Source organism: Chryseobacterium sp. UYP7 (assembly GCF_056279225.1).
Genome location: NZ_JBWBQW010000003.1, coordinates 115,344 through 346,029, shown reverse-complemented (window position 1 = coordinate 346,029; position 230,686 = coordinate 115,344). Strand labels below are relative to the sequence as shown.

199 protein-coding genes, 1 tRNA gene and 2 pseudogenes (2 of these 202 only partly in view) are annotated in these 230,686 nt (G+C 35.6%); 129 read left to right on the top strand and 73 right to left on the bottom strand.

Going from position 1 to position 230,686, the window contains the following annotated elements; genetic code table 11:
- The 9 genes from ACZ9HT_RS09140 to ACZ9HT_RS09100 all read left to right on the top strand — a co-directional run.
- Positions 1 to 187, top strand: partial view of a hypothetical protein gene (locus ACZ9HT_RS09140; protein ID WP_476040171.1) — the 3' portion only. Its footprint begins 179 nt before the window's first position; 187 of the gene's 366 nt are visible here — the last part of the coding sequence; its start codon lies off the left edge, out of view; the stop codon is at positions 185 to 187.
- Entirely contained in the window at positions 177 to 1,400 is a 1,224-nt protein-coding gene (traM, locus tag ACZ9HT_RS09135; protein WP_476040170.1) for a conjugative transposon protein TraM, read from the top strand. Before ACZ9HT_RS09140 ends, traM begins: the two co-directional genes overlap by 11 nt.
- The gene (traN, locus tag ACZ9HT_RS09130; protein WP_476040169.1) at positions 1,393 to 2,262 is read left to right on the top strand and encodes a conjugative transposon protein TraN; all 870 of its coding nucleotides are present in this window, start codon (positions 1,393 to 1,395) and stop codon (positions 2,260 to 2,262) included. Before traM ends, traN begins: the two co-directional genes overlap by 8 nt.
- A 40-nt stretch (positions 2,263 to 2,302) precedes the next feature.
- On the top strand, positions 2,303 to 4,291 hold the full coding sequence (locus ACZ9HT_RS09125) for a type IV secretion system DNA-binding domain-containing protein (RefSeq protein WP_476040168.1): 1,989 nt from the start codon (positions 2,303 to 2,305) through the stop codon (positions 4,289 to 4,291).
- A gap of 4 nt (positions 4,292 to 4,295) precedes the next feature.
- Positions 4,296 to 5,165, top strand: coding sequence for a M23 family metallopeptidase (locus ACZ9HT_RS09120; protein ID WP_476040167.1), 870 nt, complete (start codon positions 4,296 to 4,298; stop codon positions 5,163 to 5,165).
- Positions 5,155 to 5,859 (top strand): hypothetical protein, encoded by a 705-nt coding sequence (locus ACZ9HT_RS09115; RefSeq protein WP_476040166.1) that lies wholly within the window; start codon positions 5,155 to 5,157, stop codon positions 5,857 to 5,859. The genes ACZ9HT_RS09120 and ACZ9HT_RS09115 overlap by 11 nt, the downstream gene beginning before the upstream one ends.
- Before the next feature lie 35 nt (positions 5,860 to 5,894).
- The gene (locus ACZ9HT_RS09110; protein ID WP_476040165.1) at positions 5,895 to 8,186 is read left to right on the top strand and encodes a JAB domain-containing protein; all 2,292 of its coding nucleotides are present in this window, start codon (positions 5,895 to 5,897) and stop codon (positions 8,184 to 8,186) included.
- Positions 8,187 to 8,311: 125 nt separating this feature from the next.
- Positions 8,312 to 8,992, top strand: a complete 681-nt coding sequence (locus ACZ9HT_RS09105) for a hypothetical protein (protein ID WP_476040226.1) — start codon at positions 8,312 to 8,314, stop codon at positions 8,990 to 8,992.
- Positions 8,992 to 14,679, top strand: coding sequence for an Eco57I restriction-modification methylase domain-containing protein (locus tag ACZ9HT_RS09100; RefSeq protein WP_476040164.1), 5,688 nt, complete (start codon positions 8,992 to 8,994; stop codon positions 14,677 to 14,679). Before ACZ9HT_RS09105 ends, ACZ9HT_RS09100 begins: the two co-directional genes overlap by 1 nt.
- A gap of 267 nt (positions 14,680 to 14,946) precedes the next feature.
- On the opposite strand, the gene ACZ9HT_RS09095 is transcribed toward ACZ9HT_RS09100, so the two are convergent.
- On the bottom strand, positions 14,947 to 15,096 hold the full coding sequence (locus tag ACZ9HT_RS09095) for a hypothetical protein (protein ID WP_476040163.1): 150 nt from the start codon (positions 15,094 to 15,096) through the stop codon (positions 14,947 to 14,949).
- A 745-nt stretch (positions 15,097 to 15,841) separates the two neighbouring features.
- On the opposite strand from ACZ9HT_RS09095, the gene ACZ9HT_RS09090 reads away from it, so the two are divergent.
- Both ACZ9HT_RS09090 and ACZ9HT_RS09085 read left to right on the top strand, forming a co-directional pair.
- Positions 15,842 to 16,609, top strand: a complete 768-nt coding sequence (locus ACZ9HT_RS09090; RefSeq protein WP_476040162.1) for a DUF6577 family protein — start codon at positions 15,842 to 15,844, stop codon at positions 16,607 to 16,609.
- Positions 16,602 to 17,705: a nucleotidyl transferase AbiEii/AbiGii toxin family protein gene (locus ACZ9HT_RS09085; protein WP_476040161.1), complete on the top strand. Its 1,104-nt coding sequence runs from the start codon at positions 16,602 to 16,604 to the stop codon at positions 17,703 to 17,705. The genes ACZ9HT_RS09090 and ACZ9HT_RS09085 overlap by 8 nt, the downstream gene beginning before the upstream one ends.
- A gap of 138 nt (positions 17,706 to 17,843) precedes the next feature.
- Here ACZ9HT_RS09085 and ACZ9HT_RS09080 read toward each other — a convergent pair whose 3' ends face one another.
- The 3 genes and pseudogenes from ACZ9HT_RS09080 to ACZ9HT_RS09070 all read right to left on the bottom strand — a co-directional run bounded on the left by ACZ9HT_RS09080 (position 17,844) and on the right by ACZ9HT_RS09070 (position 19,374).
- Positions 17,844 to 18,845 carry a type II toxin-antitoxin system HipA family toxin gene (locus ACZ9HT_RS09080; protein ID WP_476040160.1) on the bottom strand — a complete coding sequence of 334 codons (1,002 nt, stop codon included), beginning with the start codon at positions 18,843 to 18,845 and terminating at the stop codon, positions 17,844 to 17,846.
- Position 18,846: 1 nt separating this feature from the next.
- Positions 18,847 to 19,095 (bottom strand): annotated as a pseudogene (locus tag ACZ9HT_RS09075) (HipA N-terminal domain-containing protein); the annotation flags it as partial.
- Between the two features lie 138 nt (positions 19,096 to 19,233).
- Entirely contained in the window at positions 19,234 to 19,374 is a 141-nt protein-coding gene (locus ACZ9HT_RS09070) for a helix-turn-helix domain-containing protein (protein ID WP_476040159.1), read from the bottom strand.
- Between the two features lie 1,141 nt (positions 19,375 to 20,515).
- Between ACZ9HT_RS09070 and ACZ9HT_RS09065 the strand changes: the two genes are divergently transcribed.
- The 4 genes from ACZ9HT_RS09065 to ACZ9HT_RS09050 all read left to right on the top strand — a co-directional run bounded on the left by ACZ9HT_RS09065 (position 20,516) and on the right by ACZ9HT_RS09050 (position 27,582).
- Positions 20,516 to 21,262, top strand: a complete 747-nt coding sequence (locus tag ACZ9HT_RS09065) for a glycerophosphodiester phosphodiesterase family protein (protein WP_476040158.1) — start codon at positions 20,516 to 20,518, stop codon at positions 21,260 to 21,262.
- A 287-nt stretch (positions 21,263 to 21,549) separates the two neighbouring features.
- The gene (locus ACZ9HT_RS09060; RefSeq protein ID WP_476040157.1) at positions 21,550 to 24,525 is read left to right on the top strand and encodes a SusC/RagA family TonB-linked outer membrane protein; all 2,976 of its coding nucleotides are present in this window, start codon (positions 21,550 to 21,552) and stop codon (positions 24,523 to 24,525) included.
- Positions 24,526 to 24,531: 6 nt separating this feature from the next.
- Entirely contained in the window at positions 24,532 to 25,980 is a 1,449-nt protein-coding gene (locus ACZ9HT_RS09055; protein ID WP_476040156.1) for a SusD/RagB family nutrient-binding outer membrane lipoprotein, read from the top strand.
- Positions 25,981 to 25,998: 18 nt separating this feature from the next.
- Positions 25,999 to 27,582 (top strand): calcineurin-like phosphoesterase C-terminal domain-containing protein, encoded by a 1,584-nt coding sequence (locus ACZ9HT_RS09050; protein ID WP_476040155.1) that lies wholly within the window; start codon positions 25,999 to 26,001, stop codon positions 27,580 to 27,582.
- 904 nt (positions 27,583 to 28,486) lie between these two features.
- On the opposite strand, the gene ACZ9HT_RS09045 is transcribed toward ACZ9HT_RS09050, so the two are convergent.
- From ACZ9HT_RS09045 to ACZ9HT_RS09030, 4 genes are all read right to left on the bottom strand, one after another.
- Positions 28,487 to 29,029 carry a DUF892 family protein gene (locus ACZ9HT_RS09045; protein ID WP_476040154.1) on the bottom strand — a complete coding sequence of 181 codons (543 nt, stop codon included), beginning with the start codon at positions 29,027 to 29,029 and terminating at the stop codon, positions 28,487 to 28,489.
- A gap of 2,125 nt (positions 29,030 to 31,154) precedes the next feature.
- Entirely contained in the window at positions 31,155 to 31,685 is a 531-nt protein-coding gene (locus tag ACZ9HT_RS09040) for a hypothetical protein (protein ID WP_476040153.1), read from the bottom strand.
- A gap of 196 nt (positions 31,686 to 31,881) precedes the next feature.
- Complete coding sequence (locus ACZ9HT_RS09035; protein ID WP_476040225.1) at positions 31,882 to 32,130, bottom strand: aquaporin; 249 nt, start codon at positions 32,128 to 32,130, stop codon at positions 31,882 to 31,884.
- 211 nt (positions 32,131 to 32,341) lie between these two features.
- Positions 32,342 to 34,714: an outer membrane beta-barrel protein gene (locus ACZ9HT_RS09030; RefSeq protein ID WP_476040152.1), complete on the bottom strand. Its 2,373-nt coding sequence runs from the start codon at positions 34,712 to 34,714 to the stop codon at positions 32,342 to 32,344.
- Positions 34,715 to 34,828: 114 nt separating this feature from the next.
- Here ACZ9HT_RS09030 and ACZ9HT_RS09025 point away from each other — a divergent pair, with 114 nt between their 5' ends.
- The 15 genes from ACZ9HT_RS09025 to ACZ9HT_RS08955 all read left to right on the top strand — a co-directional run bounded on the left by ACZ9HT_RS09025 (position 34,829) and on the right by ACZ9HT_RS08955 (position 50,832).
- Positions 34,829 to 36,154 carry a sensor histidine kinase gene (locus ACZ9HT_RS09025; protein WP_476040151.1) on the top strand — a complete coding sequence of 442 codons (1,326 nt, stop codon included), beginning with the start codon at positions 34,829 to 34,831 and terminating at the stop codon, positions 36,152 to 36,154.
- A complete protein-coding gene (locus ACZ9HT_RS09020) occupies positions 36,144 to 36,842 on the top strand; it encodes a response regulator transcription factor (RefSeq protein WP_476040150.1) in 699 nt (232 codons plus the stop codon). The genes ACZ9HT_RS09025 and ACZ9HT_RS09020 overlap by 11 nt, the downstream gene beginning before the upstream one ends.
- An 18-nt stretch (positions 36,843 to 36,860) precedes the next feature.
- Positions 36,861 to 37,547, top strand: coding sequence for a phospholipase D-like domain-containing protein (locus tag ACZ9HT_RS09015; RefSeq protein ID WP_476040149.1), 687 nt, complete (start codon positions 36,861 to 36,863; stop codon positions 37,545 to 37,547).
- 434 nt (positions 37,548 to 37,981) lie between these two features.
- Positions 37,982 to 38,737 carry a hypothetical protein gene (locus tag ACZ9HT_RS09010; RefSeq protein ID WP_476040148.1) on the top strand — a complete coding sequence of 252 codons (756 nt, stop codon included), beginning with the start codon at positions 37,982 to 37,984 and terminating at the stop codon, positions 38,735 to 38,737.
- Positions 38,738 to 38,891: 154 nt separating this feature from the next.
- Positions 38,892 to 41,261 carry an EcoAI/FtnUII family type I restriction enzme subunit R gene (gene hsdR, locus ACZ9HT_RS09005; RefSeq protein WP_476040147.1) on the top strand — a complete coding sequence of 790 codons (2,370 nt, stop codon included), beginning with the start codon at positions 38,892 to 38,894 and terminating at the stop codon, positions 41,259 to 41,261.
- 5 nt (positions 41,262 to 41,266) lie between these two features.
- Entirely contained in the window at positions 41,267 to 41,851 is a 585-nt protein-coding gene (locus tag ACZ9HT_RS09000; RefSeq protein ID WP_476040146.1) for a hypothetical protein, read from the top strand.
- A complete protein-coding gene (locus ACZ9HT_RS08995) occupies positions 41,848 to 43,278 on the top strand; it encodes a class I SAM-dependent DNA methyltransferase (protein ID WP_476040145.1) in 1,431 nt (476 codons plus the stop codon). The genes ACZ9HT_RS09000 and ACZ9HT_RS08995 overlap by 4 nt, the downstream gene beginning before the upstream one ends.
- Position 43,279: 1 nt before the next feature.
- Entirely contained in the window at positions 43,280 to 45,010 is a 1,731-nt protein-coding gene (locus ACZ9HT_RS08990) for a restriction endonuclease subunit S (protein ID WP_476040144.1), read from the top strand.
- Between the two features lie 16 nt (positions 45,011 to 45,026).
- Positions 45,027 to 45,935 carry a DUF6615 family protein gene (locus ACZ9HT_RS08985; protein ID WP_476040143.1) on the top strand — a complete coding sequence of 303 codons (909 nt, stop codon included), beginning with the start codon at positions 45,027 to 45,029 and terminating at the stop codon, positions 45,933 to 45,935.
- A 302-nt stretch (positions 45,936 to 46,237) separates the two neighbouring features.
- Entirely contained in the window at positions 46,238 to 46,540 is a 303-nt protein-coding gene (locus ACZ9HT_RS08980; protein ID WP_476040142.1) for a hypothetical protein, read from the top strand.
- Between the two features lie 74 nt (positions 46,541 to 46,614).
- Positions 46,615 to 47,859 carry a PD-(D/E)XK nuclease family protein gene (locus ACZ9HT_RS08975; RefSeq protein ID WP_476040141.1) on the top strand — a complete coding sequence of 415 codons (1,245 nt, stop codon included), beginning with the start codon at positions 46,615 to 46,617 and terminating at the stop codon, positions 47,857 to 47,859.
- 29 nt (positions 47,860 to 47,888) lie between these two features.
- Positions 47,889 to 48,686 carry an SH3 domain-containing protein gene (locus tag ACZ9HT_RS08970; RefSeq protein ID WP_476040140.1) on the top strand — a complete coding sequence of 266 codons (798 nt, stop codon included), beginning with the start codon at positions 47,889 to 47,891 and terminating at the stop codon, positions 48,684 to 48,686.
- Between the two features lie 31 nt (positions 48,687 to 48,717).
- On the top strand, positions 48,718 to 49,542 hold the full coding sequence (locus ACZ9HT_RS08965) for a HipA family kinase (RefSeq protein WP_476040139.1): 825 nt from the start codon (positions 48,718 to 48,720) through the stop codon (positions 49,540 to 49,542).
- Positions 49,542 to 50,405, top strand: coding sequence for a hypothetical protein (locus ACZ9HT_RS08960; RefSeq protein ID WP_476040138.1), 864 nt, complete (start codon positions 49,542 to 49,544; stop codon positions 50,403 to 50,405). The genes ACZ9HT_RS08965 and ACZ9HT_RS08960 overlap by 1 nt, the downstream gene beginning before the upstream one ends.
- Before the next feature lie 145 nt (positions 50,406 to 50,550).
- The gene (locus tag ACZ9HT_RS08955) at positions 50,551 to 50,832 is read left to right on the top strand and encodes a hypothetical protein (RefSeq protein WP_476040137.1); all 282 of its coding nucleotides are present in this window, start codon (positions 50,551 to 50,553) and stop codon (positions 50,830 to 50,832) included.
- A gap of 137 nt (positions 50,833 to 50,969) precedes the next feature.
- Here the strand turns inward: ACZ9HT_RS08955 and ACZ9HT_RS08950 are convergent, their stop codons facing one another.
- Both ACZ9HT_RS08950 and ACZ9HT_RS08945 read right to left on the bottom strand, forming a co-directional pair.
- A complete protein-coding gene (locus ACZ9HT_RS08950) occupies positions 50,970 to 51,956 on the bottom strand; it encodes a hypothetical protein (protein WP_476040136.1) in 987 nt (328 codons plus the stop codon).
- Positions 51,957 to 52,364: 408 nt separating this feature from the next.
- Positions 52,365 to 52,862, bottom strand: coding sequence for a c-type cytochrome (locus tag ACZ9HT_RS08945; protein ID WP_476040135.1), 498 nt, complete (start codon positions 52,860 to 52,862; stop codon positions 52,365 to 52,367).
- Between the two features lie 348 nt (positions 52,863 to 53,210).
- Between ACZ9HT_RS08945 and ACZ9HT_RS08940 the strand changes: the two genes are divergently transcribed.
- The 17 genes from ACZ9HT_RS08940 to ACZ9HT_RS08860 all read left to right on the top strand — a co-directional run bounded on the left by ACZ9HT_RS08940 (position 53,211) and on the right by ACZ9HT_RS08860 (position 66,702).
- Entirely contained in the window at positions 53,211 to 53,786 is a 576-nt protein-coding gene (locus ACZ9HT_RS08940) for a cysteine hydrolase family protein (protein ID WP_476040134.1), read from the top strand.
- A gap of 6 nt (positions 53,787 to 53,792) precedes the next feature.
- Positions 53,793 to 54,377 carry a Crp/Fnr family transcriptional regulator gene (locus ACZ9HT_RS08935; RefSeq protein ID WP_476040133.1) on the top strand — a complete coding sequence of 195 codons (585 nt, stop codon included), beginning with the start codon at positions 53,793 to 53,795 and terminating at the stop codon, positions 54,375 to 54,377.
- A 143-nt stretch (positions 54,378 to 54,520) separates the two neighbouring features.
- Positions 54,521 to 54,973 carry a heme-binding protein gene (locus tag ACZ9HT_RS08930; protein ID WP_476040224.1) on the top strand — a complete coding sequence of 151 codons (453 nt, stop codon included), beginning with the start codon at positions 54,521 to 54,523 and terminating at the stop codon, positions 54,971 to 54,973.
- Positions 54,974 to 54,992: 19 nt separating this feature from the next.
- Entirely contained in the window at positions 54,993 to 55,406 is a 414-nt protein-coding gene (gene uraH / locus ACZ9HT_RS08925) for a hydroxyisourate hydrolase (RefSeq protein WP_476040132.1), read from the top strand.
- 232 nt (positions 55,407 to 55,638) lie between these two features.
- Positions 55,639 to 56,199, top strand: coding sequence for a hypothetical protein (locus tag ACZ9HT_RS08920; RefSeq protein ID WP_476040131.1), 561 nt, complete (start codon positions 55,639 to 55,641; stop codon positions 56,197 to 56,199).
- Positions 56,196 to 56,642, top strand: a complete 447-nt coding sequence (locus ACZ9HT_RS08915; RefSeq protein ID WP_476040130.1) for a hypothetical protein — start codon at positions 56,196 to 56,198, stop codon at positions 56,640 to 56,642. Before ACZ9HT_RS08920 ends, ACZ9HT_RS08915 begins: the two co-directional genes overlap by 4 nt.
- Before the next feature lie 423 nt (positions 56,643 to 57,065).
- Entirely contained in the window at positions 57,066 to 58,184 is a 1,119-nt protein-coding gene (locus ACZ9HT_RS08910; RefSeq protein ID WP_476040129.1) for an AI-2E family transporter, read from the top strand.
- Between the two features lie 269 nt (positions 58,185 to 58,453).
- The gene (locus tag ACZ9HT_RS08905) at positions 58,454 to 59,359 is read left to right on the top strand and encodes a universal stress protein (protein ID WP_476040128.1); all 906 of its coding nucleotides are present in this window, start codon (positions 58,454 to 58,456) and stop codon (positions 59,357 to 59,359) included.
- 9 nt (positions 59,360 to 59,368) lie between these two features.
- Positions 59,369 to 59,815, top strand: a complete 447-nt coding sequence (locus tag ACZ9HT_RS08900; protein WP_476040127.1) for a GNAT family N-acetyltransferase — start codon at positions 59,369 to 59,371, stop codon at positions 59,813 to 59,815.
- Between the two features lies 1 nt (position 59,816).
- Positions 59,817 to 60,938, top strand: a complete 1,122-nt coding sequence (locus tag ACZ9HT_RS08895; RefSeq protein ID WP_476040126.1) for an alanine racemase — start codon at positions 59,817 to 59,819, stop codon at positions 60,936 to 60,938.
- A gap of 84 nt (positions 60,939 to 61,022) precedes the next feature.
- The gene (locus ACZ9HT_RS08890) at positions 61,023 to 61,922 is read left to right on the top strand and encodes an AraC family transcriptional regulator (RefSeq protein WP_476040125.1); all 900 of its coding nucleotides are present in this window, start codon (positions 61,023 to 61,025) and stop codon (positions 61,920 to 61,922) included.
- Positions 61,923 to 61,932: 10 nt separating this feature from the next.
- On the top strand, positions 61,933 to 62,103 hold the full coding sequence (locus tag ACZ9HT_RS08885) for a hypothetical protein (protein WP_476040124.1): 171 nt from the start codon (positions 61,933 to 61,935) through the stop codon (positions 62,101 to 62,103).
- Between the two features lie 128 nt (positions 62,104 to 62,231).
- Entirely contained in the window at positions 62,232 to 62,486 is a 255-nt protein-coding gene (locus ACZ9HT_RS08880; RefSeq protein ID WP_476040123.1) for a SemiSWEET transporter, read from the top strand.
- 379 nt (positions 62,487 to 62,865) lie between these two features.
- A complete protein-coding gene (locus ACZ9HT_RS08875; protein WP_476040122.1) occupies positions 62,866 to 63,957 on the top strand; it encodes a glycosyltransferase in 1,092 nt (363 codons plus the stop codon).
- Positions 63,957 to 65,066 carry a UDP-galactopyranose mutase gene (gene glf, locus ACZ9HT_RS08870; protein WP_476040121.1) on the top strand — a complete coding sequence of 370 codons (1,110 nt, stop codon included), beginning with the start codon at positions 63,957 to 63,959 and terminating at the stop codon, positions 65,064 to 65,066. Before ACZ9HT_RS08875 ends, glf begins: the two co-directional genes overlap by 1 nt.
- Entirely contained in the window at positions 65,063 to 66,196 is a 1,134-nt protein-coding gene (locus ACZ9HT_RS08865) for a glycoside hydrolase family 1 protein (protein ID WP_476040120.1), read from the top strand. The genes glf and ACZ9HT_RS08865 overlap by 4 nt, the downstream gene beginning before the upstream one ends.
- Positions 66,197 to 66,216: 20 nt before the next feature.
- Positions 66,217 to 66,702, top strand: coding sequence for an adenylyltransferase/cytidyltransferase family protein (locus ACZ9HT_RS08860; RefSeq protein WP_476040119.1), 486 nt, complete (start codon positions 66,217 to 66,219; stop codon positions 66,700 to 66,702).
- Between the two features lie 102 nt (positions 66,703 to 66,804).
- Here the strand turns inward: ACZ9HT_RS08860 and ACZ9HT_RS08855 are convergent, their stop codons facing one another.
- The 4 genes from ACZ9HT_RS08855 to ACZ9HT_RS08840 are packed head-to-tail and all read right to left on the bottom strand — an operon-like array spanning position 66,805 to position 71,188.
- Positions 66,805 to 68,148 (bottom strand): family 1 glycosylhydrolase, encoded by a 1,344-nt coding sequence (locus ACZ9HT_RS08855; protein ID WP_476040118.1) that lies wholly within the window; start codon positions 68,146 to 68,148, stop codon positions 66,805 to 66,807.
- Between the two features lie 6 nt (positions 68,149 to 68,154).
- Entirely contained in the window at positions 68,155 to 69,702 is a 1,548-nt protein-coding gene (locus tag ACZ9HT_RS08850; protein WP_476040117.1) for a GMC family oxidoreductase, read from the bottom strand.
- Positions 69,695 to 70,321 (bottom strand): gluconate 2-dehydrogenase subunit 3 family protein, encoded by a 627-nt coding sequence (locus ACZ9HT_RS08845; protein ID WP_476040116.1) that lies wholly within the window; start codon positions 70,319 to 70,321, stop codon positions 69,695 to 69,697. The genes ACZ9HT_RS08850 and ACZ9HT_RS08845 overlap by 8 nt, the downstream gene beginning before the upstream one ends.
- Before the next feature lie 3 nt (positions 70,322 to 70,324).
- Complete coding sequence (locus ACZ9HT_RS08840; protein WP_476040115.1) at positions 70,325 to 71,188, bottom strand: SDR family oxidoreductase; 864 nt, start codon at positions 71,186 to 71,188, stop codon at positions 70,325 to 70,327.
- Between the two features lie 736 nt (positions 71,189 to 71,924).
- Here ACZ9HT_RS08840 and ACZ9HT_RS08835 point away from each other — a divergent pair.
- The 4 genes from ACZ9HT_RS08835 to ACZ9HT_RS08820 all read left to right on the top strand — a co-directional run bounded on the left by ACZ9HT_RS08835 (position 71,925) and on the right by ACZ9HT_RS08820 (position 77,690).
- A complete protein-coding gene (locus ACZ9HT_RS08835) occupies positions 71,925 to 74,582 on the top strand; it encodes a tetratricopeptide repeat protein (protein ID WP_476040114.1) in 2,658 nt (885 codons plus the stop codon).
- Between the two features lie 13 nt (positions 74,583 to 74,595).
- Entirely contained in the window at positions 74,596 to 75,252 is a 657-nt protein-coding gene (locus ACZ9HT_RS08830; RefSeq protein WP_476040113.1) for a response regulator, read from the top strand.
- A 133-nt stretch (positions 75,253 to 75,385) separates the two neighbouring features.
- Positions 75,386 to 75,772 carry a response regulator gene (locus ACZ9HT_RS08825; RefSeq protein WP_476040112.1) on the top strand — a complete coding sequence of 129 codons (387 nt, stop codon included), beginning with the start codon at positions 75,386 to 75,388 and terminating at the stop codon, positions 75,770 to 75,772.
- 136 nt (positions 75,773 to 75,908) lie between these two features.
- Positions 75,909 to 77,690, top strand: a complete 1,782-nt coding sequence (locus tag ACZ9HT_RS08820; RefSeq protein WP_476040111.1) for an FG-GAP-like repeat-containing protein — start codon at positions 75,909 to 75,911, stop codon at positions 77,688 to 77,690.
- 376 nt (positions 77,691 to 78,066) lie between these two features.
- Here the strand turns inward: ACZ9HT_RS08820 and ACZ9HT_RS08815 are convergent, their stop codons facing one another.
- Positions 78,067 to 78,828, bottom strand: coding sequence for an XRE family transcriptional regulator (locus tag ACZ9HT_RS08815; RefSeq protein WP_476040110.1), 762 nt, complete (start codon positions 78,826 to 78,828; stop codon positions 78,067 to 78,069).
- A 62-nt stretch (positions 78,829 to 78,890) separates the two neighbouring features.
- Here ACZ9HT_RS08815 and dinB point away from each other — a divergent pair, with 62 nt between their 5' ends.
- Together dinB and ACZ9HT_RS08805 are read left to right on the top strand one after the other, a co-directional pair.
- Positions 78,891 to 80,042, top strand: a complete 1,152-nt coding sequence (dinB, locus tag ACZ9HT_RS08810) for a DNA polymerase IV (protein ID WP_476040109.1) — start codon at positions 78,891 to 78,893, stop codon at positions 80,040 to 80,042.
- A 594-nt stretch (positions 80,043 to 80,636) separates the two neighbouring features.
- Positions 80,637 to 83,696: a DNA polymerase III subunit alpha gene (locus ACZ9HT_RS08805; RefSeq protein ID WP_476040107.1), complete on the top strand. Its 3,060-nt coding sequence runs from the start codon at positions 80,637 to 80,639 to the stop codon at positions 83,694 to 83,696.
- 5 nt (positions 83,697 to 83,701) lie between these two features.
- Here the strand turns inward: ACZ9HT_RS08805 and ACZ9HT_RS08800 are convergent, their stop codons facing one another.
- Positions 83,702 to 83,998 carry a helix-turn-helix domain-containing protein gene (locus tag ACZ9HT_RS08800; RefSeq protein ID WP_476040106.1) on the bottom strand — a complete coding sequence of 99 codons (297 nt, stop codon included), beginning with the start codon at positions 83,996 to 83,998 and terminating at the stop codon, positions 83,702 to 83,704.
- Entirely contained in the window at positions 83,998 to 84,153 is a 156-nt protein-coding gene (locus ACZ9HT_RS08795) for a type II toxin-antitoxin system RelE/ParE family toxin (RefSeq protein WP_476040104.1), read from the bottom strand. The genes ACZ9HT_RS08800 and ACZ9HT_RS08795 overlap by 1 nt, the downstream gene beginning before the upstream one ends.
- Positions 84,154 to 84,493: 340 nt before the next feature.
- Between ACZ9HT_RS08795 and ACZ9HT_RS08790 the strand changes: the two genes are divergently transcribed.
- A complete protein-coding gene (locus ACZ9HT_RS08790; protein WP_476040103.1) occupies positions 84,494 to 84,802 on the top strand; it encodes a hypothetical protein in 309 nt (102 codons plus the stop codon).
- Between the two features lie 45 nt (positions 84,803 to 84,847).
- Here the strand turns inward: ACZ9HT_RS08790 and ACZ9HT_RS08785 are convergent, their stop codons facing one another.
- On the bottom strand, positions 84,848 to 85,993 hold the full coding sequence (locus ACZ9HT_RS08785) for a methionine aminotransferase (RefSeq protein WP_476040102.1): 1,146 nt from the start codon (positions 85,991 to 85,993) through the stop codon (positions 84,848 to 84,850).
- 89 nt (positions 85,994 to 86,082) lie between these two features.
- Here ACZ9HT_RS08785 and ACZ9HT_RS08780 point away from each other — a divergent pair, with 89 nt between their 5' ends.
- A complete protein-coding gene (locus tag ACZ9HT_RS08780) occupies positions 86,083 to 87,093 on the top strand; it encodes a M28 family metallopeptidase (protein WP_476040101.1) in 1,011 nt (336 codons plus the stop codon).
- A 110-nt stretch (positions 87,094 to 87,203) separates the two neighbouring features.
- Here ACZ9HT_RS08780 and ACZ9HT_RS08775 read toward each other — a convergent pair.
- The 11 genes and pseudogenes from ACZ9HT_RS08775 to uvrA form a co-directional block, all read right to left on the bottom strand.
- Positions 87,204 to 87,275: transfer RNA gene (locus ACZ9HT_RS08775), tRNA-Arg, on the bottom strand.
- 534 nt (positions 87,276 to 87,809) lie between these two features.
- Positions 87,810 to 89,294 (bottom strand): cryptochrome/photolyase family protein, encoded by a 1,485-nt coding sequence (locus ACZ9HT_RS08770; protein WP_476040100.1) that lies wholly within the window; start codon positions 89,292 to 89,294, stop codon positions 87,810 to 87,812.
- A 192-nt stretch (positions 89,295 to 89,486) separates the two neighbouring features.
- Positions 89,487 to 90,386, bottom strand: a complete 900-nt coding sequence (locus ACZ9HT_RS08765) for an FAD-binding domain-containing protein (RefSeq protein ID WP_476040099.1) — start codon at positions 90,384 to 90,386, stop codon at positions 89,487 to 89,489.
- A 376-nt stretch (positions 90,387 to 90,762) separates the two neighbouring features.
- A complete protein-coding gene (locus ACZ9HT_RS08760; protein ID WP_476040098.1) occupies positions 90,763 to 92,088 on the bottom strand; it encodes a proprotein convertase P-domain-containing protein in 1,326 nt (441 codons plus the stop codon).
- Positions 92,089 to 92,104: 16 nt separating this feature from the next.
- The gene (locus tag ACZ9HT_RS08755; RefSeq protein WP_476040097.1) at positions 92,105 to 94,297 is read right to left on the bottom strand and encodes a hypothetical protein; all 2,193 of its coding nucleotides are present in this window, start codon (positions 94,295 to 94,297) and stop codon (positions 92,105 to 92,107) included.
- A 20-nt stretch (positions 94,298 to 94,317) separates the two neighbouring features.
- Positions 94,318 to 96,678 (bottom strand): hypothetical protein, encoded by a 2,361-nt coding sequence (locus tag ACZ9HT_RS08750; protein ID WP_476040096.1) that lies wholly within the window; start codon positions 96,676 to 96,678, stop codon positions 94,318 to 94,320.
- 11 nt (positions 96,679 to 96,689) lie between these two features.
- Positions 96,690 to 97,475: a T9SS type A sorting domain-containing protein gene (locus ACZ9HT_RS08745; protein WP_476040095.1), complete on the bottom strand. Its 786-nt coding sequence runs from the start codon at positions 97,473 to 97,475 to the stop codon at positions 96,690 to 96,692.
- A gap of 109 nt (positions 97,476 to 97,584) precedes the next feature.
- Positions 97,585 to 98,199, bottom strand: a complete 615-nt coding sequence (locus tag ACZ9HT_RS08740; RefSeq protein ID WP_476040094.1) for a response regulator — start codon at positions 98,197 to 98,199, stop codon at positions 97,585 to 97,587.
- A gap of 46 nt (positions 98,200 to 98,245) precedes the next feature.
- Entirely contained in the window at positions 98,246 to 100,849 is a 2,604-nt protein-coding gene (locus ACZ9HT_RS08735) for a sensor histidine kinase (RefSeq protein ID WP_476040093.1), read from the bottom strand.
- 117 nt (positions 100,850 to 100,966) lie between these two features.
- Positions 100,967 to 101,095, bottom strand: a pseudogene (locus ACZ9HT_RS08730) (hypothetical protein); the annotation flags it as partial.
- A gap of 204 nt (positions 101,096 to 101,299) precedes the next feature.
- Positions 101,300 to 104,086 carry an excinuclease ABC subunit UvrA gene (uvrA, locus tag ACZ9HT_RS08725; protein ID WP_476040092.1) on the bottom strand — a complete coding sequence of 929 codons (2,787 nt, stop codon included), beginning with the start codon at positions 104,084 to 104,086 and terminating at the stop codon, positions 101,300 to 101,302.
- A 353-nt stretch (positions 104,087 to 104,439) separates the two neighbouring features.
- Here uvrA and ACZ9HT_RS08720 point away from each other — a divergent pair, with 353 nt between their 5' ends.
- The 5 genes from ACZ9HT_RS08720 (at position 104,440) to ACZ9HT_RS08700 (ending at position 111,364) form a co-directional block, all read left to right on the top strand.
- Complete coding sequence (locus ACZ9HT_RS08720) at positions 104,440 to 106,248, top strand: TonB-dependent receptor plug domain-containing protein (protein ID WP_476040091.1); 1,809 nt, start codon at positions 104,440 to 104,442, stop codon at positions 106,246 to 106,248.
- 53 nt (positions 106,249 to 106,301) lie between these two features.
- Positions 106,302 to 107,018, top strand: coding sequence for a DUF2490 domain-containing protein (locus ACZ9HT_RS08715; protein ID WP_476040090.1), 717 nt, complete (start codon positions 106,302 to 106,304; stop codon positions 107,016 to 107,018).
- A 144-nt stretch (positions 107,019 to 107,162) separates the two neighbouring features.
- Positions 107,163 to 108,293 (top strand): DNA polymerase III subunit beta, encoded by a 1,131-nt coding sequence (dnaN, locus tag ACZ9HT_RS08710; RefSeq protein ID WP_476040089.1) that lies wholly within the window; start codon positions 107,163 to 107,165, stop codon positions 108,291 to 108,293.
- A gap of 153 nt (positions 108,294 to 108,446) precedes the next feature.
- Positions 108,447 to 110,846, top strand: coding sequence for a phenylalanine--tRNA ligase subunit beta (pheT, locus tag ACZ9HT_RS08705; RefSeq protein WP_476040088.1), 2,400 nt, complete (start codon positions 108,447 to 108,449; stop codon positions 110,844 to 110,846).
- 119 nt (positions 110,847 to 110,965) lie between these two features.
- Complete coding sequence (locus ACZ9HT_RS08700) at positions 110,966 to 111,364, top strand: META domain-containing protein (RefSeq protein ID WP_476040087.1); 399 nt, start codon at positions 110,966 to 110,968, stop codon at positions 111,362 to 111,364.
- A 62-nt stretch (positions 111,365 to 111,426) separates the two neighbouring features.
- On the opposite strand, the gene ACZ9HT_RS08695 is transcribed toward ACZ9HT_RS08700, so the two are convergent.
- The 8 genes from ACZ9HT_RS08695 to ACZ9HT_RS08660 form a co-directional block, all read right to left on the bottom strand.
- Positions 111,427 to 111,666 carry a hypothetical protein gene (locus ACZ9HT_RS08695; protein WP_476040086.1) on the bottom strand — a complete coding sequence of 80 codons (240 nt, stop codon included), beginning with the start codon at positions 111,664 to 111,666 and terminating at the stop codon, positions 111,427 to 111,429.
- 34 nt (positions 111,667 to 111,700) lie between these two features.
- Positions 111,701 to 113,023: a hypothetical protein gene (locus tag ACZ9HT_RS08690; protein ID WP_476040085.1), complete on the bottom strand. Its 1,323-nt coding sequence runs from the start codon at positions 113,021 to 113,023 to the stop codon at positions 111,701 to 111,703.
- 7 nt (positions 113,024 to 113,030) lie between these two features.
- Positions 113,031 to 113,600, bottom strand: a complete 570-nt coding sequence (locus ACZ9HT_RS08685; RefSeq protein ID WP_476040084.1) for a hypothetical protein — start codon at positions 113,598 to 113,600, stop codon at positions 113,031 to 113,033.
- Between the two features lie 4 nt (positions 113,601 to 113,604).
- On the bottom strand, positions 113,605 to 114,495 hold the full coding sequence (locus ACZ9HT_RS08680) for a 3-hydroxybutyryl-CoA dehydrogenase (RefSeq protein WP_476040083.1): 891 nt from the start codon (positions 114,493 to 114,495) through the stop codon (positions 113,605 to 113,607).
- A 94-nt stretch (positions 114,496 to 114,589) separates the two neighbouring features.
- Complete coding sequence (bla, locus tag ACZ9HT_RS08675; protein WP_476040082.1) at positions 114,590 to 115,480, bottom strand: class A beta-lactamase, subclass A2; 891 nt, start codon at positions 115,478 to 115,480, stop codon at positions 114,590 to 114,592.
- Positions 115,481 to 115,482: 2 nt separating this feature from the next.
- Positions 115,483 to 116,316: a M23 family metallopeptidase gene (locus tag ACZ9HT_RS08670; protein ID WP_476040081.1), complete on the bottom strand. Its 834-nt coding sequence runs from the start codon at positions 116,314 to 116,316 to the stop codon at positions 115,483 to 115,485.
- Positions 116,306 to 117,067 (bottom strand): alpha/beta fold hydrolase, encoded by a 762-nt coding sequence (locus ACZ9HT_RS08665; RefSeq protein WP_476040080.1) that lies wholly within the window; start codon positions 117,065 to 117,067, stop codon positions 116,306 to 116,308. Before ACZ9HT_RS08665 ends, ACZ9HT_RS08670 begins: the two co-directional genes overlap by 11 nt.
- 36 nt (positions 117,068 to 117,103) lie before the next feature.
- Positions 117,104 to 118,066 carry a Gfo/Idh/MocA family protein gene (locus tag ACZ9HT_RS08660; protein WP_476040079.1) on the bottom strand — a complete coding sequence of 321 codons (963 nt, stop codon included), beginning with the start codon at positions 118,064 to 118,066 and terminating at the stop codon, positions 117,104 to 117,106.
- A 157-nt stretch (positions 118,067 to 118,223) separates the two neighbouring features.
- On the opposite strand from ACZ9HT_RS08660, the gene ACZ9HT_RS08655 reads away from it, so the two are divergent.
- From ACZ9HT_RS08655 to ACZ9HT_RS08620, 8 genes are all read left to right on the top strand, one after another.
- Positions 118,224 to 118,874: a protein-L-isoaspartate(D-aspartate) O-methyltransferase gene (locus ACZ9HT_RS08655; protein ID WP_476040078.1), complete on the top strand. Its 651-nt coding sequence runs from the start codon at positions 118,224 to 118,226 to the stop codon at positions 118,872 to 118,874.
- A 137-nt stretch (positions 118,875 to 119,011) separates the two neighbouring features.
- Positions 119,012 to 119,437 carry an endonuclease domain-containing protein gene (locus tag ACZ9HT_RS08650; protein ID WP_476040077.1) on the top strand — a complete coding sequence of 142 codons (426 nt, stop codon included), beginning with the start codon at positions 119,012 to 119,014 and terminating at the stop codon, positions 119,435 to 119,437.
- A gap of 257 nt (positions 119,438 to 119,694) precedes the next feature.
- Positions 119,695 to 123,054 (top strand): cytochrome c biogenesis protein CcsA, encoded by a 3,360-nt coding sequence (gene ccsA, locus ACZ9HT_RS08645; RefSeq protein WP_476040076.1) that lies wholly within the window; start codon positions 119,695 to 119,697, stop codon positions 123,052 to 123,054.
- A 323-nt stretch (positions 123,055 to 123,377) separates the two neighbouring features.
- A complete protein-coding gene (locus tag ACZ9HT_RS08640) occupies positions 123,378 to 124,295 on the top strand; it encodes a ribonuclease Z (protein WP_476040075.1) in 918 nt (305 codons plus the stop codon).
- 134 nt (positions 124,296 to 124,429) lie between these two features.
- Positions 124,430 to 124,663, top strand: a complete 234-nt coding sequence (locus ACZ9HT_RS08635) for a hypothetical protein (RefSeq protein WP_476040074.1) — start codon at positions 124,430 to 124,432, stop codon at positions 124,661 to 124,663.
- Positions 124,648 to 124,944 carry a type II toxin-antitoxin system RelE/ParE family toxin gene (locus ACZ9HT_RS08630; protein WP_476040073.1) on the top strand — a complete coding sequence of 99 codons (297 nt, stop codon included), beginning with the start codon at positions 124,648 to 124,650 and terminating at the stop codon, positions 124,942 to 124,944. Before ACZ9HT_RS08635 ends, ACZ9HT_RS08630 begins: the two co-directional genes overlap by 16 nt.
- A gap of 47 nt (positions 124,945 to 124,991) precedes the next feature.
- On the top strand, positions 124,992 to 125,756 hold the full coding sequence (locus ACZ9HT_RS08625) for a TIGR02757 family protein (RefSeq protein ID WP_476040072.1): 765 nt from the start codon (positions 124,992 to 124,994) through the stop codon (positions 125,754 to 125,756).
- 26 nt (positions 125,757 to 125,782) lie between these two features.
- Positions 125,783 to 126,334: a DUF1003 domain-containing protein gene (locus ACZ9HT_RS08620; protein WP_476040071.1), complete on the top strand. Its 552-nt coding sequence runs from the start codon at positions 125,783 to 125,785 to the stop codon at positions 126,332 to 126,334.
- Between the two features lie 205 nt (positions 126,335 to 126,539).
- Here the strand turns inward: ACZ9HT_RS08620 and rsmA are convergent, their stop codons facing one another.
- Positions 126,540 to 127,316: a 16S rRNA (adenine(1518)-N(6)/adenine(1519)-N(6))-dimethyltransferase RsmA gene (gene rsmA / locus ACZ9HT_RS08615; RefSeq protein WP_476040070.1), complete on the bottom strand. Its 777-nt coding sequence runs from the start codon at positions 127,314 to 127,316 to the stop codon at positions 126,540 to 126,542.
- Positions 127,317 to 127,445: 129 nt separating this feature from the next.
- Here rsmA and ACZ9HT_RS08610 point away from each other — a divergent pair, with 129 nt between their 5' ends.
- From ACZ9HT_RS08610 to rluF, 6 genes are all read left to right on the top strand, one after another.
- Positions 127,446 to 128,345, top strand: a complete 900-nt coding sequence (locus ACZ9HT_RS08610) for a cell division protein FtsX (RefSeq protein ID WP_476040069.1) — start codon at positions 127,446 to 127,448, stop codon at positions 128,343 to 128,345.
- Positions 128,346 to 128,348: 3 nt separating this feature from the next.
- Positions 128,349 to 128,654, top strand: a complete 306-nt coding sequence (locus ACZ9HT_RS08605; RefSeq protein WP_476040068.1) for a DUF3098 domain-containing protein — start codon at positions 128,349 to 128,351, stop codon at positions 128,652 to 128,654.
- 132 nt (positions 128,655 to 128,786) lie between these two features.
- Positions 128,787 to 129,605 (top strand): undecaprenyl-diphosphate phosphatase, encoded by an 819-nt coding sequence (locus ACZ9HT_RS08600; protein ID WP_476040067.1) that lies wholly within the window; start codon positions 128,787 to 128,789, stop codon positions 129,603 to 129,605.
- A gap of 140 nt (positions 129,606 to 129,745) precedes the next feature.
- Positions 129,746 to 130,453 (top strand): tRNA pseudouridine(55) synthase TruB, encoded by a 708-nt coding sequence (gene truB / locus ACZ9HT_RS08595; RefSeq protein WP_476040066.1) that lies wholly within the window; start codon positions 129,746 to 129,748, stop codon positions 130,451 to 130,453.
- Between the two features lie 90 nt (positions 130,454 to 130,543).
- A complete protein-coding gene (locus ACZ9HT_RS08590; protein WP_476040065.1) occupies positions 130,544 to 131,128 on the top strand; it encodes a hypothetical protein in 585 nt (194 codons plus the stop codon).
- On the top strand, positions 131,115 to 131,837 hold the full coding sequence (gene rluF / locus ACZ9HT_RS08585; protein WP_476040064.1) for a 23S rRNA pseudouridine(2604) synthase RluF: 723 nt from the start codon (positions 131,115 to 131,117) through the stop codon (positions 131,835 to 131,837). Before ACZ9HT_RS08590 ends, rluF begins: the two co-directional genes overlap by 14 nt.
- 170 nt (positions 131,838 to 132,007) lie before the next feature.
- Here the strand turns inward: rluF and ACZ9HT_RS08580 are convergent, their stop codons facing one another.
- The 7 genes from ACZ9HT_RS08580 to ACZ9HT_RS08550 form a co-directional block, all read right to left on the bottom strand.
- Positions 132,008 to 132,451: a phosphohydrolase gene (locus ACZ9HT_RS08580; protein ID WP_476040063.1), complete on the bottom strand. Its 444-nt coding sequence runs from the start codon at positions 132,449 to 132,451 to the stop codon at positions 132,008 to 132,010.
- An 89-nt stretch (positions 132,452 to 132,540) separates the two neighbouring features.
- Positions 132,541 to 133,098, bottom strand: coding sequence for a DUF1003 domain-containing protein (locus ACZ9HT_RS08575; protein WP_476040062.1), 558 nt, complete (start codon positions 133,096 to 133,098; stop codon positions 132,541 to 132,543).
- Between the two features lie 37 nt (positions 133,099 to 133,135).
- Positions 133,136 to 133,438: a hypothetical protein gene (locus tag ACZ9HT_RS08570; RefSeq protein ID WP_476040061.1), complete on the bottom strand. Its 303-nt coding sequence runs from the start codon at positions 133,436 to 133,438 to the stop codon at positions 133,136 to 133,138.
- 12 nt (positions 133,439 to 133,450) lie between these two features.
- Positions 133,451 to 134,122, bottom strand: coding sequence for an AcvB/VirJ family lysyl-phosphatidylglycerol hydrolase (locus tag ACZ9HT_RS08565; protein ID WP_476040060.1), 672 nt, complete (start codon positions 134,120 to 134,122; stop codon positions 133,451 to 133,453).
- Entirely contained in the window at positions 134,119 to 136,710 is a 2,592-nt protein-coding gene (locus ACZ9HT_RS08560) for a phosphatidylglycerol lysyltransferase domain-containing protein (RefSeq protein WP_476040059.1), read from the bottom strand. Before ACZ9HT_RS08560 ends, ACZ9HT_RS08565 begins: the two co-directional genes overlap by 4 nt.
- A gap of 31 nt (positions 136,711 to 136,741) precedes the next feature.
- The gene (locus tag ACZ9HT_RS08555) at positions 136,742 to 137,326 is read right to left on the bottom strand and encodes an MFS transporter (protein WP_476040058.1); all 585 of its coding nucleotides are present in this window, start codon (positions 137,324 to 137,326) and stop codon (positions 136,742 to 136,744) included.
- Positions 137,327 to 137,346: 20 nt separating this feature from the next.
- Positions 137,347 to 140,784, bottom strand: coding sequence for a trifunctional glycoside hydrolase family 18/polysaccharide deacetylase/glycosyltransferase family 2 protein (locus ACZ9HT_RS08550; RefSeq protein WP_476040057.1), 3,438 nt, complete (start codon positions 140,782 to 140,784; stop codon positions 137,347 to 137,349).
- 263 nt (positions 140,785 to 141,047) lie between these two features.
- Here ACZ9HT_RS08550 and ACZ9HT_RS08545 point away from each other — a divergent pair, with 263 nt between their 5' ends.
- Positions 141,048 to 141,359, top strand: coding sequence for a hypothetical protein (locus tag ACZ9HT_RS08545; protein ID WP_476040056.1), 312 nt, complete (start codon positions 141,048 to 141,050; stop codon positions 141,357 to 141,359).
- 66 nt (positions 141,360 to 141,425) lie between these two features.
- Here the strand turns inward: ACZ9HT_RS08545 and ACZ9HT_RS08540 are convergent, their stop codons facing one another.
- The 4 genes from ACZ9HT_RS08540 to ACZ9HT_RS08525 form a co-directional block, all read right to left on the bottom strand.
- The gene (locus ACZ9HT_RS08540; RefSeq protein WP_476040055.1) at positions 141,426 to 142,961 is read right to left on the bottom strand and encodes a SulP family inorganic anion transporter; all 1,536 of its coding nucleotides are present in this window, start codon (positions 142,959 to 142,961) and stop codon (positions 141,426 to 141,428) included.
- A 262-nt stretch (positions 142,962 to 143,223) separates the two neighbouring features.
- The gene (locus ACZ9HT_RS08535) at positions 143,224 to 143,904 is read right to left on the bottom strand and encodes a type 1 glutamine amidotransferase domain-containing protein (protein WP_476040054.1); all 681 of its coding nucleotides are present in this window, start codon (positions 143,902 to 143,904) and stop codon (positions 143,224 to 143,226) included.
- 210 nt (positions 143,905 to 144,114) lie between these two features.
- On the bottom strand, positions 144,115 to 144,528 hold the full coding sequence (locus ACZ9HT_RS08530) for a plastocyanin/azurin family copper-binding protein (protein WP_476040053.1): 414 nt from the start codon (positions 144,526 to 144,528) through the stop codon (positions 144,115 to 144,117).
- 62 nt (positions 144,529 to 144,590) lie between these two features.
- Positions 144,591 to 145,145: a DUF4142 domain-containing protein gene (locus ACZ9HT_RS08525; protein ID WP_476040052.1), complete on the bottom strand. Its 555-nt coding sequence runs from the start codon at positions 145,143 to 145,145 to the stop codon at positions 144,591 to 144,593.
- Between the two features lie 263 nt (positions 145,146 to 145,408).
- Here ACZ9HT_RS08525 and ACZ9HT_RS08520 point away from each other — a divergent pair, with 263 nt between their 5' ends.
- Positions 145,409 to 146,545, top strand: coding sequence for an amidohydrolase (locus ACZ9HT_RS08520; protein WP_476040051.1), 1,137 nt, complete (start codon positions 145,409 to 145,411; stop codon positions 146,543 to 146,545).
- Complete coding sequence (gene alr / locus ACZ9HT_RS08515; RefSeq protein ID WP_476040050.1) at positions 146,535 to 147,689, top strand: alanine racemase; 1,155 nt, start codon at positions 146,535 to 146,537, stop codon at positions 147,687 to 147,689. Before ACZ9HT_RS08520 ends, alr begins: the two co-directional genes overlap by 11 nt.
- Positions 147,690 to 147,862: 173 nt before the next feature.
- Here alr and ACZ9HT_RS08510 read toward each other — a convergent pair whose 3' ends face one another.
- Together ACZ9HT_RS08510 and ACZ9HT_RS08505 are read right to left on the bottom strand one after the other, a co-directional pair.
- On the bottom strand, positions 147,863 to 148,459 hold the full coding sequence (locus tag ACZ9HT_RS08510; protein WP_476040049.1) for a TlpA family protein disulfide reductase: 597 nt from the start codon (positions 148,457 to 148,459) through the stop codon (positions 147,863 to 147,865).
- A gap of 96 nt (positions 148,460 to 148,555) precedes the next feature.
- Entirely contained in the window at positions 148,556 to 148,996 is a 441-nt protein-coding gene (locus ACZ9HT_RS08505) for a hypothetical protein (protein WP_476040048.1), read from the bottom strand.
- On the opposite strand from ACZ9HT_RS08505, the gene ACZ9HT_RS08500 reads away from it, so the two are divergent.
- The 6 genes from ACZ9HT_RS08500 (at position 148,995) to ACZ9HT_RS08475 (ending at position 159,307) form a co-directional block, all read left to right on the top strand.
- Complete coding sequence (locus tag ACZ9HT_RS08500; protein WP_476040047.1) at positions 148,995 to 149,807, top strand: SDR family oxidoreductase; 813 nt, start codon at positions 148,995 to 148,997, stop codon at positions 149,805 to 149,807. The two genes, ACZ9HT_RS08505 and ACZ9HT_RS08500, sit on opposite strands and share 2 nt — an antisense overlap.
- A gap of 197 nt (positions 149,808 to 150,004) precedes the next feature.
- Positions 150,005 to 152,053, top strand: a complete 2,049-nt coding sequence (locus ACZ9HT_RS08495) for a choice-of-anchor L domain-containing protein (protein WP_476040046.1) — start codon at positions 150,005 to 150,007, stop codon at positions 152,051 to 152,053.
- 140 nt (positions 152,054 to 152,193) lie between these two features.
- On the top strand, positions 152,194 to 154,242 hold the full coding sequence (locus ACZ9HT_RS08490; RefSeq protein ID WP_476040045.1) for a choice-of-anchor L domain-containing protein: 2,049 nt from the start codon (positions 152,194 to 152,196) through the stop codon (positions 154,240 to 154,242).
- Positions 154,243 to 154,533: 291 nt separating this feature from the next.
- Positions 154,534 to 156,537, top strand: a complete 2,004-nt coding sequence (locus tag ACZ9HT_RS08485; RefSeq protein WP_476040043.1) for a DUF2207 domain-containing protein — start codon at positions 154,534 to 154,536, stop codon at positions 156,535 to 156,537.
- A 200-nt stretch (positions 156,538 to 156,737) separates the two neighbouring features.
- Positions 156,738 to 157,529 (top strand): hypothetical protein, encoded by a 792-nt coding sequence (locus ACZ9HT_RS08480; RefSeq protein WP_476040042.1) that lies wholly within the window; start codon positions 156,738 to 156,740, stop codon positions 157,527 to 157,529.
- A gap of 32 nt (positions 157,530 to 157,561) precedes the next feature.
- The gene (locus ACZ9HT_RS08475; RefSeq protein WP_476040041.1) at positions 157,562 to 159,307 is read left to right on the top strand and encodes a DKNYY domain-containing protein; all 1,746 of its coding nucleotides are present in this window, start codon (positions 157,562 to 157,564) and stop codon (positions 159,305 to 159,307) included.
- A 114-nt stretch (positions 159,308 to 159,421) separates the two neighbouring features.
- Here the strand turns inward: ACZ9HT_RS08475 and ACZ9HT_RS08470 are convergent, their stop codons facing one another.
- From ACZ9HT_RS08470 to ACZ9HT_RS08450, 5 genes are all read right to left on the bottom strand, one after another.
- Positions 159,422 to 160,450: an NADP-dependent oxidoreductase gene (locus tag ACZ9HT_RS08470; RefSeq protein ID WP_476040040.1), complete on the bottom strand. Its 1,029-nt coding sequence runs from the start codon at positions 160,448 to 160,450 to the stop codon at positions 159,422 to 159,424.
- Positions 160,451 to 160,651: 201 nt separating this feature from the next.
- Positions 160,652 to 160,915 (bottom strand): DUF2024 family protein, encoded by a 264-nt coding sequence (locus ACZ9HT_RS08465; RefSeq protein ID WP_476040039.1) that lies wholly within the window; start codon positions 160,913 to 160,915, stop codon positions 160,652 to 160,654.
- Positions 160,916 to 161,179: 264 nt separating this feature from the next.
- Positions 161,180 to 162,424 (bottom strand): NAD(P)/FAD-dependent oxidoreductase, encoded by a 1,245-nt coding sequence (locus tag ACZ9HT_RS08460; RefSeq protein ID WP_476040038.1) that lies wholly within the window; start codon positions 162,422 to 162,424, stop codon positions 161,180 to 161,182.
- 191 nt (positions 162,425 to 162,615) lie between these two features.
- Positions 162,616 to 164,142 carry a T9SS type A sorting domain-containing protein gene (locus ACZ9HT_RS08455; protein ID WP_476040037.1) on the bottom strand — a complete coding sequence of 509 codons (1,527 nt, stop codon included), beginning with the start codon at positions 164,140 to 164,142 and terminating at the stop codon, positions 162,616 to 162,618.
- Between the two features lie 419 nt (positions 164,143 to 164,561).
- Positions 164,562 to 165,029 carry a GlcG/HbpS family heme-binding protein gene (locus ACZ9HT_RS08450; RefSeq protein ID WP_476040036.1) on the bottom strand — a complete coding sequence of 156 codons (468 nt, stop codon included), beginning with the start codon at positions 165,027 to 165,029 and terminating at the stop codon, positions 164,562 to 164,564.
- Between the two features lie 389 nt (positions 165,030 to 165,418).
- Here ACZ9HT_RS08450 and ACZ9HT_RS08445 point away from each other — a divergent pair, with 389 nt between their 5' ends.
- Positions 165,419 to 165,598 carry a PLDc N-terminal domain-containing protein gene (locus tag ACZ9HT_RS08445; RefSeq protein ID WP_476040035.1) on the top strand — a complete coding sequence of 60 codons (180 nt, stop codon included), beginning with the start codon at positions 165,419 to 165,421 and terminating at the stop codon, positions 165,596 to 165,598.
- A 417-nt stretch (positions 165,599 to 166,015) separates the two neighbouring features.
- The gene (locus ACZ9HT_RS08440; RefSeq protein ID WP_476040034.1) at positions 166,016 to 166,846 is read left to right on the top strand and encodes a hypothetical protein; all 831 of its coding nucleotides are present in this window, start codon (positions 166,016 to 166,018) and stop codon (positions 166,844 to 166,846) included.
- Positions 166,847 to 167,028: 182 nt separating this feature from the next.
- Here the strand turns inward: ACZ9HT_RS08440 and ACZ9HT_RS08435 are convergent, their stop codons facing one another.
- The 12 genes from ACZ9HT_RS08435 to ACZ9HT_RS08380 form a co-directional block, all read right to left on the bottom strand.
- The gene (locus ACZ9HT_RS08435) at positions 167,029 to 167,241 is read right to left on the bottom strand and encodes a hypothetical protein (protein WP_476040033.1); all 213 of its coding nucleotides are present in this window, start codon (positions 167,239 to 167,241) and stop codon (positions 167,029 to 167,031) included.
- A gap of 84 nt (positions 167,242 to 167,325) precedes the next feature.
- Positions 167,326 to 167,949 (bottom strand): hypothetical protein, encoded by a 624-nt coding sequence (locus ACZ9HT_RS08430; RefSeq protein WP_476040032.1) that lies wholly within the window; start codon positions 167,947 to 167,949, stop codon positions 167,326 to 167,328.
- Positions 167,950 to 168,161: 212 nt separating this feature from the next.
- On the bottom strand, positions 168,162 to 169,949 hold the full coding sequence (locus ACZ9HT_RS08425) for an acyl-CoA dehydrogenase family protein (RefSeq protein ID WP_476040031.1): 1,788 nt from the start codon (positions 169,947 to 169,949) through the stop codon (positions 168,162 to 168,164).
- Between the two features lie 124 nt (positions 169,950 to 170,073).
- The gene (locus ACZ9HT_RS08420; protein ID WP_476040030.1) at positions 170,074 to 170,439 is read right to left on the bottom strand and encodes a four helix bundle protein; all 366 of its coding nucleotides are present in this window, start codon (positions 170,437 to 170,439) and stop codon (positions 170,074 to 170,076) included.
- 86 nt (positions 170,440 to 170,525) lie between these two features.
- Positions 170,526 to 171,707 (bottom strand): thiolase family protein, encoded by a 1,182-nt coding sequence (locus tag ACZ9HT_RS08415; RefSeq protein WP_476040029.1) that lies wholly within the window; start codon positions 171,705 to 171,707, stop codon positions 170,526 to 170,528.
- A gap of 50 nt (positions 171,708 to 171,757) precedes the next feature.
- A complete protein-coding gene (locus ACZ9HT_RS08410) occupies positions 171,758 to 172,111 on the bottom strand; it encodes a four helix bundle protein (RefSeq protein ID WP_476040028.1) in 354 nt (117 codons plus the stop codon).
- Between the two features lie 84 nt (positions 172,112 to 172,195).
- Entirely contained in the window at positions 172,196 to 174,589 is a 2,394-nt protein-coding gene (locus ACZ9HT_RS08405; protein ID WP_476040027.1) for a 3-hydroxyacyl-CoA dehydrogenase/enoyl-CoA hydratase family protein, read from the bottom strand.
- Between the two features lie 5 nt (positions 174,590 to 174,594).
- Entirely contained in the window at positions 174,595 to 175,047 is a 453-nt protein-coding gene (locus ACZ9HT_RS08400; RefSeq protein ID WP_476040026.1) for a MarR family winged helix-turn-helix transcriptional regulator, read from the bottom strand.
- A 166-nt stretch (positions 175,048 to 175,213) separates the two neighbouring features.
- Positions 175,214 to 176,137, bottom strand: coding sequence for an ABC transporter ATP-binding protein (locus ACZ9HT_RS08395; protein ID WP_476040025.1), 924 nt, complete (start codon positions 176,135 to 176,137; stop codon positions 175,214 to 175,216).
- Positions 176,138 to 176,270: 133 nt separating this feature from the next.
- The gene (locus tag ACZ9HT_RS08390; protein WP_476040024.1) at positions 176,271 to 176,537 is read right to left on the bottom strand and encodes a GxxExxY protein; all 267 of its coding nucleotides are present in this window, start codon (positions 176,535 to 176,537) and stop codon (positions 176,271 to 176,273) included.
- A 236-nt stretch (positions 176,538 to 176,773) separates the two neighbouring features.
- Complete coding sequence (locus ACZ9HT_RS08385) at positions 176,774 to 177,748, bottom strand: iron chelate uptake ABC transporter family permease subunit (protein ID WP_476040023.1); 975 nt, start codon at positions 177,746 to 177,748, stop codon at positions 176,774 to 176,776.
- Between the two features lie 80 nt (positions 177,749 to 177,828).
- Positions 177,829 to 178,401, bottom strand: coding sequence for a TlpA family protein disulfide reductase (locus tag ACZ9HT_RS08380; protein ID WP_476040022.1), 573 nt, complete (start codon positions 178,399 to 178,401; stop codon positions 177,829 to 177,831).
- A gap of 33 nt (positions 178,402 to 178,434) precedes the next feature.
- Between ACZ9HT_RS08380 and ACZ9HT_RS08375 the strand changes: the two genes are divergently transcribed.
- The 23 genes from ACZ9HT_RS08375 to ACZ9HT_RS08265 all read left to right on the top strand — a co-directional run bounded on the left by ACZ9HT_RS08375 (position 178,435) and on the right by ACZ9HT_RS08265 (position 201,989).
- Entirely contained in the window at positions 178,435 to 179,559 is a 1,125-nt protein-coding gene (locus tag ACZ9HT_RS08375) for a 2Fe-2S iron-sulfur cluster-binding protein (protein ID WP_476040021.1), read from the top strand.
- A 67-nt stretch (positions 179,560 to 179,626) separates the two neighbouring features.
- On the top strand, positions 179,627 to 180,190 hold the full coding sequence (locus ACZ9HT_RS08370; protein ID WP_476040020.1) for a SanA/YdcF family protein: 564 nt from the start codon (positions 179,627 to 179,629) through the stop codon (positions 180,188 to 180,190).
- Positions 180,191 to 180,267: 77 nt separating this feature from the next.
- Entirely contained in the window at positions 180,268 to 180,885 is a 618-nt protein-coding gene (udk, locus tag ACZ9HT_RS08365) for a uridine kinase (RefSeq protein ID WP_476040019.1), read from the top strand.
- Between the two features lie 48 nt (positions 180,886 to 180,933).
- Positions 180,934 to 181,290, top strand: coding sequence for an FtsB family cell division protein (locus ACZ9HT_RS08360; RefSeq protein ID WP_476040018.1), 357 nt, complete (start codon positions 180,934 to 180,936; stop codon positions 181,288 to 181,290).
- A 23-nt stretch (positions 181,291 to 181,313) separates the two neighbouring features.
- A complete protein-coding gene (locus ACZ9HT_RS08355) occupies positions 181,314 to 182,480 on the top strand; it encodes a methylmalonyl-CoA mutase family protein (RefSeq protein ID WP_476040017.1) in 1,167 nt (388 codons plus the stop codon).
- 109 nt (positions 182,481 to 182,589) lie between these two features.
- Entirely contained in the window at positions 182,590 to 183,741 is a 1,152-nt protein-coding gene (locus ACZ9HT_RS08350; protein WP_476040016.1) for a THUMP-like domain-containing protein, read from the top strand.
- Between the two features lie 79 nt (positions 183,742 to 183,820).
- A complete protein-coding gene (locus ACZ9HT_RS08345; RefSeq protein ID WP_476040015.1) occupies positions 183,821 to 184,114 on the top strand; it encodes a hypothetical protein in 294 nt (97 codons plus the stop codon).
- Between the two features lie 137 nt (positions 184,115 to 184,251).
- The gene (locus ACZ9HT_RS08340; RefSeq protein ID WP_476040014.1) at positions 184,252 to 186,018 is read left to right on the top strand and encodes a WG repeat-containing protein; all 1,767 of its coding nucleotides are present in this window, start codon (positions 184,252 to 184,254) and stop codon (positions 186,016 to 186,018) included.
- Between the two features lie 142 nt (positions 186,019 to 186,160).
- Positions 186,161 to 187,543 (top strand): dipeptidase, encoded by a 1,383-nt coding sequence (locus ACZ9HT_RS08335; RefSeq protein ID WP_476040013.1) that lies wholly within the window; start codon positions 186,161 to 186,163, stop codon positions 187,541 to 187,543.
- Positions 187,544 to 187,640: 97 nt separating this feature from the next.
- Positions 187,641 to 188,639 carry a T9SS type A sorting domain-containing protein gene (locus ACZ9HT_RS08330; protein ID WP_476040012.1) on the top strand — a complete coding sequence of 333 codons (999 nt, stop codon included), beginning with the start codon at positions 187,641 to 187,643 and terminating at the stop codon, positions 188,637 to 188,639.
- Positions 188,640 to 188,715: 76 nt separating this feature from the next.
- A complete protein-coding gene (locus ACZ9HT_RS08325; protein ID WP_476040011.1) occupies positions 188,716 to 189,423 on the top strand; it encodes an SDR family oxidoreductase in 708 nt (235 codons plus the stop codon).
- Positions 189,424 to 189,517: 94 nt separating this feature from the next.
- A complete protein-coding gene (locus ACZ9HT_RS08320; protein WP_476040010.1) occupies positions 189,518 to 190,264 on the top strand; it encodes an electron transfer flavoprotein subunit beta/FixA family protein in 747 nt (248 codons plus the stop codon).
- A 29-nt stretch (positions 190,265 to 190,293) separates the two neighbouring features.
- Complete coding sequence (locus ACZ9HT_RS08315) at positions 190,294 to 191,241, top strand: electron transfer flavoprotein subunit alpha/FixB family protein (protein WP_476040009.1); 948 nt, start codon at positions 190,294 to 190,296, stop codon at positions 191,239 to 191,241.
- 159 nt (positions 191,242 to 191,400) lie between these two features.
- A complete protein-coding gene (locus tag ACZ9HT_RS08310; RefSeq protein WP_476040008.1) occupies positions 191,401 to 192,771 on the top strand; it encodes a sensor histidine kinase in 1,371 nt (456 codons plus the stop codon).
- 83 nt (positions 192,772 to 192,854) lie between these two features.
- Positions 192,855 to 193,451, top strand: a complete 597-nt coding sequence (locus ACZ9HT_RS08305) for a bifunctional nuclease family protein (RefSeq protein ID WP_476040007.1) — start codon at positions 192,855 to 192,857, stop codon at positions 193,449 to 193,451.
- 17 nt (positions 193,452 to 193,468) lie between these two features.
- Positions 193,469 to 194,728 carry a nucleoside permease gene (locus ACZ9HT_RS08300; protein ID WP_476040223.1) on the top strand — a complete coding sequence of 420 codons (1,260 nt, stop codon included), beginning with the start codon at positions 193,469 to 193,471 and terminating at the stop codon, positions 194,726 to 194,728.
- A gap of 93 nt (positions 194,729 to 194,821) precedes the next feature.
- Positions 194,822 to 196,000 carry an acetyl-CoA C-acyltransferase gene (locus tag ACZ9HT_RS08295; protein WP_476040006.1) on the top strand — a complete coding sequence of 393 codons (1,179 nt, stop codon included), beginning with the start codon at positions 194,822 to 194,824 and terminating at the stop codon, positions 195,998 to 196,000.
- A 101-nt stretch (positions 196,001 to 196,101) separates the two neighbouring features.
- Complete coding sequence (locus tag ACZ9HT_RS08290) at positions 196,102 to 197,589, top strand: MFS transporter (RefSeq protein ID WP_476040005.1); 1,488 nt, start codon at positions 196,102 to 196,104, stop codon at positions 197,587 to 197,589.
- An 86-nt stretch (positions 197,590 to 197,675) separates the two neighbouring features.
- Complete coding sequence (locus ACZ9HT_RS08285) at positions 197,676 to 198,602, top strand: mevalonate kinase family protein (RefSeq protein ID WP_476040004.1); 927 nt, start codon at positions 197,676 to 197,678, stop codon at positions 198,600 to 198,602.
- Positions 198,603 to 198,654: 52 nt separating this feature from the next.
- Positions 198,655 to 199,545 (top strand): UbiA family prenyltransferase, encoded by an 891-nt coding sequence (locus ACZ9HT_RS08280; RefSeq protein WP_476040003.1) that lies wholly within the window; start codon positions 198,655 to 198,657, stop codon positions 199,543 to 199,545.
- 126 nt (positions 199,546 to 199,671) lie between these two features.
- Positions 199,672 to 200,781, top strand: coding sequence for a pseudouridine synthase (locus ACZ9HT_RS08275; RefSeq protein ID WP_476040002.1), 1,110 nt, complete (start codon positions 199,672 to 199,674; stop codon positions 200,779 to 200,781).
- 113 nt (positions 200,782 to 200,894) lie between these two features.
- A complete protein-coding gene (locus ACZ9HT_RS08270; RefSeq protein WP_476040001.1) occupies positions 200,895 to 201,383 on the top strand; it encodes an RNA polymerase sigma factor in 489 nt (162 codons plus the stop codon).
- A 12-nt stretch (positions 201,384 to 201,395) separates the two neighbouring features.
- Positions 201,396 to 201,989, top strand: coding sequence for a hypothetical protein (locus tag ACZ9HT_RS08265; RefSeq protein WP_476040000.1), 594 nt, complete (start codon positions 201,396 to 201,398; stop codon positions 201,987 to 201,989).
- Between the two features lie 321 nt (positions 201,990 to 202,310).
- On the opposite strand, the gene ACZ9HT_RS08260 is transcribed toward ACZ9HT_RS08265, so the two are convergent.
- Entirely contained in the window at positions 202,311 to 204,530 is a 2,220-nt protein-coding gene (locus tag ACZ9HT_RS08260; protein ID WP_476039999.1) for an NADP-dependent isocitrate dehydrogenase, read from the bottom strand.
- Between the two features lie 358 nt (positions 204,531 to 204,888).
- Here ACZ9HT_RS08260 and tpx point away from each other — a divergent pair, with 358 nt between their 5' ends.
- From tpx to gcvP, 16 genes are all read left to right on the top strand, one after another.
- Positions 204,889 to 205,386 carry a thiol peroxidase gene (gene tpx, locus ACZ9HT_RS08255; protein ID WP_476039998.1) on the top strand — a complete coding sequence of 166 codons (498 nt, stop codon included), beginning with the start codon at positions 204,889 to 204,891 and terminating at the stop codon, positions 205,384 to 205,386.
- A gap of 92 nt (positions 205,387 to 205,478) precedes the next feature.
- A complete protein-coding gene (locus tag ACZ9HT_RS08250; RefSeq protein WP_476039997.1) occupies positions 205,479 to 206,690 on the top strand; it encodes a DUF763 domain-containing protein in 1,212 nt (403 codons plus the stop codon).
- 15 nt (positions 206,691 to 206,705) lie between these two features.
- Positions 206,706 to 207,287 carry a Crp/Fnr family transcriptional regulator gene (locus ACZ9HT_RS08245; protein WP_476040222.1) on the top strand — a complete coding sequence of 194 codons (582 nt, stop codon included), beginning with the start codon at positions 206,706 to 206,708 and terminating at the stop codon, positions 207,285 to 207,287.
- Positions 207,288 to 207,317: 30 nt separating this feature from the next.
- Positions 207,318 to 207,623, top strand: coding sequence for a hypothetical protein (locus tag ACZ9HT_RS08240; protein ID WP_476039996.1), 306 nt, complete (start codon positions 207,318 to 207,320; stop codon positions 207,621 to 207,623).
- Positions 207,624 to 207,694: 71 nt separating this feature from the next.
- Complete coding sequence (locus ACZ9HT_RS08235) at positions 207,695 to 208,219, top strand: DinB family protein (RefSeq protein ID WP_476039995.1); 525 nt, start codon at positions 207,695 to 207,697, stop codon at positions 208,217 to 208,219.
- A 31-nt stretch (positions 208,220 to 208,250) separates the two neighbouring features.
- The gene (locus ACZ9HT_RS08230; RefSeq protein ID WP_476039994.1) at positions 208,251 to 208,640 is read left to right on the top strand and encodes a VOC family protein; all 390 of its coding nucleotides are present in this window, start codon (positions 208,251 to 208,253) and stop codon (positions 208,638 to 208,640) included.
- 123 nt (positions 208,641 to 208,763) lie between these two features.
- Entirely contained in the window at positions 208,764 to 209,177 is a 414-nt protein-coding gene (locus tag ACZ9HT_RS08225; protein WP_476039993.1) for an SRPBCC domain-containing protein, read from the top strand.
- A gap of 65 nt (positions 209,178 to 209,242) precedes the next feature.
- Positions 209,243 to 209,656, top strand: coding sequence for an SRPBCC domain-containing protein (locus tag ACZ9HT_RS08220; protein WP_476039992.1), 414 nt, complete (start codon positions 209,243 to 209,245; stop codon positions 209,654 to 209,656).
- A gap of 48 nt (positions 209,657 to 209,704) precedes the next feature.
- Positions 209,705 to 210,559: a VOC family protein gene (locus ACZ9HT_RS08215; RefSeq protein WP_476039991.1), complete on the top strand. Its 855-nt coding sequence runs from the start codon at positions 209,705 to 209,707 to the stop codon at positions 210,557 to 210,559.
- A gap of 35 nt (positions 210,560 to 210,594) precedes the next feature.
- Complete coding sequence (locus ACZ9HT_RS08210) at positions 210,595 to 211,038, top strand: SRPBCC family protein (protein WP_476039990.1); 444 nt, start codon at positions 210,595 to 210,597, stop codon at positions 211,036 to 211,038.
- Between the two features lie 169 nt (positions 211,039 to 211,207).
- Entirely contained in the window at positions 211,208 to 211,504 is a 297-nt protein-coding gene (locus tag ACZ9HT_RS08205) for a DoxX family protein (protein ID WP_476039989.1), read from the top strand.
- A gap of 87 nt (positions 211,505 to 211,591) precedes the next feature.
- Positions 211,592 to 212,167, top strand: coding sequence for an RNA polymerase sigma factor (locus tag ACZ9HT_RS08200; RefSeq protein ID WP_476039988.1), 576 nt, complete (start codon positions 211,592 to 211,594; stop codon positions 212,165 to 212,167).
- A 10-nt stretch (positions 212,168 to 212,177) separates the two neighbouring features.
- Positions 212,178 to 212,510: a hypothetical protein gene (locus ACZ9HT_RS08195; protein ID WP_476039987.1), complete on the top strand. Its 333-nt coding sequence runs from the start codon at positions 212,178 to 212,180 to the stop codon at positions 212,508 to 212,510.
- Positions 212,511 to 212,811: 301 nt separating this feature from the next.
- On the top strand, positions 212,812 to 213,081 hold the full coding sequence (locus ACZ9HT_RS08190) for a hypothetical protein (protein WP_476039986.1): 270 nt from the start codon (positions 212,812 to 212,814) through the stop codon (positions 213,079 to 213,081).
- 105 nt (positions 213,082 to 213,186) lie between these two features.
- Positions 213,187 to 213,837 (top strand): J domain-containing protein, encoded by a 651-nt coding sequence (locus ACZ9HT_RS08185; protein WP_476039985.1) that lies wholly within the window; start codon positions 213,187 to 213,189, stop codon positions 213,835 to 213,837.
- 306 nt (positions 213,838 to 214,143) lie between these two features.
- Positions 214,144 to 217,005, top strand: a complete 2,862-nt coding sequence (gcvP, locus tag ACZ9HT_RS08180; protein WP_476039984.1) for an aminomethyl-transferring glycine dehydrogenase — start codon at positions 214,144 to 214,146, stop codon at positions 217,003 to 217,005.
- Positions 217,006 to 217,242: 237 nt separating this feature from the next.
- On the opposite strand, the gene ACZ9HT_RS08175 is transcribed toward gcvP, so the two are convergent.
- The 3 genes from ACZ9HT_RS08175 to ACZ9HT_RS08165 all read right to left on the bottom strand — a co-directional run bounded on the left by ACZ9HT_RS08175 (position 217,243) and on the right by ACZ9HT_RS08165 (position 218,993).
- Positions 217,243 to 217,560 (bottom strand): type II toxin-antitoxin system RelE/ParE family toxin, encoded by a 318-nt coding sequence (locus ACZ9HT_RS08175; protein WP_476039983.1) that lies wholly within the window; start codon positions 217,558 to 217,560, stop codon positions 217,243 to 217,245.
- 2 nt (positions 217,561 to 217,562) lie between these two features.
- A complete protein-coding gene (locus ACZ9HT_RS08170; RefSeq protein ID WP_476039982.1) occupies positions 217,563 to 217,802 on the bottom strand; it encodes a hypothetical protein in 240 nt (79 codons plus the stop codon).
- 270 nt (positions 217,803 to 218,072) lie between these two features.
- Positions 218,073 to 218,993, bottom strand: a complete 921-nt coding sequence (locus ACZ9HT_RS08165; RefSeq protein ID WP_476039981.1) for a T9SS type A sorting domain-containing protein — start codon at positions 218,991 to 218,993, stop codon at positions 218,073 to 218,075.
- Positions 218,994 to 219,100: 107 nt separating this feature from the next.
- On the opposite strand from ACZ9HT_RS08165, the gene ACZ9HT_RS08160 reads away from it, so the two are divergent.
- From ACZ9HT_RS08160 to ACZ9HT_RS08150, 3 genes are all read left to right on the top strand, one after another.
- A complete protein-coding gene (locus ACZ9HT_RS08160; protein WP_476039980.1) occupies positions 219,101 to 220,456 on the top strand; it encodes a deoxyguanosinetriphosphate triphosphohydrolase in 1,356 nt (451 codons plus the stop codon).
- Positions 220,457 to 220,729: 273 nt separating this feature from the next.
- Positions 220,730 to 221,623, top strand: coding sequence for an SPFH domain-containing protein (locus tag ACZ9HT_RS08155; protein WP_476039979.1), 894 nt, complete (start codon positions 220,730 to 220,732; stop codon positions 221,621 to 221,623).
- A gap of 130 nt (positions 221,624 to 221,753) precedes the next feature.
- Entirely contained in the window at positions 221,754 to 222,428 is a 675-nt protein-coding gene (locus tag ACZ9HT_RS08150; RefSeq protein ID WP_476039978.1) for a hypothetical protein, read from the top strand.
- 111 nt (positions 222,429 to 222,539) lie between these two features.
- Here the strand turns inward: ACZ9HT_RS08150 and ACZ9HT_RS08145 are convergent, their stop codons facing one another.
- Complete coding sequence (locus ACZ9HT_RS08145) at positions 222,540 to 224,228, bottom strand: APC family permease (protein WP_476039977.1); 1,689 nt, start codon at positions 224,226 to 224,228, stop codon at positions 222,540 to 222,542.
- Positions 224,229 to 224,357: 129 nt separating this feature from the next.
- Here ACZ9HT_RS08145 and ACZ9HT_RS08140 point away from each other — a divergent pair, with 129 nt between their 5' ends.
- Complete coding sequence (locus tag ACZ9HT_RS08140; protein ID WP_476039976.1) at positions 224,358 to 227,918, top strand: T9SS type B sorting domain-containing protein; 3,561 nt, start codon at positions 224,358 to 224,360, stop codon at positions 227,916 to 227,918.
- 220 nt (positions 227,919 to 228,138) lie between these two features.
- Positions 228,139 to 230,686, top strand: the 5' portion of a protein-coding gene (locus tag ACZ9HT_RS08135; RefSeq protein WP_476039975.1) for a tetratricopeptide repeat protein. 416 nt of this gene lie beyond the right edge of the window; 2,548 of the gene's 2,964 nt are visible here — the first part of the coding sequence; the start codon lies at positions 228,139 to 228,141; its stop codon lies beyond the right edge, outside the window.

Genomic DNA, 230,686 nt, shown 5'->3' with positions numbered 1-230,686 from the left:
AAACCTTTATTCAAAAAGCGATCAGATAAAATCTGACATGGATAAAACTGAACAGAAAATTAGTGGCGTGGTGAAGGAACTTCAGCAACTAAAAAACAAAAGAGAAAATGGTCCTTTAACTAAAAGTGACAGTCTCCGAATCGAATATTTATTCAACCAATATCAAACTTTGAAAAATGGACATTAAGAAACTCAATTTTAAACATCCAAAATATATTTTTCCATTGATTCTTCTGCCAGTTATCCTTTTTCTTGGCTATCAGACGACAAAATATTTAGGGAAAGAAAAACAGCCACAGAAAGTAACCCAAGATTTATCCCTTAATCTGGGAGAAACGCAGGATTCTATATTGTCGAAAAATGCAGCTTACGATGATTTTTTCAAAAAGGGAGATGGAAGATCAATGCTTGACGGCATTGATAAAGAAGAAGATAGTTTGCAAAATTATTCGGATAATCTTGACGATCAACAAAAGAGATATATCGATTCTCTTAAAACAGTTCGAGCACTTAATAATGGAAGTTCAACTGATTTGGGAAAGGGTAGTTACTACAAGCAACAGTCAAAAATAAATTCTGATGAAAAAGATTTCCAGCGTTCTGCAGAAATGATTCGCATGCTAAATAATGAAACTAATGGACAAAGAGGAGAGGGAAACAATTATTCTGATTCTCCATCAGGTTTAAATTCTGCAAAACAGGAAAAAGAGAATGATCCCGTGAAAATGTTAAGAAAACAAATGTTGATGATGGATTCTTTGGAAAAAGCAAAAGATCCGGAATACCAGTCTACATTAGCTTCAGAAAAAAAGTTGAAAAAAAACAAAGAAAAGATGGCCGCTTTTTTAAACTCCACACTTCGCGTAGATAAGTCATCATTGAATCCAAGTTTCAATTCAATCTCGAAGAAAAAAGACAATGATTTTATCAAAGCAGTGATTGATGAAAATTTAAAAGGATATCTCGGAAGCCGAATCCGCTTTCGCCTGCTGGAAGACATCAATGTTGGAAAACATAAAATTACCAAAGGGTCTATTTTATATGGCCAAATATCAGGATTTTCTCTACAGAGAGTGAATTTGAATGTGATTTCAATTTTAAATAACGGTGAAATTCTGCCCATCAATCTTTCTGTTTTTGACATGGACGGAATGCAGGGATTGTATTTTCCACAAAGTGATTTCCGAGAAATGCTCCGAGAAATGGGTGCCAATTCTGTACAGGGAACTCAAATGGACAGCAGCGGAGAAAGTTTTTTCACCAGTCTTTTTAGCAGTTTATTCAGTTCGACTTCTAAAACCATTTCTAACATGATCCGCCAGAACAAAGCAAAACTGAAATACAACTCTTACATCTTCCTTATTAATGACAAAGAACTTAAACAAAATGAAAATGATTAAACATACATCGAAAAGATTACTTCTTGCATTATCACTTTTTGCATCACTATCAATTTCTGCTCAAACAGAAATGCCCGAAAAGCGCGTAACAGATTTAACAAAATTAGATATTTCAAATGGAGTAAGTCTCCATATTATTTCGCCAGAACCTATCCAGTTTGTGGATTTATCAACCAGTAATCTCACTGGTGATTTGCCTGCTGAAAATATCGCGCGAATAAAAATCACCGATGCTAATGAAACGGATTCAACTTCATTTCATAAAAATATTGATGTACATAATTTAGGAATCATTACCATCGTTTGCCAATCTTTTATGGCTCAGTACAAAGTCAATTATTTAGATTTTAAAAGCAACGCCGTGACCAATATCCAAATTCAACCTGAAGACATGCAGCCGCTTGAGTATCCTAAAATGGCGTTCTCTAATTCGGAACTGCATCGATTCTCTTTAGATATTCTGCGTAAAAAGAAATTAAATAAACCTATTCGAGAAGTAAAAGGTCTTAAACTTACGATGCAGATTAATAATGTTTATGTGGTAAATGATTACATCTTTTTGGACATGACTTTTCTAAATTCTTCCAATTTAGGTTATGATATCGATGCAATTAAATTTTCTGTAGAGGATAAAAAAATCTACAAGGCAACCAATAATCAGAGTATCGCACTTGATCCAGTATTTAAATTATACGATCAAAAACAATTTAAGAAAAGTTACCGCAATATTTACGTTTTCAAAAAATTTACTTATCCCAATAGTAAGGTGATGAAAATTCGACTTTTGGAAGAACAACTCTCTGGGAGAGCCATTGAAATGACGGTGAAGTATTCAGACATTTTAAATGCAGATACTTTTTAATCTCTTCAATCTCCAGTTTTCTAACTTCTAATATTTCACAATGCAAGAACAACAGAATCAAATTAAGATCTATAGTTTTTTCCAAAAGATGGTTTATTTTATCGTCTTGTTGGATTGTGCTTCTTTGTTTTTTCTTTCTGCAAAAATTCCATTTGTAACTGATCTTATGACAAAGTTCGCGAAGATGGGTCTTTTTTACCCACCTTTAAATGCTAAAATCTGTACGATCATTCTTATTACACTGGTTGCAATAGGAACAAGGGCAAAGAAAAAGATAGATTTAAATATCGGTAAACAAATTCTGTTACCAATAATCATCGGATTATCACTGATGTTTTCTTCCCTTGTTTTTATTTCTGAAGCTGGAAACAATACTCTTCCGAAAGTAATTCCGCCATTAAATATTTATCAAATTATTTATACACTTTTATCTTTTCTGGGGGCATTGGTAGCGCAAGTTGGTGCAGATAATATTTCAAAATTGATGCAACAGAAAATGGGCAAAGACCGCTGGAATATTGAAGAAGAAAGCTTTGCTCAAAATCAAGAACTGGTGAAAACTGACACATCGATTAATATTCCTTACCTCTTTCGATTTAATAAAAAAACCAACAAAGGTTGGATTAACATTAATCCATTTCGAGGAACGATGGTTATTGGAACGCCTGGGTCTGGAAAATCTTTCGGTGTTATTAATCCGGCAATCCGACAAATGATTGATAAGGGTTTTTGTCTTTGTATTTATGATTTCAAGTTTCCTGATTTGGCCAAAATCGCCTACTATCATTATCTCATAAAGAAAAGAAGCGATTCTAACTATCAACATCAATTGCATGTCATCAATCTGAACGACGTTGAGAAATCTAAAAGAGTTAATCCATTCAAAAAAGAATACATCCGAACTTTAGCGGAAGCACAGGAGATGGCAGAGTCGATGGTTTCATCTTTACAGAAAGGCGGTTCTAGTTCCGGAGGTGGTTCTGAAGCATTTTTTACGCAATCTGCGATTAACTTTCTTTCTTCTTGCATCTACTTTTTTGCGACTTTCGAAAATGGAAAGTATTCGGATTTACCTCATATTCTATCTTTTATGAATAGAAGTTATAAAGATATTTTCGATACTTTATTTACCAACGAAGAAATTTATTCTTTGCTTTCACCTTTCAAAACAGCTTATGATAATAAAGCATTTGATCAGTTAGAAGGACAAGTTGGAACTTTGAAAATATTCCTGTCCCGATTGGCTACCAAAGAAAGCTTTTGGGTGTTTTCAGGCGATGAAGTAGAACTGAAAATTACAGATAAAGAAAATCCGTCCATCCTAATTTTGGCTTCTGACCCAGGAACACAAGATATTAATTCTGCATTGTATTCATCGGTTTTAAATCGAACATTGCGACTGATCAATTCCAAAGATAATTTATCAGGAGGAATTATCGCCGACGAATTTCCGACCATCTACATTCATAAAATAGACAACATTGTGGCCACTGCAAGAAGCAATAAGATTGCAGTCTTACTAGGACTTCAAGAGATTCCTCAGCTTCGTCAGTTCTACAAAAAAGAAGTTGCTGATACGATCTCTGCTATTGTTGGAAATATTCTTTCAGGTTCAGCAAGAGATAAAAACACATTGGATTGGATGGAGAAAATGTTTGGAAAAATTAAACAGAAAAGTTTTTCACAATCTATTTCACAACAAGGAACGACTATCAGTATTAATGAAAAAATGGATTTTATGATTCCTGCAGGTAAAATCGCTGCACTCAAAACAGGGGAAATGGTCGGGATGATCGCACAAGGTGAAGAAAATGGCACTGAAGAGTATAAAACATCGGCAATCAATGGTAAAATTGATCTTGATATGGAGGCTATTAAAAATGAGGAAAATAATTATGTAGCACTCCCAAATTACTATTCATTCATCGACAAAAAAGGAAATGACCGAAAAGAAGAAGTTCTAATGACAAATTTTCGAAAAATCAATAAAGAAGTAGAGCTCATTGTTAACGAAACAATCACAGCCTAAAATTATGAAACTACAATTTAAATATAAGGTCACTTTTCTAATCTTGTTTTGCGGTTCGCTGCTATTTGCGCAGTTCAATACGCTTACCAGAAATTCAATAAAGAAGGATGAAGTTTTCCCTAAAAAAGAAGAGGTGCAGCAAGTGGGAAAAGACAAAGATGAAAAAGTCAAATATGAAAATGAGAAAAAGAAAAACAGTCGAATAAAACTCTTTAATACTACTTCAAAATCAGATTTGAAAAGAGAATTGGATTCTTTAAAATCGCTTATGCTCAAGTATAGTCTGTCTAAGAATACAAATGAAAAACTCAATTTCAAAAAGATTGAAGATTCCTTAATACAAATGATGAAAAAAAAATTGAAAAATTCAACCGAAATTAATTCAAGAACATCTATTAAACAATATGATTTTGTTAATGATGATCAACCAAATGCAATTTCAAAAATATTTATGCCATTGAAAAACGGAATTGTGGTGACCTCACCTTTTGGAACTCGCATTCACCCCCTATTTCGAAAAATGAAAATGCATAATGGTGCTGATTTAAAAGCGAATTATGAAAATGTACATTCTGTTATGGACGGAATCGTAACGGAATCAGGATGGGATTCTGGCGGTGGTGGAAAGTATATTAAAATAAAACATTCCAATTCCTATGTAACCTCCTATCTCCATTTATCACAAATCTATTACAAAGTCGGAGAATATGTAAAAGCCGGATTTATCATCGCGAAAAGTGGAAATTCTGGAAATTCTACTGGAGCACATTTACATTTTTCTGTTACTGAAAGTGGAAGTTATATAAATCCTATCCGATTTCTAAATGATCTTATTAAAGCAAACAATTTAATCGCAACCTATTATGCAAACTAACAATTTACCAACTGACGACTTAAAAAAATACGGAATCGTCGATGCAGATAACTCTTTTTCAAAAAAACTTTCTGCCAACGATATTCAAAAGTTTTTGCAGGGATATACCATTGTCGCAGATAATGACAAAAGCAGAGCAACTTTCCAACTCCTTGAAAATAACAGCAGACTGAATGTGATTTTTCTGGAGAGAGATAAGAGCATTTCTGAAATCCTCACAAACAGCAAAGATAAAATCGAATATTCCAATATTCAAGATTTTTCAAAATCTGATAATGAATTGAATTTTGAGAAAAAAGCATTTGTAATTGATAAAGAAACCAACAAATTGGTGGAGTTTGATTTAATTAAAAATGCAAGAGAATTGACAGCAATTATCGTTGATAAAAATGATGCTCGCGAGATAAACCGCTACAAATTTGAACTTTTAAAACTGAAAGGTTTTCTTCAGGATAAAATTGATCAATTCCCTGAGATGGCAAAAGAAATAACCAACGATTTAAATATTGTGTCAAAAGAAATTAACACCGTAAATGGTATTTCTCAAAATGAGAGTAATTCTCAAAAACAGGAACAGTCAGATATTCAACTTAATGTGAACGATCCTGATTTGTATCAAGATGCTAATCGAATAAGAGAGGAAGAACTCGAACGAAAAGAAAATCATGAAAAATCGCGAGGTTTCAGAAGATAAACAGTTAAAAATTCCACCATTCCTAAAAACTAAATATGAGCATAACATTAGAAATAGGCAAGTACAACGAACAAATTGAATCTGCGGGCTTTCAGAAAATGGAATTTTCTGACATCGATGAAGCGATTGCTAATCTGGAATTTATGAAAATGGGATTCAATTATTTTAAAACTGGAGAATCTTTGATAGTGAGATTAGAAGAAGGAACAAAGGCACATCTCATCGATTACGATGCAGTTGTTCCCATCCAGGAAATTAGAAAAGAACTCGAACATAAATACCACCCCAGTTTAACTCAAAATGAAAAAGAAGTTCAATCGATTGCAACAGAAGCAAAAACGAAAATATCGGCAAACTCAAACTTTATTTTTGAGGAAGATGAAACAACAAGGTATGCAAAAACCTCGTCGGGCGAAAAATTACCTTTTAAATTGTTTAATCCCAATGAAACTGGTGCCGGATCCAATTTACTACGGGAATCACAAAATTCTTTGCAGTCCAACGATTTTGCATTAGTAGAACGGCGTTTTGCTGAGAATAAATCACTTCAACTCTTTGGAAATGAAAAGATAGGAAGTATTGATGATGTTGCGTGGTTATTTAAAGCATTGGAAGATGAAGCCGTAGAACATGCTTTTTTAGTCTATGATTTTGAGGATAAAGGATATTTTGTTCAGCATATATCTACCGGAACTTTTGATGCAGCATTTGTAGATAACAGACTTTTAATAGGGAATGTGTTGGAAGTTAAACCCTTATCAATAACTCTTGTTCATAACCATCCAAGCGGAAATTTGAAAGTTTCAAAAGCTGATAAGGATTGTATCATCAAATTAAACAGAGCTTTAGAAGATTCAGATATAAAAGTCAACAATGGAATCATTATCAATTTGAGAAGTGGAAAGTATGTCGTATTTGATGAGAATGAATCATCACATATTTATATGAAATCAAACCCACAATCTTTTAAAGAAATACAACCGTATTCTTTCAGTAAACAGGTTTTGGTCGAAAATTATCAACCAGTTAAAATAACCAGTTCAACAGATATTGCAAAATTTATTACGTCACAAAAATTCGGCATATCTGATAAGACGGAATTGCTTGTGCTCAACAATCAGTTGAATATCGTTGGGAAATTCATCATGCCGCCAGATAATCAGCTTGATTTTATCATTGGAAAAGTTGCAAAGTTCGGTGGGTCAAAGTGCATTTTATACGGAAACAACATCACTCCAGAGCAAGTTAACACCTACAATAAAAAACTTCATTTTTCGGGAATCGAAATTTTAGATGCTATTCTATTCAATAGTGAAAATGGAAGAAAATTGTACGAATCATTTGCTGACAGTGGAGTACTTAGAACTCAAAAAGAAATGAATGGGGAAGTACAGGAAAATGAAATAACTAATGATTACAAAAAGTCGGAAAAAATTAAAATGATCCACAAGATGCCATCTAGTTATGACACAAATATATTAAGTGATAGCGGACAATGGGCAGATAGATTTCGGGAGGAAAAAAAAGAATCTGAAAATAAATTAAATCATATTAACAATCAAAATCCAAAAATTATGGAAACACAAAAAGACTTCAACCAAGTAGATTATTTAAGAAATCAATTAAAATACCTTGGTTTTGGTGAGGGAGAACAACTTCACAAGGATTTAGAATCGGGAATGAATTCTGCGGAAAAACAGTTTGAAATTAAAACAAATTCAGACAAAGCATTGCCGGGAAATAAGGTTGATTTTACCTTAAAATTCAACAAAACAGAAAGTGGAGGTGTTTTTCTTAATTCCTACCATGCCGTTTTGAATAATGAGAAAGGTGAAGATATCTCCCAAAATTTCCCTGTAAATAGAGAAAATACATTTACCGCTAAAGAAGCAGTCAACCTTTTGGAAGGTCGTTCCGTGAAGATAGAATTCACTAATCCGAAAACGGAACAACTGGAACCAGCTTTCGTTAAACTCAATTTTGCGGAACCTAAGACTGAAAAAGGAAATTACAGTTTCCAAAATTTCTACAAAAATTATGGAGTCGATACTGATCAAATTGTAGAGAAGTCCAACCTAATTTTTGATAAACCAGAATATAGAGAAAGTACTATAAAATCTTTGGAAAAAGGAAATGTTGTGAAAGTGAAATTTGAGAACGATGATCAAACGGTAGAAGGAAAAGCAGTGCTCAATCCTCAATACAAAAATCTGAGTCTCTATGATCAGGATATGAACAGAATTAATACCAATAAACCTTTGGAGGGTTTGGAGAATGATAATAAGCACGAAAAAAACAATATCAAGGAACAGAGTATTAAGAGATAATAATTACTTACTAATTGCTATTAAAGAGCGGTAAGTCTTAATTCATAAGCTTGCCGCTTTTTTCTTTAAATCGATTTACTATGAAATCACAGATGTACGAGTTTACCACAAAAACAATTGTTAGAATGCATAAAATCACCATTATATTACCAGCACTGTTTTTCCTTTCTATTACAAATTCTTGTAACAAAGAAATTAAACCCGAAAAAGGAGGAATTGACCTTATTTCAAATGTCTATTTTGACGCTTCCAAAGGATTGGACAAAATGCAAAATTTTCATTTATCCAGGATTAATTATTCGGGAGATACCCTAATAGAATTAGTTCCTGATCTCACTTTTCCTGAAATCACCTATAAAATTTTTTATATAAGAGACTCATTATGCTACTCGCTTGGAAAAGAAAATAGCAGCAGCGTTGTTCTTTCAGAAATTTCAAAAAAAAAGAAACCACTTTTGGTTGACAAAAAGAAAGAAGGCGCTCTTTTTTCAAAAGAATGGATTCCCAATTATCTTCATCGCAAAAATATCAGGGACACGGTTTTGTTCAATAAAAAATACAAACGATTTGAAGTGAACTCTGCCAAAAGTTTCTCAAGATTTTACATTTATCCAACGGACACTATTTTACCTTATTCTATTTATAAGCACGCTGAAATCGACTACGGAGGAAGGCTTGAGCGTATTGATTCCTATAATAAGGAGAAAGATGTTTTTGTCACCCTTCAACTATTACTACGAAAAAACTGGGATGAGGAAGCCAAAGAAATTTTTGAGTTTAATGAGTTTGTGAAAAAGAAAAAGTGATGAATATAAATCCAACTCTTTATACGACTGCAGAAATTGCGGAAATTTCAGATCGCGTATCTGTCCTAGATTATTTCCTTCATCTTGAAAAGCAAGGTAAAGTGAATTTTGATAGAAAAACAGGAAATGACTATTATTTTAGGACAAACAATAATAAGTTTTCAGTCTCAGAAAACCAATATTATGATTTTAAAACATGTGAAGGCGGACAAATAATAAAAGCAGTAATGGAATTGGAAAAAATTGAGTGGAAAGATGCACTTCAATTTTTAAAGAATTTTAATGGACTAGTTTCGGAACAAAGTAGAGTTGCAGAAAAAAAAATACTAGACTTTCGGAAAAAAGATGTGCATTTTTCTGAAGTTATTATTACAAATTCATTTATTCCTAATAATGAAAAGTTGGTTTCTTATTTTGAAAAGCGAGGAATATCGAACGATATTTTAATAGAAAATACGCGACAAATCCATTATGAGTCTGCAGGAAAGAAATACTTTGGAATTGGAATCGAAAATCTTTCTCAAGGTATTGAAATTCGCAATCCATTAATGAAAAGTAAGATTGGGAGAAATGATATTTCTGAACTAAAAGGTACCAAAAACGAAATGATTGTTTTTGAAGGTATGACAGACATGTTTTCTTTTTTACAACTTTTAAAAGCAAATAATCAAAAAAATAATCGAACACTTATTACGCTTAATTCGATTACCAATATCAATAGATTTTTAGACCGTTATAAAGATTTTTCCGGTAAAATTTTTCTGTGCCTTGATGGAGATAAGGCAGGGAATATCGCTACGCAGCAACTTTTTAAAGCCTTCAATGAGATCGAAATCAAAGATATTCGTTCGATGTACAATATTTCTGAAACTGGAAATAATGATTTGAACGATTACCTGCAGAATAAAATAAAACTTCAAAATAAAAATACTAATTTAGTAGAACAAAACTCTTCTGAAAATGAAACCAATACCATTAAATCAAACAAAATATCCGAAACTGAGCAAGTGGAACAAAAATCACTTGAACAAGACTCTGGTGAACTTGGCGGAAACTTCCAATCCGAGCAAAATGGACATCAATCAAGCGGACAAAGATTGGGCAGCAACGATGTTAGAAATGGATTTACAAAGTCAGAGTGGAGCGGTTCGTCAGGAAGAGGAAATGACCAATCCACTGACGGAACACAACAAAGTAATGCTCCAAAAAATGAAAAAACAAAATATTCCCTGGACGGAAGATTATTAGAAAACTCAACCGGTATTTCGGAATTAGATATTTTAATTGATCAATGTAAAGGTCAAAAACTGACCAATGAACAAGTTGCAGAAGTAGTTTCTGCAACTTGTTTTGTTTCTAATGATGACAGAATCCTTCTGAAAGATCATGTGAAAATTACAGATGAGTTGAAGGATATTTGCAACCAGTTTAAAAGTGGAGGAATTGAAAAAGCGGGAAGAGGGATTTTAGATGAATATTATACAGACCTTAAAATTGTTAATTCTGTTCGCAACTTGATCAAAAAACACTTTAAAAATCAAGATGAGATTTCTATTTTAGAACCAAGCGTAGGAACTGGAAATTTCATTTATGCTGCAAATGGATTAGCCGTAAAATTCAAAATAACAGGTTTTGAAATCAACGAAATCACGGCTAAAATTGCTAAAGTTCTACATCCGGAAGCAGAAATTAATCTTCGTTCTTTTGAAACTGAATTTATTGATGAAAAAGGAAATAAAAAAAGTTCAACTGTTTTTTCTGGAAAATATGATTTAGTGATTGGTAATCCTCCTTATGGTGAACATCGGGGTTTATATAAAGGATTGGGCGAAGAAAGCAAAATTTCAAAATACGAAGATTACTTCGTTAAGCGTGGAATCGATTCTTTAAAAGACGACGGGATTTTGGCGATGGTTCTTCCATCTGGATGGATCAATCGGCAGAAGAAGATGCAAAATGCAGATTTGGTGAATGCTTACCGTTTACCGAGCGGGGTGTTTTCTGGGACACAAGTAGGTGTGGACATTATCATTTTAAAAAAATCAGCACGAAATATTAGTCATGATGTTTCTAGCTATTTTGAGCAAAATCCACTAAATGTTTTAGGGGAGATTCGGGAGAAAACCAATCGTTTTGGTAGGGCAGAGCATTACGTTTATGGTAGTTTAGATGAAGCTATTTACCTGCTTGAGAATCTTCAAAATAAAAAGGAAATATTTAGAATCGGAAACCTTTTCGACGATTTGTTAATTGAAGAAGTCTCTTTTAAAAATGCTATTTCTACTGATGAAACTTCTATTTCAAAGAAAGAAAAAGAAAACCAATTAAGTTCTGAAAATCAAAGTGAATATTCAATTGAAACTGCTCAAGACAAAATAGAACAGGTTCTTTTAAGATTGAATGAAATCAAATTTAAATCACCTTCTATATTAAATGAAATTAGGAAGTATTCAAAATTACAAACCCAGATCGCTGATAATCCCAACTCATTTTTGTTTGAAAAGATTAAAGATATCGTTGAGAAAGCAGATAAGATCCTTCAATCGCAAAATACAAGGAATTCTGAATATGAAATTCAATCTAAGCCGTTTATTAAAAAGGGAATTCTAAAATACCAGTTTATAAAACAGGATGAAATTGTAAATACATCATTGCAAAATAGTTCAGATATCACAGAGGAACAAGGTGCAGCATTTAAAGCGACTTCCTATGATGGAACTATAAAAAATCATACAAGACACTTTGATTTTGCCAACTACTATAATGGAGAATATATTCATGATTTTTATTATGCTGAAGGGAATATTTACCAAAAGTTGGAACAATTAGCAAAGGATTACAGTGAAGATTGGGGAATAGGTGGTCTGGAAAATAAGCAATATGAAAAGCAAAAATCATTGCTAGAAAGTGTGCTGCCAAAACTTAAAAATTTAGATGAGATTTCCATTAGTCCGAATCATGAATTTGTATTAAAGTTTGATTTAGGACCAATAGAAAAAGACCGTTGGAATCCAAATACCAGACAAACAGAAGCAGTAACGGAAAATTACAATCTTGCAGATAATTTTAAAGATTTTGTAGGAACATTATCAAGTGAAGCTTTTGCAGGTTCTTCAGCTTGGGAAGTACGAAGTTTTGTAGATAACGAAACGGTTACAGGAAGTGATAAGGAACGAAATGCTTTAATTCGAGAGAGAAGAAAAGCCGCAGCCAATGATCTGTTTCAAAAGTTTATTCGAGAAGAATTAACTGAAGAATTGAGAGATCGTTTCATTAAAGATTTCAATCGAAATTATAATCATATTCACGTTCCGGATTATTCAAAATTCCCATTATTTTCAAAAATTCATCAAAATTTCAAAGGACAGGAATTGAGATTGACCGAAGTTCAAAAAGCCGGGATTGGAAGACAGACAACAAAAGGAGTAGGGTTATTGGCGCATGAAGTTGGATTCGGAAAAACATTGTCCGGAATTCTTTCAATGCACGAAGCGATGGAAAGAGGAAATGCAAAGAAACCATTAATCGTAGTTCCCAATGACAGTATATTGAAGCAGTGGGTTGAAACTATTTTTGAAACCATTCCAAATGCTAGAGTAAATGTTTTAGGAAATCTCGGTAAGGATTATGATCTGTCAAAGTTTGATAATAAAGACGGAGAAATTACCATCGTGACTTATGAAGGCTTTAATAATATTGGGTTTTCAAGCGACATTACTGAAAAACTGTCTTCTAAATTTAACTATATCTCAGCAAATGAGTTGAAAAGTATTACGAATACTGAAAGAGATCATCAAATAGAGTTGCAGAAAGAAAAAGAAATCGAAGGGAAAATGAAACGTGGGAAAATATATGATTGGGAGGATTTCGGATTTGATCATTTGACTTACGATGAAATTCATAACGCCAACCATATTGTCGGGAAAGTGAAAATTGAAGACCGACGATTTTCCTCAGATTTTAGAAATCAAAATCAGCAAACTTCAAAATTGGGGATTAATACTTGGATGGCAGCTCAATATATTCAGGATAAACAGAATGGTAGAAATGTTACTCTTCTTTCTGCAACTCCTTTTACCAACAAACCTTTGGAATATTATTCTATTTTATCTTTGATTGCAAATAAACGTTTAGAAGAGTCTGGGTATTTCAATGTGAATACTTTCTTTGAAACCTTTATGGAAGCGGATAACGATATGGAAATTGATGCAAAAGGCGATGTGAAGTTTAAAGCAAATGTCCGAAGATTTAAAAATAATTCGCTGTTCCAACAACTCCTTTCGGAATTTATTGATGTAAAAGGGGAGGAAGATAATGGTGAATTGATTCGTCCAAAAAAAATCAATAAAGAGTTTAAAATTGAACAGAACGATCTGACGAAAGAACAATATACTTTACTCAATGAAAACTTCAATCATACGGAGAAAGGTGCAATTTTAACGCATATTCTTAACGCTCGCTTAATTGCGTTTTCTCCCTATTTATCGCTTTATTATACTGGTGAAGATCCTTCCACGAAAGAGTTTATAGAAAATTCACCAAAATTGCTTGAAACAATGAATCTGATTCGTCAGAACAAAAAAGACATCCCAGATTCTGGACAAATTATTTATTCTGAATTAGCAGTTTCTCAATTTCCGAAATTGAAAGAATATCTTATTAATGAAGTGGGTTTTAAACCTGAAGAAATAGGAATCATTACTGGAGCAACAAGTAAGAAGCAACGAATTTCCATACAGGATGATTTTAATTCTGGAAAAATTAAAGTTATTATCGGAAGCGAAGCTATTCAAGAAGGAATGAATCTTCAAGAAAATACAACCGACGTTTATTTACTGACGCTACCGTACAACTTTACGTCGCTGCGGCAGATAGAAGGAAGAGCGTGGAGACAAGGTAATAAAAATGAAAACGTACGTGTAAACTTCATGCTTACCAATGATAGTATTGATGTTTTTATGCTTCAAAAATTACAGTCAAAACAAGCGAGATATTTAGAAGCGATGAAAAAGGGAGCGAATGTTTTAGATATTTCCGACATCAGTACGCAGGAATTGAAAACTTCAATCATCACCAATCCTGAGACGAGAGCGAATATTGAAATTGAATTAATGAAGAAAAGAATTGAGAGCGAAAAAAATAAATTTCTTGCAGATATTGTTTTTGTATTGAGAAAGTATGAAGATTTTATTAAAGTAAAAGAGGATGTTACCAAGGCAGAACATTCTTACAACAGGATTTTAGGCTATGCAAAAGATTCAGAGGACGGCAATTCTGAGTATTGGAAAAACCAACTTCCTTTTTATCAGAAAACTGTAGATCTGGCTAAAGTCGAAGTTCAAAAAACAATTGAAAATCTTGCTGGGAAAGGTGTTAATGTTAAAGAAATCGAAAAACAAACGAAAGCTACCGAAGATAATATTGCGAAACTCGATGCGAAATTGGAAGAACTTCCGATAACAAAAGAAGTATTAATTGCTCAGTATCAAAAAGAGAAAGAGCAACAATTGATGATGAATGAGAATAAAGATTATGTGAAGGAGAGGGCTGTTGAGAACTGCGTTTTGTTTAGAAAAGTCGATTATAATAAGCCAGATGTATTGATGTCTGCTTATAATACTTTAGAAATCAACATAAATGAAAATATAGAGGTAGAGCAGAAAGAATTCAGTGGAAGGAGGAGATAATGAATTTTAAAAATGAAATGGTAAGCAACGTTCTATTAATTTTCTAATATTTTTAAAATTTATACAGTTATGATTGACAAAGGAGAATTATTAAACAACAAGGATTTTTACAGATCCTTTAAGACGGGAGAGTATTTAACAATCAAAAAATAACGTATAAATTTTCTCTTTACTTTAACCGTTGGTTTTATTTGCATTACATATGGTGTATGTCTTAATTAGGAATAATTATATCTAAAGCAATAACAGGTAATATTTTAGGGAAGATTACACAATGGTTTTTAATTTTCTGTCTGCTTTTCGAGCTTTGCCTTTATTTTTTGGATGATTGCGAAACCGCTGATCCACACTCAATTTTTTAAGAGTTCGGGTGTAGGTTTGGCGTAGAATAATGTTTTCTTTTTTAGAAATATCCATGCATTTTTTTATTCAACTTACTGTCCGTTGGAAACGTAATATTTTTTTCCTGAGCGGTTGTATCAACACTTATATCCGAATCATCACTATCTTTTCCATTAATCCGAATGCTCTCTTTAAAGACTAGTTCTATTCCTGCTTCCTTAACTCTCTTACGAAAATGAGTCAAATCGCTCGAAGCACAGGGGAAATCTGTGGAAAATTGTTAAAGTCCGCAAAAATATTGGAGTACAAATTTTCCGTCCATTGTTCTACCACACTTTCATCGGAACATTGCGAAGATGTTTTAAAATTAACAATCGATCCATTACCGAATTGGCTTTGCAGTACAACCACTATCGGCGCAGTATAGTGGCAAAAGCATGATGAAAGATTTGCCAGTCAATACGATTGCTCAAAATAAACAATGGGTGATTTTTGTTGAGCGTATCTTCAAGATAGAAGAAAAAATTTGCCTGTGGAGACGATATTTGTTTGGAAATAATAAATAAAATATGCAAGGTTTACTCCATAAAAATACGTAAAGTGGCAGAAATAAGCAAGCAATATCACATATAATTAACTAATAATCAGTAAATTGAATGGTTTTTCATGGCTGACTAATTAAGTCAGTTACAAAAGGTTATCTGCCAAAAATTATATCATTCCTCAAAAATTAACAGTTTCATCTATAAAATTATTAACAATTATTTTTCAAATTTACGCCACTTTTTCGTATTTTTGGCAAAGATTTGATTTGACGATTATGGCAAAGATTATAGAAAATAAGATTATAGAAGCATTTAAAGAGCGATCCTCATTTGGTCGCAGTGAACTTTATGAATTCTATTTGAATTTTGAACCAAATCTAAAGAATAGCACTTTTAATTGGCGGGTTTACGACCTTAAAAAAAAGAATATCCTCAAAACTATTGGGAGTGAATTGTATGTTATTTCCTATAAATCTATATACAGACCAGTGCTCTCGGATAATGCTGTAAAGATTGCCCGAAAAACTATAGAACGGTTTAAAGATATTAAATATTCTATATGGGAAACTCAATGGCTTAACGAGTTTTCGCAACACCAGACATCTAATGAAATGATTGTCGTAGAAGTAGAAAAGGAGTTTGAAGAGTCACTTTATTATTATCTAAATGATTCCCTAAAAATGAACCTTTTTTTAAATCCCGATGAAAAGCAAATCAAATTCTATATCTCTGAAAGTTCTTTTCCAATAGTCATAAAAAGACTTGTCACTAGAGCTCCAATTGATAAAATAAAATATAAAAAAACGACCATTCCCATTTCTACACTTGAAAAGATAATAGTAGATTTATTTGCAGATGAAAATCTGTTCCATTTCTATCAAGGTTCTGAATTGATACACATTTTTGAAAGGATAATAGAGCGTTACAATATCAATCTAACAAAACTATTCAGCTACGCAAAGAGACGTAAACAAGAAGAAGAGATTAAATCATTTATAAGCCAGCACATTCCAAATTTTCTGGAAGATATACAATATGATTGATAAAATAAGTTTTACAAAAGAGTGGTTAGACAGTTTTCGTTTAAAAAAGGAACATAAAGGTATTAATGTTACCATTCTGGAAAAAATGGTTCACGCACTATCATTGCTTGAACATTTAAAAACAGCCGGACTTGATTTTGTCTTTAAAGGCGGAACATCATTAGTATTATTGTTAGAGAAAGATAATCGGTTTTCAATCGATATTGATATTATTTCCAGCGTAGATCGTGAATCATTAGAACAAATACTAGATTCTGTAGTTACTAAATCTCACTTTTCAAAACATATTATGAATGAACGTAGAAGTTACAAAGAAGGCGTCCCGAAGGCTCATTATACTTTTGAATTTGATTCAGTTTATAATCCTCCTGTTCCGGGAACAATTTTACTTGACATCCTTTTTGACAGTCCACACTATCCGGAACTTATTAAGTCTTCAGTAAATACGCCGTGGCTTTCAATTGAAGGAATTGCAACAACTGTAACCACACCATCCATAAATGCTATTTGCGGTGATAAACTCACTGCCTTTGCACCAGAAACTATAGGGATTCCTTACTATAAGCACAATCAACTTTTTGCAATGGAAATTTGCAAACAATTATTTGATTTAGGAAAACTATTTGAAAATATAACTGACTTAAAAATAGTAAAGGAAAGTTTTTCTGCATTTTCAAAGGCAGAACTATCCTATCGAAGTTCTACTGAAGATTTCAATAAAAGAACCCTTACTGAAACAGATGTATTATTGGATTCCATAAATACCTGTGCTATTATTGCTCGAAGAGAAAGTAACCCAACTGCAGAAACAAAAAAGAAGTTTGCAGATTTGAGTTCAGGTATCAATAGTTTTGGTAGTGCATTCTTAATGAATGGACATTTTAGAATTGAAGATGCAATGGCAGCTTCGGCCAGAATAGCTTATTTGAATGCAATATTGCTACATTCTGAAATCATTGAAATAGAATATTACAACGATCAGGACATTAGCCAACTCACTATTGAGAATACTGATTGGGCATTTTTAAACAAACTGAAGCGACAACCTGACAAGTCAATATTTTATTATTGGTATAAGGCGGTGAAGTTACTTTAAAATTAAAAAATGGATTTAAAATATATATTATGTTGCAAGCATCATTAATATTTAATAAAAATACCAGACTGTTTCAGTTTGGTGTTTTTAATCTCAATAAGGTTGCTAACTTAAAGAATGATGTCTTCTTTATAACATCTATTTCTTTAATGTATTCAATCTTCCCTGATAAGCTTGCAGGTAATTGCGTTTTAATTTTTCATTCAGAAAAGAATAGTCAATAAGTTGAGTTATTTTTTCCTGGCTTGAAGTTAAATTACGCATAATCTTCTCAATGATTTTTTTAGGGATATCTGCTTTTTCACCTAATAGAATAAACTGTAGTGAATCATTTCCTTTTGCAATAGATTTAGGCAGGAGTCCTTCTTTTAAAGTAAATTTAGAATCTTCAACATGGATTCTGGTATTCAATAAATCATAAGCTGGACTTAACTTGTAATCTCTCTGCTGCGTTTCGATGATTGAAAAATTTTTTAAATGAGCATCACCATTTGAAAACAAATAGTTGAAAAGAATCAATGTGAACAATTTTGGTGCTTCCACTTTCCAGGCCGGAATATATCTTTGCAAGGTTTCAAAAAGTTCAAAGTAGTTCCCTTCATATTTATACTGTTCACCATGCGTTGCCGGAGATTTTTGCAACAATGATGCAAAGTCCTCCACAGCTAACTTATTTTCCTTTTTGTTATCGACGAGTGAAGAATTTTCTAATCTTTCGAAACGTTTTGTAATATACGCAGGACTACCGTCTTCAAAGAATATCAGTGAGTTTTCAGCCACTTCCATTTTAAAAATTTGTTGTGCAATCTGCATCGTTAAATGTTCATTACCAGGAGCATACTCATTGTTTGTTGGTAAGTCAGATATTGGTTTTAGTATATACTGTCCGTATTCATCTTTATGAGTTAAGCGAAGATTCTTTCCATCAAGAATTAAAGAATATTTTTCCTGAAATCCTGAAATGGAAATATGAGTTTGATTTTCATTGAAAGTTTTCTTTTCCTTTTTATTAGTTGGAGATGCATAAGGCAGAACAGGACTTACTTTCCGTCCAAGAAACATTTTTTTTAGAACGGCTGGGCTATACGAGGAAAATCCTTCTTTTAAACTTCCCGGACAATTGGTGAACTTTAATTCCATGTTAGATTCTTTGTAGGGTTATTGCTCCAAAAGTATCGATTTTAGAAGTATGCAGCAAAATTCCAAACTCATCATCTTTATCAATTTCAAAAGTTCTGCAGACCATTCGTTTGTTGGCACCTTCGGGTAGAAGGTGATAAAAAAAAGGAAGTAAAGTTTCTGAATAGAATTCATCTTGACTTTTTGGCAATGTTAGGCTGATTGCTGGTTTTAACGGATTAGAAATCCAATCTCCATTGTATTTAAAATGAAAACTACCATTATCTTTTTATGTTAGAATTCCCGCAGAATCGCCTTTATATAAAACATTAGCTGCCCTCATTATTCAGTTTTTTTAATTTGAAATTTTATTTCCATGCCTAAAGCATCTCCAATTTTTTGTATTGTTTCAAGCGTGGGATTTCCTTCCACTTTCGAATTGTTTGACTGTTCTCAACCCTACGCCGGAAACTTCTGATAATGTTTCCTGCGTAACATCCAAAATTCGCCTGCGTTCTTTAATTTGTTCAACTAATGTCAGTGGTGCCATATAATGCACTTTTATACAGATATATGAAGAATTTTTTAGTATACTATGAAAATAGTGCTATTTAGTGCACTTTAAATTGTAAATATGAATACGTAAAATAATTTCAGTGCTAAAGTGTGTTTTTGAGCACTTTTGTTTTTGCTAATTTAGATCGTCAAATAAACGTGCTATTTAGTATAACAGAGGTTTAAAAGCATTAAAAGAAGGATCTGTTTGACATGATTACCTTCAACTACTTGGAATCAATGTGCACCTGCTTATAACACTAGGTTAAGGAGGGGGTTATAGATATTTTTGAGTTTATGTACAAGAAAAGTGATGAAATATTATCTAGTTTATTGAATGGATAAAGAACGAATCTAACAATAAACTTTTTTTTGTTTCACCTAATTTATTTGCTAAATTTGAAGTTACCAAAACGAATCAAAAATCTACATTTTTCAAGGTGAGTAATTAGGTGAGTAGCTTTTACAAAATCAATCTCAAGTCCTGTCTGTAAACGTATTTAAAGAGTTGATAGCGATCCTAGTTGGTTAATTGACAATTAAATTTGAGCTTGCAGTCAAAGGAATGGCAGATTACTATCGAAATGTTTTTCAAGTTGTCGAAGTAGGAAATCAAACTAAGTCTATTAGTTTAACTTAACGAAAACGGATTCGGGGTAATGATTTATATGACGATGATTGCAGCAATTATTTTATTGATCTAAAAAACGTATTTCAATGAAATTACGAGAGATGATAACCGATATTCTTATAGTGTTTTCCGGAGGTGATACATCTAACGTTTTCACAACATAAAAAATGGTCGAAATTTCTTCCGACCATGACTACAAGGAACTAACTTTTTATAAAAATTGCAAATCACAGTACTGTTTTAAAAAAAAACGTTAACGAAATATTTTTTTTAAATAGAACTTCAGCTTGCTTTGTCATTCAAGAGTTTAAAGAAATAAAAAAGAAAAATATTACGAATATTGATCTGTTTTTATAACTTCTTTAATAATAATAAAATTTAACATTATGTTCAAAAATTGTTAAATAAGAATTTTGGTTCAGCTCGAAAGGTCTTTTTACTTTTACAATTATTGTTTTTTACAATTATTTGAACAACAATCAATTAAGTAAAATTTATATTTATTATGAAGAAAATTATTTTTGGTTTAGTTATTTTAAGTGTTGTAGGAATGAATGCACAAACTAAAATTATTGCTCACAGAGGCTATTGGCAGACGAAAACTCTAACAACAGAAAACTCTTTACAATCTTTGAAAAATGCCCAGAAATTAAAAATTTATGGATCTGAATTCGATGTCAGAATGACGAAAGATGGATTTTTGGTCGTCAATCATGATGAGCATCATGGCAACATGATAATTGAGCAAACTGCTTTAAAAGAGTTGGCAAAAGTAAAACTTTCCAACGGAGAGGATTTTCCTCTGTTGAAAGATTATCTCAAACAAGGTAAAAAAGATTCTAAATTAAAATTAATTGTTGAAATAAAACCTGCTTCATCTATAGAATTAGAAAATGAGATTGTGGAGAAAACAATTAACATGATTAATAAAATAAAATTATCGGATCAAAGCGAATTTATTTCATTTAGTCTTAATATTTGTAAAGAGATTAAAAAAATAGAACCAAAATTTAAAGTTCAGTATTTAAATGGCGACCTGTCACCTGCAGAAATTGAAAATGCAGGCTTAGACGGGATTGATTATCATTATAGTATTTTCGAGAAAAACCCAACTTGGATAGCTGACGCAAAAGCGCTGCGATTAATTACAAATTCATGGACGGTGAACAATATCGAGATTTTTCAAAAACTGAAATTTCAGAATATAGATTTTGTTACTACTAACATTCCGGATCAACTTAAAAATCATTAGGACTTAAAGTCTTTGATGTTTATTACTTCTTTTTAACCTGTCTCACTAGACAGGTTTTTTGTTAAGATTATATTTCACAAAAAACGCACTCTACATTTTCGTTTTAATAACTTCCTTTCTCACATTAAAAATATGTTAACTACCTTTTAATACTGTTTTACAGATCACTATGAGTTATGTTAAAATTGAGTTAATATTATGTTTAAGAATTCTTAAGGAAATGTTAAGGTTCTGTTTAAATCATTCGGGGATAGTCTGTATAGTTTTGCATGAACAAAAAATAAAACATGCGTAAAGAGACTCATAAGATTTTAGTATTATCTGTTTTAGGTTTAGTCAATTTAAATTTGACCGCTCAGCAAACAGTAAAAAAAGATACTATCCAAGATATTGAAGGGGTTGTTGTAACAGCGCTGGGAATTAAACGACAGGACAAATCTCTTGGTTATGTTGCTGAAAAAGTAGATGGCGAATTATTTGAAAATACTCAGAATAATAACTGGGCGCAGGGTCTCGAAGGGAAAGTTGCCGGTTTGAAAATTCAGACAGCAGGAGCCGGACCTCTTAGTTCGTCCCGAATTACCCTGAGAGGTGAAAAATCTTTTAGTTTAAATGGTAACTACGCACTTATAGTTGTAGATGGAGTTCCACTCAGTAATTCTACTACCGGTACAGGAACAGCAGCTTACGGTGCAGGAACAGGCGGAGATGTGCCAATTGATTTGGGAAATGGACTTAACAGCATCAATCCAGATGATATAGAATCTGTTACTGTTTTGAAAGGCGCATCTGCAGCGGCGCTTTATGGTTCGAGAGCTGCAAATGGGGCATTAATGATCACTACAAAATCAGGAAAAGGAAAAGATGGCAAAATTCGCGTTTCCTTTAATTCCTCTTTAAGCTTTGATTCTGTATTGAAATGGCCAGATTATCAATACGAATATGGACAAGGAACACTGGCGAAAAACAGTGCCGGAGAATTTTTCTATTCTTATGGAGCTTCACCTGATGGTGTAAATACAGGATCGACAAGCAGTGCGTACGGCCCAAAATTTAATGGGCAGAGTTATTTTCAGTATGATCCTACCGTAGAGGGACAAAGTAAGGAAAGGCAGTTGTGGAGACCGTATGAAGATAATATAAAAGGTTTTTGGCAAGTCGGAACTACCAGTTCTAACACTGTTTCTATCGAAAGCTCAAATGAAAATACAAATTTCAGAACATCTCTTACGTATCTGGATAATGAATGGATGATGCCAAATACGGGCTTCAATCGTTTCAACTTTGCTTTTTCTGTTGATCATAAACTTAGTTCAAAATTAAGAGTGTCAACCAAATTTAATTACGCCGATACAAAGAGCGATAATCTGCCGGCAACAGGTTATAATAATCAATCTATTTCATATTTCATGATTTTTCAAAATCCAAATGTAGATTTAGCCTGGTACAAACCGATCTGGAAAAATGGAAAGGAAGATCTTGATCAAATACATCCATTCAGTAGTTTTATTGATAATCCATATCTCATTGCCTACAAGATGCTAAATGGCGTAGACAAAAAATTGATCACGGGGAATATTATGGCTAATTACCAATTCACGAAGGATTTTAATGTGATGCTGAGATCAGGAATTGAAATTTTGAATGAAGAAAGAACCACCAAAAGACCATACAGTTCTGCCAACTATTTAAAAGGATTTTATCGCGAGCAGTATATAAAAAATAATGAATTTAACAATGACATTTTATTTACCTATAAAAAAGATTTTAATAAAATAAACTTCAGCGCCAATGCTGGTGGAAGTATTCGTTATAATCAATATGTTATGAATGATTACCGCGCAGAAGGTTTGAAAGTAGCGGGAGATTACACCTTGAACAATGCAATTTCTCTTTTAACCAGAGTCCCACGACCGAATGATCAGCAGACCAATAGTGTATATGGATTGATAACTGCTAATTATGACAACAAAGTTTTTTTAGATGTGACTGGACGAAATGACTGGAGTAGCACCCTTTCGAAAGACAATCGCTCTTTCTTTTATCCATCAGCAAGTACAAGTTTTATACTTTCGGATATATTTAAACTATCCTCGTCGAAATTTAATTACTGGAAGCTTCGAGCTTCATGGGCGAAAGTAGGCGTGTCAGGACTTCCTTATCAGCTCGAAAAATACTACACACCAAGTGATTTTGTAGGATCGGTAATTAATCCTTCTATCTATGCAAACCCAAATCTAAAATCTGAAAAAAACACCAATATAGAAACAGGAATGGATTTTTCTTTTTTTAAGAACAGGCTTTCTTATAACTTTACATTATATCAGAATGACACTGAAAATCAAATCATACCTGTAACAACACCCATAGAATCAGGCTACACAAGTCGTATTATCAATGCAGGTAAAGCCCGGAATCGAGGTATAGAAATGAGTTTAAATGGTTTTCCTATAAAATCTAAAAACTTTAGTTGGAATGTAGGCGCAAACTGGTCATTAAACAGAAATGAAATTTTGTCTCTTCCTGAAGAATATGCTGGAGAGGATGGCTATACCATTTCTACAGTAGGAGGAGTGCTTTATTATAATGCAGTAGTTGGGGGTTCTTTGGGAGATCTTTATGGGTTTAAACTTCTAAGAAATGCAAACAGTGAAGTCATTTACGGAACAAACGGATTACCTGCAAGACCAGACAAAATTGAGAAAGTAGGAAATGCCTTCCCAAAATGGAGAGCAGGAATTCAAAATGATTTCAAAATAAAAAATATTACGGTAAGTTTTTCTTTCGACGGACAGTATGGCGGAATGGCCTATTCGCAGACACACCACAAAATGTCTGAACAGGGTAAATTAACAAAAACACTAGTCGGTAGAGACAATCCCACCGGAACCATAGTGGGGCAAGGTGTAGTACAAAATGCTGATGGTTCTTTCAGCCCAAATACTACTGCCGTTAGTATATCATCGTACTACGGAGATTACTACAGACGAGCCAATATAGAAACAAACACCTTCGACACCTCCTTTGTAAAATTGAGAGATGCAAGAATAGCCTACTCTTTTTCAACAAAGATCATAACTCCTTTAAAACTAACAGAACTTACACTTGCTGTTTTTGGTAAAAACCTTTGGATGTGGACAGATTTTCCATTATTTGATCCGGAAGTTGCCGCTCTAAATGATGCTACAATTACACCTGGAGCAGAGATTGGGCAATTACCATCCGCCAGAACTTTTGGTTTCCAGGTAAATTTAAAATTCTAAAATACTATGAAAAAAATACTTTTAAATACAGCTCTATTACTGTCCCTTGTAGCTTTTACTTCTTGCGACAGATCTTTTGAAGAAATTAATACAGACACGAGCAAAATTAAGAAGCCATCTGCGGGTAGTTTTTTGATACCTATACAATATGAAATGGCATCTTATGGCTACAACAGATCCGATGATTTTACTTTTGATATTATGCAGGTAGCATTGGATTTTCCTAGTGAAGGAAATACCGTCAGCAGATATTATTTAACAGAAAGCACCGGAAACGGTTACTGGAACACTTCATACAGATGGCTGAAACAAATTAAGGAACTCAATCAGGCTGCTGTAGCTGAAAATAATCCCAATTATATAGCGATTTCCAAGGTTCTAAATGCTTGGATTTATGCCAATTTAACAGATTCTTTCGGAGATGTTCCCATGTCTGAAGCTTTGGATTTGGAAGGAAATACGCTAAAGCCAAAATACGATTCTCAGAAAGATATTTATGTTTCTCTTTTAGACGATTTAAAAGCGGCCAACTCACTTTTTGATCCTACGAAAACACTGCCCGAAGGAGATTTATTTTATCAGGCAAACTCAAGTGTAGAAGGTATTGTAAAATGGAAAAAATTCTGTAATTCTCTTTCTCTCAGACTTCTTACCAGAATTTTGAGTAGGAATGGTGAAGTAAATGTACATGCCAGAATAACGGAAATAGTAAATGATCCAGCGGTATATCCTATATTTCAGAGTAATGCTGATGGTGCAGGAATCGATATTTCTGGAGTTGCGCCTTTGCTTCCGCCGGTTGCAAGACCTCAGGATTTTACTGCTTACAGAGCAAGTGGCGAATTTTTCACTCAAACTTTAGTTAATAATAATGATCCCCGGTTAAGCAAATTTTTCACCCAAGCTAAAAGTATTCCTGCAAATGCAAATATTGGCTACAAAGGTGCTCCATCTGGATATGCATTGGGAACTTCATTTAATTATCAACCCTCTAATCTTAATCAGAATTTAGCAAAAGCACCTTTAAGAATCTTAGTATTGCCTTACACAGAACTACAGTTTATACTTGCAGAACTTTCTTTGAAAGGGGTTATAGCCGGAAGTGCGAAAACGTATTATGAGAACGGTATAAAATCTGCCATAGAACAATGGGGAAGTGTAGTTCCTGCTAATTATTTTGCGAATACCAATGTTTCGTATGATGGAACTTTAGAACGCATTATGCTTCAAAAATATGTGGGATTATTTTTTGTTGATCAGCAGCAGTGGTACGAGCAGCGAAGAACCGGGTTCCCTGTTATGCCAAATAATGGCGGACTCTTAAATGAGGGGAAAATGCCACAGAGAATGCTGTATCCGAGCTCTACAAAAATTCAGAATTATGATAATTATGCAGCCGCATCGCAAAATATGGGTGGCGATAATATCAATACTAAAATGTGGTGGAACAAATAACATTTAAATTTATAAATAATGAATATTAAAATAATAGCAGCGTCCTTATTGATCTCGGCAACATCCTATGCTCAAACTTCGATTTCGGGATTTATTTATGAAGATGCCAACAATAATCAACTGAAAGAAAATCGCGAAAAAGGAATTGGAAATGTAGCCGTTTCCAACGGAGTCCAAGTGATGCTTACAGATAAAAACGGAAGATACAGTCTGCCAATTCAAGAAAACCAAACCATTTTTGTCATCAAGCCAAAAGGTTATCAGGTAGCCATGAATAATGAAAATCTACCAAAATATTATTACCAGTACAAGCCAAAAGGTTCTCCCGCAGATTTTAAATATAAAGGAACTTCACCTACCGGAGTTCTTCCTAAAGAAATCAATTTTGCACTGAAAAAAAATGCGGAGGAGAAAAATTTTGATATCCTCGTATTTGGAGATCCTCAACCAAGAACCGAAGTTGAGTTAGATTATTTCAAAAGAAGCATCGTTAATGAAGTGAAAAACACGAAGAATAAAGCAATCTTCGGAATCAGTCTGGGAGATTTGGTGTGGAATGAACTGGAGCTGCAAAAACCGTATAAAACAGTGATCAAAGAAATAGGGCTTCCCTGGTACAATGTCATGGGAAATCATGATATGAATTTTGACGCAAAAGAAGATCAGTTTTCGGATGAAACTTTTGAAGAAAATTTCGGCCCAGCCAATTATTCGTTCAACTACGGAAACGTTCATTTTATCATTCTTGATGATATTTTGTACCCCGATCCAAGAGGTGGAAAAAGTTATTGGGGCGGTTTTCGCGAAGACCAGCTGCAGTTTGTAGAAAATGATCTAAAATTAGTAGATAAAAATAAATTGGTTGTTGTTTCCATGCATATTCCTTTAGATCACAATAAGGAAGATAATTTTAGAAATTCAGACCGTCAGAAGCTTTTTAATTTTCTTTCGCCTTTTGCCAACGCGCTTATCCTTTCGGCACACACACATATTCAGCAGCAGATTTTCTACGGAAAAGGCGATGGTTGGAACGGTTCCAAAGATTTGCATGAATACAATGCAGGAACAACATGTGGAGATTGGTGGTCCGGTACCGCAGATGATAAAGGACTTCCTATTTCTACCATGAGAGACGGTACTGCAAAGGGATATTCTTTTATTAGTTTTAAAGATAATCAGTATCAGATTAAATATAAAACTGCCGGTGAACCTGATGATTATCAAATAAAACTTTACCTTCCCAAAGTAATCCCATTTCCCTCGAGAACATCGGCGAAAATAGTGGCTAATTTTTTTATGGGAAATAAAAAAGATAAAGTACAATACCGCATCGACGGAAAGGACTGGAAGGATATGAAATACACAGAAACTATTGATCCCAATTTTGCGCTTTCGGTTTTTAAATGGGATACTACCGAAAAACTTTTTGCAGGCAGAAGACCGTCCAATCCAGAATCATCCAAACATTTATGGATCGGAGATTTTGGCAGTCAACTTAGCTTAGGTAAACACAAGGTGGAGGTCAAAGCTATTGATATGTTCGGAAAACAGTTTGTTTCGTCGGAAGATTTTGAAGTTCAAGATGCGGTTGTAATTCCTTGAAATAGTATTTAAGATTTTATGTTGAAATTATTCAATATTTAATTTTTGCGAGGTACAAAATATACAAATAATAGAAATTTATTTTTGTTACACGACAATTTATTTTCTAAGTATCACAAAACAAAAAATTGTGCAATTAAATTAATTAAAAATAGTCGATGTGCAGGAGCCTGGATGGCAATAAAAATATTGCCGCAGCATATTATTTTAAGTTTTTGCAGATTGAAAACTAAGAGAAGTATGAACAAATGATTAGTAATAGATTAGATATTCTCAAGCAGAAATGTGCGCATTAATTAATATCCAATTTACTTCTTCAAATCACAACAAATTGAATTATCAGTACCCTTTGTTTTTGCAGTTAGGAATATTTACCAAAAGCTAAATCATTGGAAAAAAATTATCAAAAAGAATGGGGTATCGGCGGACTTGAAAACAAACTGTACAAAAAGCAAAAATTTTTGCTAGAAAGTGTACTGCCAAAAATTTTACGATCTTCACAAATACGCACAAATCTTTGGTAAAAACTTAAATGGGTATTTTTTATACTCGCTGTACTTGTTGCACAATCAAAAATACTTAAAATATTTTTGTAGATATTCAGAAATAAAACAATATAACCATTTAATAGTTAGCGTATTATTTGTAAATTAGTGCATGCAAGTAGAAGAATAATTACTCCGCAACTCTTCTACCATCAATTTTGGTTGAGATGGTTCCGTAAGATAATTTTTACCGACAAGTAAATGAAAATGTTTTTCTTTATAAAACTACTTCCTATCATTATGCCAAATGTGGGCAGTGGAGCGAAATAAGGTGTAATTATATCAGGAGTCTTAATTTTGCATCCTTTTCTATGTTATTGCCATGTTCAGGGTGCGTAATGATCTAAATTCTGTTGCTTTTACAGACGAGGGCTTAAATATTCATTTATCACATCGTCAAGCGATCTTTGAATAAACTCTTCTTCTTCCTGTACACTGAGAGCCAGTAGGGTAGCTTCTTTGGTATGGTTTAAGCTAATGGCCAAATGAGTAGCAACGCCATAAGAGGCGATCTTATAATGCGCCAACTTATGGGCGGTAAGAAGAAGCGCTATCTCCCAATCGCTCAGATCATGCAAACAACTTTTCAAATGATCTTGTGCGTGGTCAATTATTGCAATAACAAATATGCATTTTTTTGGTTCTAATGCGATATTTTGAAGGACAAATACCTTTTCGAGTCGCTTTTTTTGGTTCAAATTGAGACAGTAATGATTCCTTAGTAGGTTATCAATCGTTGGAGATCTGATTTTGCTTTGGATTTGAAGAAACAGGGCGTCAATGGCATCTTTCGCAAAATAAAGTTCTTTCAACGTCTCGTTAAAAATCACCTGTAAATTTGAGCTGGATGCTATACTTAAATTTGGCCCGTCAGAACGGCGAAGTGAAGTTGAACTTTCCATGATTACTTTTAACTATTTTAAACTTTTAGGGAGTTGCAATCATCATTTGTATTTAACATAATAACTAATAGTGTGCCGCTTTGAACTAAACATACAATAAATGGATGAACACATTGCTGCTTCGGTATATTAAGATGTTAGCACCTAGTTGATTTGATACTAATTGTTCCTAGCCCATGCTGCGAAAATGCACAAAAACTACTTAAAGATAAAAATGTAGACACTTTAGGAAATGAGGTATTGAAAACGTTCACAATATTTTTAGATATCGACTATGATATTCTACATATGAAACCGAATAAATTTTATAATGACAAATCAAATGACGAAAAGAAAAACGTCACATAATCGATTTTGCGTAATTGCGAGAAATGCGCAATACAGTATTATAATTTATGAAAACTAGGAAAGGACCAAAAAGATAATTGAGTAGAGGAATTCAAATTGCAGATGAAGGAATTGAAATGATTTATACAATAATTAAAAAGAAATAGTTTCTAATGAGTTAGCGAAATGTACTTACCTTTAAAATGAAATATTATGTAGACTTATAATTTCAAACAAAATCATTTAAATTAAATATTATTAAATCATATTTACTCTAATTTATTTGCTCTTTCAGCATTAATATTTTTTCTCAAAAAAGCATCGTTTCAGTTTTTAAAATTTACTATATAATGAAAGAGGCGAACATTATGAGTGAATGAATCAATCTTTCAGTAACTATTTATAAACCAAAAAAACCATATGCTTCTTTATTTCTTATACACGGTTCTGGTCAGGAGAAAAGAATGGTTAAGATGGCGCCGCTCTTATCAAAAAATGGTATCACTGTATTAACTTATGATAAAAGCGGCGTCGGGAAATCTGGCGGTGTCTATGTTGGTCCAGAAGTACGCATAGGAAGGAATATAATACTGCTGAATAATATTTGTGAAAGCAAATATATTATGTGTAAATATTTGAAAACAATCGAAAAAATTCTGATTATATGCAAGATATATTACATTTTTATAGGGTCTCGATCTTTAATACTATTTTTCTGCACCAATCATAATTTTGGGGTGATAAACTTTCAGATTCAAAGTTTAATAATGATTATCCAAAGATAGAGCTAAGTGCTTGCAACAGTAAGAATATAAATTGTAGAAATTCAGTTTTGTCTGGAGCATAAATCAAAGATATTTTCAAGAATCATTTACTGCGAAAATTTAGAGAGAGACGGGGAAAATGAAAAGTGTGCTTGCAAAAGTAGATTGAAATAGGGAATTTTACCATACAGAAATAGACTATAATAAAGAGAAAGATGTTTTCATAATATTTAGATTATTAGCACGAAAAAAATTATATTGGGAAGCTATAGAAATTTTGAGTTAATGAGTTTGTGCGAAGGAAAGGTGATGAAAATATTATCTTGTTTATTGAATGGATAAAGAACGAATCTAACAATAAACTTTTTTTTTGTTTAAACAAATTTATTTACTAAATTTGAAGTTACCAAAACGAATCAAAAATCTACATTTTTCAAGGTGAGTAATTAGGTGAGTAGGTGTTATAAAATCTATCTCAAATCCGGTCTGTAAACGTATTTAAAGAGTTGATAACGATCCCTAGTTCTCCGCTAGTAGCGGAACTAAAAAGCATCAAAAGCCTTTAAATAGTAGTATTTAAAGGCTTTTTTGTTTTTACTGATGTATCAAAATATATCATTATAATACAAATCATAGGTGAGTAGGTAGGTGAGTACCAAGAATTAAAAAATAGGTACGCACCGAATTTTAACATAAACAGCCTGTTCATCATTTATACAAGCTATTGAACATCTTGTAGGTTTAAAGGTTCAGATATACATTTATTAACATTTAAATCATTATCAATGCAAACTTACAGTTAGTGTTCTATCTGGTTTAGTAAGAAAGGACGATGATGACAAATTGAGGTAATAAAAAAAAGGGGTTGCGAAATGCTTTTTGAAGTAATTATTTCCTTAGGAAAATGGGATAAACCTTTAGACAAGTTTTGAGTAGCTTTTAAATATGAATATTTTTTTTGCAGAATATCTCAAGTCTTATAAAGCAGTGCTAATTAGACTTCTATTTTATACATATTTAGGACATTAAAAGAATTACTTATTGTTTAAAATAAAGTCACAGTCTGTATTCCCTTTTGAAAATAATAAACCTTTAAATGCTTTTGCAAACCGAATACCCAGTTCATCCGCTTTCGATGTTAGAATAAAACGACTTTCAAATTTCTCTTTATTTTCAACGGTCGTGGTTTCATCAATATTAATTATCGTGTTCTCTATACATTCTACCTCTTTTTTACACTGAAATTGATAATTAAAAGCAAAATTTTTATTCATTTTTTGTAACCGGAATACGCTGATTTTCGTCAGATCAATTTTGGTTTTGTTGGTAACATCGTAATTACCTTTATAATATACTTTGTAGATGAAGTAAAGATCATTTCCCTCAATATAAATTTTTTTATGATCTCTGGAATAAACAGAACCTTTTAGATCTTGGTCATAATTGGTGGCTATATAATCGTATTTATTCATGATTTGCTCAACCAATACTTCCTCATTATTTTTTATTTGAGCACTTATTAAGGCTAGCGAAAAAATGGAGATAATTATTAAAATTTTTTTCATGATCGGATTTTTTGATTTTCTTGGTGTGAGAGAGGATTATATCTTGTTTATCTTTTCTAGTCAAATTATAGTGGTGAAAAATTATTTAACAAATATTCGTCCCCACAACAAAATTGCATTATTTTAAGTTATTAAGCTCAAAAAAATTGTATTAACATCAGGAAGCATACTGTTAAATTTTTGTCGACTTTTTTAATTAAAAGTTATAGATGTAAATTTTTGCTTTTCCACCGAGTACCGGCATCAGAAGAAAAAGCCAGAGTTGCGAAAGTACCTTACCGCCAGAAAATATTGCAGGGCCAAAACTTCGCGAAGGATTTACCGAAACTCCAGTATTTTTTATTCCAACAATATGAATTAAAACAAGTGAAAATCCAATCGCTAATCCTGCAGATCCGCAATTATGTATAACAACTCTTTTTTCATCAGTGTCTTTGTTAACTATGCAGGTTTTTTCTGCGTTATTAGATCGTATATCTTTTTAACATCGAAAAAAGTCCGATAATGTATCTGTACTTCCGACATAAATAAAGCTTTAAAGAATTTGATTTATCCTTTTTATTCCGCTCAAAATAACTTATAAATTCCTGATCATTTTTATCAATCTTTTTTTATATTTCTGTGTGTTAGGATTAAACATATTACTATTTATAATGTTACATTCTGCCTTGCTCATCGGCTTCTTTAATCGCTTTCGTATTTTTTACAGACTGATTTCCGAAATTATATTTCAAGGTAATGGTAAAACTTCGTGTATCTCGGTAATCCAGAAAATAATTATTCTGATTGGCATATTTCGTACTTACTTTTTCATCCGTTGTTTTAAAAATATCATTTAAATAAAGACTTGCATCTAATTTTTTACTGAAGAATTTCCTGTTCATTATGACATAGGTGTTGCTTGAACCGGAAATATCGAAATTTCCCTGAATAGAGGGCGTATTAAATTTATTCCCAATTTCTAATTTCCAGTCGTTTGCTTTATTTAAAGTGAAACTTGTGGAAATGGTAGAGTCAAAATTCCAGACTTTATTTTTACGCAAAAGATCATCAACCCCAATAAAATAATTTTCGTTGTGTTCTAAACTTTCAGAAAAACTAGCCGTCCACCAAGGCTTCATTTGGAAATTTTTGTATATACTTATTCCGTAAGCTTGTCCTTTCTCAATATTGGTGTAATGGTAAATTAAGCTGTTGGTCGCCGGATCCTGGTAAGAGATTTCCATAGAAGGATTGATTTCTTTTCGGTAATACAAATCCACATTCCATTCTTTGAAAGTATAAGAAAAATCAATATTATGAATGATCGTTGCTTTCAGTTTTGGATCGCCTTGAAAATAAGAGAATAAGTTATAGTATGATTTTGCAGGATTCAACCAGGAATACGATGGGCGGTCGATCCGCTTTCCATAAGACAAAGAAAACTGATGGTTATTTTCTGTGCTATATTGAACATAAGCAGTCGGAAAAATTTTCCAGTACTTATTTTTATTTTCTTCAAAAGGCTCAGAAACAACACCTTCCAGATCGGTTTTTTCCAAACGCAAACCGCTTTTGAAACTCCATTTTTTTAAATTATAAGTGAGCGAGCTGTAGAGTGCAAAATTGTATTCCTTGTAATCAAAAATATTGCTTTTTTTAGGTCGTAGCTCCAGAATTCCGTTTTCATTATCAGAAAAATCAAGAATGCTGTTGGTCTTTACATAACTGTATTTCGAACCGGCTTCAGCTTCCCATTTCTCGTTTTTCCAGTTGTAATCCAGTTGCGTAGAATACAATTGAACATTGCTTTTATTGTTGCTTAAAAAGTTATTGGTTTTCGGATCTTCATTAATAAAATCTAAATAGGTGACTACATTTTGATATTTTTTTTGATTATTAGAGGCGAAGTAGTTCACCCAGGTCAAAGAACTTTTACCATTTAATTTTCGGTCCAATTGAAAACTTAAACTGTTATTGATACTTCGGGAATTGTGATCATTAATCGTTCTGTAATTGGATTCTTCTACATCCTGAGCATTAAAGATATGCGTCGGAACATCATAAGTTCCAAAACTTTTCGGGTTAAAAAATCCGGAATAATTCAAACTCGCATTCGTTAAACTGTCTATCTTATAATCCACATTAAAATTGATTGTATTTTGAGTGTTATTGGTGTCTTTTCTATCCAATTTACTGATCCACGTTGTTTTATCTTCCACATAATTTACGTAATCGGTTCCTTCGCGATAGTAATTTCCAAAACCGCGGTAATAACTTCCCATCAAAGAAATTTTTCCCTTTTTGTAATATTGTGATATTCCTGTTAAACCCTTTGCATATTGAGATTGTATGTATTTTGTAACCACTGTTCCGCGGTAACCTTCCAGATTATTTTTCTTCATCACGATATTCAAAACTGCACTTCCGGAGGCTTCATATTTTGCGGGCGGATTTGTAATGACTTCTACAGATTTAATGTCATTTCCCTGTGTGTTTTCCAGTAAATTTTTTAGTTCATCACCGGTCAACATTACTTTTTTGTCATTAATGGTGACTAGAATTGCCGAACTTCCTTTAATTTTGAAACCGTCGTTAGAAAAAACAACGCCTGGCGTTTTCTTTAAAATTTCCCACGCGTTTAAAATGGAAATATTGCTGTTTTCTACATTAAATTCCAGACGGTCAATTTTCCTTTTAATTAATGGTTTTTGCTTCGTCATTACCACTTCTTCAATTTCTGCAATGTCTTTATACAAAGTAATTTTTAAGTTTTGATCCGGTTTCGAAAGATCAATTTCTTGCTCAAATTTTTTATATTCGAGATCATTAATTACAAATTTCACCTGCGTCTCCGTAATTCCTTCCAAATTAAAATTCCCGTTTACATCAGTATTAAAAGTTTTAAGCAGATTATTTTTTTGGTCAAAAACCTCAATTTTTGTCTGCGGAATATTTTCGTTTTTATCGTTAATTACTTTTCCCGTAATTTTAAATTGTTGTGAAAAAGCCAGAACAGGAAGACACAAAGCCACGAGAATTTTTTTCATTTTGATGATTTTAATACTGTAAAAGTGCGCTTAAACTGTTAGAAACTCGGTTAACGAAAGGTTAATGAGAGGTTAACGTGTTTTTCACCTTCAATAAAATTTTATATTTGTCTGATGTTAAAAAACAATAAAAATCTAATCGTCTTATTTGCGACTTTGTTCCTTATTCTTTTGGGAATTCAGGGATATTTGCTGTACAAAACGTATCAGGTAAAAGAGCGCGAGATCAACAGATCTGTTATTGATCGTATGAAAGATTATACGGATGAGCTGGAAGATAAAAACAGACTGAAAAAAGTGACGAACGATGATGCTGTCCAAAATATTTTCGCACTTTACAGGGATAAAAGATTAAGTAAAAAACAGTTTCTGAACTACTTTGAAAAATCTAATAAATTATCTCAACTGGATTTCAGTCAATATATAGAACGTCAATTTAAAAAAGAAGGCTATGTAATTGCTGTAAAAATTCAATATTTATCCATTGTTTCTTTACCTGAAAAAGTAAATTTAATCGATCAACCCATCACAATTTTCGAGACAAAAAATAAAGTTTTAAAACCTGGAACAGTCAGCACAGGAAATTGGGAAACTTCTTCCGTAACGACAGATCAGGATGATAAAAACCTGAAGAAAGAAAATAACTTTAATGTAAAAAGCACCACTAGTTTTGAAATCTTGAACATTAAAGAAGTCGTTTTTAAGGAATTGATATTGCTTATTCTCTTGTGTGTTTCTATTTTGGGATCGGTTTTGTGGCTTTTTATACTAACCGTTAAGAATCTTATTAAACAGCAAAAACAGGTGGAAGTTCTGCACAACGTTGTAGATAATATTTCCCATGAATTTAAAACACCAATTGCCACTTTAAAAATTGCCGCAAAGGCTTTAAACAAAGATTGGAACAAAGAAAATTTACCCTTGGTAGAAAGACAGATTGCCCGTTTAGAAAATTTAATGAAGCAAATTCATGAAGATGAAAATGATGAATTCAAAAGCCACCCTATTTCTATCGAAGACTGGAATTATTTTTTAAAAGATCTGAAATTCATGCATCCAAATATTGACTTTAAATTTGAAAATAATATTGTAAAAACACTTTCCTTCTCAAAAACTGACATGGAAACGATGGTGAGAAATTTGTCTGAAAACAGCATAAAATATGGCGCTTCCAGAGTTTCAATTTTCATTGATTTAGCCGAGCAATTTTTAAAAATAGAAGTGCAGGACAATGGAAAAGGAATTGCGAAAAAAGAGCAGAAAAATATTTTTGAAAAATTTTACAGAATTCAGCATGACAATATTCACAATACAAAAGGTTTGGGATTGGGACTTTTTCTGATTAATAAGCTGGTTAAAAAATACAATGGAACCATCAATTTAAGAAGTGAAGTGAATAAAGGAAGCACTTTTACCATAAAACTGCCGTATGAAAACTAAAATACTTTTGGCGGAAGACGATTCTGATTTTGGAACGATTCTTAAACATTATTTAGAATTAAGTGATTTCGATATTTTTTGGTATCAGGATCCGGAAGAGATTGTTGCAAAAATTGAAGCAGATTTCCCTTTTGATATTGCAATTTTAGACATTATGATGCCGAAATTAGATGGTTTTTCTTTGGCTAAAATGATTTTAAAACAAAAGCCACATTTCCCAATTATATTCTTAACCGCAAAAAACCAGAAAATTGACCGAATTACAGGTTTGAAAATTGGTGCAGATGATTATATTGCCAAGCCTTGTGATCCTGAAGAATTGATCTTACGAATTCGAAATATTCTAAAACGGACCAATAATGGAGTGGTTCAAAGTGAAATTAAAATTGGCGACTATATTTTAAATGTGGATAAATTAGTACTCCATCATCGAAAGGGCGATGTGCGCCTGACTTTAAAGGAAAAGAATCTTTTGATTTATCTTTTAAAATTCAATAACCAAACGGTTAAAAGAGAGGAAATATTAGAGGAAATCTGGGAAACTAACGATTATTTTACGGGAAGAAGTATGGATGTTTTCATCAGTAGATTACGAAAAAATTTAGCGCATGATGACAGCATTAAAATAGAATCGATACGAGGTATTGGTTTTCACATCAGTATTCCCCCGGTAAAAGAAAAAGGATAACTTTAAGCCATGTAATCATTGCAATTCTCCAAGATATTATATTCACCCATTCACCACATCCCCAAATCCCCACATCGCCACATCATCACATCGCCACATCATCCCATCAGCAAATCATCCCATCATCCCATTATCCCATCATCCCATCACCCCATCACCAAATCACCAAATCACCACATCATCTTGATCAGATACATTCATAATAAAGCTCACTACACCGAAGTTCTGGAAAAGTGCAAAACGGTAAAACGCAGTCTCTGGATCGGGACGGCGGATATCAAGGATGCTTATGTAAAGGACGGACTTTCCGCAACGAAACCTTTTTTGGGTGTGCTGAATGATCTGCTGAAGGGCGGTGTTGAGATCCGTTTGCTTTATGCAAAAGATCCGGGCCCAAATTTTCGGGAGGATTTTGATAAATATCCTTTGCTTGCTAAACATCTGGAGCAGGCGCTTTGTCCGCGCGTTCATTTTAAAATTTTTGTTTTTGATTCCCGCGAAGTGTATATCGGTTCTGCCAATCTCACTGGTGCCGGAATGGGTATGAAAGGCGAACACAACCGCAACTTCGAAGCAGGAATTCTCACCGATGAATCAGAATCAACGGAAGCTGCCATTTCTCAGTTCGATGAAGTCTGGAACGGTTCCCAATGCACCAATTGCGGAAGGAAGAAATATTGCCCGCTGCCGATTTCGGAGTATTGAAGAAGGTTGGAAGCTGGAAGTTAGAACCATCTTGTTGGAGGTGGAAAGCTGGAAGTCTGAAGAATACGTGGGATTGTAAGAAGATGGAAATTCAAAGCGTGATGTTGGAGTTGAAAGTTGGAATTTTAAAGCATTATGTTAGATATAGAAAGATGAAAACAGGAAGCTTGAAATTGCATGTTTAAAATCGAGCTTTTAGTTTTATCAAAATATTTTTTTTTAAATTCACCCATCACCCATCACCCATCACCCATCACCCATCACCCATCACCCATCACCCATCACCCATCACCCATCACCCATCACCCATCACCCATCACCCATTCACCCATTCACCCATTCACCCATTCACCCATTCACCCATTCACCCAATCACTCAACCACTCAACCACTCAATTACTTCTTCACAAGCTCAATCGCTCACAAAATCACCCATGAAAATAAAAATCCTCCTTTTTCTCCTCATCTCCACTTTCGCTTTTTCCCAGACTGAAAAATTAGCAGATCATAAAATTGCAAACATCAACCATCTTCAAGCAGTTTTTAAAAGTAAGGATGTCAACGCGATTGCAGATCTATTTCAATATCCACTGCACCAGACTTATCCAATTCCGGATATTAAAAATGCTGCAGAATTTAAAAAACGGTACGCAGAAATTTTCGATGAAACTTTGCTTCGGAATATTATCACTTCCAAAGTAGAAGATTGGTCAGATGGCGGTTGGCGCGGAATCATGCTGGCCAACGGCACGGTCTGGATCAACAGTGAGGACGGAAAAATTATTGCCATTAATTATGAAAGTACCTTTGAAAAAAAATGGCTGGCAACTTTAATTCAAACGGAAAAAGACAGCGTTCATCCTTCTCTAAAAACTTTTCTCCGGCCCGAATACCGCATTGATACAAAAACCTATCACCTTCGCATCGATCAGCTTTCCAATGACGTTTATCGTTTTGCTTCCTGGAAACTGGGTGTGAAAGAATCTGTAGAACCCGATTTAATCTTGAAGAACGGCATTTTGGAATTTCAGGGAAGCGGCGGAAACCACACCATCGCTTTCACCAACGGCATTTACACTTACGAAATTTACCGCGGAATTATCGGGGAAATCGGACATTCTGAAATTACTTTAGAAGTGCGCAAAAATGGGAAGATGATTTTGCGGGAAGAGGGGAGTTTGGTGGAGTGAATTCCAACAATCATACTTTATTAAATTCGCATTATTAAAAATTCTTAAATTTTATTTAAAATGTTCATTTATTTTTATGTATTCCCCAATCATTTATTTTGTGATTCTAATTTTTTAATATCTTAGCAATGTTTACTCTTAAGAAACATATTTAATGGATAAAAAACTACTTACTGAAAGAGATATCTGCACAAAATTCATCAATCCAGCGATTCAAAACGCTGGATGGGATATGCATAAACAAGTTCGTGAAGAAGTATTTTTTACTGATGGACGAATAATTGTTCAAGGAAAATTATATACAAGAGGTAAAAGTAAAAAAGCAGATTACATTCTTTACTACAAACCGAATATCCCGATTGCAATTATAGAAGCAAAAAAGAATACTTTACCAGTAGGTTCGGGAATGCAGCAAGCTTTGGAATACTCTGAAATTTTGCAGATCCCATTTGTGTTTACTTCTAACGGCGACTCCTTTGTTTTTCATGATAAAACCAATTCTGGACAAAGTATTGAAACTGAAATTTCCTTGGATGAGTTTCCTTCGCCTGAAATATTATGGGCAAAATATTTAAAGTTTAAGAATCTCGAAGAACCAAAAGCAAAGGAAATTGTAGAGAAGGAATATTATGTAGATACGAGTGGAATGAAACCACGATACTATCAGCAAAATGCAGTTAACAGAACAATAGAAGCTATTGCTAAAGAACAGAATAGAATAATTTTGGTGATGGCAACTGGTACGGGAAAAACTTATACGGCATTTAATATTATTTGGCGTTTATGGAAAACTGGTCTTAAAAAACGGATTCTTTTTCTCGCAGATCGAAATGCTTTGCTGACACAGACTAAAAATGGTGACTTTTCTCCTTTTGGAAATGACATCATGCACATTATTAAAAACCGGAAAATAGACAAGTCTTATCAAATTTATTTTGCACTCTACCAAGGATTAACAAGTATTGACGAAGATAAAAATGCCTATAAAGAATTTAGCCGTGACTTTTTTGACTTAGTTGTAATCGATGAGTGTCATCGTGGAAGTGCCTCAGAAGCTTCTGCGTGGAGAGAAGTTCTTGAATATTTTTCGTCTGCAACGCAAGTTGGTTTAACTGCAACACCAAAGGAAACTAAAGATGTTTCTAATATGGAGTATTTCCGAAAACCTGTTTATACTTATTCTTTAAAACAAGGAATAGATGATGGTTTTTTAGCTCCTTACAAAGTGGTTAGAGTCACGACAAATGTTGATGAAGGATGGAGGCCAAGTAAAGGAATGCTTGATAAATTCGGTAATGAAATTAAGGATCGAATTTATAATTTAAAAGATTATGACAGAACTTTGGTCATTGATGGACGTACTGAAATTATTGCCAAGAAAATTACGGAGTATTTAAAAGCAACAGATCGATATGCGAAGACGATTGTTTTTTGTACTGATATTGATCACGCGAATAGAATGCGACAGGCTTTAATAAATGAAAACGCAGATCTAGTCGCAAAAAATTGGAACTACTGTGTTAAAATTACGGGTGATGATGATGTAGGAAAGCAAGAGTTAGATAATTTCACAGATGTTGAAGAACGATTTCCAGTCATTGCAACAACCTCAAAAATGCTGACTACCGGAATTGATACCAAGATGGTAAAATTCATTGTGTTGGAATCTAATATTCAATCGGTCACAGAATTTAAACAGATTATTGGACGCGGTACCCGAATTCGGGAAGCCGAAGGCAAAGTATATTTTACCATTTTAGATTTTAGAAAGGCAACGAACATTTTCGCAAGACCTGATTTCGATGGCGATCCTGTTCAAATTTATGAACCAGGTCCAGATGATCCGATTGTTCCGCCTGAAGAAGGTGATAAGCCAGATCCAACTGTAGAGCCAGTTGTTCCTCCTGATGATGTTAAAGATCCACCAGATATTACAATTACTGATCCTCCTGTAGAGGAAGTTAAAAAATATTACGTAAATGACATTCAGGTTTCCGTTGTTAACGAAAGAGTGCAGTACTACGGAAAGGATGGAAAGTTAATTACCGAATCTCTAAAAGACTACTCTAAAAAGAATTTGGAAAAAGAATTCAATTCATTAGATGATTTTATTCAAAAATGGACTCAATCTGAAAAGAAAGAAGAGTTAATAAGAGAATTAGCAGACCATGGCGTTTTGCTGGAAGAACTTCGGGAAGAAGTAGGTAAAGATTTAGATGATTTTGATTTAATTTGTCATATTGCTTTTGATCAGCCATCGTTAACTAGAAAGGAAAGAGCGGATAATGTTCGAAAGCGAAACTATTTTGGAAAGTATAGTGAAATGGCGCAACAAGTTCTCAATAGTCTGTTAGATAAATATGAGAAAGAAGGATTTTATTCAATCGAACAAGGATCAATTCTAAAAATAAAACCTTTAAATGAAATGGGATCACCGGTTGAATTAGTTAGAGCTTTTGGAAAAAATAAAGATTTTGAAAAAGCCATGAAAGAATTAGAAAACGAAATTTATAATATAGCTTAGTAGATTTGAAGCAGCAATTAAATTTAATAAGTGAATTTGGAGATTTTGTAGAAAATAAAATCAAAACAAATAGAGTAGAGCTTTATAATGAGGCCGGTTTTCAATTTGAATTTGGTTTATTCTTAAAATTAAAACATCCAGATATTTTAGTTGAGTTTGAGAGAAATATTTCATGTTTAGGTATTAATAAAAAAGAAGAAATATTTCATAAAAGCATTATAGATATACTAATTGATAAAAAAATATCTATAGAAATTAAATTTCCCACTAATGGTGCTTACCCGAAGAGAATTTATCAAGCGATTCAAGACGTTTGTTTTTTAGAAAAATTAAAAAAGAAAAAAAATATTGAAGGTTATGCGATATTTATAACTCCTTTACATTTATTTTTTGACGAGAAAAGCAAAAATTCTGGTATTTATACCTATTTCAGAAAAGAGAAGAAAATATACAAAGTTGATAAATGTGATATTAAAGCATTTATGAGTAAGGATTTTAAAGAGTTAGATATAGAAAATTGCTATCCATTTATACAAAATGAATTAATAAACTTTGAAAAAAAATATTATTATTATATTATTAAAATATGAGTAACATCACAACAAACATAAAAAGCATTCGCGACATCATGCGAAAAGACACAGGTGTAGATGGAGATGCACAACGCATCTCGCAAATGGTCTGGATGCTTTTCATGAAAATATTTTCAAACAAAGAAGAAGAATGGGAAATTACCATCGACAATTATGTTTCGCCCATACCTGAAAACTTAAAATGGCAAAACTGGGCTGCAGATGATGAAGGTTTAACAGGTGACCAACTTATGGCGTTCGTGAATAACGAATTATTTCCGGCACTTAAAGAATTGGATATTTCCATTAGTCCACAAACACATATTATCCGTTCTGTGTTTGATGACACTTACAATTACATGAAAAACGGAACATTGTTTCGGCAGGTAATTAATGTCATTGATAATATTGATTTTAACAGTACCACCGAACGTCATTTGTTTAATGACATCTACGAAACCATTTTAAAAGAACTGCAATCTGCAGGTTCGTCTGGGGAATATTATACGCCAAGAGCGGTTACCCAATTTATGGTGGATATGATAAATCCGCAATTGGGAGAAACGGTATTGGATCCTGCCTGTGGAACGGGTGGTTTTCTTACGTGTACCATCGATCATTTGCGAGATCAAATTAATAATCCGAAAGACAGAGATATCGTACAAAATTCTATTCGTGGGATTGAGAAAAAACCTTTACCTCATTTGCTTTGTACCACTAATCTAATGTTACATGGTTTTGATTTACCTGCAGTGAGTAGAGGTAATTTACTGAGCAAACCTTATTCAGATTGGGGAAGCAAAGACAAACTGGATATTATTTTAACCAATCCGCCTTTTGGTGGCGTGGAAGAAGATGGTACCGAAACCAACTTTCCAGCTAAGTTTAGAACCAAAGAAACCGCCGATTTATTCTTGGCGTTAATTATCAAACTGTTAAAAAATAATGGACGCTGTGCTGTGGTTTTACCCGATGGAACTTTATTTGGTGAAGGCGTAAAAACCCGCTTGAAAGAAGAACTTTTAGAGAAGTGCAATCTGCACACGATTGTGCGCTTACCCAATGGCGTTTTTAATCCTTACACCGGAATTAAAACCAACGTCTTATTTTTCGAAAAAGGAACTCCGACAGAAGATATTTGGTATTTCGAACATCCTTATCCAGAAGGTGTGAAAAGTTATAACAAAGGTAAACCGATTCACATTAAAGAATTTGATTTAGAAAAATCTTGGTGGAACAATCGGGAAGAGAACCAACATGCCTGGAAAGTTTCTGTAGAAGAAATTAAAAAGCGGAACTACAACTTAGATATTAAAAACCCACATCAAGCGGACGATACCTTGGCAAGCCCAGAAGTGATCTTAGAAAAATTTAATGTTGCCGAACAGAAAATTTCTTCTATACAAGATGAAATTATTAAAGTATTAACTGAAGCCCTACAATAAGATGCAGTTATTACAACATTTTAAAGACCTTACTCTTCATCCTAAAAATGCAAAAGAACTAAAAGGACTGATTTTACAATTGGCAATACAAGGAAACTTGACGGCAAACTGGCGAAAAGAAAATCCCGATGTAGAATCTGCTTCTGAATTATTAAAAAAAGTTGAAGAAGAAAAAGCGAAATTAATTAAGGAAAAGAAAATTAAAGAAGAGAAAACTTTATCAAAAATTTCTAAAGAAAATCTTCCATTTACTTTGCCAATTAATTGGCAGTGGACATACTTAATAGAATTGAGTTCTATAAATGGAGGTTTTGCATTTAAAAGTACAAATTATGTTGAAGATGGTGTCAGAGTTATACGTATTTCCGATTTCGATGAAAATGGATTTAAAAATCATAAAGTAGTTAGACATTTATTCTCAAATGATTTGACTTCTTACATTTTGGAAAATAAGAATATTTTAATCGCAATGACAGGTGGCACGGTCGGCAAAAGTTTATTTGTTGATGGAATTTCAGAAAAAATGGTTGTTAATCAAAGGGTTGCAACAATAAAAATTTTTAAAACAATTTATGCAAAATATATAAATTGTGTAATTCCTACTCCTTTAATACAGGATGTTATTAACGATGCGAAAAATTCAACGAATGATAATATTTCGATGGCAGATATCAAGGGATTCACCATTCCACTCCCACCTGTAGAAGAACAAAAAGAAATCGTCCGAGTAGTTGAAATACTTTTTAAAGAAGTAGAACAATTAGAACAATTGACAAAAGAGCGAATTGCTTTAAAAGAAAATTTTGTGACTTCGGCCTTGCGACAATTAACAAGTGTAACCACGGAAACGGAATGGAACTATTTACAAAATCATTTTAAATCTTTCTTCACCGAAAAAAGTGCTGTTAAAAAATTACGGGAAGCCGTTTTACAATTAGCCGTTCAAGGAAAACTCACAGTCGATTGGCGAAAAAATAATCCAGATACAGAACCTGCGACTGAACTTTTGAAACGAATTCAAAAAGAGAAAGCCCAGCTGATAAAGGAGAAAAAAATAAAAAAAGAAAGTCCGTTACCTCTAATTTCCAATGATGAGGTTCCTTATGAATTACCTGAGAGTTGGGTTTGGTGCAGGATGGGGAGTGTTTTAGAATCATTATCCGATTATCACGCAAATGGCTCTTATAAAAAATTGAAAGAGAAAACAGAATTATTAGATGATGAAAATTATGCAATAATGATTCGTACAACAAATTTCAGTGAGCGTAATAGAAGTACTTATAAATATATAACTGAGGATGCTTATAACTTCTTAGATAAATCAAAAGTTTTTCCAACAGATATTATAATGAACAAAATTGGAGATCCAGGTACTGTTTTTTGGGTAGATGATAGAGGTAAGCCAATGTCTTTGGCAATGAATCTCTTTTTATTAAGAGCAGTTAACTATGGTACTCTTAGCCGTATAGTTTATTTGTACTTAATTGGTAATGTTTCATATGTAAAATCATTTGCTGCGGGTACTTCAACTCAAACTATAACAAAGGATGCAGTTAAAAATTTAATATTTCCTCTTCCTACACTCGAAGAACAAAAAGCCATCGTAGAAAAAGTAAATGCTTTAATGCTTTTGTGTGATGAACTGGAGCAAGAAATAGAAGAAAGCAAAAACCTGAATGAGCAGTTGATGAAAAGTGTTTTAAGGGAGGTTTTTGTGGGAGAGAAGATTTAATTTTAAAAACTGTATAATGAGAACATTAGAGGATACTCTCAAAAGTGCTGCCTACAAAGTTTGGGATGAACTAGAACCTATTCCAAGTAGAACAGGATTCAAGATATTTGAGGTTAGAGAAGAAGCTCTTACAACAATGGCACTAAAAGAAATTATTAAATCTTCTTGCTCTCAAATAGAAAATATACAGATGATTTCCGGAACTGAAGAATCACTTAAAGGTTATGATTTTGAATTAGCTATAGGAAAAAAAACAACTGGTCAATACATCAGATTATTTATTCAAGCAAAAAGATTATTTGGAAAAAAGATTAGCGATAAATACGATTCAATAAAATTTGATCAAACAGAAGTTTTAATAAAGTATTCTAGAGATAATCAAAGTTTAGCTATGTACAGTTTTTTTAACCATGTTATTACAAATAGTTTAACGTTAGAAAATCATTACAATTCTGTTACATCTTTTGATAAGAAAAGTATGGGAATCACGATTTGTTCTGCTTATTCTGTCAAAATGCTTCAAAGTAAAAAGTTTAGTGATTATCATTTCAATGATGGATCTAAAATCAATCCTCGTTTATATTCTTTAAGACATTTTACCCATTTATTTTATTTTCATAGAGAAAGTAGAAAGCATGTAGCAGTTCCGTTTCATGAACTATCTTATTTCACTATTGAAATGGCTGTAAGGATTAATAGGATGTTTAGAATATTTAAAAGAAGAGGAAATTTAAATTTCTTTATTTTCTTTCCTTTTAATCTAGATGGTTATTTTAAAGGTGATGATGATTTAATACCAATTCAAAAAACTAATTCTGAAAAACTAATTAGCGAATTTAAAACAAGAACTAACGAGAAAAGTAATGATAATGAATTTTATAATCCTCAATTTTTAATAATAATAAATACTGACGAAGAAAATTAAAGTATAGAAAATTGTAAATAATACTGCTTATGGATTTGCTTCTGCTCCAGTTGATAAAAATGAGGTTTTTGTGGAGATTTGTGCGTTGTTAGAGAAATTTAATAAGAATAAAAATTAGTTAATAAATAAAATTGCATTTTGAAACAAAACACGATATAAGGTCATTTCATAAAATTGGAAAAGTGAAAAGTGAAATATTAAAATAAAAAAATGGCAGAAATTCAATCAAGTAGTACAGGTCTTCGGGCGAGTATTTCGTAGCAGCAGAACTATTAAGACGGGGTTTTACTGTCGGTATCACAATGGGAAATGCAAAAGGTATTGATATACTTGCAGAGAGGGAAGGTAAACAATACACCATTCAAGTAAAAGCAATTTATAAGAAGAAAAATGTGGGATGGCCAATAATGCAAGACAAAGTAAAAAAAGATTGTTTTTACGTATTTGTCAATTTAAAGGGAGATACAATGTCTGAACCAGAATATTTTATTTGCACAGGTGCAGAAACACAACCACTAGTAAAACAATATGCCACAAGAGGTATTGTAAATCGTACGTCTTTAAATAGTGATGATTATAAAGGAAGGTGGGATAAAATCATGTAGATTAAAAAGTATAATAATTACAAAAAATGAAAAAGTCATTCTCTGCATAATTCACGAAATAGAAAATAAACAACTTGGAATTACAACAAATTGAAAACGCTCTAAACATCAGCACCTGTCTTTCAAATAGAATGAAAGTAAATTTTGGCGAGTTACTAATTCTACTTGAAGACTTTACAATTAAGTATGATCGTGAAACTGAAAAACTGCCATATCATATTAATCTTATCGATGAATTGCATGCAGACGAAAATGCGCACAGCCGCATCTTTGCAAAGTTGTTAAGGTATAAAAAGAATAGCAAGTATCCATTATTAGAAGGTTTTCTTCACGAAGTATGCGGTTTTGAAATGACGGTCAAAAATCCAATCGTAGGAAAAGTTGATTCATGTGGTCGTATTGATATTCCTATTTTTGATAAAAATTATGTTGTTTTAATAGAAAATAAAGTCACTGATAAAGCACCAGATCAAAACACAGAAGGAGGTGGACAATTGGCAAGATATATCGAAACTATTATAGATAGTTATAAGAGAAATGCAGAAGATATTTTTGTTATTTATACGCCAAAATATAGCAGACAACCATCAGATGAATGCTGGATTAATAAAGAAGGTTTATCTTATAAGGAAAACTTTAAATCACGATTCAAGTCAGTTTCTTACAGAGATGATATTTATCCTTGGCTAAAAGACAGAACATTAATATTCGAGGAAAAGGATATTTATTTACAAAGTGCAATAGCGCAATACATCGACCATTTAGAAGGGCTATTTAGCTTGCGAACAATAAATAAAACAATGAACATGAGACTACAGGAATTTCTGAAAGAGCAACTCAATTTAGTAGATGATAATCCTAACGAAGCAATTGATATTCTGTCTGAGAAAGAAATTGAATTACATAATGCCATTACGCAAATACAACTTTTAAAATTTGACTACCGAAGTCAAATTGTAGAAAATAAGTTTAAAGAATGGAAAAAGGAACTCAAATTAGACTTTCCTAATTTAGAATTTGTAGAAGATGACCCAACTACTAGAAATGAGCTAATTAATTTTGGGATTGTATTAACAGTAGAGGGAAAGAAGTTTTCTGTACTTATTGAGTGTGATATACGAGAAAAAATAAATTTATATTTTGGAATTAGCCCTACATATACTGGTTCTGTTAAATGCGAAATACCATCATCTTTGCAGACAATACTTGTGAAAAATAGTTTGGAAGATCCAGAAAAATTTTGGTATGGATGGAGACATACTTCATTGTCAAATGGTTATATAGATTTAAAAAACTTAATCGGACAAATCACGCAATAATAGTGGTAAGTATTAAAAATAAGTAGAATATGAAAAAATATTTGCTATTTTTCTTAATATTGTTTTCTACACAGACCTTATTTTCACAGGAAACAAAATATGTAAATACAGAACTCTTAAATGTTCGCAGTGGTCCTGGTAAAAACTATGAGGTTTTAGACACTGTGCCAAAAGGAGAAAAAGTTAACGAATTATCAACAGAAGGCAACTGGACAAAAATCCAAATGGATTCTGGCATAAAAGGTTTTGTATCTTCAAAATTTTTGACAGATGCTGAACCTTCTTCAACAAAAATAGATAATAAATCTTATAGCTGGTGGCAGATTCTTTTATCGATAATAGGATTTTTGCTTTTAGCGAAGCTTTTTAGTGGTAAAAGTAATTCTTCCCCTACAAAAACACTAACTTCTAAACCAATAGCACAACCAACTAATGCTGGATATATACCTCATCAAAAACCTGTTTCAATTGAACGAACTCCAAAACAAATATTCACATGTAAATTTTGCGGAATTGAAAGAAATACAGTAACAAGTTTAACAAGTGGAAATTGTAGAAATAGTTCAAATGGAATGCATCAGCCATTTGTAGGTATAATGAGTAAAAAATATCAATGTAAATTTTGCGGTATTGAAAGAAATACAATTTCAAGCTTAACATCTGGATCGTGTAGAAATAGTTCTAACAATTACCATCAACCTTTTGAAGGAGAGTTAGATGGTAAATACTCTTGTAACTTCTGCGGAATTGAAAGAAATACCATAAGTAGTTTAACAAGTGGTAGATGTAGAAATAGTCCAAATGGTCTACATCAACCGGTGATCTAAAAGTTAGAAGAACGAATGTTTAAAAATTATCATGGATAAGATCCCCCATTACAGAGTTATTTCCTGTGGCGAAGAAATTCGCACAACGGGAAATAGTCCTATAAAAGTGATTGCGGAAAACTACGAAGCATTTTTAGCTAAAAATAGTAAAGCACTTAATCCTGCAACTGATATTATAAATGAACTTCTTGCCCACTGTTTTCTCAAATTATGGAATTTAAGAACGCCAGAAGTTGCGATATTAGATTTCTCTCCTGGTTTATTATTGCCAGATTATACAAAAAGTCATCATAGACCCTCTTATTACCAAAAACCAATTTTCGGAAGTAGTTGGTTAGAAGGAGCATTTGATGGTACTGCGTTTTTCAAAGCAAATACAAAGTTTGACGCAAAAGTTTTCTGTGATTACAATGACCTATTTAAAATAGGTTTATTTGATATTTGGGTAGAGAATGATGACCGGAAACCAACCAATCTTAATCTTATGTTTTTAGAAAATGATGAAGGAAAATTTAATATTATTCCTATTGATCATTGTTATATCTTTAGTACGATGAAGTATCAGGATTTAAAGCCTGAAGATTTTTCACCAATCGCCAATGAAAACCTTCTGGTAACTGATTTAGTTAGAAGTTTAAAAAAATATAAACACAAAAATAGAAACTGGGATAAGGAAGATAAAGATTATTTCTACCTTTGCATCTCTAAATGTGAAAAATATTTTGATGAAATAAAAAGTTTTATTCCAAAAGAATGGAATTTTACGATCGAAGACGCGGCAAATTTAAAAAGCTTTCTCTTCAATGCTGAAAGAAATAGAAAAGTATTTGCAGATTATTTAGAAAAGATATTATAATGAAAACCTACTACACCATATTAAAACTGTCGCCCAATACAATAGTTGGTGATTCTTTATCTATTGGCTTACTGGTATGTCGAGGAAATAAGTATTGGTTAAAAGTATCCGATCACAAAAAAAATATTGCGAAAAAACTTCTTGGCGATAAAGAAAAATCTGTCGACTTTGTAATCAAGCAATTGTCAACTTATCTAAATAAATTGAATCAGGAAACGCAGAAAAGTGATTTGTTTACATTTGAATCATTCATCACAGAAGATTACATCAATTACTTAAATGTTTATGCGAACGGAATTTTGCAGTTTTCAAAAGCCTCTGTAATAGATGACGATTTTGATGATTTGAAATTTTCAAAATTGTACTCCTTGTTAATAGAAAAAGCCAAGTTTGAAACTCATGAAGTTGTTCAATTAAATCATCATAATATTTCTGTATTAGAACAAAATGTACAAGATCGGCTTATCAAAAAAGTAGAGAATAAGATTCACACCGAAATCACAATAGATAATTCAGTTTTAAAGAGCATTTATTTCAATTACGAAATCGATTGTATTGGCCTTAATGGCTCTTTTGTTGGGGCAAAATCACTCTCTCTCGAACACACGGTTCCAGCACTGGAGAAAAATGTCTCGCATTACGTGACGTTAATTGCATTATTAAGTCAGAAGTACGATAAGAATTTAAATAGTAATAAATTCTTTTTAATTGCTGATGAACCTTCAAATCAAACTCCCGCGCATAAATTCTGGGAAGAAATGAAAGAGGTGTCCACTTTCAAATTGATCTCTTCTGATGAAGTTGAACAAGTTACAGAAACAGTTGAAAATACTGGCGCTGCAAAATTTCTGCAAGATTTTTAAAATAACTTTCTTCTGAATGACATTGTAAAAAATATGGTATTTTAATTGTTATACATACCAGTGCGTTCAAATCTAAGTTTATTCTAAATTTTATTTATTAAGACCTGATTTTCTTGTAAGGTAATATATGAAACCCTAAATCTCCATGCAAATCTACTCCGATAACCACGGCCGCGTCATATACTTAACCATCGATCCGAAATCCATCCGCCTCGATCTCCAGGATTTAAGTCCAGATTACGAGTACGAAAGATGCGCAACTGTTTCCGATGTTGCCGCCGTGTGCAAAGCTTTAAAAACCGATTTTGAAAATGTAGAATCTAAACTTCTTTTACTAGTAGAAGATCAAATGACGGCCTTCGATCTCTTCACCGAATTTCTAGATAACAATGAAATTCACTTTGATTATTACTCCGGACGAGGTTGAAAATCCCAGCTTCTGCAAACTTTGAACAACTTCCAAAACTAATGCTCTTGTGACTTTTACTTCACTTAATTATTATTTTTAGATGGATTCAGTGAATCTTCCATTTGCGGTTCAAAAAGATTTTTTGCAATTTCAATTTAAAACGGCAGATCAATACTTTCCGGCACCACAAACTCTTTCGTGTACGGATTCTCCAGGAAACTTAAAAAAGGCTTTTGAAACTGTACGATATCTTCTCTCTGAATTCCATACACCGACCAGTAATTGGTGAGCAACTGCGCGAAAACATCTTCGTCCCAAAATCCAAAAACCGGACGGTTTGCATTGGCCATAATGGGAATGGCTTCTATCGTAATTCCGTCGGCCGTATTTTCAATTTTATATTCCGGTTTGTACTGTAAAATATAATCGGAGTAATGAAACCTGGCAAACAGCTCTTCAAACTGAATAGGATGCAAAATGTGACCTTCCATTTTTTGCAGAATGTCCTTTTGTTTCTCCCCGATAATTCCGTTGTCCTGTAAACATGCAATAAAACCGAAACCATTAACGCCAAACTGAAAGAGCAAATTCACCGTATCGTCCCGGTAACTGAAAATATCAGACGAATATTTTAAAGGAAATACCGCAATGCTCCAGGGTTTTTGACCCACAAAAGAAATCGGTTCCACGATCGACTGCATCATCAAATGGAAATTCCCAAAACGTTCCCGAAGCGCTGCAGACAAATTAAATTCGTCTCTCAATCGGAGTTTGCGCTGACTTTCATACCGCATTTCGTAATACAGCATTCCATAAACCATTCTTCCCGTCCAAAGAAAAAGCAATTGTTCATCAAGGGCTTTCATGCCTTCAAAACCTTTTTTGTAGGCTTCCTGAACTTTTTCTTCTAACGCTTCAAAGGCTTTTTTGACACGTGGAGAACACGGCAATTGAAGATCTTCGTAATGGTAAGACTTCGATTTATCCATCATCTCGATGCGATCGGTGCCAAATTTAAAATGATCCATCAACCATTCTGGGTAAACGGTCATTTTTTCGGTGGTGAGATCTCCCGTGAGAAAGCAGAACTGTTCGTCGAAAATTAAATCAGTGAAAGGATTAAAGAGGGATAAAGACATCATTGAAAATCGCTTTAGTTTTGAATTTTGCAAATATAGCCATTAACACGGTTTTCTGAATCCATTTTCGACCTGATTTATTTCAAAAATAAAATATGAAGCAGAATTTCAATAAAATAATAAGTGTTATAATTGATCTCCATTTTAAGTCCTTCCAAACATTATAATTAGTGAAATTTGTGAAAAATATTAGTGCCATTTGTGTTTAGAATAGAAATAAAATTATCCAAGAATCTTAATTAACCTAATTGAAAAGGTGAATATTGCAACGTCATCTTTTAATTGAAAATTTGAAAAAACTTTTGCTCTTTCATTTTTTTCCAGAACAGATAACTCTTCCGAAAAAAAATGCACAAAAAAACCTTGAAAATAGCATTGATCAAGGGTTTTTAAAAATTTCAAAGTTTTAGATTACTTCATTTTCTCTTTCTTCAGCGGCATCAAAATCGGGATCATTTTACTAACGCCTTGCAGATAAACTTCCGGATTAGAATTTCCGCGGTGACAGGTGATGCAATAAACGGTGGTTATTTGTTTCGGTTTCGGATCCGGCACATGAGGCAGAAAATATTTCGAATTAATGTCATTCGTCATGACCAGCATTCCACGCGCAATTTCCTTATTCATTTTTGCATCAGAAGCAAAGTCCAGTTTTTCGGGATTGTCTTTTTGAGCGGAATGGCAATGGGAACAGTCTACCCCTAAAGACGCGTTAAAAGTTTTCATCACAAACATCAGACTGTCCTTCGTAATATTTTGTGGTAAAACTTTGAGATTTTTCCACTCCGTATTGGTTTCATCTACGGGATGATAAATTTTTGTAGAGTTGGTGGTTAAGGTAATGATCACACCAATCATTCCCAGGAGTCCAAAAAAGGAGAAGAGGGATTTTAGTCTGTTAGTTTTCATAATGTTATGTTTTTAATGAACATCTAAGTTATTAATTTTTCTGCGACGAAGTTTAATAATTCTCTGTTATTTGATCGCTACAGGATTTTCAATACTTATCAAACCCCTTGAAATGAAGCATATTACTTCTTTAATTGATGTGATGTTGATAGATAATGGATTTAATTATTTTTGAGGGTAATCCTTTTTTAAAAATCATTTATTGAACTAGTTCAACAAGTTCTTTTCTCCGGCCAACCTATCTTTGCACTATAGTAATGGAGGAGAAAACACTGGATTGAAATACAAAACGATCTAGCTAAAATTCAAAAAAATTCCGCCCATTATAAAATAGTTAAGCAAAAAATTATGGAACAAGAAATTAACAATCAAACAGCATTGCTCATCATCGACATTCAAAATGATTATTTTCCGGGCGGAACCATGGAGTTATCAAGATCAAATGAAGCGGCTCAGAAAGCAGGTGAAATGCTGACTTTTTTCAGAAATAAAGAATTGCCGGTTATTCACGTTCAACATATCGGCGTTCAGGAAGGAGCGACTTTCTTTTTACCCGAGACCAAAGGCGCAAAGATTCATGAGAGCGTAAAGCCTTTAGAAACAGAGAAGGTTATCATCAAAAATTTTCCGAACAGTTTTAGAGAAACTGAATTATTAGATTATTTAAAAGAGAAATCTATTTCAAATTTAGTAATTTGCGGCATGATGACCGACGTTTGCGTCAGTTCAACCACAAGAGCTGCGATGGATTTTGGTTTTCACAATACAATTATCGCAGATGCAGTAACAACAAGAGATCGCGAACTGAATGGAAAAACGATTCCAGCTCAGCAAGTGACCGAATCATTTTTGGTGGGACTTAACGCTTTGGGCGGATTGTATGCAGCACTTGAAACAAGTGAAAGCTACATCAAACAATACTAAAACAATATGGGGTCGTTCCCTTCTTTTGAAAAAAACATTCTGAAATACGTTGATTTGTCGGAAGATGAGTTAGCCCGGTTTATCTCTTGTTACACGCTAGAAACCGTAGAAAAGAACAGCATTATTTTAAATGAAGGCGAAGTCTGCGAATTTGAAAGCTATGTGCTCGAAGGTTGTTTTAAAGTTTTTTATCTGGATGATAACCTCAAAGAACACATTCTATATTTTGCGATCGAAGATTGGTGGGTTTTAGATATTGGAAGTTTTGTTTCTGGAAAAGCCTCCAGGTTAAATATTCAAGCGTTGGAAGATTCTATGATTTTAAGCATCGACCGCGCTACGAAAGAGCAATTGTATCTCGATATTCCGAAAGTGCAGAAACTGTTCCGGATCATGAACCAAAAGTCTTTATCCTCCATGCATTTAAGAATGATCAGTATGCTTCATAAAACTGCAGAGAGAAGGTATTTGGATTTTACGGAAAGATACCCAACCCTCAATCAAAGAATAGCGCAACATCAGATCGCTGCCTATTTAGGAATTTCTCACGAATTCCTGAGTAAAGTAAAAAAGAGACTCTTGCGTAAGTAGCAAGTCAATTTTCCATTTAACAATTTTTAAAGGTTCAAATACCATTCACCAAAAAGGTGCAGTATAAAACTTTGCCTTCACTTAAAATTTTTACAATTATGAACATAAGAAAAAACATCATTATTACCACTTTACTCCTTTTTATGACTTGCCTGGTTTCGGCGCAATATGTACAGAAAGAGAATAGTCTGAATCAAGCAGGAGCTTTAAAGTTAGCAGAACAAGCCGGACTTGAAGCTCAGAAATTAGACAAAAAGGTATCGATTGCCGTCCTAAATTCCTCGGGCGTGACGCTTTTACTTTTGAAAGCTGATGGAGTAGGACCGCACAATACAGAAGCTTCCCGAAGAAAAGCCTTCACCTCGTTATCTACAAAAACACCAAGCTACGACCTGATGAAAAATACAGCAGGTAGCGAAAGTGCCAAAAACTTAAATACGCTTCCCGAATTACTTTTATTAGGAGGCGGAACACCAATCTGGAAAGATGGTGAACTCGTAGGAAGTTTAGGAGTTTCCGGCGGTGGAAGTGGAGAAAACGATCACAATATCGCCTTGAAAGCCGTACAGCAATTAGGATTTAAAACAAATAAATAAAATAATTAAAATAATTAAAATGAAATCAAGAAATTTTTTAATCGTACTTATGCTTGCCTTTGCAAGTTTCAGCTTCGCACAGGAAGCAAAATTTCAACTCTCAAGTCACATCTTAGATATTACTAAAGGCGAACCTGCTTCAGGAGTTAAGATCGCTTTGGCAAAACAGGACAAAGCTGGAAAGTGGATGACCGTTGACGAAAAGATTACCGATAAAAATGGTCGGATCACCGATTTTCTAAAGGAAACTAAAGGAGTTTCTAACGAGGGAATTTACAAACTGACTTACTTTACAGCGCCTTATTTTAAAAGTTTAAACCAAAATTCTTTTTATCCTTTTATAGAAGTGGTATTTGAAATTAAAGGTGAAAACCATTTCCACGTCCCAATTACTTTATCTGCGTACGGATATTCCACGTACAGAGGGAATTAAAATAATCAGAAAAAGTAAATAATATGCAAAACCCTGGTTATCCCGGGGTTTTGTTTTTAGAATTTGGTGGAAAGATTGAGGTTCAATATCCATGGATTCTCTGTCTATAACAATCATTTCAATAAAAGATCGCTGACTTAAAAATATTCCATCTAATATAGCTATTTTTGCAATCCTCAAAAAACGCACAAAGGTTGATCTGACCTGCTAAAAAATAGAAAGATTTTACGCCATGAAAAAACACAAAGCCGCGAGGTTTTTGATGATATCAACTGTTCTATTTGTTCAGGTTATATTTTTACTAATGATTATTAAAGAGCAATACGAATCTAATAATATTGCAACCATTCTGTCCATAATCCTGGTCACGGTAACGCTTTTATTTGGATACAAATACCTCGATCTTCACCACGAAGAATATATTTACGAAAATATTTCGGTGGTCATCTGGGTTCCGATTGGTGCCGTGATTTGTTACCTTTTAAATACTTCTACTGATTTAGGCAGTGTTTTATCCGTGGGTATTACAGGCGCATTTGCTTCTTTTTTACCTGCTGTTGACAAAGAATCAGAATACTTCAGCAAGTTGCCTGCAGCGATTTACTGTGGCGCATTTATCGGAATGTCGAGCGTTAAAATTGCGCCTTCAATCGGTTTTGTCATTGCAGCCGGAATTTTAGCCGGTCTTTTTTTTATGTTATCAAAAAATCTGTTTGTCGGCATCGGTGGAAAATTCGGAAGCATCGCTTTTGGCAGCATGGTTATTATCTCTTTAATTAATTGGTTTTTATGAATGATCTGATCCTCACCACATTTTTTGGAATTCTTGGTGCAACACTCACTTTTTATGTGAGCGAAAACTTTAAGATCGGTCCAATTCGGTCGTCAGCCTTACTTTCGATCGTGGTAGGTTTGTTTTTTTATTGTTTTCCGAATCTTCTCAATTCTTATTTGACTAAAAATATTCCGCTCGTGTTTATGGGAACTTCTTTTATCGGAATGGTTTCCAACAAATATTACGGAAGCTACTTTAGTTTAGGAATTGCCGGAACTTTATTCAGTATCATTTACTGTAACAAAAGTCTTTTCTTCGAAGGTTTTGGCGGTGCTCTCGGAGCTTTGGCATTTATTTCTTTACTCACGGTGATCAGCTTTTCTAACATTCTTGCCAGAAAAAGAAGAATGAAAAGAGTTTATGTCCGCGTTAGAAATAGGGTTGCGCGTAACAGAAACTAGTTTACAAAGCAGCGTGTTTTTTACGCTTATTCACTTGTTCTGAAATAATTCTTTAGGGTCGATCTATTCTTCAGACTCTACTTCATTAAGATTGCCATCTCCTTTTCCTCATTATTATTAAAATTGAATTTCCGCTTTAAAGCCGAAGAAAAGATCTTGTTTTCCAAATTATTGATTGATTTTTCCAAAGTTTTTTAAATTCTTTATTATTGAATTTGATAGGTTGAAGCATCTACGCAAATGATTGCTGAACTTTTTGTGATGTATGTAAATCAAAAAAGCAGGTAGCCAATTTTGTTTAGTAAAGGAATCGAATTTTTAAGAAAAGTCCTGACTTACCAATAGTAAAAGACGCTTCTTTTTATCGACAACCATTTCAAAATAATTGCTTTAAAGATTCATTCGTAGCAATAATAATTTATATTGAAATCACATGGCGATTCTTCTAAAATTTTTACCTTTACGGTAACGCTTCTTATTTTCCTTCAATATTATCAAACTATTTTCATGGATCAACCTTCCAATAACAAAGAGAAAGTCACCGATTTTAAAAATAAAATCTGGATCTCCTCCGGAATTATATTATTAATTTTGGTCACCACTTTACTGTTTAAAACTTTATTTAATCTTCTTCTTCTATGTTTGGCCGGCGTTTTAATGTGCGTATATTTTCATGGCTGTGCCGGACTTTTAAAAAGGAAATTAAAAATGGGTTCTCCTTACGCGCTCATTTTGTCTATTGCGTTGAATCTTATTTTGATCGGACTTTTCTTTTGGTTCGTAGGAGCGCGCTTGAATTCTCAGTTTGATGAACTTTCCAAAACGCTTCCCCAAACTCTGGAGCATGCTAAAAGTTGGCTCGCCGAAAAACCGATGGGACAAAAAGTGCTGAACTATTTTACCAATTCCGTCGATTCCGGAAAAGCAAGTTCTGCTGTCAAATCTTTTTTTTCTTCAACTTTTGGAATTCTGAGTGATTTTTATATCGTCGTATTGCTCGGTTTCTTTTTCACCGCAAGTCCCAACACGTACCGCAAAGGATTTATTCATCTGATCCCAACAAAAGGAAAAGAAACTGCCGCCGATCTTTGGGACCAAACGCATACTTTGCTAAAAAACTGGCTCAAAGGGCAGATCTTTGGTTTCTTCTTTATCGCCATTCTCACGGGTTTAGGACTTTGGATCCTCGGAATGCCGCTGATCTTAGCTTTGGCTCTGGTCGCGGGTTTATTAAATTTTATTCCGAATTTCGGACCTTTGATCGCTTTGGTTCCGGCACTTTTATTAGGATTAATGCAGGGAACCGACACCGCACTTTTAGTTTTTGGACTGTATATGTTGATTCAGATTGTTCAAAGCACCGTGACGCAACCTTTGATACAGAAAAAAATGGTAAGCGTTCCACCCGGATTACTGGTGTTTGGACAGGTAGCGATGGGAGTTCTTGCTGGATTCTGGGGCGTTTTATTGGCAACTCCTATAATTGCGATCGTGATGAAGGTGGTAAACAAATTGTATGTAGATCGGCAGGAAAAAAAATAGATTTCTTGTCATAAATCATTCGACTGTTTTGAGAAACCTTCGATCAAAGCTGCATTGATAATTTATTTTGAGAGATCCGGGAATCACCTTAAATTTCGAAATAATAGTAACCTCCTAATAAAATTCTTTCCAAAATGTATCCAGTTGCATCAAACATCAAAACGAAATAAGTAATTAGTACCACGGTTTAGGTTTTTTCTAACACGGATTTCAGTTATAACCTCGTAATTTTGCATCAGGACTTTTTATGAATATAAAATTGAATGCAGATGAAAACCGAAATTAAAACAATATTAGTACCGATCGACTTTTCCGAAAAATCGAAAAACGCGCTGAAAGTTGCAGCAAATATGGCACGACGTCATGAAGCTAAACTTTTGGTGACGCATGTTGTTTACACTTATAATCTCATCGACCACGGCGGGAAACAGGTGATCGGGTCTCAAACCGTTCAACGAAATATTGACGATGCTGTTATAAAGTTAGAAAAGCTCCGGTTTCAGTTAAATGAGGAATTTAAAGTAGAAGTAGAGACGAGGATCAGTACTCAGAATATGGTCGATACCGTGAATGAATTCATAACTACCGAAGATATTGATATTGTGGTGGTAGGAACTTCTGGAAGTCAAAATGTGAAACAGCTGATCCTGGGTTCCAATTCTTATAACATGCTTCTTCACGCAAATTGTTCTGTTCTTTTAGTTCCGGAAAAATTCGATAAAACCTGTTTTAAGAAGATCCTGTTTCCGGTTCGTGTGAAACATGAACTGGATCAGAAAGCAGATCTTTCGATTTTGCTGGCCGATAAAAATGAGGGCGATATTAGTCTTTTAGGCGTCGGAACTCCAAATAAAGTCGCCAAAGTAAGAAAGGCTTTTATGGAAATGAAGAAAAATTTATTGTTGAAATCGGCCGATTATATTTCCGAATTTCACCTTTCCGATAATAATGCCGACAGTATTGTAAAAGCGGCAAATGAAAAAGGGAGCGATATTATAATTTTGGCGGATCAGGACGAAGATTCCTGGAAGTCTTTTATGGCAGATAACTTTTTTAAAAAAATAATTAATGGAACTGATGTTCCTTTGCTCATCGTAAAATCGAAACTTAAGAAAATTAAAAATGATCCGGAAATCGCGACAGGATACGATATATCCTTACCAATTCCGGGATAAAACAGACCAATGATAAAAATAAATACGTATTCAGAAAAAGATAAAGCTTCAGAAGAAATCAAGCAGCAAATAATCGGTTTCCTCTTTGAAAGCTTGGAACAATACGGCGATCCCAAAGATGATATCGAAAAAGCCATCGAATATTCATTTGGCGAAGATCACAAACCCGGCGGAATTGTGCTTTCAGCCATCGATGAGGATAGTCAGAAAATGGTAGGTGCAGTTGTTGTTAATAAAACAGGAATGCACAAATATATTCCGGAAAACATTCTGGTTTACATCGCTACCGATAAAGAAATGCGCGGCAAAGGAGTAGGGAAGCAATTGATGCAAAAAGCGATCGAACTGTCAGAAGGCGATATGGCCTTGCATTGTGAACCCGATAATCCTGCCAAACATTTATACGAAAAACTGGGTTTTACCAGCAAATATCTCGAGATGAGATTAAAAAAATAAGATGTCATATATTACTTTACATTCCACGAAACTTCGCCATAATTTTAAGGTGCTCGATCAGCTTTTCGCGCAGAACAAAATTGAGTGGGCGATTGTTGCCAAATTACTGTGTGGGAATGAAAAATTTCTGCAAGTATTGCTGAACTTGTCCGGCAAAGAGATCTGTGATTCCAGATTGAGCAATTTAAAAACGATTAAAAAACTCTCGCCAAAAACGCAGACGATCTATATAAAACCTCCCGCAAAACGTCTGGTTAAGAGTATTGTGAAATTTGCAGATGTAAGTTTCAATACAGAACTGTCTACCTTGGAAGCACTTTCGGAAGAAGCAGTGAAACAGAATAAAATCCATAAAGTTGTATTGATGGTAGAAATGGGAGAGTTGCGCGAAGGAATTATGGCGCGAAATCTTATGCAGTTTTACGATGAAGTGATTTCTTTGCCAAATATTGAAGTAGTCGCTTTAGGAACCAATTTAAACTGTTTGAACGGGATTTTGCCCGATGAAAAAAAACTCATCAAACTTAACCGCTTCAAAGAAATTATTGAAGAAAATTCCGGCAAAAAGATCCCTTATATTTCCGGCGGTTCCTCCGTTACGATACCTTTGATCTTTAAAGATCAGATTCCGTTTGGCATTAATCATTTTCGCGTAGGTGAAACTTTATATTTTGGGACCAATGTGTACGAAGATTCCTTGATCACAGGAATGTATCACGATGTTTTTACATTAACTGCCGAAATCATTGAAATGCAGGAAAAGCCGACCATTCCTTCCGGAACTGCAGGAACTAATCTTACGGGAGAAACACCGGTTTTTTCCGAAGAAGAAAAAGGAAAATCCTCGCTTCGTGCGATTGTTGATGTTGGTTTGTTAGATATTGATCACAAAGATATTGCAGCTTTATTGCCCGGAATTGAGATCATTGGTGCGAGTTCCGATATGTTGATCCTGGATCTGGGCGACAACTTAGAAAATCTTGAAGTCGGTGATACGATCAACTTCAGCATGAATTATATGGCGGTTTTACGCGCCATGAATTCCGATTACGTCGATAAGAAAATAGAAACGGAGATCGCACCGTTAGAAAACAGCGATGATCATTTTATCTGTCTGAACTGAAAATAAAATTTCCTGTGCGTCAGTAGTTTTATTTATTAAAATGGTTTGTTTTATCTTTGTGAAATTATTAAAACAGACTACTTCATGCAGAGCGCGCTTATTAATGCCATGACGATCGATTCTTTAAACCGTCCATTTTCATTTAATGGTGAATTTGTTTTGCTCACGGTTTCTGATCTGGTTTCAGTGTTTTCTGTAAAGAATTCCTTTAAGACTAAATTTTATACCATACTCATTGTAGAAAGTGGTTCCGGAAATCTGACGATTGATCAAAAAGTTTATGAACTTCAGAAAGGCAGAGTGTTTTTTGTAGATTATAATCAGGTTTTTCGGTTTGCTGAAGTAGAAAATTTTAAAGGACAAGCCGTTCTTTTTACGCGGTCCTTCTATAATTTGATCTATACCGGGAACCGAAAAATAAAGAACGATACGGCTTTTGCAGATCTGCCTTCGTTCATGGATTTTTCCAGAAGTGATTTAGTCAACTTTAAATCCGGAGTTTCAGATATTCGTAAAGAATTTAACGCTCCTGCTCTTTTGAGTAAAGAAATTATTTGCTTATTGCTGAAAACCTCGATGCTGAAATATATTCGGAAAACAGATAATCCGGATTATATCGATTTTAAGACGAACCGCAAGAATTCCTATATCGAAGATTTTAAAAACCTGGTCGAAATTCATTTTAAGGAACTCAAGCGAACATCGGAATACTCGAATAAACTTACGATCTCAGCGAATTATTTAAACGCCCTGATCAAAGAAAAGCTCGATATCTCAGCAGAAACTTATATTCAGAACCGCGTGATCTTAGAAGCAGAAAGACTGCTCCTGAACACCCATTTATCCGTCACCGAAATTTCATTTGAACTCGGTTTTTCCGACAAATCACATTTCGGGAAATACTTTAAAAAAATAACAGAAGAAAGTCCTAATAATTTTAGAAAAAAATTTCAGGCAAACAACGATACTTTTCAAAATAATTAAAATAAATACCATGAAATTACCTATTAAAATTCCCACCTCTAAAACTCCCGGTTCATTTTTTACCGGCGTTAAATCGATGATCGATCGCAGGATCGGCGGAATAAATGTGTTAAGTAACCATCAAATCCTAAAAGAAAAAACCAAATTAGACAATATGCGGAATGGAAAAGTCCGTCCGTAAAAACCTCTTTTTTAATCCACTAATTCAAGCAATTAATTCTAAATTAGTTGCTTTTTTCTTGCGGAAAATCTAGGAAAAAAATTCACCATTAAAGACTTTTTACTAAATTCGCTTTCAAAACCAGAAAGATGAATGAAAATGTTCTTGGGATCATCGCCGGTGTCCTCACGTCTGTTGCAATGTTACCCCAACTTATTAAAGTTTTAAAGGAAAAAGACGTTGAAGATCTTTCCTGGTTAATGATCACGACCTTAATTGTCGGCCTTTCTTTGTGGGTTTGGTACGGTTTCATCAAAGATGAACTGCCGATCATCTTGTCTAACGCGTTCGCAGTTTTGGTCAACATTTGCCTTTTATTTTCTTATTTCAAGTTTCGAAAGTAGATAATATTTTATTGAATTTTTCTAATTTTAGTTGATAAAATTAATTACAATTATTATTTATAAAAATATTTTTCATTTTAGTAATATTTGCTAAACTTCTTCTTCTGTTTTTTGAACACCTTTCTTATCACTATGTATACCAATAATCAATTTTGAGGTAGGTAATTGATGGTATATTGTTTGATATCTTAAGGATGCGGTTTCGGGGGCTCGTGGAATTATATTTCATAACAGACCTCTTAAAAACGCTTCCATTCTTTTGAATTTTTTCACTTTTCTGCGTGTTTTTAGGTCGATCATTTTATACTAAAAGGAAAACTGAAATCTTTTACCAGAAGATGGATTGTGACTTCAGAATAACATTATTAAAATAAATACTATGAAAACAGAAGCTTTATCTAAAAGCGCTGTGCACAGTTACGATATGATCGTATTCTGTCATTTGCGCTGGGACTTTGTTTATCAAAGACCCCAACATATTATCAGCCGGCTTTCCAACGACTACAAAATTCTGGTTGTCGAGGAACCCGTTCATTATGATGCGTCCAAAAAAGCAAGTTTCGAAATTCGCGAGGTTAATTCTCAAATACACGTCTGTCAGCCACATGTTGCGCATATTGATGATATTGGTGTGTACATAAAAAAACATTTAAAAACAACGGGTTTTTCTGTAGGATGGTTTTATTCTGCAGCATTCGTCAATGTTTTAGAAACTTTAGAATTTGAGACTGTAGTTTATGATTGCATGGATGAGTTGACTTTGTTCAAAGGAGCTTCTCAAAAATTGGTTGATCAGGAAAAGACGCTTCTTAATTCCGCAGATCTGGTTTATACGGGCGGAAAATCGTTATACGAAGCAAAGAAACATAAGCATCACAACGTTTTCTGTTTTCCAAGTTCTGTAGATATTTCCCATTTCTCAAATGAAAAAGATGAAAAAACAGCGATGCCGGAAGATTTAAATAATATTCCCGCACCAATTGTTGGGTACTATGGAGTAATAGATGAAAGAATTGATTTGCAGCTTTTAAAAAATGCAGCTTTAAAATCCCCGGATTCGTCCTTTGTAATGATCGGTCCGATTTGTAAAATTGAAGAGAAAGATCTTCCTCAAGCCAGAAATATTTATTATTTAGGAATGAAATCCTATGACGAGTTGCCGGATTATTTACAATATTTTGACGTCGCGATGATGCCTTTTGCGCTTAACGATTCCACCAAATTTATCAGTCCGACTAAAACTTTAGAATATATGGCGGCCGGAAAACCTATTATTTCTACAAGAATAAAAGATGTGGAAAGAGATTACAGCGATTGTGTGATGCTGGTAGATAATGCGGAACAATTCACTTTAGCTTTAAAACATCCGATGCAAAATTTCGAAGAGAAATATCAGCATATTCTGGCAAAAACTTCCTGGGATGCCACTGCAGAAAAAATGAATTCTATGATTAAAAAAGTAATTGCGTAATGAAAGTTGATATACTAATTATAGGTGCGGGAATTTCTGGAGCAACACTTGCGGAAAGGTATGCTTCGACCGGGAAAAAGGTTTTAATTATTGAAAAACGCAATCATATTGCCGGAAACTGTTACGATCATTATGATGAAAACGGCATTTTAGTTTCTAAATATGGCGCTCATCTTTTCCATACCAACGAACAGGAAGTCTGGGATTATGTGAACCGTTTTTCCGACTGGTACAAATGGGAACACAAGGTCGTTGCGCGGGTAGATGATAAAACAGTTCCTATTCCGGTAAATACTTTGTTTGATGAAAATATTCAGACAGAAGAAGAAATGCAGCAATGGTTAGAAAATAACCGTGTTGCCTTTGATCCGGCGAAAAACGGGGAGGAAGCAGTTTTAAATAGAGTAGGAGAAGTTCTTTACGAAAAAATGTTTAAACATTATACAAAGAAGCAGTGGGACAAATATCCGGAAGAGTTGCATGCTTCTGTGTTGGAAAGAATTCCGGTGCGTAATAATTATGATGATCGTTATTTCTCCGATCAATATCAGGCTTTGCCTTCAAAAGGATATACTAAAATTTTTGAAAAAATGCTCGATAATGCCAATATCACGGTGATGCTGGATACAGATTTCTTCGATGTGAAAGACCAGATCTCTGGTTATGAGAAATTATTTTATACAGGACCGATCGATCGTTTCTTCGAATTCAAAAATAAAAACCTGGATAAATTGGAATACCGATCCATTAATTTTGTGACGGAACATCTGGATCAGGAATATTTTCAGGAAACTTCGGTCGTCAATTATCCGGGGAAAGAAGTTGATTTTACACGCATTATCGAATATAAACATTTCGGCAATCAACAATCAGCTAAAACCAGTATTGTTAGAGAATACACCGTTGATGATGGAGAACCCTATTATCCGGTTCCGAACGAAAAAAACTCCGAGATCTACGCTCAATATAAAGAGGAAGCCGACAAATTAAAGGATGTTTATTTTGTAGGCCGATTGGCTAATTATAAATATTTTAATATGGATCAGGCCTTTAAAAATGCCTTGGATTTGTTTAAAACGTTAGAACCTGCAAAAATGTCGTCGTTATGATGTCGCAGCAGTTTTTTAAGAGTTACTTTCAGGGTGGTTTCGAATGTGCAGATCAGGTGAATCGTCACGCAATCCGCGTAAATCTGCTTCAGGAAACAGAACACGATGTTAGAATTGAAGAAGATTATCGCCTTTTAAACGAATTAAACATTTTTACGGCTCGCGAAGGAATCTGCTGGAGTAACGTAGAAAAAGAAGCCGGTTTCTTTGATTTTTCTGAAGTCCTTGTCCGAATGAAAGCTGCGGAAAAATATGGGATTCAGGTAATCTGGGATTTGATCCATTTTGGTTATCCCGACGGACTTTTTCCGACCCATCCGCATTTTGTATCCCGTTTTGAAAATTTGTGCCGTGCCTTTGCAAGATTTTATCAGGAGAACAGTTCGGAGATCTTGTACGTGGTTCCCGTAAATGAAATTAGTTTCTTGTCCTGGTTTTCTGGGGAAGCGCGGGGAACAATTCCGTTTGCTATTCATAATGGATGGGACATTAAATACCATTTATGCAAAGCAGCATTGCAGGGAATTAAAATTCTGAAAGAGGAACTTCCAAGCTGCAAAATTGTGATGGTGGAACCTTTAATAAAAATTCATAATAAAGGCGACGAAGATCCGGATGATGTTTTTCGCAGAAATGAATATCAGTTTGAAGCCATGGATATTATTGGTGGAAGATTGTGTCCCGAATTGGGTGGCGACGAAAGTTACCTGGAGATTTTAGGCTTCAATTATTACTGGAACTGCCAGTGGAAAGGGGAAGGTGAAACGATTTGGTGGCCCAATGTGTCCGGAGAAAGAACGCCACTTCACGAATTATTAAAGGATGCTTATAAAAGATATGGAAAGCCAATGTTTCTCTCCGAAACCGGACATTTCGGCGAAGGCCGCGTTGAATGGCTGGAAGAAATCACGCAGGAATGTATAATTGCTTCTGTACAAGGCGTGGATTTTCATGGCATCTGTATTTACCCGATCACAGACCGTCCCGACTGGGATAATTTAGAAAGTTACAGCCATTGCGGAATTTATGATCTGGATGAAAACAAGAATCGCATTCCGGAAAATGACTACATTGAATCTCTGAAAAAGCAACAGATTTTGGTTGAAAATTCAACTGGCCTTCAAAACTAAAAACATTAAAAATTTATAGTATGGAAAAATCGAGAGAAATCGTGGGAATTACGTTCAGCTGTTTTGACCTTCTGCACGCCGGACATGTTAGAATGTTAGCCGAGGCAAAAACGCAGTGTGATTATCTGATCGCAGGTTTACAAACTGATCCAACGATCGATCGCCCGGAAAAGAACAAACCAACGCAAACCGTTGTGGAGCGATATATTCAGTTGCAGGGCTGCAAATTTGTAGATGAAATTATTCCTTATACGACCGAAGAAGATCTTGAAGATATTTTGAAACTGTATGATATTGATGTGAGGATCATTGGTGTAGAATATAAAGACAAAGAGTTTACCGGCAGAGACTTTTGCGAGCAACAAAACATTTCCTTCTATTTTAATGAACGGCATCACCGATTCTCCAGTAAGAATCTCCGAAAGGAAGTTTATATTCGCGAATCCTCAAAACTAAAAACGCATCACGAGAATGTGATCGCGTTATCAAAAAAAGAAAACATTTAAAGTATAAACAGAAAATGCGAATCATAAAATTCGCATTTTTTATTTTTGAAAATTTTCTCCAATGGAAGAAATCTGTGAGAAAGAAATTCTAATTATTTCAATTTATACTTCAACTTTTAAACTGGCGGGACGATCGGTGATCTCGAACATTTCGCCGTAGGGAACAATGGTGATCTGTCCAAACTCCTGGAGTAAATTTTTATAAGCTTCAGCAACGGGGCGCGGATTTCTATCCATATCAAATAAACCGCATTCGTTTACATTTCCCTTTTTTTCGGCGAGTCCAATATCCCAATCTACCTGATCGATCAAACTGTACCACGTAAAACCTAAAACCGGAACTCCGTCTTTACGCATCTGTAAAATATTGAGCCACTGTTTCCAGAGCCAGATCGGCGCCTCTTGCGCATCGAAAATATTAGTTTCTGTATGCATAACGGGTTTTCGGTAGCGATCGTAATACTCTTTTGTGATCTGGTACCAACCTAAAACATCAGAAGCATTAAAGATCTTTCCATCTTTCAGCCGGATGGTTTCATTTCTGCCATAATAATCATTTCCTGTAATCTGGTAACCCGGCGGCTCTCCAGCCATGAACCAGTCATATTCTTCGCGCGTCATGCCATTATCAAATAAATAAATAAGAACATCCGCATCTGGTTGATGTGCATATAAAAGGTCTAATGCGAGGAAACGCACCTTGTTTTTCATGGTTATTTCCGGAAGTTTGTCAATATAGGCTTCATGAATGTATTCGGCACTTTCGCTTTGTACGATCACACAATCCGGACGGTGTTTTGCAATTTCATGCGTAGCCAGAATACTTGCGGCGACGATATTTTTTAAAGCGGTTACAAAAGCTTTATCACTTTTTAGCTGTTCATTCCAGATTCCTTCTTTTGCGCTCATTTTCGCAGTCACGTAAATCTCGTTGACCGGCGTATAAAATTTCACCCACGGATATCTTCGAGCAACCGCAGCTACATATTTCGCAAAGTGAATGGGCAACTCCGGATTTTGAAAATTTCCGATCCAGTCTGGAACGCCGAAATGCATCAGATCTAAAATCGGAATAATTTCCAGACGTTTTATTTCATTCATCACTTGATCGGCAAAAGTCCAGTCGTAACGACCACTGCTTTTACTGATTAAATGGTAAGGTAATCCATATCGCAAAACGTTCAGGCCTAAGTCTTTCACCAATTGAAGATCTTTTTTCCAGTTTTCGTAATGTCCGCATTCTTCTAAAAGATCCCGACGGGTTTTCCCATTATTGATGGTTGGAAAGGAACATTCAATGCCCGTAGCGAACATAAAATTACCGCTGTTTAATTTGGGTAATCCGCTGCCGTCGTTTCCATTGCCACCTCCGAACTGATCTCCTTCGTAAAAGGCATCTTTACCATATTTATTATTAATGAGGGTTAGAAAGCTATCTTTTTTCATAAAGTACTAATTAGGTCTGTTTTTTAAAAACTCATCGGCTATTCTTAAAGAAAGTGCCATGATTGTTAAAGCCGGATTTGCACTGAGCGATCCCGGAAATATAGAATTGTCGCTGATGTATAGGTTAGGAATATCGAATGATCGTCCGTCCCGGTTCACAACACCGTCAGCAGAATTTTCGCCCATTCCGCAGGTACCGATAATATGAGCATTTCTTTCTACAATAAACGTGTTTTTCGCACCAGCTTCCTTCCACACTTTCTGCATGATGTTGGTTCCGTGTGCACTCATTCTTTTCTCATTCTCTCCATTGCTAAAATGAATCCGGGGTTTCGGCAATCCTAACTCATCTTTCTCCTCCGATAATTCCAGAAAATTAGATTCGTAAGGCAAACATTCCCCGTGGATATTAATTCCGGCGACATGATTATAATTTTGCATTCTTTCTTTCAGTTTTTTACCCCAAACTCCAGTTGATCGAACAAGCTGCGAAACGTAATTAACCGGCATAATTCCGATGGACTGCAAAATATAACCGCCCGCAAAATCATGACTTCCGGGAATATTCATATCCTCTGAAATTAATGTAGCCGGAACTCCTTTATATGGATGAGTTAACTCGTCAAACTCTCCCCAAAGCTGCGTTCCGACATGCGCCATGAAATTTTTCCCGACCAGACCACTGCTGTTCGCAAGGTTATTCATCAATAATAATCGTGACGTTTCAATTGCTCCGGCACAAAGGAAAATATTTTTGCAGAGCTGCGTTTTTTCAACACCGTTTTCAAAATAAATAACTGAAGTAATATAGCCATTATCATCTAAAGTAAATTCTCGTGCAAAACTTTCTGTTCGAATTTCTGCGCCGTGATGAACCGCCAGTGGAATATAAGTAACATCAGTGCTGCCTTTTGCTCCTACGCTGCATCCGGCTTGACAAAAACCGCGATTGTTGCAGGCTTTGCGAATGCCGTTTTCTTCCTGTTCGTAATCTTTGGAAATAATGGCATTCGGTCCGGGAGCAGTTTTTATTCCAACTTTTTCGCAGCCTTTTTGCATCAGTTGTGCTGCTGCATTCATCGGCATTGGCGGAAGTGGATATCCTAATTTTCTTTCCGGTCCCCACGGATAAGGATTGGGTCCCGAGACTCCGATGAATTTTTCGATCTCATCATAATAGGGTTCAAGATCGTCATAGGATAAAGGCCAGTCTTTTCCTTTTCCTGAAATTGTTTTCACCTGAAAATTGCCAGGCAGAGGTCGTGGCGTATAACCCGTAAAGTGAAGGGTAGAACCGCCTAAACCAATTCCAGAATTATTTTTCCCGAAAGAAAGCGGATCGTTTCCGGCGCTTAATCTTTCATAATTCCAATATAGTTTATCTTGTGCTTTTTCGTCTGTTGCGAAATCTTTTTCCGGATTCCATTTTTTTCCGGCTTCCAACGCCACCACTTTCAAACCAGCTTGTGCGAGTCGGGCAAGTAATGGTGCTCCGCCAGCTCCCGTGCCGATGATTACGGCATCTACAATTTCGTTAGGGGAATATTTATTCATGCATTTTATTTTCCTGAAATTCTGTTCTTACTAAATTTTCTACCGGTTCAGTTTCGTCCAGTTTGATTTGAGTCCAGCCTTGTTGATCGGCCATTCCGGCATATCCCATTTCCAGTTGAATTTCGGGCAGGCTGTAATAAGTTTCGGTAATCTCTGTTAGAAGTTCCGTGAAAAACATTTTAGCTGAAAGGTTTTCCCAGCTATTTCCGGGAACATCGCCTTCCTGAACTTTGGTAAGAATTTCGGTTTTTTCTAAAAATTCCAGTTCTTGAAATGATTTTTGAAATAGGATTTCACTTGCTTCTTTAATGCCTTTTAAACCTAAATGATACATTTCTTGATCTGGAGGCAATTGGTCAAAACGCCAGCCGTTTCCTTCTTTCAAAAAAAGTCGCTGGTCAATAGCACCAGCAACTTTTATATTATATTGATCGGAATCTTCGCCCATCAAAATCTGAACAATCATTCCCAGCATTTCAAATTCATCTTTATCGAAAAATTTAGGCGCAGAAAATTCCTGCGTTAAACGCTCCAGTAAAACTTTAGAGGTTGGTTCTGTGAGATAGTCACTTTGCAGAAAGTTAGCAATAGCTGTTTCTTTGTCCTTTGAGATTTTCATTCCTTAAAGTCTTCCACCCGTAACTTCAACCAAACTTCCTGTCATAAAACTGCCATCCTGGGATGCAAATAAAACGTAAGCAGGCGCTAATTCTTCTGGTTGTCCTGGTCTGGCCAAAGCGACTTCATGTCCAAAATTTTCTACTTCTTCGATCGGCATTGTTCCTGGAATCATCGGAGTCCAGACCGGTCCTGGAACTACACAGTTCACCCGAATATTTTTTTCTCCTAATTGTAATGCTAAAGATTTAGTAAATGCGTGAATTGCCCCTTTTGTAGAAGCATAATCTACGAGTATTGGAAGTCCGGAAATTCCTACGATACTTCCGGTGTTAATGATAGAATCTCCGCTTTTTAAATGGGGAAGAGCTGCCTGAGCCATAAAGAAATATCCGTAAATGTTCGTCTCAAAAGTGGTGCGGAGATTTTCTTCCGTAATATCTTCCAGGCGTTGTTCTGATTTCTGAAAAGCAGCATTATTAACGAGGATGTTTAATTTTCCAAATTCATCGACGGTTTTTTTAACGGCATCGAAACATGCTTCCCGACTTCTTACGTCTGCTTTGATGAGTAAACATTTTTGGCCGGTTTGTTCCACCATTTCTTTCGTTTTATTCGCATCTGCATCATTCGTGTTATAAAGTACGGCAACATTTGCACCTTCCATAGCATAGGCAACTGCTACGGCACGACCGATCCCAGAATCTGCACCCGTAATAATTGCAACTTTATCTTTAAGTTTTCCCGCAGAACTGTAATGTGACAGATCACTTTCCGGCTGTCTTTCCATTTCTGATTGTTTCGCTGGATAAGGAAGTTTCTGACCTTTGATTTCCTCGGAACTCGGACGTTTTTTTAAATCGCTCATAATTTTTTTTTAAATATTAATTGGGATAAACAGAAGCTAAATAAAATAAAAGGGACTTCTACTATTAATCACTTCCAGAAAAAGATTTTAATTATTTCAATTCTAAATATGATTTTTTAAAGATCATATAAAATTCAAAATATGAAGAAAATCTAATTTTAAAGATTCAAATTTTATGCCCATCAAAGTTATTTAGTATCGGAAATGTTTGAAAGGGTCTATGATAAAATTTTCATTTAACTATTATATTTTACACCCTGGAAAAAAAGTATAATCCTTAAAAGTCAATCATTACAAATAATGCGGAAAAATTATAAAATTCTTTATTGCCAGAATTAGTATTGATATTTTTATTTCTGTAGCGTATGCTTGCAATAAAATTGTAGATTTTAGGTTTACATCGAAGAAAAATTGCTTTATCAGTCCGAAGAGGATGCAGTTCTACACCAATTATATTCCATTGCTGCTGCGACAAAAAATCAGGAGGAAAAAAATCGCAATATTGTTGAAATCATGAACAGTCATCAACTTTTTGCCTCAGAATTATCAAATTTTTAAGTTATTATATTGCCTTTAGGAGTTGATTCAATTTTTATATTAACCAATTTGACTTCGTAAATATTCAATAATATATTAATGTCTTGATATTTTTTACGAACAGATTCAAAACAACTTTTATGTTAAAGTTTGAGCTTTGGATATTTTTTTATGTAATATTGAAACATCAATATTCATTTTGAGAGAACCTACAAAACGTTTTTTATTTCTAACAAAGTTCAGATTTCGTGCTTTGGTGGTGATCCTTTTTTTAGTGATCGCCGATTTTTCATCCGCAAAACGCCCGGCGTCTAACAGTGTAATCGATAGTTTAAAAAAGGAGCTTAATCAAAATTCAGGTAATGATGTGCGACAACTTTCCATTTTATATTCTTTAAGTGTTTCTTACCGAAAAGTATCTCCAGACAGCAGCATGCATTACGCGTCAAAAGCTTTGGAACTTGCAAAAAAAATGAATTTGGAGAAAGAAAAAGGAGATGCGCTTCAGAATTTGGGGATTGCTTATTTCTATGCCAATGATTTCAAAAAATCTCTGGATTATTTGTACCAGTCTTTGTACATAAGAGAGAAAATGGGGGATTCTAAAAAAATTGCGCTTACCTTAAACAGTATTGGCAATGTTTACTTTAATCTTAATAACATTACGGAAGCACTTAAATTTTACAAACGTTCTTTAGTACTGGCGCGTAAATTAGGTGACGAAAAAAGAGAAGCGTCCATTTTGAATAATATGGGAAGTTTGTACATCTCTAATAATCGAATTGATACTGCTTTTATACTTTTAAATCAGTCGGTCGCTTTACTTGAAAAACAGCACGATTCCCCGACATTGAGCAGTTCTTATAATAATTTAGCCCTTTTGTACCGCAAAAACGGAACGTATGAAAAGTCCTTGAAATACGATCAAAAAGCGCTAAAAATTAATAAAGATATGGGTCGGAAATGGGATGTTTCTTACATTTCTAATTCAATCGGAGAAACGTACTTGCTGATGAAAAATTATCAGAAGGCATTTGAATATTTTAATGAAGCTTTGCGTGTTGCTGAAACTTTACAAAATCAAGATGTTTTGCTTTTTAGTTATCGGTCGATGACAAAATATTACAGTGCGGTGGGCAATCATGCGGAATTCGATAATTATTTTAATAAATACGAAGCCACCAAAGACGCTATTTTCACTACTCAAAATACGAGTTCCATTGCAGAGATGCAGGTGAAGTATGAAACGGAGCGAAAGGAAAAAGAAAATGCGCTGCAGAAACTACAGATTGCCAAAGAACGTACTTTGAAGAACACTTTTATTTATCTCTCCATTCTTGTTTTGGTCGCGGTAGTTATTCTCTTTTTTCGGTTCAGGGTGAAGAAAAAGCTCAGTGCTAAACTGGAAATTTTAGTCAATAAGAGAACGCATGATCTGCTCATCAATCAATCAAAACTAACCGAAGCGCAGCGTATCGGAAAATCAGGAAGTTGGGATTGGGATTTGGTACATGATCAATTGAGCTGGTCAGATGAACTTCCCATTATTCTGGGTCGAACGAACAAGGAGATGAATTGGGTTACTGTTTTTCGCGGTATTTATGAAGAAGACCGGCCGAAAAATTTAAAAATTCTTAGAAAGAAATTTAGTGAGTTTGATTCCCACCTTATTTTCGATTTTAGAATAGTAGCAGACAATAAAATAGAGAAATACATCAGTGTTTACGCGGAATTAACGAAAGATAATTCAGGGAAGATAATATTAGTTCAGGGAAATATTCAGGATATCACCGAACGAAAACTTGCCGAACTGGCTTTAATTGAAAGTGAACAGTTATACAGAAAACTAATCAGCGCTTCACCGGACGCTGTTTTCAAAATAAATGCGGAGGGATTAATTGTTTTCGCGAGCCAACAAAGTAAAAAACTTTTCAGGATTGCAGATGAAAGTATAATAATCGGTACCCATATCAACGAATGGATCGTGAAAACGGATCAGCTAAGAGTGATTGAAAAACTGACATTACAAACTTCCAAAAAAATTAACACGGATACAGATGTACTTTTAAAACGCAAAGACGGAAGTACTTTTTCAGGTGAGCTAAGAACTGCGATCATCAGTGATTCTTACGGAAAGTCGACGGGATTAATTGTTGTTGTTAGAAATATAACTGACAGAAAGCAAATGGAACAGAGAATTTTACGAAATACCATTGAAACCGAAGAGCGCGAAAGACAGCGCTTTTCAGAAGATCTGCATGATGGTTTAGGACCTTTATTATCTACAGCGAAGATTTATTTGGAATTGATTGCCGCCCGTATGGAGAAACCTGCGGAACAAAAAGAATTTATAAAAATGACAGATGATCTGCTACTTGAATCCATAAAAAGTACCCGCGAAATTGCCAATAATCTAGCGCCAAATTTGTTGAACGACTTTGGACTTATTGAAGCATTGAGTGTATATGTGGATAAGATCAATAAAATGAATACCATTTCTGTTGCCCTCAAAATTGAGGAAAATTTTCCTGATTTACCCAAGCAAACGGAAGTCGCCCTCTACAGAATTATGTCAGAATTGATTAACAATACCCTGAAACACGCCGCCGCAACTAAGATAGAAATTGCACTTTTAAAAATGCAAGGAGAGGTGAACATCACTTATTCGGACAATGGAATTGGGTGCGATATTCAAAAAACACTTACATCACCTTCGAAAGGTTTGGGCTTATCAAATATCACTTCACGCGTAAAATCGATTAACGGACTTTGTAATTTTAAGTCAGTTCCCGGACAATATTTCAGAACAAATATAACTTTATCACTCGCTGTAGAACACGAACAAAGTATAATGTAAACTTTCTTAAAACATGACAGACATTATTAAAATAATTTTGGTTGATGACCACACGATTTTTTTGAAGGGATTAAGCTTGATGATCAACGAATGCAGTCAGTTTAAAGTGATCGGAGAAGCAACCAATGGACAGGAATTTTTAGAACTTCTGACCACAGTGACTCCAGATCTTGTTTTGATTGATATTAAAATGCCCGTTATGAATGGAGTGGACGCTACGAAAGAAGCGATCGAAAAATATCCAGATTTAAAAATAATGGCGCTCACTATGTTTAGCGACCTGAAATACCTTCGACTCATGGCAGAAGCCGGAGCAAGTGGATTTATCCTAAAAAGTATTGGTAAATCGGAGCTGGAGTTTGCAATAAATACCTTGAACAAAGGGAAAACCTATTTTTCTCCACAATTACTCGGCGAAATTGCAGAATTTGATCCAGCAGAATCTTCAGGCATTTTTCTGGAGGAATTAAATGAGCGCCTTACTGAGCGGGAACTTGGTGTACTACAATATATTGTCAATGGTCTGTCTACGCAGGAAATTGCCGATAAATTATTTATAAGTAAGCGGACCGTAGAAGGACATCGCGCCAATCTTATCGCTAAAACTGCGACGCGAAATGTTGTCGATTTGGTGATTTATGCGATAAGAAATAAATTGGCGATCGTATAAAAGAAAATTTTTACAGCTTTTTTAAAGTTTTTTTCCGATAGATATTTGATAAGCTTGTTCTTCACATCAGGTATTTTTACGCTGTCTCACATCCACTTTTTACCCTAATTTCATCCTTTATAAAATGAGTTGAATGATAAGAATTGTAATTGTGGATCCGCATGCTGCTTTTCGCCAAAGCCTGCGTTTCATGTTGCAGGAAATTGCGGGAGAAATTGAAATCACCGAAGTTGATAGCAGTTTAAAATTTATTTCTCATCTGAATCATTTTACCCCAGATTTAGTTTTAATGGATAATAGAATGCAGGACAAAACTGGAATTGAAACTGCCGAAATTGCTCTTGCGAAAATTCCAGCATTGCGCATCATATTGCTTACGATGTTTAATGAAAATAATTATATTAAGGAAGCGAAAAATGCAGGTCTAAAAGGTTTAATTCCGAAACCGCCAACTCTTAAAGAACTTAAAAATGCTTATGAAGTCATCATGAATGGCGGGTTCTATTTTCCTTCAGAATAAATTAAAGCAGAAAATAGAAACTTTAAAATCACGTAAAAATACGCTTACGACAACCTACAAAAAAAATTAACTTCGCCAGTAAAGATTTAATGATTTATTAATCTTCTCTGTTCTATCACCTAATTAAAAAATTATTATGAAAAAAAACTCCTTATTTAAGTTTCAGAAAAGTCGCAGCGCTCTGTTGTGTGGTATGATGATCAGTTTTTTATCTGTTACTCCTCTAACCGCACAATATTTTACGAAAGTAAGTACAGGAACTTTAGTTGAAACACAAATTAAAACCTACAGTGCCTCATTTGCGGATTATAACAATGATGGTTTTGATGACGTTCTTATCGTAGGAAACATCGATTATAACTCCACTTTATTTGCAAATAATGGCGACGGAACTTTTACCGCAAAAACGGATAACATTATTTATACCACTACAGGACCTTCAATTGCCTGCACTTGGGGCGATTATAATAATGACGGGAATATTGATCTATACATTTGCAATACCGGTAACAGTGGCGCGCCAAAATCTGCAAATTTTCTGTACCGAAATGATGGTAACGGCGTTTTCACCCGTGTTTTAGAAGGAGATATCGTAACAGATCAGGATTGGTCTTTGGGTGCAGCCTGGGCAGATTATGATAATGATGGTTTTTTAGATCTTTATGTTGCGAATTTTGAACAGCCAAATCGTTTGTATCATAATAATGGGGACGGAACTTTTACTAAAATTACGACAGGTGCAATTGTTACCGACGATTTTAATACGTACAGCGCTTCCTGGGTTGATTATGACAATGATGGTTTTCAGGATATGTATGTGGTGAATTATTTTAATAATGCTTTGCCGGGTCAAAATAACTGTCTTTATCACAATAACGGCGACGGAACTTTCACGAAAAACACTACTTCTCTCATCGCGAATGATGCTTCAGCTTCGCAGGGAAGTTCCTGGGGAGATTATAACAATGACGGTTTGATGGATCTTTTTATGACGGTTAATGATTTCGCGGATATCAAACATAATTTTCTCTATAAAAATTTAGGCGGTGGAAATTTTGAAGTGGTTAATGCAGCTCCTTCAATTGATGGTGGAGCAGGTTTCGGTTCTGCCTGGCTTGATATGAATAATGATGGTTTTCTGGATCTTACCGTTTCAAATAATGGAAGCAGCCAAAAACGTCTGAACAAACTGTATCTGAATAATGGCGACGAAACCTTTACCAATCAGGCAGCTGACGATGTTACCACAACACCACTTCGGGATTACTGTTCTACGGTTTCCGACTATAATAATGATGGATATCCGGATATTTTTACGCCATCTTACTCGACCACACTGGTTCACGGACTTTATAAAAATAATGGAGGTACCAATAATTGGATCAGTCTTCGTTTGCAAGGAGTACAATCTAACCGTTCTGGCATCGGTGCGCGAATTGTTTGTTATGCAAATGGAAAAGTTCAAAGCCGACAAGTTTCGTCCGCTTCAGGTGAATATACCGGCAGTACACTCGTTCAAACTTTTGGTCTTGGAACCGCAACTGCGATTGATAAAATTGAAATTTTTTGGCCTTCAGGAATTCACCAGATAATCACGAATCCTGCAACCAATCAGATCTACAATATTTTAGAAGCTGCAACTTTGGCAACCACTGAAATTAGTAATACTAAATCTCTTTCAATCTATCCAAATCCAGCTAAATCTGATGGAAATGTATTTATTAAATCGATGAAGAGTGGGAACTATGATTTAACCGTAACCAATTATGTTGGTCAACGAATTAAAAATCAGAAAGTTAATTTAGAAAGTGGAAAAAGCAAATCAGTAAACCTTGGATTTTTACAACCCGGAGTTTATATCATTTCTGCTTCAAATAATTCAGATCGAACTTCCCAAAAGTTGATCATCACAAAATAGTATTTTAAAACAGTATTGCAGAATAGTAAAATATAATCCTTACCGCAATTTAAACCTCTCAAATCATTTTGAATTTGGGAGGTTTTTTTATTCAAAATTCGTCTTCATTATTTGTGTAATCCGTGCAAAATATTAGTGCAATTAGTGTTTAAAAAACTCAGTCTTAAGCCACGAATTCACAAATTTTCACCCACCTTAATTTCCCGTAGGAAACCTTAATATTTCTCCATCACTTAATAAATCTTAATGTTGAAAAATCCTAAAAATTAAGCCACAAATTCACGAATTTTCATCCATCTTAATTCCCCTCAGGAACCTTAATATTTCTCAATACCTCCATCATCTTAATGTTGAAAAATCTTAAAAGTTAAGCCACTTACTTCCTTTTAATCAAATCAATCTCTTTCTTCAAACTCAAAAACATCTCCTTTACCGTCATCATATCCAAAGTCTCCGTTTCAAATTCAGCCGTGTTAATACTGCAGGAATATTCCCAGATCTCCACCAGATCCGAAAGTTTAATATCATAAGGTTTATACAGCGGATTATCCGAACTCACCGTGATATTTCTAGTCGTTTTCTTTTCAAATCTTTTATAAACAACGCCTTCATTTTGAGTAATAAAAATATAAGTTTTATTGCTTTTCAGATCATTCACATTTTCCACATATTTCCCTACGATGTAAGTTCCATTTTTAAAAGGCGGCATCGAATCTCCACTTGCGGGAAAAGCCCGGAATTTTCCGTTCCTCAAAAAAGGAAGAGAAATGGTTTGCAACTTTTCAATATATTCCGGATCGCTATATCCTTGAAGATAACCCATTTGAGCTTTTTCCGGAATAATTTCTATTTTGTTTTCTCCTTTTTCATCCACCATGATCGGAAGAATAACGCGGTTATCTGGCAGCTGCATCATCTTTTCCAAAGAATATTTGCGCACATCCATTCCCACCAGTAAATCAATACTGACGCGGTAATATTTAGAGATCCGAATGAGAAGTTCAATAGGCGGTTCCGTGGCGCCATCTTCGTATTTGGCGTACCGTCCGCGCGTAATAATAAGGTCGTCGGCGATTTTCTGTTGCGAGTATTTTTGCTGAGCTCTCAGATACCGCATGTTTTCTGCTAAAATTGACATTGCTATAAATTATACCAACAAAGATACAAAAAATTGATATAAATCCTACTAAGTTTGTACCCATGAATCGAGCAATTGCACATATGGATCTAGACACTTTTTTTGTGTCTTGTGAAAGGTTACAGGAACCAAAACTGAACGGAATTCCCGTCATCATCGGTGGTGGCGATCGTGGAGTAGTAGCATCTTGTTCTTACGAAGCGCGGTATTTTGGCGTGCGTTCTGCGATGCCGATCAAGATGGCTTTAAGATTGTGTCCGGAAGCAAAAGTCATCCGTGGCGACTACGAAAGATATTCAAAATTTTCCAAAGAAGTCACCGAAATTATTCAGGGAAAAGTTCCCATTTTAGAAAAAGCCAGCATCGATGAATTTTACATGGATCTCTCCGGCATGGACCAGTTTTTTGGATGTTACCAATGGACAAAAGAGATCGCAGATTCCGTCACGAAAAATACCGGTTTGCCTATCAGTTTTGCTTTATCTACGAACAAAACCGTTTCCAAGATCGGAACCGGAGAATCGAAACCTGTTGGAAGATTAGATATTCCGGCTCAAAATATAAAATCTTTCCTAAATCCCTTATCGGTACGAAAAATCCCAATGGTTGGAGACGTCACTTTTCAATTGCTTTCCCGAATTGGGATAAGAAAAATAGAAACTTTAGCCGAAATGCCCGTTTTGGTTTTGCAACAAATGATCGGTAAAAATGGCGCCGAACTCTGGAAAAAAGCCAACGGAATAGACCTTAATCCTGTCATTCCGTATTCCGAAAGAAAATCACTCTCCAAAGAACATACATTTACAAATGATACGATGGATCTATTCGAATTGAAAAGACTCATTTCTGAAATGGCAGAATCTTTAGCCTATCAACTTCGACAGGAAAAATGGCTGACTTCTACCGTTGTTTTAAAAATCCGGTATGCCAATTTCGACACCGAAACCAAACAGTGCAAAATCTCCTATACTTCCATTGATCACACTTTGTCAAGAGTCGCGCTTGATTTATTTGAAAGACTCTACACGCGAAGAATGCGGCTGCGATTGATTGGTTTACGATTTACGAATCTCGTTCACGGAACCTACCAAATGAACTTATTCGAAGACAGCGAAGAACTCATGAATCTTTACCAAGCGATGGATCGCATGAAAAACCGCTTCGGCAAAAATGCTTTGGGACGAGCCTCGGGGTTTGAGTTGGTTGCTGTTTAACCACAAATCGAAGATTCACTGATTCCATTAAAAACAATAAATAAGAAGAAGTAAAAGTCACAAAAGTTTTCGTACTTTTTTTAAATACTCAAAAGTCCAAAAAAGGTGTTGCGTATTTTAATTTCCATAGAAAATTTTAGAGTTGTTTTAAACTTATTCAAACACATAAGTCACATAAGATTTTTAGAATAATCAGCTGAATAATAGAACACATCAGATGAAAATCTTTTTTTTGACCTAGGAAACGGAGCCGTTAAGAAAATTAAAATTTGAGCCGTAAAGAAACTTCAGGTGTTTGAAGTCTCGTCCTGAAGACGAGACAAGTTCGGAAGTTTTAGGATTAAATTCTAATTTTTAGGTGAGTTTCCAGTCTTGAAACCGAAGATTCGCCGATTCAAATAAAAATATTAAAAATCAGAGAGGCAATTTTGGTTCTTTTGTTTCAAGACAAAAGAATGAAGAAGAATATAGTTATGCTCTAAATTCTCATTTAGAATTCATTTTTTAAAATCTGTTGTGATTATATTTTTAATGACAATCTGTTTAAACACTTGAATTATTTCATTTTAAAATCTAAAATTTATAATCAATAGCGTGTTCCTTAATTCCCACACTTTCCACAGCCTCCGTTACGGCACTTTATCAGTTGAAGAACTGGTGAAGCAAGCCGTCGATTTTGGTGCAAGAGAATTGGTTTTGACCGATATTAATACCGTCACCGCGATTTATGATTTTAAAAAAGAATGTGAGAAGTTTGACATTAAACCGATTGTTGGCGTAGAAATTCGAAAGGAAAACCAACTCCTTTATATTACCATCGCCAAAGATGAAACCGGAATTGCAGAGATCAACCGTTTACTCACCAATCACAATTGCGAGGGTGCAGCACTTCCGCAAGTTTCGCCTGATTTTAAGAAAGTATTTGTGATTTATCCGCTTCAAAATATTCCAGAAATTTTAAAGGAAAACGAATTTATTGGAGTTCGTGCAGAAGAATTGAATCTTTTAATTCGGCCTCAATGGAAAAAATTTTTAGATAAAATGGTCGTTTTGCATCCGATTACTTTTAAAACAAAAAAAGAATTTAATCTTCATAAAATTTTAAGAGCCATTGACAAAAATACTTTGATCTCAAAACTTTCGGAAAGTGATTGTTGTTCAGCAAATGAAATTTTTCAGCCCGTAGAAATAATTGCAGAGCAATTTAAAAATCACCCGAAGATTATTAAGAATACCCAATATATTTTAGATCAATGTTCCTTTAATTTTGATTTTAAAACGCCCAAAAATAAAATCCATTTTACGCGAGATAAAAAAAATGACGATGCGCTTTTAAGAAAATTCGCCTACGATGGGTTGGAAAAAAGATATCCTGAAAAATCAAAAGAGGTCATCGAACGTATTGAGAAAGAACTGAAAGTCATCACCGAAATGAAATTTTCAGGCTATTTTTTGATCACTTTGGATATTGTGAAATACAGCATAAGTCGAGGTTTCCTACATGTTGGACGTGGAAGTGGCGCAAATAGTATCGTTAGTTATTTACTTGGCATTACAGAGATTTGTCCCATTGAACTCAATCTTTATTTTGAACGATTTCTAAATAAGAACCGAAACAATCCACCCGATTTTGATATCGACTGGAGTTGGCGGGAACGCGATGAAATTCTAAAATATATTTTTGAACGCTACGGAAAAGATCATGTGGCTTTTTGCGGAACGAATGTCGAGTTTAAATATCGTTCGATTTTTCGGGAAGTTGGGAAAGCTTTTGGTTTACCGAAAGAAGAACTCGATGTTTTGGCGAAAAATCCTATGGCAACTCACGATGATAATAAAGTCGTAAAACTCGTTCAGAAGTACGGAATGTTGCTTGAAAAATTCCCGAATCAAAGAAGCATGCATTCCTGTGGAATTATTATTTCCCAGGAACCGATCACCAATTACACCGCTTTGGAAATGCCGCCAAAAGGTTTTCCCATCGTGCAATTTGATATGAATGTGGCGGAAGATATTGGATTTGAAAAGTTTGATATTCTTTCTCAGCGCGGATTGGGAACGATTAAAGATACTTTGGATCTCGTCAAAAAAAATCAGGGAATTACCATCGATATTCAAAATACGACTCTTTTTAAAAATGATAAAAATTGCAATGATTATTTAAGCATCGGCAAAACAATTGGGTGTTTTTATATAGAAAGTCCGGCTATGCGTGGTTTGCTTCGAAGATTGAAATGTGAAGATTATAAAACTTTGGTCGCGGCGTCTTCGATTATTCGTCCGGGTGTGGCAAAAAGTGGCATGATGAAGGAATATATTTTCCGACACAATAATCCCACGAAGTTTGAATATTTCCACGACGTGTTTAAAGAACAACTCGGCGAAACTTATGGGATTATGGTTTATCAGGAAGATGTGATTAAAATCGCTTTACATTTCGGCGGTGTTTCTGCAGACGACGGCGATGTTTTAAGACGCGCGATGAGTGGAAAAAGTCGGTCGATTCAAAAGTTGCAAGAAGTGCAGGAGAATTTCTTTAAATCCTGTGCGGAACAAGGTCATCCGGAACAATTATCCAAAGAAGTGTACCGACAGATCGAATCGTTTGCGGGTTACTCTTTTTGCAAGGCTCACTCCGCGTCTTATGCTGTAGAAAGTTATCAAAGTTTATACTTAAAGGTTTATTATCCGATTGAATTTATGGTTTCTGCCATCAATAATGGCGGTGGTTTTTACCGGACCGAAGTGTACGTTCATGAATGCAGAATGGGTGGTGGAAAAATTCATAATCCTTGTGTGAATAAAAGTTTGTTTGAAACGACGGTTTATGACGAAGATGTTTTTTTAGGTTTCATGCATATTGAAAAACTCGAAAGCAGGATCGCTAATTTTATTCCTGAAGAAAGAATGAAAAATGGAGCGTATAATTCTTTGGAGAATTTCATCAAACGTGTTCCAGTTGGGATTGAAACGTTGCAGACCTTGATCTTTGTTGGTGCTTTTCGTTTTACGGGAAAACCTAAAAATGAATTGTTGATTGAAGCGAGATTACTCATGATCCATTTTAAACCTGAATATCGATTGCCGACTTTTTTTGAAACGCCCGTTCAGGAATATCAACTTCCAGTATTGAATAGAAACCGGTTTGAAGATGCTTTTGATGAAATAGAAATCCTCGGATTTTCCGTTTCCTGCAGTCCTTTTGATTTGTTACAGACGAAATACCGCAGTATCATCATGGCAAGACATTTACCGCGGCATCATAAACGACAGGTGAGAATGTTGGCGTATTTAATTTCGCGTAAACACGTTCCAACGAAAAAAGGAACTATGTTTTTTGGAACCTGGATCGATACGGAAGGAAACTTTTTCGACACGGCTCATTTCCCGGATAATTTGCAAAAATATCCTTTTCAGGGTGGCGGTTGTTATTTGTTGTTGGGAATGGTGGAAGTTGATTTTCATTTCCCAACAATTACGATTTTCAAGATGGCAAAAATGCCTTTTATTCCGGATCCACGTTATGCGGAAGATCAAGAAAAAAGTTATGAAGTACACAAAAAAATTAATGAAGATGTAAGCATGACGACCAGAAATCCTTATCCGCAGGAACATGAGATTGGGTTGCCGCGAAATAAAATGGTGGTGAAGTAATTTCTCTATTGAATAGTAAAAGTAATTTTTCGTCCAAGTCCCAATTCAATCAATTTATAAAGTGTTGAAAGTTGAATGTCGCTATGTCCATTTTCGATTCTGGAAATGAAACTTTTTTTAGCACCGATTTTGTCCGCCAATTGTTCTTGGGTCATGTTTGCCAGTTTTCTTTCCTCTTTAATTAACGCTCCAATTGCAAAAGATTTGGCTTTGATTTCAAAGTTAGTTCTTGCTTCTGTACCTATTTTACCGTGTCTTTTATCAAGATGTTCGGCGAAGTTTTTTATATTTTTATTTTCCATTATTTATTCTTTACCTCGTTAAAATATTCCGCCATTATTTTCTCTGCCTTATTTAATTCTTTGGTTGGAGTTTTCTGACTTTTTTTCTGAAAACCATTAAAAAGGACTACTAAATTTCCTTTGTCTAAACAACAGAATATAGATATTACTTTCATATTCAATCCTGACTTCGAAAAGATCTTTTACCCCTTCAATACTTTTAAAAAATTTAGCAGGAACTCTCTCAAGAATAGTGATCATAAAAAGAACTTCGTCAATTTTGTCTTTTACTTTATCGGTAAGGGTTTCAAAAAACTCGTCAAAGTAGTGTTTATAAAAAACGATTTCTCTAATTGTTTCAATACGCAAAGTTAACTAATAATGGAACAATATCAAAACGGGGTAGGATTTTTTTCATCTAAAATTTTTGCTTATTGAAATCATCATTACTACGAAGATTTATATTTTCGTAAAGACTTTGAGGATAATCCCTAAATTTGTTTAAAACTTTATGCGATGAAATCTACACGGGAAATTTTCAAAAATAATCCTTCCTTACTCCAAGAACCTGAAGTGATCGAACTTTTGGAATATTGTGGGGACCTGGAAACCGAAATTATAGAATTTAAATTTGAGAAATCGAACAGCAAAGAATTAGCAATGATCGATATGCTGCAAGAAGTCATAAAAGGATGCAATGACCTGGAAAAAGAACAGATGGAACATGACCGTTTCGGGTATGAGGCGCCGCAATATCAGAAAGCAATTTTAAGTTTGAAAAAATATATTTTGGACCGCTGCAGAGATAAGAAAATCTGGTTATAAGATGTATTGCGTTACTGCTTAGTTTTAAATTAATTAAGGTTTTTTTTATTCTAAATACTTCTTCAAATTCTCCACCGCTTTCAAAATCGTTTCCTCTTTTTTCGCAAAACAAAATCTCACATTTCCTGTACTTTTCTGATCATGATAAAATGCGGAAACCGGAATGGTGGCGACTTTTGCTTTTTCCGTCAACCAAACGGCGAAGTCTTTATCTGAAAGCTCCGAAATGTTTTTGAAACTGAGAATTTGAAAATAGCCAGCTTCAGCTTTTTCATTTAAAGTAAAAGGTAAATCTTGGATTTCATTGAGGAAAAAATCTCTCTTTTGTTGCATGAGTTTGATGTTCTTCTTAGGATCAAAAACTTCGAGATATTTGGCTAAAGCATATTGAGCCGGAGCATTTACACTGAAAGCAAGATATTGATGAACCCGACGATACGCTTCGGAAAGTTCGGGAGAAGCTAAAATATAACCGACTTTCCAACCCGTGATGTGAAACATTTTCCCAAAAGAAAAAATACTGAAACATCTTTCCCGAAGTTTTGGATGATGAAAAGCGCTGTAAAATTCTCCTCCATCGTAAGTCAGAATATCATAAACTTCATCTGAAATAACGACAATTTCGGTGTTTTCCAGAAGATCAGAAAGTTGATCCCAATCTTCTTTTTTCCAGATTTTTCCTGAAGGATTGTGTGGAGAATTAATGATGATCGCTTTTGTTTTTTCCATGATGGCTTTTTTTAAAGTTTCAAAATTTAATTTAAAATCATCATTAAGACTTACAAAAACGGGTTTCCCACCGTTCATTTCGATAGCGGGAACATAAGAATCATAATTCGGTTCGAGAACAATTACTTCATCACCAAAACTAATGACAGAAGCTAATGCAGTATATATTCCATAAGTTGCTCCGGGAGAAATCGTAATGTTTTCCGCAGTGATCGAAATTGGAATTGTTCTCTGCTTATTAAATTCAATAAGGTTTTCAATGAGCAAGGGATTTCCCGACATTGGCGCATATTGATTGAAGTTTTTTTCTGTTCCTTCGCACAGTAGTTTTTTCAAGCGGTCATCAATTTCATAATCTGGAAATCCCTGAGAAAGATTTACAGCCTCATGTTTTTGAGCGAGAGCTGTCATTTCAGAGAAGATCGTATTGTCGGAACCGGAGTGCTTTTTCGGGAGAAACATATTTTAGTTTTTATCAAAATTAGTGAAAAATCCAATGGACTTATCCTAAAAATTAAACTTATCTTTAGGCTTCAAAAATTGATAAATACATGAAAAATTCGAAGTTTCTAATACCCATTATTGCGTTTGCTTTATTACAAAGTTGCGCGGCTAATCTATCTTATTCTGGATCATCTTTTAAAACATCTTACGAGTCGATTACGGCTGCTGATTTGAAAACGAATCTTTATGTGGTAGCATCTGATGAAATGGAAGGTCGTGATACTGGAAGCGAAGGTCAGAAAAAAGCTGGTCGCTATTTGATTGAACAGTATCAAAAAATGGGAGTTTCTCATCCAAAATCGATGAGTTCTTATTATCAGATCGTACCGAAAGAAGCTTTGATGGGAAGACGCGGAAACTTACCTGAATCTGAGAATATTTTAGCGTTCATCGAAGGTTCTGAAAAGCCGGAAGAAGTAATTGTGATCTCAGCACATTACGATCATTTGGGAATGAGAGATGGACAAATTTATAACGGAGCCGATGATGACGGAAGTGGAACAGTAGCTGTTCTTGAAATTGCAAAAGCTTTTCAAATGGCGAAGAACTCTGGAAACGGGCCGAAACGCTCCATCTTATTTTTACATGTTACAGGAGAAGAACACGGACTTTTAGGTTCGAAATATTACGCAGACAATCCGGTTTTTCCGATGGCAAATACGGTAGTCGATCTGAATATCGATATGATCGGAAGATGCGATCCTGCGAATTGTGGAAAGGATTATGTTTACGTGATTGGATCAGAAATGTTGAGCAAGGAATTAAAAAAGATCAATGTTGCAGCCAACGCTGCTACCGTAAAATTAGAACTGAATTACAAATACGACGACCCAAACGATACGGAAAGATTGTATTACCGCTCAGATCATTACAACTTTGCAAAGAACGGAGTTCCGGTTGCTTTTTACTTTGACGGCATTCATGCCGATTATCACAAACCAAGTGACACACCAGATAAAATTGATTATGTTGCTTTACAAAAACGCACCCAACTGGTTTTTGCGACTGCCTGGGAAATTGCGAATAGAAAAGATCGCATTGTAGTCGATAAGAAGTAGAGACAAGTCGCGACTTGTTCAAGAGCCAAGGTAAAAGGTAAAAGAGCCAAGTGGAAAGTAGAGGAGCGAAATATGTTTCTTTTTACTTTTTACCTGGCTCTTTTAAAAAGTAGCCTCACCGGGAATCGAACCCGGATCTAAAGTTTAGGAAACTCTTATTCTATCCGTTGAACTATGAAGCTTAAGTAGGAGTCAAATTTAAGGAATTTTTTGTGGGAGCGCTATTAGAGCTCAAAGCTCTAACAGCGCTTATGAAAAGAATCCGCTCTTTAGAAGCGGATCCAGTAGATAAGAAGATCTCATTTTTTAGTTAGACATCAAGAAAAAAGCACAGCCGACGGTGCTGTACTTAAATTTTTATACTCAATTTAAAAGTAATTTATATTTTTGGAAAAAGAAAATTGTCTTCATTTCAATTTTTATCTCGAAGTAAAAATAGGAATTAATTGAAGACCAAATGTGAATTTAATGTTAAAATTAACAGCTTACTAACAGTAAATTGTGGATAAGTGCCTGATTATGAACTCTGTTAGCGAAGATTACTGAAAACTTTTATAGATTTCTTCTATTTTATGAAAAAATCTAAATCTTTATTCTAGTCCCGATTGACATGGAAATCCTTTTTGTTTTGGCGACAGCCCAAACAAAAAGATTGGAATAGAAAGCGGGTGTGATCTTCGGAAGAGATATCAATTTTCTTACTCCTAAAAAGAAAATTAAATTGCATCTAAAGTTTCCAGAAAATCGTTTGCGGTTTTTAAGTGAGATTTCTTTTTCTCTTCATCCATTTTTTGAAAAGAATAATGCATCATGGAGACGCGTGGATTTTTTTTGAAAAATTCTTCATGAGTTCCGACAAACCGCCAAAACAATCCGTCCCAAATTTTTTCCCAGTCGGCAGTTGCGTAATCACTCATTTTTTTAATGTAATTGGAACCGCTTAAATAGGGTTTCGTCGCAAAAGTCCCACCGTCGGCAAACTGACTCATTCCGTAAATGTTCGGAACCATTACCCAATCGTACGCATCGATGAAGAGTTCCATAAACCATTTGTAAACTTCTTTGGGATTGAATTCGCAGAGCAACATGAAATTTCCTAGAATCATCAAACGTTCGATGTGATGGCAATAGCCGGTTTTTAAAACTTTCTTAATGGTTTCATCGACGGGTGGAATTCCGGTGGTTCCATCATAAAAACTTTTGGGGATTTTTCGGGTAAAGTTGAAGAAATTCTGAGTGCGGGAAAACCGACCTTTGTAGAGATACATTCCGTGCATAAACTCGCGCCAACCAATGATCTGACGGATGAAACCTTCCAGAGAATTGAGGGGGATTTTATTTTTCTCCGCGAAAATTAGCGTTTGATTAATGACATCGATCGGTTTCAGCAGTCCGGAATTAATCAAAGGAGACAAAATACTGTGATTGAGATAGGATTCTTTTTGCACGATCGAATCTTCATAAACGCCGAAATCGTGGAATCGGTAATCGAAGAATTGTTCCAGCCATTGTTGAGATTCCTGGTGAGTGATAGGGTAGAGCGGATTTTCGGAAACTTCGCCAGGATTGTTGGTGAATTTTTTTTCAGTGTAGTTTACGGCTTCCTTCCAAAGTTCAGAACTTTCGGGAAAAAGAATGGAAGGTGGCGACTGATTTTTTGGATATTTCTTTCTGTTCTCGACGTCGAAAGTCCATTTTTCCCCTTCAGGTTTTCCGTCTTGTGTCATTAAAATATTAAGGCGTATTCTTTCCTGTTTGTAAAATGCCGTTTGAAAGTAGAATTTTTTTTCTGGGTTGAAGAATTCAGCTAAATCGCTTTTGTTATTGATGAATTGTGGAGAATCTAAAATATTGAGTTTGATATTTTCGCAAACTTTTTTTAATCTTCGTTCGAGCCAATCATCGCTGGGAGAAACGATATTTATTTCCGTTATTTTTTTCTTTTTAATCTCAGAGTGAAAATTTCTGATATCGGATAATTCGTCATCACTTTCAATGTAAATTATTTCCGCCCCTTTCTTTTCCAAATAAGTTTGAAAAAACTTCATGGTTGCTCTGTGGAAAGCTATTTTCTGCTTATGAAATTTGAATTCTTTAAAAAATAGGTACTCTTCAATTAAATAAATATCACCACCATTTTTAAGCAAAGCATGATTTTCAAATAATTGATTGGGAAAAATGAGGTTGACTATTTTTGACATTGAAATTTATTTTAAGGAAGTATTGAAAATCAGAATAGCAAAACACTTAATTTTTAACGCAAAGAAACGCAAAGATTTCTTTAAAAACCACTGAATTAAAAGCTCGCAAAGGCTTTTCACTTAGCGCAGTGCATTGGAATATTTCAAAGGTAAATTATGCTGAACTTCAAAAATTTAAAGAAATATTATTATTTAATTTGAATCGAGCTCAAATTCGTATTGTAATTCTTTTTTGATTTTTTTCCAGTAGTTGAAAAAGGAGGGGAAATTACCTTCCAAAGTTGAAAGTGATTTTCTCTTTTCACTATTTCCCTGATAAAGATTATTGGTTGGATGTTCTTTGTAATAAATGTTTTCAGTAGAAATAATAACATTTAAATCAGAAAATTCTCCAACAAAAATTTTAAGGTCGGGAATATTTTTAGAAAGATCCAAAGCAAAGTTCAGAACTTTTTGAGAAACAGGATGTTTTTCAAAAAAAGATGGTTCGAGAAGAAGTACTTTTTGAAATTCTTCGTCTTTGTGCCATAAATGATCAAGATTATAATAATTGAATAGCATTGTTTTTTCATTTAAAATTTCGTCAATCTTTGATTGATCCAAAGAAGTTTTTAAAGTAAACTGCTCAGTTTCTTTTAAAATTTCGGGCGTTTTTAAAGTTTCAAATGCTGAGTAATCGACATCTAAAAAGGTATTTTTCTGAGTTCCACCAAAATATTTATTCAGGTTATCCTGATTCGCAACATATTTCTTTTTGGAGAAACTTCCGGCGACCCATTGCCAACTTAAATGATTGCTCGCCAAATCTCCATCTAGTAAATGACTATAAAGCCATTTCGCAGGTTCCGACCAATGACAATGCGCAATGTTACAACAAACGGATGCGAGATACATTCGCAAATGGTTGTGAAGATAACCAGTTTCGTAGAGGGTTTTTATGGCTTCATCTAAAATTTCGATACTAGTTTCGCCTTTTAAAATAGCGGTTGGAATTCCGTGATTTTCTACATTTTCCTGTGATTGTTTAAGATCAGAGAAAATTTGGTCTCCTTCCATTTTCCAGACATTTTGAAAAAAATCGCGCCACGCCAATTCCTGAACTAATCTCTCGACTTCAAACCATTCTAAATTTAAAGTTTTTAAATGCTCAAAAATGTCGCGCGTAGAAATAGCACCTCGGGAAATGTAGGGACTGAGTTTTGTGACTGTGCCGTTTTTGAAATTTCTGGTGATGCCATATTGGATGGGATCAATTTCTTGAATTCTTTTCTGAATGGAGGTAAAATCTGTTGGAAAATCGATGGCAGGATTATTTGATTATTAAAAGATATGTTCCAAAAACAGAACTGGATTAAATTTATAAAATTAATTTGGGTTTACGGAGATCTGTTAGTAAATATTTGAAGTTATGCCTAAAAAAATCCATCTTCAAAAAGGTAGATTTAGTTTAATTATTTTTCTTCGATCATTATTGATTTTCAATTTTTATGGGCATTGAAAAAAGATTGTTTTTTCGATTGCTTTCGAAATATTTATGGTCAGGATCAATCTCAATTTCTAAAAAGTAGTTTCCGTTTTTCATGTCTTTTGGTAAAGTTAAAAACTGACCTTCGTACATTAATCCGTAATAATCATATCCGCCTACTGCGATGCCCTGTTTCATAAGTTCGCAACCAGAATAGTCGCCCAATCCGTAATTTATTAGATCGCTTCCGTATTGTTTTTTATTTATTATACTGTTTTGGTCGTTTTCGTTAAGCATTCCATTTGTAAAAAGGCAATAGCTTACTTTACCTCCTTTTGAAACAATGACTCTTTTCCCATTTATATCTTTCACCAACCTCATTTCAATCCAGTCATCCACATGATAATGTTCGTGTCCCAGCATTTTTTCGTAATAAATAGAACCGGATCTTCTATTTTCAGATATAAATTTGTTTCCTTCCAACGAATATATTTTTTGAAAAAGCGGAAAGCGTTTTTCGGATTTCTGCAAATTGAATTTCTGAGTGTTCATCTGTAAAGTATCTGGAAAAACCTCTAAAGGACCGGAACCGATATTGGCTATGGCAACAGAAATTTTAAGCTGAGAAGGATAATGTTCATCATCTTTTGAAAATTCCTGAAATTGAGTTTTTGTGAAATATGGAACAATGACCAAATCGGGTAGTAATTCTTTTGTTCCAATGTCATTACTGCAAAATTCAGGGGTCAAGAAGTTACAAACTCTCTTACTTTTAATCATTGCGGGCTGATTACCAAACGTTATTTTCACCTCATCCAGAAAACCTTTCTCTTCTGCCTTTAAGTCCTCGATTAATAACTTCCAAGTTCCGTTTGGATTTTGACTGTTGTTGAAATAGGCAAATTGTCCGTCGGGAATGTAGTTTCCAGTGAAAGGATTTTTTCCGGTATTAATTAGTCCATTTTTACCAAATTGAGAAAATTTTGTGTTTATATAATCTTTTCCAGTTAATCCGCCATTTCTGTTGGTCACCCAGGAGGTTGTTCCGTCGGGAGCCTGCAGTTGAATTTTTAAATCACTGGTTCTATTGTGATGAAGCGTTATTTCTACACTTTCCAGACCGAATATTCCGTTAATATTCATTGGTAATCCAGAAACTTCCAGGAGAATTTCTTGGGTAAATGCCTCTTTAAAATTGTCATAGAGTTCTACATTTTTAGCGGTAAATATTTGAGCATTTATATTTATTGATAGAACAAGGCTAAAAAAAACATAAACAGACCCTTGTAGAAAGTGCCTGTTTAAAAGTTTAATTTTCAGTATTTGCATTTGTTTTTAAAATTTACTATAAATCTACCGTAAAACATTTTAAATTTTCTTTTTCACAACAGTTAACATCACGGATTATAATTTTTACGCAAATCTCTGCTCTTAAATCACAACAGTCTAAACCTGTTGTTTGGGGCAATGCCAGAGAGAATGATAAATTTCCTGGCATAGAAATAATTCCAGAATTTTTAAAAACTACTTCTCTATTATCTATCGTTTCTGAATTATTTGAAGCTATTCCCATTAAAGAAAGAAATGCTCTTTGTATGCTGCCCCAAGTTTTTGGAGTGTTTTTGCAAAGGATGCAGTTTTCATTTCCCGTGGAAGAAACTAATCTAAATTCTTCTACCAATAAACGAACTTCAGATACGGGAGTACTGTTATTGATTACAAAATTGGCAGAAACAAGACCGTTTTTATATACAGGATTACCTTGAGAAATTACACTCGCATTCCCACCACAATCACTACACGGTGGAGGACAAACAATTACTAGAGGGATCATGATTGGCGGGCAATTTTTATTACCACATTTAGGCGTTATGGAGATGGTATAACTTCCACAAGACAAACTTTTAATGATGCGTTGATTTAAGTCTAAAGAAGTACCGGTTCCCAAAGATACTGGCTTGCCCGCAGTCATTAATTCATAACTAAAACTTGGGTCGCACGTTCCTTCACATTTATAATGAGGAAATATTACGCCAGTAGATTCACCTTGGTTAAAAATTAAAGGTGGAACGGGAGGAAGTGGTGGAGCAGAAGAATTAACCCACCATTGTTCATTATCGTTAAGAGTAATTGACTCCCAACTGCCACATTCACAAGCTGCACAAACAGCAGGTTTTCTGTAAATTTCAATATCACCAAGTTTTATTTTGTCATAATACACCAAGTTATCATCAGCGTCAATCCATAGTGAAGTTGCTAAAGTGCCACCGGTTGCAGCCATACCCTGAACTCCATAAACTAAATTATTATTACTAGAATATGTACTTACGTAACTATTGTTAATGTAATCTGAAGTAAAGTAAACAGAGGAATTACATTCATAATCTGCATTTGTTTTTAAAATGTTATCAGAATAACTTACTCCACCTACCGCGTTAGTATTGCCTCCAAGAAATCCTGTACAAGAATTGGCGGTTCCAAGCAAAACTCCGGAAGGAAATAGATTTGGTGTATTTATCCAAGTATTTGAACCCAAGGGAATGTTTTCAAATTCTACAACTTTTGAATTGTGCGGAGCGAGCTCGCCAAAACTTTTCCAACTTTGTTGTCCGATCAACATCTTTTTACCATCATTTGTAAAGGCGATATCTGATATCACTGGTAAGTTTACACAGCCCGATCCGTTCCATTGACTAGCAGGCACATTGATGTTTGGGATAGATATTAAAGTTTCTGTTCCGGGAATAAAATTGCCTGTAGCGTCCAGATCGACGGAATAGATTTCGTTATTACCATAACCTCCTGCTAAATTTGTATTATTATAAGTTGAAACTTTGGAATAGTATAATTTCGACAAACTTGCTGAAATTTTACGTATTGCTAAACCGTAGGGTTTTTCATTTACATCGTCATTCGCTCTACCAAATTTGGGATTAAATGCAGGTTGATTACTCCAAAGGGTAGAAGTATTAGTTGCTCCAATTAATCTGTGAATCTCACCTGTTTCAAAGTCAGAAACGTAGATGTTTTCAATTGATCCAAATTTCGCAAATTTCAAATTTCCTAGAGATTTTGAACTATTAGAGGTGCCTGTGCCAGAAATATTATTAAAATCAAAAACGAGCGAATGAGATCCTGCACCAGATGCACTACCGTCGAGTCTCCAAATTTTCCTGAAATTGAGAGCACCAGACCAGCTATAAATCTGTGTAGAAGAAACGTAAATATTCGGTTGTATATTTTCATCCAAAGTAATTCCGAAAACAGTACCAAGTGTTGAACCGCCCCAATTTGGAGCACTCCAGTTGGCGGGTTTGGTTCCAGGAGGTGTCATTGTTGGCGTATTCCAGTTCTGTCCCAGTGGTGCCGTTGCTGTGTTATGAGTTTTAATAATTTGAACTACTTTACCAGTAGAAGCTCCATTAAAACTGCTGTTGTGTGTAATAACACCATCTCCAAATGTTAATGGGAGTTGTCCAGAGCCCTTAAAATTAATTATCAATAAAGCTAAAAAGAATATATATTTAAAATTTGTCATGATTTTAGTTTTTAATATTTTTAATTTAAAATTGCATCTGCAGGATTTCTACGCGGAACCCGTGGATTGTGAATTATTTTGCATTCTCCTCTCTGATAACTATATTCAAAGACCTGACTGCACATTTTACACACCCCATTTTGGTCTCTGTACGTATAGGTATATCTAATTTTAAATTTTATTTTTTCGCAGCAGCATTTCAAAGTAGAAAGTGGTGGCAAACTGATTGAAGTATTAAATGAATATCTATTTGGGTTTGCAAAATAAAGGGTGTGGTGCGTATTTCCAGTAACAGAACCTGTGGTATTTCCAAAAGTGCCAAAAGAATTTCCAGCGCGACCCCCGATAAAGTTTCCCCATTGGTTGCTGTCTCTATCACATTTCATGCATTCATCACTTACTTCTCTACTGAAAAAAATTATTTCTGCTTTTGCCGCTATGATTGTAGATGCAGTTGCAGGATTCATATCCCACCAATTTTGCTGTATGGTTAAAGAATTTCCTGCAATACTATAAGTTGCACCCGGAGTGGGATCTGAATCAAAATCTGCTTTTTGATCACAAAAATCACATATGCAAGACTTTAGCTCTCCCATTTCTGTATCCGTGCTGAGGAGAAAGGTGTTACCAACCTGATGGCCAGAGATAGAAGCGTAAACAGTTCCCGTGTATGTTCCTGTGTAACTAAAATTTCCCGTAAAAGTTTGTATTGCTCCTGAGGCTATGATCAGAGTAGGAGACGGTGAAACTGAAAATCCGCTAACCGTGCCTGTCGAACTTGTAAAGGCGGGAATACTAGTAATGTTGATCGCGTTTGATCCTACATTCTGAACTTTAAATGTATATGAATAATCTCCAAATTTCTCTTTACAATTAGTAGTTAGAGAAATTGTTTTTAGTGCAGATGAAGAAACCATAAAATTACTCATTGCTACTCCACATTCGTTAATAATTACCATCTTATATGCACCTTCCGTTAATTTTCCTTTTTCAATCGTCGCTTCTATGATTGAGCCACTTTGTTTTGAAGAAATTGATATCGGTTTAAATCCTGTTTCTTTTGCCTCCTTCTCAAAACTGTTTGATAGCAGACTCGTACTATACGTATTAAATAGTTCTTTACTATTTTCCTTCTTTGTAAAAAACGTTTTATCATTTGAGATTTTATAAACTTGAATATTTAAGTTTTCTTTTTTAGATCGATTTTCAGTGTTTATTCTTATTTTAATGGGTTCTTCAATATTTTGATTACTTCCATTGTTTGGATATATTATTTTTAAACAGGAAAAATCATCTTTTGATTCTTTCTTAATATAAGTCGCAGTGAAAATATCTTTACCATCTTCATCAGATTCATTATCGTTATTGGTTGCTACCTGCTGCTTAATATTGCTTCTTGATTTATTGATATTAGCTTTTGCAGGTTCGGGTTTTTGTGGATTATCAGCCGAATCAACAGGATTCGTATTAATTTGTTGCTTAATACTACTGCGTGATTTGTTAATATTAGCTTTTGCGGGAGTGGGATTCTCTCCAGATCCATTATTTCCGCCAAAGGAATAACTTAAACCCACACTTGCACTGAAAGCATTATAGGAAGTTTTTACAACGTCACCCGTTACTTTTGTTCCTAGATCAAGTTGCTGTTGCTCATATTGTCCTTCCTGATTGGTCTTTCCCAAAGGAACCAAAGTAGTGACCTGAGTATTTATTTTTGGACCAAAAACATAAGCGCCGTCCGCGAAAATTCCTAAACTTTTAGAGATAAAATATTGCAGTCTTATTTTTGGAGTAATTGCCAAACCACTGGTCTTAGTTTCTGGCAACGTTAATAAATTGTATTCTTTCAGTTTTCCATTGATCTCGCTGGACTGTATAATATTCAACTCATTCTGGGTCATGGAAAAATATTCCGCTAAGATCATCGGCGCAAAAATAAACCGCTCACTAAAGTTGAAATTGACTTGTGGACCACCGCCAAACCGCAAACCAGTCTGTTGAGAACTGGATGTTTTATACGCAACATTTGAAGAAGTCTGTCCAATGATATTAATAGCATTGGGTAACATTACTTCAGGATCACCACTTGCTCCAAAATTGTAAGTACCACCGATGTTAATACCAAAATTTCCACCTTTCACCGTTCCGTCCCAATCTTTTCTGAAAAGAGAAAAAGGAATAAATGCATCTGCACTAATTCCTGATGAATTCAGAACATAAACATCTTTGCTTGTAGAATTAGGCATCGTATTATTGTAACCAATAGACAGACTTCCTCCTTTTACAACGCCATCCCAACCTTTTCTCTGATTATCCTGCGCCTGCAAAATACAAACGGCACTCAGGAAGCAGAACATTACAAATTTTTGTATCGTTTTCATAGTTGTGATTTTTAGTCTTTAATAAATTTTGTTCGGACGGATCCATCATCAGATAAAATCTCAATGAGGTAAGTGCCTTTTGTTAAGATGGAGACATCCAGAATTTCAGAATTTGTTTTGCTGATTTTTACAACTCTTCCCACAGAATCATAGATGATAATACCTCTTATGTTTTTAGCATTTTTAATGATTATTCTATCTGTAGCAGGGTTTGGATAAACTGAAATTTTTTCAGTGCTTATTTCTCCGGTCTGTAAAGTGACGGAAGTAGTGTAGGCAATATTGTCCAGCACAAAATATCTTGCCTGATTTGAAGAAGCAGAAAATTCTACGTAGTAATTTCCCGCAATCGCAATTGGTAAATTTAAGGTCGTGCAGGAATTTGTCGGGGGTAGACCATATATTTGGGTATTATTGCTGCAGCTGGTTCCGCCGTTGTAATAAGCGATGAGGTTACCACTGGTATCTCTAACTCTTACATCTGGACTTCCCATCGGTTGGTAACCCATCATAGGGTCAAACGAGACATTGGTGAAGCTGTACTGAATGGAAAGATTTCCGGAAGGAACAGGGAAAGTCGAAGATTTTAAATAAAAGGTATTGGTGTAAATTCCAGATTGGTTCACTTGCATATACCCGGCTGTAGCACTCATACTGAAGGTTGCAGGACTTATGCTCCATCCGGTCGTGCCGCTGCTGAAATCTCCGTTAGGAACCTGCGCAAAGTTAAAACCACACAGCAGCAGTAAAAGAAATCTAAAACTTTTCATCATTAATTTTTTCTGTAGTGTTTTCATAATCTCAATTTTAAATTGATTTTCATCATTTGTGTTTACAAAGATTATTTTTTTAGGCACAAAAAAAAATCCCTAAAAATAGGGATGAAATAGAGTAGATTTTTTTGGATCAGGTGTTTTTATAGTACCAGGCGATGGCTTCACCCAAAGAGGAAATATGTAGTTTTTCGTAAATATGTTTGGTGTGGGAATTTACGGTAGAATAGCTGACTCCCAATTGATCTGCAACCATTTTGTAGCTGTTTCCCTGCGCCAGAGATTTCAGAACTTCCTGTTCTTTTACTGTTAGAATTTCTATATTTTTTTTTGGAGAAAAATAATCCAGAACACACTTTGCAATAGCAGGATTCATAGCGGCTCCTCCCTGATAAACTTCTTCTATGGCCTGAAGAATTTTCGTTGGGCTGTCGGATTTTAAGATATAACCGCTCGCACCATTAGAAATACTTTCAAAAATTTTATCACTGTCGTCAAAAGCAGTTTGTATTAAAACTTTGATGTGTGGGAATTTGGACTTGATGATTTTTAAACCCTCAATTCCATCTACGATCGGCATGTTAATGTCCATCAACACAACATCTGGCGTAAATTTCATCATTTCTACCAGTACATTTTCGCAGTTTTCTGCATCACCGATATATTCTAAATTATCGCTCAGCGAAATAAGCGCCTGCAAACTGTGGAGACGTTCTTTACTGTCATCATATGCAAAAATTCGGATCATAACGTGGGAAAATTGTTTAGCAAAGTTAGGTGGAAAAGTCCATTTTTTATTCCCTAATTATAGGGAGAAGAAAAATAAGCTTAGTACCGGTTTCATGATAAATTTTCAAAGTTCCGCCCAGTTCTTCAGCTCTGCGCTTCATGTTCGAAACTCCATTTCCTTTTGTTTCCAGGGTCGAAAATCCAACTCCATCATCTTCAATTTCTAAGATATAATGGTCGTGAGTTTTTTGCAGCACCACGCATGCTTCTTTCGCCTGACTGTGTTTTAAAATATTATTCAGTGCTTCTTTACAAATGAGAATGATATTTTTTCTTACTGAAAAATCTGTGATCTGAGCATCGATGGCGCTGTTGATCAAAATTTCATAATGAATATCTGAACTTCCTAAAATTTCGCTCGTTATTTTTTTGATGCGCGTGCTCAGCGTCATGAATTCGTCTTTCGCAGGTTTTAAACTCCAGACGATATCGCCCATATTTTCGGAAATATTTTTTGCCTGTAATTCTATTTTCTTTAAAATTACCTTTGTTTCCGAGGGATTTTTATCAAATAACTTTTGGGCTACCGCACTGTTGATCTGTAAACTGCTCAAAGATGAACCAACGTCATCATGCAGGTCTGCGGTGATTTTCTCTCTTTGGTTCTGCAGATCTTTTTCGTGATTTAATTTTCTCGTTTGACGAAGCGATTTTGTCCGGTTAATGGAGTAGAATAAAATTGCTGAAGTAAGGAAAGAGAGGATGATCCAAAACCAGATCGCTTTGTAAAAAGGGGTTGCAATATCAAATGATATTTTCAGGAGCTGCTCATTTATTTTATTATTTTGGTCAACGGTGCGGATCTGTATTTTATTCAGGCCATTATTGAGTTGAAGTGTTAGAAAATTACCTTCAATATCATTGAAATTATTACTGTTGATGGAGTACTGGAAGTTTTTAAAATGGCCAGTGATGTCAACTCCCGCCAGTTCCAGAGAAATATTATTTTGATCACTTTTCAACTGATAAATTGAATCCAAAGCAACGGTTTTCTCATTGATCTTAACGGATACTAAATGAGCTTTTATTTTTTGGCTGGAAATAATATTTCGAAAAGGAATTTTGGAAACTCCATTATCAGTTGCTGCATAAATGGTATCGTTTTTAAGATCTAAAAAGTTGACCACATTAGAAGTTAGTCCATCCGAGGTGGTCAATTTTGAAATAGAAGTTTTCCCCCGATCTTTATAATTTAAAATGTAAACTCCCGATTTGGAAGCCATCCAAAGTTGCTGATCAATATTTAAGAGGTTAGAGATATTAGTAGGAATTCTTTTATCGCTCAAATATTTTTGTTGGATTTTTTGATCTTCAACTAAAAAGAGATCTCCCTTGTAAGTACTAATCCAAATTTTAGAAGCAGAAAGCGGTTCAAAATGCTGGATCTTATCATTAGCAAATAAACTGTTGGGCACTGCTAACCGAGGTTTATTAGTCGTTACATCGAAGTGGTACAATCCGTCATTGGCCGAAAAATAAAAGGATTGGTCATCGATCTTTTTTACATCTAAGATCCTTTCCTTAGTAAAATTAAGAATCTCATATTGATCCGTCTGCACATTATATTTGATCAACCCACTTGTCGTCCCTAATATTAGTTCCCGTGGATTTAGTTTGGTTGATGATTTTAGACTTAACAAATTGCCTTTATTAGTGTAGAATCTTATTTTCTTCTTAAAATCAATCAGAACTGCCAGGTCAGAAATCACAAGCGTTTTACCGGAAAAAAAATGAATGTTTCTGATCCAGACTTTATTATCTTTTCTTTCTCCGAAGTTATATTTCGCCTCCGATTTACCCTTCTTCACATAGATCTCGCCCTGATAATTTCCGGCATAGAGTTCGCCGGTTTCAGAAAGTTTTGCAGATAAAAAATTAGTAATTGCAGTTTTTGAGTACGACTCTTTTTTAATGGTTTGATTAGAATAATAGACCAAACCATTATTTACAGTGGATACCCAAACGTTGTTCTTTTTATCAATAAAGGCCGTGTTAACATTAAATTCGCTTTTAATTACAGCGCGCAGATTCAGGGTTTCTTCATCGTAAATGTAAATGGTACCAGTATTAGAAATTACGCTCATTTTATCTCCGGAAAACTTAAACCATTTAATGACTTCCGGAACATCAATCTGCAGCATTTCATAATGAAGCGGATCCAGATTATTAAATTTAATCTTTGATACTCCCTTTTCCGCAAAACGATATAAACTACTATTGTTACTGTATTGTAAATAGGAGGTTTCATAATCCCCAAATTTTATTGCTCCTAAATTTTTAGAATTCTGAAAAAACCTGATTGCTGCATAATTCCTATTTCCAACAGGTTGAATTTCATTTTTTACAGTCACCAATCGATTATTCAAATAAAGTTGTGAAAAACTCTGTATCCTTTCCTGCTCGCTGGTTTTTACTTTGTTAATGATTTTCCCTTTGCTAAAGACGAATGATCCAATATAGTTCTGAAAAAATAAATCATTTTCCCGAATGGGATAAGCGACAGTGAAAATTGCGTTGCTTACCTCCGCGACATGTTTGTCATTTTCTAAACAGATAAACCGATTTAGTTTTTCATCAAAATAACTCGGCGCCTGCTTATAACAATTCACCCAAATGGTGCCGTCATTCTGCTTAAATACGTGAATTACATCATTAGAAGGTAAGCCATCTTTTGTGGTATAATTAATAAATCTCTTACCATCAAACCTAGCGATTCCATTATCCGTAGCAACCCAGAGAAATCCATTGTAATCCTGAATAACTTCATAAACCAGATTGCTTGGTAAACCGTCTTTGGTGCTGAAAGTATTGGTGAGATTATAGTTTTGACCATAGAAATTTGGTCCGAAATTCAGAAATAATAAATAGAATAGATATGAGTAGATGTTTTTTATAATGTTTTGAATATGAATAAACTAATGTAATAAAATTATCGCTTCAAATTCAATATTGGAAAATATTCATTTGCAAAAAACTTCAAAATTCCCAAGAGTTATTAGACTTAATTAAAAAGCCAACTCCGAAAAGTTGGCTTAAAGTCTTACGTATTGAATCGAAAATCACATCAATTTCTCCTTCAAATATTGTGCAGTAAAGGAGGTTTTATTTTTTATCAGATCTTCCGGAGTTCCAGTGAAAACGATTTCTCCCCCATGTTTTCCGGCTCCCGGACCAATATCGATAATATAATCTGCCGTTTTAATAATGTCGGGTTGATGTTCAATTACGATCACCGAATGTCCCAGTTCGATTAAGGCCTGTAAAGATTTCAGCAATTTATTAATATCATGAAAATGCAGTCCTGTTGAAGGTTCATCAAAAATAAATAGTGATTTATCCGTCGTTACGCCTTTCACTAAAAACGACGCCAGTTTAACTCGTTGCGCTTCACCGCCGGAAAGGGTAGAGGAGCTTTGCCCCAACTGAAGATAACCCAAACCAACTTCCTGCAAAGGTTTCAGCTTTGTAACAATTTTATCCTGTTTATTTTCTTTAAAGAACTCCAGAGCTTCATCTACCGTCATGTGAAGAATATCCGAAATATTTTTCTCGTCGAATCTAATTTCGAGGATTTCTTCTTTAAAACGCGTTCCGCGACAGGTTTCACATTCGAGTTCAATATCTGCCATAAACTGCATGGATACGGTGATTACACCTTCTCCTTTGCAATCGTCGCATCTTCCGCCGTCCACATTAAAAGAGAAATGTTTTGGCTTTAAATTTTGAATTTTTGCTAATTTCTGTTTCGAATATAGATCGCGAATATCATCGTAGGCTTTCAAGTAAGTTACCGGATTCGAACGGGATGATTTCCCGATCGGATTTTGATCGATGAGTTCGATATTTTTAATGAGTTTCGCTGGAAATTCAACAGAATCGTAATCTCCTTTTTTACCGCCCATTCCCAGTTGAATCTGAATTTCATTGGTCAGGATCTCTTTCATTAAAGTTGATTTTCCGCTTCCTGAAACTCCTGAAATAACAACGAGACATTCCAGCGGAATATCAACATCAATATTTTGTAAGTTGTTTTGGCGGGCGCCTTTAATATGAATCCATTCTTTCGGTTTTCTGCGGCTTTCCGGAACTTTTATTTCTAATTTTCCGGTTAAATACTGCGCCGTTAAAGAATCTGAATCTTTCAGTTCCTTAAAATGACCGGCAAAAACCAGGTCGCCGCCTAAATAACCAGCTTCGGGACCAATATCAACAATATAATCTGCAGCTTTCATCACATCTTCATCATGTTCGACCACGATAACGGTATTTCCCAGATCGCGCAGATTTTTCAATACTTCAATTAAGTTTTCAGTGTCTTTGGAATGCAGACCGATCGAAGGTTCATCTAAAATATAAATAGATCCAACCAAAGAACTTCCTAAACTTGTCGCCAGATTAATTCGCTGACTTTCGCCACCGGAAAGCGTGTTCGACGTTCGGTTGACGGTTAAATATCCCAATCCCACTTTCTCTAAAAATGCTAGACGAGTGGTGATTTCGTAAAGCAAACGTTTTGCAATTTCCGCATCATGTTTGTTCAGTTTTAAGGATTTTACGAGTGGTAAAAATTCATCGAGCGGAAGTTCGATCATGGACTGAATATTGTGTCCATCGATCTTCACCCATTTCGTTTCTTCGCGCAAACGCAACCCTTCGCAAGTGTGACACAAGGTTTTCCCGCGATACCTGGAAAGCATAACGCGGTACTGAATTTTATATAAATTTCCCTCCAGCATTTTGAAGAAATTATTGATCGAAGGAAAACTTTTTGTTTCATCGCCTTTCCATAAATAATTTTTTTGCTCTTTTGTCAGTTGAAAATAAGGTTTGTGAATCGGGAAATTTTTATTTTTCTTGATGAAATCTTTCTTCCATTCGCTCATACTTTCACCGCGCCAGCTTGCCACAGCATCTTCGAAAACAGAAAGATTTTTATTTGGGATCACCAGATCTTCATCAATTCCAATTACTTTTCCATAACCTTCACATTCCGGACAAGCGCCGTAAGGATTATTAAAACTGAAAAAGTGAACATTCGGCTCCATAAATTCAATACCGTCGAGCTCAAATTTATTAGAGAATTCTGTGATTTTATTGCTTTCAATATTTTTTAAAGAGCAGTAACCGTGACCTTCATAAAAAGCCATTTGAATAGAATCTGCCAGTCTTTGCAGAAAACTTTCGTTTTCTTCATAACTGAAACGGTCTATAACCAACTGAATTTGCATGTCCTTTTCCGGCACGAAACCGAAACTCTCCAGATCTTCAATTCCTGCCACATTTTGATTAACTTCTAATCTTGTAAAACCAGAAACCTTCAACGTTTTTAGAAGTTCAGAAAACTGAGCCACTTCAAAATTCAAAGGACTTCTCAATAGAAAAGTCTGATTTTCATTTTTCTTGATGAAGTTAATAACGTCGGTAACTGAATCTTTTTTTACTTCCTGTCCGGAAACCGGGGAATAAGTTCGGCCAACTCTGGCGAAAAATAATTTTAAATAATCGTAAACCTCTGTAGAAGTTCCAACGGTAGAACGGGGATTGGACGAAATCACTTTCTGCTGAATCGCGATCGAAGGCGCTAAACCTTTGATATCATCTACTTTAGGTTTTTCTAATTTTCCGAGAAATTGCCGCGCATAAGAACTCAGACTTTCTACATATCTTCGCTGTCCTTCGGCGTAAATCGTATCAAATGCGAGGGATGATTTTCCGCTTCCCGACACTCCTGTGATCACAATGAGTTTGTTCTTCGGCAGAAGTACATCAATGTGTTTCAGATTGTTAAGGTGCGCGTTCTTTACGAAAAGTTGTTTCTTTATATCGATTTCGGTCATTGTAGGCATGGGTAATATTGAGACTTACAAAAATACAGATTTTTTAAAAGAAAATTTTTAATATTATTCACAATAAAATTTGGATTGTATTGATTTTTTTTTAATATTTGTACAACAAATAAGTAATAATATCATGAAAAAACTATTCAATGATTTGATTACACATTTGATGAGAAAAAGATAAAATTTTAAATGCTAACATTTAATTAAGATGCAACTCCACAAAGTTGCATTTTTTTGTTTTTCATATTAAAAAATTCTGAGAGAAAATCCTTTGTTAATTGGTTATTTCTAAACTATTTTTGCCGCTGATTTTAAAGGAAACCTTTAGTCCGTCGGAATTATTATTTAAAAATAGAAAAATGAGAAAGGGAATTGTTGGAGTTTTGTTTTTAGGAACACTTGTAAATTTTTCTGCGCAGGAAAAAGAAAGTAATATCTCGGAAGTCACCGTTTCGGGAAAATTACTGGAAATGCCGCTGAAAAAAGTCAACGAAAATATCACCGTTATTTCTAAAGAGGAAATTCAAAACTCACCATCTAAAAGTGTTGAAGAACTTCTTGCTCAAATTACAGGCTTCGATATTCGCAGACGTGGTGGAAATGGTGTTCAGGCAGATATTTCTTTGCGTGGAAGCAGTTTCGAACAGGTTTTAATTCTGGTGAACGGCGTTCGAATGAATGATTCGCAAACAGGTCATAATACCATGAGTCTTCCGTTTGATCTGGCTTCCGTAGAAAAAATAGAAATAGTGAAAGGTCCTGCAGCAAGACGTTTTGGACAAAATTCTTATGCCGGCGTCGTGAATATTATTACAAAACCCAGTTCAGATGAAAACGTAATTATTTCTGGAAGTGGCGGCGATTTTGAAACCTATTCTCTAGGGATTGGAGCTAATTTTGGGAACGAGAAATTTGCGAATTTTGTACAGGCCAGTTCTTCAAATTCAAGTGGATATCGTTATAATACTGATTACAAGATCAACAATATTTTTTACCAAAACCAATATCAGTTAGAAAATGGCTCGGTGAAATTTCAGGCGGGAATTCAGGAGAAAAAATTTGGCGCAAACGGTTTTTATTCTTCACCAAAGGCAATTGATCAATATGAAGAAACGCAGGCTTCCATAGTGAGTTTGGGTCTTAATAAAAAGTACAGTAAGTTCAATATCAATTCAAATATTTACTGGCGACGCGGGCAGGATCTGTATTTATTTAACAGAGAAAAACCCGAAATTTACCGCAACATGCACATCGGAAATAATATCGGCGGCGAAATTAGCGGATCTTACAATTCCAGTTTAGGAATAACTGGAGTTGGGGTCGAATTGCGGAAAGAATTTCTGGCGAGCAACAATTTAAGTTCTCGGGAAAGATTGGTAACGCAGGTTTTTCTGGAACATCATTTCTCTTTTTTTCAAAACAAGTTTAATATATCTCCCGGAATTTCCTGGGCAAATTATGATCAGGAAGGCGATTTTTTCTATCCAGGTTTAGATGTTGGCTTTGATTTGAACGACCATCACAAAATCTACGGAAACATTGCAAAAGTGAGTAGAATTCCAACTTTTACAGATCTGTATTATGTGAGTAAAACAGAAGCCGGAAATCCAAATTTATTGCCGGAAGATGCTTTATCTGCCGAACTTGGTTATCGTTTTCAGAAAAGTAATTTTCTGGCAAAGATCAGCGGTTTCCTTCGTAATTCTGAGAACTCGATCGACTGGGTCAAAGAAAATGCAGACGCGGTCTGGAAAGCTGAAAATATTGGTAACATCGAAACGAAAGGGATTGAAGTGGAGTTCGGACAGAATTTCAATTCCTTCCTAAAATCCTATTCTGTGGGTTATACTTATTTGGATAGCAAAGCTTTAGAACCGACGAATTTAATTTCCAGATACGTCATGGAAAATCTGAAACATCAGTTCGTGGCTAAACTGGAAAATACCTTTTTCAAAAAATTTACGAATCAATTGGTTTACAGATATAATGAGCGAGTAACAACGGGAAGTTATCAGCTTCTGGATGAAAAACTGAGTTATGATTTCAAAAATTTGAATTTATACGTTTTAGTCAACAATATCACCAACTCCGACTACACGGAAACTTTTGGAGTTCCAATGCCTAAACGTTGGTTTCATGTAGGATTTACGTATAAAATTGGACTTTAAAGAGCGAAAATAAAAACGATGTTTTATTCGATGCATTTTATTATTTTCGCAACATGAAAAAAAGGATCACTGCGCTTTTTATAGTTCTACTCTTTTGTAAAGGCTGGTCGCAGCGGGAACATGTATCAAGTTTCAGTACGATTTCTGTTACCTATAAATTTCACCCGAAATTTTTTCTTTTTGCGGAAGGTCAACTCCGTGGCATTGAAGATTATTCCTATCCGGATTACTACGAAATAAAAGGAGGAATTGGTTATAATTTAACTAAGAATCACAAACCTTTCATAGGAATTGGGCGGTACGGAAATTACAAAAATCACTTGATGGACAAGGAGGAATTCCGGATCTGGTTGCAGGATGTCGTTGATTTAAAAGCAGGAAAATTTAAATTTGAAAATCGAGTCCGCGCCGAGAAAAGCTGGTTTTACGAACCTCAAAAAGATCTGAATTCCGATCGGATCCGTTTAAGATACCGCCTAAATATTTCCGTTCCGCTGAATGCAGAATCTGTAAAACCTGGAACTTTATTCGCCAACGTTTACGATGAAGTTTTTTTTATTGTTACTGAAAATCCTCTGTTCGCAAGAAATAGAGTTTACGGCGGTTTAGGTTATCAAATTGATGAAAATTTTGGAATTGCTTCCGGTTATCTTTGGCAGCGCGAATTTGGAAAATCGGGAAATAAAAATTTGCATTTTTTATATTTGGCTCTGAACATTACCATCGATGGTTCCGACGATAAGCATTATCATTTTCCGGGCGCAGATTAGGTGTTGATAACTTTTCTTAAATTAAAACTTTAATTTGTTGGTTTGTTTCCTTATTTTGCTTCAAATTCCTATATTTGTCAAAATATTTTTTTATAGGAAACAACGGCGTTTCAGTGGACTTTAAAAAAAAATAAAAATTAAAGAATGAAATTTATTGTTACAAGTGGAGAATTACAGAAGGCATTGAACACAGTGAGTGGTGTGATTTCCAGTTCTCAATCGAGACCTATTCTCGAAAATTACCTCTTTGAGCTTGATCAAAACAATCTAAAAATAACAGCTTCCGATGGGGAAACAACTTTGGTGACAACCCTGGAAGTGAAATCTGATGATAGCGGAAAATTTGCAGTTCCTGCGAAAATATTTCAGGATTTTGTAAAAACATACAATGAGCAGCCGCTAACTTTATCGGTAAAAGATTCTGCCGACGGAAACGGAAGCTTATTAGAGATTTTAGACGAGAAAGATAATTTTGCAGTTGCGCTGGATAATGCTGAAGATTACCCGGAACTTCCCGAATTTGATGCTTCCCAAAGTGTAAAAATTGCTGCCGGAGTTTTATCTGAAGCTTTATCCAATACTTTATTCGCAACAAGCAATGATTCTTTAAGGCCTGTAATGACGGGAGTTTTATTTCAATTTAAAGAAGACGAGACTAACTTTGTTTCTACAGATTCTCACCGTTTGGTTGTTTATAAAAGAACGGATCTGGTAAATGCAGAACCGATCGAATTTATTATGCCGAAAAAACCTTTGGCAATTTTCAAAAATATTTTAGCAAATTCTAATGAAGAAGTTCATATTGAATTTAACGAGAATATGGCGAAATTCACCTTTGGAAACAATACCTGGATCTGTCGTTTGATCGACGGAAAATATCCAAATTACACGGCAGTTATTCCGAAAGAAAATCCAAACGTTCTAACCATTAATAGAAATCTATTGTTGAGTTCGATCAGAAGAGCTTCGATCATGTCTAACAAATCTACGAATCAGGTGCGTTTTAAATTGTCTGGTAATATTCTTCACCTTCATGCAGAAGATACAGAATATGCGAACAAAGCAGACATGCAGATTCCTTGCGATTACAATGGCGAAGACATCAATATTGGTTTCAGTTCAAAATTCTTAACTGAAATGTTGTCTGTATTAAGTTCAGATGATATTACGATGAAGATGTCCCAACCCAACAGACCGGGAATTATCGAGCCTGTTGACGGATTAGAAGATGAAGAGAAAATCTTAATGCTTTCGATGCCGGTCATCGGAATGTAAAAAGGAACATCACATTATAAAATACCAATTGAGATTCAAATTATTTGAATCTCAATTTTTTTTTAACCTTCGAAATCACGATATTTGCAACATTCTAAATTTGAAGCGAGCGTTTCTTATTTTGAAATCTAACATCAGAAATGAACATCAAAAATGAAAATCTCTAATAACTGGCTTAAAGACTTTATTAAAACAGATTTAAAATCCGATAAGATCGGAGAATATCTAACCGATATTGGTCTTGAAGTGGAAGGTATCGATCGATATGAATCCGTAAAAGGAAGTCTGGAGGGAATTGTTGTCGGTAAAGTTTTGACTTGCGAACAACATCCAAATGCAGATAAATTAAAGATCACGACAGTTGATATCGGCAACGGAAAAATATTGAACATCGTTTGTGGCGCACCGAATGTTGCTGCCGGACAAACTGTTCCCGTTGCAGTTGTTGGAACAATTATTCACAAGGGTTCTGATTCTTTTCCGATTAAAGAAGCCAAAATTCGGGGCGAAGTTTCGCAGGGAATGATCTGTGCCGAAGACGAAATGGGCTTGAGCGAAGATCACGGCGGAATTATGATCTTAGATGAAAATAAATTTGAGGTCGGCAAAAATTTTGCAGATTATTTTGATCTTTCTAATGACGAAGTTTACGAAATCGGTTTAACGCCAAACAGAACAGATGCGATGTCACATTACGGTGTCGCACGTGATTTGAATGCCTTTTTGGTTTCCAATCAAATGAAATCTGACTTCGAAAAATCTGCGTCGAAAACATTAAATATTGAAGGAAATACCGATTTTCAATTAGAAGTTGAAGATTCAGAATTATGTCCGAGATATATTGGAGCCGTAATAGAAAACGTTACAGTTGCAGATTCTCCGGCCTGGTTAAAAGACCGTTTGAAAGCGATCGGTTTGAGCCCTATCAATAATATTGTAGACATTACGAACTATATTTTGCATGGTTTCGGTCAGCCGCTTCATGCTTTTGATGCAGATAAAATTGCCGGAAAAAAAGTAAAAATTGGAGTCAATGCAGCCGGAACTAAATTCACAACTTTAGACAATATTGAAAGAACTTTGAACGGTTCTGAAATTATGATCAAAGATGGCGACGATCAGCCGATGTGCATTGCAGGAGTTTTCGGTGGACAAACTTCCGGCGTTTCTGAAAATACAAAAACCATCTTTTTAGAAAGTGCTTATTTTAATCCAATTGCCGTTAGAAAAGCGGCCAAAGCACACGGTTTAAATACTGATGCTTCTTTCCGTTTCGAACGTGGAGTAGATCCTAACAGTACGAGAATAGCTTTGACTCACGCAATTTCGATGATCGAAGATCTGACAGGAGGAAAATTAGCCGGACCGCTTTTAGAGCATTATCCGAAGAAATTAGAAGATCATTATGTGATTTTAAGATTCTCGAAAGTCGAACAGATTCTCGGAACGAAAATTCACAGAGAAAAGATAAAAGAAATTTTAAAATCATTGGAAATTGTAGTTCTTAATGAAATTCAGAATGGTTTAGAATTGTCTGTTCCGGCATACAGAGCCGATGTAACCCGAGAAATTGATGTGATTGAAGAAATCCTTCGCATCTACGGTTATAATAAAATTGATTCGCCACAAAAATTTTCTTTCAGCCCGGTGAAATTAAGTTTTGATGATCAGGATGCTTTAGAAAATTCCTGGGCGCTGACTTTACAAAGCAACGGCTTTAATGAAGTAATGAATAATTCGCTTACTTCTGTAAAGGACGAAATGAACGCAGTAAAGCTTTTAAATCCTTTAAGCGGCGATCTTGCATTTATGAGAAAGTCTTTGTTAGAAGGACTTTTAGAAAATGCTGATTATAATATCAAAAGAAAAAATCAGGATATCAAGTTTTTTGAACTTGGAAAGATTTACCATAAGAAAGAGAAGTACGAAGAAAGAAAACAGTTAGCGCTTTTAGTTTCTGGCAGAAATAATTCTGAAAACTGGTTACAACCGAAATCTGCTACCGATTTCTATTATTTAAAATCTTACGTAAAGATTCTTTTGGATAAACTCAATTTTAAAATTGAGGAAAAGTACTTAGAAGATGAGCGTTTCTCTGATGCTTTAGAGTTTATTTCGGAAGGAAAAACGATCGCAAGATTAGGAAAAGTTTCTCCGGAATTATTAAAAGATGCCGATATTGAGCAAGATTGTTTCTATGCAGAAATCGAATTGGAAAACTGTCAGCAACTTCGTTCAAAAGAGAATTTGAAATTCGTTGATATTCCGAAATTTAATAAGATCAGACGTGATCTGGCTTTATTGCTGGACAAGAATGTGACTTACGCAGAACTGTATAAAACAGCAAAGAAGAATCCATCAAAGTATCTGAAGAACGTCAATCTTTTCGATGTTTATGAAGGAAAAAATCTTCCGGAAGGCAAGAAATCTTACGCTTTAAGTTTCGAACTTCTGAATGAAGAAAAAACCTTGGAAGAAAAAGATATCACAGAGGTAATGAATTCCTTGATCAAGACTTTCCAGAAAGAGTTTGCAGCGGAGTTAAGATCTTAAACGAAACTATTTTACTTATTAAAAGCATTTCATCCCGAAATGCTTTTTTCTTTTTCCAGATCGATGATGATCCTATGAATTCCGATATAATTTCTTAAATTTGAGAAAATAAAAAGAAAATGAAAAATATTATTTTAGCCTTGTTTACAGTTGCAACAATTGCTTCGTGTTCAACGATGAACACGTCAAAAGTTGGACGGTCACAGGTAAATATTGCAGATACGCACTGGACTTTAGCAGATAATGTAAAGGGAAAAACGCCAACTTTAAATGTAGAATCAGGAAAGATCACCGGTAATGCAGGTTGCAATAATTATTTCGGAACTCTTTCTTTAGATCCAACTGCCGGAAATTTTATGGTTAAGAACGTAGGAGCTACAAAAATGGCGTGCGATAATTTAGAAGTGGAAGGTCATTTTTTACAAATGCTCAACGAAGCTGATAAATATGTGGTGAACGGGAGCACTTTAGAATTGTACAAAGGAAATCTTTTGTTAATGAAATTCAATAAGCAGTAAAATTCCTCTAAAATAGCAGACAAAAAAAAGGAACTCAATATTGAGTTCCTTTTAATTTTTATCTATTCTTCGTCTTCTTCATCATATTTTGCTAGTTCTTCATCGCACCATTTAAAGGCTGCTTCTACAACTTTGGTGGCTTCGTCGGCCATTGTTTCTTCATCGTCACCTTCTAAATCATCGAACCATTCAACCTCTTCTTCCTCTACATTAAGGACAAATCTTGGGTATTCTGTGTGAACCACAAATAGATCTTCAGGGAAATCTGAATTGTCGGCTAATAAAAACTTTGGTAATTTCATAATAATTAATTTAACTCTTCAAAAATAGTGAAAATTATTGAAATTGGTTCGTGTCGATCTTTATTTTTTGTAAAACTTTATATTGCGTTAATGTTGTTTTTTGCAAGGTGTCTTTTGCTTTAAAAGTAATCGAAACATTAGGATTAACGGTGCTGATGAGTTCTGCGATCTGTGTTTTATCGAGTTCCTTTTCGTTTTCTAAATAAAATTTCAAAGGTACATTTTGAAGGTTTTCATCGTTTAAAAATCGGGTAATTTCTTTTCGGTTTTCCAAATAATTTCCTTTCGAAAGCCAGGTGAAAATAAAGCCAGTCATCAAACTTAAAATAGCAATTGAATAAGTCAGTCTGCCGAAAACCTGATAGAGTTTTTTGAAGTAAACCATCCAGATCGGTAAAGAAAAGGGCGCCATTAATCGGTAATCAATCGGATTTACAGAGTAGAAATACTGAATAAAATAGGAGCAGATAATTCCAACAACTCCGATAAATACTAGGAAAGATTGCGTTTCTGAGAGTTTATTTTTTATGAAGAGAAACATCATCAATAATATATTCACTAAACCGATTCCATAAATCGCATAATTAATGATTCCGCCCCCAGGATTTGCAATATGAATGAAGGGATTAAAAGTCGTGGTCAAACCCTGAAAAAGCTCGACCACAAGTTGTGAAGTTGGATGAAGAGCTATTTCTAAAAAGGTCTGAATATACTTTTCATTAAAATAATCAATGAAAAGAACTTTGTAAAGGATCACAAAGATCAATCCCAACAATCCTGAACAGATAAAAATTTTGCCATAAGATTTTCTGAATTTCAGCACACCAAAAAGTCCTGTTCCAAACATGATAAATAATGCCGGATAACGGATATTATAAAGGATGATCAAAAGTAAACTTAAATACAAAAATGCTTTAAAACCTCTAAATTCCTCAATAATAATTTGCCGTGCTACATAGAGAAAGACGAAAACGAAGGGCAAGATCAGCGCTTCGCTCATGGTGTAAGAAAATATAGAAAGGAAACTGAAAAGTCCGCCGATCATGATGATCTCCTTCAAATAAAATTTCTTTTTCCAGGCAAAATAGACGAGGAACAGATAGGCTAAAATACCGACGAGTTTGCTTGCCCAAAACTCATCCAATCCGAAAAGCGTAAAAAACTTTAAACTTAGCGGATAACCCAACGGCGTCACCGTATTATCGATCACAGGAAACACGTTTGCGGATCGCATAAATCGGATAGAATCTGGGTTTGTGCGTCCTTTTTCATTGAGGAGAAAACGAATAATGATCATCACAAAAGTTGTAATGATCAGCGCTATTTGAATATAATTTTCGAGTAATTTTCTGCGCATTTATTCTTTAATCGTGATAAAGTCTTTTTTTCTCAGCTTCATAATATTTAACATCTTGATCCATGTAGGTATTAAAAACGTCGCCCCTATCATCGGAATAAGTTTTCGGTAAAACCATTTTCTTTTTGATGGAAGGAATTTTAATGAGTTCGTTTTTTTCTACGTCGAAATAATTCCATTCGCCGATATAGGTGTTGGTCAGTAGGTTTACGCTTGATTCGCCGCTTCCGTCGTTATTCGCAGGACCAAATTCGGTGCGCCACATTCCGATCAGCCGCATCTTTTTGGTCTCTTTTTCAAATCGGAACTGATAAGAATTTCCGGCGCGCATTTGCGATATGTTCACTTCAAATCCGTCTTTTTTTGGTGTAAGCGAAATTGTTCCACTGTCAACGAATTCATCGGTCTTTACCTTCTTAAAATTTTGAGAAGAGAGTTCATAAACTAAAATATCCACTCCCCGTTCAATATAAACTTTGTCCTGGATTTTATCACCGTCAAAATCGCCTTTAACTATTTGATTTTGAGCGAATAAAATCGCAGGAGAAATAAGTAAAAATAATTTGAGCGCTTTCATTCCTTTATTTTAAGAACATCTTTGAAACTTTTTCCGCTTTTCTGCTTTCCGAATAATCATAAAAACCTTCCCCGGATTTTATACCCATTTTGCCGGCGGTCACCATATTAACCAAAAGTGGATTTGGAGCATATTTTGGATTTTTAAAGCCGTCGTACATTACATTCAAAATCGCCAGACAAACGTCTAATCCGATAAAATCTGCCAGTTGTAAAGGTCCCATCGGATGTGCCATTCCCAGTTTCATTACGGTGTCAATTTCCTCAACTACCGCAACGCCGTTGTACAAAGTTTCGATGGCTTCGTTGATCATCGGCATCAAAATTCTGTTGGCGACAAATCCCGGATAATCGTTCACTTCTGTCGGAACTTTACCTAAAGTTTTACTCATCTCAAAAATTTCGTCAAACGTTTCTTTAGAAGTAGAATAGCCTTTAATAATCTCCACAAGTTTCATGATGGGAACAGGATTCATAAAATGCATGCCGATCACTTTTTCCGGACGGTTTGTTACCGAGGCAATTTTAGTGATTGAAATGGAAGAAGTATTGGTTGCAAGAATACAGTTTGTGGGTGCTAAATCATCCATCTGTTTAAAGATCTTTAATTTCAGATCTAAATTTTCAGTAGCTGCTTCCACGATCAAATCTGCGTTTTTTGCACAATCTTCTAATTGCGTAAAAGTAGAAATTTGGTTAAGCGTGCTTTCTTTTTCTTCTTCCGACAAATTACCTTTAGCGATAATCCGGTCCAGATTTTTTGTAATGGTCTGTAATGCTTTATCTAAACTCTCCTGTCTCACATCTACCAGACTTACCTTAAATCCTTTTTGCGCAAAAGTATGTGCAATTCCGTTTCCCATTGTTCCGGCACCGATTACTACTATGTTTTTCATATTTTTTTATTTTCAATTTTACTTTTTTTGAATTTGACTGAGGCTGTGTTTTTCAGTTCTTACTAATAAATCAGCGATATTTTTCTCTATGATCTTATTTGCTAAAATAATCAAAAACAATTTTAGAAATATCTGCGATCATCTTTGTATTAGTGTCAGCACTTTCCATAGAATCCGAAACGAAAATACTGATCGCATACTTATTTCCGTTCGGAAGCGTAATAATTGCGATATCGTTTTCTGCAATTGTTAAACCTTTATCATCTTTCCCGGAAGATCCGGTTTTGTGCGCAACGGGCGTTCCTTTCGGGAGTTGCGCCATGATCTTATTGGTTCCGGTCGTAGTTTCGATCATCACTTTCATCAGAAAATCGGTAGAATTTTTAGACAGAATCTGACCATTATAAAACTTTTTGAGCAGGTCATTCGCAGAATTTGTAGTCGTGAAGTTCGAATACATCGCCTTATAACTTTGATGCATCTCTGCCTCATTGGCTTTAATCTGGAAGTTTTTAATGCCTTTTGAATTCATAAAATTCTGTACGATTTCTGTTCCGCCGATCAAACTTAGTAAAATATCACAACCGTTATTGTCGCTTTGGGCAACGGTATATTTGATAAGTTCGCTCAAGGGCATTTCGATATCTCCATTTGGATATTTCTCTCGAATAGGACTCCACGTATTATCTAAAAGATCTGATTTTTTAATGAAAATATTTTCGTTTAGATCTACTTTATCTTTATCTACTTGATCTAAAACCGCCAACGCAATATGAAATTTAAAAACGCTCAACATCGGCAAGTGTTTATTTCCATTTATATTGAATTGAAAAGGATCTTCAAAGCCCAAAACAGAAACTCCGACCGTAGCCTTTTTCCCGCTGATTATTTTAGAGATATCATTTTTCAAAATTGATTTCTGCGCAAAAGAAAGCACAGAAAAGAAGAGCATAAGAAGCGTAAATAATTTTTGAGTTCCTTTCATTTTTAATAATTTTTGGTGTAATTTTTTCCTTCTTCTAAAAAAGTAGCCGCGCTGCCCGCGGTTTTAAATTTCGTTTCAATAAAAGTTCTTGATCCGTCGATCCGGTTAATGAAGACTGAAAAATGCAAATGTGGACCACTCGAAAATCCTGTGTTTCCACTGTATCCAATGAGCTGATCCCTTTCAACAAAATCTCCTTTCTTCACCACGGTTCCCTGATATTTTAAATGTGCATAATCTGCAAAAGTCCCGTCGCTGTGCATAATGATGATTTTGTTATTGTATTTTGCACAGGAAAGATTGGGGCAGTTTTTATTGTGGGTATTTTCTACTTCGATCACAATTCCTTCGCGGGCGGCTAAAACTGGACTGTTCAATTTTAAATCGAAATCTAAGGAAAACTCATTTTGATGGGAGAATTTCCCATTGTAACCTTGATAAATAGACTGCGTTCTTCCTTTTTCGAATGGCAGAGAGTAAATATAATCTGCATCGAAACCAAGTTGCAACGCGTTCCCAAAATTAGAGGTCACGGTGTAAGAAAATTGATTCGCCGCATTAGGCTTAATTTCTTTGAGTTCTGCAATTAAGAATTTTTTAGTTTTCGCCGGAATGACTACGATCCTATTATTCTGTAGAGTAGAAGATAAATTATTCAGTTTGAAATCGAACTGTGCCGACATTGGCATTGGTTCCGCATTATCGGCAAAAATTGAGATCTCGCGATTTTTAATTTCATTATAGAAAGTAAGATTCCATTTCTGCTGGGAAAAGAGAAATGTTTGAAAAAATAAAAGCAGTATTATAATTGTTTTCGCCATTAATTTATTTTTCACTCAGATAATTTAAAATTTTTGATGTAAGGAATTTTCTTTCCTCTTCATTGGCGTCATTGTCCATATTACTGTGATTTATATTCGTGAATTGAACAGTTATACCAAGTTTTTTCTGTTCTTCGTCCGTGGGCAAAACTCCTGCATCTGCTGGGTAATCGTTGGATCGTAATGTGTAGATCTTTGGTTTAACAGTTCTGGGTAAATCCATTCTTCTGTTATCCATCGAGATTAATTTATCAATCAATTCGGGGTGTTGGTGAGCAAATAGAACAGACATATCGCCACCGTTAGAATGGCCAATCAGTGCGAGTTTACCAAAATTTAAAGTAGGGAATTCTTCTTTCATTTTATCCAAAACAAAACCAATATTTTCGGCCCCACTTTTCCAATTGGGCATTCTGGTCGTTTTAAGAGGCTCCTCCATTGCGAGAAGTTCGTCAGTTTTTAATTCATGCTGAATGCTGATCACAAAATATCCATTTTCAGCAAGCTTTTCAAGCAGATAAGTGTAATGCTTTACATAATCATCGCCTTTGTTTCCGCCATATCCATGACTAAAAATAATTGGAATTTTATTGGAAATTTTCTTATCAATGGGTTGATAAATCGCAACAGGAATGGTACGATTGCGAGAAAGATCGGTATATATTTTCGACGAAAGTGAGTAATTATTTCCATGATTTTCAGTCGCAACTTTAGTTTTGCAGGCTAAAAATGAAAATAAAACAATTATGATCAGAAGTTTTTTCATCAGTGAAATTCAATTAATTCATACAACTTCTTCCGACTAAGAAATCAACCTCACAATTTCCAGCGCCACTTTCAAAGCTTCGGTTCCGTCTTCCAAAGAAACTTCAACGTTTTTATTTTCGGTGATCGCATCAGCAAAACTTTCCAGTTCATCCAAAATTGCATTGTTCGGCTGAATATTCGGATATTCAAAAATGATCTGGTTTTTTTCGCCTTCTGCATTTTCGATGATCATATCATAATCCGTCGGATTTTTGGGCGCTGTTTTCATACGGATGACTTCTGCTTTTTTCTCTAAAAAATCTACAGAAATATAAGCGTCTTTTTGAAAGAAACGTGATTTACGCATCGCTTTCATCGATATTCTGGAAGTGGTTAAATTGGCGACACAACCATTTTCAAACTCAATTCTGGCATTGCAAATATCCGGAGATTTAGAAACCACAGAAACTCCACTCGCATGAATGGCTTTTACTTTTGATTTGACCAAAGAGAGTAAAATATCCAGATCATGGATCATCAAATCCAAAACGACGGATACATCGGTACCACGCGGATTAAATTCTGCCAATCGGTGAATTTCAATGAACATTGGGTTCTTAATAAATTCCCGGGAACCTATAAATGCAGGATTATATCTTTCAACATGTCCAACCTGTGCTTTGATCCCAAATTCACGGCATTTGTAAAGAATTTCTTCTGCCTGTTTTAATGTTTGAGTGATCGGTTTTTCAATGAAAAAATGAATTCTTTTTTCGATCGCTTTAATTGCGTAATCGTAGTGATAAAGTGTTGGAGTTACAATATCCAGCATTTCGATTTCGTTCAGCAAATCTTCGAAACGTTCAAAATATTTGTAGCCAAATTCACTTTCCAGTTTTTTACCATTTTCTAAATCAGCATCGTGAAAGCCAACCAAATCGTACTTTTCTGACTGCTGAAGTAATTTTAAATGTATTTTTCCTAAATGACCTGCGCCAACCAAACCTGCTTTTAGCATAGAAACTTAATTTTTGTAAAGATAAGAAATTGGTGTGAGATGTGCGTTTCGGGTTGTTAAAAACAATATCGGTTTTTGTAAAATTCGATTAAATAGGTTAGTTTTGTTTTTGGCAAGATTTAAACAGAGATCACGTATCTCGAAACACGGAACACGTATGCAGGATTCATTTGTACATAAAGGAAAAAGAAAAATTTTGGTTGATTATCTTCGGGAGAAAATTGGAATCTCCGACGAGAAAGTGTTGAAAGCCATGAATGAAGTTCCGCGGCATCTTTTTCTGGAAAGTATTTTTGAAGATTTCGCTTATGAAGACCGTGCCTTTCCGATTTTAGCAAAGCAAACTATTTCCCATCCGTCAACCGTTGCGGAACAAACGGAACTTCTGGATCTCGAGGAAAAAGAAAAAGTTTTAGAGATCGGAACAGGATGTGGCTACCAAACCGCCGTTTTAGTGGCGATGAATATTTTTGTTTATACGGTAGAAAGACAAAAAGATCTGCATGATTTTTCTCAAAAAAAATTGCGTGAACTTCATCTTCGCCCGAAATTTCAAAGTTTTGGCGATGGTTTTGCGGGACTTCCGACTTTTGCGCCCTTCGATAAAATTCTGGTGACTTGCGGTGCCGAAGTTTTACCAACAGAACTTCTTCATCAGTTAAAAATTGGTGGAATGATGGTAATTCCCTTAGGCAAGACCGATGAACAAATTCTGACAAGATTTACAAAAAAATCTGAAAAGGAATTTGAAAAAGAAGAATTTGGCGCCTACAAATTTGTTCCGATGCTGAATAATACAAATCATTAATTATAGCAATTACTAGAGTCTTTGTAATTTATTTAGTTTAAAATCTGATTTGTTGTAATCGCTAAATTCCCCTCCCTTGGAGGGGTGTCAAGAATTTAAATTAAATTTTTGACAGGGTGGTTTTTAATTAATGAAAGATGACACTAATACTAACTCAAATTAATGGTACTGAAATTCGCAGAAATTTTGTGGAGAATCTTCCTTATAATCCATACTTAAAGAAATATTTATCTGAAAAAAGGAAAGCCGGTATTTTAAGTGAAGTTCTTTTTTGGAATGAAGTTAGAGCAGGGAAATTTCATAATATTGATTTCGACAGACAAAGAATTATAGGAAATTATATTGTCGATTTTTATGTGAAAACTTTAGGATTGGTTGTTGAGATTGATCATTTAAATGATAAAGAAGGATGTGATAAAAATTGTCAGTTATTTTTGGAATCTTTAGAATTAAAAGTTTTCAGAATCAGCGATTTTGATATGAAAAATAATCGTTCTAAAGTGCTGAAAGATCTAGAGCAATTTATAATTCTCAATTATAGAAACCACCCCGTCAAAAATTAAAATTTTTACCACCCCTCCAAAGGAGGGGAATTACCGCTCCGAAAAATCGAAATGCAAAACCGACTATAAATTTAGTCCCATTTCATCGATTTTTTCGATAAATACTTTTATTGTAATCCTAACAAAAATCACCTTTCAAATTAGTTCATTCATTTTATTGATTGTATTTTTGCACTTGCCCAATTATAATTTAGATTAATAAAACTGAAATATAATAATACCTTTTCTTTCAGTTGTAATTAAAGTTTTATATTCTCATGAAAAAACTTCAGAGTCTTTTTATTTCAACCCGAACAATGGCTGTTTTGTTGCTAATTTTTGCTTTCGCAATGGCATATGCAACTTTCCTCGAAAACGATTACGGAACGCCCACCGCAAAAGCGCTGATTTACGAAGCCAAATGGTTCGAGGCGGTCATGTTGCTCCTCATTTTAAATTTTATTGGAAACATTTCACGTTACCGACTTTGGCGACGGGAAAAATGGCCAACTTTGGTTTTTCACCTTTCCTTTATCCTAATTTTCATTGGTGGTGCAGTTACCCGATATGTAAGTTATGAAGGGATAATGCACATTCGCGAAGGTGCAACTTCTAATGAGGTAGTAACCGACAAAAATTTCTTCAAAATTCAGATCGAGGAAAAAGGAGATGTTCTCAATTATGAGGATGTTCCTTTTACAATGATTCCCGATGATGCCCGCGAAAATAAATTGATTGCAAAACTAACTGCAAGAGATTTTAAAGCCGGATACGATTACCATGGGAAACAGATCACAGTGAAGCAAATGAAATTTATTCAGCGTAAAAAAGACAGTCTTGTTTTGGATAATTCCGGTGCAGAATATCTTCATTTGGTTTCCACAGGTCAAACCGGACGAGAAAATATTTATGTTAAACCCGGCGATTCGAAATTGGTGAACGGAACTTTGGTTTCCTTCAACAAAGCTATTGAAGGAGCGGTGGAATTCAACAATACCAACGGCACTATGCTCATAAAAACTCCGGTTGACGGTAGTTTTATGACGATGGCAACTCAGGCTACCGGAACAACGAAAAAAGATGAATATCAACCTTTAGTATTGAGAAGTTTATACACCATCAATGATTTAAAGCTGGTAGTTCCTGAAGGTTTGAAAAAAGGAAAACTCATCGCTTGTGAAGGCGATCGTAAAAAAGATAAAGACGTTTCTGATCAGTTAACGGTAGAAGTTCAGGGACCGAAAACGAAAATGCTCGTTGATCTTCCTGTAGAAAAGGGAAATCCCAACGCCTTTAAACAAGTTACTTTAGATGGACTGAATATTATTTTAGGTTTCGGACCGAAAGTGTATAATACGCCATTCTCGTTGAAATTAGAAAAATTCGTCATGGAAACCTATCCCGGAAGTTCGGCGCCAAGTGCGTATGAAAGTCATGTGAAAATAATTGATCAGGGAAAAGAGACGCCTTATAAAATTTTCATGAATCACGTTTTGAATCATGGAGGTTACCGATTTTTTCAGGCGAGTTTTGATCCAGACAGAAAAGGAACCGTTCTTTCTGTAAATCACGATTTTATAGGAACTATTATTACTTATTTCGGTTACACCTTCTTGTTTTTAGGAATGTTTGTCACTTTCTTCTGGAAAGGATCTCATTTCTGGAAACTAAACAAAAATTTAAAATCTGTGAATCATAAAAGAGCTGCAACCGTAATCTTATTGTTGCTGAGTATGAGTTTTAACGCTCAATATATCGATACTCACGGGAATGATGGTTCTGTAGAGCAGGCGCATTCCGCAACAGATGGTCATGACCACGGTAGTGCCGACGCATTTGCACCCGAAGAGCAGGTTGGTAAAAAAGCACAGAATACTTTAGCGCTTAGATCACCGAAAGTGATTACCGCAGACGAAATTATCAGCAGAAATAAGATTTCGCAAGAGCACGCAGATCTGTTTGGTTATTTATTAGTTCAAAATTACGATGGGCGAATCGTTCCTATAAATACGCAGGCTTTAGATGTTTTGCGAAAATTATACAAAAAAGATTCTTTTAAAGGAATCTCTGGAAATTCACTCGACGCCAATCAATGGTTTCTCTCTGTAAATACCGATACGGCTAGCTGGACAATGGTTCCCTTAATTAAAATTGGCGCAAAAGGGGGCGAAGAATTAAAAAAGAAAACAAGAGCTAATGAAGAAGGTTATACTTCGTTGATGCAAATGTTTCCTGCCGATCAAAATGGTCAGTTGCATTATGTTTTGGAGGATGATTATAATGCAGCCTTCCGGAAAAAACCGGCCGACCAAACGAATTATGACAAAGAAGTTATTGCCGTAAACGATAGAGTTCAGGTATTTAATGAATTTTTCAGTGGTCAGTTAATGCGAATTGTTCCTGTTCAAAATGATCCCAATAATACCTGGCATTCCTGGTTAGACCAGAATTTCGAACCAGACGAAGCTTCTCAAAAAGTAATGGGGCCTTATTTTTCCAGCGTTTTGGATGCACAGAAAAATGGCGATTGGAATAAAGCAGGGGTAGAACTCAAAAAATTAGAGGAGTACCAAAGTACCTGGGGTAAAAATGTAGTTCCTTCTCAATCAAAAGTGAAGTTGGAGGTGTTCATGAATAAATTGAACCTGAACTTTAAACTCCTTATTTTCTACACGATAATTGGAGGTTTACTTTTGATCTTAGGTTTTGTCGAATTATTCAGACCGAATAAAACTTTAAATAAAGTCATCAAAGGAATTATCGCGATTGGAATCGTAGGATATATCGCCCATTTCCTTGGTTTAGTTTCCCGATGGTATTTATCCGGACATGCTCCCTGGAGTAACGGTTACGAAGCCATTATATTCATCAGCTGGGTTGGAATTTCTGCAGGACTAATGTTCTATTTCGGTTTTGGAAAACCTAACTTCAACCGTAAGAAAGATCTAAATTTAAAAATAAACAGAAATAATGTTTCAAACGCCTTAATTCCTGCAGCCGGTTTTATGGTTGCTGTAATTATGATGGGATTTGCGCACGGTGGTTCCGCTTTGGACCCGCAGATCACGCCGCTTGTTCCTGTACTTAAATCATACTGGCTTATTATTCACGTGGCGATTATTACATCAAGTTACGGTTTCTTCGCATTATCGATGATCATTGCGGTGATCACCTTAGTATTTTATATTATTTCAACTAAAGAATTATACCACTTTCATCACGATTCAACTTTAAAAGAATTAACGATCGTTTCAGAAATGTCTTTAACCATGGGACTTTTTACTTTAACAGTTGGGAATTTCCTGGGTGGAATTTGGGCCAATGAATCTTGGGGAAGATACTGGAGCTGGGATCCGAAAGAAACCTGGGCTTTTATTTCCATTATGGTTTATGCCTTCGTTTTGCACATGAGGTTAGTTCCGGGTTTACGCGGCAGATGGTCGTTCCACGTTGCAGTAATGTTCGCATTTTGCTCTATGGTGATGACGTATTTCGGAGTAAATTATTACCTGAGCGGATTGCACTCTTACGCTGCAGGAGATCCTGTTCCCGTTCCAGCTTGGGTTTTCATCGGCTTAGGCGGAATGGCATTACTTTCCATAGTTTCTTACATAAGATTTAGAGCTTTAAAAAAATAATCGATCAGATCAATTATAAATTCCCGAAATTAATTTTCGGGTTTTTTTTGCTTAAAATAGATTGAAAATCAGTAAGGAGCGCGAAGATTATTTCCTATTTCCAAAATCCTACCCGCTTTCACTACTCGCTTCCCGATGGGTCGGGAGAGCTCAAACACGCCGTTCAATCGGGGGCTATAATAACAATAGCTTTTTTCTTCCACACAATTCCTAAATAAACATTAAATTTGTGATTAACATTAAAGAATGGTTTCTGCTGCGACGGTTTTAAACAAATCAAATAGCAACGATCATTTATCACTTAACTTTCATCAATAAAAGATTTGAGCACCTATCTTACCATTCTCGGTTTTAATTCGGCAATACCAACCATAACGTCATCTCCTACGGCGCAGTTTCTAGAGATGGAAGAGCGTGCCTTTCTCATCGATTGTGGCGAAGGAACGCAGGTTCAGCTTCGGAAAGCCAAAGCCAGATTTTCGAAAATCAATCATATTTTTATTTCGCATCTTCATGGCGATCACTGTTTTGGTTTGCCTGGATTAATAGCCTCTTTCCGGCTTTTAGGTCGTGATATGCCGCTCAACGTTTACGGACCGAAAGGCATCAAAGAAATGATGGAAACGATTTTCCGTCTCACCGAAACGCACCGTGGTTTCGAAGTTATTTATCACGAACTTCGCAGCAAAACATCAGAAAAAATATATGAAGACAATAGGATAGAGGTCTTCACCATTCCCTTAGATCACCGTATTTACTGCAACGGTTATCTCTTCCGCGAGAAACCGAAAGAACGGCATCTTAATATGCAGGAAATTTCAAAATATACCGAAATAGAAACATGCGACTATCATAATTTAAAACTCGGAAAAGATTTTATTCTGAGTGATGGATATGTTTTAAAGAATGAAGTTCTAACGACTGAACCTTCCAAATCTGTTTCCTACGCCTTCTGTAGCGACACCAGATATTTAGAAGATGTAATTCCCTTAATCGAAAATGTAGATGTTCTTTATCACGAATCTACATTTCTGCACGACTTAAAAGAAATGGCAGATTATACCGGACATACTACCGCTTTAGAAGCCGCCAGAATTGCCCGAAAAGCCAACGTAGGAAAATTAATTCTCGGACATTTCTCCAATCGTTACGGCGATCTAAGCGTCTTCACCGACGAAGCCCGCGAAGTTTTCCCGAACAGTTTTTTACCAAAAGCTTTGGAAGCCGTGAAGATTGGATGATGGATCATTTGCGTGTGAAAATTTTGGCGTATTCATATGTGAGATGACAATATTAAAAATTTGTTTATTTAATTGTGGATGATAGCAGTGAAAAAATTTATAATTTTATAACAGCAAATTTTAAATTCATAATTATGAGTACATCTGAATTAAAAATAGACATAATTAGTCAAATTGCAGGTTTAACAGATCAGGTTAAACTCAAGGAGTTGATGCAACTACTTAAATTTCAGAACGAAGAATCTCTCTACCTCACAAATGAAGAGGAAAGAAATGCCGTTTCTGAAGCTAGAGCAGAAATTGCAGAAGGAAAAGTTTTGACTAATGAAGAGGTTCAAAACGAAATTAAGCAATGGTTAAAAAAATAATTTGGACTCAAAAAGCCAAACGGGAATTAATGGAAATTCTTAGCTATTGGAATGACCGAAATAAATCGAATCGTTATAGTCTTAAGCTCAATAAATTAGTTGAAGAACAAATCAACTTAATTTCGGAATTTCCAAAGATCGCGCGATCAACTGATATTGAAAATGTTCGTATTAAAGTTGTTCATAAATATTTACTTTATTATGAAATTGTCGACGATATTTTATATGTTTTGACTTTTCGCCACGGAAGTGAAGATCCACAAACATTAAAAATAAAGTAATAATTTAATCATATAATTGCTTTAGAAATTAACTATTCAAATTAAAAATGACCTTCTCCGAACTCAAAGATTTCCTCGACGAAAAAGCAGATTTCTATAATAATCCTTCTTTCATCGCCGACGATCCCATTTCTATTCCGCATCGTTTTTCTCTAAAACAGGATATTGAAATCGTTGGGTTTTTGACCGCAACCATTTCCTGGGGAAACCGAAAATCAATCATCAACGACGCTGAAAAAATGCTGAATTTTATGGAGAATTCTCCCTATGATTTTATCAAAAATGTTTCAGAAAAAGAGTTGAAGCCCTTGGAAAAATTGCCTATTCACAGGACTTTTATTGGTGAAGATTTTAAAGAATTTCTTCTAAATTTAAAACGGCTTTACTCCCAAAACGACACGCTGGAAGATCTCTTCTTAATCCAAAACGATGAACAAAATTTCTACCACGCTTTGCACCGATTTCGGGAGCAGTTTGTGGGAGAAAATATGCATCGAAGTAAAAAACATGTGAGTTCAACGTATAAAAATTCTTCTGCAAAAAGATTGATCATGTTCTTGCGCTGGATGGTTCGGAAAGACCGAAAAGGCGTCGATTTCGGAATCTGGCAAAATATCGATCAGCGCTATTTATCTGTTCCTTTAGATGTTCACACCGGAAATGTTTCCCGAAAAATCGATCTCATCCAAAGAAAACAGAATGACTGGAAAACCGTTGAAGAAATGGATTTAATATTAAGAAAATTTAATCCCGAAGATCCGGCTTTGTACGATTTTGCGCTTTTTGGTTTAGGTGTTTCGAAAGATTTTTGAGTAAATTTGCGCAAAATTAGGCAACGATGAGTAAAGAAGAAAGTCACGAAAAAAAAATACAGTTCCTTACCAAAGTGACCGATTGGGTCATGTGGTGGATCGGCTCTATTCCGTCGCTCATCGTGCATTCGATCGTTTTTCTAACGGCTTTTTTATTACCGGTTTTCGGTCTGGTTGCAGTCGATAAAATGTTATTGGTGCTGACCACCGTTTTATCTTTAGAAGCGATTTATCTGGCAATTTTTATTCAAATGTCGGTGAATAGAAGTCAGGAACATATTGAAGACATCCGCGAAGACATTGAGGAAATTCAGGACGATATCGAAGAGATCAGCGAAGATATTGAGGAAATAAGCGAAGACATCGAAGAGATTAGTGTCGACATTGATGATATTCAGGAAGATATCGAAGATATTGCCGAAGACGAAGATGATGAAGATCATAACGAACGCGCCAGAAATGTGATGTTAAAAAGCAACGTTTCCTCTAACAAAAGTGACATTCGCGAAATGCGGGAAGTTATTGCGCAACTTCAGGCGCAGCTTCAGGATCTTAAAACCGATCAGGAAAAAGAGTAAAATTTTGATGTATTGAAGATATAATAAAATCGAATATTTTAACTCAACAATTCAACAATTCAACAATTCAACAATTCGATAATTCAATAACTCAATCATTCAATAACTCAAATATTTAATAATTCAAACATTCAGTAAATCAAATCTCCAATTAAATAGTCAAGGTCATGTTGAGATTATCGAAGCATCTCAAAAAAGAAAAAAATTACTTTGGCAACGCCTCTCTCCATTCCTGGGTGAACGAAATAAAATCCTGGATCGATAATTCTTCCGCACGTTTATCCATAAATACATGCGTTTGCAGAGCTTCCGGAATTTCCAGAGCTTTCAAAGAATTCGATAATTTTTTACGGCGCTGTCCAAATCCTGCTTTAACGATCTGTTTAAATAAAACCTCATTTCCAACCAAACCTTCCTTCGGATTTCTGGTTAATTTAATGACTCCGGATTTTACTTTCGGCGGTGGATTGAAAACGTTTTCGTGAACGGTAAATAAATATTCAACATCATACAAAGCCTGAACTAAAACCGACAATATTCCATAGGCTTTTGTTCTTGGCACTGCCGCCGTTCTTTCTGCAACTTCCTTCTGAAACATACCAACCATTTCCGGAACCTTGTCGTAAAAATCAATGATCTTGAATAAGATCTGTGAGGAAATATTGTACGGGAAATTCCCGATCACGGCAACTTGATCTTCAAAAGTTTCAGCAATATTTAATTTCAAAAAATCACCGATAATATGCGCATCGTCGAGTTTATTATAATGCTTTTGAAGATATTCTACAGACTCTTTATCTATTTCTGCGACGTAGATCTCCGCGTCTTTCTCCAAAAGATATTTGGTAAGAACGCCCATTCCGGGACCCACTTCCAGCACTTTTTTATACTGATCATAACCGAGCGCATCTACGATGTTTTTGGCGATGTTTTCGTCGGTAAGAAAATGTTGGCCGAGATATTTTTTTGCTTTTACGCTCATAAATTCAATATTCAAAGGGAAAATAAAATGTTAAAAAAAATTTAGTTGTATTTTTTTTAACACGGATTTTCTGGGTTTCTCGGCAAATTACGGAAGATTTTTTCTATTTTAGCAGAAATTTTTTATTTAATGGCTAAGACAGTTGAAGATTTTAACAAAAGACGGCTTCGCTCCAGCAATATCACGGTAGTGATTAGTATTGCGTTGGTTTTATTTTTATTGGGTTTAATGGGTTTGATCCTTATTAACGCTCAAAAATATTCCGACTATATCAAGGAACAATTGGTGGTGAACGCCTATTTTGATGAGAATTTCGATGTGAAGGATTCTGCCAAAATAGTAAAACAGGAATCAGACGCTTTCCAGAAGATTCAAAAACTTACGCCCGTAAAACGCGCTACTTACATTACCCGCGAAATGGCAGCTGAAGAAGCAAGAAAAAGTATGGGTATCGAAACCAGCGCTCTTTTCGAGGAAAATATTTTCCCTTCTTCCGTTGAAGTTGCTCTAAAACCGGAATACGTTGATCCCGCAAAAATCGACGAAGCCATAAAGCAGATAAAATCCATTCCCGGAATCACCGATGTGAAAAATAACAGCACGCTGATGGTGGAAGTTTACAACAATCTAAACCGGATTCTAAAATGGATCCTTGGATTTTCGGTTCTGTTCTTATTGTTAGCCATCATTTTAATTAACAATTCAATTCGACTCAAAATTTTCTCCAAACGATTTATTATAAAGACCATGCAGCTGGTTGGCGCAAAACGCCGCTTCATTCTAAAACCTTTTATTAAAGAAGCGATCATTTTAGGAGTCGTCGGAGCTTTACTCGGTTTGGGCGTTCTCTTCGGAGCCTGGTATTATTTTATCACCCAGATCGGAACTCCATTTGTTCAGGATGATAACCAGCTTATAATTTTGGTGATTGGCATCTTCTTGCTCGGTGTTTTTATCACGGTTTTCAGTACGATCTTCGCAACGTGGAGATTCCTGAGATCAAATGTTGATGACCTTTATTACTCTTAACAAATGGCAAAAAAATATAAAAATTTCTCCGCCGATTCGATCGGAAAGAAGGAAATCGTAACTCCGGTAGAAAATCATTTCTATTTCGGTAAAGAAAATTATAAGCTTATGCTTATTGGTTTGGCTTTGATCGTGGTTGGCTTCCTTTTAATGATGGGACCCGACGCCAATACGGTAGACGGAAAATACGATCCTAATGTCTGGAATGAAGGGATTTTCTCCATCCGCAGAATTAGAATTGCGCCGTTTTTGGTCATCGCAGGTTTCGTAGTAGAAGTTTTCGCGATCTTAAAAAGACCAAAAGCTTAGTTCACCCAAAAACACATATACCAATTTGTCAAAGTTCATCATCTTTGACAAATTTTTTTTAAACTGTTTCTTCTCAATTTGTCGAAGAATCATGATCCAAAAACTACTAACATTTAATTTTACTATCAGAGGATGGATTTAATCAAAACGATCATCATTGCGATCATCGAAGGACTTACCGAATTTTTGCCTATTTCATCTACCGCGCACATGGGTTTTACTGCCGCATTAATGGGTATGGAAGAAACAGAATTCCTAAAAATGTTTCAGGTTTCCATTCAGTTCGGGGCCATTTTAGCCGTAGTTGCTGCTTACTGGAAAAAGTTTTTTGATTTCCAGAATTTTAAATTTTACTATAAATTGGCTTTTGCCGTGATCCCAGCCTTAGTTCTGGGCTACTTGTTTGATGATAAGATCGAAGAACTTTTAGGAAATCAGGTCGCCATTTCGGCCGTATTGGTTATTGGTGGGATCGTTTTACTATTCGCAGATTCCTGGTTCAAAAACCCTACGATCAAAGACGAAAAAGATATGTCCATTAAAAAAGCCGTGATCATCGGATTTTGGCAGTGTCTGGCGATGATGCCTGGAACGAGCAGAAGTGCCGCCTCAATAATAGGTGGAATGACGCAGGGATTAACCCGAAAAGCCGCTGCAGAATTTTCATTTTTTCTGGCTGTTCCTACGATGTTGGCCGTTACCGTTTATTCTATTTTCGTAAAAACCTGGGGCAAAGGAACTCCAAACCCTATGAAGGGATATGAAATGATTTTATCCTCCTCCGAAAATATTACCGCGTTCGTGGTCGGAAATGTTGTTGCATTTATAGTGGCGCTGATCGCGATTAAATCATTTATAGGATTGCTTAATAAATACGGTTTCAAGCCTTGGGGTTGGTACCGGATCATTGTGGGAATAGGCTTGCTGATTTATTTTACACAGTTTCAATAATTTTTTTTGGGCAGCTTTTTCCGTCCTCTGTTCCCGCTTTTTGTATTGTTGTCTTCGTCTACGCTCCGACAACAATACAAAAGAGCTCCACTCAGGTCGGGCTGCAACTGGGAAATATTTACCAAATTTAGTTTTCAAAAATGACCGATACCGATTTTTTAGAAGGACAAATTATTCTACTTGATAAACCGCTCGACTGGACCAGTTTTCAGGCGGTTAACAAACTGAAGTATAAACTCAAGCGCGAATTTAATCTTCCAAAAAAATTTAAAATTGGTCATGCCGGAACTTTAGATCCACGCGCAACCGGTTTACTCATTGTGTGTACTGGAAAATTCACTAAAACAATTCCTGCCATTCAAGATGCGCCAAAAGAATATTTGACGGAAATAAAGATCGGCGTTCAAACAGAATCCTACGACACCGAAAAACCCGAGATCCTGCAGCAAGATATTTCGGCGATCACAGAGGAACAGATCAAAGAAACACTCCATAAATTTTTGGGCGAAATCGATCAGAAACCGCCCATTTTTTCCGCCATTAAAATTGAGGGAAACCGCGCTTATGATTTAGCAAGAGCCGGAAAGGAAGTCGAGATGAAAACCCGCAAAACAACCATCAACTATATTATAGATATTCAGATCGAATTACCTTTCGTGAAATTTACGATTGGTTGTTCCAAGGGAACCTATATTCGAAGTTTAGCACACGATATCGGACAGGAATTAGGCGTTGGTGCCTATCTTACCAATCTTCGCCGGACAAAGATCGGAGATTTCACTATAGAAAATGCAAGTTCAGATTATCTGGAAAATGAATATAAATTTGAAAATTTCAATCCTCAATAAAAGATTTTAAAGTTCATTCAAAAAGTATAAATTGTACGATCAATTGTACTATTTGTGCATAGTTAAAATAAAAACATTCAATTTCAATACATGAAAAAACTATACTTTCTGCTTTTATTTACTTCCGTACTTGCTTTTAGCCAGGAGCAAAAGGAAAAGAGACCAATTCAAGGATTCTATTTCAGTCCGGAGATTAGTGCTGGATTTAATCTTTCAAACATCATCAAAAGCAATCGCGACAAAGAAACCGATCCAAATTACCTTTACAACAATGATTATCCAAACGATTTCTCCTACGGAATTTCTGCAGTTGCAGGTTATAATTTTATTCCAAACCTTTCTTTAGGTGGTGGATTGAAATATACGTACACTGCAGATAATTTTCACATCGTGTATGGGATCATTCAACCTAAAATATTGTTTAATCTGGATGATGATCCTTATTTTATTGATCTGACATATGGTTTCCAGTTGAATAAATCTGTAGTCGATAATGCTGATTTTTGGGGAATAAAAGCAGGAACCTTAATTTCTTTCAGCAAAAGATTGAGTCAGCAGGCCGGATTTTATTTTGAAGGACAGCAACTCGGAAATACAGGAACTGTTTTTGTAGGCGTTTTTTATGGTATAACTTTGTTCAGTAATAAAAACTTTAATAAGTATGGAAAAGACTAGGATCAATAAATACCTTTCAGAAGTAGGATACTGTTCGCGCAGAGAAGCCGACCGTTTGTTAGAACAAGGCAGAATCACCATCAACGGTGCCGTTCCGGAAATGGGTACGAAAGTTTCTGAAGAAGATGAGATCTTCGTGGATGGAGTTTCTATTAAAAAATCAGAGGAAGATAATGTTTACATCGCCTTTAATAAACCTGTAGGAATTGTTTGTACGACCGATACCAAAAGAGAACTGGATAATATAATCGAATACATCAACCATCCAAAAAGAATTTTTCCCATCGGACGGTTAGATAAACCAAGTGAAGGTTTGATTCTTCTGACTTCCGACGGTGATATTGTAAATAAAATTTTACGTGCCCGAAACAATCACGAAAAAGAATACATCGTAAGAGTGGATAAGCCGATCTCTCCAAAATTTCTAATGCAAATGCGTGGTGGAATTCCGATTTTGGGAACCATGACGAATAAATGTGTAGTAGAGCAGATCGATAACTTATCTTTCCGGATTGTTTTAACGCAAGGTTTAAACCGCCAGATCCGCAGAATGTGCGAGTTTTGTGAGTATGAAGTGAAGAAGCTCAAACGCATCCGGATAATGAATATTAAGCTGGATCTGCCCGTCGGAAAATGGCGCGATCTAACGGAGACTGAAATGAAGGAGCTGCGACAACTTCTAAGTGATTCCGATAAGACGGTTAATTAGTAGTTTTAAACCACAAAATTCACCAAAGTTTTGTTTTTTATAAGTTATTTAAAAGAGCAAAAAAGCGTTGTGATTAACTTTCAGAGAAAATCTTAATTGTTAAAAAAACTTTTAATTTTGAAAGATTATTAAGGTTAATCCTGGCGGTGAAAATGTAATTTAAAAAAAATTTAGTATTTCTCTTTTAGATAAAGATAAGCCGTTAAATATTTATTCATCCGTTTAAAATCCCGATCAGTAAGCGGTTGTGTAAATCTTTTTAGATCCATATTATCCTGCAGATCATTCATTTTTACAGCAACCGCAAGCGGTGATTTTTCGGTTTGATGAACAAATTCTGTGTAATCCTGATCCGCCGGCGTTTTGGTCAGACATTCTATCGCAAAAACAATATCATTCGAAAATCCCTCCTGCAACAGATAATCTAAAGAAATTTCGGGGCAGTCTTCGATTACATCGTGCAGGACTCCGACAATCTTTTCATCGTACGTTTTGCCTGCATTCATTACCCTCATCACGTGTCCGATATAAGGCGTTCCGAATTTATCGGTTTGTCCTTTATGGGCTTTTTGAGCAATTCTAATGGCTTTGTTTAACAGTTCGTTTTTTGTCATGATCGAGTTTATTAAAGAAATATTCCGACGGAAATATAAGATGATTTTTTGAAATATAAGGTGGTGGAAAATAAAATTCTGAGAAAATTTTAGAGTGGTTTCGAAAGCAGTTTTACTTTCTTATTAAGCTCCTCCAGCAATTCCAGTTGTTTTTGCTGTATGTCGCAAAGATGCTTATACTGATCAATGACCGATAGATCTACTTTTTCGTGAAGGTTCCGGATTTCAATCTCAGATTTCAGATTGATCATATAATCGTTGATGGATCTTTTGCGGTCTTTTACTTCCTTTCTATTCTGGCTCATCATTATAATTGGCGCCTGAATTGCCGCAATACAGGACAGAATTAAATTCAGTAAAATATAAGGATAGGGATCAAAACTTTTGTTGACCATGATCATTGTATTGTAAATGATCCAGAGCATCAGGATGACACCGAAGATAATGATGAACCTCCAGCTTCCGCCAAATTTGGCAACTTTATCAGAAAGCTTTTCGCCATAAGTCCGCTCTTCATCAGTTTCCTGAATGGTGGTGGTAATCAGTGTTTCCTCCGTTATGGCTTTCTTAATGATTTCGTTCATTTTGTGAAGTTGGTCATCTTCACTTTTTAAAAGGTCCAGAACATATTTTTTATTTTTCATCATTAAAAGTTTTTGCAGGATGATTTTTTAATTGACAATTTTATTGAAGCCAGAATTTTTTCATAAGAACCAGTACAATTAAACCAATTCCCGTAATAGCAATTCCAAATAAGATTTCTGCAACTCTTTCCCATCGCTTTGTCCATAAAATATTGCTGGTTTTTATTGAAGCAAAAGACATCATCACCGAAATGCAAAGCAGAACCGAAACAATACTTGCCACTTCGTCGATGATCGAATTTGAAGTGGCAGAACTTAAATGCAGTGACGTGATGACGATGAGACAGAATCCCAGCAAATTGGCTGCAGTCGGCAGGATATGTTGTGAAGTTTTATTAGACATTTACAGTTTTTTTTAAAAGTATTTTACAACCGAATCCGCAAGCATTTTGGTATTTCCGCCGAAATGATGGTTACCTTTAATGTGATGTAATTGATATTTTTTCAGCGTGATCTCATTTTTTGGAAAATATTTCTCCTCAAAATCACTTAGAACTAAAGTAAAAGGCACATTTTTGATCCGGTTAATTTCGGCGATCACGCTGTAACCGTATTCCATATCCCCCGTGATGTACTCTTTAAGATGAATTTCGAAATCGTTAACCTGTGATGGTCCTATAATGATCAGATCCTGAATATTTTTTTGGAAATCACTGTCGAAACGGTTATAAATAAAAGGAGCGGCATCTGCACCGTACGAATATCCAATGATGATTATTTTCTTGTTTTTTCGATTTTTGATGACTTGTTTCAGAAACGTTTCAGTATCTCTGGACGCTTGATCAGGTGTCTTTTTATGCCAAAAATATTTCTTCGTATTCAGCGCGAAAACATCATAACCATAACGGTGAAGTTCCTGCGCAAATGTTTTAGAAAAAGTGTTGAATCCCGCATCACCACTCAAATAAAAGATCACAGGTTTGTCGCTGTTGCTGTTCCAGACAGAAACCGGAAAAGCCATCGAATCTTTGCAGGAAATAAAAAGCAACAAAGATGTTATACTAAGGAACTGAATGAACTTTTTCATTTTGGTTTTGTGATTTTATTTAAAGCAGCCGGAATTTGCAACAGATCAAAATCATTGCCATAGATCAGGTATTTATTTTCCCACTGATCCGCATATTTTTCTTTAAAATCCCGCAGACTTTGGTAATGTTTAAAGCTTCCGATCCTGTTGTAAACGAATTTTAGAATTTCTTCCGCAGTATTATCGGGTTGCTTTATGCCTCCCAAAGGCGTTAATCCGAGATTAATGTACTGCAGATTCTTTGTTTTCGCATATTCTGCTAATTTTACGATCATGGCATCCATACTTCCATTTGGTGCATTTACTGTTTTCCGAATAAGATCGTAGGTGCATTCTTCTGGCGCAAAATCTGGTATAATATTCAGAAATGCCTCGATTTTTCCCTCTTGATCTTTAATTACGATAAGATCTTGTTTTTCAATTTCATCGCGATCAAACATTCCTTGTGAGAAAACCATTTCCTCCTTGTCGAATTCTTTCAGCCATTCATCAGAAATACGCTGAATTTCGTTTAGAATTTCTTCGGGTTGTGGACTGTAAAGAATTGCCGAGGTGTATCCTTTTTTGGCTAAAGAATTTAAACCGTTTCTTAATGTTTTTCTGTCTTTTCCTTCTAATTTGAAGGTTTCGGTATTCATAATTGCTTCCTGACCAACAAACAATTTCTGCTTTTTAAAGGATTTGAAGAGAAACAAACTTTGCTCATCGATTCTATAATACACAGATTTTAAGCCGTTTTTCTTACAGTAATCTTCAAACTCCAGGATCATCTTTTCTTTATTTTCTTCGGCACAAACAGGTTCATCCAAAGCAAATGCAAACTGATTCGCAAGTCGGTAAGAAACAAAACCTTCCACTTCTTCAGAGAAATAAAATTGTTTGTCTTTACCAGTTTTAAAGAAATCGAGTGGGGAAGTTCCATACATTTTCAGCAGGTTCTGGGCTTCCTCAAAATCGCTAGAAGTCTCTTCGCCATTCACTAGTTTCCGAATATTAAAAACGGAAAAAATGAGTAAAAGCCAGGAAACAATTCCGAGAAAAAAATTGATGTATTCGAAATCGCGCGCAAATCCAGTTTTTGGGACCAGACCACTATCCTGAAAAAGTAAAAAACTGTGAAGCGTGTAGTACAGCGATTCGCTCCATGTAAAATCAATTCCGAAATGCCGCTTATCGATAAAGTAAAAACTCAGGAAATTAAAAAGAATTACAGCCGCAAAAAGTCCGAGTAGCCAGGAGAAACCTAATCGCAAATATTTTCTGTTCGTTTTTAAAACATATTCCTTCCGGCTCATAATGAGCATGAGAATAATGACTAAAGAAACCATGGCTTCCTCGTAATCAAGAGCTTTAAACATGTTTCCAAAGAAAGAGATCACGGCTAGAATCAGCGCAAAATACCAACCTCGTTTTAATCCCCGCAACAGATAAGCAGCAGTTACGACCAAAAGAATTCCCGCAATTAAAGTCAGTATTTTAGAGATATGAATCGCGTCTTCGGAAAGGTAAATTTTTCCCATTCTAAGCCGGTCTTTCAGTGGTGGCGTAATCACAGAGATAATATTGATCAAACCCAAAATAAAAATGGCAAGTGCCGGCAGAATGCGTGCGATGATCTTTCTTCCGTTCCAGACAAATGCAACAAGTCCCAAAAGAAGCGGAAGCCAAAATTCGAAAACCCGGTAAAGCAGCGTAATTCCTAAACCCTGACTGTGAGAAAATCCAAAATTCGCCAAAATATAGATCAAAGTGAATTCGACTGCACCCAAACCCCGAAGAAACGGAGAAACAAGCATCAATAAAACAGAGATCGTGTAGCCAACTGCAGCCGCCGAAAAAGAGCCGACCGCACCAAATGCAAACATCGCAATGAGTAAATGGAAGATCCCGCAAAATTCTACTAAAATTGAAATGAAAACCGTTAAATAAAAATCTTTTTTATGAATTTCTCCCCCGAAAAGTTCATCGATATTATTGATCTGTTTGGGGAAATGTTTCTCCACAAATCGATAGAAATATCCTTTTGTGCGAAGAGAATTCACGAGCCAAAAAACCAGCGCGATAAAAATTCCGACACCTAATAACCAGGCCCAGGAATTTCCGAAATTTTTGTTGGCAAATGCAGCGTATGCAACCGCAGGAATTCCCACAAGAAAAACCGTAACAATACCTACAAAACCGTATATAGCACTTGCTTTGTGAATATTGTTTTTATCATAATTTTTGCGCTGAAGCTGGCGTGGCGTGTAAGCCAGTGAACTTATTCCACCTGCAGGCAGAAAAACGCTCAAAAAATTTCTCTTTAAAAATAATTCAACAGCATCGGAAAGTTTAAGTTGAACGCCAACCGCCCGGAAACTCGTTATGTACATTAGTGCCTGCAGTAAAACATAAACTCCTGTGAGCATGATTCCGGCAGCGATCCAAAATGGTTTTGCCTGATGAAGTTGGGGTAGAATAGAAGACATTTCTTTTCTTTCGCTCCGGAAAAATACAAAGGCGAGAAATAGAATTAATACAGCGAGAATTTCCTGCCACCGGACTTTTGCAAAAGTTTTTTTCAAAGAAAGGACACTATTTTTAATCATCAATTTTTTCTGTATTTTTTGGTTCTTTAAACTAAATCAGGCGCGAAATTGCTGAACCGGTCAGCATAAAGATTCCACCGGTGAAAATAGTGTTTATCATTTCACCGTGAAAGTGTTTTTTCGTCATAAAAGCGAAAAGAAATGCAACGACCGCTTGAGGAATTACCGTAGAGAAATTAAAAATAGAGTAGTACTTTTCGTTTTCCTCATCCGGCGCAATTTCTCCCACTAATAAATAAGGCGTTGTGCTGATGCTGCTCCAGGCGATCCCAATAAAAACAAATGAAACGGGCAACAAATATTTGGAATGGATAAAAGACATCGACAATAAACCCACTGCACCACAAAAAAGAGCGACAACATGAACTGCATATTTTGAATTTTTCCTTAAAATTTTGTGCAATGCAAACGTTAAGCTTGCTCCTAAAATACTGTATGATGCGAAACAGATTCCGACCCATTTTGTACCGTTTTCAAAATCTAAGCCTTCAATATTACCTGAGTTGGAAAAATATTTAGTAATGGCTGGAGTTGCATAGATCCACAGAGAAAATAATCCCAACCACGTGAAAAACTGAACCAGAAAAAGCGGCGCTAATTTTTTATATTTCAACAAGGTAGAACAATTAAAAAAAATTAAGCAGTTTTAACATTACCTGTTCTTTTTAAAACACCCCAATTTTGAATTTCCCCTTTTATCGCTTTGCGGAACGATTTAAACAAAATGTAATACATTAATTGTCGGTAGATCAGCCGTTGCGGAATCATCCAGATAAGCTTGCTGAACTTTTCTTTTTCGAAGGTAAAAGCGATCGCCGCTCCAACAATATCGACCAAAGAGAAAATAAGATAGTATAAAATAATGTGATAAGGATCCGCGACAATTAATCCTAATCCAGACAGAATTAAACTAACCACCAAGAGTAGATCTGCGAGTGGCGCCAGAAAGGGTAACAAAATTTGATAGAGCAAAATATGGGGTAATGCGACTCTGCCAAAGTTTTTATATTTTTTCCGGAAGATCGCGTCTCTGTGTTTCCAAAAGCTTTGTAAAATCCCAAAACTCCAGCGAAATCGCTGTTTCAAAAATTGCCCGATCGTTTCCGGAGCTTCCGTGTAAGAGATCGCTTCGTTGCACTGCTCGATTATATACCCCAATTTGTGCAATCGCATGGTTAAGTCGCAATCTTCGGCTAAAGTATCGGTCGTAAATCCGCCAGCTTCTACAACTGCTTTTCTTCGGAATGCTCCTAAAGCTCCCGGAATTACGGTGATACAATTCAATAAAGAAAAGGCGCGGCGGTCAAAATTTTGGGACGTAATGTATTCAATACTTTGCCATTTGGTGATCATGTTGATCTCGTTCCCGACCTTTACATTCCCAGCAACAGCACCGACTTCCTCTGGTTTTCCTGCCAGGTAAAAAGTATTCATCAACTGGGAAATCGCATCAGTTTTTAACTGCGTGTCTGCATCAATACAAACGATAAATTCTGATTCTGTTTTTGAGATTCCATAATTTAAAGCAGACGCTTTTCCACCGTTCGATTTTGTGAAAACTTTGACTTTTAAATTTCCTTCGAAGGCTTTTCTAACGTTGTCAAAAGTCTGATCTTTGCTGCCGTCATCCACGAAAACAATATCAATATCCGGATAATCCTGATTCAATAATGATTCGACTGTTCTGATGGCATTTACTTCTTCGTTGTAAGCGGGAACGATAATACTGACTTTCAATCCGGCTGGAATTCCCTTAAATTTTTCACGTAGTTTTTTCTCTCTTTTCGTTTGGATATAAGCCAGAACTCCCATAAAAATCATTCGACTAATGGAAAGAATAATCCCAATTAAGAAAAGCGCATAAATTAATTGACCCATCCAGTAACTCGAGGAAGCGAAAAAGAAATTCAGATCATTTTTCCAGCTTCTTTGTACAGGCGGCATTAATTCCGATTCCGGCACTTTCATCAAATCTGCAACCGTCGTAAAAACGCATCCTTTATCCTTAAAATATTTAATGATCCTCGGCAGCGCATCAACCGTCGGCTGTCTTGTGTCACCACCAGAATCGTGAAGCAGAATAATACTCGCGTTATTTTGAGTTGCAAAACGGATCGTGCGGTTCACAATGGAGTCGGCATTCATTCTGGGATCCCAGTCGTTTGGATCGATGCTTTCGCCAATTGCAATATAATTATCTTTTTTACTTTGAACTAAAGGCTCCAGTTCTTCATAAGTCTGCGGTTCGGAATCGGCATTGTAAGGCGCACGAAAAAGTACGGTAGATTTCCCGGTGATGCATTCGATCAAGGAACGGGTGGTTTTCAATTCTAAAGCGGCTCTTTCCGGAGACATCTTTGCTAAATTCCCGTGAGTAAAAGTGTGATTACCAATTTCAAAACCATCACGGCTGATTCTTTGAACCAGAGGAATGTTCGCTTCTGCGTTTTCTCCAATTAAAAAGAATGTAGCCGGAACTTTTTCCTTTTCTAAAATCTTCAAAATTTTGGGCGTGAATTCCGCGCTGGGCCCATCATCGAAGGTCAGTATGATTTTATGTCCGGGACCGATTCTGCTACTGTCTTCCGCAAATTTCTCGTATAAAAATCCGGAGGGTAACTGCGCGTAATTTTCAGAAGAAATTAAATTTTCATTCTTATCGGCCTCTATTTTTGTTCGTCCCTGTTCCGGAGAATATAAAATATTGATGATTTCTCCACTTCCAATTGCCGTAGGTTTCGTATTGAAATTTGGCGGCATCATTTCTAAAAGCGTGTAGTTGTAAGGATTTTTCTTTAAACTTTCGGTACTTAAATCCCGGGCGTAGAACGACCAGATCCGTGGATCTTCACTTCCTAACCGCCAAAGCGCTGTTCCGGCATTCCGGTAATCATCAGAAAATCTTAAAATATTGTATGCGGTTGCAGCATCTGTAAACCAGACACTGTTTTTGGAAGCGGGTTCATCTTCACTACCAGAAAAATTATAGGCGTAATGAAGGTTGTAAGAATTTTCGTCAAAGTTAATGGCAGATTTAGAAATCTTGGCGCGATCGATTACCTGACTGTAAGTAAGATCTTCCGTCCGGGTTCCATTTTCATCCGTGATCCATCGTCTGCCATAGGCTCCGAGACCCAAAATAAGTTTTTCGGAGGGAATATCTTTAGCGATCTGATCCAGTTGTTTTTCAATCCATTTTTGATCACTTACGGGTCCGGACTGGGAACTGTCGTTGAATTCATCATACGCCATCACGATGAAATAATCGGTGTAATCTTTTAAGTAATTGTGATTGTAATCGGAATTATCTGCCATAATATCGATGGACACAATCAAACCGTTTTGTTTAAACTGCGTGTAGAGATTTTTCATAAAGGCATTCAAATATTCATCTGAATTCTCTTTCATTTCCTCGAAATCGATATTGATTCCCTGCAGCTGATTTGTTTTTAAAGTCGTTATGATTTGACCGATTAACTGATTCTGAAGTTTCTGATCATGAAGAATCGAGTGAAGCAAATCGCCATTAAAATTCCCCTCTTTTCCCGGAACAGAAATAAAATTGTTGAGGATTGGCTGTATGCTTAAGCCATGATGTTTCATGACAGAAAGCGCTTCCTTATCGATTCTGGAATCTAGTTGAAAAGTTTTGGGATTAATGAAAAACCATTCCGGATAAATGGTGTTCAGTTTATCACCATTTGTACGAAGATTGTAAAGAGAAAGCGGCGACCACGGAACATAAAATGCACCACGAATAAGTTTTGCGTCGACCAAATTGCTTTTCGATTTCTCTGCCAGAATTTTCTTTTGTAGAAAGTCTTTAAAACCCTTAAATTTTTTATTGAGCGGAGTCGCGAGGGTGAATTTATTGTCGGGATTGATTTTTGATTCGAATGATTTCCGGATAGAATTCATTTGAGGCATTGAGGGATTTTTTCCTCTTATAACAGCGATCCCTACAATAATCACAATGAAAATAAGAATTGAACCGATTGTGCGCATCGTCCATTGTGTGACTTTATAACGTTTTGCATCGTTCGTTTGAAATACCTGTCTTTCTTTGTCTGGCATTGATCAATTAATTAGTCAACAAAGATAAATCAGTTTGTAAAACTTTGTATTTATTATTTTAGGTGAATGATGCTATTTTTAAATATAGTTGGGTGTTAACAAATGCTTTTATCTATTTTAAGAGAATTTTCGCAACTTTAAGGCATTTTTGAAGAGAAAGGCTTAAAAATCAATCCTGTCTTACTGGCCGATCTGATTTCTGATTTAAAGAGATCGTTTTTTTTATTTGTTTTTTCCTATTTTTACCTTTATTATTTTTCATCATGAATTTATCTCCGGAAGGACAAAAACTCTTTAATAAATTAATTTCAGAAATGCTGGAAGACGGCTTTGTGAAAATCAGCGATTATACCTTTTATAAAAAAATAGGAAGTATGACCGTGTCTTTAGGTGATCATGCGCTCAACATTATGCATCAGGGCAAATGTTACGGTATTATTCCGGAACGGGAATTTCTGAAATTAGCAAATGGGCTAGAACCTGTTCTTTTTCAGTTAAAATATCTGCTGGCTTTCTCCATGCGTCAGGATATGAACCGACTCGTTAGTTTTCTTTCGACTTATTTCTGGAATTAATTTCTTAGTAAAGCTGAGATATTCAACTCAATAAAACGATCTTTCCTCCAGCTAAATTTTGAATTCCTACTTCTCAATTGCCACCAGATATTCCGGATCTTTAATTATATTCACATCGATCACCGTTTCCGCATTATCTAAAAGTCTGATGCAATCTGCACTTAAATTTTGAAGGTGAACGGTTTTTCCAGCCTCACTGTATTTTTTAGTAATGGAGTTGAGGGCTTCGATCGCAGACATGTCCGTTACCCTTGATTCTTTAAAATTGATGATGATTTCATTTGGATCATCGGCAATCTTAAACTTTTCTGAAAAAGCCATCACAGATCCGAAAAATAAGGGACCGTAAATATCATAATGTTTTACCCCTTCATCATCCATACGGGTTCTGGCGCGAATTCTTTTTGCACTTTCCCACGCAAAAACCAGGGCAGAAATAATAACTCCGATCAAGACTGCCAAAGCTAAATTATGCAGATAAACCGTAATTGCGGCTACAAGAATCCCAATGAAAATATCATGTTTTGGCATTTTGGTAATAATTCGAAAACTTGCCCATTCAAAAGTTCCCAGAGCCACCATGATCATTACGCCAACCAAAGCTGCCATTGGTAATTTGCCGATAATTGGAGCTCCAAAAAGAATGATGAATAAAATGGTGATAGATGCGATAATTCCGGACAATCGTGCTCTTGAGCCCGCGGAAAGATTCACCAAAGTCTGCGCGATCATCGGACAACCTCCCATTCCGAAGAAAAAGCCGTTTGCGATATTTGACCCACCTTGTGCGATACATTCGCGGTTTCCGTTTCCTTTCGTTCCGGTCATTTCATCCACCAGATTTAAAGTTAAAAGACCTTCTGTTAATCCAACTGCTGCAAAGATCAAAGAATAGGGAAGTATAATTTTAAAGGCTTCCAGCGTGAAAGGAATTCCGGGAATATGAAATGGCGGGAAACCACCTTCAACGGAAGCGATATCCTGAACTGTTTTCGTGTTAATTCCAAACCCTACAACCAGTGCAAATACAACAATGATCGCAACTAAAGAGGCGGGAATTTTCTTCGTAACCTTCGGAAATAAGGCCACAATTGCAACGGTAAGAGCAACCAAACCGAGCATGATCATTAAAGGTTTTCCTTGAATCCAGGATAATTGCCCATTCGCAAGAACTTTGAACTGCGTGAGTTGAGACATGAAAATGATGATGGCCAGACCGTTAACAAATCCATACATCACAGGTTGCGGCACCAGTCTTATGAATTTGCTGAGTTTGAAAAGACCTATTAAAATTTGAATTACTCCCGCAAGGGCGACTGCGGCGAAAACGTATTCAATTCCGTTCGAACGCATTAAGGCAATAAGAACAACGACCGTCGCGCCGGCTCCACCAGAAACCATTCCGGGTCTGCCCCCAAAAACTGCCGTGATCAATCCGGCAATAAAAGCAGCATACAATCCAACGAGTGGAGGAAATCCGGCTAAAATTGCAAATGATAACGATTCCGGAATCATCGTCATTGCAACGGTTAATCCGGCTAATATTTCGTTTCGGTAATTTACTTTCTGGGAAAAATCAAAGAGGTTGAGCGTTTGTTTCATAAGTTGACACAATATTAAACTTGAAGAGAATGTTAAGGTCTTAAAGTAACATTATCAATGAAGAACAAAGAGAAAAATATTTTGAATTCTTCAAATTTTTTCAAAGGTGCAAAAATACGTAAATAAATAAAACCTTAAAAAGTGAAATAAGATGTGAGATACATTCTAAAAAACACCACTTGTTAACCAAGCTATATTTCTTAATTTTTCGCAATAAAAAAAGTCAAATTTCTTTGACTTTAATTTTTAAGGAGAAATGAATTTACGCCCAAAACTCGATAAGTGCTTCTGCGGTCGGTCCGGCCGATAATGGATTTTGTCCGGTAATTAATAATCCATCTTTTTCGACATGAGAAGTAAATGGTAAAAGCGCGTTGTGATAATCGCCGCCCAACTCTTTTAAACGATCTTCTAACTGATACGGAATTTTGTTAGCACGCAACGCAAGTTTCTCTTCTGTATTTGAAAATCCGGTAACACGCTTTCCTTTTAAAACAGAAGGATCTAATTCGGCAGCTTTAAGCAATGCTGCAGGTCCGTGACAAACAGCTGCGACTGGTTTTCCACTGTTTAAAAAATCCAGAATTAGTTGACCGCTTAACTCGTTTGTCGCCAGATCGAAGATGGGACCGTGACCACCCGGAAAGAAAACTCCGTCGTAATCTTTAGCGGAAATCTCCTCTAATTTGTGCGTGTTATTAAAAGCGTCTTTCGCCACCTCATCGTCCTGAAATCTCCGGTTAGAACCAGTAATATTTTCGGTGAGCGCGCTCATGGGATCAATGGGCGGTTTTCCACCTTTCGGACTGGCCAAAGTAACCTCGTAACCTTTATCTATAAATTCATAGTAAGGATCTGTAAATTCTCCGATCCAAAGACCAGTTTTGTCTTCTGTGTTTACAAGATCCGCATGTGACGTTAAAATCATCAGTACTTTTTTCATAATAACATTTTTTTAGGTTTGAATTATATTTGAATTAATTTTTAGTGCTAATAATAATGCCAAAAAATGAGTGAGAACTAAAAATTAAATTTTTTAGAAGCAACCAATCTTTTTTCACTTGAAATGGTTGTAATTTTAAAAGTAAAAAACCAACTAAAATAAGTTGGTTTAATTAAGATCGAACTATTTCTGATAGAGTATGGAAATTTTTCAGTTGACTATAATTTTCCCTTTCATTACGACATGAACCGTGCAATAATAAGCCGAAGTTTTCTGCGGCGAGAAAGTCCATGATTTTCCATTTGCCAAGAGCGGAGAAGCCCAGGCCTTGTTTTTTTCTGTAGCATTGTGTGCCACAATATCATTATTGATGAACGTGATCTTATCACCTTTTTTAACCGTGATCATTGCAGGATTAAATTTCATATTTTCGATGGTCACGATATGAATTGCTGCTTTTTTTTCAGAAAGTTCTGTCGGAGGAGATTTTAGTGCAGTTGCAGAATCTGCTTTTATTCCACCTGCGCTAAAGTCTTTATCCGAATTAAAAGTAGTTTTGATCGTATCAGAATTTTGATTTTCTACAGGAATCATGTCTTTTGAGCTGGAGTTGCAAATGTTCATGATTAACAGAAATCCAAGTATTAAATTTAAAATCCCCAAACGATACCTTTTATTAAACATGATTATTTGGTGGGATTAAGTTCTTTTTGAAGCATTTTTGCATGTCCCAGATGGGTTTTAAAAATGGGTAAGGCTTTTTGAAGCAGCGCTTTCAACTCCGCATTTTTAGATTGCGGGATTAACATGTTTTCTACTGCATCAATTGCGTATTCGTGGTAGGCTACTTCATTGTCAACATAAGCTTTGTCGAAAGCTTTTCCTTTTTTAGCGTTCAATATCGCTCTTTCCTTAACTGCTCCGGCTAATAAGGATTTTGATACGTCATTTGTTTTTGGAGTTACTTTTAGTTTGGTAACCAGATCTACAGCCATTTTAATTACAGCGTTATGATCCGCTTTCATGGTTGTGGCAAAGTTGATCACTTCTTTATTGCTGGATTTTTTCAAAGCAATTTCGGCATATTCAACGTCGATTTGATTGGCAGTCACGGCTACAGATGCAATTTCGGGATCAGTAAGTTGTGGCGTTTTTTGTTCCTGTGCGGAAATGGTTGTGGAAACTAACAATGCAGATAAAAGCAATGTTCCGGATAATGCTAGATTTTTTAGCGTTCTCATTTTGTAATTTTTAAAATTAGTATTAATGTTATTTTCATTTCAATTTTGAAATTTATTTCTTTCCCTTCTTTAACTATAGAGTTGCTGAACTTTCAAAAGGTTACAAAATATCTGGATCTTTCTCCGGAAATTGAGCATAAAACAAATTATTGAAAAGGTTTCGAGTTTAGTTTTATTAGGTTCTGAAATCTTTTTAAAAAAAAATCCTTATTTTAAAGCCATAAGATTTAGTCTTATTTTAAAATTCTTAAATAAAATCTTCAATGAACGATATTATTACGCTTCGCAAGCACCTGCATCAAAATCCAGAACTATCAGGTTTTGAACTGGAAACAGCCAAAACGATTGCCTCTTTTTTGAAAAATTATTCGCCCGATGATTTACACGAAGGTTTAGGGAATGGCACCGGAATCATCGCAGTTTATCACCCCAAAAATGAGGTGAAACAAACGGTCATGTTTCGGTGCGAACTCGATGCTTTGCCGATTCAGGAAATTAATGATTTCGATCATCAATCGCTTACGAAAGAAGTTTCTCACAAATGTGGTCACGATGGTCACATGACAATTATGTGTGCATTTGCGAAAAAGTTAGCTTCAATAAAAATGAAGCACACCAAAATTATTTTGCTCTTTCAACCCTCAGAAGAGAATGGGGAAGGAGCGCTTGCCATTTATAATGATGCGCGTTTTAAAAAATTAGATCCGGATAAAGTTTTCGCTTTGCATAATCTTCCGGGTTACGATCATCACGATATTGTGGTGAAAAATCACACTTTTACCTGTGCCGTGAATTCGATCATTATTAAACTTCAGGGCAAAACTGCGCATGCGGGTGAACCTGAAAATGGCGATAATCCAGCTTTGGCAATTGCGGAGATCATCAATGAATTCAATAAGAAAATTCAACCCGATCCGAAAAAAGAAAAATTTACCGTTCTAACACCGATCTATTTAACAATGGGAACGGAAGATTATGGTATTTCTGCCGGGTATGGCGAAGTTCACTACACCTTCCGGCGTGCTGCCAATGATGAAATGAAAGAACTCGAAGAGGAATTGAAAAACATCGCTATTAAAGCTGCCGAGAAATATAATTTGAAGCCGGAAATAAGCTGGACGCAACGATTCAGCGCGAATGAAAATGATCCGGAAACGATGGATTTTGTGCGACAAGCCGCGAAAGACTGTAATTTCAATTTAATAGAAAGAGAAGTTCCGTTTCAGTGGGGCGAAGATTTCGGAATTTTTACAGAACATTACAAAGGCGCAATGTTTGGTTTAGGAAGTGGGAAAAACACGCCTAATCTTCATAATCCAGATTACGACTGGCCCGATGAAATTACAGATACCGGCGCCGAAATTTTTTACAAAATAAGCCAATTAATAGATGCACAATAATTCATACCTGGAACTCGACGCCAAAGCCTACAAAACCAATATTGATTTTTTAAGGAAACATTTTCATAAAGATGTGATTTTCTCTTCTGTCGTAAAAGGCAACGCTTACGGACATTCCATTGAAAGTTTCGTTGAAATAGCGCTGGATGAGAAAGTAAAACATTTCTCAGTTTTCGATAGTCATGAAGCGAGGCGCGTGAAAGCGGTTGTCGGAGATCAGGCGACGGTGATGATCATGGGTTGGTTAAGCAATGAGGAAGACCTGAACTGGATCATTTTAAATGAAGTTGAATTCTTTGTTTTTGAGAAGAGCCGTTTAACTTCCGCTCTAGCAGTGGCAAAAAAGACAGGTAAAAAAGCCGTCGTTCACATCGAAGTAGAAACGGGAATGAACAGAACTGGATTTAATGCCAGTGAATTAAAATGGGTGCAGGATTTTTTGAAAAAGCATTCCGATTTTATAGAATTTAAAGGACTTTGTACCCATTTTGCAGGTGCGGAAAGTATTGCCAATTATTATCGTATCAAAAAACAGATCGAAAGGTATGATGATATTTATCGTCAGTTCTGTGAAAAAGATCTCAAACCAAAACAGCGACATGCCGCCTGTTCCGCCGCCGCGATGATGTATCCGGAAACCCAGATGGATATGGTGAGGATCGGAATTATGCAGTATGGATTTTGGCCCAGTCCGGAAGTGTTGGTGAATTATTACAACACCAAAAGAAGGAGAGAAGATCCGTTGAAACGCTTAATAAGTTGGAAGAGCAGCGTAATGAGTGTAAAGAAAGTGAAACGAGGCGAATTTGTGGGTTATGGCACCAGTTTCATGGCCGATGAAAACATGAAGATCGCCTGTGTTCCTGTCGGATATGCACATGGTTACAGTCGGAATTTGAGTAATATTGGCCGCGTTCTGATCAACGGGGAACGCTGTGTCGTGATCGGGAGTATCAATATGAATATGATGGTCGTTGAAGTTACTTTTCTGGAAAATATTAAACGCGGTGACGAAGTGGTATTGATCGGTAATCAGGCAGATAAACAGTTGTCGGTTTCTTCTTTCAGCGATTATGCAAACCTTTTAAACTATGAGCTGTTGACGAGACTTTCGGCAGATATTCCACGAATCGTTAAAAAGTAGAACGATAATAACTGATAAGCAGAAGATTTAAAAACTTGAGATGAACTTTTTTCACTGAATTAAAAAATTAACACAGTATCTATTGTATTTAAATATTTACAAATTTTCTACATCAATTCAAACCAAAAAAAACCAAGCTTGTGAACTTGGTTTTAATTTGAATCGAAATGCTGTTAAGGATGCATTGCCAAAATTTTATTCATAAAATCTTCAACATCCTGTCCGGAATAATCTGCCATTCCTTCTGTGATGTGAGCGATATTTCCTTCCCGGTCTAAAATTACTGTAGTGGGTAAGCTTCCGCGGAAAAACTCGGCTGGAATATCTCCCGCTGGAAAATAGAGCGGTAAATTTAATTTTCTACCTTCCATAAATTTGGTGGCCTTGGCTTTATTTCCTTCCGCTTCTAAAATTACGAAAACAACGTCGGAATTATTTTTGAATTTATCGTGGAGCTTCTGAATGGAAGGCATCTCGGCGATACACGGTCCACACCAGGTTGCCCAGAAATTAATGAAAACCACTTTTCCCTTCAGATCCTGCAAAGAAACTTTATTTCCTTTTTGATCAAGCATGTTCATAATGTAAGGTGCATTTTCAGCATTTTCATTATTTGAACCGTCCGCATTTTTTGTGGAGGGAATTTCTGCCAGATCAGGATTGAAAAATCCCAGTTGCATTAAACCCTGCTGCATGGTTGCTTTAACTTCGGGCACAAATATCATCGAGAGAAAAAGGCCGATTAGAGCAATATTGAAAACTTGTTTCATTGTTTTTTTTGTTTTAGTATTCATAACATATTTCGTTAGTAAGTATTAGAAAATGGCATTCTAATTCAGAATGCATAGTCATTAATTTAAGAAATACTAAACTAAAGAGGTACGTAATTGTTGATAAAGAATGTAGAGTGGAACAGATCCGGCTTTTCTAAAACCTTTTGTAGAGGGTGCCGAAATCAAATCCTGCATAGTAAAATCAATACCAGAACTTTCAAAATTTTCTCTAATAACTGAAATCTGTTTCGTTATTGTCTTGTCAGTAAGTTGGATGTATTGACAGGAAGAGCCGGATTTAATGGTATTGGAAGTAAGATTCTGAATATCAAAGATCTGTTGTACAGATTGTTTTATTCCGCATGAAGAAAAAGCCAGTACTAAGATAAGGATCAGAACGCCGGCTGTTTTAAAAATTGTTTTCAGTGGAAAAAACTTTTTCATTCCGGCAAAAATAGGCGGATTAGAATCCCTGTCCCAATTTTTAACAAAGTTTATATTTTGATGGTTTAATTTTTGAATTGTTAAAATCATGAAAACAATATTAGTAACAGGCGCCGGATCCGGCTTAGGAAAAGGAACCGCCATAGGATTAGCAAAAAAAGGACACCAGGTAATTGCAGCAGTTCACGTTTGGGAACAAAAATCTGACTTGCTCAAAATTATTAAAGAAGAAAAACTGGAAAACAATCTAAAAATCATCAAACTGGATCTTTTTGACGAAATCGATTGTCAGCACGCACAATCTTACGACATTGATATTTTGGTAAATAATGCAGGTATGGGTCATTCCGGTCCTGTTGGTGAAATGCCTGTTGGATTATTGCGTGAAGTAATGGAAACCAACGTTTTTTCCACTTTAGAATTTACTCAACCCATCATTAAAAAAATGGTGGAAAAAGGAAAAGGAAAAATCATTTTCGTTTCCTCGATCGCCGGACTTACTACTTCGCCTTATTTAGGCGCCTACAATGCTTCTAAACATGCTCTGGAATCTGTGGCTCAAAGTCTTCGGGACGAACTTCATGAATTTGGTGTAGAGGTTGCAACGATTAATCCGGGACCTTTCGAAACAGGTTTCAATGACAGAATGTACGATACTTACGAGCAGTGGTATGATGAAGCGGACTGTTTCACGAAGAAAGAAACCATAGAGAAGGCTGCTAAGAAATTATTAGATAATCAACTGGATCCGCAAATAATGATCGATGCCATGGTGGAGATCATTCCGAAAGATGTGCATCCTTTCCGTAATGTGGTGCCCGAAGAAATGGGAGAAAAGTGTTTGAAATATGAAAAGGAACAGTATGCATTAAAATGCAACGAGAAGTCAAGTTCCAAGTAATAATTTCAAAATAAGAAAACAGAAAGAGTGATATTTTATCGCTCTTTTTTTGTGCAATGTAAACGTCAAATTTGACGGGTTCCTTTCTTTAAAAATTTGGGATTGTGTTGGGCGATTGAGGCTTTAAACATAAAATACCAATAAATTGATTATCTTCAATGTCTGAATTTTACACAGCCGCTCCATTAAAAATTGCTATGAAAAAACTTCTCTTTCTTCTCTTTTTTTTTCAGATGGTTTTTTTGCATGCCCAAAATGGAAGGCCTGAAGTTGAGAAACAGTCCACACCATCAAGCGAGAGTTTTAAGAGGGGAGCTTTTATCAATGTGAACAGGCCAGAATATCCACAGAGTAATTTCACTGTAGAGGAACTTATTAAGAATGTTTTGATCAGTGGAATAACAAGTTGTTCAGGCAGTGTCTCTGAAGTTAAAGTACGACCCTATTATTCCCCAAGCAATGGAATAAGATCCTACGGTTATTTTAACAAAGGGACCACCAATTTTCCTTTTGATGAAGGGATTGTTTTAATGACCGGGCAAGCTAAATATGCAGGTAATTTTTTTTCCTATCCACCATTAAAGGGAAAACTTTACACGGCAGGCGACGTTGATCTTGCTAAAGCGATCGAAATCTACAACCCTTTGCTACACGATGCAACTTACATAAAATTTGATTTTGTGCCGGTAACAAATCGGGTAACTTTTAGCTATATTTTCGCTTCTGAAGAATATGGTGGATTTGCTTGCAGTTATTCCGATGGATTTGCTTTTCTTATAAAAAAAGATGGTGATGAAGATTATACGAATCTTGCAGTATTACCAGAAAGCTTAATCCCGGTTAACGTTACCAATATTCATTTCGACACGGAGGATTGCGCAGCACAAAATCCGCAATATTACGAAGGCGACAATGAGCTTGAAATAGAAACAAATTTTGCCGGTCGAACGATTCCACTCACTGCAACTGCTGTTGTAATTCCGGGGCAAACGTATCACTTTAAAATGGTAATAGCAGATTTTATGGATACGCTTCTGGATTCCGCGGTATTTTTAAAAGCAGGTTCTTTTAATATAGGTGTTCATTTAAGCGATGAAAACGGAAATACATTACCGGATGTAATTAATTTATGTTCCGGTGACACCCAGATTTTAAATGCAGGAGTACAAACTCCTGGTTCCACCTATCAGTGGTTTTTTAACGGTAACAGCATCGCAGGTGCTACATCCTCAACATACACGGCAACGCAGTCCGGCACCTACAGGCTGGAGGTTTTGGTACCCAATGTAAACTGTCCTTTAATAGTACAGGTAGAGGTTGATATTGCTCCGAATCCTATAATTTCAGTAACCGCTGCAAATACGACCATTTGTGAGGGAGATGAGGTGTATCTTCTCGCCAGTGGTGCAAAAATATACAGTTTCGCTGGCTTGCCCGGATCCGGGAGCATACAAATCGTGTTTCCAAAAGTTACGACGACTTATACTGTAACCGGCGTGAGCTCCTACGGCTGTCAAGGAAATACCGCTTCAATAACAATAACTGTAGTTCCGAAACCTACCTCAGCCCTTGCCGACATCGAATTCTGTAAAGGTTCCACCGCAATTTTAGATGCTGGAGCCGGACCAAATTACACCTATCTCTGGAGTACCGGCGAAACAACTCAAAAAATAGCAGTAGTGAAAGATGGCGTATATACCGTAACGATCAAAAATGGTCCATGTTCCGAAAAATTTTCGGTGACCGTTTCCTACATTCCGGTTCCCCTAATTGAGGAAATTGTGTACGATAAAAATACACTAACCGTAAAAGTAAAAGATGCGCAGCCGAACTTAGAGTATTCTATCAATAAGGGCATTAGCTGGCAAAGCTCCAACGTATTTACCAATATTCTACCCAACACCAGTTATGAAATATATGTTCGCGTTCCGGGTGATTTATGTTCTGCTATCGCTGAATTTTTCACTTTTTTTGTAAACAATGTCCTCAGCCCAAATGCTGATGGAATTAACGATTATACGGATTTTTCCGGAGTAAGCAAATACAAAGATTTCAGTGCTGTAGTTATCGATCGTTACGGAAAAGAAGTTTTTCGGGGAACAGCTACAGACGCAATGTGGAAACCAAATAATCGGCAGGCAAGCGCCCCAAGTGCTTCTTACTGGTATCAGGTTTCCTGGTTAGATCCTGTTACGGCGCAAGTGGTACAAAAAAGCGGTTGGATCTTACTGAAGAACAGGAATTAATAACAGGGCTTTCGATCAATTAAAAACTCCATATTTTATATAAATTGTAAAAAGAAAAACACCCATTTTTATAATTTAAATCATACCATTTTATCAATTTAGAGATCTGAATTTGAACTATGACAACTGCAAAAACTTTTATGAAAAAAACGCTTTTACTTTTTTATCTCTTAATTTTTATTTCAAATAATGCGCAGCGATCCGTTGATGCTGTTAAATATTCTGAACCTTCCAGCCAAAATCAGAAAGCAGGAATTTTTATCGATATTAATACCCCTGATTATCCGCAGAGTAGTTTCACAGAAGAGCAGTTGGTTAAAAATGTTTTGATCAGTGGTGCATCCAGTTGTGCGGGAAATGTTTTTAATGTTAAAGTGTCGCCGAAAATCTCTTTAACCGATTCCAGAAGATCTTACGGTTACTTTAATAAGGGAACCACCAACTTTCCTTTTGACGAGGGAATTATTTTAATGACAGGCTATGCAAGAACTGCAGGAAACAATCAGAATGGATTTTTAAGCGGAAAATTATCGACCAATGGAGATAAAGATTTAGCAGAAGCCATCGGACTTCAGGAACAAAATCTTTTCGATGCCACTTACATTGAGTTTGATTTTATACCAGCCAATAATCAGCTTAGTTTTACCTATCTATTTGCTTCGGCAGAATATGTGAATGATTACGCCTGTACTTATACTGACGCGTTTGCTTTGTTAATGAAAAAGCAAGGTGATCCCAGCTACATTAATCTTGCAGTTTTACCCAATGGCCAGGGAGCTGTGAGTGTGACCAACATTCATCCCGAGTATCCAAATTGTAGTGCGATCAATCTTGAATACTATGAAGTGGATCACAGTGGAGAAAAGGAAATAAATTTTTATGGTAGAACCAAACCGCTCACAGCAACTGCAACAGTGATTCCGGGCGCAACTTATCACTTTAAAATGGTTTTGGCCGATAATGGCGACCGGCTTTTTGATAGTGGTGTATTTTTGAAAGCAGGTTCTTTTAATATTGGAGTACAAATTAATGATTCAGGTGGAAATGCCTTGCCTGAAGTAATGAGTATTTGCGAAGGAACTTCTCAACTGCTTAATGCATCGGTAACGACGCCCGGTGCAACTTACCAGTGGTTTATTAATGGGAACTTAATTACCGGTGCAACTTCTTCTACCTACAACGCTGCTCAACCCGGAATCTATAAAGTGGAGATTTTGTTACCTAATTCAACATGTCCCGGAACTGCACAAATTGAAATAAAAATCCCACCAGATCCCATCATTAGTGTAACAGCGCCGAAAACGACAATCTGCGACGGAGACTCTATAATTCTTACAGCAAGTGGCGCTAAAACCTACAATTTTTCCGGTCTCGTTGGTACTGGGAATACGCAAACAGTTTCCCCAACAGTCACCACCACTTACACCGTAACAGGTGCGGGCGAAAATGGTTGCGCAGGAAATACAACGAGCATTACAATTACTGTGAATCCTGGAATCACTTCCACTTTGGAGGATATCGAATTCTGCGAAGGTTCGAGTGTAATCTTAGACGCCGGAGCCGGAACAAATTATACCTATTTGTGGAATACCGGAGCAACGACTCAAGAGATCTCTGTTGATAAAGAAGGGATTTACACCGTGACGATCGATAATGGTTTCTGCTCCGAGACTTTCTCTGCAACTGCCACTTATATTGCTGTTCCGATGATCGATACTGTTTCTTATGATAGAAATAAGCTTACAATTAATGTTACACAGCCAGCGCCAACAGTTTTGGAATACTCTGTGAATTCTGGGGTGACCTGGCAAAACGGGAATGTCTTCACCAATATTCTACCAAATCTAAATTACGGTGTTGCAGTAAGAATTCCCGACACTCCCTGTTTTGTTGTTAAAGATTTTTTTACCTTTTACATCAGCAATGTTATTACACCCAATTCGGACGGAATTAATGATGAGGTTGATTTTTCCGGAGTAAGCAAGTACAAAGATTTCAGCGCTGTAATAATTGACCGGTATGGAAACGAAATATTCCGCGGAACGACAACCAATACAATATGGAAGGCAAATTACAGACAGGCAACTGCGCCAAGTGCTTCTTACTGGTACCAGGTCTCCTGGTTAGATCCTTTTTCGGAGCAGATGGTGCAAAAAAGTGGGTGGATCTTACTGAAGAACCGGAATTAATATTTCAGCATCCTTCTTTATCTTTTAATGAAAACAACCCTTTTGCAATAGGGATGGAAACGGCATCCTTTTCTTTTTAAGTGGGAAAGTAAGCCGAAAATGAAATAAGCGCTGGCAAAGAAAAGATAGAGTGTACAGCCCGGCTCCTGTTTTTTTATCAAAAAAAAGAGGAGATTGCCCAAAAATAAATAATGCTTTTTTCCGGATCAAATCCTTTTTAGTAGAATCGGTTTTCAATTGAAAAACAAATCTTATATTCGTAAAAATAGGATTACGCCCAAAACATTGCGAATGAAACAGCTTTATGCTTTAATTTTTCTCAGTTTCTTTTTATGGATTCCGTCGCAGCAAACTACCGTTGTCGCTCCGGCGCAGGAATATGATTACGAAACAGACAGTACCGTTTATGAAACTCCTGAAAAAGAGCGGATTATCCTTTTTAAATCAGATATTCAGGTTGCTGAAAATGCTGATGTAACCGTGACTGAAACCATCGAAGTTTATGCGACCGGAGACGAAATCAAACGTGGACTTTTTCGCGCACTTCCGATGATCCGTAATACGAAGAAGGGGCAGATGAAGATCAAATATCTACTCGTTTCTATCAAGAAAGACGCAGTTGAAGAGGATTACCATACCGAAACAAAAAATAAGGTTTTTAATATTTACATTGGAAATAAAGATGTAATTCTGAATCCTGGTTTGTACACTTACGAAATTGTTTATAAAACGCAGGATCAAATTGCCCATTTTAAAAATTTCGACGAATTGTACTGGAATGTGAATGGCACAGACTGGGCTTTTCCTATCGAAAATATTCAGGCTAAAATCACGCTTCCAAATGGCGCATCGATTCTCCAGAATTCTTGTTATACCGGAGCGAGCGGCAGTACTGCACAAAATTGTGTTAGCACCAAACTGGGTGATACGGTTATAGAATTTAGCGCTGATGGCTTGAAGGAAAAAGAAAATTTAACGGTTGCGGTTGGATTCAAAGCCGGAGTTTTAAAGGAACCTTCTCCTTTTATGAAATGGTTGAAGAGAAACTGGCCTTCCTTCTTTTTATTGTTTCCGAGTTTTTACCTGGCTAATTTTTATTTTGTTAACTGGAAAAAATACGGCAAAGATCCTCAAAAACCTACGGTTATTCCCCAGTTTAAGGCACCTAATAATCTTTCACCTGCCTCGATTGGGTATCTGGAGAATGGCCGGTTTAACATCGGTTTTGCAACGGCAAATTTGATCGATCTCGCCGGGAAAGGATATTTGACGATTGACGAAGTAAAAGCTCCTGTAAAGAAAGCCGGCCCTCTAAATTATGTAATAAAAAGACTGACGAAAAAATCAGAAGATCTGCAGCCTGATGAAGAAATTCTTTTATCTCAGCTATTTTTAAAATCATCCGAAGTAGAAATTTCCGGGAAATACAATTCGAAAGTTAAAAATGCCGTGTACGAAGTGGAAAGGGTTGTAGAAAAAAACACCAAAAAATGGATTAAAACGGAAGCAAATGATCCTGTTGTTCGCAAGGCTGCAAAAATTATTCTGATCGCTCTGTTTGCTGCTTTGTTCATTAGTGCGATCATCACCCAAAATCTTGCAGGAATGTTTTTTGGGATTCTTGTCGTGATCGACTGTATTATTGTCTATTTTCTTGTTTATTTGTGGAAGGAAAAGAGCAGAATTGCTTTTTATGTAACATCTTTTTTTACACTTCCTTTTATGATTCCTTTGTATTTCCTCGCCTTTCCGTCTGGAGCCAATATAAGTTCTTTTGAGTCAGACTGTTTCAAGTTCGCGATTTTAGCTATTATCTCATGGGTTATTTTTCAGCATCTTATTAATAAACCGAGTCAGGAAAAAGTAGATATGGAGGCTGAGATTGAAGGTTTCAAAATGTATCTGGGAACAGCGGAAGTCAACCATCTTCAGTTTTTCAATCCACCTGAAATGACGCCCGAGGTTTACGAAAAATTCTTGCCGTACGCGATCGTTTTTGGAGTAGAAGGAATTTGGGGAAAAAAATTTAGAGAAAAACTGAGAGAAACTCTTTATGCAGAAGACCGATATTTTACGGATCACCGCTTTACCGACGATTTTGCGCGATCACTGTCAACCGTTTTGGCAACTACTTCTACACCAATCAGCTATAGTTCCTCATCGTCATCGTCTTCCTCCTCCTCTTCGCGGTCTTCCAGTTCCTCCTCTTATTCCGGTGGCTCCAGTTCCAGCGGTTCATCCGGTGGAGGATCTTCCGGCGGTGGCGGTGGAGGCGGTGGAGGCGGCGGCTGGTAATTGAGGATTGACTTATAAAGTGGTAAAAATCAATCTTTTTTAGGAGCCCGAAACCCGTAAACTTCTTCGAAGATCCAACCCGTTTTTCGCTATATCCCCGAATTCTCGGGGGATGCCGCTGCAACCGGGGCTAAAACAAAAATTGGTTTCTCTTTCGCCTCTTTTAAAAAAAAATAAATTAGACAATAACAAAATTCAAAATGAAAAAACCATTAGCCGTTCTCGGGATTTTATTCGCCTGCTTTTTTGCATCAGGTCAGGATTTAAATATAGAAGGTTTTACCGAAACAAAGATCGAAGGCGGCGCTACCTACACCAAAATGAAAAATGGAAAACTCGACAGCATTATCGTTGGGATGTATGCCGTGAATTATGGGAATGCCTTATTGTTTTCCCGAAAAGAGGAGGTAATTTTTATAAAAAACGGCAATGATGAGAATGCAGTCATCAAAATTGAAGTGAAAAATAAAAAGCAGATCAAAACTTTTCTGCAGAACAATAAGCCTTTGATCGCTATTGAAATGATTGATTTTGATCTTCAAAATTTACCAAAAAACAGGAACGTTTCGATTTCCAGTCAAAACGATCTGGTCACTGCGTATGCTATTATTTCAACACTGGAAAGTTATTCCGGCAGATTAGATGATAAAAGCATGAAGTTATTTTACCGTCTCGAAATTCCCGGCAATCTCGATACATCGGATTCAATTTTCAATTATCTCGGCGATTTTTTCATTCAGGAAGATGCTTTACTCAAGATTTTTTACGGTAATTATGCTGAAAAATTTATGCCTGAAATGATTGGGTCTTTCAAAACAGATGAAGCCGGAAAAATAAAAAACGGAATTATTTTAGACTTCAAACAAAACAGTCCAAAAAATAAATACCATATTTATGAGGGTGGTAAAATAATTAAATCTGGCAGCGCAACTTTAAAAGCGTTTCAGCAAATATTTATGGATTACCGAAGTCAATCCGGTGAAATTTACTAAACAACCTGTTTCAATTTAAAAATACGCTATTAATGTTTTATAACTTCCGCTTTTTAATCTATGGTTTTCTGGGATTGCTGTTTGCCTTCTGTTTCGGACTGTTTTACGTTGCTTTAAGTTCTAGCGAAAGCACCAGTGATTTCGAAAGAAATGCAAAAAAGTTAAATGGTATTTTTTACATTAAAGAAAATAAAGTCTATGCTGCAGTTCCGAGCAATGGCTACTTCGAGGTTAAGGATGCAAACCCACAAACATTTGCAGTTTTTCCGGATACTTTCAACGATGCTCATATTGGTTTCGATGATCAGCATGTTTATGCCGGGAATATGATTTTGAAAGGCTTAAAACCTCAAGGCTTACGAGCACTTGGGAATAATTATTATACCAATGGCGAAACAACGTATTACTGTAACAGAAACAGTGAAAGAAATGAATCTCTTGGTACGATCGCTTTCCTGTTTCAACTCATTGGTCACGAGATCGGCTGGACAGAAAAACCACAGGATTATTGGTATTCCTCTGTCGAACTTCCAAAAAATAAGGAGTACCGCTCGGTAACAGATTTTGGTATTGCGGTTAATAAAAGTCAGGCTTTTTTCAAAGGTTTACCCCTGGCAAAATCTGATCCGCGAAATATTGAAAGCCTGCCCATTAAATATGAGAAAGGAGCGGATCGCGAGAGTTTTTGCTATTTTACTGATGGCAAAAGAGTGTATTACGAAGATCAACTTTTATCTGCTGCTTACGATCCGCGAATGTACGAAGTCGGGATTGAGGGAGATCTTCCTTCCAGGAATTATTATCTTATCAATCCCACTACAGGAAATGTTTTTGTTGATGGGCATTCTTTTGATCCTGCCAAAGCTCCGTACCGATTGCTCAGTCAAAATCTGGAGCATGCCAATCAGGCTTTGTTTGCAGGCAAAGAAGGGGTTTACTTTTACAATGCCGAAAAAAAAGAAATTGAACGTGCCGGCGACAATCCTTTTCCCGGAAATCAGTTTGAAGAGCTCGCTCCCGATATTTTCCGCAGTGGAAATGCGATCTATTATTTGTTGCCCTCAGAAAATTGGAGTCGCAAGAGAGGATTACGTGGCAGAAGCACCGCGATGGCACAACTGAAAAAAATTAACTTTAGTGATTTGCAGAGCGTTTCTGCTCCTGGATTAAGCTACGGCACCATCTGGAAAGCAAAAAACCGCTTTTTATACTTTGATGACCTGGGAAGTTCACAGTTAATGCCATCTGCGATCTATGAGATTAAAGATGAAAAAACATTCGAAATGCTCGTCAATTCACCCAACTTGCGTACAGATGATATTCGGGAGCTTCAACAGTCAAAAAAAATCATTTCGCCGGATCACAAAATCATCTTTACTGCAGTAACGGAATATCCGGACCGGGATATTCAGATCTTGTATAAAATGATCGCCGTTTTTGTAGGTGTTATGCTTATTATTCTCTACTTTTTTAGAAAGAAACGGATTGCTCCTTTTCTCATTAAAAACGGTCAACTCATCATCACGAATTTTTTATTCACCAAGTATAATATTTCTGATATTCGGGAGATCAATTTCACAGTAATCGGATTTCCTTTCAGGAAAAATGGCTACAAAGGAAGAATACAGGTGATCACGAAGGACGGAAAACCAAGTCGAAACTTTTTATTTTCAACGAAAGTGAGTCTGATGCCTGAATCCGAAAATGAGATCATCAGCTACATTAGAACATTGCAGGAGGAACTCAAAAAAAATGATATTACCAGCAGATTAATTTAAATGTCTTGAAAGTTGTTCGGCTTGATCATCACTCGGACGACAATATTTTTCCGGATCATAAAAAAATAGCTGAGTTTTAATCTCAGCCATTTTTATTTTTATTGAGGAATTATTCTACTCCGGATCGGCAACTTTTACCATTTGTTTGCCGATATTTTCTCCTTTAAAAAGTCCGATAAAAGCAGTCGGAATATTTTCAAATCCCATCGTTAGATTTTCGCGGTATTTCAATTTCCCCTCTTTAAGCCAGGTGCTTATTTCCTTTTTTGCACTTTCAAATTCATCCTGAAAATCAAAAACTACAAAACCTTCCATTTTCGCACTTTGTTGAATTAAAAGGTGATTTGGACGAATACCTTTCGGCGGATTTTCTTCATTGTAATCGGCGATCTCTCCGCAAATTACCAGTCTGCAATGTTTATTGATGGAAGGTAGAATAGCGTCGAAAGTTTTTCCGCCAACATTGTCGAAAAAGACATCAATTCCCTCCGGACAAGCCTTTGCTATTTCTTTCTCCAGATCATCGGTTTCCTTGTAATTAATGGCGGCATCAATTTGTAAGTCTTCGGTTAAATAGCTGATCTTTTCTGCGGAGCCTGCAATTCCGATGACGCGGCAGCCTTTTATTTTTGCGATCTGTACGGCCACACTTCCAACGCCGCCTGCGGCACCGGAAACTAAAACCGTTTCGCCTTTCTTAATTTTACCAATTTTTATCAGACCGAAATAAGCTGCCAAACCCGGAACGCCCAGAACGCTCACTGCGGTAGAAATTGCCCCGAAATCCGGATTTACTTCTTCTACTTTTTCTGCCGAAATGGTTTGGTACTTTTGCCAGGAAAGACGCGCATAAACGATGGTGCCTTTTTTCAGATGCTCGCTTTTGCTTTCAATGACCTGAGCGACCGTTCGGCTGGTGATGGGTTTTCCGATTTCAAATTTACTGCCGATGCTGTCGTCGGTTCCTTTTTTCATAAAACCGCGCATCCCGGGATCTACAGAAACATATAAAGTCTTGAGCAAAACTTCGCCCTCTAAAACAGCTGGAAAATCGATATTTTTAATTTCGAAAGTCTCTCGGTTTGGAATTCCAGTTGGTCTTTCAGCTAAAACGATGACTTGATTTTTATTATGATCTTCCATATTTTATTTTATTATTGAGAAAGTTTCGGAAAGAAATTGATCTTTGAGCCATTATAAAATTTGGATAATTACAGTCTTGAAGGCGAATGTTTCAGAAAAATCTTCGAGCTTAAAAATTGGTCTAATTTTTTACGAATATCCTTCCAAATTATTTTGCTTCTACAGAATAAAGCGAAGAATGTTTTGATAATAATTGAATGGTCAGTTGCAATTCTCCATCTCGATAATATAGAAGCCATTTTCCATAATCTCTTTTTCAAACTCTGGTTGCAGCGTTTCGATATGGCAGAAACTGCATTCCTTCGAAGTTAGCAATTGCTCCGGCTGTTCTTTTAATTTAAGATAATGTTTTCCATAGGTCTGAATAATGGCTTCATCCTTGATCGCGGAAGGTGCAATAATGTCGAAATGCATTACACTGCCGTCTTTTTTCGTTACATAGGTGTCCCAAACTGCTACCTGCATTTTATTTGTTTTAAATTGAATTTAATCTATTGTTCAGATCTACTCAAAATTAATGATTATTTATTGAAACTGATCGAAGTGACAAAAAAATTTTTTCTTAAAAAGTGGTTCCCTAAAAATTAAAATAGTCTCAATAAAGAAGGTATTTCTGTATAAAATATTAATATTATTTTTCATAATGACTTATTTTTCAATTTTTAATGGATACCAACATCTATTTCAATTTTGAATAAAAACTCTATAATTGAAAAATTTAGAAGTCAGTTAATTTTTGAAAGCTTCAATTAATGCAAGCGCTGCACTTTCACCAGAAAGCATGGCTGCATTTAAGGAACCATTGACCAAAGTGTCACCAGCAAGAAAAATTTGAGATGAGTAAAGTGTTTCAGCCGGACTAAGACTGTATTTTGTATTTTTTAGATCCGGTAAAGCTTTCGGAATCTCGTAGATTTTTAGCAGACGAATAACGTCGATATTGAAATGATGTTTCAATTCGCTTTTTACTTTGTCAGATAATTTATCACCTTTCAAATTTTGATTGTCCACCACCGTTACTGAAAGTAATTCTTTACCCCCATTCACGGAGGTTTCTAAACTGGTGTGATAAAATAGATTATTGACGAGGGCATTTTCTTTCGGTAAAAGTCCGATCAAAGGTTTTTCGATGACGCGTTTCTCTGTTTCAAAATAAAGGGTGAAGCAGGATTTCCATTTCAGAGGTTTTTGATTCGACCGAGACAATAAATTGGTAGAATCGGTTGCGATGATAGTGAAATCACTTCCCAGAATTTCGCCGTTTTCTAAAGTTATCGCTCCATCTTTTATAGAATTTACTTTGGTATTAAACAGGATTTTTGTCGTTTTTAATTTTGCTAAAAGCTGATTTGGAATGGCTTGAATCCCAGCTTTCGGTAAAGCGGCATTTCCGGTCCCAAACATTTTATAAACAAACTCAAACATCCGGCTCGAAGTTTCCAGATTTGTTTCCAAAAAAATTCCACTGAAAAAGGGTTTGAAAAACTGAGTAATAACTTCGTCGGAAAAACCAAAATCTTTTAAATAGTCTAAAGTGGTTTTTTCTCCCGCTTCAAATATGGCGATGATTTCCTTCTTCTTCAATTTAAGATTGAGCTGAAGAATTTTAATTTTATCGCTGAATGGAATAATGCTGGAAAATACCGTCGGAAACAACAGCGAAAGATCCCGCAATGGATCTCCGATTTGATTTTCTTTTCCGTTGTTAAAAATTGCAGCTCCTGGCAGAAAGTTTTGTAATTCTAAAGCCTTATAATCCAGAAATTTTTGTGCAACCGGATAGGAAGTTAACAAAACCTGAAAACCATGATCAAGTTGATAACCTTCGACGATATCTGTTTTTACGCGACCTCCAACAGAATCGGTGGATTCGATAAGAGTGGGAGAGAAGCCGTGCTTTTCGAGGGTTTGTGCTGCTATTAATCCGCTTATTCCGGCGCCGACGATGTGTATTTTATAATTCTGTTTTTCCATGATATTTACTCGTGATCACAAAACTACCATTTTTAGTTTGAAATTTTTGAAACTGCTTCATTAGAAGATCTGCAAATAGGATAATTAAGTATGAAATCAATTTTTACTTTATAAAATATTTTAAGAGCAGAGAATTATTCAAAAAAAAACCAATGATCGCTCATTGGTTTTTACAATCAAATATTTAACTTTTATTTTTTGATGAATTGAAGCGTAGTTAATTTTCCGCCGTCGTTTAATCTTACGAAGTAACTTCCTTTCTCAAGAGAAGAAATGTTGATCGTAGATTTGCTGGATACTTTAGCAGTTATTACTTTTTGACCAACCATGTTGTAGATTTCTGCCTGATATTCTCTGCCAGAACCTTTCCATTCCAAAGTGATTTGATCTGACGCAGGATTTGGATATAGAGCAGCGGTCGAGTTATTAACATTCTGCACTGCTAAAACTGGATTTAAATAACGGGCAATAAAGAACTGTGCTTTACCGCCGTTAAATGGAACGGCATCACCCGAAACCACTATTTTTCCGTCGGTTTGCAACGCTATGTTATAAGATATGCTGTAGTTTGCTTCGATACTGGTGGTTACTTTGCCTCCAATCCCGAAGCTTGTATCTAATTGTCCGTTTGCAGTCACGCGAGCTACACCGAAATTCTCAGTTGATCCTATGTTTGCAGTACCGGTAATGACTAATTTGCCATCTTCCTGAAGGGCCATATCCTGTAAATAATTTAAGCCACCATCAATAAACCTTGTTTTGAAAATTCCATTTTCGCCATAAGTGGTATCAAACGTTCCATTTGCATTCAGTTTAGCAACAGCCAATTCATAACGCAGAGGCGCAGTACCGAAATAAGAATGACCACCGACTAATATTTTACCATCTTGTAATTGAATGACTCTTAATCCAAAATCATTGTTATTTCCAACATGAAAAGTTACAAGACCGTTGTTTCCAAAGGTTGTATCTAAAGTTCCGTTTGGATTATAAGCGATCACAATATATTCATATTGATTATAATTGCCATCTATTGCAAATCCTGCAATAACAATTCTTCCTGCTGCATTAATGCTGATATCTTTACTGTAAGTTGATATACCGGCGACTGCGGTATAAACCCAACCATTGGTACCAAAAGTCTGATCCAAAGTTCCATTGCTTTTAACTTTAGCCATCGCATAGTCATCATTAACATAACCGGAGATGATAAAACTACCGTCTTGCAAAATGGCGAAGGTCTCTGCTACTTCAGTTGTTCCACCATCAATCACTACAATGCCGTTTGTTCCGAACGTGTTATCTAAACTTCCGTCAACATTTAACCGAGCCATTAAAAAATCGCCGGTACTGTTATTCCATCTATAGCCTGCCAACACGATCTTTCCATCGGTCTGTATATGCATATCGTAGATGTAAGATTTGATCCAGCCGGAAGAGAAATTTATTTTGCCATCGATCCCAAAAGTAGTGTCGATGCTCCCGTCTGTATTAAATCGGCTTACTCCAACATTAATATTAGGGTTATTCCCTGTTGAGCCACCAACTACAATTTTACCATCGGATTGAATAGCCATGGCGTTTGCAGAATTATTACCATTGGTGTAATTTCCTGTTAGGATACCTCCGTTACGAAAAGAGGGATCTAAAGATCCGGATTGTGCATCTACGAAAATAGCGCATGTCGCAAGCATTAAACTGATAAAGATTTTTTTCATAATATTTTTTTAATTTATTCTGAAATCAAATTTATATAAAAAGAAGCTACGTGCTGTATTTCGTGTTGTAAAATGCATGAATTTTGAAAATTTAATCTTCTAAAAATCTGACTATTAGATCAATAAATTTTATTAGTTATCGTTATGTTATCGTTTGCCAGGAAAGGATATTCATGCTGTTTTCTTATTGATGCTCTTATTTTGATTGGTATTCTTTTGACCAGAATTATCAAATTTTAGCGTTCCAGAATCGCAACAGGAAGAAGAACATTTTCCAAATAAATAGATGAATAAGGAGGTTGAATCACATCAAATTTTATCAACGAAAAAAAAACTTTTTCCATAAGAGGAAAAAGTTTTTTTTAGTAATTGATGAGATTATCAAAAATAGTTTTCAATTTTAGAATAGAAAAAATACTTTAATTTAAAGCCGTTAAACCAGCTTTTGCAATAAGAACATCCTGACTGCCATGAGCGCCACCGACGCCAATTCCTCCCACTACTTTTCCTTCGATCATAATTGGTATTCCACCATCCATGATTAAAATATTTTCATCAAGATAGCGAATGTCTTCCGGGATAGATCCGTCTTTAATTCCTTTTGCGATCACTGCTGTTTCTCGTTTTTGAGAACAGGCAGTGTAGGCTTTTTTATAACTCGCACGAATGGTGTGAACGCCAGCGTTGTTGTGACGAAGAACGGCTAGAGTCTGACCCGATTGATCAACGACCGTAATGGTAACAAACAGTCCGTCTTTTTCGGCCTGGTCAAATGCGGCCTGTATTATTTTAACTGCCATTTTTCCGGTGAGAATAGGCGCTGTTGTACTTTGAGCTTGAATCATGATGGTAAGCGTTGTTATTAGGAATATAAAAATATTTTTCATGTGATGAATTTTTTAACGGAGAAGTTTTCAATTTGTTAGCTATTGAAAGTCCTTTTTTTGATGACGATAAAGGTAAGGAGATTTACGAGAAATTTCAAAGGGAGACGCTTGTCATTCTATCATCGAAAATTTGGTGCGAGATATCAAAATCTTAAACGAGAAAAAAATTGCGGAAAATTTTAAATCAATATCAAATTAGAAGGAGCCTATATGAAATATGTAAAATAAAAATCGTTTTTAATACCATAAAATATTATGAAATTCGTAATTTTGAGTAGTACTAATTACAAAAAAGAAAATTTCACAAGATTTTATTTTGAATAGTCGGATAAAAAAGTCTTCTTGATCCTGCTGTTTTTAAACAAAAAGAGAGAAGACAAAAATTTAAGATGAGTGCTCAATCCTACTATTACGTATTTTTAATAATTTTCATTCCAATCCTAATTTTTAGCATTGTAGAAATTATTAAAAGTCCTTATTCAACACCCAGAAAATTAATGTGGCTTTTTATATGTATTCTCATGCCAATTATGGGCTCGATCATATTTCATTGGTATCGAAAAGGATAGGCGAAATGCTTATTAGATTTGAAATAGTTTTTCGATGAATCGTGTCAAGATTCTAAACCATGACACAGTTATTGTTAGGAAAAAAGTTTTTAGAAATTAATGAATGTATTGAATTAGAATATTGTTATTCAAAGTCGGGAGACTTTTCGCAGCGGGTTAATTAGGTTAAATTTTAGGGTTGCGAGGTTTGCATTTTAATTGATGGACCCCAATGAAGAGGTTTGTAATAGCGGCGAATATATCGAAACGCTTCGGATTTTTTACAGAGATGGTGTAGCAAATAGACATAATGATACTCGCATACTGCAAATAAAAATTAATTTTTGAAAAGTAAATGTTGAACTGAAAATCAATTACAAATATCATATTTTACTGCTGTGAAAGGAATCGTCCGAAAATAAATTCAAGTAGAAAAATATGCACCCGTACTCCGTAACATTTCACGCCAGTGACGATTTATTATTCAAAATAATTTCGATTCTTCTTTCTCTTTTTATTGTTGGAACGTGGCTTTATAATTCAAACCGTTTCAAGGTTTTGAAACGTGCGATTATTGCGGTGGTTCTTGCTTTCGGGTGCTATTTTTTTGCTATATTTTTCTTCGGAGTTCTGCAATTTTCATACAGTATTGTGAAGGATAATTTTAATCCGGACAAACAATCTGCAAAGATCATCGAATATCAAAAATTTATAAGTAAATCAACGTCTAAAAGCGGAAGCAGTTCACGAAGCCGAACAAATACATTTTACAAACCTTTACTCGAATACAGGAACCTAAATGGCACATTAAAAAGAGCTTTTGGAGATGTGTCTTTCAGTGCCAATAATAAATTAGCAATTGGCGAAAACGTAGAAATTATTAGAGAAAATGACGAAGTAAGAATGATATCGGGTATCAAGAATTTTACAATTGCAGTGAATATTTTAATGTTGTGTTTTCTTTTTCTTTTTTACTACCTTTTTTATAATTATGCAAAAACACAAAATTTTGAACTATTCGGGATGGTTGCGATGATTCTGTTTGGTTATATTATTTTTCCCCTTGCTTTTGTAATTTTTATTTATCTGTTTTTAAATATCGGGTTTGAGTATTTTTTTCAAAATAAGAGATATACCAGCAGAAATTCTGCAATACTTTTATCGGGATTAGGAATTTTTCTTGCGCTCTGCTTTTTTGGTTATATCAGAATGTTAATTGAAAATCTTTTACCCAAAAAACGGAAAAGAAAGCGAAAAAATAATCATTAACAAAATCCTGTCAAGGAAAAATTGTGTCGGAAGCTGAGAATTATTATTTCAGCAGTGCGATAAATTATGCTTATTTAGATAGTCCTTTGGATGTTTTTGTGTTTTTATGGAGTGATTGAAGTTGATAATTTGTTGCAGCGTTGTCACGGATTGCAAATCCGCGGCATCGGATATTTTAATTCTCATAAAATTGTTTTTCTTTTAAAATCTGAAGTTTTTTCTTTTAAGCTTTTTTTAAAAGTTTTATAAGAACAAAGTCTTTCTGTAATATTTCCATTTCTTTCAAGTATTTCATAAATCCATATTGTTTTATTATTTACTGTTAAATAAAAAACATCTGCTTCAGTATTTAAAATTCTACTCATCCATTCAATACCATAAATTTTAAATCTCATATTGTGTAATTTGCCGAAATATACGTTGAGTTTCCAAAAAACATCTTTTGCTAAGCAAGTTTTTTCAATCGAAACTATAATTCTTTAAAAACCTCCTTTCTCATTAACTTTTTCAGCAAATTTATCCACTTCATCTACAATCGCCTTAATGCTCTCATTATAGTCTTGTTGAGCAATTCTCCGCGTGAACTCATTATTAGTATTTTTTGCAGTTCTAATTATGGAAAAAATATTATCTGGAAATCCATCTTGTAGACTTACGCTATATCTAATTATTTCAAATTGAAAACTTTTATCTTTTACTCTGATTTTATATGTCAAATTTATTTCCTTATTGTAGTTTTGAGTAGCATAAAAATAATAAAACATAATTTTTGTTCTCCTTTCTATCACTAAATTGTTTACGTCATCAAAAGTCACTTTGGTCGTTTTTAATACGTCAATATTTGAATTTAATATATTTAAAATTCTAGTAAATAATTGTTCCTTTTTCAGATCTGATTTGTATGTCAATTTATTTGGTATCACTAAACTTAAATCATCTAAATTTATATTCGCTAAATCTGGTTCTGGAATCATTTCAACATCAGGCATATTCATTATCACATCATAGTTCTTTACAGTTTTTCTCTGAATTTCTCCAACTGTAATTTGTGCATTTAGGACACTAGTAGTTAATAGGGAAAATATTAGTAATTTATTTTTCATAATTTCTTTATTTACATTCAACATTATAATTCCAAATATAGGTAATGCTTTTCAAAAGTGATTTTTTTTTGCTTTTGCGTAAAAGCAACTGACTTTGAGCACAAATTTAAAAAAGAACGCCCGATAGAGCGGATTTGCAATCCATGGTTACAATCCTAAAAAAAAGAACGCCCCGATTTCTCAGAGCGTTCAAACCACATATCAAACTATTTCTAGTAAGATCCTTTTTCCACAAAATGGGCTGCAACTTTTTCAGTCAAGGCAACTACATTTGGCATATTGGTGTATTTTGTAAATCTTCTTAGTCCAGAAAGCATCATTCGCTGTTCGTCGCCTTCTGCAAAGGATACGATTCCTTCTTTCGCGGCGGTGGTAATTGCTTCTACCGCTTTGTAAAGATTTAAGCGAGCCATTGCTGCCTGCACAGAATCAGTATCGAAGTGTTTCTCTGCTCTTAAAACCACAGATTCTGCCATATAGATCTGGTTCAGAATTTCAGAAGCATTTAATAAAAGATGCTGGTGTTTTTCGATCTCCATCATGTATTTCTGAAGCGCTGCTCCAGCTACCATTAAGAATACTTTCTTCAAGTTGTGAAGAAGGTTTTTCTCTTCAGACATATATTCTGAATAATCAGGAGTTTCAAAAGATGGAATTCCCATCAGTTCTTTTCCGATCGCCATGGCTGGTTTTAAGAGATCAAGTTCACCTTTCATGGTTTTCTTGATCAACATTCCTACAGCAAGAAGTCTATTAATTTCATTCGTTCCTTCGTAAATTCTACCGATTCTCGAATCTCTCCAGGCGGCTTCCATTGGTGCATCTTCGGAGAATCCCATTCCACCATAGATCTGAATTCCTTCATCAGCGATATGTTGCGTAAGATCTGAAACATACACTTTAAGAATAGAACATTCGACAGCGTATTCTGCCAATGCATTCAATTCTGCATCTGCATGTGACATCCCACCTGCAGCGAGTTCCTCTATTTTATCTTCTACATTTTTTGCTGCTCTGTAAGAACCTGCTTCCGAAACGAAAATTCCGGTAGACATTTCTGCCAATTTTTTACGGATCGCACCGAAAGAGGATATGGCCACATCAAACTGTTTTCTTTCATTCGCATATTTGATGCATAAAGAGGTAATTCTTCTCTGACCATCAATATTTGCGGCTGCCAATTTAATTCGCCCTGCATTTAAAGCATTTAATGCGATTTTAAAACCGTTGTTTCTTTCTCCTAAAAGATTTTCTGCCGGAATTTTCATGTCGTTAAAGAAAACCTGACGGGTAGAAGAGGAGCGAATTCCTAATTTGTGTTCTTCTGCACCCATTGTAAAACTTGCCGGATCTTCGAGTTCTGATTTGTTAAAGACAAATGCCGTGATATTTTTATCGTCTGCAATTCTTGCAAAAAGCGTAAAAGTTTCTGCAAAACCTGCATTGGAGATCCACATTTTTTGTCCGGTGATGGTGTAATATTTTCCATCTTCAGAAAGGACTGCTTTGGTTTTACCTGAATTTGCATCAGATCCTGCTCCAGGTTCAGTTAAGCAATACGCTCCGAATTTTTCTCCTGCTGCCAAAGCCGGAAGATATTTTTGCTTCTGTGCTTCTGTTCCGTATAATAAAATAGGAAGCGTTCCAATCCCCGTATGTGCTCCATAAGCGGTTGCCAGTGAACCATTCGCGCCGGAAACAATATCACAAGCTAACATGGTGCTCACAAATCCCATTCCCAATCCGCCATAATTTTCAGGAACAGCAATTCCCAGAATTCCCATTTCACCTAACTTGCGCATGGTTTCTTCTGTTAATGCGTAATCTTTGTTTTCAAAACGCTCTCTGTGCGGAATAACGTCTCTCTCTATAAATTCATGAATAGATCCACGAAGCATTTTTTGTTCTTCTGTCAGTTCTTCTAAACTGTACAGTTCTGCTGCAGGGATATCTTTGATTATGAATTCACCGCCTTTTAATGTTGTTTTTGTATCGCTCATTGCTATTAATTTAAAATTTGTTGTGTTGAATTGACGAATAGATGATAGACGAATAGATAATAGATGCTAACTGTTTCATATTGTCTTTGATCTTCTAGTCTATTATCTCTTAGTCTATTATCTTTTAGTCTTTTAATGTGTTTTGAAATACCATTGTTGCTCTTTGAAATTCTTCTATTTTAGACTCAATTACAGTAGTATTTTCATCTGAAACATATTTTTTATAATTTGCCAGTAACAGTTGAGTTTGTAACTCGAAGGAAGAACCTAAGGAAATATCTAAATAATGACTGAAAGATTTATTGGTTCTACTGGAACCTTCTGCAATATTTGATGGAATTGAGACAGAGCATCTATCCATTTGACCTCGCATACCAAAATTTTCAAATGAAGGAAAGGATGTAGTAATGTCTGAAATATCTTTTGCGATATCCATCCCCATTTGCCAAATTTTGAGTTTCTTAAAATTATGTCTCTTAAAATCACTCATCATTAAAGTTTAGTAATTGAAATTATTCCTAACCAAATCTATCATCTATCCGTCTATCATCTATCCGTCTATTATATCTTCGTCTTTTAAAGCAGTTCAAATATCGAAGCCGCTCCCTGTCCAGTTCCTACGCACATTGTTACCATTCCGTATTTCATGTTGCCGCGTTTTTTCATTTCGTCGAGAAGTTGAACGGTTAGTTTTGTTCCGGTACAACCTAGTGGATGTCCGAGTGCGATTGCTCCACCGTTGACGTTTAAGATATCTGGATTTAGATTCAGTTCTTTTTTCAAAGCAACTGATTGAGAAGCAAAGGCTTCATTCAGTTCAATTAAATCGATGTCTTTTAATTCTAAACCTGCTTGTTTTAAGGCTTTTGGAACGGCATATAATGGACCCATTCCCATAATTCTCGGTTCTAAACCTGCTGCTGCATAAGCAACTAATCTTGCTTGTGGTTCTAATCCTAATTCTTTCACCATTTCTTCCGACATTACAATTACGAAAGCCGCACCGTCACTCATTTGAGAAGAGTTTCCAGCCGTTACAGATCCGCCATTTGCAAACACTGGACGTAATTTTGCCAAACCTTCTAAACTCGTTCCAACACGTGGACCTTCATCTACAGAGAAATCATATTTCTTGGTTTGCATTTTTTGATTCTCATCCAGGTAATTGTATTCTACTGGAATGGGAACAATCTGGTCTTTGAATCTCCCGGTCTCATTCGCTTTTAAAGCTTTGTTATGAGAGTCAAAAGAAAAGGCATCTTGCTCTTCACGGGAAATATTGAATTGTTTCGCCACTTCTTCTGCGGTATAACCCATTCCCCAATAATAATCAGGATTAGATTTTGCCATATCGCTTTCCGGAACCGGTTTATAACCACCCATCGGAATGTAAGACATGGATTCTGTTCCACCTGCGATGATACAGTCAGCCATTCCAGCCTGAATTTTCGCAGAGGCAATTGCAATCGCTTCACTTCCGGAGGCGCAATATCTGTTTACTGTTACACCTGGAACTTGATCAGTTTTTAATCCCATTAAGGAAATTAAACGCGCCACGTTCAAACCTTGTTCTGCTTCTGGCATTGCATTACCAACAATCAGATCGTCGATTCTGTTTTTATCTAATTGGGGAACAGCGGCCATTAACTTTTCGATAACGGTCGCTGCCATGACGTCGGGACGTGTGAAGCGAAGTGATCCTTTGGGTGCTTTTCCTACTGCGGTCCTGAATCCTTTAATTATATATGCTTGTTTCATTTTAGATTAGAGATTTTTAGACAAGAGATTTGAGACTCCTATCGTTTAAATTATTTATTAATATTTTCTTTAACAACGTAAACCATTTTTTGAACTTCATTTAACTTCTGCAATAAAGATTCATTAACTTCAGATGAAATAAAATTTAACCTTTCAGAAATAATTAATTGTGTTTGAAGTTCATAAGAAGACCCATATGCAATATTTAAAAAATGAGAAAACTGTGGATATGTATCTCTTCCAGCGCCTTCCGCAATGTTGGAAGGAATTGAAACAGCTGATCTTTTGATCTGTGACGAAAGTCCATATTTTTCATCATTTGGCATATTTGCCAATGCTTGATAAACATCAACACACAAATCAATTGAATCGTTCCAGATTTTTAATTTTTTAATGTTATGCATTATGAATAGATTTAATTTGGCATTATATTCTTCTTAATTCTCAAGTTGAAGAGTCTTTTAGTCTCAAGTCTCTCCGTCTCAAGTCTAATTACGAAGCGGTTTCCCTTTCGTTAACATAAACTGAATTCTTTCCAAAGTTTTTCTTTCTCCACATAATTGCAAGAAAGTTTCTCTTTCCAGATTCAATAAATATTGTTCTGTAACGATTGTTGGTTCAGAAAGATTCCCACCTACCAAAACGTTGGCTAATTTATCAGCGATCAGTTTATCGTGTTCAGAAATATATTTTCCGGTTAACATTTGATCGGTTCCAACTAAGAACATTCCGAGTGCGTCACGTCCTAAAACTTTTACTTTTTGCTCAATCGGTTGCGTGTAACCATGTTCCGCTAAACTTAAAGCTAACATTTTTGCAGTCTTGATCTGGCGATTTTTATTCACCACCACAATGTCCTTATGGTTTTCTAAAATCCCCATATCATAGGCTTCGTAAGCAGAAGTTGCCACTTTTCCCATCGCGATATTCATAAACATATCTCGAAGTCTGTTATTTTTAACATCATCAGAATGGAATTCACGAGAAACTCTCAAAGCCATTTCTTTAGTTCCACCACCGCCAGGAATTACACCGACACCAGTTTCTACCAATCCGATATAAGTTTCTGCCGCAGCAACAACTCGGTCGGCGTGCATCGTCATTTCACAACCACCGCCTAAAGTCATTCCGTGAGGAGCGACAATAACAGGAATGGAAGAGTACCGAACGCGCATCATCGATTTTTGGAAATAAGCAATTGCCATATTCAAATCATCCCAATCCTGATCGATCGCCATCATTAAGATCATGGCTAAATTTGCTCCGACAGAGAAATTTGCACCTTGATTGCCAACAACTAATCCATCATAATCTTTTTCGGCTAAGTCAATGGCTCTGTTCAAACCATCTAAAACTTCACCACCCAAAGAATTCATTTTTGAATGAATTTCAAAGTTGATAATTCCATCTCCCAAATCCTGAATTGAAGATCCTGAATTGCTCCAAAGGGTTTTGTTTTTTCTAATATTATCAAGAATAATAAAGGCTTCCTGTCCCGGAATACTGTTGTAATTTCCTGAATTTTTATCGAAGTAGATGCTTTGACCTTCGTCGTTAACTTTATAGAAACTTTCTACATTTTTCACCCAATCAGAAACTTCATAACCGGCGTCTTTCGCCAGTTCAATTCCTTTTTGAACACCAACTGCATCCCAAATTTCGAAAGGTCCATTTTCCCAACCAAAACCTGCTCTCATTGCGTCATCAATTTTGTAAACTTCGTCAGAAATTTCGGGAACTTTATGAGAAACATAAGCGAATAGAGCACCAAAAGATTTTCTATATAATTCTCCGGCCTTGTCTTTTCCACCAATTAAAACTTTAAAACGATCGATTGGTTTGTCAATCGCTTTCGTTAATGCAAGCGTAGGAAATTCAGTTTTCCCTTGAAGTTCATATTCCATGGTATCTAAATTCAACCCGTGAATTTCAGATTTACCTTCCGTATTTTTGATCTTCTTGTAGAAACCTTGCTCAGATTTTGAACCCAACCATTTGTTTTCTACCATTTTCTGAACGTAATCCGGCAATTTGAAAACATCGTTAAAATCGTTGGCTTCCATTTTACTGTTTCGAACGCCGTCAGCAACCATCACCAAAGTATCCAGCCCAACAACATCGGCAGTTCTGAAAGTCGCAGATTTTGGACGGCCGATAATTGGACCTGTTAATTTATCAATATCAGATACATTTAAGCCTAAACCTTTGATCTCATGAAGCAAATTCATCATCGAGAAAACGCCAACTCTGTTTGCAATAAACGCGGGAGTATCTTTGGCTAAAACGGTTGTTTTGCCTAGAAACTTTGCGCCATAATTCATATAAAATTGGATAATCTCTGGATCGGTTTCCGGAGTTGGAATAACTTCTAAAAGGGGTAAATATCTAACCGGATTAAAGAAATGCGTTCCCGCAAAATATTTTTTGAAATCATCACTTCGTCCTTCAATTAAGAAATGAATTGGAATTCCGGAAGTGTTGGATGAAACCAAAGTACCAGGTTTTCTAAACTGCTCTATCTTTTCGTAAACCGATTTTTTAATGTCGAGTCTTTCAACAACAACCTCAATGATCCAGTCGGTTTTTTTGATCTTTTCTAAATCATCATCGAAGTTTCCAACGGTGATCCTGTCTGAGAATTTCGGTGAATATAAAAGTGCCGGACTTGATTTCTGTAATTTCACAAAATTCTCCGCCGCGATTCTGTTTCTAACGATTTTATCTTCTTTCGTTAATCCTTTTTTCTGTTCAGCTTCGGTCAATTCAAAAGGGACAATATCGAGCAAAAGCACTTGTACACCAATGTTGGCGAAGTGCGCTGCGATACCGGAACCCATAATTCCTGAACCTAAAACCGTAACATGTTTGATTCTTCTGTTCATTTTATTTATTTTTTATTATTTAATTCGGTCGCAATTTTTAAGATGTCGTGCATGACTTCTTTAAAAATCTCCATCTTTTCCGAAGGGATTTTGTCAATCACTCTTTTATTGAAATTCACAACAACTTCTTTTGATAAGTTTCTGCTGTTCAATCCTTTATCGGTTAATTTAATAATGACCTCACGTTTGTCGTTTGTGGTTTTTTCCTTGTAGATATAGCCGTTGTCTTCTAAAAGTTTAATAATCCTTGTTAAAGAAGTCGGTTCGATAGCCATTTTTGGTCCGAGATTCGTACTTCGGGTTCCTTCTTTAGGATCAATTTTTAAAAGCGTTAAGGCCTGAACTGCTGTTGCATCGTGATCTTGCGCTAATTCGGAATACATTTTAGAAACGGCAAGCCAGGTGGATTTCAAAATGAGATCTACATTCTCAACTTTTTCCGGTGTTTTTTCTTTCATAATAATCTTGATAAGTGGTTATGTCAAATATAAAAAATATTATGCATGCATAGTACTTTATAAATGTTAATATTTTGTTAAAAGCTAAGAATCAACGACTTAAAAGATATGATTTACATAATACTATGCATGCATAGTATTTCGTGAAAGCCTTTGGAATAAGGATTTAAGAAAGGTTTTTAAACAATTCTAAAATATCCGCAAATGAATTGCATTTTTGTTGAAAATTATGACTGGAAATTACCCAAATAGTATCTTGCCATTCAAATTTATAAGAGGAAAGATTTTTTTTGAAGTTTTTTTGAAGGAAAGAGTAGAGCATTTCCTTCTCTAAATCTGGAGCTGAAATTTGAGGCGGAGAAAATTCTTCGTTAATATTAAAAAGTTGTGGATTTAGAAGTTCATTATGTTTCAATAAAATATCTTCTGTAACTCCAGCATCCAATTTTTCGTTATGAATGATCCACATTTTATCTGCAAATTCTTTTGAAAGTCGCCAGTCGTGCGATGAAAACAGGATAAGTTTGTTCTGTGTCTTTGCTAGATTTCTCAGCAGTTTTAGAATGATAATTTTGTTTTCTTCGTCTAAATGCGTCGTTGGCTCATCTAAAATTATCATCGGTGAATTCTGGGCTAAAGCTCTTCCAATAAAAGCTTTCTGTAGATTTCCGTCTGATAGTTGCTTTAAAGTAAAGTCTCTGTATTGCGTTAAGTTTAAAGTTTCGATAATCTCTTCAACTTCTTGTTTATCAGCATTATTCAATTCAAAATAATACGGATAATGAATGTATTTCCCGAGCGAAATTAAATCGGTTAATGTGTAATTTGCAGCAATTGGCGCCTTAGAAAATACAACCGCGATCTGCCCTGCAATCTCTTTATTAGAAAGCGTTTTGATATTTTTATCATTAAGGATAATTTCGCCTTCCAAAGTTGATATTTGATGGAGAATACTTTTAATTAAAGTTGTTTTTCCAACGCCGTTATTTCCGATCAATAAACAAATATCACCCAACTCCAAAGATGTTTTAACGCCTTTAATTAAAGGAGCTTGGTAACCGATTGTTGTATTTTTTAATTCTAAAAACATTTATTTGGAAGAATACTTTTTTAACGCAAAGGTGCAAAAATTACTTATTTTGGTTGTGACTATAAGACGAAAGAAAACCAAAGATTTTCGATTTGATGCGTGTAATGAGCTCAAATATTGATTGTATCTGACATTATAGACCATTCACAACTCTTTTGACACCATCTTTAAAAACTGCGGTTTTGAAATTTAAAATAAGTCCTAATTTACAATTTGTCATTTTTAGATATGTTAAAAGTTGAGCAGTGTAAACTTCATTGATAAACTCGACGGTTTTAATTTCTAAAATTAATTTGTCTTCAACGATCAAATCTAACCTGAAAGCATTCTCAATTTTTAATTCTTCGTAAATAATAGGTAAAGTCTTTTGCTTTTCTACTTTTAAACCCGCTTTCCGCAATTCATAAAAAATTCATTCTTTATATACGCTCTCGAATAATCCCGCTCCCAGTTTTCGATGAATTTTCATTCCCAATTCAAATACGATTCTAGATAATTCGTTTTCGGTCATTTTAACGTGTATTAAATCTAAAGTTAAATCTAATTTTAGAATTTCCCATCATCATCTTAAGATGATTCGCGCCTTAAAGCATCATTAGTGATTAAAATTTTTTGCGTCTTTGCGTTAAAAAAACATCAAGCTTTTCTCCCCTTCAACATCATCATTAAAATTACCGGTATTCCAAACAAAGACGTAATCACATTCAAAGGAAACTGCGTTGTTTCTGAAATGATAGAAAAAACTTCCATGATCAAAATTCCCAGGATCATATTTAAAATCCACTGTTGCCAAAGCTTCGCAGGATTAAATAACATTCTGCAAAAGTGCGGAACAACAATTCCTATAAATAAAATGGGTCCAAGAAATGCCGTGACAGATGCCGCTAGCAGTGACGATGCGATGATCACAAAAAACTTAAGCTGCGTCAGATTCACGCCCAAACTTTGCGCATAAGCCGTTCCCAGGGAGTTTCCGATCAATGGTTTTATCGTTTTAAAAGTCAGTAGTAATCCAATCACCACGATAATGGAAAGCACCCAGATTTGATTTGTAGAAACCTGATTGTTCGCGCCAAAACTCCACAGGATATAATTTTTCAAACTTTGATTTTCCGCATAGAACTGTAGAATTGAAACTACCGCTCCGGCTAAAGCAGAAATCAAAAATCCAAAAATGATAAGAAATGATTTATCCTGAAATCTTCCGGAAAACAGGATTAGAATCAGCATCAATATTATACTTCCGCCGATTGCAGTAATGCTTAAAAAACTATTTTGCAGAAACTCTGGAAGAATAAGATCTTGTGAAAAAAAAATATAAAAAGCTACACTTAAACTCGCTATAGAAGTTATTCCTAAAACCGATGGTCCGGCCAAAGGATTTTGAAAATATTCCTGCAAAAGAAAACCTGAAGTTGGAATCGAAATTCCCGCCAAAAGCATGACTAATATTCGGTTGATCCGCAATTGAGCGATCTGAGAATTTTCAGAAGTCGACGAAAAAAAGTCTGAGAAAGTAAGTTCTAAAAAACCAATATTTAAATTCACGACGATCGAAATTACGATTGCGGTGAGGATTAAAATTGTGGTGATCTTGAAATTTTTCGTCATTAGGAAACTTTGCGGATGAATTTAAAAAAAAAAGAAAACACCTTCTGAAAAGATGTTTTCTGTAGATTAAAATGATTTGCTTATTTGAAAGAATTTAACTTCTCTGTCAACATTTCTTCGCTCATTGAACCTAAAGTTTCGTCCGTTTTATCGCCTTTTCTCATGTAAGTAAAAGGAATCGCGCCGCCGTCCCACTTTTTAAAATTCGCCGGGAAAAACTCCGGAGTCAGTTTGGAACCATCTAAAAGAACAACATGATTAGATAAACCCCATTCCTCTGCAAATTTTTTCACCTTCGTATCCCAATCTTCTTTTTGGTCCAGGTCAACGAAAGTAAATTTTACAGGCTGGCCTTTCATTTCCTCCATTTTCTTTTTAAAATGAGGAATTTCCTGCATACATGGACCACACCAGGTTGCAAAAAAGTTGTTAACGTATAAGGTATCGTTGTTTTGTTTGCCTAAAAATATTGAAGCTTCAGCAGGAGACAGTTCAACTCTCTTAAAAGGAATTACTGCTTCTGTAGTTTCATTTGATTCTGAAACAGTTACAGAATCTGAAGTTTTGTTTTCTGCATTTTCTGCAACATTGGTTTCTTTCTTACAAGATGCCACCGTTGCGAGAACCAGCAAACTTAAAATTACTTTTTTCATTATATTTTTATTATTTTTGAATCATTATTAATTATGGAAAAACTCTTACCTAAAGCGAAGCAAACTGAATTTCACTGGCTAAAATTAGCGAAAAAACAACAGTTGACCAAAAACATCTTCGCTTTGGAATTTGAAATTCCCGATTTGCTGAAGCCTAATTATCAGTTTCAAGCCGGGCAATATGTCACGCTAAAATACCTTTCGAACGGCGAAGTTTATCAAAACGATTTCTCAATGACTTCCGCACCTTTTGAAGAAAAGATCACCTTAGGAATTAAGATCAGTTACGAGAATAGTTCTACCCGGGATTTATTTGCGGATTTTGAAATTGGGGACGAAGTTGAAGTTTCCGAGCCAAAAGGTAGATTTACAATCGTTTCTAAACCCCACGAATTTCGTACTATCATTGGTTTTGCGGGCGGAATTGGAATTACTCCTTTGATCAGTCATTTTAAAAATTTACTTCACACAGAACCTCGTACGCGACTTTTTCTTTTTTATGGAAACCGAAAATCAGAAGAAATTGCCTTCAGAAATGAACTCGATGCGCTGGCGAAGAAGTACAACGACAGGTTGCAGATTTTCTATTTTTTCTCGAAGGAAAAGCCGTCTGACAATTTATTTTATGGCAGGTTAGATGAAAAAAAAGTGAGGCTCATCATCAATCAAATACTGCATCTGGATGAGACCGACGAAGAAAGCACAATCTGGGATGCCGTAGATGAAGTGTTAATTTGCGGCAAAGGAGAAATGATAAAAGGAATTGCCAACGCGTGTTACAATAATGGAATTCAGAAAAAAAATATTCATTTCGAGCTTTTTGAGCAATATAATGAGGATATTTATCCCGTCGAAAAAGATTTTCCTTTGATCGAAAACATTGAAATTGATTTTAAACTTTTCAATAACAATTATACAACAACGCTAAAAGACAATAAGATAAAACTGTTGCAACAGCTCTTAATTGAAGGATTTCCGGTACCTTACTCCTGTAAATCCGGAATTTGTGGCAGTTGCGAATGTATTTTAGAAGAAGGAGAAGTAGAGCTTTTAGAGAACGAATATTTAACGGAGAGCGAAGAAAATAAGGGGAAAATTTTAGCCTGCATGTCGGTGGTTTTAAGTAAACGAATAAAAGTTAATTTTGATCTGATATGATATTTTGAAAAAAATTTTAGACATATTAAAATCATTTTTCACCTTGGTGGAGATAGGAGTTTTGCTAATGATATTAGCAAATATCTGGGTTTTTGCCTTGACCAACGGACGAACTTTTACCAAAATTTCTAAGATTCCGCCGCGGGAAACTGCTCTTGTTTTAGGAACATCTCCCAAAATGAAATCCGGAATTTCCAATCCGTATTTCACATCTCGTATGGATGCGACTGCTTTGCTTTACCATCACGGGAAAATTAAAAAAATTATTGTGAGTGGGGAAAAGAGCAAAGGTTATGATGAACCTTCGGCAATGAAAAACTATTTGGTTTATCAGGAAGGCGTTCCCGAAAATATTATTATCGAAGATCCGAAAGGTTTCAAAACGCAGTCCAGTATTAGTAATTGCAAGAATATTTATAAGCAGAATAATGTGATTATTGTGTCACAGGGATTTCATAATCTTCGAGCACTTTTTTATGCCCGAAATAACGATATGAATGCACTGGGTTTCGATGCACAGGACGTTTTAAGCAATCAAAGTTACTACAGAAATCAATCCCGGGAATTTTTAGCAAGAGTTTATGCGGTGATTTTTTATATTTTGGGAATCGAGAGCAAAGCTTCTGTATAAGGAAAATTCATAAAATTCATTCCTGATAATCTCCCCAAAATTCGCACAAAATCCTATATTTGTAAAAATAAAATTATATGCTCGTCATCGGAATTGCAGGCGGAACAGGTTCAGGAAAAACCACCGTTGTTAACAAAATCCTTCAACAACTTAATGCAGAGGGAGTTAACGTGCTTTCGCAGGATAATTATTATCATGATAATCAAAATCTTACGCTTTCCGAAAGAGAAGTTTTGAACTACGACCATCCAAAATCCATTGATTTTGATCTGCTTATCAAACATGTAAAAGACCTTAAAAATGGAGTGCCGATCGAGCAGCCAATTTATTCTTTTGTAACGCATTCGCGAACAGGTGATCATGTTTTAATTGATCCGAAAAATGTATTGATCGTTGAGGGAATTCTAGTTTTAACCAACAAAGAACTTTTGAAAGAATATGACCTTAAAGTGTTTGTTCATGCTGATTCCGACGAAAGATTGATCCGCAGGATTCGCCGTGATACGCAGGAAAGAGGCCGTGATTTGCAGGAAGTTTTGCACCGCTACCAAACAACTTTAAAACCTATGCATCAGGAATTTATAGAACCGTCGAAAAATGAAGCGGATCTGATCGTTCCGAATATGAAGCAAAATACGGTTGCCATTGATTTTCTTTCTACCGTAATTAACAATACTTTGAAGAAAACTCATTAAATTTATAATGAAAATGTAACGATCTTTTTAGACGAAAATTCTACTACAATGAAAGAATTAATTAAAGAAATAAAACCGAAAACGCCAACTGTTAAGTTCCTTCAGAAATATGTTTTGACCAAATATTTCGTGACCATATTTCTGTTTTTAATATGGATGGTTTTCTTCGATAATACTTCATTTTTGGTCGTGAATGAATTAAATGGAGAGATTAATAAGTACGAAGAACAGCTGGCTTACTATAAAGAAGAGTACAAGAAAAACGATGATTTCTACAAAAAATTAATGAATAATAAATCCGAGAAGGAAAAATTTGCACGCGAAAATTATTTCATGAAAAAACCCAACGAAGAAATTTTCATCCTGGTTGTAGATTCTACAAATTTAAAATCCGCCAAGAAATAATTTCAGCTGCTAAAAACTAAAATATGTTCACAAAAACAACGCTTAAAGATTGGGAAGCTTTAGTTCAAAAACAACTAAAGACAGAAGATATTTACGCTATTTTATCAAAGGAAAATCTAGAAGGTATAGAGGTAAAAACCTATTATGATTCCGTTACTAAACCTTTGCATAATCTGCCAAAAATTGAGGAATCAACGCATCTTGTTTCGCCGTACCACGAAAGTTCCGAAGAAAATATTTTTGCTTTTCTGTTGAATCAAAATGTTGAAGATCTGGTGGAGAAAGTGATATTTGTGAATGACAAAGATTTCGCAGAACACATTACTTTAGATGAATCAAACCGGTATTTTTCCCTGATCGACGTTTTCTCGGAGGACATCAGAGGGAAACTGAACGAACAGTTAGTGAAGGAATTAGTAGCCAAAGATTTTGAACGAAATATTTGTGTTGATATTTCTCTCCATCAAAACGCAGGCGCATCGATTATTCAACAGCTGGCGATCGCACTCGCAAAAACAAAAGAACTAACGGAGGTTTTCGGTTCCGAAATTTTAAATAAAATAATTTTTAAAGTAGCGATCGGTGGTAATTATTTTTTTGAGATCGCCAAAATTCGTGCTTTAAAACTCCTGATCAATCAATTTTCGAAAGAATTTGGGTTGGATGATGTGCCCTATATTTTTGCAGAAACTTCGCTCAGAAATAAATCAATTAACGATGCTGAAAATAATCTGATCCGTTCTACACTCGAACTTTCTGCCGGAATGATCGGTGGAGCAGATGCGGTATTCAGCAATGATTATAAAATCGAAAATTCTACTTCGCTTTCTGAGGAAATATCTTTCAAACAGCAAATTGTTTTGGCTTACGAAAGTATAATTAATGTTTTTGATGATGCCGGAAATGGAAGTTATTATATTGAAAATCTTACGCAGCAGTTCGCTGAGAAATCCTGGAATCTATTTTTAGAATTCGAGGAAGAAGGCGGTTATTGCGAACTTTTGAAAACAGGCAACCTTCAAAACAGAATTTACGAACAAGCCTTGAAGGAACAGATCTGGGTAGAAGAAGGTAAGACAAAAATCATAGGCGTGAATCTTTATCCCAAATTAGAAAAGAAGAAATCGGCTGAAGAAATGTACACTCAGAATGAAATTAAAGCAGTTCGGCTGGCTGAAATGTTTGAATGACCTTTGCCACGAATTCCCGAATTGTATAATTACATATTTTCCCAAGTAGTAATTTAAGTTTGATGCTCATTATATTCGTGTATTCGTGCCATAATTATAACAGTAGAGGATGATCAATAAAATCTTGGAAGCAGAAACCCAAAAATTCATCAATGCAAATCTTACAACAGATTTGCATTCTTTGTTATTGAAAAAATCGCCTTTTCCCGGAGTTACGATGCAGGAAATCGTGCAACAGATCAAAGGAAAAAAAGTGGCTCAAAAAAAGTTTCCATTTCTGTTGAAAGAAAATATAATTTTTCCGCCAAATCTTAATCTGGAGCAGGCTTCATCGCAATCTACGGCGGAATTTAAAGCAAAGGATTTAAGTGGCTCAAAATTTCTGGATCTTACCTGCGGATTTGGTATTGATGCCTATTTTCTTTCTCAAAACTTTAGAAATGTTACTCTGATTGAGCAGAACACCGAACTTTTAGAGATCATACAAAACAACTGGAAAATTCTGGGAAAGGAAGCCAATTTCATCAATGAAAAACTAGAAAATTTCCTCGCAGATAACATAGAAAAATTTGATGTTGTTTATTTGGATCCGGCACGCAGAGACGATTTTAAGAACAAAAAATTCCTCCTCGAAGATCTTACACCAAATCTTCTGGAAATTCAGGATCAGCTTACGAGGATTTCAAGTCAGATCATCATCAAACTTTCGCCGCTTATTGATATTTCCTACTTGATTTCCGTCTTGAAAAATATTTCAAAAATCGAGATCATCGCTGTTAGGAATGAAGTAAAAGAATTGTTGGTTTTCCTAGATCTGGAAAGTCAAACTACTGATGTTCAAATTTCCTGCATCAATTTGGAAAGTGAGGATTGCGATTTTATGTTTAGTTTCAGAGAAGAAAAAAAATCTGTTTCGACCTTGTCTGAACCGCAGCAATTTCTTTATATTCCCAATAATGCAGTTTTAAAATCCGGCGCTTTTAATTTGATCTCTCAAAAATTTAAAGTGGCTAAACTTCATCCGAACACGCATTTGTATACTTCTGAGGATCTTTTAGAGAGTTTTCCGGGAAGAAGATTAAAAGTTGAAATGATTGATTCTAAAAATATTATGAAAGGGGAGAAATACAATATTATCTCGAAAAATTATCCTTTAACACCAGACGATATCAAGAAAAAATATAAAATTTTAGATGGGGGAAGTTCCTATTTAATTTTCACTCAAACCCAGAAAGGAAAGATTATTTTAAAATCTCAATAATTTCCTTGTAGAAAGTGCCAATATTTCTTACTTTTGGGGCAGTGAAAATTTAAAGATTCATAATAATCATAAAGTAGATATGAAAAAAGTAATTTTAGGTGTTGCCATCGCAGGTTTAGCAATGAGTTGTCAAAAAATTCAGGCAGGTGGAAATAAAGGAGTTCTGAAAGCCGAAGTAAACGCGGGAAGATACAGCGATGATGTAATGACCGATAAAGCGATGCCGGTAAAAGCAACTGCTGCACAAACCGTAACCGGAATGACTCCTATGGATAGCACAAAAGCTACCGGAATGCAGGCTGCTCCTGTTAAAATAGACAGCGCGAAAGCAGTTATGCCAGCATCTGGACCTGTTACGACAGAGAGTAAATAAAAATTTGCCCTATATAAATTATGAAATGTCCTGCTTCGGCGGGACTTTTTTTTTGTCGTAAACTGAAATTTAAATTAAATTTGAAACGAGTAATATATTCCTGAAAGTTTAAGAATTACTAAATAAAAAAAATTGGTATGAATCAAAAATATTTTTTAACGCTGCTTTTTTTGTTCCAGTTTACATTTATATTTTCTCAGGACCGTTTGTATATCCATCAAAATAATAAAGAAAAAGGGTTAGTTGATTCCGAAGGTCTTTTAAAAACCGAAACTAATTTTGATTCGATCGTTGATCTGTATGAAGATGACTGGACCAAAACCAAAGCGTTTCTCCTAAAGAAAAATGAAAAATTTGGTTTGATGGATTATCACGGTAAATGGATTTTTCCTTTGAAGTATGACGATATTTTTTGTAAAAATGATACCTGCAGAATTACCGAAAATAGAAAATTTGGTTATGCGACAGTGAGCGGGAAAGTAATTATTCCGAATTCTTATGATAATTTGGATTTCATCAGCGATAAAAAAATTAAAGCGTTAAAAGATGGAAAGTGGGGATTTATTAATCTCAGTAATGAGTGGATCATCAAGCCAAAATTTGCCGAAAACACAATCGATGTCCATAATTTTAGTGAAGGTTTGGCAAAGATCTGTCTTATCGAAAAAGAGAACAGTTGTGGCTACATCAATGAAAAAGGAGATATTGTAATTCCACAGATTTACGATGAATATTCTGGGGATTTTCATGACGGTTTAGCAAAAACAACCATTCATGGAAAATTAAATTATATTAATAAAGCTGGAAAAATAGCCTTTCAATCGAATTGGAATAATTCTTCCGACGGCGATTTTTCGAATGGCGTTGCAATAGTTTCTAAAAACTGCAGACAATTTGATGATTACGGCATTTGCGAAAATTATTTAATCAATACGCAGGGAAATAATATTCTGCCGAAAAACTGTGTCATCGTAAGAAGTTCTCCTGAAGAGGGTTATACGATTGTTAGAGATCAAAAAACCCAAAATATGGGGGTCATCGATAATAAGGGAAAAATCTTTGTTCCTATAGAATTTTCAAATATTGGTAATTTTGAAGGTCCATTTGACTGGATCACCGTTTCAAAATACAATACAGATCAGTATGAAATGAGTGGCTTTTACGACAGAAAAGGCAACAAAATAACAGAGTGCATCTACAGTATTTGTGGAACTTATTCTGATGAAACGAATCCAGAAAGTGAAACTTTTATTTGTATCGAGAGACAAAATGGGGAAGGTCGAGGCGCTTTGAATAGTAATGGAAAAGAAGTGATCCCACCAGATTACGAGAATGTAGACTTTGCAGATAGTATATTTGTAGTTTCAAAACTGGACCGCAAATTAGAAATTGGTGGAATTTATAATCCTTCTTGCGGCTACCTTAATCCAAACGGCAGCGTTTTAATTCCCTTACAATACAAGTCCTGTTCAAAATTCGATGTGGGAATAGCCACGGTTTTAGATACCGATGGTTGGAAAATCATCAACAAGAAAAATGAAACAATAAAATTTCTCTCTAAGGAATATGAAAGCGTTACTAAATTTTCCAACGGTTTATCGCATGTGGAAAAAGGGGGCAAAAATGGATTAATTAATGGAAATGGAGAACTGGTTGTTCCCTTAATTTACGATTATATTTATCATTACAATGATGTAATCCAGGTTAGAAATAAGGATAAATATGGTGTCATAGACGCGACTGGAAAAGTCATCATTCCTTTAGAATACGAAGATACTTCATTATCAACATGCAATGGAAAAGTCTTTGGCAAAAAGAACGGACAATATACCTGGTATAATTTAAAAGGAGAAAAGCTAAATAACAAAATACCTTCTGCACAATGTTTTAATGAAGATTTTTAATAGCAGAAATCTACTTTTTAATTAAAAAATTCGTGTGATGATATTATGGTTTATAAAAATATAAGCAGAGGAATTCTTGCGCTACCAAAACATTTTTTTTATTTTTACAAGATTACGAACTTATAAATTTTAAAATAATAAAATGAAAGAAACCTTAAATTACATTCAGGATAATAAACAGCGTTATGTCGATGAACTTTTCGAATTGTTGAAAATTGCGTCGATTTCTGCCGATCCAGCTTATAAAGATGAAGTTTTAAAATGTGCAGATGAAGTAGCGAAACATTTGAAAAATGCCGGTGCCGATGATGTTGAAGTTTGCAAGACCAAAGGATATCCCATCGTTTTTGGACAAAAAATTATAGATCCAAAATTACCGACCGTTTTGGTTTATGGTCATTACGATGTTCAACCGCCAGATCCATTAGAATTATGGACGAAACCACCTTTCGAACCGTATATCGAAAAAACAGAAATTCATCCTGAAGGAGCAGTCTTCGCAAGAGGTGCAGCCGACGATAAAGGTCAGTTTTTTATGCACATCAAAGCTTTTGAGGCCATGATGAAAACCAATAGTTTGCCTTGTAACGTTAAATTTATTTTAGAAGGGGAAGAAGAAGTCGGTTCAAAAAGTTTAGAAGCTTTTGTGAATGAGGAGAAAGAAAAACTTTCCTGTGACGCGATTTTAATTTCCGACACTCATATTTATTCTAATGAACAACCTACTGTTACTACAGGTTTGCGTGGTTTAAGTTATGTAGAAGTTTCTGTAGAGGGACCAAACAGAGATCTGCATTCCGGTTTATACGGTGGCGCAGTTCCAAATCCGATACACGTACTTTCCCGAATGATCGCGAATTTGATTGATGAAAACGGACATATCACTATTGATGGTTTTTACGATAATGTTGAAGAAGTTTCTGATGCAGAAAGAGTAGAAATGAACAAACTGAAAGATGATCCTGAAAATTTCAAAAAATCAATTGGTTTAAATGGAGTAGAAGGTGAAAAAGGCTACACTACTTTAGAAAGAACATCCATCCGACCAACCTTAGACTGCAACGGGATTTGGGGTGGTTATATTGGTGAAGGCGCGAAAACGGTAATTCCATCGAAGGCTTTTGCGAAGATTTCTATGCGTTTGGTACCTTATCAAACTCCGGAAGAGATCACAGAGAAATTCACGAAGTACTTTGAAAAAATCGCACCAGATAATGTAAAAGTGAAGGTTACGCCACATCATGGTGGAATGCCGTACGTTTTACCGAGCGATACCAAAGAATTCAGAGCGGCTAAAAAAGCCATGGAAACAGCATTTGGGAAAGAAGTTTTACCGTATAGAAGTGGTGGAAGTATTCCAATTACCTCACTTTTCGAGAAGGTGTTAGGCGCAAAATCTGTTCTAATGGGATTTGGTCTTGATTCAGATGCGATTCACTCTCCAAACGAACATTACGGTCTCTATAATTTCTATAAAGGAATTGAAAGTATTCCACTTTTCTTTGAGAATTACTCTAAAGACTAGGGTAATATCAAAAAATATTACAGTAAAAATTGATTAACATGATGTTAATCAATTTTTTTTTGATACTTTCGTGCTCAATTAAAACAAAATCTTTCTTATGAAAAAATTCTATCTATTTAGTGCAGTTGTACTTTCAGCAACTTTTTTATCAGCTCAGGTTATTGAATCTGATAACTATAATTCTTACACATTAGGAGATGTAGGAACTAATTTTGCATTTGGAGCAGCAGGTCAGGGTGGCATGTATTTAAATGGAGGTTCAGCACCGGATTACCAAATTGTTACCGTAGATGTAACTCATGGTAAATCGCTGCAACTTACTTCTGGTGCTACTGCATTGCCTGCAGACAACAGACAGGTTGTTAAGTTAGGGTTCGGCCCAGCCTGGACAGCAAGAACTGCTGGAAACGACGTAGTAAAAGTTACCTATGATTTTTATACAGGAAGCTCAACTGGCAATGTATCAACTGGAATTAACATTACGAATGCTACAGGTGGACTGGTCGGTTTAAGATATAATTCAACAACCAAACTGTTTTCGGGTCAGGCGAATCTAACAAATAATACTACAAACGCAACAGGTTTCTTTAATATTACAGGTATTAGCGCAGTAACTTTTCCTGCAAATACTTGGGTGACTGTTGGGTGTACTTACGATAAAGTGAACGGAGCAATTACGTACACCATTAACGGGGTTACTAGTTCACTTTCTATCGCTGGTTACACGATTACAAAAAATTTAGATGGAACGCAGTTTAACATGCTTAGTCAAATTAACACAGGAAACGTTGCTTCGACAACGGCTTCTTATGACAACTATAGTGTAGAAGCAATAAATGCAGCAACATTGGGAACTGCAACAGTAGGACAAATTGCAAATTCTGTAATATCTTTATATCCAAACCCAACTACAGATTACTTAAACTTTAACGGTCAAGTAAAATCAATTCAGATTTTTGATGCGGTTGGAAGAAATGTATCTGTAGCGAAAGCAGTAAACAGCCAGGTAGATGTAAGAAATCTTGCAAAAGGAGTTTACCTAGTTAAGTTTGAAACTGAAAACGGTACACAGACAGAAAAATTCATTAAGAAATAATTAAACATATAATGTTTGTTAAAAAGCGCCTCTATTTGAGGCGTTTTTTTTATATTTAAGAATTAAAACAAAGATTATGTTCGAAAATAAAGTAGCTTATATTACAGGTGGAACAAAAGGGATTGGATTAGGAATTGCAAAAATTCTTGCTGAGCACGGAATCAGAGTTGCGGTGAGTGGCAGAAAACAGGAAGATGTTGATAAAGCAGTTGCTGAGATCTCTTCCGATTCTTCAAAAGTTTTGGGTGTAGTTTCCAATGTTAGGAATATCGCAGATGAGGAGAAGGCGGTTTCAGAAATAAAAAACCACTTCGGACAATTAGATTTTGTAATTGCAAACGCCGGTGTAGGAGTTTTCAAATCGGTTGATGAACTTACGGTAGAAGACTGGAATGATATGATCGAAACCAATCTTACCGGTCTTTTTCACACCATGAAAGCTTCCGTAGAGGAACTTAAAAAATCAGAAGGTTATTTTATTTCTATCTCAAGTTTGGCCGGAACGAACTTTTTCGAAAATGGCTCCGGATATAACGCTTCAAAATTTGGAGCTGTTGGTTTTACGCAAGCAGCGATGCTCGATCTAAGAAAATACAATATCAAGGTTTCAACTATAATGCCGGGTTCGGTAGCGAGTAATTTCAATAATCACGAACTTTCCGAAAAAGACGGATGGAAAATTCAACCTGAAGATATTGGCCAGTTAATCATAGATATTCTGAAAATGAATCCACGAACTTTACCAAGTAAAATTGAGATTAGACCTTTAAAACCAAAGGGTTAAATTATGTATTAAATATGAAAACTTCAAATATACTATGCATGCATAATATATTTTTATTTATCTTAGCAAACAGTAAAACAATAAATATTAGTTCATGAAAATATTAGTGTGTATCAGTAGTGTTCCAGATACTACTTCAAAAATTAATTTTACGGCAGACAAAACGGCTTTCGACAAGACCGGTATTCAGTGGGTAATTAATCCATTAGATGAATTTGCCTTAACAAAAGCAATTAAATTACAGGAATCTCAGGGAGCGACAGTTACTGTTGTAAATGTTGGAGAAGTCACCACAGAACCTGTGATCAGAAAAGCCTTAGCGATTGGAGCAAACGACGCTGTAAGAGTAAATACCGAGCCTAAAGACAGTTTTTCTGTCGCCAAAGAAATTGCAAATGTTGCACAAAACGGCGGTTACGATATGATCCTTTGCGGTAAAGAATCCATCGATTATAATGGTGGTTCTGTTCCCGGAATGGTTGCGCAATTACTTAATCAACCGTTCGTAAATGCCTGCGTTGGTTTAGATGTTAATGGTGCAGAAGCGACTGCTGTTCGGGAAATCGAAGGCGGAAAAGAAACTATTTCTGTAAAACTTCCGGCAGTGATCGCAGGACAGAAAGGAATGGTCGACGAAAAAGATCTAATTATCCCAAATATGAGAGGAATTATGTCTGCAAGATCAAAACCTCTTGTTGTACAGGAAGCAACTGCGACGGAAGTGAAAGTTGAAGGTGTTTCTTACGATTCGGTTCCACAAAGAGCTGCAGTAAAAATGGTTTCCGCAGATGATCTTGCCGAATTGGTAAGATTACTCCACGAAGAAGCAAAAGTAATTTAAGTTAATATTCAAATTTAAAATTCAAGAAAATGGCAATATTCGTATATGCAGAAAATATAAACGGAATTTACAAAAAAGCAGCCTTCGAAGCGGTTTCTTATGCAAAAGCAATTGCAGATCAAGCCAGCGATACTGTGACTGCGATTACGGTAAATCCTACAGATTCTTCAGATCTATTGTATAAATATGGGGCTACAAACGTCATCAATATTAAAGATGAAGGTTTAAAGAACTTTAGCGCAAAAGCTTATGCAGAAGCGGTAAATGAAGTGGCGACCGGAAATACCATCGTTTTTCCTCATACTACAGATGCTTCTTCTATCGCACCAATGTTGGCGATTATGAATGGTTTTTCCTTAATAACCAACGCTTTAGAAGCGCCGGAAAGTCTTTCTCCTTTTCAGGTGAAGAGAAGAGCTTTTTCCGGAAAAGGATTTATGCACGCAAAAGCCGATGCAGCCGGAGTGATCGTAACGGTTTCTCAAAACGCTTATGGCGTTAAGGAAAATGCAGTTTCAGGTTCCGAAGAAGTAAAAGAATTATCGATCGCTAATGAAGATACCAAAGTTCTTTCTCACGAGCAAAGCTCCGGGAAATTAGACTTAAAAGAAGCTGAAATAGTAGTTTCTGCAGGTCGTGGAATGAAAGGTCCGGAAAACTGGGGAATGGTGGAAGATTTAGCCAATCTTTTAGGAGCAGCAACAGCCTGTTCAAAGCCAGTTTCAGACATAGGATGGAGACCTCATTCCGAACATGTTGGACAAACCGGGAAAGCGATTTCACCAAATCTTTATGTTGCGATCGGAATTTCAGGAGCAATTCAGCATTTGGCTGGAGTTAACTCTTCTAAAACAATTGTGGTCATTAACAGTGATCCCGAAGCACCTTTCTTTAAATCTGCGGATTATGGAGTAGTAGGAGATGCTTTTAAAATTGTGCCGGAATTAACGGAGAAAATTAAAGCATTGAAAGGATAAAATCCTTTTAAATAATTATAAAACGCTGGAGAAATCCGGCGTTTTTTTTGTGAGAACTTCTTGATTTCACCCATGATCCTCAAAAAAAATATTTATCGAACTATTAAAAAAAAAGATTAATTTTACTAAGAACCTTGTGATCAATTAATAGTTTTCCCTATGGAGATGTTTATATGGAACATGGCAATTTCGTTCCAACTGCTTTTTATTATTATAAGTGGGGTCATTTTTATTTATCTCCGGGAAAAAAGTTTCAAATATTATGCGCTTTATAATATTTGCATGATCCTTTATTTATTGAGTCGCAGTGATGAAAACTACAATAATTTTCAACATTTAATTTCGAATTTTATTGGGATTACCAATGGAGAAATTTTTACGCAGATCCTCAATTTTTTTATTCAGGTCATCTTCTATATGTTTTACAGCATTTTTGCCCTATATTTTCTGGACTTAGACAAGAGAATCAGAAAGTATTTCGATCATCTTATCTTGATCCTTCGAACGTTAACCGCTCTTTTTTTCCTTCTAGCGGTCGTCTGTTTCTTCCTGAAAAATTCTGATCTGTATATCCTTTTTTACACCTTTCTATTTTTACCTGTGATGCTGGGCGTTTTTTTTATAAGCGCATTAAAGGCCTTAAAATATTCCGGAAAACACAAAGATTATTTTCTTTTTGGAGTCTGTGCTTACGTATTTTGCGCACTTGTCGCGTTTACAGGAACCTTTATTCCAGCCTTACATATGAGGAACCCAATTACTTATTTCTATATTGGAATTGTAATTGAAACGATCTTTTTCAGTCTTGGTCTGGCTTATAAAATTAAACTGATCAATGATGAAAAGAACAGAATTCGAAATCTGGTTACGAAACACAAACATCAGCAACAGATCAGCAAGTTAAAAGGTTTGCTGGAAGGCGAGGAAAGAGAAAGAAAACGGATCGCCGCAGAACTACATGATGGAATTGCGGGCGATTTATCTGCAATAAAATACAATATTGCCTATTTAAATAAGGAGGATCAAACATTGCGCAGTACAGGCATTGTGCAGGAAATATCCCAGATCATCGATAGATCCTGTATTCAGATCAGAGAAATTTCGCATAACCTTTCCCCATCATCCATAACCAATCACGGACTTTTACAAGCAGTGGAAAATTATTGCAAGAAAGTCGAAAAAATTTACAATATAAAAGTTGATTTTATTTCTTGCGGTGAAATGATTGATGTAGGAATTACAACAGAAACTCATATTTACAGGATTATTCAGGAACTGGTGAACAATGTTGTAAAACATTCAGAAGCTACTGCGGCGCGCGTTGAAATCAAAAGCGTTTATCCAATTATTACGCTTTTGGTAAATGATAATGGTAAAGGTTTTAAACTGAACGGTTTGTCGAAAGGAATTGGTTTGAGTAATATCGATACGCGGGTTACTTTTTTAGAGGCCGTTATGAACAGAGAAAGCAATCAGAATGGAACTGCTAATACGGTAACTATCAATGTTAATAAGATTCATAGAAATTAGCCGGAGGTTTCAATTCTAAAAAGATTTCAATAAAATTATTGAAATTAAATCCCGAATCTAAAAAATCAATTATATTTGTAGCTATGGATTATAAAAGACTAATTATACGCGGTATTTCTTACAGCCAAACACAGTCCGGAGCTTATGCACTCCTTTTGGAACACGAAGAAACGAACGTAAAATTACCCGTAGTGATAGGAAACTTCGAAGCGCAGTCGATTTCTTTAGGTTTAGAAAAAGACATTCATCCGCCGCGCCCTTTAACACACGATCTATTTTCCAAATTTGTTACTTCTGCAAATTACACCTTAACTTCTGTAATTATTTATCAGATCATCGACGGCGTATTTTTTTCAAATATTAATTTCAAAAATAACGCGAACAACGAGGAACTTATCTTAGATGCCCGAACGTCGGACGCTGTAGCAATGGCGGTTCGTTTTGAGGTACCCATTTATACCACGCAACAGGTTTTAAGTGAAGCCGGGATCCTACTGGAATTAGATGATCCGGCAGCACCGGAGGAAAACTTTTCTCCACTTACCTCCGAGGGTAATTTATCCGCCTTCCCTTTAGAAGATCTGCATAAATTATTAGAAGATGCGGTGAGAGATGAGGATTTTGATGCTGCTTTGGAGCTGCAACAGGAAATAAAAAGAAGAAATAAAAAAATTGACTAAAATTTTATAAATAAATGATGAATTTAAAATTAAGACTTACCATATTGTCTTTCCTGCAGTTTTTTGTTTGGGGAGCCTGGCTCATCACCATCGGCGTTTACTGGTTCGGTACAAAACAATGGGGCGGAGAAGAATTCGGGAAAGTTTTTGCTACCTTAGGAATCGCTTCGATAATTATGCCTGCATTAACAGGAATTATTGCCGATCGCTGGATGAATGCAGAGAAATTATTTGGAATTCTTCATATTTTGTATGGAATTACGTTGTTTTTTTTACCATCTGTCACCACGCCGGATAATTTTTTCTGGGTCATGCTTATCGCCATGATGTTCTACATGCCAACGATCTCCCTTTCCAATTCAATTGCGTACTACATTCTGAAAAATAATAATTACGATGTTGTTAAAGTCTTCCCACCCATTCGTGTTTGGGGAACAATTGGATTTATAGCTGCCATGTGGATCACCAATCTTACGGGCAATAAGGGTTCTGGAAATCAATTTTACATTGCCGCGGTGATCGCGATCGTTTTAGGAATTTACGCTTTTACTTTACCGAAATGTCCGCCTCAGAATTTAATTCCGGCGAATGCTTCATTATCTGAAAAATTAGGATTGAATGCTTTTTCCTTATTTAAGGATTATAAAATGGCACTTTTCTTCTTTTTCTCAATGTTTTTAGGGGCAGCTCTACAGTTGACGAATATGTATGGAGATATTTTCCTGTCTGATTTTGGAAAAATTCCCGAGTATGCTGAAAGTTTTGTTGTTAAACGCTCGACGATCATTATGTCGATCTCCCAGATTTCAGAAACGCTTTTCATTCTTGCAATTCCCTTCTTTTTGAAGAAATACGGAATTAAAAATGTAATGCTCATCTCTATGTTTGCCTGGGTTTTACGTTTTGGTTTATTTGCTTACGGCGTTCCTGTAGGTTTCGGTTTGGGTTTAATCGTACTTTCTTGTATCGTATACGGGATGGCTTTCGATTTCTTTAATATTTCGGGATCATTATTCGTAGAAACAACTACCGATTATAAGATCCGCTCATCAGCTCAGGGTTTATTTATGATGATGACGAATGGTTTTGGTGCAATAGCCGGAAGCTTAGTAAGTGGATTTCTTATTCAGAAATATTTTACAATGCCGAACGGTGATAAAATGTGGCATGAGATCTGGCTCGTTTTTGCGGGTTATGCTTTAGTAATTGCGGTAATGTTCGCAATAATGTTTAAACACAAACATGATCCGGAAGAAATTGCAGCAGCAAAGATTTAATCATCGCCTTTAAAATAAGACAAAACACACTTTTCCGAAAGTGTGTTTTTTTTTGTAATTTGGCGTACTTAAAAAAAATTTAAATTAAAGGTAATGAAAGAAGTATTCATCGTATCCGCAGTAAGAACTCCAATGGGAAGTTTCCTAGGAAGTTTAACGACTGTTCCGGCTACAAAATTAGGTTCTATCGCCATAAAAGGTGCTTTAGATAAAATTAATCTCGATCCAAAACTGGTTCAGGAAGTGTATATGGGTAATGTTTTACAGGCAGGTGAAGGTCAGGCTCCGGCTCGGCAGGCATCTATGGGTGCAGGTTTAACAAACGAAACGGCATGTACCACCGTAAATAAAGTTTGCGCTTCAGGGATGAAAGCGGTTACCATGGCGGCTCAAGCGATTAAAGCGGGCGACCAGGATATTATTGTAGCAGGTGGAATGGAAAATATGTCTTCAGTTCCGCATTACTACAATGCTAGAAATGCCACTAAACTTGGTGACGTAAAAATGAAAGACGGTTTGCTCCTAGATGGCTTAACCGATGTTTACGGTAATGTTCACATGGGAGTTTGTGCAGAACAGTGTGCAAGTGAATACGGTTTTTCCAGAGAAGATCAAGACCGTTTTGCTGTAGAATCTTACGAACGTTCCGCAAAAGCGTGGAGCGAAGGGAAATTTAAAGATGAAGTCGTTTCCGTAGAAATTCCACAGAGAAAAGGTGATCCTATTATTTTTTCTGAAGATGAAGAATTTAAAGCCGTTAAGTTTGATAAAATTCCAGGTTTGCCAACTGTTTTCCAAAAAGAGAATGGGACCGTTACCGCAGCAAATGCATCCACTTTAAATGATGGAGCTTCGGCTTTAATTTTAATGTCTAAAGAAAAAATGGAAGAGTTAGGATTGAAACCTTTAGCGAAAATCATTGCGTACGCAGATGCAGCACAATCGCCGGAGCGTTTCACCACTTCTCCTGCAAAAGCTTTACCAGTGGCTTTAAAGAAAGCCGGCTTAGAAATTTCGGATATCGACTTTTTCGAATTTAACGAAGCTTTTTCTGTAGTAGGTTTAGCGAACAATAAAATTTTAGGCTTAGATGCTGCCAAAGTGAACGTTAATGGTGGAGCAGTTTCTCTGGGTCATCCACTTGGGAGTTCAGGTTCCAGAATTATTGTTACTTTGATCAACGTTCTTAAACAAAACAACGGAAAGTACGGTGCAGCAGCGATCTGCAACGGCGGCGGTGGAGCGACTGCCATCGTTATTGAGAACCTTTAAACTTTATTATGCTCATAATGAAGCCATTAAGAATTATTAGTGATTTTTTTCATTAGTTCTTAATGGTTTTTTTATTTTTGTTCAATTAATTTTTTTTAAAAATGGCTGAAAACGCAAATTTGCCTCCTCGCAACATCAAGAATGATCCTACCATTATGAAAGCCTGGGCTTACTATGATTGGGCAAATTCCGTTTATTCTTTGGTTATTACTTCCACCATCTTTCCGATCTATTATTCTATTATCACCACGGCATACAAGAAAAAGGTTTTTATAGAAGGTTCCGGCGAATGGAAAGAAGTTCCTGTTCCGCACATGATCGACATTTTGGGCACGGGTTATGAACCAACGGCGATTTTCAGTTTTTCTTTGACCTTATCATTTTTGATCGTCGTAATTATTTCTCCAATTTTATCTTCTTTGGCAGATACGATCGGAAATAAAAAATCTTTTCTGCAATTTTTCTGTTATCTGGGAGCTACGTCCTGTATGGGTTTAGCCATGTTTACAAGCATGAACAATATTTTTCTGGGATTACTTTTCAGTGTAACGGCAAGTGTTGGATTTTGGGGGAGTTTGGTCTTTTATAATTCCTTCCTTCCAGATATTGCAACACCCGACAAACAAGATGCGCTGTCAGCAAGAGGTTACGTTTACGGATATATAGGTTCTGTAATTTTACTAATTCTTTGTTTACTTTTAATTCAGGTGGTTGCAAAAACACCGGAAGAAACTAAAATTTATACCAGGATCACCTTTTTAATTACCGGAGCGTGGTGGTTTGGATTTTCGCAATATACCTTCAAACATTTGCCTCAATTTGGCATGGTGCAGGATAAGTTGCCTAAAGATCTGGTACTCTTAAACTATAAAAACATCTTCGAAAAACACGAGGAGCACGGCGGAATATTCGAGGTGATTAAAGATAATTTAGCGTTTTATAAAGATATCGCCAAAGAAAGCTTCCGCGAATTATTTAAAGTGGGTCGGGAATTATTTAAAGACAGAAATCTAAAGTTTTTTCTATCCTCCTTTTTCTTTTACAGCATTGGAATGCAGACGATTTTTTTGATGGCGACCTTATTTGGAACTTCAGAAATTTTTACAAAAGAAGAAGATCAGTACAAATTGATCATTACCATTTTGGTTATTCAGATTGTCGCAATATTCGGAGCATTGGCATTTTCCCGATTATCAAAGTCGATAGGGAATAAAAATGTGATCAGTATTGCCGTCGCAATTTGGATCGTATGTTGTCTCTCTGCGTATTTTTTAAACAAAGAAAATCCAAATGTCGAAAAACAGTTTTATGTTTTAGCAGCTTTTATCGGTTTGGTAATGGGTGGTTTACAGGCAATGTCCCGTTCAACATATTCCAAATTATTACCGGAAGATTCCATGGATAATACCACTTACTTCAGTTTCTACGATGTTTTAGAGAAGCTGGCCATTATCTTAGGATCACTAATTTTTGGTGTTGTCATTCAGAAATTTCACAATATGCATTATGCATTTATAGGAATGTCTTTCTTTTTTGCTATTGGCCTGATTTTAATTAGATTCTTAGAACTAAAATCTCATAAATCATAAATAGATGCAAATTAATCATTCTAACAAGTAATTTACTGATAATCAGAAATGTTGTATATTTGCAGAGGAAAACAGATAAAAAATCAATGACCAATCCTTTATTTTACGCTAAAATACTTTTGTTCGGTGAATACGGCATTATCGAAGATTCACAGGGACTTACCTTGCCGTACAGTTTTTATAAAGGTGCTTTGAAATTTTCTGAGCTGGAAAATGATTTCGAGAAAGAATCTAATATTTCTCTTCAGCGCTATGCCGATTATTTGAAAGATTTAAAACTTCCCGAATCTTATCAAATTGATAATTCTAAATTACAAAAAGACATTCGCAAAGGGCTTTTCTTCGATTCTAATATTCCGCAAGGGTATGGTGTTGGCAGTTCAGGTGCTTTGGTTGCTGCTATTTTTGAAAGATATTCCATTAAAACTTTTCTTCCCGAGCATATATCAAAAGACGAATTGAAAGATTTAAAAAAGATCTTTGGTGAAATGGAAAGCTATTTCCACGGAAAAAGTTCGGGTATCGATCCTTTGATCTGCTACATGAATCTTCCGATTTTAATTGAAAACCGCGAAAATGTGAACAAAGTTTCTATTCCGGCAAGTGAAGAAGGCAAAGGTGCTATTTTCCTCATCGATTCTGGAATGACGGGCGAAACGGGACCAATGGTTCAGATCTTCTTTGAAAAAATGAAAACTGAAGGTTTCCGCAAAACAATGAAGGAAGAATTTATTCGCTACAACAATGCTTGTATTGAAGCTTTTTTGAAAAAAGAAATGACTCCACTCTTCCGTAATTTAAAAAGTCTTTCGGTTTGGGCATACGAACATTTCAAACCAATGATCCCTGAAAGTATCTACAAAGCCTGGAAAAATGGTCTGGATACCAATGCGTATTATCTAAAACTCTGCGGAAGCGGCGGTGGCGGTTATATCTTAGGATTCACCAAAGACTACGAAAAAGCAGAAAAAATGCTCGACGGATTTCACAAAGAAGTCATCTACAGATTTTAAAAAGTAAGTCGGAAAATTTGCAATCTATTTTACATTTATTCGACCTGTTTTTATGAATAATCCTATCTTTTACAGAATTTCGCAATTCGTAGGTTTCCTTTTAGGAGCAAGGGTTTTCGTTACTTTATTACTCACTTTTGCATTGTACGTTTCTACATTTTTTCTTTTTAACAGAGAAGAAAGTGTCCGGAATTTTGTCTTTGATTTTCGGGTTCACGGAATTATTTTCTGTACCGTTTTAAGTATTTTAGCGGGTGGAATCATCAATCAGTTCTATGATCGGGAAAAGGATCAACTGGTGAAACCTTTCCGTACGCGAATTCAGAAGTTTTTGAAACAGAAATATTTCCTTTACGCGTATATAACCTTAAACATTGTATCGCTCGGCATTGCCTTTCTTATTTCTCCGCGCGTTTTCTTTTTCTTTTTAACGTATCAGTTTTTAATGTGGTTTTACAGTCACAAATTGAGCAAAATTCTCCTTGTTAATAACTTAACTTTTGTCAGTTTAACGGTTTATCCCTTTTTCGGAATGTGGGTTTATTATAAAACCTTTTCTGCAAAAATATTTTTGATGGCTATTTTTCTTTTCGTCATTTTGCTGATGATCGATATTGTGAAGGATCTTTTAACCAAAAATGCCGATAAAATATTTGGTTATGTAACGATTGCTAACTTCTGGGGCAACTCCTTCTCAAAAATAATACTGAGTTTTCTGACGATCGTTCTAATGCTGATTTCCATGTTAATTGTAAGAGAAGAAGGGATTCACAATATTATGAATTTATACTTTGCTTCAGGCTTATTCGTTCTTGTTGCTACACTCTATTTAATTTTAGGCAATCAAAAAAAGCATAACTTTTTCGCCCTGAATATTCTTCGGGTTTGGGTTTTCTGTGGTATTCTTGCGATGTTACTCGATGGGATTATCATTAGATTCTAAATTACTTGATCAACTTTGGTTCTCCAGTTCAATTTCAAAATTTAATACATAAAAGAATTACTTCTATTTCCAAGCGTATTGATACTTCCAAAAATATCTTATCTTTGCAGATAAATTTTTCAGAACATGAGCAGAGATAAAAATAGTAAGAGTAAACCGCAGCGAATAAGCAAAATTTCCAATTCTGGAAGTTCTTCCAAACCTCGTACCCAAAAATCTGCAAAACCACGAACTGAAAGATCAGAAGAAAGTAAAGCGCCCAAAGAACCGAAAGCGCCCAGAGAACCTCGCTTAATGTCTCAGGCCGAAGCGAAAAGCTACGACAAATCATACGAAAGACATTCTAAACCAACTGGTAAAAGAACAGGAAAATCTTTTGGTGGTGGACCAAAATTCGAAAAAGGAGAGGGCAAAACCCGCACCACAAAATTGTTCAAAAATTACGAGAGACCACAGGATGAGGGCGAGAAAACCCGTTCTTTTGTACAGAAAAGAAGATTTGACAAACTAGCGAAAGAAGTTCCAAAAGAAACGATCCGTTTAAATAAATATATCGCCAATTCCGGAATTTGTTCCCGAAGAGAAGCCGACCAATTGATCAACCAGGGTTTAGTGGTTGTAAATGGAGCAGTGGTAACTGAAATGGGATATCAGGTTCAAAAAACCGACAAAGTAATTTTCGACGGACAGGGAATTACTCCAGAAAAACCGGTCTATGTTCTTTTAAATAAACCTAAAGGATATATCTCTACGACCAAAGATGAAAAAGCACGCAAAACAGTTATGGATCTGGTTGCAAATGCATCTCCATACCGGGTTTTTCCCGTTGGTAGATTAGACCGTTCTACAACTGGTGTTATTTTATTAACGAATGATGGTCACATGACCAAAAAACTAACGCATCCGTCTTTCAACATGAAAAAAATATATCATGTCACGTTGGATCGAAAGTTAGACAGGGCTGATTTAAATGCAATTGCAGAAGGGATTCGCTTAGAAGAAGGTGTTGCCGAAGTCGACAGTATTTCTTACATCGAAGGCAAACCGAAAAATGAAGTAGGCATCGAGATCCATATTGGTTGGAACAGAGTAGTTCGTAGAATTTTCAATAGATTAGGTTATGAAGTTGAATTGCTAGATCGTGTAATGTTTGCAGGATTAACAAAGAAAAATATCAAACGTGGACATTGGCGAATCTTGTCTGAATTGGAAGTTAATAATTTGAAAATGATGTAAATCATCAATTTATTTTCATAAATATACAAACCTCTGAGATTTACTCGGAGGTTTTTTTATGGAATGATGTAACAAATAATTATTTTCGTTACTTACTTCCCAGAACTCCGAATATGTCGTTAGAAAAAGAATTTTTAGAAAAAATTGAAAAACACAAAGGCGTGATTTTCAAAATTTCTAAGATGTATATGGATAATTATGAGGATCAAAAAGATCTCTTTCAGGAAATTACTTTTCAGGTTTGGAAAGCCTATCCGTCTTTTGAAGGGAAAAGTCAGTTTTCAACCTGGTTGTACCGAGTGGCCTTGAATACTGCCATTATATTTTTAAAATCTGAAAAGAGACGCAGTTTCATTAAAAATGATGAAATAGAAAATTTAATGATGGCTGTTGATCATCATGATGATGTTGAGGAGCAAAAATTTTCGAAAATGTACAGCGCAATTCAGCAACTTAACAAAATTGATAAAGCACTTATTTTCTACTATTTAGAAGATTATTCAGGGAGAGAAATTGCCGCAAATATGGGAATTACAGAAGTGAATGCAAGAGTAAAGCTGGGTCGTGCAAAAGATAAATTGAAACAACTTATTCAAAATTAAAATCATAAAGTCATGGAAATTGATCAGATAAAAGAACTCTGGAACAAAGAAAGCAATAGTCAAACGCCGGAAATTTCTTTAGAAAAGCAGAAAGAAATCCATTTGCCTTTAGAAAGAATTCGGAAAAACATGCGCATGGAATTTTATTTTACTGTCGTACTTTTTGTAATCATCTTACTTTTCTTCATTTTGAAAGATATGTACCTTTTTAAATTCAAAGTGTACGTCGTTACCCTCGTTTCTGCTCAAATGTTGATTACAGCTTTTTACTTTTTTAAGTTTTTTAATCTCTACAAAAATATCACTTCAGTCGCGTTGAATACTACAGAAAGTTTGAGAGATCTACGATATGAATTTAAACTTAACGAGCAATATTACCTGTCGTTTTATATTTCTTTTGTCCCGTTCGTAGTTTGCGAAATGCTTCTCATATTCGAATTTGTCCCAACGTTTAAAGAAATAGCTGGAATGCATTTTATCTTTTGGTTTTTAGGAAGTTGTTTGGTAATGTTGTTTCTTCTTTATTTTGTTGGAAAATGGTGGTTCCAGAAATATTATGGCAAATATATTCAGCAGATCAACCGCGTTGTAGCCGACTTAAAATAATTCCCTCTGATATTAATTGTAATTTCAATATAGAACAGAGCTTCCCGAAAATTTCGGGAAGCTTTCTTTTTAAATGGTTTACGCTTAATTTTTATTTTAAGTTCGAAATATTCAGTTCATCCATCGCTGTTTTTAATTCTTCTTACGTAATTCCATCACCTCTCAAAGTCAAATAAATCGATTTTTTGCAAACATTTGAATTTCATAATTAATAGAGAATTAGATAAAGGTTTTAATGCACAAGTGAATTCATATTTAAAGCAAAAAAAACTTCCCGGATCCGGGAAGTTTCATGAATATTTTATGAGGAGTATCAGAGATTTACATTCCTTCTACAATTGCATTTAATGTAGCTGAAGGTCTCATCGCTTCATCAGTTTTGTCAAAATTCGGCTGGTAATAGCCGCCAATATCCTGAGGCTTGCCTTGTGCTCCAATTAATTCTGAATTAATTTTCGCTTCGTTTTCTGCCATTGCTTTTGCGACAGGTCCGAATTTTTGAGAAAGTTCTGCATCTTTGGTTTGCTCTGCTAAAGCTTCTGCCCAGTACATCGCCAAATAAAAGTGGGAACCTCTGTTATCAATGGATCCAACTTTTCTGGAGGGTGATTTATCGTTCGCTAAAAACTTCTCATTAGCTACATCTAAAGCATCGGCTAAAATCTGAGCTTTATCGTTGTGCTGCGTTTGTGCTAAATGCTCCAAACTCGCTTGTAACGCCATAAATTCACCTAAAGAATCCCAACGCAGATAACCTTCGTGGATAAACTGTTCGATGTGTTTTGGTGCAGAACCTCCGGCTCCGGTTTCAAATAATCCACCACCGTTCATCAATGGAACAATGGACAGCATTTTTGCCGATGTTCCTAGTTCCAGAATAGGGAAAAGATCTGTTAAATAATCTCTCAACACATTACCGGAAACTGAAATCGTGTCTAAACCTTTTCTGATTCGATCTAATGTAAAATGCATCGCATCTTCAATATTTAAGATCTGAATATCCAGACCATCAGTATCATAATCTTTCAAATATTTTTCTACTTTTTTGATCATTTCGCGGTCGTGTGCTCTTTGATCATCTAACCAGAAAATTGCGGGAGTATCCGAAAGTCTCGCTCTGTTCACCGCCAGTTTTACCCAGTCCTGAATTGGAGCATCTTTCGTTTGGCACATTCTGAAAATATCGCCTTTCTGAACATCCTGTTCAAGGAATACATGTCCATCCGCATCAGAAACTTTTACCTTTCCATCTGCAGAGATCTGGAATGTTTTATTGTGCGAACCGTATTCTTCAGCCTGTTGCGCCATTAACCCAACATTCGGAACGGAACCGATCGTGGTTACATCCAGCGCACCGTATTTTTTCATATCATCGATCGCCGCCTGATAAAAACCTGCATAATTCCGATCCGGGATCATTGCAATCGTATCTTCTTCCTCACCGGCTTTATTCCACATTTTTCCGCCACCTCTAATCAATGCCGCCATAGAAGCATCAACAATAATATCGGAAGGAACATGGAAATTGGTGATTCCTTTATCGGAATTAACCATTGCAACGGCAGGTCCGTTTTCCATTGCTTTTGCAACTGCTGTTTTAATTTCTTCCTCTTTCGGATCTCCTTTTATTTTTTCAAATAAGTCCTGAAGTCCGTTGTTTGGATTAATATCCAACTCTTTAAACAGGTCGGCATATTTTTCATAAACCTCTTTAAAATAAACCTGAACCATTGCTCCAAAAATGATCGGGTCAGAAACCTTCATCATCGTCGCTTTTAAATGTCCCGAAAGCAAAACGTTTGCAGCTTTGGTTTCTTCCATCGATTTAGCAACAAAACTTTTCAAGGCAGAAATACTCATCACCGAAGAATCGATAATTTCTAAAGCTTTCAATGGGGCCAGACCTTTTAGTTCTTTTACAGAACCGTCATTTCCGAAAAATTCAATTTTAAACTGAGCATCTTTTTCAACCGTAACCGATTTTTCAGTTCCGTAAAAATCGCCTTCGGTCATGTGCAACACTTTCGTTTTAGAATCCGCACTCCAGACTCCCATTCGGTGTGGGTTGGCTTTTGCGTAATTTTTTACAGCTTTCGGCGCTCTTCTGTCAGAATTTCCTTCACGAAGTACCGGATTCACCGCACTTCCCAAAACTTTTGCATATTTTGCTTTTATGGCTTCTTCCTCTGCGTTCTTCGGTTCCGCCGGATAATTTGGCACTGCGAAACCATTTTTCTGCAACTCTGCGATCGCTGCATCTAATTGTGGAGCAGATGCGGAAATATTGGGTAATTTAATAATGTTCGTATCAGGCTTTGTTGCCATTTCTCCAAGTTCTGCCAAAGCATCTTCCACTTTTTGATCTTCATTTAAAAATTCCGGGAAATTGGCTAAAATTCTTGAGGCTAAGGAAATGTCTTTCGGTAAAATTTCGATCGCTGCCATTTTGGTGAACGCTTTTACGATCGGTAAAAAAGAATGAGTGGCCAACATCGGCGCTTCGTCCGTCAAAGTGTAGACGATCTTTGAATTTTCTGACATTATTTTTAATTTTTGTTTAGAATTTAAGAATCACAAATTTACTCAAAATTTAATTTTAATGGGCAATCCCGCCCAAGATTTTCCCGCGGCCTTTTCCAGCGTTAAAAATTTGGCCGGTCCGGGCTCTTCACTGCAATTCCCCGTCTCGGCTCGTCATTCGACGACCCGAGTCTGCGGGATTTCCGTTGCGATCCCTATTGCAGGATTTTGCTTTCATTATAGAAAGGATTCTAATCAAACCAAAAAAAGAACCTTCCAAATCGCTATTCAAAGAAATGAATTAAGATTATTTTAACGTTGCATCTTCCCTGAATGCTTATAATTTCATTAAATTTGAGTTAATAAAATAATTAAAATTATGGCTCATATCTTATTACACGGCGATCCCGTAGAAACAATCGGACATTTACCAGAAGTTGGCAGCACCATCAGAGATTTCAATTTAGTTGATGGAGACTTAAAGTTCAAAACAAACAAAGATTTTGCAAATAAAAAAATGATCCTCAATATCTTCCCAAGTGTCGATACAGGCGTTTGTGCAGCTGCAGCAAGAAAATTCAATGAAAAAGCTTCAGGGCTGGAAAATACAGTGGTTCTAAATATTTCCAAAGATCTGCCTTTCGCTATGAAACGTTTTTGTGCTACCGAAGGTTTAGATAACGTTGTAAATTTATCCGATTTCCGCGGAACTTTTGGCGAAGATTTCGGAGTTATAATGACTGATTCACCAATGCACGGACTTTTAAGCCGCGCCGTGATCGTGACCGATGAAAATGGAAAAGTTGTTTACACAGAACAGGTTCCGGAAATTGCCCAGGAACCCGATTACGAAAAAGCCTTAAATGCATTAAAATAAACTTGAATAAAAATAGTTTTTAAACTTGTCAGTAGTTAAAAACTCGACAGGTTTTTTTTTGAAATTAAATTAGACCTCTTATACAATAAGGAATGAAACGCTCCGGCTCTGCAGATCTGCCTCTTCACTATGGCTATGTTCCCGACTGGCTTTATGAACGAATGTCTAAACTCGGACTTTCCGTAATCGAAGTTTTATTAAGTGATTACGGTAAAGATGAAGTCATTCGCCGCATGAGTGATCCTTTTTGGTTCCAGTGTTTCGGTGCCGTCATGGGAATGGATTGGCATTCTTCCGGTGTTACAACTTCGGTCATGGGCGCTTTAAAAAGGGTCATAAATCCCAACGCTAAAGCTCTCGGAATTTATATTGCAGGCGGAAAGGGAAAGCAATCACTCGCAACTCCCGCCGAATTGATCAAAATTTCTGAAAGCACGGGTTTGAATGGAGCTGAACTGGTACGAGCCAGCAAGCTTTCGGCAAAAGTAGATAATACAGCTGTTCAGGATGGTTATCAATTGTACACGCACAATTTTATGTTGACAGATGAAGGAAAGTGGGCGGTGATTCAGCAAGGGATGAATGTTAAAGATAAAACCGCACGGCGCTATCACTGGCATTCCGAAAATTTAAAATCTTTTATTGAAGAACCACACACCGGAATCGAAGGAGTGAATCAGGGAAAGATCTTAAACCTAACATCCCAAAATGCGAAAGAAAACCGATCCGGGATTTTAGAAATATCGCACACCAATTCCGAAAAAATAATGTCGGATTTTGCACGCTTAATTTTACCCGCTCATCACGATGTTCAGGCGTCCGATGTTGATTTAAAACGTTTGGGTGCTTTACTTTATGTGACCCGCGAAACCCAGCCCGAAAATTTTGAGGAACTTCTATTATTAAAAGGTGTTGGTCCTCGAACACTTCAAAGTTTAGCTTTAGTAAGCGAAGTGATTCACGGTGCGCCTTCACGATTTCAGGATCCTGCGAGATTTTCTTTTGCACACGGCGGCAAAGATGGTCATCCGTTTCCTGTTCCTCTTAAAATTTACGATGAGACGATTTCTATTCTTCAAAAAGGCATTGAGAAATCCAAGCTGGGGAATTCCGATCAGTTAAAATCGGTAGAAAAGCTGCATCAAATAATTGCCCGCGCCGAAGAAAACTTTCAGCCCGACTTTGATATCAATGCCGTGATGGAAGAAGAACGTACAAATTCCTGGAAATACGGCGGTAAAACCGTTTTTGGCGATGCCGAAAAACCTAAAGGACAAAAAGGAATTCAACTCTCCTTATTTTAAAACTAAAGACTTTAAATTTTGAATAAAGCCCTTAGACATATTTACCAACATCCTTTATTTTCGGATGCAGATCTGGAAAAAATTTTCGATGCTCATTCCGAAATTAATATTTTAAAAGGGGAATTTCTCTTAGAAGAAAATGAAATAGCCAACGAATATTATATTGTAGAGAAAGGTTTGGTTCGTGCTTTTGTGAACGATTTCGACAATAATGAATTTACTACAGAATTCTTCACTGAAAATGAAATTGTCATCATTCCTTCTTCACTTTTTCAAAAGATCCCTTCTCTGGAAAATGTCCAAACCTTGACCGATGTAGTTTTATGGAAAATCGATTATGAAGATTTTCAAAAATTATTTCATGAGATTGAAGGTTTTCGGGAGTGGGGCAGAGTCTGGTTTTCGTATCAGCTTTTCAGCGTGAAGCAACGTTCTTTAGAGATGATCACTCAATCTGCTTCCGAAAGATATTTGAAACTTTTGAAAGAAAAACCGCAAATCGTTCAGTTTGCGCCATTAAAACAGATCGCAACTTATCTTGGAATTACCGATACTTCTTTAAGCAGAATTCGAAAAGACATTGTAGAAAGGAAGTGATTCCACTTTTTTAAATCTAAATAAATCATTATGATCAACGTAATCGTTTCTTATACCATTTCTAAAGGCTTTCTAAATACCAACCAACAAAATATTGATCGGTTCTTAGAAGATTTTAGTAATTGGGATCAAAGCAATTTCAGTTATCGGGTTTTGCTGAAAGAAGATGGGCAAACCTTCGTTCATATTTCGAAATACGCCAATGAAAATATTCAGAAAGAGTTATTGAATATTCCTTCTTTTTTAGAGTTTCAAAAACAACGCGACGAAAGTTGTGAGGATATTAATCAGAAAATCGAAGTCCATAATTTTGTTGGAACTTCGGGTGATTTTTGAATTTCTTGTCTTATGGCAAGTTGATTTTGATCTTTTGAATCTAACTTTGGTTTAATCTTAAAAATCAAATCATGGACGAACCAAAATCTCAAAAATTAGAAATTATTATTCCCGCCTACAGAATGCACTCTCAAAGTTTTAACAATGCATTGTCTGGAATCTCGGAAGAAGACGCTTCAAAAAGAATAGAAAAGAAAACCAATCATGTGATCTGGATGACCGGAAATTTAGTGAACTGCCGCTACTGGATGGGAACTTTGCTCGGTCTGGACGACAAAGATCCCAACGAAACTTTATTTACAAAAGGCAGAACCTTAGATGAAAGTCTGAAATATCCCACATTAGAAATACTGAAACAAAATTTTGCAGACATTTCCCCAAAAGTTTATCGAAAGCTTTTAACTGCCTCGGATGAACTTTTGGAGACTTCTTCTCCTATTAATATGAATGTTCCGTTTGTAAAAGAAAACATTCTCAATATCATCGGAATGTGCATCGGTAGAGAAGATTATCTTTTAGGCCAAATTGGTTTAATGCGAAAAATGCTCGATCTGAAAGGATTAACTTATGATATTGATAAGAACTTAAAATACTAAAAACAATATAATAATTTGAAAAACTAAAAATATGGAAAATCAAAGATTTAATCCAGTAGTATGGTTCGAAATCTATGTCGAAGATATGGATCGTGCCACGAAGTTTTATGAAGAAGTGCTGAAAATAAAATTTCACGATATGTCGAATCCCACAGATCAATCTGTTTCTATGAAAGGATTCCCAAGTGCAGATTTTAACTTTGGAGTTTCCGGCGCGTTGGTGCAGATGGAAGGAATGAAAAGTGGCGGCAGTGGAACCATGGTTTATTTTGGGTGCGAAGACTGCAGCACGGAAGAGGGCAGAGTGAGCGATGCCGGCGGAAAAATTTGTCAGCCTAAAACTTCCCTTGGTGAATTCGGATTCTGTACGATCGTTACCGATACAGAAGGCAATAATTTTGGGTTACATTCTATGAAATAGTTCTTGCGGGAAAGATGTTAATCTTAAAAGTTACTTAAGGAAAATTAAAACAAAGATTCAAAATTGATTTTAAAAGTGAAATTTTCAGAATCAATTTTTTTCTCTACTTTTAAATAAAAAAATATGGATCTTATAAAAATTGAAATTACCATCTTAAAAGCCGTAGATAAAGTGTGGGATTATTTTACAAAACCCGACCACATTACCCAATGGAACTTTGCAACCGATGAATGGATCTCTCCAGACGCCGAAAATAACCTAGAGGTTGGTGGAGCATTCAACTATCGTATGGAAACTAAAGACGGAAGTTTCGGTTTTGATTATACGGGCATTTATGATGAAATTATTCCCTTGCAGAAAATCAAATATCATTTGGATGACGGCAGAAAAGTAGAAGTGATTTTCGAAAGTATTGACTCCGATACTACAAAAGTTACCGAAAATTTTGAACCAGATCCGGAACAGCCACCTCAAATGCAACGGGAAGGTTGGTACGGAATCCTGAATAATTTTCACAAGTATGTCGAAAATAATTAGCATTAATAGGACTTGCAGAAAATCCGTTTAATAATTTATCCGTATTTTTAGAAAAATAACTAAATATGGAACCGATAACGATCAACATTACAATTTTAAAACCACTGGAAAAATGCTGGGATTATTTTTATAATGCGAAACACATCGTAAAATGGAATTTTACTACACCCAATTGGCATTGTCCAAAAGCGGTCATCGATTTCCGCGAAGGTGGTCGGTTTGATTACCGTTTGGAGTGCAGAGATAAGAGTTTTGGATATAATTTTTCTGGCATCATCGACGAAATTAAAGATCATGACTATGTAAAAAGCCACTTTGATGATGGCAGGTTGATCGAAGTACATTTTCGCATTATTGATGAAAATACGACAGAAGTTACCCAGATCTTTCAGCCCGAACCTCAATATTCACGGGAAATGCAGCGCACTGGTTGGTACGCAATTTTAGACCGTTTTCATAAATATGTAGAGAATAATTAATTTCTTTATTGCATCCGAAAATACTTCCTTTCCTCAAAAAATTTCAAAATGAATAATAACATATTTCCCTGTCTTTGGTTTGATGGAAACGGAAGTGAGGCTGCAAATTTTTATGCTCAGACTTTTGGTGGAAAAATTACAGCAGACACTCCGGCAGTTGTAAATGTGGATCTATTTGGTCAGCAGATCATGATTCTTAACGGCGGACCACACTTCAGGAAAAATGCCTCCATTTCATTTATGGTTTTATGTGACACTGAGGAAGAAGTTCAAAAATACTGGAATAGTCTCGCATCCGACGGTCTTGTTTTAATGGATCTTGACGTTTATCCCTGGAGTAAGAAATATGGCTGGGTGCGCGATAAATTCGGCGTAACCTGGCAAGTTTACCTGGGCGAAAATTCAGGCGATCAAAAAATAGTTCCTTCGCTCATGTTTATCCACGAAAATAATGGAAAAGCCCTGGAAGCGATGGAATTGTACACCAAAATTTTCCCCGGTTCGAAGATTAATGGCATTTTGAAATATGGCGATGGCGTCGGAAACGAATCGAAGGAGGTCCCTGAAAATATTCAGCACGCAGATTTCAGCATTAATGGCTATACTTTTAATTGTATGGATAGTTCTTTCAATCATCAGTTTGATTTTACCGAAGGAATTTCCCTCGTTGTAATGACCGATGACCAGGAGGAAACCGATCATTTATGGAATTCCTTAACTGCCGATGGTGGCAGAGGATCGATGTGTGGCTGGCTTAAAGATAAATTTGGAGTGAGTTGGCAAATTGTACCCAAAAAATTATTGCAATTGATGAATGGCGAAGACCGGACGAAAGGAATTAAGGTCATGCAAGCCATGATGAACATGAAAAAGATCGTGATCGTTGATTTGGAAAATGCTTAGTGCTCAGCTGAAAAATAAATAAAATTAAAATCGTTATGGAAACTTTAAATTACGAAAAAGTAATTCACGCACCCATTCAAAAAGTTTGGGATCTGCTTTGGAATCAGGAAACTTACAAAGAGTGGACGCAATTCTTTATGCAGGACTCCCAGTTAAAAACGGACTGGAAAATTAACGGCAAAACTTATTTCGTCGATGCGAAAGGCGACGGAATGGTTTCCACCATAAAAAGTTTAAATGAACCTTTTGAAATTGTTTTCAGTCATTTGGGAATGGTTAAAGATGGAGTAGAAGATACTAAAAGTCAGGCCATAAAAGAATGGAGCGGTATGGAAGAAAAATATTTTTTGAGAGCTATCGATGAGAATACTACAGAACTTCGCGCCATTACACACGTTGAGAAAAATGCCATCGATTATATAAATACGGGTTTCAATAAAGGTTTTGAACTTATTAAAGATTTAGCAGAAAATTCCTGAATTTTCATGAAATTACTTTTCATCATTGCTTTCACATTTGGTCTCACTCTTTTGGCAACAAAGCTATTTGAAGGAAACTGGAATTTTCTCTTTGCCGGTAATTTAGGAATGTCAGTATTTCTGCTTTTTACAGGATTCGCGCATTTCAAATTTCAAAAAAGGAATGGCAATGATGATTCCAGATTTTTTTCCTGCCAAAATATTTCTGGTCTACCTTACTGGAACGCTCGAAATAGGTGCAGCAATTGGTTTAATGATCGCGCCTTTGCGGGAAATTACAGCGATTTTACTGATTCTATTTTTTATTCTGATATTTTTTGCGAACATTAATTCATCCCGAAGAAAAATCAATATTTACAAAGGAGATTTCACGTGTCCGGGAATGAAATATCTTTACACAGAGCGAGTTCCCATGCAGATCATTCTTATATTCTGGACTTTGTTATTTGGAATTTATTTGAATTAAATTTCTTCTCGAAAGCAGCTTTTCAAATTTCTAAAATAATTTTAAACCTATTTAAAGTAAAACAAATCTTCCTTCGTCTTCAACATTATGGACGTGGAAGTTATCGATATGTCACAACGTGAAAAAGACAGTCTCATTGCAAAAACCGTAAAAAATTATGGTGGTAAACTGCTGTCTTTTATTCGTCCGAAAGTGAATAATGCCGAAGATGCTGAAGATATTTTGCAGGAAGTCTGGTATCAGTTCAGCAACCTGACCAATATTTCCGAAATTATAAATATAAGTGGTTGGCTTTACACGGTTTCGAGAAACAAGATCACTGACAGTTATCGTAAGAAAAAGACGGAGAATCTGGAGGATTTCGTTTATGAAAATGAAGACGGAAGCTTCTCCATCAAAGATATTCTGCTTTTAGATGATTCTGAAAACCCGGAGCTGCTGGCTTTCCGGGAAGAAGTTTGGCAGGAATTATTTTCCGCGCTGGATGAACTTCCACAGAAACAGCGTCTCGCCTTTATGGAGAGTGAGATTGAAGGAAAAAAGCTACAGGAAATTGCAGATGAACAGGGAGAAAACATCAAAACGATCATCAGTAGAAAGAACTATGCGGTGAAACATTTGAGAAAAAGAATGACGATTTTGTACGAAGATTTAAACGAATAAAAAAAAGAAAATGAAAAATAACTTCAAAGGTAAAATGGCGCTGTTCGCATTGCTCGCGATTGCGATGTTTTTTGCAGTTTCGGCGGTTGTAATGGAACTTTGGAACTGTCTGCTGCCGGATATTTTAGGCGTAAAGGCAATCACGTACTGGCAGGCGGTTGGAATTTTAGTTTTGTCTAAAATTCTCTTCGGCGGATTTAGTGGACGGAAAGGTTTCGGAAGTGAAAAATTTCGGAAATTTAAGGAAGAAAGAATGAACGGAATGTCGGATGAACAAAAAGAAAAATTTAAAGCAGCATGGAAACAACGGTGTGAACGCGGTTTCTTTCGGGATAAATGTTAAATAAAACTATTGTTACAAATAATGGAAACGGGCTTTTGTCCGTTTTTTTTATGCTTGAAAATTAGTTTGATTAAAACTTGAAAAATAATTATCGTGACTGTTTTCTTTAAAGTAAAATTGAAAAAGATTCGTCTTCCTGTAAAAAGATATGGTAATTACCAACCGACTTTAAAGTAAAACAGAAGTTGAGTCGTCTCTATAAAAAGAAATCGTTCTTCAATACAAAAAAAATATATTTAAAGTAAAAACGAGATCGACTCGTCTATCATAAAAAGAATATTAAAAAGTAAAATTTAAAAAAATGAAAAATTCAAGTTTAAAAGGTGCATTCAGTGCATTAGCAGTTGTAGGAGTTGCTTTGGCAGTTAAAAAAATGGCAGAAAGAAAAAAAGCCATGAAAGCAATACTCGCAGAATACGACATCAAAGGTAGAACTCCTTTTGCATTTGCTGACAAAATTAGAGAACTCGATGATGAAAAGTATGCAGAATTAAAAGGCAGGATCAAAGAAAAATTTGCCTCAAACCGATGCTGCAAAAGAGTTTGGAAAGAAGAAAAAGCAGAAGCATAAACTTCTTCCAGGTAACTAAGTTATTTTTGAGCGGAAAGATTTATTCTTTCCGTTTTTATTTTGCAGAAATTTTAAAATACTTATTTTTGTTTTTCGGCTTTAAGAATGAAGAACTACTATTATTTTCTCGGCGTAAAAGAAGATGCTTCAGATGAAGACATTAAAAAAGCCTACCGAAAATTATCCTTAAAATATCATCCCGATAAAAATGAGAACGACGATTTTTTCGCTCATCGTTTTATGGAAATTCACGAAGCCTACGAAATGTTGGGCGATGCGGAGAAACGCAGGATTTACGACGATAATTTAGGACATCAACAACGAAGTTACAGACCAGCTTCGCCCCCTTTTATCAAAACTTTTTCAGCCAGCAGGATTCGGGTAAAGAATGGAGAGGAAGTGATTGTCACGTGGCAAACAAATAATGCTGACATTGTGAAGATCCTGCCTTTTGGGCTGGAAAAAGGTTACGGCGAAAGAACCTTCAAAATTAATGAATTTAAAGACGGTAAATTCAACATATTACTTCACGCCACCAATTCGCTCCTCAATAAAACCGTGGTTCGCGGCATCACTATTACCGAAGTTTTCGATAACGACAAAGAAAAATTTCGAAATGAGGTTGAAGATTTATTTAAACCGCAAAAACCTTCCAGAACAAATCCGGGCAGACAATCGAAATCTCTGCAGCTGCTTTTGGCGCTTATTTTTGTTGTTGTTGCCATTTTACTTTTGGTGAAAGCGTTTTCAAATTAAGTTAGAGAAAGAATTCTACTTGAGATTAATTTAAAAGTCTGGGAAGATTTCAGTTAATTTTTTATTATTGAAGCAATTCTATTTACTACATTATAACTTTCTTTTTTTTTCAGAAAATGTGATAAAGTATTCCACATTAAAGGCACGATGGTTTGATTAAGATTTAAAATATGGATTCAATGTAACCATCTCAAATTAAGAAAGCGATAAAATCTATCGATTTAGGTGAGATATATCAATTGGAATTTTGGTAAAAAGGTGTATTTTTACGAACCTCTATTTCAAAATAAAATCTAGTAAAAATATATGGACACCACACAATTTGTTAACCGCCATATTTCTTTAAATGAAGCCGATATACAGGCAATGTTAGAGAAAGTTGGCGTTGCGGATATGGATGAATTAATCGCTCAAACCATTCCTGATTCAATTCGATTAGAAAAAGATTTAGACATTTCTCCCGCGCTTTCAGAGTATGAAATGTTGGCGCATTCTAAGGATTTGGCTTCTAAGAATATAATGTTCGATAATTATATTGGATTTGGCTACAACAATGTTATTTTACCAAGTGCAATTCAGCGTAATATTCTCGAAAATCCTTCATGGTATACCGCTTACACGCCTTATCAGGCAGAAATCGCACAGGGAAGGTTAGAAGCTTTGCTGAATTTTCAAACCGTAGTTTGCGATTTAACAGGTTTTAAATTAGCCAATGCCTCTTTGTTAGATGAATCTACAGCAGCGGCAGAAGCCATGCATATGTTTTTTGAAAGCCGTACAAAACCACAGAAAAAATCTGGTGCTCAGAAATTTTTCGTTTCCGACTTGGTTTTACCTCAAACAATTGCAGTTTTAAAAACAAAAGCCGAAGGTTTAGGGATCGATATCATTATTGGTAACTACAAGAACCACCAGTTTAACGATTCTTATTTCGGCGTTTTATTACAATATCCGGGTAAAAACGGGATCATCATCGATTACACCGAAAATATTGTTTACTATAAAGAACACGATCTACAGGTCGTTGTTGCTTGTGATCCAATGGCTTTGGTGAAATTAAAATCTCCTGCAGATATGGGCGCTGACTGCGCGGTTGGGACAACACAGCGTTTTGGAATTCCAATGGGTTACGGTGGTCCTCACGCTGCTTTTTTTGCCTGTAAAGATGATTATAAAAGAGATCTTCCGGGGAGAATTATAGGTGTTTCCCAGGATATTTACGGAAAGCGTGCTTTGAGAATGGCTTTGCAGACTCGCGAGCAACACATTAAAAGAGAAAAAGCAACTTCAAATATTTGTACTGCTCAGGTTCTTTTGGCTGTAATGGCTGGAATGTACGCGGTTTATCACGGACCGAAAGGTTTAAATTTTATCGCTGATCAAATTCATTTCAAAGCAAATGCTTTGCACGATGGTTTAAAAATGTTAGGTTACGATATTGTTGATGAACCCATTTTTGATACTATCAAGTTTAGAATTCATGAAGAAGAGAAGAATTCCTTGATGCGCTTGATGCGTGATCACCGTATTAATCTGAATTATTATTCTGAAGGTTTTGTAAGTATTTCTTTAAACGAAACTTCTACAATGACAAAACTACAGGTTTTATTTGATGCTTTTGCGCAGTTTAAAGACAAGCAAAGTTTCAAATTAGTCATTAAAGAGGAAATCCAGATCCCAACGGAATCGTTGCGAACCGATGCTATTTTGACGGATGATGTTTTCAATAAATACCACACTGAAACAGAATTGATGCGTTACATTAAACGCTTAGAAAGAAAAGATCTGTCCTTAACACATTCCATGATCTCTCTCGGATCCTGTACCATGAAATTAAATGCAGCGACTCAAATGTTGCCGCTTTCCTGGGCAGAATGGGGCAGTGTTCATCCTTATGTTCCTACTGAACAAGCGGGAGGATATCAAATTTTGATTAAAGAATTAGAAAAAGATTTAGCAGAAATTACCGGATTTGCCGGAACTTCTTTGCAGCCAAATTCTGGCGCGCAGGGAGAATATGCTGGTTTAATGGTGATTCGCGAGTATCATAAATCCCGCGGAGAAGGACATCGAAATATTGCACTGATCCCACAATCTGCACATGGAACAAATCCAGCTTCCGCAGTAATTGCGGGAATGAAAGTTGTGGTTGTAAAAAATCTGGAAAATGGCGAAATTGATTTCGCAGATTTAAAAGAAAAAGCAGAACTGCACAGCGATAATCTTTCTGCGATCATGATTACCTATCCGTCAACTTATGGTTTATTTGATGTAAATATTAAAGAAATTACGAAACTCATTCACGAACACGGAGGTCAGGTTTATATGGATGGGGCGAATATGAATGCCCAGGTTGGTTACACAAGTCCCGGGAATATTGGAGCCGATGTTTGTCACCTTAACTTACACAAAACCTTCGCTATTCCTCATGGTGGCGGCGGTCCTGGAGTTGGTCCTATCTGCGTTGCAGAACATTTGGTTAAATTTTTACCAACCAATCCAAATATCAAAATTGGAACAAAAGAATCCATTGAGGCAATTTCCGGAGCGCCTTATGGTTCCAGTTTGGTTCTCAATATTTCTTACGCATACATCAAAATGCTCGGAACTTCGGGGTTGATGAAAGCAACCGCTCACGCGATCTTAAACGCCAATTATTTAAAAGAAGTTTTGGCTCCACATTATCCAATTTTATACGCTAACGCCAATAACAGAGTGGCACATGAATGTATCATCGATTTCCGACAGTTTAAATCAATCGGAATTGAAGTTGCAGACGTTGCGAAAAGATTAATGGATTATGGTTTCCACGCACCAACAGTGAGTTTTCCTGTTGCCGGAACCATGATGATCGAGCCTACAGAATCTGAAAGTAAGCGCGAATTAGACCGTTTTGCGGAAGCAATGATCTCTATTAAAAAAGAAATTGATGAGATCGCCAACGGTGACGCAGATGAGACAAATAATGTTTTAAAAAATGCACCGCATACCGAACAGGTTGTTATTTCTGATTCCTGGGACAGACCTTACAGCCGGGAAAAAGCTGCTTATCCTTTAGATTGGGTTCGGGAACACAAGTTCTTTGCAACCGTTTCGCGGGTAGATGAAGCGTATGGCGACCGTAATCTGGTTTGTACGTGTGCTCCGATTGAAAGTTATATGGATTAATTTAGAACTTTTATAAAAATAGCAATCCCCTTCATTTTTGAAGGGGATTTTTTTGTGCTTGAAAAATTTCTGGTTTCTTTTTATTAATTGTTTTTACATTTAACGGTTTGCGTATTGGCGTTGGTGTGGCTTTAATACGAAAACTTTCTTATTATAAATTAGTCTTCGCTATATCTAAAAAGGTTAAACTTACGATTCATCCGCACTATTGCCAATATGATGTTAGCAGAAGTGCTTCTACTTTATTTGTCTTTTATCATCATTAATTTTGATTGGATTTTGTCTTCCATCAAAAATATCACTTATGATAATAAGTTCATCTTCAGTTCTATATATGACTTTATAATTTCCACAAACTAAATATCTATGATTCTGATTTAGTTTTTGTAAATTAAATTCAATTTGCCCGGACCTTGGATTTTCAAGCAGTTGTTTTGCTGAATCGAGAATTTCTTTGCGAATTTTATGCGCTACTTTCTTATTTGCTTTTTTGGAATAGAAATCAAAAATACTTTTCAAATTTTCAATAGCAAAATCTGTCCATATTATTTTCATCTCTACCAATTTGCAGATAATTTTTCGAGGTCTTCTTGTGATTTAAATTTTCCAGATCTAAAATCTTGTTCTGATTTTTCTATCCTATTAATTAATTCCTCAGAAGTAAAAGGTCTGAATTCGGAATGATCTTCGTTTTCAAACCTTTTCAGAATATAATTTTCAATTTTCTCAAAGAAAATTTCATCCTGCAATTGAGCAAGATATGTGATCAAATTTAATTTTCTAGTTTCCAAATTCATTATAAAATATTTGAATCAAAGTTAATAATAAATTTTAAACTCTTGAATTTGTACGAGGTCTTTCTAGCATTTCTGCTAACTTGTAAATATGTCCTACAGAGTCACACAAATACACCCAATTTCAGCATGATTTGCCTGATAAATATAATCCTTTATTATCTACTAAATATACTAAATAGTTATTATATGATTTATCTAAAAAGATTTAAATCAAAAAAAATCCCAAATCGAAGTTTGGGATTTTTTTGTCACAAATTAATGGACTGATTTTTACTCTTTAATAAACTTAGTAGAATAAGAAACTCCATTCGTATTCGTTACAGTTACGAGATAAGTTCCTGTTTTTAAATTTTCCAAATTAATAAGTGCGTCTGTCAAATCTTTATCTAAAACAGTTTGTCCCGCAATATTGTGAATAGTAACATGAGAAATTTTTTCACCAGCTGGAAGACTGAAATTCAGAATATTTTTTACAGGGTTCGGATATACAGCGATTTTTCCTTTGGTAACAGAACTTACGGCCATATTTGCCTCGTTCAATTTGATATTATCAATATACGCATCTCCACTATAATTGTCATGCAGAAAATTTAATCCAACCAAATCTAATTGGGAAAAGTTGGGCGTAGTATATATAATTGCATCGTTGATAAAATATTTGATTTCTGTTGCAGAAATCTTCATGGTCACCTTATACCATTGATTTGGTTGCCAGGAAAAACCAGTATCTTCCATGTCGAAATCACTGCTCGCGAGGGCGAATAAATTTCCGGAATGATCGAAAGCTAAATCAAAAACCGGAGAAAACTCTTGATCGTTTGTAATTCCGTAAGAAGCCATTTCGAAATTTGAACCATCAGTTTCTGTCACCAATGCATCAAAAGAGACAGTGGCATCTTGATAATCTAAAGATTGTGTAAACGATTTTTGTGCTCCTATTATCGGAAAAAACTGGGGCTCGTAATCCACTTCGTACGAATTTTTAAAGGAATAGATTCCCGCGCTGAATTTTTCATTTGATATTACTTGATTGGTGATGAAATTTCCGTTACCATCGTCGGTAACCTGCCAGGAATTTTGATCTCTAATATCGCCAAGTTGATACCCTTCAGAAGTTTCAAAGGAGATCACATTTTGTGCGGAAATGGTGGCGCAGAATAGTGCTGCAGCTAAAAAATATAAGTTCTTCATAAAATAATTTTTACAATTATAAACAATTAATTTTAATCTGTCTTCAATAGAATTAATTGTTTTTTTTGTACCAATTTTTTTGTTTTATTTTTCTTTATTTTTGGCTAATGATGCTCAACCAACTTTTCACCAATCAACGTACCGGTCAAAACGCCGCAACTGCAGCTTCGAGAACAGATTTTCAGCGGGATTTTGATCGCATTATTTTTTCTGCGGCTTTTCGTCGTTTGCAAAATAAAACGCAGGTTTTTCCGCTTCCCGGTAGTGTTTTTGTGCACAACCGTTTAACGCATTCTTTGGAGGTTTCCTCTGTGGGTCGAAGTTTAGGAAGTGTTATCGGTGAATTTATTTTCAAAAATTACGAAAATGAATTAGATGAAAATGCAAAAGACTTTTACAAGCATCAACTTCAAAATGTAATTGCCGCTGCCTGTCTTTGTCACGATGTGGGCAATCCCGCTTTTGGACATTCCGGCGAAGATGCGATTGCCAGTTATTTCGAAAAGAATGAAAAAGATTTAAAGCATAAATTTTCCGAAAAAGAATGGGCAGATCTGGTTAATTTCGAAGGAAATGCCAACGCAATAAGAGTTTTGACCCATCAGCAGAATGGCAAAGATGAAGGCGGAACTCAGCTTACTTATACGACGTTAGCAAGTATTGCAAAATATCCCTGTGAAGCGATTGCTAAAAAGAAAAGAATTATTCATCGCAAGAAATTCGGATTTTTTCAGAATGAAAAAGAGACTTTTCTTGACATTGCAAAATCAGTGAATCTGGCGCAGGAAAGCGCGGAACCGACTATCTTTAAAAGACATCCTTTTGTTTGGTTGGTAGAAGCTGCCGATGATATTTGCTATAATATTATTGATATGGAAGATGCGCATCGATTGGGAATCGTATCGACTTCTGATTGTGAAAATCTTTTCTTCGAACTCATCAAATCAGAAAATTCAAACACGAAAAGGGTAGAGGAGAAATTGGTTAATCTTACGAATGCGAACGAAAGAATTTCTTATTTAAGAGCAAAAGTGATCAATGCTTTGATCAATAAATCTATTGAACTTTATCAAACTAATTTCACTAAAATTTTAGCTGGAAATCTAGACAAAGCTTTACTCGATATTTATAAGTCCGAAAATAAATCTCTGCAGGAGATCGAAAGCTTCTCTATCGAAAAGATCTACGGTCACAAAGCCGTCATCGAGATCGAAAATGCGGGATATAATGTAATGAATGAATTGCTCGATCATTTTATTCCGCCCATTTTAAAAGAGAAATCTACTCGAAAATCTTATGATAGAATGGCCTTAAAATTATTGCCGCAACAGTTTATTTATGAAGATGGAAGCGATTACCAAAAGGTTTTAGGCGTTATTGATTTCGTTTCCGGCATGACCGATAATTTCGCTACTGATCTTTACCGGAAAATTAAAGGAATTGATATTGGAATGACGATGTAATTAAATGTTGAAATTATTCAGCAAAAATTCTGTACTGAACATGAAGATGGAAAATGATTTTGAACACAAATTTACCTGTCGGATCGATTGTCTCTCAAAATTATAATATTAATGCAGTTCCTAATCATAACCCCTTTAAAAACAGTATTTTCCCTCTGTAGATAAGGTGTTTTAACCTTTTAAAATTGCATGTCTCGTTTTTTTATTTATCTTTATAACAAATCAGTACAATAACTGGCTGATCAAATTTAATAACCATATAAAAATTAAAACATGGCATTTTTAGGAGCTATAATCTTCTTCGGACTTATTGTTTTGTTTGCTTCATTCTTTACAGTGAAACAGGCAACTGCAGCGATCGTTGAGCGTTTAGGGAAATTTCACGTCGTTCGCCAATCAGGACTTCATTTAAAAATTCCGTTTATCGATCAGGTTGCAAAACGTATGAATCTGAGAATTCAACAGTTAGATGTAATCATCGATACCAAAACTTTAGATAACGTTTTTATCAGAATGAAAGTTTCTGTACAGTACCAGGTAATCGCTTCGCAGGTTGCAGATTCATTTTACCGATTAGAAAACCCGGAAAATCAAATTACCTCTTATGTTTTTGATGTCGTAAGAGCAGAAGTTCCAAAATTGAAACTGGATGATGTTTTTGTTCGGAAAGATGACGTCGCGATCGCGGTGAAAGGTGAACTTCAGGAAGCCATGCAAAGTTATGGTTACGATATCATTAAAGCATTGGTTACCGACATTGATCCAGATGAGCAGGTGAAGCATGCGATGAACAGGATTAATGCGGCAGAACGGGAAAAAACGGCGGCAGAATACGAATCTGAAGCGCAAAAAATTAGAATTGTAGCTGTTGCAAAAGCAGAAGCAGAATCCAAGAAATTGCAAGGTCAAGGTATCGCCGATCAACGTCGTGAAATCGCCGCTGGTTTGGTAGAATCTGTGAAGATGTTGAACGAAGCAAACATTAACGCACAGGAAGCCTCAGCGTTAATTGTGGTAACACAGCATTATGACACGCTTCAGGCAATTGGTGCAACGAACAAAAGCAGTTTGGTCTTATTGCCAAATTCGCCTAATGCAGCCAATTCAATGTTAAATGATTTAATGGTTTCGATGGCAGCAACTCAAAAAATGGATGATGTAAAGTAATATTTTTACGTTTAGATATTTATATACCAACTTTTCGGAGTTGGTTTTTTTATTTGCCATAAACTGTTTATATTCTTCTTGAATCAGCATTGATACAGAAAAAAATAACATATTTTCGCAAAAAACAATTATGAGAAAAATCAATTTTTTCGCGCTGATTGCGCTCTCTTCAGTTCTAACTTCTTGCGCAGTTAATGTTCCTATGAATGCTGAATACATACAAAAGCCCTCCAAAGTCGGAATTTTCGTAAATGTGACCGATCCGCAAAAATACCGTGAAGGTTCTCAGGGATTATTAGACCTGGCAGTGACTTCCGGAGATAAATATCAACCTCTTTTGGATTTGGCAAAAATGAATATTGATCCAAAGCAGGAATTAATCAATATTTATTCAGAAACCTTAAAAGCAAAAGGAAAAGAAGTGGTCATAATAGACGAAAATTTCGAAGCTAAAACTGCAGTTAAATTTAAAGGTGACAAAGTTGAAGGCAAAAAATATTACAATTATGATCTGCGAAATTTAAAGGATAAATATGGAGTTGATGACGTAGTTTTTGTAAATTTAAACTGGGGATTGATCATTAGTTATTACAGCATGATCGAAACAGGAAGATCTGGCTATGCGTATTTGAGTAACAACGTAGTTAATTTAACCGACAATTCTCTTTACTTCGCGAATGATAATTTGCAAACTTCAATCATCAAAAGAAAATGGAATACGCCACCTAACTTTGAAATTGCAATGGGCAAAATTAAGAAGTCCGTAGATAAAGCGATCGTAGTGGAACGAGATGTTTTTAAATAAATTTTCACAAAATAGTAAAGCCCGAAATTAATTTCGGGCTTTTTTTATGTTTTAAATTTTTGATTTCCAATTTCAAAAATTGAAATTTATCAATTGGTTTTTTATACTGATCTAATTTAGATCTCCATTCAGATCACTGTTTAACTTGCTGTTTCTGTAGCCATAAGAAAAATAGATCACCATTCCAATTCCGAACCAAACCAGGAACCAGAACCAGTTGTTATGGCTCATTCCTGTTAGTAAATAGAGGCAGGAACTTAAACCCATTAAAGGGATGAGGGACAAATTTTTCAGGATCGTTAAAACACAGAGTCCTAAATTAATAATAATGAAAAAGACCATGGAAATTCTAAATTCGCCTTCCGTAGGATGATTCCAATCCAGCAAAGTCTGGAAAAATTCCGGCTGCCACCAATAGAAGAATGCTAATCCACCCAGAAAAATAAATGGAAAAATAATTTTTGAGTTAACGTAAGGCATGTGAAATCTTCCGGGTAATTTTTCCTTTGCGGGAAGTAGTAAAACTCCACCACAAACCAAGACAAAGGCGAAAATAGTTCCGATACTTGTGAAATCCAGAATGAAGGATTTGTCTGTAAACAATATTGGAACTCCAACCACAATTCCAGTTGCGATCGTTGCATAAGACGGTGTATTGAATTTCGGATGAATGGTCATGAATTTTTTCGGCATTAAACCATCCCGACTCATTGCGTACCAAATTCTGGGTTGTCCCATCTGGAACACCAACAATACGGTAGTAATAGCAATAATTGCTACAAAAGAAACTGTTAATTCCATCCAGGGAAGGTTAGCGTTGGATTTTTCGAATATAAATGAAAGAGGATCTCCCACACCGTCAAATTTTCTATAATCGACCATTCCGGTAAGAACCAGCGTTAAAATAATATAAATTACGGTACATAAAACCAGGGATATGATCATTCCACGCGGTAAGTTTTTTTGAGGATCTTTTGTTTCCTCTGATAAAACACTTAAAGCATCAAAACCGATATAGGCGAAAAATACTCCGGAAACCGCGCTCATTACTCCGGCAAAACCATTTGGCATAAAGGAAGAAATATTTGTTTCTGGATTGATCGGTGCCCAGTTATCTACATTGATATATGCAATACCGACTAAAATGATCAGAATAATAACAGCCAGTTTCATGAGCACTAAAATGTTATTGAAATTTTTACTCTCACGAACGCCACGATAAACCAGCCAGGTAATTAGTCCGTTGATCACCAAAGCGGGAACATCAAGAATAATTCTTAAATTTCCAATAATTGGAGCATTTTTCCAGGCATTAAGAAGTTCTAAATTTTTAGAGCCATTTAAAACTGCTTTATGAGCTTCCGGATAGCTGCAGGTTAAATATTCTGGAATAAAAACACCGATCCTTCCCATAAAACTGGTGAAATAATCACTCCAGGAAAAGGCAACATAAATATTTCCAAAAGAATATTCCATGATCAAAGCCCAACCGATTATCCAGGCGATTAATTCTCCGAAACTCGCGTAGGCATAGGTATAAGCCGAACCTGCGGTGGGAATTCTGCTTGCAAACTCTGCATAACAAAGTGCTGTAAAACCACAGGCAAATCCACAGATGATATATAAAATAATAACGCCGGGACCACCGCGAAAAACGGCTTCTCCCAAACTGCTAAAACTTCCGGCGCCAATAATTGCTGCAATTCCAAAAAACACGATATCCCAAACGCCTAAAACACGTAATAAACCGGATGGATGATCATTTTTATTATAGTTCTTTCTTCGGAATAGCTGATTCATATTAATTTTAATTTACACAAATGTAAAAGAAAATTTGATAAAATTTAATTTTTTTTAGGATCGATATACTAAAATAGAGGTAATGCGGGTTATAAATAATGGCTTATTTTTGCTAAAAATTTATATTGAATGCGGAATTTCTCTGTTTTACTTTTTCTCTTTTCCTTCCTTTCCGGATTTGCTCAATCGGTAAATCTTTTTAATCCTGCAGATAATGTTGCCTATCCAGCGCAACTGTATTTTTGTGGTACAGAAACTTTCAATTTAAAAGTCGATGCTGTAGCTTCTTCAACCGGAGATTATGCAATCATTAAAGATCCGCCATCCAACTATCCGCTTACTCCAGGTGGAACTGCAATTAATTTTGCCGCTACCGACACTAATAAATTTAGCAATGCCATTCCGATTGGTTTTAATTTTAGTTTTTATGGTAAAACATACACTAAGGTAGTCGCGGGAAGTAATGGAAGGTTGGTTTTTACAAACAGCTCAGAGTTAGATAATCTTAACGATATCAATATTTATAAAGACCGTACTTTTAGCGGTGTTGCAAACTATAATACCTATTCTAAATTACCTTCAACCGATTATAATAAAGTGTATAAAAGTAATCCATCACAGGAACTTAATTTGGCGCAGATCTTTTTCGGTTACACGGATTTGATCTCGCGCCCCCAAAATAACAGTATTACTTACCTTTATAAAAGTGTTACTGTTGGCGGATTTAATGCTCTTTTAATTTCCTACCAAAAACAAATTTGGACGAACGGAACAGGTGGTTTTTCCAGCGTTAGCTATAACAGCAGTATTCTATTGGTAGAAGATGGTAGAATTATCGTGTATGTTAACAATAAAACGGAAAATACCTACAACGCAATTTTAGGCATTCAAAACGATGATGCTTCAAAGTTTAAAGTTCCTGCCCATAGCAGTCCGCTGACGTCGGATTATAATAACGGACCTTGGAAAGATGAAGGAGTCGCCTGGATTTTTAAACCGAATGAAAATCTGACCCCTCAATTTAAATGGTTTCGAAACGCAACTTTGTTAGGAGAAACTACGAACACTTTATCCGGCTTCGCACCGAATAATGGTGATATTCTTAAAGTTGAAGTCCGATATTTTGATTCCAGCGGTGTACAAAGTGGAAATGCGGTTACAGATCAGGTTACCTTTAAAAACATTGCTAAACCTACTATTTCTTCAAACAGTGGCGGCGGTTGTGTAAGTGGAGTGACGTTAAGTGTTCCAAATGATCCGGATCTTAATTTCCAATGGTTTCGTGTGGGAAATACAGCTGTTTTAGGATCTGGAAATACTTTTTACGCCAATCAAACCGGTAGTTATTTTGTACGCTCTTCCAGGAAAACTTTGCCCGTTTGTTTCGTAGATGCTGATGCTGTTCCAGTCAATTTAAATTCAACAATCCCCGGATTTAATGTGAATAATGTCACTTTTGATTATTGTGATAATTCAGCTTCTGCATCCAGAACAATTAATTTATACGATTATTATCCGCAAGGATCTACTTACAGTTTAATTTTTTCGGAGGGTGGAAATGCAATTACAGATCCTGCCAATTTTATTATTTCGGCAAATACGATCCGAAACATAAATATTTCTGTAAACGATCCAGCGTCGGGTTGTTCGATCAATCAAAATTTTGCAATTCGTTTTGATTCGCTTCCAACGGTGATCAATAATTTGCCAAAGAAATTTTGTTTTGGAGAAACTTCCGTAGATGTTTCACAATATCTTCAGGATTTAGCGGGAGTTAATTTTTCGATTTTTGATTATCAGTTTTCCACGAATGGTACGACTTATTCCACCAATTCGGTGATCAATCCAAAACAATTTTCAAAAATTTGGGTAAAAATAACTCCAAAGAATCCTGCCAATACCACATGTTCCGCAATCTCTACCCTTATTTTTACAGAAGATTTTAAAGTCCTGGCGAATGCTCCTATAACGCAATTAGCCCCTCAATGTGCAAGTTCAACGCAAACTTTTAATCTGGCATCCTTAATTCCCGAAATTAATTCTGATCCTAATGTTACCGTAACTTTTCACACTAATCCTGCCGATGCAGAAAACGGAAATAATGCAGTAAATAATAATTTTAGAAGTGGATCGGGTTCTACCAATTTGTACATTCGTGTTGTTAATAATGTAACTGGTTGCGTTTCTCCGGATCATCCAACGATCACACTTTTGGTTTATAGCAAACCTAATGTGATCAATAGTATCATTAGTAAAGCAAACTGTGCCGGAAATTCTATTTTTAATTTAACGCAAAATCTTAATTTATTAACAGATGCAGTTGCACCAGTAACGGTAACACTGGAGTATTATTCAACGAATGGAACTTTTTTAACGGCGAGTCAAATCAGTAATTACGATGCAAATACTTTTGGAGTAAGTCCTACTATCAAAGTGATTTACAACACGACCTGTAGCGATACTATTACTTTCAATTTATCCTATAATCCGAAACCAGTTGCGAAAACTGCGCAAATCTTAATTTGTGCAGAATTGAATTACTCCTTACAGAATTTCCAGAATTCAGTCATCAGTAATCCGGCAAATTATACATTTACCGATGATGCAGGAAATCCACTTCCAAACAGTTTTGATGTTTCGATATTGCCGAAAACAATACGATTTTTAATTAAGGATAATACTACCGGATGTCTTTCAGATGTTCAAACCCTAACTTTTGCAAAAGGAGGAAATTCCGTTTTGCTCAATACTTCCGCAGATATGGAGAAATGTGATACCGATTTCGACGGTAAAATTTCTTTTAATTTGGATGATGTAAAAACGACTTTTACAGCAGATCCTGCGGCAACCTTCGAATATTTTAAAGATGCAGGATTTACTCAATTGATCACTTCAAATTACACGAATGAAACTGCTTTTGCGCAGAAAGTTTATGTCAGAATCACACTTCCTGGATTTTGTCCGTCAACAGGAGAAATCAACCTGAAAGTCAATATTCCTTCAAAATCTTCGACGCTTTTAGATAAATATTTTATCTGCTACGGCGAAACGATTACCGTTGATGCCGGTCCTGAAAATGTAAGCTGGAAATGGAGTACAGGTGAAACTACGCAAACCGTTGATTTTACGAAAGCTGGAAATTATTCCGTTGTACTTACTAACGCTGATGGATGTTTCTACACGCATTCTTTTATTATTTCTGATGAAAATCAACCTAAAATCGAAGTTATCAATCAAACCAATACTTCCATTGAAGTCATTGCAAATGGTGGTGTAAAACCATACAGGTATTATTTTAATGGAATTCCACAGAATTCTAATATTCTACAAAATCCAACGGCTTCTTCTTATGAAATTCAGGTTGAGTCGGCGACAGGATGTTTCGGTCCGCCGAAAACAGTTTATTTTATTAAGATCAACAACGCCTTCACCCCAAATTCAGATGGAATTAATGATGTCTGGAAGATCGAAAATTTAGATAAAATGGAGCGTGTTTCGCTTGTGATTGTAAACCGGGCTGGAACTAAAGTTTTCGAGTCAACAAATCCTAAGAAAACGGATTGGGACGGTAAGCAGAATGGCCGTCCATTACCAACTTCTTCTTATTGGTATTTAGTTTCCTGGTATGATTCGGTTACGCAAAAAACGGAGCAGCGACAAGGCTGGATCTTGTTGAAAAACAGGAATTAGAGAGATAATATTTTTGATTTTGGATTTTGAATCTTGTAACTCGTGACTTGAATCTCGCACCTGAATCAGAGTTATCCACATATCCACAACCATCAAATAAACTTGTGTAAGCAATAACTTTTCTTTATTTTCGTTGATTAAATGTGGAAATCATTCTTAGCTTTTAAAGCTTTGATTATCCATACTGTTAATTCTAAAACTTTCCGAAAATCAGGATTAAATGAATTCAAAAAAAATCTTAATCGCAACGGCGATCTTCTATTTCGGCTTATCCGAGGCACAACAATCTCAATATTTCAGCGACCGCGAAAACTACCGTTTCAACCTCGCCGAAAATCTTTACCAGAATAAAATTTATAATGCTTCTCAGTTTGAATATGCGCGACAGTATTTCTACAACGAGAATCTTTCAAATTCAAAAAAAGAAGCAGCACAGTTTTTCGATAATGTCATCGGCGTTATTTTACGAAAAAATCATGCAGAACAGGGTTTAGATGCCTTCATCAAAGAATATCCAAACTCCGCGTATTTTGCGCAGGCCAATTTACCTTTGGCAGATTTCTATCTGGCGCAGAAGAATTTTGATAAAGCGTTGGAGACTTTAAAAAACGTGAATCAATACCAACTTTCAAAAGAAGAAAATACGCAGTACATCATGAAACTCGGTTATGCGAAATTCATGACCGGCGATTCTCAGGGTGCGATCGATGCTTTAGAAGAAGCGTATAAAACGACGGATGGTTCTGATAAAAATGATATTGCCTACATGTTGGGACATTTGTACTACGCAGATGGACAAAATGATAAAGCCTTCACTTATTTCGATCAGATAAAAGATAATGAAAAATATGCACGCGTTGTAAAACCGTATTATGTGCAGCTCTATTTCAATGATAAAGATTACGACAAAGCGATTGTAGAAGGAAACGCTTTGCTCAACGAAAATATTTCTACAGATTATAAAGCCGAAGTTCATAAAATGATCGGTGAAAGTTATTTCATGAAAGGCGATTACAATTCGGCTTATCCACATTTAAAAATTTATCTTGATAGCAAAGGAACACCGTCGGAAAGTGATTTATATGAAATGGGATTTGTTTCCGCTCATTTAAAAAAATATGACGAAGCAGTTTCTTATTACAATCAATTATTGAACAGCAATTCTGCGACATCTCAAAACGCTTACTATCAATTAGGAAACGCTTATTTAGAAGTTGGTAAAAAACAGGAAGCGCTTTCTGCGTTTCGGTCGGCTTATCAAATGACGTATGATCCGAAGGTTCAGCAGCTCGCTCATTTACAATATGCGAAGTTGAGTTATGAATTAGGGAATCCGTTTGAATCTGCTTCAACGGTTATTCAAAGCTATATCTCTAAATATCCAAACAGTCCAGATACGAAGGAAATGAAATCACTTTTGGTGAAATCGTATTTGTATTCGGGCGATTATAAAGGAACTTTGGCGGCGATTGATAAGATGCCGAATTCCACTCCAGAAACCGATAAAGTTGATCAGGAAGTTTCTTTTTTAATTGGAACTGAAGAATTCAATAAAGGAAATTTAGATGTTGCTGAAAAATATTTTCTGAGAAGTTTAGAATTCAATATCAATAAAGAATTTAATACAAGAGCAACCTATTGGTTGGCGCAAACCTATTATCAAAAAGCAAATTACCCGTCCGCAATTACGCGTTTTGAAAAATTGAAGAGTGAAAACTTTTTAGAGAAACAACAGCTGAATTACGATCTGGGTTACGCTTATTTCAAATCAAAGAAATTCGACAAAGCCAAAGAATATTTTATGGCTTATTTAAAAGATCCGAAACCGGAATTTAAAAACGACGCAGAACTTCGTTTGGCAGATACTTATTATGCGAATAATGACCTGAACGAAGCGATCGCCATTTACGATAAATCAGAAAGTGCTGATGATTACACCATGTTCCAAAAAGCAATGGCTTTAGGCTTCAAAGGTGATACGGTTGCGAAAATTACGGAATTGAAGAAGTTGCTGACTCAATATAAAAATTCAGAATATTTCGACGATGCACAATATGAGATCGGAACAGCTTACGCGGCGAATGATGATTTCAAAAGCTCAAATGATTATTTTACGCAAGTCATCAAAACAAGCAGTGATAAAGATCTGGTAGCAAATTCTCAGATTTACCGTGCTCAAAATTACATCGATCAAGGTGAAGATTCCAGCGCTTTAACTGAATTAAAGTCGCTTGGAAATCAATATAAAAATACGGCGTTTGCAAGTAAAATTGTTCAGGCGGCAAGACCGATCTTTATTAAAAATAATGATGTTTCGGGTTACCAGAATTTCGCTCAAAGTTTAGGCGTAAGAATCGATGCTTCCGAAATTGATGAAATTAATTTGAATAGTGCGAAGACTTTCTATGCAAGTAAAGATTATAAAAATGCCATTCCTCTTTTTGAAAAATATTTAACACAGAATCCAACCGGAGAAGGTTTGTATCAGGCGCAATATGAATTGGGCGAAAGTTATTTTCAGACCAATAATCCGACGAAATCATTATTGGTTTTACAGGATGTTGCTCAGGTGCAAAACGATTATCAAGAAGATGCGCAAACCAGAATTGCTCAGATTTATTTAGCACAGAACAACACCAATGAAGCGAAAAAATATTTGGTGTCGCTTTCAAACTCCACGAACGTGAATGTGAAAAACTTCGCGAATGTAGAATTAATGAAAATTTACGCTGACGAAAAAGATTTCCAAAAAGCAGAAATGTTAGCTG

Bases quoted from the DNA above. Each gene is read 5' to 3' on its own strand.
- ACZ9HT_RS08630 (WP_476040073.1), top strand. From the start codon at position 124,648: ATGGTTAAAAAAATAATTTGGACTCAAAAAGCCAAACGGGAATTAATG.
- ACZ9HT_RS08795 (WP_476040104.1), bottom strand. From the start codon at position 84,153: ATGAAAGTAATATCTATATTCTGTTGTTTAGACAAAGGAAATTTAGTA.
- ACZ9HT_RS08260 (WP_476039999.1), bottom strand. From the start codon at position 204,530: ATGTCAGAAAATTCAAAGATCGTCTACACTTTGACGGACGAAGCGCCG.
- ACZ9HT_RS08385 (WP_476040023.1), bottom strand. From the start codon at position 177,748: ATGACGAAAAATTTCAAGATCACCACAATTTTAATCCTCACCGCAATC.
- ACZ9HT_RS08890 (WP_476040125.1), top strand. From the start codon at position 61,023: ATGCAGAGCGCGCTTATTAATGCCATGACGATCGATTCTTTAAACCGT.
- ACZ9HT_RS08965 (WP_476040139.1), top strand. From the start codon at position 48,718: ATGGATAAGATCCCCCATTACAGAGTTATTTCCTGTGGCGAAGAAATT.
- ACZ9HT_RS08665 (WP_476040080.1), bottom strand. From the start codon at position 117,067: ATGAAAAAACTTCTGATCATAATTGTTTTATTTTCATTTTTAGCCTGC.
- ACZ9HT_RS09045 (WP_476040154.1), bottom strand. From the start codon at position 29,029: ATGGAAAGTTCAACTTCACTTCGCCGTTCTGACGGGCCAAATTTAAGT.
- ACZ9HT_RS08285 (WP_476040004.1), top strand. From the start codon at position 197,676: ATGACCAATCCTTTATTTTACGCTAAAATACTTTTGTTCGGTGAATAC.
- ACZ9HT_RS08425 (WP_476040031.1), bottom strand. From the start codon at position 169,949: ATGAGCGATACAAAAACAACATTAAAAGGCGGTGAATTCATAATCAAA.
- ccsA (WP_476040076.1), top strand. From the start codon at position 119,695: ATGAAAAAACTTCAGAGTCTTTTTATTTCAACCCGAACAATGGCTGTT.
- ACZ9HT_RS09030 (WP_476040152.1), bottom strand. From the start codon at position 34,714: ATGAAAAAAATTCTCGTGGCTTTGTGTCTTCCTGTTCTGGCTTTTTCA.
- ACZ9HT_RS08455 (WP_476040037.1), bottom strand. From the start codon at position 164,142: ATGAAAAAAATCTTTATCAGTTTAATGCTTGCGACATGCGCTATTTTC.
- ACZ9HT_RS08575 (WP_476040062.1), bottom strand. From the start codon at position 133,098: ATGATGAAAAATAAAAAATATGTTCTGGACCTTTTAAAAAGTGAAGAT.
- ACZ9HT_RS08190 (WP_476039986.1), top strand. From the start codon at position 212,812: ATGAAAAATTCAAGTTTAAAAGGTGCATTCAGTGCATTAGCAGTTGTA.
- ACZ9HT_RS09025 (WP_476040151.1), top strand. From the start codon at position 34,829: ATGTTAAAAAACAATAAAAATCTAATCGTCTTATTTGCGACTTTGTTC.
- ACZ9HT_RS08875 (WP_476040122.1), top strand. From the start codon at position 62,866: ATGAAAACAGAAGCTTTATCTAAAAGCGCTGTGCACAGTTACGATATG.
- ACZ9HT_RS08905 (WP_476040128.1), top strand. From the start codon at position 58,454: ATGAAAACCGAAATTAAAACAATATTAGTACCGATCGACTTTTCCGAA.
- ACZ9HT_RS08740 (WP_476040094.1), bottom strand. From the start codon at position 98,199: ATGATCCGAATTTTTGCATATGATGACAGTAAAGAACGTCTCCACAGT.
- ACZ9HT_RS08140 (WP_476039976.1), top strand. From the start codon at position 224,358: ATGCGGAATTTCTCTGTTTTACTTTTTCTCTTTTCCTTCCTTTCCGGA.
- ACZ9HT_RS09085 (WP_476040161.1), top strand. From the start codon at position 16,602: ATGATTGATAAAATAAGTTTTACAAAAGAGTGGTTAGACAGTTTTCGT.
- ACZ9HT_RS08495 (WP_476040046.1), top strand. From the start codon at position 150,005: ATGAAAAAACTTCTCTTTCTTCTCTTTTTTTTTCAGATGGTTTTTTTG.
- ACZ9HT_RS08960 (WP_476040138.1), top strand. From the start codon at position 49,542: ATGAAAACCTACTACACCATATTAAAACTGTCGCCCAATACAATAGTT.
- ACZ9HT_RS08445 (WP_476040035.1), top strand. From the start codon at position 165,419: ATGAGTGCTCAATCCTACTATTACGTATTTTTAATAATTTTCATTCCA.
- ACZ9HT_RS09090 (WP_476040162.1), top strand. From the start codon at position 15,842: ATGGCAAAGATTATAGAAAATAAGATTATAGAAGCATTTAAAGAGCGA.
- ACZ9HT_RS08685 (WP_476040084.1), bottom strand. From the start codon at position 113,600: ATGAAAGCGCTCAAATTATTTTTACTTATTTCTCCTGCGATTTTATTC.
- ACZ9HT_RS09100 (WP_476040164.1), top strand. From the start codon at position 8,992: ATGAATATAAATCCAACTCTTTATACGACTGCAGAAATTGCGGAAATT.
- ACZ9HT_RS08915 (WP_476040130.1), top strand. From the start codon at position 56,196: ATGAATGATCTGATCCTCACCACATTTTTTGGAATTCTTGGTGCAACA.
- ACZ9HT_RS08660 (WP_476040079.1), bottom strand. From the start codon at position 118,066: ATGCTAAAAGCAGGTTTGGTTGGCGCAGGTCATTTAGGAAAAATACAT.
- uraH (WP_476040132.1), top strand. From the start codon at position 54,993: ATGAAATCAAGAAATTTTTTAATCGTACTTATGCTTGCCTTTGCAAGT.
- ACZ9HT_RS08380 (WP_476040022.1), bottom strand. From the start codon at position 178,401: ATGAAAAAAGTAATTTTAAGTTTGCTGGTTCTCGCAACGGTGGCATCT.
- ACZ9HT_RS08400 (WP_476040026.1), bottom strand. From the start codon at position 175,047: ATGAAAGAAAAAACACCGGAAAAAGTTGAGAATGTAGATCTCATTTTG.
- ACZ9HT_RS08460 (WP_476040038.1), bottom strand. From the start codon at position 162,424: ATGGAAAAACAGAATTATAAAATACACATCGTCGGCGCCGGAATAAGC.
- ACZ9HT_RS08450 (WP_476040036.1), bottom strand. From the start codon at position 165,029: ATGAAAAATATTTTTATATTCCTAATAACAACGCTTACCATCATGATT.
- ACZ9HT_RS08715 (WP_476040090.1), top strand. From the start codon at position 106,302: ATGAAAAAAAGGATCACTGCGCTTTTTATAGTTCTACTCTTTTGTAAA.
- ACZ9HT_RS08470 (WP_476040040.1), bottom strand. From the start codon at position 160,450: ATGGAAGATCATAATAAAAATCAAGTCATCGTTTTAGCTGAAAGACCA.
- ACZ9HT_RS08790 (WP_476040103.1), top strand. From the start codon at position 84,494: ATGAAATCTACACGGGAAATTTTCAAAAATAATCCTTCCTTACTCCAA.
- rsmA (WP_476040070.1), bottom strand. From the start codon at position 127,316: ATGAGCGTAAAAGCAAAAAAATATCTCGGCCAACATTTTCTTACCGAC.
- ACZ9HT_RS08305 (WP_476040007.1), top strand. From the start codon at position 192,855: ATGGATTATAAAAGACTAATTATACGCGGTATTTCTTACAGCCAAACA.
- ACZ9HT_RS08935 (WP_476040133.1), top strand. From the start codon at position 53,793: ATGGGGTCGTTCCCTTCTTTTGAAAAAAACATTCTGAAATACGTTGAT.
- ACZ9HT_RS08865 (WP_476040120.1), top strand. From the start codon at position 65,063: ATGATGTCGCAGCAGTTTTTTAAGAGTTACTTTCAGGGTGGTTTCGAA.
- ACZ9HT_RS08600 (WP_476040067.1), top strand. From the start codon at position 128,787: ATGGATTTAATCAAAACGATCATCATTGCGATCATCGAAGGACTTACC.
- ACZ9HT_RS08620 (WP_476040071.1), top strand. From the start codon at position 125,783: ATGAGTAAAGAAGAAAGTCACGAAAAAAAAATACAGTTCCTTACCAAA.
- ACZ9HT_RS08855 (WP_476040118.1), bottom strand. From the start codon at position 68,148: ATGAAAAAAGATAGCTTTCTAACCCTCATTAATAATAAATATGGTAAA.
- ACZ9HT_RS08235 (WP_476039995.1), top strand. From the start codon at position 207,695: ATGGACGAACCAAAATCTCAAAAATTAGAAATTATTATTCCCGCCTAC.
- ACZ9HT_RS08980 (WP_476040142.1), top strand. From the start codon at position 46,238: ATGGGAAATGCAAAAGGTATTGATATACTTGCAGAGAGGGAAGGTAAA.
- glf (WP_476040121.1), top strand. From the start codon at position 63,957: ATGAAAGTTGATATACTAATTATAGGTGCGGGAATTTCTGGAGCAACA.
- ACZ9HT_RS08275 (WP_476040002.1), top strand. From the start codon at position 199,672: ATGAGCAGAGATAAAAATAGTAAGAGTAAACCGCAGCGAATAAGCAAA.
- ACZ9HT_RS08420 (WP_476040030.1), bottom strand. From the start codon at position 170,439: ATGAGTGATTTTAAGAGACATAATTTTAAGAAACTCAAAATTTGGCAA.
- ACZ9HT_RS08720 (WP_476040091.1), top strand. From the start codon at position 104,440: ATGAGAAAGGGAATTGTTGGAGTTTTGTTTTTAGGAACACTTGTAAAT.
- ACZ9HT_RS08880 (WP_476040123.1), top strand. From the start codon at position 62,232: ATGAATGAAAATGTTCTTGGGATCATCGCCGGTGTCCTCACGTCTGTT.
- ACZ9HT_RS08320 (WP_476040010.1), top strand. From the start codon at position 189,518: ATGAAAATATTAGTGTGTATCAGTAGTGTTCCAGATACTACTTCAAAA.
- ACZ9HT_RS08480 (WP_476040042.1), top strand. From the start codon at position 156,738: ATGAAAAAACCATTAGCCGTTCTCGGGATTTTATTCGCCTGCTTTTTT.
- ACZ9HT_RS08325 (WP_476040011.1), top strand. From the start codon at position 188,716: ATGTTCGAAAATAAAGTAGCTTATATTACAGGTGGAACAAAAGGGATT.
- ACZ9HT_RS09020 (WP_476040150.1), top strand. From the start codon at position 36,144: ATGAAAACTAAAATACTTTTGGCGGAAGACGATTCTGATTTTGGAACG.
- ACZ9HT_RS08220 (WP_476039992.1), top strand. From the start codon at position 209,243: ATGGAACCGATAACGATCAACATTACAATTTTAAAACCACTGGAAAAA.
- ACZ9HT_RS08985 (WP_476040143.1), top strand. From the start codon at position 45,027: ATGAGAACATTAGAGGATACTCTCAAAAGTGCTGCCTACAAAGTTTGG.
- ACZ9HT_RS08845 (WP_476040116.1), bottom strand. From the start codon at position 70,321: ATGAAAATCTCAAAGGACAAAGAAACAGCTATTGCTAACTTTCTGCAA.
- ACZ9HT_RS08295 (WP_476040006.1), top strand. From the start codon at position 194,822: ATGAAAGAAGTATTCATCGTATCCGCAGTAAGAACTCCAATGGGAAGT.
- ACZ9HT_RS08945 (WP_476040135.1), bottom strand. From the start codon at position 52,862: ATGAAAACTAACAGACTAAAATCCCTCTTCTCCTTTTTTGGACTCCTG.
- ACZ9HT_RS08955 (WP_476040137.1), top strand. From the start codon at position 50,551: ATGCAAATCTACTCCGATAACCACGGCCGCGTCATATACTTAACCATC.
- ACZ9HT_RS09055 (WP_476040156.1), top strand. From the start codon at position 24,532: ATGAAAAAAATACTTTTAAATACAGCTCTATTACTGTCCCTTGTAGCT.
- ACZ9HT_RS08240 (WP_476039996.1), top strand. From the start codon at position 207,318: ATGATCAACGTAATCGTTTCTTATACCATTTCTAAAGGCTTTCTAAAT.
- ACZ9HT_RS09080 (WP_476040160.1), bottom strand. From the start codon at position 18,845: ATGGAATTAAAGTTCACCAATTGTCCGGGAAGTTTAAAAGAAGGATTT.
- ACZ9HT_RS08370 (WP_476040020.1), top strand. From the start codon at position 179,627: ATGATATTAGCAAATATCTGGGTTTTTGCCTTGACCAACGGACGAACT.
- ACZ9HT_RS08415 (WP_476040029.1), bottom strand. From the start codon at position 171,707: ATGAAACAAGCATATATAATTAAAGGATTCAGGACCGCAGTAGGAAAA.
- ACZ9HT_RS08225 (WP_476039993.1), top strand. From the start codon at position 208,764: ATGGATCTTATAAAAATTGAAATTACCATCTTAAAAGCCGTAGATAAA.
- ACZ9HT_RS08535 (WP_476040054.1), bottom strand. From the start codon at position 143,904: ATGAAAAAAGTACTGATGATTTTAACGTCACATGCGGATCTTGTAAAC.
- pheT (WP_476040088.1), top strand. From the start codon at position 108,447: ATGAAAATCTCTAATAACTGGCTTAAAGACTTTATTAAAACAGATTTA.
- bla (WP_476040082.1), bottom strand. From the start codon at position 115,480: ATGAAAGGAACTCAAAAATTATTTACGCTTCTTATGCTCTTCTTTTCT.
- ACZ9HT_RS08750 (WP_476040096.1), bottom strand. From the start codon at position 96,678: ATGAAAACGATACAAAAATTTGTAATGTTCTGCTTCCTGAGTGCCGTT.
- ACZ9HT_RS08215 (WP_476039991.1), top strand. From the start codon at position 209,705: ATGAATAATAACATATTTCCCTGTCTTTGGTTTGATGGAAACGGAAGT.
- ACZ9HT_RS08490 (WP_476040045.1), top strand. From the start codon at position 152,194: ATGAAAAAAACGCTTTTACTTTTTTATCTCTTAATTTTTATTTCAAAT.
- ACZ9HT_RS09040 (WP_476040153.1), bottom strand. From the start codon at position 31,685: ATGAAAAAAATTTTAATAATTATCTCCATTTTTTCGCTAGCCTTAATA.
- ACZ9HT_RS08815 (WP_476040110.1), bottom strand. From the start codon at position 78,828: ATGTCAATTTTAGCAGAAAACATGCGGTATCTGAGAGCTCAGCAAAAA.
- ACZ9HT_RS08625 (WP_476040072.1), top strand. From the start codon at position 124,992: ATGACCTTCTCCGAACTCAAAGATTTCCTCGACGAAAAAGCAGATTTC.
- ACZ9HT_RS08655 (WP_476040078.1), top strand. From the start codon at position 118,224: ATGCAGGATTCATTTGTACATAAAGGAAAAAGAAAAATTTTGGTTGAT.
- ACZ9HT_RS08540 (WP_476040055.1), bottom strand. From the start codon at position 142,961: ATGAAACAAACGCTCAACCTCTTTGATTTTTCCCAGAAAGTAAATTAC.
- ACZ9HT_RS08355 (WP_476040017.1), top strand. From the start codon at position 181,314: ATGTTCACAAAAACAACGCTTAAAGATTGGGAAGCTTTAGTTCAAAAA.
- ACZ9HT_RS08315 (WP_476040009.1), top strand. From the start codon at position 190,294: ATGGCAATATTCGTATATGCAGAAAATATAAACGGAATTTACAAAAAA.
- ACZ9HT_RS08695 (WP_476040086.1), bottom strand. From the start codon at position 111,666: ATGAAATTACCAAAGTTTTTATTAGCCGACAATTCAGATTTCCCTGAA.
- ACZ9HT_RS08570 (WP_476040061.1), bottom strand. From the start codon at position 133,438: ATGTCTAATAAAACTTCACAACATATCCTGCCGACTGCAGCCAATTTG.
- ACZ9HT_RS08375 (WP_476040021.1), top strand. From the start codon at position 178,435: ATGGAAAAACTCTTACCTAAAGCGAAGCAAACTGAATTTCACTGGCTA.
- ACZ9HT_RS08410 (WP_476040028.1), bottom strand. From the start codon at position 172,111: ATGCATAACATTAAAAAATTAAAAATCTGGAACGATTCAATTGATTTG.
- ACZ9HT_RS08185 (WP_476039985.1), top strand. From the start codon at position 213,187: ATGAAGAACTACTATTATTTTCTCGGCGTAAAAGAAGATGCTTCAGAT.
- ACZ9HT_RS08920 (WP_476040131.1), top strand. From the start codon at position 55,639: ATGAAAAAACACAAAGCCGCGAGGTTTTTGATGATATCAACTGTTCTA.
- traM (WP_476040170.1), top strand. From the start codon at position 177: ATGGACATTAAGAAACTCAATTTTAAACATCCAAAATATATTTTTCCA.
- ACZ9HT_RS08930 (WP_476040224.1), top strand. From the start codon at position 54,521: ATGACTTGCCTGGTTTCGGCGCAATATGTACAGAAAGAGAATAGTCTG.
- ACZ9HT_RS08990 (WP_476040144.1), top strand. From the start codon at position 43,280: ATGCAGTTATTACAACATTTTAAAGACCTTACTCTTCATCCTAAAAAT.
- ACZ9HT_RS08435 (WP_476040033.1), bottom strand. From the start codon at position 167,241: ATGAGATTTAAAATTTATGGTATTGAATGGATGAGTAGAATTTTAAAT.
- ACZ9HT_RS08700 (WP_476040087.1), top strand. From the start codon at position 110,966: ATGAAAAATATTATTTTAGCCTTGTTTACAGTTGCAACAATTGCTTCG.
- ACZ9HT_RS08350 (WP_476040016.1), top strand. From the start codon at position 182,590: ATGATCAATAAAATCTTGGAAGCAGAAACCCAAAAATTCATCAATGCA.
- ACZ9HT_RS08530 (WP_476040053.1), bottom strand. From the start codon at position 144,528: ATGAACATTTGCAACTCCAGCTCAAAAGACATGATTCCTGTAGAAAAT.
- dnaN (WP_476040089.1), top strand. From the start codon at position 107,163: ATGAAATTTATTGTTACAAGTGGAGAATTACAGAAGGCATTGAACACA.
- ACZ9HT_RS09110 (WP_476040165.1), top strand. From the start codon at position 5,895: ATGAGCATAACATTAGAAATAGGCAAGTACAACGAACAAATTGAATCT.
- ACZ9HT_RS08440 (WP_476040034.1), top strand. From the start codon at position 166,016: ATGCACCCGTACTCCGTAACATTTCACGCCAGTGACGATTTATTATTC.
- ACZ9HT_RS08145 (WP_476039977.1), bottom strand. From the start codon at position 224,228: ATGAATCAGCTATTCCGAAGAAAGAACTATAATAAAAATGATCATCCA.
- ACZ9HT_RS08970 (WP_476040140.1), top strand. From the start codon at position 47,889: ATGAAAAAATATTTGCTATTTTTCTTAATATTGTTTTCTACACAGACC.
- ACZ9HT_RS08405 (WP_476040027.1), bottom strand. From the start codon at position 174,589: ATGAACAGAAGAATCAAACATGTTACGGTTTTAGGTTCAGGAATTATG.
- ACZ9HT_RS08475 (WP_476040041.1), top strand. From the start codon at position 157,562: ATGTTTTATAACTTCCGCTTTTTAATCTATGGTTTTCTGGGATTGCTG.
- ACZ9HT_RS08900 (WP_476040127.1), top strand. From the start codon at position 59,369: ATGATAAAAATAAATACGTATTCAGAAAAAGATAAAGCTTCAGAAGAA.
- ACZ9HT_RS08505 (WP_476040048.1), bottom strand. From the start codon at position 148,996: ATGATTTTAACAATTCAAAAATTAAACCATCAAAATATAAACTTTGTT.
- ACZ9HT_RS08860 (WP_476040119.1), top strand. From the start codon at position 66,217: ATGGAAAAATCGAGAGAAATCGTGGGAATTACGTTCAGCTGTTTTGAC.
- ACZ9HT_RS08300 (WP_476040223.1), top strand. From the start codon at position 193,469: ATGAATTTAAAATTAAGACTTACCATATTGTCTTTCCTGCAGTTTTTT.
- ACZ9HT_RS08175 (WP_476039983.1), bottom strand. From the start codon at position 217,560: ATGAAAATAATATGGACAGATTTTGCTATTGAAAATTTGAAAAGTATT.
- ACZ9HT_RS08170 (WP_476039982.1), bottom strand. From the start codon at position 217,802: ATGAATTTGGAAACTAGAAAATTAAATTTGATCACATATCTTGCTCAA.
- ACZ9HT_RS08195 (WP_476039987.1), top strand. From the start codon at position 212,178: ATGAAAAATAACTTCAAAGGTAAAATGGCGCTGTTCGCATTGCTCGCG.
- ACZ9HT_RS08885 (WP_476040124.1), top strand. From the start codon at position 61,933: ATGAAATTACCTATTAAAATTCCCACCTCTAAAACTCCCGGTTCATTT.
- ACZ9HT_RS08650 (WP_476040077.1), top strand. From the start codon at position 119,012: ATGACACTAATACTAACTCAAATTAATGGTACTGAAATTCGCAGAAAT.
- ACZ9HT_RS08310 (WP_476040008.1), top strand. From the start codon at position 191,401: ATGGAGATGTTTATATGGAACATGGCAATTTCGTTCCAACTGCTTTTT.
- ACZ9HT_RS09120 (WP_476040167.1), top strand. From the start codon at position 4,296: ATGAAACTACAATTTAAATATAAGGTCACTTTTCTAATCTTGTTTTGC.
- ACZ9HT_RS08205 (WP_476039989.1), top strand. From the start codon at position 211,208: ATGATGATTCCAGATTTTTTTCCTGCCAAAATATTTCTGGTCTACCTT.
- ACZ9HT_RS08785 (WP_476040102.1), bottom strand. From the start codon at position 85,993: ATGTTTCTCCCGAAAAAGCACTCCGGTTCCGACAATACGATCTTCTCT.
- ACZ9HT_RS08290 (WP_476040005.1), top strand. From the start codon at position 196,102: ATGGCTGAAAACGCAAATTTGCCTCCTCGCAACATCAAGAATGATCCT.
- ACZ9HT_RS08565 (WP_476040060.1), bottom strand. From the start codon at position 134,122: ATGAAAAAGTTCATTCAGTTCCTTAGTATAACATCTTTGTTGCTTTTT.
- ACZ9HT_RS08840 (WP_476040115.1), bottom strand. From the start codon at position 71,188: ATGAGCGATTTAAAAAAACGTCCGAGTTCCGAGGAAATCAAAGGTCAG.
- alr (WP_476040050.1), top strand. From the start codon at position 146,535: ATGCACAATAATTCATACCTGGAACTCGACGCCAAAGCCTACAAAACC.
- ACZ9HT_RS08820 (WP_476040111.1), top strand. From the start codon at position 75,909: ATGAAAAAAAACTCCTTATTTAAGTTTCAGAAAAGTCGCAGCGCTCTG.
- ACZ9HT_RS09060 (WP_476040157.1), top strand. From the start codon at position 21,550: ATGCGTAAAGAGACTCATAAGATTTTAGTATTATCTGTTTTAGGTTTA.
- ACZ9HT_RS08345 (WP_476040015.1), top strand. From the start codon at position 183,821: ATGAAAAAAGTAATTTTAGGTGTTGCCATCGCAGGTTTAGCAATGAGT.
- ACZ9HT_RS08465 (WP_476040039.1), bottom strand. From the start codon at position 160,915: ATGCAGGTAGCAGTTTGGGACACCTATGTAACGAAAAAAGACGGCAGT.
- ACZ9HT_RS08265 (WP_476040000.1), top strand. From the start codon at position 201,396: ATGGAAATTGATCAGATAAAAGAACTCTGGAACAAAGAAAGCAATAGT.
- rluF (WP_476040064.1), top strand. From the start codon at position 131,115: ATGGAAAAGACTAGGATCAATAAATACCTTTCAGAAGTAGGATACTGT.
- ACZ9HT_RS09010 (WP_476040148.1), top strand. From the start codon at position 37,982: ATGAAAATAAAAATCCTCCTTTTTCTCCTCATCTCCACTTTCGCTTTT.
- ACZ9HT_RS08155 (WP_476039979.1), top strand. From the start codon at position 220,730: ATGGCATTTTTAGGAGCTATAATCTTCTTCGGACTTATTGTTTTGTTT.
- ACZ9HT_RS09105 (WP_476040226.1), top strand. From the start codon at position 8,312: ATGCATAAAATCACCATTATATTACCAGCACTGTTTTTCCTTTCTATT.
- ACZ9HT_RS08950 (WP_476040136.1), bottom strand. From the start codon at position 51,956: ATGATGTCTTTATCCCTCTTTAATCCTTTCACTGATTTAATTTTCGAC.
- ACZ9HT_RS08500 (WP_476040047.1), top strand. From the start codon at position 148,995: ATGAAAACAATATTAGTAACAGGCGCCGGATCCGGCTTAGGAAAAGGA.
- ACZ9HT_RS09065 (WP_476040158.1), top strand. From the start codon at position 20,516: ATGAAGAAAATTATTTTTGGTTTAGTTATTTTAAGTGTTGTAGGAATG.
- ACZ9HT_RS08755 (WP_476040097.1), bottom strand. From the start codon at position 94,297: ATGACAAATTTTAAATATATATTCTTTTTAGCTTTATTGATAATTAAT.
- ACZ9HT_RS08485 (WP_476040043.1), top strand. From the start codon at position 154,534: ATGAAACAGCTTTATGCTTTAATTTTTCTCAGTTTCTTTTTATGGATT.
- ACZ9HT_RS08580 (WP_476040063.1), bottom strand. From the start codon at position 132,451: ATGACAAAAAACGAACTGTTAAACAAAGCCATTAGAATTGCTCAAAAA.
- ACZ9HT_RS08830 (WP_476040113.1), top strand. From the start codon at position 74,596: ATGACAGACATTATTAAAATAATTTTGGTTGATGACCACACGATTTTT.
- ACZ9HT_RS08560 (WP_476040059.1), bottom strand. From the start codon at position 136,710: ATGATTAAAAATAGTGTCCTTTCTTTGAAAAAAACTTTTGCAAAAGTC.
- ACZ9HT_RS08250 (WP_476039997.1), top strand. From the start codon at position 205,479: ATGAAACGCTCCGGCTCTGCAGATCTGCCTCTTCACTATGGCTATGTT.
- ACZ9HT_RS08340 (WP_476040014.1), top strand. From the start codon at position 184,252: ATGAATCAAAAATATTTTTTAACGCTGCTTTTTTTGTTCCAGTTTACA.
- ACZ9HT_RS08800 (WP_476040106.1), bottom strand. From the start codon at position 83,998: ATGGAAAATAAAAATATAAAAAACTTCGCCGAACATCTTGATAAAAGA.
- ACZ9HT_RS08270 (WP_476040001.1), top strand. From the start codon at position 200,895: ATGTCGTTAGAAAAAGAATTTTTAGAAAAAATTGAAAAACACAAAGGC.
- udk (WP_476040019.1), top strand. From the start codon at position 180,268: ATGCTCGTCATCGGAATTGCAGGCGGAACAGGTTCAGGAAAAACCACC.
- ACZ9HT_RS08550 (WP_476040057.1), bottom strand. From the start codon at position 140,784: ATGCCAGACAAAGAAAGACAGGTATTTCAAACGAACGATGCAAAACGT.
- ACZ9HT_RS08360 (WP_476040018.1), top strand. From the start codon at position 180,934: ATGAAAGAATTAATTAAAGAAATAAAACCGAAAACGCCAACTGTTAAG.
- ACZ9HT_RS08335 (WP_476040013.1), top strand. From the start codon at position 186,161: ATGAAAGAAACCTTAAATTACATTCAGGATAATAAACAGCGTTATGTC.
- ACZ9HT_RS08525 (WP_476040052.1), bottom strand. From the start codon at position 145,145: ATGAGAACGCTAAAAAATCTAGCATTATCCGGAACATTGCTTTTATCT.
- ACZ9HT_RS08680 (WP_476040083.1), bottom strand. From the start codon at position 114,495: ATGAAAAACATAGTAGTAATCGGTGCCGGAACAATGGGAAACGGAATT.
- ACZ9HT_RS08745 (WP_476040095.1), bottom strand. From the start codon at position 97,475: ATGAAAACACTACAGAAAAAATTAATGATGAAAAGTTTTAGATTTCTT.
- ACZ9HT_RS08545 (WP_476040056.1), top strand. From the start codon at position 141,048: ATGAATTTATCTCCGGAAGGACAAAAACTCTTTAATAAATTAATTTCA.
- truB (WP_476040066.1), top strand. From the start codon at position 129,746: ATGACCGATACCGATTTTTTAGAAGGACAAATTATTCTACTTGATAAA.
- ACZ9HT_RS08995 (WP_476040145.1), top strand. From the start codon at position 41,848: ATGAGTAACATCACAACAAACATAAAAAGCATTCGCGACATCATGCGA.
- hsdR (WP_476040147.1), top strand. From the start codon at position 38,892: ATGGATAAAAAACTACTTACTGAAAGAGATATCTGCACAAAATTCATC.
- ACZ9HT_RS08150 (WP_476039978.1), top strand. From the start codon at position 221,754: ATGAGAAAAATCAATTTTTTCGCGCTGATTGCGCTCTCTTCAGTTCTA.
- ACZ9HT_RS08770 (WP_476040100.1), bottom strand. From the start codon at position 89,294: ATGTCAAAAATAGTCAACCTCATTTTTCCCAATCAATTATTTGAAAAT.
- ACZ9HT_RS09050 (WP_476040155.1), top strand. From the start codon at position 25,999: ATGAATATTAAAATAATAGCAGCGTCCTTATTGATCTCGGCAACATCC.
- uvrA (WP_476040092.1), bottom strand. From the start codon at position 104,086: ATGCCTACAATGACCGAAATCGATATAAAGAAACAACTTTTCGTAAAG.
- ACZ9HT_RS08330 (WP_476040012.1), top strand. From the start codon at position 187,641: ATGAAAAAATTCTATCTATTTAGTGCAGTTGTACTTTCAGCAACTTTT.
- traN (WP_476040169.1), top strand. From the start codon at position 1,393: ATGATTAAACATACATCGAAAAGATTACTTCTTGCATTATCACTTTTT.
- gcvP (WP_476039984.1), top strand. From the start codon at position 214,144: ATGGACACCACACAATTTGTTAACCGCCATATTTCTTTAAATGAAGCC.
- ACZ9HT_RS08160 (WP_476039980.1), top strand. From the start codon at position 219,101: ATGATGCTCAACCAACTTTTCACCAATCAACGTACCGGTCAAAACGCC.
- ACZ9HT_RS08760 (WP_476040098.1), bottom strand. From the start codon at position 92,088: ATGCAAATACTGAAAATTAAACTTTTAAACAGGCACTTTCTACAAGGG.
- ACZ9HT_RS08605 (WP_476040068.1), top strand. From the start codon at position 128,349: ATGGCAAAAAAATATAAAAATTTCTCCGCCGATTCGATCGGAAAGAAG.
- ACZ9HT_RS09115 (WP_476040166.1), top strand. From the start codon at position 5,155: ATGCAAACTAACAATTTACCAACTGACGACTTAAAAAAATACGGAATC.
- ACZ9HT_RS08895 (WP_476040126.1), top strand. From the start codon at position 59,817: ATGTCATATATTACTTTACATTCCACGAAACTTCGCCATAATTTTAAG.
- ACZ9HT_RS08165 (WP_476039981.1), bottom strand. From the start codon at position 218,993: ATGAAGAACTTATATTTTTTAGCTGCAGCACTATTCTGCGCCACCATT.
- ACZ9HT_RS08850 (WP_476040117.1), bottom strand. From the start codon at position 69,702: ATGAATAAATATTCCCCTAACGAAATTGTAGATGCCGTAATCATCGGC.
- ACZ9HT_RS08780 (WP_476040101.1), top strand. From the start codon at position 86,083: ATGAAAAATTCGAAGTTTCTAATACCCATTATTGCGTTTGCTTTATTA.
- ACZ9HT_RS08510 (WP_476040049.1), bottom strand. From the start codon at position 148,459: ATGAAACAAGTTTTCAATATTGCTCTAATCGGCCTTTTTCTCTCGATG.
- dinB (WP_476040109.1), top strand. From the start codon at position 78,891: ATGAATCGAGCAATTGCACATATGGATCTAGACACTTTTTTTGTGTCT.
- ACZ9HT_RS09125 (WP_476040168.1), top strand. From the start codon at position 2,303: ATGCAAGAACAACAGAATCAAATTAAGATCTATAGTTTTTTCCAAAAG.
- ACZ9HT_RS08230 (WP_476039994.1), top strand. From the start codon at position 208,251: ATGGAAAATCAAAGATTTAATCCAGTAGTATGGTTCGAAATCTATGTC.
- ACZ9HT_RS08430 (WP_476040032.1), bottom strand. From the start codon at position 167,949: ATGAAAAATAAATTACTAATATTTTCCCTATTAACTACTAGTGTCCTA.
- ACZ9HT_RS08280 (WP_476040003.1), top strand. From the start codon at position 198,655: ATGAATAATCCTATCTTTTACAGAATTTCGCAATTCGTAGGTTTCCTT.
- ACZ9HT_RS08590 (WP_476040065.1), top strand. From the start codon at position 130,544: ATGAAAAAACTATACTTTCTGCTTTTATTTACTTCCGTACTTGCTTTT.
- ACZ9HT_RS08210 (WP_476039990.1), top strand. From the start codon at position 210,595: ATGGAAACTTTAAATTACGAAAAAGTAATTCACGCACCCATTCAAAAA.
- ACZ9HT_RS08395 (WP_476040025.1), bottom strand. From the start codon at position 176,137: ATGTTTTTAGAATTAAAAAATACAACAATCGGTTACCAAGCTCCTTTA.
- ACZ9HT_RS08520 (WP_476040051.1), top strand. From the start codon at position 145,409: ATGAACGATATTATTACGCTTCGCAAGCACCTGCATCAAAATCCAGAA.
- tpx (WP_476039998.1), top strand. From the start codon at position 204,889: ATGGCTCATATCTTATTACACGGCGATCCCGTAGAAACAATCGGACAT.
- ACZ9HT_RS08610 (WP_476040069.1), top strand. From the start codon at position 127,446: ATGGCTAAGACAGTTGAAGATTTTAACAAAAGACGGCTTCGCTCCAGC.
- ACZ9HT_RS08635 (WP_476040074.1), top strand. From the start codon at position 124,430: ATGAGTACATCTGAATTAAAAATAGACATAATTAGTCAAATTGCAGGT.
- ACZ9HT_RS08200 (WP_476039988.1), top strand. From the start codon at position 211,592: ATGGACGTGGAAGTTATCGATATGTCACAACGTGAAAAAGACAGTCTC.
- ACZ9HT_RS08940 (WP_476040134.1), top strand. From the start codon at position 53,211: ATGGAACAAGAAATTAACAATCAAACAGCATTGCTCATCATCGACATT.
- ACZ9HT_RS08690 (WP_476040085.1), bottom strand. From the start codon at position 113,023: ATGCGCAGAAAATTACTCGAAAATTATATTCAAATAGCGCTGATCATT.
- ACZ9HT_RS09070 (WP_476040159.1), bottom strand. From the start codon at position 19,374: ATGGCACCACTGACATTAGTTGAACAAATTAAAGAACGCAGGCGAATT.
- ACZ9HT_RS09095 (WP_476040163.1), bottom strand. From the start codon at position 15,096: ATGGATATTTCTAAAAAAGAAAACATTATTCTACGCCAAACCTACACC.
- ACZ9HT_RS08825 (WP_476040112.1), top strand. From the start codon at position 75,386: ATGATAAGAATTGTAATTGTGGATCCGCATGCTGCTTTTCGCCAAAGC.